Raw genomic sequence first — 230686 nt, forward strand, 5'->3', positions numbered from 1 at the left:
CCCCGAAGAGCTCATTTACCAGGGTTTTGGTAGATACATTGAGCTTGGAATGCAGAAACTTGCCCAACGGCCCTACTAGGTACTTGCTGGCTTTGGGAAAGGCCTCGTGTTTGGACAAAGACCAGGTCCAGGAGTTGAGCATCACAATGCCTTTCACATTCTCGGGGTGTTTAATGGCATAGGACAACCCGATGGGGGTGCCGAAGTCATGCACCAGCAGGGTAACATCCTTTAGCTGCAGGTGTTCCATTAGCCGCTCAAAGTTGGCCGCATGGGCCCGGGGCTTGTAGCTCCAGTCATCGGGCTTGTCCGAGAGGCCAAAGCCGATCATGTCCATAGCAATGCAACGATATTTTTTCCGGAGCGTTTTGATCAGGTTGCGGTACAGAAACGACCAGGAAGGGGTGCCGTGTATCATGACAATAGGCGCTCCTTTCCCTTCGTCTACATAATGCATTCTGCCTGCCTCTAATTGTATGTATCGTGATTTAAAGGGATATTCTTTCTTGTCCAACCAATCCGGTTTCATAAAGATGCTTAGGGTGATCTGTCTTTACTATACTTTTAAACCGGAAGCGGGTTGTTATATCTGTTAAAAATTGGCTGATATGCTGCAAAAATTTAGGGGTTGCTCCCTGCCACAAAGTAAACGCTACAAGATAAAGTATACCTTTACAAGTAAGATATGTGTGGACTAACGGGCGTTTTTGCATTTACGGAGGCCGGCCTCGGGGCCATGGCAAAGCTGCGGCAGGCCTCGGAGGCACTGCAGCACCGGGGCCCCGAGGCCGAGGGCCTCTACCGGCACGGGCCTGTGGGGCTGGCACACCGGCGGCTTTCCCTTATTGATCCGGCTCCGGAGGCAAACCAGCCCTTTACCGAGGCCACAGGGCGCTATACCATTGTCTTTAACGGCGAGGTATTTAACTATAAACAACTGCGGGCAGCGCTGCAGCAAAGCGGTCTGCCTTTGCAGACCACCTCTGATACGGAAGTGGTTCTGCAGCTATACATCCAACAAGGGCCGGATTTCCTCACCAAGTTGCGGGGGTTCTTTGCGCTGGCCATTTATGATGCTGCTGCCCAAAGCCTGTTCATTGCCCGCGACCGGTACGGCGAAAAACCGCTGCTATACTATAGGGATGCGGATCAGTTCCTGTTCGGCTCTGAAATGAGTGCGTTGCTGGCGTTGGGCGTTCCACGTGAAGTAGATTATACTTCCCTGTTTCAGTATTTGCAACTGACGTATGTGCCGGCGCCCGCCGCCATGCTGCGGGGCGTAACGAAATTGCTGCCCGGCCACGCGCTTTTTATCAGGCAGGGCAAGGTGCAGCACTTGCAATGGTACCGCCTACCCTTTGATGCCGCTAAAGCCGCCCATAACCCGCTGCCCTACCCGCAACAACAGGTAAAGCTGCAACAGCTGCTAGAAGAGGCAGTGGCCGAGCGGCTGGTAGCCGACGTGCCAGTCGGCGCTTTTCTGAGCGGGGGCATTGATTCGTCGGTAGTGGTGGCGCTGGCTTCGGGGCAGGTGTCACATCTGCAGACTTTTTCCGTAGGCTTTAAAGACGCGCCATACTTCGACGAAACCCACTATGCCCGGCTGGTAGCGCACAAGTATAACACCAACCATACTGAGCTGCTGCTGCGCAACGAGGACCTGCACCAGCACCTGACAGGGATGCTGGATGCTCTGAGCGAGCCTTTTGCCGATTCATCGGCGCTGGCGGTATATGCCTTAAGCCAGCATGCAGGCAAAAAGGTAAAAGCCGTGCTCTCCGGAGACGGGGCGGATGAATTGTTTGCCGGTTATAACAAACACAGGGCAGAGTATAAAGTAAAAGCCGGCGGGGTTGCCGTTGCTGCCGTGCAGCAGTTCCGGAAGGTATGGGAGGCGCTGCCTGCTTCCCGAAGCACGGCGCTGGGCAATAAAGTAAGGCAGTTACAACGTTTTGCAACAGGAGCCGGCTTATCGGCACGGGAACGGTATTGGTTTTGGACCTCGTGGCAACAGGAAGCGGAAGCAATAGCGTTGTTAAATCCTGATAAACAGCAGTTTGTTTATGATGAAGTATACCAGGAAAGAAAAAATAATTTGTTGCAGTGCTTTGCCGGTAACCCTTATGATTTAAACACCGTACTGTGTGCCGACTGGCAAGTGGTACTGGCAAACGATATGCTACCCAAAATTGACCTGATGGGCATGGCCAATAATCTTGAAATACGCAGTCCTTTTCTCGATCATCGGCTGGTGGAATTCGTATTTGCGTTACCTGTCACCTCCAAGATAGATAATGTTATCCGTAAAAAGATTCTGCAGGAAACGTTCCGGAAGATTTTACCGGCCGAACTGTTTAACAGACCCAAGAAAGGCTTTGAAATTCCACTGCAATCGTTTCTGACGACCGAAGCCCGGGGCTTGCTCGGCGAGTATCTCTCGGATGATTTTATAGCGGCGCAGGGAATATTTGACGTGCAGCAGATACGCAACATCCGGCAGCGCCTGAACTCGGCTTCTATAGCTTCTGTTCAGACCAAAGCATGGATACTGCTGGTTTTTCAGCATTGGTGGAAAAATTACCTGCAGGCTTAAAGAGGAATGGTCTGCTTAAAAAAGTGATTAGAACAATATATAAACATAATACTCAGAGAAAATTTTAAATTTGTAACCCTATCTATTAATTATTATGAGAATAGCTGTAGTTGGTACTGGATATGTAGGCCTGGTAACAGGAACCTGTTTTGCCGAAGTTGGTATTGATGTGATCTGTATCGATATCGATGCCAAAAAAATTGAGAACCTGAAAAACGGAATCCTTCCTATTTATGAGCCAGGTTTGGAAGAAATGGTGGTACGCAACTCCCAGAAGGAGCGCCTGACGTTTTCCACTGATCTGCCGGCCAGTATCCAGGGCTGCGATGCTGCCTTTATTGCCGTAGGAACACCTCCGGGTGAGGACGGCTCGGCCGACCTGAAGTATGTGCTGGCAGTGGCTAAGAGCATTGGCCAGAATATGAACGACTACCTGGTAGTGGTTACCAAAAGCACTGTGCCGGTTGGTACGGCAAACAAAGTACGCGCTGCTATTGAGCAGGAACTGGCCGCCCGTGGCGTGAACATTCCGTTTGATGTGGCCTCTAACCCCGAATTCCTGAAAGAAGGTGCCGCCATCGAAGACTTCCTGAAGCCGGACCGTATTGTAGTGGGCGTAGCCTCCGACAAAGCCGAGAAGGTGATGAAGAAGCTCTACAAACCTTTCCTGATGAACGGCCACCCGCTCATTTGCATGGATATTCCATCAGCCGAGATGACTAAGTATGCCGCTAACGCGATGCTGGCTACCAAGATCTCGTTCATGAACGACATTGCCAATCTTTGTGAGATCATGGGTGCCGATGTGAACATGGTGCGCAAGGGCATTGGCTCCGACGCCCGTATCGGTAACAAGTTTATCTATCCGGGTATTGGTTACGGCGGCTCGTGCTTCCCCAAAGATGTGAAAGCACTTATCAGAACAGCTTCTGAAAATGGCTACCAGATGCGTGTGCTGCAGAGCGTGGAGGAAGTGAATGAAAATCAGAAATCTGTTCTTTTCAATAAAATCAGCAAGCACTTCAACGGGGAGCTGGCCGGTAAAACGTTTGCCATCTGGGGGCTTTCCTTTAAGCCGAAAACAGACGATATGCGCGAAGCGCCATCGCTGGTAATTATCCAGAAGCTGCTGGAGCAGGGCGCAAGCGTGCGTGCCTATGACCCGGTTGCGATAAAAGAAGCCAAGCACACGCTGGGCGATAGCATTGAGTATGGCAAGGATGAGTATGAAACCCTGATCGATGCCGACGCTTTGCTGCTGGTAACAGAATGGCCGGAATTCAGAGCGCCTAACTTTACTGTAGTAAGCAAACTGATGAAGAACAAAGTGGTATTTGACGGCCGTAACATTTACGATGCCGCCGATATGCGCGACAAGGGCTTCACCTACTATGGCATTGGCCTGCAGCAGGTGGTGCATGAAGAAAATGCAGCTGTCTAACTAATCATATGTCAAAAAAGAGGGTATTGATCACAGGCGGAGCGGGCTTTCTGGGCTCGCACCTCTGTGATAGGTTTATTAAAGAAGGGTACCATGTTATTGCCATGGATAACCTGATCACGGGCAACCTGGAGAACATCGAGCATCTTTTTAAACTGGAAGATTTCGAGTTCTATCACCACGACGTGTCCAAGTTTGTACACGTACCGGGTACGCTGGATTACATCCTGCATTTTGCATCCCCGGCCAGTCCGATCGATTATCTGAAGATCCCGATCCAGACCTTGAAGGTAGGATCGCTGGGGACACACAACCTGCTGGGGCTTGCCAAAGCAAAAAATGCCCGTATGCTGATTGCCTCTACCTCCGAGGTATACGGCGACCCGCTGGTGCATCCGCAACGCGAGGATTACTGGGGCAATGTGAACCCGGTAGGGCCAAGAGGTTGCTACGACGAAGCCAAGCGCTTTCAGGAGGCCATGACCATGGCCTACCACATGCACCATGGTCTGGAAACGCGTATTGTGCGCATCTTTAATACCTATGGCCCTCGCATGCGCCTGGATGATGGCCGTGTGCTGCCAGCTTTTTTAAGCCAGGCGTTGCGCGGAGAGCCGTTGAGCATCTTTGGCGATGGCAGCCAGACCCGTTCTTTTTGCTATGTGGATGATTTGGTAGAAGGCATTTACCGTCTACTGCTAAGTGATTACGCTATGCCAGTAAACGTGGGCAATCCTTCGGAAATTACTATTAAGGAGTTTGCAGAAGAGATTTGCAACCTGACCGGCGTGGAATTAAAGCTGGAATACCAGCCCCTGCCACTCGATGACCCGCAGAAACGCCAGCCCGACATCACCAAAGCAAAAGAGCTGTTAGGCTGGGAACCTAAGGTAGACCGTGCCGAAGGCCTGAAAAGGACGCTGGAGTATTTTAAAGAGAAAGTGCAGGCGCCCGTTACGGCGAAAGTATAAGTCAACCTACTATATCATAAAACAGAAGGGCTGCCCAAGTATGGCAGCCCTTCTGTTTTATAATTCGTTGCGCAGCAAAATATCCCGCAGGCGCTCTCCGCTTTTACCATCAAATTTATACAGCCATTCCTCCGTGAATTTTGCTTTGTTCGGCAGCTGCTGCTCGTGCAGTGAGGCTATGTTTGGCAGAATGTCGTGCAGTTCTTCCAGATCATAGATCGGTTTGGCCACACCAGCTTCTATAAAGGATTTTGAAACATCGAGTTTGCCAACCGGGTGGTTTTCCAGTGTGAGAACAGTGGTATGGGGAAGGGCCATAAGCGGGAGCAGGTAGGTAGAGAAAAAGCCGATAATGAGCGGGGTTTCAGGAAGTATAGCCGTTAACTCTTTATCATTGATGAGGTGAACGTTTGGCCTGTCAGCCCAGCAATCCACTTCCTGCTTTGGCTGAATAGGGTGGGGCTTGACATATAAATCATAGCCAAAGGATAGGCAGATATTAGTAAACGCAGCAATAAAAAGACGATAGCGCTCTGGTGTCCACCCTAAAATGCATCGGGTTGTCAGCCCCTGATCAATAAATAGTATTTGTTTGCGGGCAGTAGCGGCAGGCCTGATGTCGGCTAAATGATCGTAGGAAAGAAAACCCGTAAAATGTACTACTTTTCCCGGCGGCAAGAAATCCTGCTGCTGGTGTACTTCATATACTTTAGGGCTGAAAGCAATATAAGCATCTGCTACCCGAAGCGGCGAATTTATCGCTTTAAAAGTAGCCAGGTAATGCTTGGCGCTCCTGACTTTATAAAAGTGCCGGAAGAAGGCGGCTTCTGGAGGCGGAAGACGCTCTACTGAATTGTGCAGAAAAAGCCGCGCCCGCAGCCTTGGTAGGAGTTGTTTTAGTTTCTGTACCTGCTTAACATGCACCGGGGTGCCTTTTTGTTGTATAAAATACGTTTCAAGCCGGGTGTTAATGTTTATGTCCCGCAGCCCATGGTCCAGATGATACGTTGAAATACCGGCTACTTTACAAGCTAAATTCAACACCACATGATAGTAAGATTCAATAAAGAAGAAGATAACTTTCTGTGGCTTAATTAGTTGCAGCAGATCGTCAGCAGTTTTAAAATCTCCCCAGAAAATAGCTTTGCCATAGGTTTGGTAATACGAATTTTGAATCTCCTGAGGAGCAGCGAACTCCAGAAAGAAAAAATCAAAATAGTTTTGGCTACCTTTAAACAGGTCTAAATAATCTTTCCTGTTAAAGTTGCCTACTATTAATAAATTGGGTTTTGATGACATTAACTTATTATAGAAAATATTAGGCTTGTAATGTACAAACAGAATGGCTTTAGGATCAACACTTATTCATGTTACGGAATCATTAGGCCTAGGAGGAGCAGAGATTATATTTGTAGACTACATAAATGCGTTGCCCACTAAATTCACGAACATTGTTGTTTATTTGAGGCCTCAGCATACTCTTCTATCAAATTTACATCATGTAAAAGAAGTTATCTGTTTGAATTATGTTAACAAGTATGATATAGCCAGGTGTGCTATCATGTTACATAGAATAATACAGACGTACAATGCCGATCTGGTCCATTCCCATCTGTACTGGCCAACTATCATTGCAAGGTTAGCCATGAGCGGCAAGGTACCCCTGCTGTTTAGTGTGCACAGCTTGATAACGCATGATGCTTTTAATCCCAATATACTGAGTAAATATCTGGAAAAGATAACCTATTCAGCAAAGCAAACGGCTGTTTTTGTATCGCAGGCTGCTTATAACGATTATACACAGCATATTGCTGTTCCGGGAGAAGCAAACATACTATATAATTTTGTGGGCAATCAGTTTTTTAACGAAGCTGTCGATAAACGTTCTTTTGCAGACACAGGCTTGAAGTTAGTGGCAGTTGGTAACCTGCGGCCTCAGAAAGGACACCTTTTTCTACTTAAGTGTTTGAGACAGTTGCGCAAGTATGCCATTACTCTCGATATTTATGGAGAAGGGCACCAAAGGGAGGAATTGGAAAACTATATTCGCGAGTATGAAATTACCAATGTGCGCCTGCTGGGCAGTGAAGCGCACCTTGAAAAGGTACTGCCTACGTATGATGTGTTTGTGCTTGCGTCGCGGTATGAAGGTTTTTGTATTGCCATGGCAGAAGCGATGGCAATAGGTTTGCCTTGCCTGGTACCAAATCTGGAAGTACTGCAAGAAGTATCAGGAGAAAGGCAGCTTTATTTCGAACAGGATAATGAAGCTGATTTCCTGAAGAAGATCCAACTACTTTATCATGAAAAGAGCCTTTTGACTCCGTATGCTGATGCGGCCAGGGAGGTAGCAGCAAAGTATAGGAAAGAAACGCATATACAACAACTCGTTGCAGTATATGAAAAGGCACTAAAGCAGTAAAATGGCCGGTCTGAAACTGATGCTGCTCAACTACTGGGGGCTGGATGATCCGCTGACCCAAGCCACTACGCTGCTGCATAGCCAGGCCCTGAAGCAAATGCGGCAGATTGACAAGGTAGTACTGGTAACCATTGAGCGGGAAAACAGGGAAAAGCAGGAATTCACCTCCACTTATTATGGCCCTTGTTACCAGCTTTACAGTAAAGGTAGGGGCATGAACCTGCTCACAAAGGCAGGTGATTTTATCCGGTTTCCAAAGGAACTTCAACGCATTGCAAGAAAAGAAAGGATAGATACGATTGTGGCGGTGGGAACACTCGCCGGCTCACTGGCGCTTGGGGTAAGCAAAGCATTGCACATTCCGATCTATATTACCTTTTTTGAGCCTCATGCAGCTTATATGCTGGACACGGGCGTTTGGAAAGAGTATGATCCACGCTATATTTTCCAGAAGCGATGGGAACGTATGCAGGCCAGCCAAGCTGCCGGGCTTATCACTGTTTCAGAACAGTATAAAGCGCATCTTATGGCCTTGTTACCAAATCGAACGGATCAGGTGCAGGTTGTTCGGAATGGAGTTGATGGAAAAACGTTTGCTTATAACCAAAGCGACAGAACAGCAGTCAGAGAAAGACTAGGCTTGCCCGAGGCTTCCCTTACCGGCATCTATGTGGGCAAGTATGGTGACTTATACTACAAACAGGAGGCTTTTGCCATCTATAAACAATGCTTTGACAGCATACCAGGTTTCCGGCTGCTTATACTTTCGCCGCAGTCTGAGAATGAAATTCTAGACCAGCTACAACAGCATCAGATTGACAGTAACAAAGTGTACATAGCTTGCGTGCCGCACCAGCACGTACCACAATACCTCTCCGCCGCCGATTTTGCTTTTGCCACTATCAAGGCACATCCTTCTGCCCGGTTCTGTTCCCCCGTCAAAATTGGCGAGTACTGGGCCAGCGGCTTGCCTGTGCTGCTGACCGAAGGCGTAGGCGACGACAGCGAGATCATCCGCAACGAAGGAGGCGGCGCGGTATTTAACCTGCAACAGGAGGGGAGCGTGGCGCAGGCTTTAGACAAGATCCTGTTGATCCTACAAAACCCCGGTCACCGGCAGGAAATCCCCTTGCTGACGCGCAAGTACAGGTCGCCGGAGCGGATACGGGAAGCCTATGCGTACTTCTTCGGGCATTTAAGCACTACAAGGCAAGTATGAACGTGCTGTTTGTGGTTCCCTACCCTGTAAACCAGGCCGCATCCCAGCGGTTCCGGGTAGAGCAGTGGCTGCCCGCATTACAGGCGCAGGGAATAAACTACCGGCTGGCCCCTTTCTGGCGTAAAAAAGAATGGGAGGTGCTGTACCAGCCGGGGCACACGCTGCACAAAGTATGGGGATTTGGCTTGGGCATGCTGCGGCGGCTTTGGCTCCTAGGGCAACTTGCTGGCTATGATTATGTTTTTGTGCACCGCGAGGCCACGCCGCTGGGATCGCCCTGGTTTGAATGGGTCGTGACCTACATTTTCCGGAAAAAGCTGCTATATGATTTCGACGATGCCATCTGGCTGCCTAACACCACAGATGGAAACAAAGCCATTGCAAAGTATAAGCACCCTCAGAAAGTAGCGGCTATCTGCCGCTGGAGCTATAAAGTGAGCTGCGGCAACCATTTCCTGCAGGCGTATGCCCAACGGTATAATCGGGCAGCCGTTTACCTGCCCACCTGCCTCGATGCTGCAAAATATCAGCTGTCAGCCAATCGGCAGCACGCGCCGCGGGTGGTCATTGGCTGGACGGGCTCGCATTCTACCCTGCCCTACCTTGCCCTGATAACGCCCGTTCTGCAGCAACTGGAGCAAAAGTATGATTTCACTTTTCTGGTGATAGCGGATCAGATACCGGCTTTGCCGTTACGCTCGCTCACGTTTTTGCCCTGGCGGGAAGAAACAGAGCTGGAAGATCTGCGGCAAATAGACATCGGGTTAATGCCCCTTCCGGACAATGAATGGGCTAGAGGAAAGTGTGCGTTCAAAGCCTTGCAGTATATGGCGCTGGGCATTCCGGCGGTAGTTTCGGCCGTAGGTGCTAACCTGGTGGCTGTGCCCGATGTGGAAGCAGGCTATACTTGTCGCACGCCCGAAGAATGGTATGCGCATCTGGAGCAACTCCTGTTACAACCCGAGCGCCGGCTCCGGATGGGGCAAAAAGGGCAGGCGTGGGTAGCGCAGCACTACTCCCTGCTGGCGCACCGCGAGGCTTTCCTGCAGCTGTTTACTTAAGCTTCTTGTGCTTTTTGAGAAAACTGCGCGCTTCTTTAAAAGGGGCGGATTTTTTATCGTTTGCGCTGGCGTTGAGCACGACAGTATAATAGCGTTTGGCCAGCAGCAAGTCTTTTTGCTGTTCGGCAATGCGGGCCAGGTTCAAGTAGGAGTTTACAAAGTAGCCGGAATCACGCTCGTTGGTCATCTCGGCATACATAATGGCGTTCTGGTAGTACTGTTTCGCCTTATCCAGGTCCCTATACTTGTTCTGGTTAATGTAAGCTAAAATATAGGACGCATAGCGCCCGCTCACCGGTTCATAGCCGGGCATGTTCTGCTCCAGTTTGCTAAGAATGTCCAGCGACACGCGCTCAGCCATGGTAAAATGCCCCTGCACAAACAAAAGGCGGGCATAAAACCGTTCGAAGTAGGCATTATCGGGGTATTTGAGGGCCATCGACTGTGCTACTCCCAAGGCCTCATTCATGTTGTTTTCTTCGTTGGCATAGATCTTCATCAAAAAGACCTTGGCCTCGGTGCCGGTATAAAAACCGCTGTTGGCCACGTAGCGCAGCTGTTTCAGGCCAAGCCGCTTGTCACCATCCGGAAAGAAAAGCAGCACCGGGCGCAGCATCGGGTAAGTATCATGGATCCAGACGGCATAGTAATTGAACAGCGCCTCGCCAAAGAGGAACTCCGGGCTCAGGCCGTTGCCGGCTTTGGCTTTCTCCATAAACTCCAGGGAGTGCTTGCTGGCTACCGTTGCTTTGCGCCAGTTGCTGCGCTCAGAATGGAGCCGTGCCTCAAAGCCGTAAGCCGCCGCCAGGAAAAAGGCAGCCTCTACATTCTGCTCGTTCTGATCATACATCTTTTCCGCTTTCTGTATGGTGGTGTCCATGTAAGCAAAGAAAGGCGCATCATACTTCAGCGTCTGGATATTGGTCGGGAGGATCTTCCACCACTGGCTCAGGCCCATAAGGAAGTAGGGCAGCGGATGATCGGGGTAGCGGCGGCGCAGCGAGCGGAACTGTTTTTCGGCCCGCTCAAACTTGAAGTTATACATGTTGTCAACAGCACCTTCCAGTTCATACTGGATGTCTTTGTTCAACAGCAGCATGCCTTTTACCCGCGCGACATCCGGAATTACTTCGATCGACTCGAAAGTAACGTTGCGCATGGCGGTGGTGTCGGACTGCTGGGCGGTTGCCAGGGCCGGTAATACAAAGGAGAAGAAAAGAAATAATAACTTCTTCATGTAAGATAAGACTATTCGATGCTTTAGATTGCTGCAGACCTGTGATGCGCCTGAAGTTCTAAAAGTACAACAATATTATTAAATTTGGATTCCCTAAAAAGAAAATACCTATGAGATTACTTGAGGAACTCTGCCGGATACAAGCCCCATCTGGCAACGAAAAAAGCCTTTCAGAATATCTGTTGAACTATATTGAAGCGCAGAAAGTTCATTGGCGCACCGAACCGAAGGTGCTCTCCGGCGAGCAGTTTCAGGACTGCATCCTGTTGGTGTTCGGCAAGCCAAGGAGTGCAATTTTTGCGCACATGGATTCCATCGGTTTTACGGTACGCTATGGCAACGAGCTGGTGCAGATTGGCGGGCCAAGTATAAAATCGGGTTATAAACTGGTAGGCGAAGATGCTCAGGGTAAAATTGAATGCACCCTGCAGTATGACGAAGAAGCGCACGCTTTGACCTATGCTTACGAGCGGGAAATTGAACGCGGCACGGAGCTGGTTTTTAAATGCAACTTCCGCGAAACCGATGATACGGTGCAGTCCTGCTACATGGATAACCGGTTGGGCGTGTGGAGTGCGTTGCAGGTAGCTGAAACGCTGGAAAACGGCATTATTGCTTTCAGCAGCTGGGAGGAGCATGGCGGCGGCTCGGTAGCTTACCTGGCGCGCTACATTTACGAACATTACGGTGTGCGGCAGGCCCTGATCTCGGACATTACCTGGGTAACCGAAGGGGTGAAGGCCGGGCAGGGCGTGGCCATTTCGATGCGCGACAGCCTGATCCCACGCCGGGCGTATGTGCAGAAGATCATCGGGATTGCCAAAGCCTCCGGCATACCCTACCAGCTGGAAGTGGAAGGAGCCGGCGGCAGCGACGCCAAAGAGCTGCAGTACAGCGCCTATCCCTGGGACTGGTGCTTTGTAGGTGCCCCGGAAGATAACGTGCACACACCCGACGAGATCGTCCACAAAAAAGATATTGAAAGTATGGTAGCCCTGTACCGGGAGCTGATGGCGAAACTATAAAGGGATTGGGGCCACAGCAGAGGCCTTGTTAAAAGTATAAACCACAGGCAAAGGCCGGCCCCCAGGGCTGGCCTTTTGCGTTTTTAGTTACACTAACAAGGGGCTGCAGGCGTACGTACAAAGCTTTTTCTGAATTAATGTTGTAACGCGTTTGCATTTAGCGGTATAGCTGCCCGGAATGTGGAAAAGCTTTGTCGGTATGTATTTGGAAAAGTCAATAAAGTCCCCTTTCTTTAATAGCAATACGCATATACTTTAACCTTTAAACCTACTGAATGGAACCTATTCTTTACGCAATTCCTGCCTTTGGACTGGCGGCGCTTCTCTACACCTGGATTCGCTCTGCCTGGGTAACAAAGCAGCCTGCCGGCAACGAGCGCATGAGCACCATTGCACGCCACATCGCTGACGGCGCAATGGCTTTCCTGAAGGCTGAATACAAAGTCTTAGCCATCTTTGCGGTGATCGCTTCACTCTTATTGTTTTACCTGGGCTCTACCGGCGAGAAGTCGAGCCCGCTTATTGTGGTAGCCTTTCTGATCGGGGCCTTTCTTTCTGCACTGGCAGGCTTCATCGGCATGCGGATTGCTACCAAGGCAAACGTGCGCACTGCTGAGGCAGCCCGCAGCAGCCTTTCCCGGGCACTGAACGTTTCGTTTGCAGGAGGTTCAGTGATGGGTATGGGCGTGGCAGGCCTGGCCGTGCTGGGACTAGGCTCCTTGTTTATCGCCTTTTACTATTATTTTGTGCAGCGCACCGGCGCCGATGTGAATGGCATTGAGATGGAGCGCGCCCTGGAAGTGCTCATGGGCTTCTCGCTGGGTGCTGAAAGTATTGCCTTGTTTGCCCGTGTGGGCGGCGGTATCTATACCAAAGCAGCCGACGTTGGCGCTGACCTGGTAGGCAAGGTAGAAGCCGGCATTCCGGAAGACGACCCGCGCAATCCGGCTACCATTGCCGATAACGTGGGCGACAACGTAGGCGACGTGGCAGGGATGGGCGCTGACCTTTTCGGCTCGTACGTGGCCACGATCCTGGCTACCATGGTTTTGGGCCGCGAGGTAGTGGTGCAGGACAACTTTGGCGGCATCTCGCCGGTTATACTTCCGATGATGATCGCGGGGCTGGGCATTATCTTCTCCCTGATCGGGATGTTGTTTGTGCGTGTAAAGGAAGGCGGCAACGTGCAGGCGGCCCTAAACCGCGGCAACTGGATCTCGGTAGCCCTCACCGCTGTTGTCACCTACTTCGTAATTCACTGGCTGCTGCCCGAAACCCTTACCCTCCGCAATTTTGAGTTTACTGCCAACGGCGTTTACCTAGCTGTGCTGGTAGGCCTTGCTGTGGGCTCGCTTATGAGTATCATCACCGAGCACTATACAGCTATGGGCAAAGGGCCGGTGAACTCTATTGTGCAGCAATCTTCTACGGGCCATGCTACCAACATCATTGCCGGTCTGGCAGTGGGTATGCACTCCACGGTGTTGCCTATTATTGTATTGGCAGCCGGCATTGTGCTCTCGTATGCCTCGGCAGGCTTGTATGGCGTGGCCATAGCCGCAGCAGGTATGATGGCCACCACGGCCATGCAGCTGGCCATTGATGCCTTCGGACCTATTGCTGATAATGCCGGCGGTATAGCTGAAATGAGCGAGTTGCCCAAAGAAGTACGCGGCCGCACGGATATTCTGGATGCTGTGGGCAACACCACGGCGGCTACCGGTAAGGGCTTTGCCATTGCCTCTGCTGCGCTTACCTCGCTGGCGCTTTTTGCCGCTTTTGTAGGCATTGCCGGCATCCCAAGTATAGATCTGTACAAAGCACCGGTGCTGGCTGGCCTGTTTATAGGAGCCATGATCCCGTTTGTTTTCTCGGCGCTGGCAATTGCAGCGGTAGGCCGGGCAGCTATGGCGATGGTGCATGAAGTGCGCCGCCAATTCCGGGAGATTCCCGGCATTATGGAAGGCACCGGAAAGCCCGAGTATGAAAAATGCGTGGCCATCTCTACCGAAGCCGCTATCCGCGAGATGCTGCTGCCGGGCGCTATTGCCCTGATCGTGCCGCTCATTATCGGGTTCGGCCTGAAAGGCGTGCTGCCGGATACTTCTTCGGCCGAGGTACTGGGCGGTCTGCTGGCCGGCGTAACTGTGTCGGGTGTGCTGATGGCCATGTTCCAGTCCAATGCCGGCGGCGCCTGGGATAACGCCAAGAAATCGTTTGAGCAGGGCGTGATGATCAACGGCGTGATGGAGTATAAAGGCTCCGAGCCGCACAAGGCCTCCGTAACAGGCGATACCGTGGGCGACCCGTTCAAGGATACCTCCGGGCCAAGTATGAACATTCTCATCAAGCTCATGTCAATCGTGTCGCTGGTTATTGCGCCTTACATTGCCCTGGACCAGGAGCCCGCCATTCCCGAAGCGCCGATCAAGATCAACAAGGAGCTGAACAAAATAAACCTGGATGCCACCCACGTGGCCCCATCTACTGCAAAAGCGGACGCCATGCCGCCGCATACCATTGTTTTAAAAGGCCTTGCAGCAAAGTAAGAGCAATAATAAGTGCCTGTAAGTATAAGCCCAACCATTGCGTTGGGCTTATTTTTTAATTTATACTTATCTTTGTCAGGCCACCAAAAGAACCGACCCATGAATCCCCGTACCATAACCCTGCATGATTGCAGTTTCAGCACATACATTTGCGAAGAAGAGATCATTGCACGCATCGTGATGCTGGCCGAGCAACTGGACCAGGCGTATGCCGGCAAAACGCCACTTTTCCTGGCTGTGCTCAATGGCTCCTTTATGTTTACCGCTGATCTGCTCAAGCGCATTTCCATTCCTTGCGAAGTTTCCTTTATCCGCCTGGCCTCTTACCAGGATATGCACAGCACGGGCAAGGTAAAAGAGATCCTGGGCCTGAACGAAGACATCAGCGGGCGCCATGTGATTGTGCTGGAAGACATTGTGGACACGGGCCATACGGTGCATGGCCTGCTCAAACAACTGGCAGACCGCGGCCCGGCTTCGGTGGAGGTGGCTACGCTGCTAATGAAGCCCGAGTGCCTGCAGCATGAGCTGGAGGTGAAATACGTGGCCAAAACGATTCCCAATGATTTTGTGGTAGGCTATGGCCTGGATTACAATGGCCTGGGCCGCAACCTGCGCGATATTTATAAAATCGTGTCGTAACCAACCAAAAACTGCGCGCGTTTGCAGGCTTTTAAATGGGAAGCGGGTTAGCAGCCGTTCGAAAATTTGAAAAAGCACATTAATTTTATACGTACATTTGCCTTTTATTTCTAGCTATAAGATATGCTCAACATCGTTTTGTTTGGTCCTCCGGGAGCCGGTAAAGGAACTCAGAGTCAGAAGCTGATTGATAAATACAACCTTATCCACTTGTCTACCGGCGATTTGCTTCGTTCCGAAATTGCTGCAGGCACCGCCCTGGGCCTGGAAGCTAAAAATTTGATGGACAGCGGCCTGCTGGTACCCGACGAAGTGGTGATCGGCATGATTGAGAACAAAGTGAAAGAGCATCGGCAGGCTGCCGGCTTTATTTTCGATGGCTTTCCGCGCACCGTGCCGCAGGCGCAGGGTCTGGACAAGCTGTTGCAGGAGCACGGTACCGCCATTTCCTGCATGATTGCCCTGCGGGTAGACGACGAGGAGCTAACCAAGCGCCTGCTGCTGCGTGGCAAAACATCCGGCCGCCCCGACGACCAGAACGAAGAACTGATCCGCAAGCGTGTGCAGGAGTATAACACCAAAACCGCCCCTGTAGCCGATTACTATGCAGGCCAGGGCAAATTCTGTACGGTAGAGGGTATTGGCGAGATCGAGGAGATCTTTAACAACCTTTGCCAGCAGATCGATGGCCTGAAAGCAAAGCAGGAAGGGAAGTAGCAAGAGACATTTAGGCCCCCATAATTTGGCATCATCCAACTTTATTGATTACGTAAAAATCTGCTCGCGCTCCGGTCACGGTGGTGCGGGATCGGCACACCTGCACCGCGATAAACTGACGGCCAAAGGTGGACCCGACGGCGGCGACGGCGGCCGTGGCGGACATATTATCCTGCGTGGCAATTCCCAGCTATGGACGCTGCTGCACCTGCAGTTCCGCAAGCATATTATTGCCGAAAACGGCCATAACGGCGGGCCCAGCCACTCGTTTGGCGCCCAGGGCAAAGACGAGGTGCTGGAAGTACCGCTGGGCACGATTGCCCGCAACGATGAGACCGGCGAGGTCATGTGCGAGATCACCGAACACGGCCAGGAAATTATCCTGACGCCTGGCGGCCGCGGTGGCCTGGGCAATGCCCATTTTAAATCGCCTACCAACCAGACCCCACGCCATGCCCAGCCCGGCGAGCCCGGCCGCGAGGAGTGGGTGATCCTGGAACTTAAGTTACTGGCCGATGTGGGACTGGTGGGCTTTCCGAATGCCGGTAAATCCACGCTGCTTTCGGTTGTATCGGCTGCTAAGCCTAAAATTGCCAATTACGCCTTTACCACGCTGGCCCCTAATCTGGGTGTAGTGGCTTATCGCGACTACAAGTCATTTGTGATGGCGGATATTCCGGGGATCATTGAAGGGGCATCCGAAGGCAAAGGACTGGGATTACGCTTCCTGCGCCACATTGAACGGAACTCCATGCTGTTATTTATGGTTTCCTGTGAGAGTGCCGACATTGCCAAAGAATACGAGGTGCTGCTGAACGAGCTGGAAACCTTTAACCCGGAACTTCTGGACAAAAAGCGCCTCCTGGCTGTCACCAAAGCCGATATGCTGGATGAGGAGCTGGAAGAAGAAATGCGGCAAACGCTGCCCGAAGGTTTACCAACCGTCTTTATATCGAGCATTACAGGCAAGAACATTATGACGTTAAAAGACATGATCTGGGAGGCACTCAATAGCTAGCGCAACCACCTCGTGTGATTTATACATGATCGGTAGAAGCTGCAAAGTTGTCTACCGATTTTTTTTAAGCGCTTGCGGCTTTAATTTTGAATAATTGAATTTTGAATCATTGAATTTTGAATCATTGAATAAAATACTGGCTACCAAGGTGAGGTTTTGTGTGCATATCATCTCATTATTCAGTCATTCATTTACTCAGTCATTCAGAATTAAAAGTGCCAACTTGACACGAAGGGCGGTTTGGCAAACTAATTGACAAGACAATACAGACTTATTAACCTAATATTTTTGAGGCATTATGTCAGATAAAGATAGCAAGAACAACCAGGCGCAGGAAGAAATTCAGGAAAATGCTGCCAATGCTGCCACCCCGCAAGAGGAGCAGACACTGAACCAGCAGGAGGAAACGGATGAAACCGAAGCGACTCCTACCGATACTGCAGCAGCTGAGCTGGCAGAAATGAAAGACAAATACATCCGCCTGATGGCTGAGTTCGAGAACTTCAGACGCCGCACGGCTAAAGAGCGCATCGACCTGTCGAAGACGGCTACGCAGGAGCTGATGGGCGACCTGTTGCCGGTGCTGGACGATATGGAACGGGCCAGGCAGGCGCTCGGCTCTACCAAAGAGGTGGACGTGCTGGCGCAGGGGCTGGACCTTGTTTTCCATAAGCTGAAGCATGTAACGCAGCAGAAAGGCCTGAAGCCGATCGAAGTACAGGTTGGGGATAACTTCGACAGCGACCTGCAGGAAGCTGTAACACAAGCCCCGGCCCCATCTGATGACCTGAAAGGGAAGGTTATCGACATAATTGAAAAGGGATATACCTTGAACGATAAGGTGATCCGGTTTTCAAAAGTTATCATAGGAGCGTAAGCAATGGCTAAGAGAGATTATTACGAAGTTTTAGGAGTAAGCAAGAGTGCCAGCCAGGAAGAGATAAAGAAGGCTTACCGTAAACTAGCCATCAAGCACCACCCGGATAAGAACCCCGACGACCACACCGCAGAAGAAAAGTTTAAGGAAGCTGCGGAGGCCTACGAGGTGCTGAGTGATCAGCAGAAGCGCCAGCGTTACGACCAGTTCGGCCACCAGGGTATGAACGGCGGCTTTGGCGGCGGTGGCATGAACATGGAGGATATTTTCTCGCAGTTCGGCGATATTTTCGGGGGCGGCGGAAGCCCTTTTGAAAGTTTCTTTGGCGGCTCCCGCGGGGGTGGCGGACGCCGTGTGCGCAAGGGCAGCAACCTGCGCATCAAGCTGAAGCTTAACCTGGAAGAAATTGCCAATGGTGTTGAGAAAAAAATAAAAGTAAAGCGCTATGTGGCGTGTAGTACCTGCGGGGGCAACGGCGCCAAGAACGGCACCGATATGCAGACCTGCGGGCAGTGCCAGGGTTCGGGCCAGGTGCGCCAGGTGGTAAACACCATGCTGGGCCAGATGGTGTCTACAGCGACTTGCCCTACCTGTAACGGCGAAGGCCGTATTGTGACGCACAACTGTAACGTGTGCCATGGTACAGGCCGCGAGCAGCAGGAAGAGGTGATCTCGATCAATGTGCCGGCTGGCGTAATGGATGGCATGCAACTGTCTATGAGCGGCAAAGGCAACGTGCCCGAGCGCGGCGGCGTGCCGGGCGATCTGCTGATCCAGATCGAGGAAGAGGCGCACCCTACCCTGAAGCGCGACGGGAACAACGTGATCTTCGACCAGTACATCAGTTTTGTGGATGCGGCGTTGGGAGCGGAGATCGAAGTGCCGACTATTTCGGGCAAAGTAAAGATCAGTATCAAACCAGGCACGCAAAGCGGCGAGATCTTCAGGCTGCGCGGCAAAGGTATAAAAGACATCAATGGCTACGACAGAGGCGACCAGCTGATCCACATCAATGTATGGACGCCAAAATCACTCAGCAGCGACGAACGAGCCATGCTCGAGGCGTTGCGGGAGTCAGGCAACTTTGCGCCCCAGCCAGGTAAAAACGACAAAGGCTTCTTCGAGAAAGTGAAAGATTACTTTCAGTAAGCCGCGATTTACTAACGGATAGAACAAAAGCCGCCCTCCTGCAAAGGAAGAGGCGGCTTTTTTATTCGGCAGCGCTGCCGGGGCTTTCATCCTCTGAAAACTAGGCTTCGTCGATAAAACATCTAACAATCCGAATATATTTGCCTGATGCGCAGGATAAAGCTATTTTTGATTGAACTTAAAGGAACCAGCATTGAGTATTCTTAAGATTAACGGCGTATCAAAGCAGTACGCCAACCACACCGCACTGGATGAGGTGAGTTTCGAGATTCCGGCGGGCTGCATTTTTGGCTTGCTGGGACCCAACGGCGCCGGCAAAACCTCGCTTATCCGCATCATCACCCAGATCACAGGCGCCGATTCGGGGGAGATATACTTTAAAGGAGAGCGCCTGCGGCCCGACCATATCAAGGAAATGGGCTATCTGCCCGAAGAGCGCGGCCTTTACAAGAAAATGAAGGTGGGGGAGCAGCTGCTATACCTGGCCCAACTCAAAGGCCTAAGCAAGAGCGACGCCACGGCCCGCATCAAAACCTGGATAGACCGTTTTGAAATACGGGAGTGGCTGGGCAAGCATATCGAAGACCTCTCGAAAGGCATGCAGCAGAAAGTGCAGTTCATTGCCACGGTGCTGCACGAGCCTTCGCTCATTATCCTGGATGAGCCTTTTTCCGGGTTCGATCCCATCAATGCCAACCTGATAAAGGACGAGATCCTGAACCTGCGCGAGCGGGGCGCCACCATTATTTTTTCGACGCACCGGATGGAGTCAGTGGAGGAGCTTTGCGACAATATCGCGCTCATTAACCGGTCGCGCAAGGTGCTGGACGGATCAGTGAAAGAGATCAAGAACGCTTACAAAACGGATACCTTCCAGGTGATCGGGAACGGGAACCTGCTGGTCACCTCGCCCGATTACCAGGTGCTGGAGCAACACGTAAACCATGGCATTTTCAGGGCCCACATAAAATTACTCAACGGCACCACTCCGAACGATTTGCTGCGCTACCTCATTGAGCGCGTGGAGGTACACTCGTTTGTGGAGCTGGTGCCAAGTATAAATGATATCTTCATCCGAAAAGTAAAAGAGCCGTCTCATGCATAAAATATGGTTAATTATTCAACGCGAGTACCTGACGCGGGTGCGCAAGAAAAGCTTTCTGATCATGAGCTTCCTGACGCCCCTGCTGCTGGCTGCGTTTATGGTGCTGCCCGGCCTGCTCATCTCCATGTCGGATAGTGCCGAAACGGTGATGCTGCTGGACGAGAGCGGTTTGTTTGCCGGAAAGCTCGAAAGCAAGGATGATCTGAAGATTGTGCCTCTTTCCGGCTCACTGGAGCAGGCGAAGGAAGTATATAAGGAAACTGACAATACGGCCCTGTTATACATCCCCAAGATCAGCATCGATAATCCTACGGGCATCAAAGTATTTGCCAAAAAGAATACCAGCCTGCAGACAAAAGTGCGGCTCGAAAATATGCTGGAGAAGGAAGTGGAAAACCAGCGCCTGATTGCCTCGGGCCTGGACCGTGAAGTGCTCCAGCACATGAAAGCGGATATTTCAGTAGCCTCGGTGAACCTGAGCGATGAAGGTGAGAAAGATAACAATGCCTTTGTCACGTCCGGGGCCGGCGTGGCAGGAGCGCTCATTATTTATTTCTTCATTTTTATGTATGGGGTGCAGATCATGCGCGGCGTGATCGAGGAGAAGACAAGCCGCATCGTTGAGATCATTATTTCGTCGGTAAAGCCTTTTCAGCTGATGATGGGCAAGATCATTGGTATTGCCGCCGTGGGGCTTACGCAGTTTCTGCTGTGGGTGGTGCTCTCGCTGGTGGTGGTCACGGGCGTAAAGGCGGTGTTCAATATTCAGCCGGCACCTACGCCCATGGAACAGCTTGCCTCGGGGCGTGCCGCAGCTACGGGCGAAGAAGTAAGTGACGAAGACGCAGCAAAAGAAAAAAGCCAGGCCTCGGAGATGGTAGCAGATACGCTGAATGCCGTTGGTAACCTGAACCTGCCGCTCATTATCGGGTGCTTCCTGTTCTACTTCCTGGGTGGTTACCTCTTGTATGGTTCCCTGTTCGGGGCCATTGGTGCTGCCGTAGACAACGAAACGGATACGCAGCAGTTCATGTTCCCGATCACCATCCCGCTGGTGCTGTCCTTTATTTTGTCGTACTCGCTGGTGCTAAAAAACCCGGATAGTGCGGTTTCGTTCTGGCTGTCTATCATTCCGTTTACCTCGCCTATTGTGATGATGGTGCGGGTGCCCTTTGGCGTGCCTGCCTGGGAGCTGCTGCTATCGATGGGGCTGCTGGTGCTCGGGTTTATTTTTACCACCTGGCTAGCTTCTCGTATTTACCGGGTCGGCATTTTAATGTATGGCAAAAAGATAAACTACAAAGAGCTTTCCAAGTGGCTTTTCTACCGAGTATAACCTAAAGCAATAGCATAAAAAAAACCGGTTCTGGAAAGGACCGGCTTTTTTATTGGTAATAGGCACAAGCCGGAACCTATACCTGTAAAGCAGCACAGCCCGGCCAATGGCCGGGCTGTGCTTATCTAAATAGAAAGAAGGTGCTTGTTTATTTAGGCGGAGAAGGAGCTGCCGCAACCGCATGTGCTGGTAGCCTGCGGGTTGTTGAACACAAAGCCACGCGCATTAAGCCCGTCCTGGAAATCTACCTGCATGCCTAACACATACATAGCGTGCTTTTTATCCATGATCAGTTCTACGCCTTCCAACGGAAATACTTCATCCGAGTCTTTTGGTTTGTCAAAGCCCAGCAAGTATGACATGCCCGAGCAGCCACCGCCCTGCACGCCCACGCGCAGGCCATATCCCTCTGGTACGTTCTTCTCCTGAATTATATTTTTAACTTCTGCTAAAGCTCTTTCTGTGAGTGTGATAGGAGCAGTCTTGGTTTCTGTTGCCATAGTATCTACTTTCATTATTTGTAGCCACAAACTTACGTAATTCTCAGGAATTATTCAGCGCAGCGTGTCTTTCTACATTAAAAACAGCCCCGGCGCGTAAATGATTCATGTATCCTAAATTAATTTTTCGCGATATTTATACTTTCAAACCCACTTCTATGGACCAATTCCTCCTGTTTATACTAGACCTGTTAAAGATCGTATTACCCGCCCTGATTGTGGCCGTGGCCATGTATTACCTGGTAACCAAGCACTACGAGCGCGATTATAAGGTGCGCCTGCTGGAGCTGCGCCAGAAAAATGCCGAAGTGGTGCTGCCCATCCGTTTGCAGGCTTACGAGCGGATCGTGTTGTTGCTCGAGCGCATCACGCCCAGTAACATGCTGCTGCGCGTTGGTAGCACCGGGCACACTGCGGCAGACTACCACCGCATGCTGCTCACCGAGATACGCAACGAGTTTAACCACAATATGTCGCAGCAGGTATACATGACCGAGCAAGCTTGGCAGCAGGTCAAACACGCCCGCGAAGATGTGGTGAGCCTCATCAACAAAACCTACCAGGAGTTGCCGGAAGGCGCCCGCGGCACGGACCTGGCCAAACGCATTCTGGAAACCGTGCTGGCTACCGAGCAGGACCCCACCGCCCGTGCCATTGGGTATGTGAAGCAGGAGATAGGCCAGGTGTTTTAGAAGTTACAAAGTTAGAAGGTTAGAGAGTTAGAAAGTTAAACCACTGGTTCTTTTACAATCCAAAAAGACTTCAAAAGAGGAGAATCGTATATCGGCCCGGTGCTCCGCAAGCAAAAGAAGAACTTACCGCAAGTAAATCACAAGTTCCCTTCTTACCTTCTCATTCTATACCTTTTTAACCTTCTAACTTTTTAAATTTCTAACTCTCTAACTTCCCAGCCTTATCCAAACAGCTCGTCGAGCTTATTTACCAGCTGTTGCATCTGTTCGGGGCTGTGTGCGGGGAAGTTGGCTATCCGGATCTGGTTTTCCTTGTAGTTGCCGTAGCCGCTGCCTACTGTGAGATCAAATGCAGCCAGCTGTTTGTTTACCTCCGAGGCAGGTACGGTGGTGTTTGCCACAATGGTGGTGGGAGAGCGGTGCTGTGGGTTTACAACGGCTGCTGAAAACGTTCTGTTCCGGTCCAGGTACGTATAAACCAGGGCCGCTTTCTCATCCGTTTCTTTCCGTATCGCTTCAATTCCTTTTTGATTCATATCCTCCAGCACCTGGGCCAGCAGATAGATACCCAGCACATTGGGGGTTTCGGCTGTCTGGTTTTCCCGTGACTTTTGGACCATGGCCGGCAACTGGTGGTAAGAGCCGATAGAGCAGCCACTGGAAAGTATAATGTCGGCTTTGGATACGCAACGGTCATTTACGAGCCACACGCCTAGTCCGGCCGGCAAGCCAAAGCATTTCTGCACCGAAAAGTATGCCGCATCAATTTTGGTGTAATCCAGCGCCGGATGTGGCAGCGAAGAAACAGCATCCACGAAGAGCAGCGTGCCAGGCGCTTTCTCCCGGAACAGGTTAATATCGGCCACGGGCATGCAGGCGCCGGAGCTGGTTTCGTTCTGAATAAGCGCCAGAAGCTCTGTATCGGCGGGCACCTGTATACTGTCCACGTCAAAGCCCTGGCCAAAGGGTACTTCATACTTCAGCGCATCCCGCCCTAATTCTATTGCCACTTCCCGGAATCGTTTCGAAAAAGAGCCGTTTACCAGGTGAAAGCTGCGTTGCTGCACGGTGTTCTGGATGGCCCGCTCCCATACTTCAGTAGCCGAGGAGAGGAACAGCACCTCATAATTATCCGGTAGCTGCAGCAGCTGCCGCAATCCGGTTACGGCCCGGGCATAAATATCCTTAAACTGCTGGCTGCGGTGCGAGATGCTGCCTATTTTCTGCTCCAGCGCCGTGTGCATGTGCTGCGGCACGGTAGGGTAGAGCTCCGAAGGGCCGGGTGTGAAGTATAGTTTCTGATTCATGATACGGTAATGTGCCGGAGCGCAATTAATAAAGAATACGGAATTTGATGGTATGGGGTACCTGTCGCATGTCGTTGACTACCTGCTTGTCGTAGGCTTTGTCGATGTCGGTGATCACATAGCCTACGCGTTCGTTTGTTTTCAGGTACTGGCCCAGGATGTTGACGTGATTATTGGCCAGCACCTGGTTGATGTTAGCCAATACACCCGGCACGTTGGCGTGGATGTGGATCAGGCGATGCGCGTTTTTGAGCTGGGGCAGCTGAATGTTCGGGAAGTTGACGCTCTGGTACGTGTTGCCCGAGTTGATGTAATCCATGATGCGGTTAGGCACAAAGTTAGCAATGTTTACCTGCGCTTCGGAGGTGCTGCCGCCAATATGCGGGGTCAGGATCACGTTAGGCAGGCCCCGGAGCTCGCTCATAAAAGGCTCGTTGTTGGTGGCCGGCTCATGCGGAAACACATCCACCGCGGCTCCACGGATCTTCCCGGACTTCAGGTTTGTTACCAGCGCTTCGATATCGACTACGTGGCCGCGGCTCAGGTTCAGGAAGAGGGCACCATCCTTCATGGCGTCAAACTCCGCTGCGCCAAACATATGCTTGTTTTCAGGGCGGCCGTCTACATGCAGCGTCACGATATCTACTTTTTCCAGCAGCTCGTGCAACGATTCACACTTACGGGCATTGCCCAGCTGGAGCTTTTCTACTACATCGTAATAGTATACTTCCATGCCCAGCGCTTCGGCCAGCACCGACAATTGGGCGCCAATGTTGCCGTAGCCCACAATGCCCAGCTTTTTATCGCGTACCTCAAAGCTGCCCGCGGCTGATTTGTCCCATTCGCCCTGGTGCATTTTGTCGCTCTTGCCTACAACGCCGCGGCTCAGCATGATGATCTCGCCAATAGCCAGTTCCACCACACTACGAGTATTGCTGTAAGGGGCGTTAAATACGGTAATACCGGCCTCCAAGCAGGTAGCCAGATCGATCTGGTTGGTGCCAATACAGAAGGCGCCGATGCTCATCAGGCGGGAGGCATGGGCCAGTACCTTGGGGGTTACCTGCGTTTTGCTCCGGATGCCCAGGATCGATACTTTCTGGATCTGCTCGCAGAGCTCCTCTTCACTCAGCGCACCCGGCAGGGCCGTTACCTGGTAGCCTTCGCGGCGGAACAGCTCCACGGCTTTGGGGTGAATATTCTCAAGCAGCAGCACGCTGATGCGGTTCTTGGGATAAGAGATGGCCATGGGCAGTTTGTTCTGATAAAGGAATTCATCCAGGCTCGGGGCAATGTGCTCGGCTTTGGCAATGACCTTGTCGCGCGCCACGTTTTCGGTAAAGGCGTAAAACTTATTGGCCAAGCCGGCCTCTTTAATTTCATAGTCGGTGTAGCCGTCTCCCAGCACATACACATCCCCGGATAAAGCCAGTTGCTCCAGCAGCTTTATCTTGCCTTTATCCCGGCTCAGCACATTTTCTTCATCAAAGCCGATCACATTGCCGGCCGCATCAAAGCGGAACGTGTTGGCATATACGTTCTCCTGCTTAATGCCATACTCCGTTACAATGGGCGTGATAAACTCTTTGAACCCGCTGGAAACGATAAAGATCTGATCGGCAAACTCGGTCAGAAAATCCTTGTTGCGGCGGATGGATTCCGATACTTTGTCCTGCAGGCGGCTGATGAGGGGAGGCAGGTGTTTCTGGTGCGCCTTCAGCAGGTGCAGACGCTGGGTAAGCCCTTCTGAAAAAGAGCTTTCACCGGCCATGGCGCTGTCTGTCAGTTGGCTGATCTTTTGCAGGAGGGCTTCCTTGTTTGGCTCGCCCTGCAGCGAGATGTCTCCCAGTTCGTCCAGCGCCTCCACCTGCGTAAAGGTGCTATCGAAATCGATGATAAAATATTTGTCTTTGCTCATGGGTGCAATTTATTAAGTATAGCCAAAGCTATACGTGCGTTAGCAGCAAAACAGCCCGCCTTAGGTGCGTGCCGTTTAAACATTGGGGAAGGCACTTGTAAAAACGGCCTGGGTTATACTTCCTCCGGGTGCCGGGCATTAAAGTAGCGCCAGTTGCTGTTCTTTGATCGTGTTCAGGTAGAGCTGCTCGTAGCGCGGTACAATTTTATCCACGTCAAATTCGTGGGCACGTTTCAGCGCATTTTCCTTGAAGCGGGGCAGGTTGGCATCATCCAGCACAAAAAGGGCGTTCTTTACCATCGCCTCCACATCGCCTACCGGGCTCACAAAGCCGGTTACCCCATCGATATTGAGTTCCGGAATACCCCCGGCGTCGGTCGAGATCACCGGCACCTCGCAGGCCATGGCCTCGAGTGCTGCCAAGCCAAAGCTCTCTTTTTCGGAGGGCATCAAAAACAGGTCGGCAATGGAGAGCACCTCTTCCACGGCTTCCAGCTTGCCCAGAAAGCGGGTGTCCTGGCAAATGCCCAGTTCACGGCACAGCTTCTCCATTTTAGGGCGCTCGGGGCCGTCGCCTACCAGCAGCAGCTTGCTGGGGATCTGCTGGCGCACGGCGGCAAAGATCCGGATCACATCCTCCACGCGTTTTACGGTTCGGAAGTTAGAGGTATGCACCAGCAGCTTTTCGTTGTTGGGACTGATGGCCATACGGAAGTGTTCCTTTTGCTGGCGCTTAAATTTGTCGAGGTTGATAAAGTTAGGGATCACCTCGATCTTCTTTTCGATCTCGAAGTATTGGTAAGTTTCCTGGCGCAGGCTCTCCGACACAGCCGTTACGCTGTCGGATTGGTTGATGCTGAAAGTTACCACCGGCTCAAACGAGGCATCTTTGCCCACCAGGGTAATATCGGTGCCGTGCAGGGTGGTAATAATGGGAATGTTGATGCCTTTGGTGCGCAGGATCTGCTTGGCCATGTAGGCAGCAGAGGCGTGCGGAATGGCATAGTGTACGTGCAGCACATCCAGTTTCTCGAACCGCACGATGTCGACCATTTTGCTGGCCAGCGCCAATTCGTAGGGCGGATACTGGAACAGGGGGTAAGAAGGAATGTATACTTCGTGGTAAAAAAGGTTCTCGTTAAAAAAGTCGAGGCGGGCGGGCTGGCTGTAGGTAATAAAGTGCACTTTATGGTCTTTCTGGGCAAGGGCTTTGCCCAGCTCTGTCGCCACTACGCCGCTTCCCCCAAAGGTGGGATAACAAACTATACCGATTTTCATTTTGCTTCTGTATAAACGACAAGTGCAGCCATGATCGCGGCTGCACTTGCTAAACTACCAATTATCTTTTATGTTTTAGGTATGATGGCCTTATAAACTACGTCGTGTATGCGGGTGCGGATGTTATACTTTACAAGCTTGTTGTTGCCTGCATCCGGGTACACTCTGTTAGACAGGAAGATATAAATGAGTTTGTTTTCAGGATCTACCCAGGCAGCTGTGCCGGTAAAGCCAGTGTGGCCAAAGGTGCTTCCCGGGGCCAGGTCGGAGGTAGGGCCATGGCCGTCGGGCTCCGGTTTGTCCCATCCCAGTCCGCGGCGGCTGCTCTTAAACTGCTTTTTCGAGAACTCGGTCACTACTTTGGAGTTGAAGTATTTGCGGCCGCCATAGTTGCCGTTCTGCAGGTCCATCTGCAGCAGGATGGCCAGGTCGTTGGCGTTGGAGAAAAGACCGGCATGCCCGGCTACGCCCCCCAGCATGGCGGCACCCTGGTCGTGTACGGTACCCCAGATCAGGTTGTGGCGGAAATAAGTATCGTCCTCTGTCGGAGCAATCACCTCGCGCGAGTGGTTCAGTAAGGGGTTGTAGCCCATGGTGCTCAGGCCAAGGGGCTCGTAAAAGTTCTGGGCCAAGAACTCGTCAAGCGGCTGGTTGAGCATTTTTTCTGCCAGGCGCTTGAGCATATAAAAGTCAAGGTCGCTGTAAGTATAGTCGTAGCCTTTGCCATCTTTGCGGCGGGGCAGCATTTTGGAACGCAGCGTCCAGGTCCACACCGAATCCTCGATGGCTTTGGCCGAATAGATCTCCGGCGTTACCTGGTTAGGGTAATAATCCGTCTGGGCGCTGGCGTAGTAGAGGTCTTTTGTTTTAACCGAGGCAAGCGTTTTCTGCCAGTGAGGCAAACCTGCCAGCAGGCCGGCCTGGTGGGTCAGCACGTCGCGCAGCACCAGCCCTTCCTTGTTGGTGCCTTTCAGCTCCGGCAGGTAGGTCATTACCTTGGCATCGAGGTTGATCTTGCCTTGGTCTTTGAGGAACATAATGGCCTGCAGCGTGGCCGCCACCTTCGTAATAGAAGCCAGGTCGTAGAGCGTGTTGTTTGTGACCGGCTTTACCTTATCGTAAGTATAATAGCCGTAAGACTTGTTGAAAACAACGGTGCCGTTCTTTACCACCAGCACCTGGCAGCCTGGCGTGGCAGCATAGGCAATGGCTTCGAGGGCGATGTTGTCGATCTGGTTCAGCGTTTTAGAGTCCATGCCCGCACTTTCAGGGGTGCCATACTTGAGGCGGTGGAGCGAAGGCGTAGCAATGCCGCGGCCCACCTTATACCGCGTAGAGGCTGTAACGGGTAGCCGGCCCTTAGCCGCCCGCGCGCCGAACAGCGCCTGCGGTACCAGTTCCTGGGCTACCGGGTTGTCTTCGTAACCGCACACCAGCCACTTGCTTTTCTCGAAAAACTTCAGGCTGTAGGGGTTGCCCATCACCACAACCACCACTTTTTTATTTGTGCGCTCCTGCAGGTACTGGATAAAAGCCCGCGTGCCCACGCCCACGCCAAAGTCTTTGGAGGGTGTCAGGTTCATGTTGTGCAGGCTTATAACCACTACATTGCTGTTAGCCAGCTTTGGAATGATATTGGTAAAAGCTGAGTCCGGGGCAAAGCGGTTGGCAATAGCCAGCGAAGTGACAGGGGCGTAATTGCCAAGCGTTTGCTGGAAGGCATTGCCCTTTGGCGCGCCAATGGCCACCGATGCGATGCGCAACGTATCCAGGTCCTTAAAGGGCAGCAGGCTGTCGGCATTCTCCACCACTGTTACAGAGTGTTCGTAGAGTTCTTCCTGGAGCACGTTGCTCAGGGGGCGGTCCATGTCTTCTTTCAGGTTGGCCAGCACGACTGGTTTATACTTGTTCAGGCCTGCCCAGTACTTGGCGTGCAGGATCTTGCGGACGTGCTGCTCCAGTTCTACTTTGCTTACCTGGCCTTTGGCAATGCCTTCTTTTATTTTGGTGATGGCGGTGGGCACATCCTCCGGGAAAAGCAGCACGTCGTTGCCGGCCATCAGGGCGCGTAGGTCCACTTCGCCGGGCGCAAAATAGCTGCTCACGCCTTTCATGTTCAGGGCATCGGTAAACACCAGCCCTTTATACTTCATTTTTTCTCTGAGCAGGCCGGTTACCAGCGGGCGGGAGAGGGTAGTCGCTAAGTTCCTGGTCGAGTCGATCTGCGGCACATACAGGTGGGCTACCATCACGCCCATCACGCCGGCTTCAAAGGATTTTTTAAACGGGTACAGCTCCACGTCCGTCAGGCGCTTGAGGCTGTGCGGCACCACCGGCAGGGCCAGGTGCGAGTCGGTGTCGGTGTCGCCGTGGCCCGGGAAGTGCTTGGCTACGGCAATAACGCCATGGTCCTGCAGGCCTTTGATGTAAGCTACCCCGCGGCGGGTCACTTCTTCTTTCGATTCGCCAAAGGAGCGGCTGCCGATTACGGGGTTGGCCGGGTTCACGTTCACATCGATTACAGGCGAGAAGCTCACGCTCACGCCCAGGCGCTTCATTTTCAGGGCGATCTCGCGGCCCATCAGGTAAATATACTTGTCATCGTCCAGGGCGCCCAAGGTCATCTGGCGGGCAAAATGCATGCTGCTGTCCAGGCGCATGTCCAGGCCCCACTCGGCATCCATGGCAACCAGCATGGGCACTTTGGCCGCGCGCTGGAAACGGTTGGTGAGCTTGGCCTGGCGCACCGGGCCGCCCTGCATAAACATTACCCCGCCAATGCCATAGCGTATGACCAGCGTGTCTATTTCCCGGAAATGTCTTTCGTCTTTGTTGGAGTAAGCGGCCACCATGAATAGCTGGCCCAGGCGCTGGTCCGGTGTGAGGGAAGCGTAAACGCTGTCGACCCAGCTTTTCTCTCGGGGATTCACAACGGTCTCGTCAGATGGCTTTAACGACATCAGGGGGCCCATCGAGAAAAACACTAAAATCAACAACCCTAAAGTAAAACGCTTCAACATCCTGGCACTGGTATTTTAAATTGGAACAACCCGAAATTAAGCCTATTTTTGCGAAAGGCAGTTACGGTAAAACAACTAAATTTTAGAAGCGCTGCCGGGCAGCCTAAGCAGATCAGAAAAGAAGCTGGCCTATCCTGGTGCCTGTCCGGGAACGCTTGCCGCCTCACTTGGTAGCAGTTTTATAGCTAACGCCACAAGCAGAAGCATTCATGCGCAGCAAGTATAATAATAATTTAGCGGAGCAAAAGGTAGTTTGGCTGTCGCCACTTTCAGTATCGATCTCTAAATTAATAATAAATTTACTTCTGAATAAGTTCTGTTTTTACAAATTAGTAAAAGCAAAGATTCGGCCAGTATAGGTCCGGAAACCTGAACCGGAAACGGAAATTAGTTTAATCAAGCCTTTTAATATTCGGATGCCCGACATCATACATTTACTGCCTGACTTCCTGGCCAACCAGATAGCTGCCGGCGAGGTAGTGCAGCGCCCTGCTTCGGTAGTGAAGGAGCTGCTGGAAAATGCCATTGACGCCAGGGCTACCAGCGTGCAGCTGATCGTGAAGGAGGCGGGCAAGCAACTGCTGCAGGTGGTCGACAACGGCATTGGCATGTCGGAAACGGATGCCCGCATGTGCTTTGAGCGCCACGCCACTTCTAAAATAAGCACCACCGAAGACCTGTTCCGCATCCGCACGATGGGTTTCCGGGGCGAGGCCATGGCCTCTATTGCGGCTGTGGCGCAGGTAGAGATGAAAACCCGCCCCCACCATGCCGAAGTAGGCACGCGGCTGCTGGTGGAAGGCTCGGCCATTATGCAGCAGGAACCTGCCGTGGTGCCGGCCGGCACATCTATTTGCGTAAAGAACCTGTTCTATAACGTGCCGGCGCGCCGCAACTTTCTTAAAACCAATGCGGTAGAAATGCGCCATATCCTGGACGAGTTTCAGCGGGTGGCGCTGGCCTACCCTGAGATCGCTTTTACGCTGCACCACAACGAACTGGAGGTGTTTAATCTGCCGGCCACCAAGCTGAGCCAGCGCATTGTAGGCCTGTTTGGGGGCAACTACAAAGAGCAGATGGCTTACTGCGAGGAGGAGACAACATTTCTGACGGTACGCGGTTATATTGGCAAGCCGGAATTTGCCCGCAAAACACGCGGCGAGCAGTTCTTTTTTGTAAACAACCGCTATGTGAAGAGCGGCTACCTGAACCATGCCGTAATGAAGGCCTTTGAAGGCCTGCTGCCCAAAGACAGCCACCCGTTCTATGTGCTGTTTATCGAGATAGAGCCTGCGAAAATTGATATCAACGTGCACCCGACCAAAACCGAGATCAAGTTCGAGGATGAGAAAACGGTGTATGCCATTGTGCATGCGGCTGTAAAAAAGGCGCTGGGCACGCACAACATTGCACCCTCCCTGGATTTTGAGGGCGATGTGAACTTTGCGCCGCTGCAGCCTATCCGCATGCAGGGCGGCTACAACGAGTTCGAGCAGGAGCAGCATACGGGCGGCAACAGCTTTCCGGGCTTTGCTTCGGCCGGCACCGCGCCGAAACGGGCCACTTCCAAAGGATGGGAACAGCTTTATGAGCCGTTGCGCGAGCAGGCCTCGCAAGAAGAACGCTATACTTCTGCCTCGTCGGGCATGGGCCTGCTGGACGACGCCTTTGCTGCCGAAACCGCTGCCGCTTCTAAAAAAGCGATCCAGATACACCAGAAATATTTGCTCGTGCAAGTAAAGTCGGGCATGATGGTGATAGACCAGCACGCGGCGCAGGAGCGCATCCTGTATGAGAAGTATGTGGGCACGGGGCAGAAAAAAGCTGTCACCTCTCAGGCACTGCTGTTTCCGCAGACCATCGATCTCTCGCCGGCGGATGCCACGCTTATTAAGGAGCTGACGGCCGAGTTTCAGGACATGGGCTTCCAGTTCGAGGATTTTGGCGGCAACACCATCATCCTCAACGGCATTCCGGCAGACATCCATGCGGCAAACGAGAAAGAGTTGCTTGAGGAGCTCATGGAGCAATACAAAAACAATTCGGTTACGTTAAAGCTTGATAAACGGGAAAACCTGGCGCGGGCCATGGCCAAACGGCTTGCCTCGCGACTGCAACCCCGCATGACGGACCTGGAAATGAACTCGCTGGTAGACAAGCTTTTTGCCTGCCAGGTGCCCAACTATACGCCCGGCGGACAAAAAACGCTGGTGATCATGGAGCTGAGCCAGCTGCACGAGCTTTTCCAGAAAGGCTGAGCCTGCTAGCTGAATAGCGGCTTGTTATTTAAGGTGCATGTGGGGCTTGGCGGATAATCAAAGTTCCCCGGGCTCGTTACGCAGGTGGAGAGTGTTTACAGCGCTGGCAAGCTGGTTTTAGAGCACGCCAGGGGAGCAGGCATACTTCCTGAGCCCTGAAATACGCCATCCAACACACGTAACACGAGCACCAAAACGATACACGAAATACGAAAAGAGCATGTTCAACATCACCCCTATGGTCAGAAACCTTCTGATCATCAACGTGGTTATCTTTATACTTCAGGGCAGCCTGTTTCCGGCCAACCAGTTTGCGCTTTATCATTTCGGGTCTGAGTTTTTCAGGCCTTACCAGTTCCTGACGCACATGTTTCTGCACGGCAGCTGGGGGCATTTGTTCAGCAACATGTTCAGCCTCTTTATTTTCGGGCCGCTGCTGGAGCGCTACTGGGGCCCGGAACGCCTGCTGGCCTTTTACCTCATCTGCGGGCTGGGTGCCAGCGTACTGTACTCGGGCGTGCGCGCCTATGAACTGCATGAGCTGAAGCAGGAAACCAGCCTTTATTTGCAAAATCCTTCACCGGCTGCATTCAGCAACTACATGGACGAGCATGTGCAGCCGGGCTACCGCCGCGACCTGGCCATTGCCTACCAGCGCAACGCCAACAATCCGCAGTATGAGCAGGCCACCAAGCAGGAAGTAAAGGAAGTGTACAATGCCGTTTTCAACAGCCCTATGCTGGGCGCTTCCGGCGCGGTATTCGCTATCCTGATGGCCTTTGGCATGCTGTTTCCGAACCTGGAGCTGATGCTGCTGTTTTTGCCTATTCCGATAAAAGCCAAATACTTTGTGCTGCTTTACGGCGCCTTTGAGCTTTATTCAGGCTTTAACAGAACGCCGGGCGATAATGTCGCACATTTCGCACACCTCGGAGGGATGTTGTTTGCGTATATACTCGTAAAAATGTGGCACCGAAATAATTTCCAGGAACATTAGCAGATCCAAATGAGCATTTTTGAAGATATCAAGGATTCTTTCCGGCAACCCAATAATACGCTCAAACAGCTTATACTGATCAACGTGCTCGTGTTTGTGGTGCTCATCGTGCTGCGAACCATCCTTTTTATTACCGAGAACTCGGGCATTTACAACATACTGATGCGCTACCTGGCCCTAAATGCGGAGCCAACGTATTTTCTGACGCACCCTTGGACGCTGATCACCTATTTCTTTACCCACGAGGGTTTTCTGCACATTCTTTTTAACATGCTCAACCTGTACTGGTTCGGGCAGCTGGTGCGCGAGTACCTGGGCGATAAAAAGCTGCTGAGCTTATACTTGCTGGGCGGTATTGCCGGCGGCGTTTTATACTTGCTGAGCTATAACTTTATTCCATACTTTGCCAACCGGGCTTCGGCTTCGCTCATGATCGGGGCTTCGGCCAGCGTGCTGGCTATTGTGGTGGGCGCGGCCACGCTGCTGCCCAATTATACCTTCAACCTCCTGCTTATCGGCCCGATCCGGATCAAATATATTGCGGCTTTTCTGGTGTTGCTTTCCATTTCCGGGGCCGTGGGCGACAATGCGGGCGGGAACCTGGCCCACCTGGGCGGCGCTTTCATCGGCTGGGTATTTATCAAACAACTGCAGCGCGGCAACGACATGGGCCGGCCGTTGCTGGCCGTTACCGGCTTTTTCGGCAGGCTGTTCACGCGGCGGCCAAAACTAAAAGTCACCCACCGGCAAACGGCCTACTCCACGCGCAGCAATAGCGCTGGTAGCGCCTCCTCCGGCGCCGGTTACCCGGGCAAGCCCAGCCAGAACGAAATAGACCGCATCCTCGACAAGATCTCCAGTTCCGGCTACGAAAGCCTTTCCAAAGACGAAAAGCAGAAGCTTTTCCAGGCAAGCCAGAAAGAGTAAAGCGGATGGCGGCGTTTAGAAATGAGCCCGAAGAATGGCAACGGCTCGACTGGCAAATTCTGCAAAACGGCTGGAGTTGCCTCTATCACAGGCCTGAGTTTCTGTTGATCGATATTGCCTGGTTCCGGAAAGAACGCTACCGGGTGCTAGAATTCGACTGCTCCAAGTGGACTGATAAAGAAACCCTACATACTGATCTGCAGCTGAAGTTCCGGCTCTCCACCGACTATGAAAGCCATGACCTGGCTGCTCTGAGAAACGCCTTAGCGGAATACGCCATTACCGGAGGCGGATTGGTGGTGGTGCTGCACCATTTTGATACGGTAAAACGAAAAACGGGCCAGGCCCTGCTGGATGTGCTGGCCGAAAATGCCCGGTATCATCTGCTGCTGGGCGAACGCGTGCTCACGCTGGTGCAGCTAGACAAGCACGAAGACAAGTATACCACCCCTGCCGCTAGCCCGCTGCCCTGGAACCCCCACGAATGGCTGGATGCATCCGGAAAGAAAAAATAAGTTTATGTGTCCCTGACCTCGCAGCTTGCGCACCTGCCCCGAAGCATTTCGGGGGCTCCTGCGAGTGTCTGGTGGAGATAAGCTGTTGCTACTTGCCCAGACGCTCGCAGGTCTGAAAGACACTGCGAGGTCTTCGAAAGCTTCCAAAGTATAAATCGGCATATAAACACAAGCGGCGCTCTCTTTCGGGAGCGCCGCTCGTGCTTTATCAATAAGTATGCGGAAAGAACTTAGGCTTTGCTGGCGTTGATGTTGTCCAGGGCTTCCATTACTTCTTTCACGTGGCCACGCGAGGTTTCAAGCAGTTGCTTTTCCTCGTCGTTGAGCTGCAGCTCAATCACCTTCTCGATACCGTTCTTGCCAAGTATAACCGGCACACCCAGGTATACGCCGTCAATGCCATACTCGCCTTCCAGCTTCACGCAAACCGGGAACACCCGGCGCTGGTCGCGCACGATGGCCTCTACCATCTGAGCTGCTGCCGAGCCCGGTGCATACCAGGCCGATGTGCCCATCAGTTTTACCAGCTCGCCGCCACCGTTCTTGGTGCGCTCTACAATGGCGTTCAGTTTATCTTCTGCGATCAGCTCCGTAACCGGAATACCACCTACGGTAGTATAGCGCGGAAGCGGCACCATGGTATCGCCGTGGCCACCCATCAGTACTGCCTGGATGTCTTTTGGTGAAACGTTCAATTCTTCTGCTAAAAAGGCTCTGTAACGGGCTGTGTCCAGGATACCAGCCATACCCATTACGCGGGTGCGGGGCAGCTTGGAAGTAATATGGGCCGCATACGTCATCACATCCAGCGGGTTAGAAACCACGATGATGATGGCATTGGGCGAGTATTTTACCACGTTTTCGGTTACCGACTGCACGATGCCCGCATTGGTCGAGATCAGATCGTCGCGCGTCATGCCGGGTTTGCGGGGCAGGCCTGACGTGATTACCACCACATCCGAATCCGCAGTGCGGGAATAATCGTTTGTCACCCCAACGGTGCGGGTATCATATAAGTTAATTGGCGATTTTTGCCAGATATCAAGTGCTTTGCCCTCCGCAAAACCCTCTTTAATATCCACTAAAACTACTTCGTTCGCGATTTCGCGGTAAGCCAGCACATCGGCGCATGTTGCCCCAACGTTACCAGCTCCAACTACAGTTACTTTCATTGTCGGATATACGTTATATTGATTTTAGATACAGTTAACTCCGGTAAAATTAGAAAAATCTATTTGGAAAAACTTTGTTTTTGGATAAAAGACACAGGACATTAGACACAAGACTTTTTAATAAACATATTGTACCTCAACTCCTACAATGAGGCTTTTTGTTTCTGATCTTTTTGCTCCTACTTCTTTTTACTTTTACCAAAAATCAGCTATCAGAAAAGTCTTGTGTCCTGTGTCTTATATCTAACGTCTTTCTATACTTATCTCCACCACCTGCTCAGTCTTGTCTGTTACTTTAAAGCGGTTGTCGGGGCGCTGGCCTACTACCCAGGCAACAGACTGGTCGGATACTAGTACCAGTGTTCGGGCTTTAAGGTTAGCCGGCACCTTTTTGTCGATCAGAAAATCGCTGATCTTTTTCTTGCCGTTCATGCCCAGCGGCACAAACCAGTCGCCTTCCTGCCAGGCGCGCAGCTTGAGGGGGAAGTGCAGCTGGCCGGCATCCAGGGCGGCCACATGCGGTTTGGTGTTGAGCTTATAGGTGGCCGCATCCGCATACCTTATACGTAAGTATACTTCACCGGCTGTTACTTCGGTATCGCCCTGTTGGATGAGGATACTGCCGAACTGCTGCAGGTTGCGCGGCGTGATCACCAACTGCTCCCGGTCTTTGACCAAAGTATGGGTCGGTGATTCGAATTGTTTGCCCGAGATGCCTTCCAGCGCCGCCGCCAGCTCGAGCACCACGCTGTAACTGAAGTTGAAAGGGCGCAGCAGCTCGTGCAGCACCACCGGCAGGCCCGTGGCGTTGCGCAACGGCACCAGCGAAACATAGGTGGCGTCTTCGCCTTCTTTTATACTTTGCTCCCGCAGGTTTTGGATGTAAGCGGCCACAATCTGTTCGGCATGGCCCACGCGCTCGGCCGTGTGCTGCATGGTTTCCTCCAGGCTGGGATTGATCTCTTTCAGCACTGGAATGACCTCGTGGCGGATCTTGTTGCGCTGGTATTTGGTGGTTTCGTTTGAGGTGTCTTCGCGCCAGATCAGCTTTTTTTCCGTCACCAGCTCGTAAATATCGTCTTTGGTAACCGAAAGCATGGGCCGGATGATGTGGCCGTTCTTTGGCGGAATGCCGTGCAGGCCCGCAATGCCGGTGCCTTTGGTCAGGTGCAGCAATATGGTTTCGGTCGTGTCGTTGCTATGGTGGGCGGTGGCAATATAATCGTAACCTTCCTGCTGGCGCACTTGCTCAAACCAGGTATAACGCAGGGTGCGGGCAGCCATCTGGATGGAGAGCTTTTCCTGGGCGGCAAAGGCGCGGGTGTTAAAGTTATCGGTAAAAAAAGGCACCTCATACTTTTTGGCGAGCTTTTTGATGAACAGCTGGTCGGCTTCGGCATCCTCGGCGCGCAGCCCGAAGTTGCAGTGGGCAATCGCAAATTCATACTTGAGCTGGTGCAGCATCTCGCATAATACCACCGAGTCGATGCCGCCGCTTACGGCAGCCAGAATCCGGCTCTCAGGCTGGCAGAGGTGGTGGGATTGTATAAAACTTAAAACTTTTTGCAGCATAAGGAAGCGGCTGATATTTTTTGTAATTTTGAAGTATAGATCAGACAAAAGATGATTAGACGATAGACAAAAGATTACACTATCCTTTATCAAAATGTCTTTTGTCCTTTGTCGGGATATTTAAATGAACTACACAAAGCTACTGTATTCTCTTGTCTTTACCCTGATTTCCCTGTCGGTTTTCGGGCAGAAGCAGCGGCAGCCGCAGACACAGGCGGGCAGGGTAGAACTGCTGCCGGGAGCCGACTCTATTGTGGGCGGTGTTTTTAACGGCGAAAAGATCAACAAGCTCTATGGCAACGTGGTTTTTAAGCAGCGCGATACCTACCTGTATGCCGACTCGGTGTATAAGTATATGAACCGCGATGTGCTGGAGGCGTACGGCAATGTGCGCATCAACAACCAGGCCGACACGGTGACGATTACCGGCGACCGGGGCACGTACAACGGCATTAACCGTACGGCCAAAATGAGCGGCAACGTGGTGATGCGCGACCCCCGCATGACGCTGACCACGCCAAGTATGGACTACGACATGAAGACTCGCACGGCTGTGTATACGGAGGGCGGCACTATTGTAGACCCCGAAAACAGGCTCCAAAGCCAGCGCGGCTCTTATGACACCAAGGCCAAGATGTTTACCTTTGAAGGTGATGTGAAGGTCTTTACCAAGGAGTATAACATCACGGCCGAGAACATGAAGTATAACACGCTCACCAAGGTGGTATACTTCCAGGGGCCTACCGTGATCAAAGGGCAGCAGGGCGATCTGTATGCCGAGGAAGGCACTTATAATACACTCTCCAAGATCTCGAACTTCGGCCGCAACGCCTATATCCTAACGCCCGAGTACCGCCTGGGCGGCGACAAGCTATACTATGACCAGAAGAACGGCTATGGCTATGCCGAGCAGAACGTCACGCTCAAATCGCTGAAAGATAATATTACCATTTACGGACAGTCGGGCCGCTACTGGCGCGAGAAGGGCATTTCCAAAGTATACGGCAGCCCCATGATGGAAACCATCCTGGACAAGGATACACTCTACATGTCGGCCGATACATTACTCTCCCGCGAGTCGAAAGCCGAAGGTATGCCCAGCATGCTCTATGCGTTTAACAACGTGAAGATCTTTAAGCACGATCTGCAGGGCAAGTGCGACTCGCTGAGCTTTAACCGCACCGACTCTATTATGTATATGAACCGCAAGCCGGTGCTTTGGAATGAGAAAAGCCAGCTAGTCGGCGACACGATCCGGATGCACCTGCGCAATAAATCCCTGGACAGGATGTATATGTTCAGCAACGCTTTTATCATGTCGGAAGATACGATCCAGAATTATAACCAGGTAAAAGGCCGCGACATGGTAGCGTTTTTTCAGGAAGGCGACCTGCGGCGCGTGAACGTGAACGGCAACAGCGAGAGCTTATACTATGCTCTGAGCGGCGATACGGCGGTAACCGGCGTGAACAAAGCCATCTGCAGCAACATGGTGCTCAAGTTTGCAGATAATAAGTTGCAGACAATCTCGTTTCTGGTGCAGCCTGATGCCAGCTTTATACCGCCGCACGAGTTGCAGGAGGAACAAAAAAAGCTGGAAGGGTTCAGCTGGCAGGCCGACCAGCGACCCAGCAAAGCCACCGTACTGGGCAAGCGCATGCCGGCCAAAATAAAACCGGTGCCGAAAGTGCAGCCGGTCAAGGCGGCAAAGCCTAAAAAAGCAAAAAAGAACCAAAAATAGCCTTTTGCTGCCATTGCAGCGAGTCCGTATTTCTGTTTTGTAAATCACACAGATATTGTATAATTTTGCCCGTTCATGAATAAAGGCTTCCTCCATACCATTGCCCTGATCGGCATGTTGCTGTTTGCCACTGGTTGTAGCAACTTCCAGAAGATATTAAAAAGCAACAACGTTGACGAAAAGTATAAGGCTGCCCTGCAGTACTACGAAAAGGGAGATTATTACCGTGCAAACCAGCTGTTTGAGCAGGTGTTGCCTTTGATGACCGGCAGGCCCGAGGCCGAGCAGGCAAAGTTTTACTTTGCCAACACGTACTTTCAGCAGAAGGATTATCTGCTGAGCGCCTTCCACTTCAAAAGCTTCTACGACACCTACCAGCGCAGCCCGCTGGCAGAGCAGGCCCTGTTTATGCAGGCCAAATCGCTTTATAACCAGTCGCCGGGCTACGAGCAGGACCAGAGCAGCACGCTGACAGCGATCGAGGCTTTGCAGGAGTTCCAGGTGCGCTACCCGCAAAGCGAGCTCACTAAGGAGGCCAACGCCATGATCGATGCGTTGAACATGAAGCTCGACAAAAAGGCTTACGACAATGCCAAGCTATACTATCAGATCCGGTATTACCGCTCGGCCGTGGTGGCTTTCAATAACTTTATAAAGGAGCATGCTTCTTCTCCGTACAGCGAGGAAGCCGCTTACCTGCGCCTGGATGCCCAATACCGTTTTGCCCAGGAAAGCGTGCCCGCCAAACAGCAGGAGCGCTACATGGAAGCCCTCGATTATTACCAGACCTTTGTAGACCAGTATCCTGACAGCAAGTTTAAGCGTAGTGCAGAACAGGTGTACGACAATGCCCTAGCAGAACTGGAAAAAGTAAAAAAACAAAATCAAGCAAATTCTTAAGTAAGTATATATGGCAGCAGTTTCATCATCAATCGTTACCCGCAATATGGCCGATTTTGCAAAGCAAACCGGCAATGTGTATAAGTCTGTGTCTGTGATCTCGAAAAGAGCCAACCAGATTTCCGTGAAGCTGAAGGAGGAATTGAATTCGAAGCTGGCTGAGTTTGCCACAACCGTGGATAACCTGGAAGAAGTGTTCGAAAACCGCGAGCAGATCGAGATCTCCAAGCATTACGAGCGCCTGCCGAAGCCTACGAACCTGGCGATCGAGGAGTTCCTGGAAGGCAAAGTATACCTGCGCGAGCCGGACGAAGAGCAGCAGGAAGAAATCAACCTGTAGTATACAGGCACACATGCTCCGGCAGAAGAAAATCATACTGGGAGTTTGCGGAAGTATAGCAGCCTACAAAGCGGCGCTGCTTGTCCGCCAGCTCATTAAAGCAGAAGCAGAAGTACAGGTGATCCTGACCACTTCTGCTTCTGACTTTATAACCCCGCTTACCCTGGCAACGCTTTCCAAACGGCCTGTGCTCAGCCAGTTTGTAAAAGACGGGACCGGCGAGTGGAACAACCACGTGGAACTGGGCCTGTGGGCCGATGCCCTGGTTGTGGCCCCTGCCAGCGCCAACACGGTGGCTAAAATGGCCAACGGCTTCTGCGACAACCTGCTTACGGCTACCTACCTGTCGGCGCGCTGCCCCGTGTTTGTGGCTCCGGCCATGGATTTGGACATGTACCGGCACCCGGCTGTGCAGGCCAACTTTAGCAAGCTGCGGGGCTATGGCAACCGCATCATCGAGGCAGGGTACGGCGAGCTGGCTAGCGGGCTGGTAGGGCAGGGGCGTATGGCCGAGCCCGAAGAAATTATTCAGGTGCTACAGAACTTCTTTGCAGGTGACCGCATATTCGTTTAACGGGAAAACCGTCGTGCTGACGGCAGGCCCCACCTATGAGCCCATCGATCCGGTGCGCTTTATCGGCAACCACTCTACCGGTAAAATGGGCTTTGCGCTGGCCGAGGCCTTTGCTGAGCAGGGTGCCCGGGTGCAGCTTGTGAGCGGGCCTACCACGCAACAGGCGCAGCACCCGAACATCACGGTAAACCCGGTTACCACAGCCGACGAGATGTATGCTGCCGTACAAGCCTTGGCACCGCAGGCCGCTATCCTCGTGTTTGCCGCAGCCGTAGCAGATTACAAACCCAAAGTAACGGCCGACAAAAAAATAAAGAAATCCGGGAACGAGCTCACGATTGCCCTGGTTAAGAACGTTGATATAGCAGCAGAGCTGGGCAAAGTGAAGCAGCCGGGCCAGTTTTCGGTAGGCTTTGCCCTGGAAACAGACAACGAAAGCGCCAACGCCCGTGAAAAGCTGCATAAAAAGAATTTAGACATGATCGTGCTCAACTCCCTGAATGACCCCGGGGCCGGATTTAAGCACGACACAAATAAAATTACAATAATAGAGGAGGAGGCTACCACAGCTTTTGAGCTAAAAACCAAGCGCGAAGTGGCCCTTGATATTGTTCACTTAATCTGGGAGAGACTACATGGCTAAGAAGATACTTGTTTTGCTGCTCATGTGCCTGGCTGTTTGGAACGCAAATGCCCAGGAGCTGCAGTGCGATGTGGTAGTGAACAGCGACCAGGTGCAGTACACCGACCGGCAGTTGTTTACGGACATGCAGACGCGCATCTTCGAGTTTATGAACAACCGCCGCTGGTCTGACCAGCCTTACCGCCCGGACGAGCGCATCAAGTGCCGCCTGATGATCAGCCTGACGGAAATGCCCGAGATCGGCACCTTTAAAGCCAACGTGCAGGTGGTGTCGGTGCGGCCGGCCTACGGTACAGGTTACGAATCCACGCTTTTCTCCTTTGTAGACAAAGACTGGACCTTCCAGTTCAACAACGCCCAGCAGCTGGATTACGCTGAAAACAATTTTACCTCTAACCTGGCCTCGATGCTGGCTTTTTATGCCAACATGATCATCGGCATCGACAACGACAGCTTTGGCAAACTAGGCGGCGCCCCGGCCTTCGATAAAGCACGCAGCATCCTGAATTTGGCCGCCTCGCAGGGAGCCGTTTACCCGGGATGGAAGCCTTTTGAAAGCAACCGCAACCGCTACTGGCTCATCGACAACCTACAGGACCCGCAGTTTCTGCCTTACCGCCAGGGGCTTTATACCATGCACCGCCAAGGTCTCGATTTGATGGTAGACAAACCGGAGCAGGCGCGCAAAGCGGTGCTCGGCGTACTACAGGATATCCAGAAGCTGCAGCAGCAGAAACCCGGCTCGGCCATACTTCGCTCTTTCTTCGATGCCAAATCCGACGAGCTGGTGAACATGTATAAAGCGGCCGCTCCCGCCGATAAACAGCAGGCCTATACGATCCTCACGCAGGCAGACCCCACCAATAGCAGCAAATACGAGGTTTTGCTAAAACGCTAAAATTTTTAGAATTTCCCTAAAAGCACGTATCTTCACGGAGCATAACTTGCTGCCGAATTTATACCTGTGCCCATGGGAAAACGCCAGATCCGCATCTTCCGGAAAGACATTGTAAACCGTGCATCCGAACTGCTGCTGCAACCGGCCGTGCAGGTGGTGCTGCGCAGCAGGGTCGTTTTGCATGGCGTGCTGGAAAAGCTAAATCAGGAGCAACTACAACTGCAGGATCAGCGTTTTGGCCGGCATGTAGTGTCAGTGGCTGAGATAGAGGAAATCATCTACGATCTGGAAGCGCCGTGGTAGGATGTAGCGCAAGTATAGTAAGTATAAAATGCAGTCCTTTGCTGGCGCAGGCGTCCGCTTGTGCCTGGGTTACCCGTAAAGTATGAAGTATAATAGCCGCTTTTACGACAGGAGCAGCAAGGCACAAGCGGACGCTTGCGGCAGCAGGCCAGAAGAAAGGCTTCTATCTCTGTTGATAAAGTATAACGGGGTTGCTATCCGACTTAAAATGAAGCATACCGTAAATTTCATACTTCAAAAAAGAACAGAATTAACGAACTTTAGCATAGGCAAAAAGTCTTACATCTATTGCTACAGTTTTGTGTCTTAGAATATGCTGATAGATCTTAAAATAAAAAATTACGCACTGATCGAGCAACTGGAGATGAACCCCTCGCCGGTGCTCAATATTATTACAGGCGAGACCGGCGCCGGTAAATCCATTATGCTGGGGGCTATCGGCTTGCTGATGGGCAACCGTGCCGACTCCAAATTGCTCTTTAACCAGGAGCAGAAGTGCGTGATAGAAGGCGTGTTCGACATTTCGTCTTACAACCTGCAGGAGGCCTTTGCCGCCGAAGACCTGGACTTTGATAACCAGTGCATCCTGCGCCGCGAGATCAGCCCGAGCGGCAAGTCGCGGGCTTTTGTAAACGACACGCCCGTGACGCTGGACGTGCTGCGCAAGATCGGCGATAACCTGATGGACATCCACTCGCAGCACGACACGCTGCAACTGGGCGACACGAGCTACCAGCTCAACATCCTGGACGTGTATGCGGGCAACACCTCGCTCGATATTTACGCCGGCAACCTGTCGCACCTTAAAAATTACAACGATACTTACCGCTCCTATAAAAAGCTGGAATCCGATTACCGGAAGCTGACCGACCAGCTGGCGCAGGCGCAGAAGGAACTCGATTACCATACTTTCCTGCTCAGCGAGCTGGAAGAAGCCAGCCTGCAGGAAGGCGAACAGGAGCAGCAGGAGGAAGAACTCAAGCAACTCGAGAACGCTGAAGATATCAAGCTCAAGCTATCCCAAGCGGTGCAGTACCTTTCCGAATCGGAGTTCAATATTACCTCCGCCCTGAAAGACACGGCTTACCTGCTGGGGCAGCTGGCGCAATTCTCGGGCAAGTATGAGGAGCTGCGTACGCGCACCGAAAGCTGCATGATCGAGCTCAACGACGTAGCCGGCGAGCTGGAAGATGCCGAGCGCAAAACCGAAGCTGACCCGGAGCGGGCTTCCGAAGTGCAGGAGCGCCTGAACCTGATCTATACCTTGCAGCGCAAGCACCAGGTGCAAAGTATAACCGAGTTGCTGACCATACAGCGCGACCTGGAAGCCAAAGTAGGTAGCGTACTGAACCTGGACACGGCCATTGCCAATACCCAGAAAGCCATGCAGGCTGCCGAAAAAGAGATGCTCGAAAAAGCAGCTATCCTGTCGGAGCGGCGTAAATCATCGTTCGGCAAGTTTGAGCAGGAGCTTTATGCGTTGCTGGCCGAGTTGGGTATGCCGAATGCCCGCATCGTAATCCAGCACAAAGAGGCGGCTCCGTCGGCCACGGGTACTGATGAGATCAGCATTCTGTTTAGTGCCAACAAAGGCGCGCAGCCACAGTCGCTGGTAAAAGCCGCGTCCGGAGGTGAATTCTCGCGCCTGATGCTGAGCGTAAAGTATATGCTGGCTGATAAAACCGCGCTGCCTACCATCGTTTTCGATGAGATCGATACGGGTATATCCGGCGAGGTAGCCGTTAAAGTGGGCAAAATGATGCAGCAGATGGCCCTCAAACACCAGATCATCGCTATCTCGCATTTGCCGCAGATCGCCGCACAGGGCAATGCTCATTACTTTGTGTATAAAGAGGATAGGGAAGACCGCACCATCAGCCGCGTGAAAAAACTGAGCGATGAGGAACGCGTGAACGAGATCGCCCACATGATTGCGGGGGCAAATCCGAGTGCCAATGCCTATCAAAGTGCAAAAGAGTTGCTGTCACTCTAAAGAGATATTGCTATATTGCTGCCTTAAACGGAGTAATAAATAATTAAGAATAGAAAGACATGTCCTACAATCTGCTAAAAGGAAAGAAAGGAATTATCTTCGGTGCGCTGGACGAGAAGTCTATTGCCTGGAAGGTAGCCAAGCGTGCCAAAGAAGAAGGTGCTGAATTTGTGCTGACAAACGCGCCTATGGCCATGCGAATGGGTGAAATAAAGAAACTGGCCGAGGAGTGCAACGCCGAGATCATTCCTGCCGATGCCACTTCGGTAGAAGAACTGGAGAACCTGTTCACGAAGGCGCAGGAAGTACTGGGGGGCAAAATTGACTTTGTACTGCACTCTATCGGCATGAGCCCCAACATCCGCAAAGGCAAATCCTATGGCGACATGAACTACGACTGGTTCCAGAAAACGCTGGATGTATCGGCGCTCTCTTTCCATAAGGTATTGCAGGTAGCCGAAAAACAGGACGCTCTGAACGAGTGGGGTTCGGTGGTAGCGCTTTCCTATATCGCTGCGCAGCGCGTGTTCCCGGATTATACCGACATGTCGCAGGCCAAAGCCGTGCTGGAGTCCATTGCCCGCAACTATGGCTACCGTTACGGCCAGCTCAAGAACGTGCGCGTAAACACGATCTCCCAGTCGCCTACCAAAACAACTGCAGGCACCGGTGTGGGTGGCTTCGACGTGTTCTACGACTATGCTGATAATATGTCGCCGCTGGGCAACGCTTCAGCCGAAGATTGCGCCAACTACTGCATCACGCTGTTCTCCGACCTGACCCGTATGGTGACCATGCAGAACCTGATGCACGACGGCGGTTTCTCCAGCATGGGCATCTCCACAAACATTGTTAATATGCTGCAGAAGTAATTCAGATCTTAGGATTTGAGAATCTGAAAATGATTTTCACTTTTCCTGAAGTATAAAACAAGAAAGGCCTTTGCTACCGTAGCAAAGGCCTTTCTTGTTTTATACTTCCTGCTGCAGGAAGTACAGGCAGTAACTATACCCAGGTTACGTTAGCTGCTGGCGCCAGTATTAACTGGTGCCGTTTTGTAATTTGAGTCTCCAGACTCATGTGTATCAGACAAAATATAGGCTCTCGGTCTACGCAAGTCTGGAGACTTGCCAAGTTAAACGGCACCAGTTAATACTGGCGCCAGAAGAGTGCCAGAAGAGCTAGTAGCTTTTTTCTCCTGACTAAACCGGCGCCGGAGAAGCAAGTTTATACTTACCGTTCCAGCTTAAAGCCTGGGTCTACGACCGGGCGCTGTTGCGTTTGTGATACGGCCCAGCCGGTGGCATACATCCAGCGGGTCATCCGGGCCAGCTTTGCGATATCAATGCCTTCGGCCTCGTCTTTGGGTGTGTGGTAATCCGGGTGCAGCAGCGTGGTAAAGAAGATAGCCGGAATGCCGGCGCGGGCGTAAGGCAGGTGGTCGCTGCGGAAATACCAACCCTCGGGGTGTTTGGCATCATCCCAACTGGTATCGATGGTAAATTTCGTATCCGCTTCGTTTGCCTGCATGGCCATGTTCACCAGGGCCGTGGAGTTGCGGTGCGGGGCCGTAGCGCCCAGCAGCGCCGCAGAATCAGGGGCGTTGCGCCCGATCATATCGCCGTTGAGTACGGCCACGATCGCGTTTTTTTCTACCGTCGGATGTTCCACGTACCAGCGGGAGCCCAGCAGACCACGTTCCTCGCCGCCGTGCCACACAAACAGCGCCGAGCGTTTCCCCGGACTGGCTACCCAGGCGCGGCCAATCGCCAGCATCGCCACGCTTACCGTAGCGTTATCATCGGCACCGTTCCAGATCGAGTCGCCGGCAATCGGCGTTCCGATGCCGTCGTGGTCGTGGTGGCCGCTGTAGAGGACGTACTCATTTTTCAGGGTCGCATCGGCGCCGGGCGCCACTGCCACCACATTCAACGATGGGTACACGAAGCTCTCACGTGTAAGGTCGGCTATAAATTTCGCTTTAGGCTGTTTCAGGCGGGTGGCGGTTGCCTGCTTTACAAGTATAACGGGTGTATTGGTGGCTGCAGTGGCCGGGCTTTCGAGCAAGTACTGGCCTTCTTCAAAACCATGCCCGGCAAAGGCGAGGCTTTCTTCAGCTGTGGGATCTGTAACAAGTATAATGGCGGCCGCTCCCTGGCGTTTGAGGAAATTCTGCTGCTGCCGTACAGCTGATAAAGTATACCGGTAGCCACTCAAGCTGATGCCCGGCGCGGGCAAGGGGTTGGGTGCCTGCAGCGGCATGGCGATCACTTTTCCTTTTAAGCTATACTTCGTAGTATCGGCCAGTGTGTTGAGCCATACAACCGGCGCGTCTACGCGGGCCTGTACCGGCGCGGTTACCCAGGCATCTTTCCACAAGGCTAACCCCTGGCCGTTGACTGTTAATTTGCTGCTGTCGGCTACGCGCACGCGGTGGATGGGGAAGAACTGAAAATACGTGCTGTCGTCGCCGGCCGGTAATAAGCCTGCTTTGCGGGCTTGCTCGGCTGTCCAGGCAGCCGCCCGCAGCTCATCTAGCGAGCCCGCGCGTCTGCCGCGCATCGCATCGCTAGCCAGGGCAAAGAGGTCCTGGCGCAGCTGTTGCTCGGTGATAGCGGCGTACGCCGGCGGGGTTACGCTGTTCGCGCTGGCAGCAACAGGGGCTGCGGAACTGACTGGTGTTTTTGAGCTGCAGGCGCTTACCATGGTAGCGGCAATCAGCAGTAGTAGAAAGTTGTTTTTCATACAGAGTTAGATCTAAAAGGAGCCACCCTCACGTGAACCATATAGTGGGGCAGCTTGTAATGACGAATTTTCAGTATACGCGCACGCCGCTTCAGCTGAATCGGGAACGTTATTCCTCTTCCCGGTGCACCGTGCTGATGTCGAAGGCAGGCACGCACACTGACCAGTAGTCGCAAGGCTCCTCAAAGGGGTTGGCATAGCGCACGCGGGCGCCGGCTTTGATCAGGAGCGTTTCGCCCGCCTTCAAAACGACTTCTTCGCCATCGATCTCGATCAGTTTGCGCCCGCTAAGCACAATGGTAACCTCATCAAACTCCGGGGTCTGGTGGGGTTCGCTCCAATGAGGCGGGGCAACCATGTGGGCCACGCTAAAAGCTGATGTGCCCGTAGAGGCATGGCCAAAATGCTCTTCAATCAACTTTCCATCTATGGTGGGTACACGGAAAGGCTTGGTTTGTTTCACGTACTTTTTATCGCTCATAGCATATTCGTTTTTTGTCGTAGGCTTTACTGCTTTTCGGCACAGGCGCCTGAAGTATAAGACATCACACCGGCCCGGTCGGCCTCGCAGGCATTGCCATATGTCTTGCCGTCGCAGCCGCAAACCGGATCATACTGCATGGTGCAGATCTGATCGGGGTTGCTTCTGGCGGGGTCGATGCAGGAGGCGGTGGATTGCTTTACGGATTTGCAGGAAAAAACGGCAGCAAGTATAAACACGCTTACCGCAATAGCATTATTTTTCATCGTAGTTCGGGGTTAGGGGCAGCTCTTTTAGGAAAGGCAAGGGTCCGGTTGCTGTGCCGTACCGGGCCTGGTCTGAACTAAGTATTGCCTTTACCGTATTTAGTTTGAAGCGCAAAATTAGAGATAATCATGGTAGCATATGCGCTTTTATCCTGGGCTGATGCCCCATGCTACAATGGACGAAAATTTAAGAAAAAGGATCATGAACGAAGACAAAGGAAAGATACTTCTGGCCACCCTGGCCGGTATTGGTGCCGGTGTGGTAACAGGCGTGCTGCTTGCCCCGGATAACGGACGCACTACCCGCGACAGTGTAAAGCGCACTTTAACCAAGGTGAGCGATGACATGGAACGCACGATGAAGAAATGGATGAGCGGCCTGGAAAACCAGGGGGTCACCAAACCTGGTAGCAGCCTGGTGATGCACGGCTCCTGGGACGATGTGAAAGGACAGCTGAAGCAGAACTATGCCGATCTGACGGACGATGACCTGCTGTATGCCGAAGGCAAGGAAGACGAATTGTTCGGGCGCCTGCAGCGCAAGCTGGGTAAAACCAAAGACGAGATCGTAAGTTTGATCTCAGACATGCAGCTGTTTAAAAGCTAACAGGCGCTTTTCAGCGCCCCTGTCGTAACAGGATCGGGCTTATAGTTGAATTTTCAACTATAGATATAACTTAATGCTATACTTGAACGTTATTACACTTCAAGGTAGAATTAAACAGATAAAAATAAATTTATAAAGAACAAAACTATGAAAGACAATAGCGGAAAGGTACTAGTAGCACTGTTAGCCGGTGCAAGTGCCGGTGTAATTGCAGGCTTACTAATGGCTCCGGATACAGGCGAAGCTACCCGTGGCAGCGTAAAGAAATGGGCTGGCAAACTTAACAAAGACCTGGAGAAAAACCTGCAGGCCGGCTTAGACGAAATCAAAAAAATGAGCTCCGATGCGTATAGCAAAGTAACCGGCGCTGGCGACACGAACGCTGGTGGTGGTTCTTCTAACACTGGCGGTGGCTCAGCTAATAATAGCGGCTCAAATAACGCTGGCGGCGGCTCTTCAAACAAAGGTGGCGGATCTTCTGCTGGTGGTTCATCATCAGGTGGTTCATCTGCTGGCGGCGGATCTGGCGCAGGCAACACCGGTGGTGGCGGCAACGCATAAGTTATAGCTCATACTACAAGGCAGTATTGCCAGCTTGAGAAGCTTAACGCTTTATACCTGGCAATTTCTGTTACAAGAACGGCCTGCTCCCGGAAAGGGGCAGGCCGTTCCGTTTGCCTTGTTTTCATTAACCTTACGCCTGCGCTCTCGTTATAAAATGTAATACTCTAGCAAAAAGAGGAAGGTCCTATTATTCACCTTACAAGAAAACAGACGATGGAAACAAGTATGGAATGTCGCTCATTAGGAGAGGAGAGAGGTAATTACACCAACTCGAATGTGCGCCAGATAAGACAAAAAGAAACGACCCACCACCGCCATGAAAGCAGCGGCAGCAGCAGTAAAGGTGGAGGTAAATTGGCTGTAGGCCTGCTGGCAGGTGCCGGTGTTGGCGTGCTGGCGGGCATGTTGCTGGCGCCCGAAAGAGGGAAAGACCTGCGCCGGCAGGTAGGAAAAAAAGTAACCGAGGGCTTTAACGGCACCAAAGAAAAAGTAAACAGCTGGACCGGCAGAAAGCGCGGCTACACCGAAGCGCACGTAAATGAAGCGCCTGATTTATCCAGGAGCTATACCGGTAACGTGCACAAAAGCCCGTACACCGACGAGAACAAGTGGGAAGATGAAGAAATCAGAGACATGAAGGACGATTCGCGCAATATTCCGCCTGTTATCTAGATAACTTAAAAGTAGATCATTTATAAACCAAAAGCGCCCTGCAGACTGCAGGGCGCTTTTGGTTTATAAGGAAAGTATAAATGGCTTATTCCTCCTGTTTTTCCGGCTTCATCTGCGGGAAGAACAGCACATCCTGGATAGAATGGGAGTTGGTCATGATCATGCTCAGGCGATCGATGCCGATACCCAGGCCAGCCGTTGGCGGCATGCCATACTCCAGGGCACGCAGGAAGTCTTCGTCCAGCACCATGGCTTCGGTGTCGCCACGCTTGCCCAGCTCCAGCTGCTCTTCAAAGCGGGCGCGCTGATCGATCGGGTCGTTCAGCTCCGAGAAGGCGTTGCAGATCTCCTTGCCGTTGCAAATGGCTTCGAAACGCTCCACCAGGCCCGGCTTGTCACGGTGCTTTTTGGCCAGCGGGCTCATTTCTACCGGGTAGTCGGTAATGAACGTAGGCTGGATCAAGTATGGCTCACAGGTCTCACCGAATATCTCGTCGATGATCTTGCCCTTGCCCAGTTTCAGATCTACTTTAATGCCCAGCTTTTCGGCTGTCTGGCGCAGCTCCGGCTCTTCCATTTTTGAAATATCGATCTTGGTGAAGTGCTCGATGGCCTCAAACATGGTAAAGCGCTTCCAGGGGCGCTGGAAGTTGATGATGTTCTCACCTACTTTCACTTCGGTGGTGCCGTGCAGGTCCATGGCTACTTTTTCCACCATTTCCTCCACCAAATTCATCATCCAGTTATAGTCTTTGTAAGCCACGTAAAGCTCCACCTGCGTAAACTCCGGGTTGTGGAAGCGGCTCATGCCTTCGTTACGGAAGTCTTTGGCAAACTCGAACACCCCGTCAAAGCCACCTACAATGAGGCGCTTCAAGTATAGCTCGTTGGCAATGCGCAGGTACAGCGTCATATCCAGGGTGTTGTGGTGCGTCTTGAACGGACGCGCCGCGGCACCACCGTACAAGGGCTGCAGGATAGGGGTTTCCACCTCCAGGTAGCCTTTGTTGCCCAGGAAGCTGCGCATGGAGTTTACCAGCTGCGAGCGCTTCTTGAAAGTTTCGCGCACGTCCGGGTTCACGATCAGGTCCACGTAGCGCTGGCGGTAACGCAGTTCGGGGTCGCTGAAAGCGTCATACACGTGCTCCACGCCGTTCTCGTCCACCTCGCGCTTCACAATCGGAAGCGGTTTAAGGGATTTGGTCAGGATTTTCAGCTCCGTAACGTGCACCGAGATCTCGCCTACCTGCGTGATGAACACATAACCTTTGATACCGATGAAGTCGCCGATGTCGAGCATCTTCTTGAACACGGTGTTGTAGAGGTCCTTGTTTTCGCCGGGGGCAATATCGTCTCTGGAAACATAGATCTGGATGCGGCCGGTGCTGTCCATGAGTTCCGCAAACGAGGCTTTGCCCATAATGCGGCGGCTCATCATGCGGCCCGCCAGGGTTACTTCCTGGTAGTTATTCTGATCCTTATCGTAATTTTCCTTTATTTCCTTGGCTGTGGCAGTAACTTCAAATGTTTCAGAGGGGTAGGGGTTGATGCCCATTTTTTCCAGCTCTTCGCGCTCGTGGCGTCTGCGTAGTTCCTGTTCGCTCAGTTGCATGTGCTCTATGCTAATAATGAAGGTTTAAATAAACCGTAAAATTGATAAATAATCGGCAGCTTTGAAAAGGTTAATTTTTAATTGTTGAGGGGCCGGATAACTGAACTGCCGGGCGGTTGCAGAGGATCAACCTTTGGAGGAACAAGCCGCGACCTGTCCGCGCTTAGGCATGTCTGCAAAACAAGGCAGCAAGTATAGCAAACGACTACCTGCTGAAGTATAATCCTGTTCATCCTTAAATCCTGGAAATCCTGATTCAGACAGAATCTGAGCATAAAAAAGGCTCCTGCAAGTATAAACCTGCAGGAGCCTGACAAATAAGGTATGAAGTATAAGTATAATGCTTAGGCAGCCGCTCCCATCCGGTAGCTGTTGTCCTGCAGCAGAGGCCTGATCTGGTTCTCCAGGCGGGCAGCAACAAAAGTACCCTGTAAATGCCTGGGCAGCTCCTGCACAAACGCCTCGTATTGCTGCAGCCCCATGGCCTGCGCCACATAGGCCTCATGGATGCCGTTGAGGTAGCTCACGATCTGCAGCAGCGACTCATGAAACAACTTAAAGTCGATGTCGGCCTGCACAAAGCGCTCGATCTCGCGGTGCGTGGATGAAATTCGTAGGCGCGCCATCAGGTCGAAGAGCGTAGTATAGCCCATGCGCCAGGTAAGCTGCTGCCAGTGCTGGGGCCCAAACTTCTGCAATACATCGCCTGTTTTGCTGCTTCGGATGGCGGTGGCCTGGTTTGCCTGCACCTGTTGCCGCACAGCTTTTGCCTTCTGGCGGCGCGTGGTTTTCAGGAACTGCCCGATCTGTGCCTGCGCTTCCAGTTCCTTGCCTGCTATCTGCAGGCCCGGTTTGTAATGAGCCAGCGGCAAACGGCGGATGTTGAAATCGTCGTAATGGCCGGCAGCATAGAAGCTCATCGAATGCGGGTAGGCATTTTTTACCACCAGTCGGCCTGCCTCGCGCAGTACCCAGGCTTCGTTGTTGGTTTTGACGCCACGGGTGTGCAGGAAAGCCTGCAAGCCGGCAAATACCGCATAATAGGCCTGCGGAAACGTCCAGTGCAGGGCGTTGCGCATAAACACTTCGTCGCCCAATTCGGCCGTAGAGCGCAGGGCATATTCGGTGCTCCAGCTGTTCACCAGCAGGCGCTTCACTGTTTCCAGATCCTGCTCACTGAGCTGCTCCGGCTTTGCTTCCCTAAAGTACGCTACATTTTCCAGTCCGTGGCTGCCGCTGGCGTGCTGCAGGTGGTAACTTATCGCGAAAAAGTAGTTTAAGAAGATCTGTGCCGGAATGGATTTCTGCCACTCCTGGTCTGTCTGCTTTTCCTCTTCCGGATAGATTGAAAATACGTTTTCCTCTTCTTTCTCTTTCATGTATAACTAACAATATTAGTATAAGTAGAGTTGCAAAATGAGTCAGTTTAATAGTGTATTTATCAATTTTAAATTGTTGATAATCAGAGGGCTGATAATCATCTAAAAATATTTTTTCCACCATTGCTGCAGCAGGCTTTTTAAAGGCTTTAGCTAATTAAATTAGTAAAATAGAGTGGGGTAAAATTGGGGCAGAGATATAACTAGAAGCCCTGTTTCAGAGTAAACTTATCCATACAGAGCATCCAATGGACATATCATACATCATCAACGAACTGGGCGAGGACCGGGAAGCCTATTTTGAGGCGGTCGCACCCCCGATCTTCCAGACCAGCAATTTCGCCAGCAAAACGGTAGCCGAAATGCGCTATAAGGTGCAGCACGAAGAAGAGGCATACCAGTATACCCGGGGTAATAATCCTACCATTACCATACTGGAGAAAAAAGTGGCGGCCCTGGAAGGCGCCGAGCATGCTATCGCGTTTGGCAGCGGTATTGCAGCAGTGGCGGCGGCCATCCTTTCGCAGGTGAAGGCCGGCGACCATGTGGTATGCACGCAGCACCCCTATAGCTGGACCCATACGCTGATGAACAAATTTCTTCCACGTTATGGCGTAGAAACCACGCTCGTGAATGGTACCGATGCCGAGAATTACCGCCGTGCCCTCCGGCCCAATACCACCTTGTTATACTTGGAAAGCCCTACTTCCTTTACCTTCGATCTGCAGGATATACCCGCCGTAACGGCTATTGCACGGGAACATGGCTGCTCCACCATCATCGATAACAGCTATGCCAGCCCCTTGCACCAGCATCCGCTCGAAATGGGGGTAGACCTGGTGGTGCATTCTTGCACCAAGTATATCGGGGGGCACTCTGATGTGATGGGCGGTATGATCTGCGGCTCGCGCGAAAAGATCAACAAAATTTTTGAAGACGAATACATGACGCTGGGCGCTATCCTGTCGCCGCACGATGCCTGGCTCCTGATCCGGGGACTGCGTACCCTGCCGCTGCGCATGGCCCGTATAGCGGCTACTACGCAGCAGGTGGTAAGCTACCTGGCCCAGCACCCGAAAGTGGAGCGCGTGCTGTTTCCGTTCCTGCCTTCGCACCCGCAGTTTGAACTGGCGAAGCGGCAGATGCGCAGCAACTCCGGCCAGTTTTCCATCCTTCTTAAAACCGACAGCATCGAAAAGACCGACCTGTTCTGCGATAGCCTGCAGCATTTCCTGATGGCGGCCAGCTGGGGCGGGCACGAGTCGCTCATCTACCCGGTGTCGGCGACTTACACGGCTACAGGGCCAAAACCAAACCTGCCCTTTAACCTTATCCGCTTTTATGTAGGCCTTGAGGAGCCCGACTACCTGATCAACGACCTGGCGCAGGCGCTTGAGAAAGTATAAAATTGCTGTATTCAGGGGAGAGTCATGTCGGGTTCGTTTATACTTGTTTGAGCCTTGCAGGGCCTGCCCAGCTGATTTACAAGTATAACCTGATCCGGGTTTGGCCGGTAAAAAGAACTCGTATCAACTGAACAAACGCTATGAGTATAATAAATGAACCAGCTATTGCCAACAGTGCCAATGCCGCTACTTTAATAGGCGGTGGCCTGGCAAGTTACTTTTTAAATGAAAAACGGCCCAAAACAGCCCTGATTCCGCCGGTAGCAGGCGGCGCCCTGCTGCTGCTAAATCCGGGTATAAGAGCCGGTAACCGCACCATCGCTCATCTGGCGGTAGGGCTTACCTCATTGCTTACGGTTACCACGGGTGTTTTACTGGCCAAATCGGTGGCACCGGCAGCGCAGCTGAAATTCACAAAGCCGGTGCGCACGCGCCGGGCAGCTACCTTCGGGCTTATGACCCTGACCGGGTTAGCAGCGGCCGGCGTGTATGTAGCCGGGTTTATTCAAAAGCGTAAGCAGCCTGGGGCGGTTGCTTAAATGCCTGCCGTAAGTGGGGTAGGAGGAAAACAAAAAGGCCGGCTGTTTTTAACAGCCGGCCTTTTTAAATGCTTATACCTGTGCTTAGATCATATCCTGCTCTATTACAGCAACAGCTTCTTCCAGGTAGATATCCTTTTGGATGCTCTTGAGGAATTCTTTGTTACGGGCCACTTTTGCAGTATCTGTTCCGATGGCCTGCAGGTCTTGCGGCAAGCGCATTACCTGTAAAGTTGGCACTTGTTTCTGGGCTTCCTCATAACGCTTGGATTCCGCTTCCGACTGCTGCTCTTCTGCTAGGTATTTATCTAATTGCAGCGAGCGAACCGTGTTGTCTGATTGCTTTTTAAGGCGCTCGGCGCTTTGCTTGATCAGCGAAAAGCTATTGTTCTGTGTAATGCGGTTACGGCTGTCAGCTTTAATTTTAGCGATATCCAGCTTGGCGGCGGGCCATGGCTTGTAATTGGCCGGCGCGATCTCATCGAACGGCAGCGGGTAATCCTGCTCTTTCTCGCCAAGCTCCAGGGAGCTGTACAGATCCGGTAATACCACATCCGGCGTTACGCCACGCAGCTGGGTTGTGCCGCCGTTGATGCGGTAGAACTTTTGGGTGGTCAGTTTCAGTGCACCAAACGGCTTGTAAGGGTCAAACTGCGAAGGCAGGGCATCATCCAGCTCAAAGAACTGCTGCACGGTGCCTTTGCCATACGTGGGCGTACCCATGATCACGGCGCGGTTATAGTCCTGCAGGGCCGCTGCCAGAATTTCGGAAGCAGAGGCGCTGTTAGAGTTTACCAATACCACCAACGGGCCGCCATACTGTACCTGCGGGTCGCGGTCGTCGAGCACCACGGCTTTGCCGGTAGCGGTTTTTACCTGCACAATAGGGCCTCTGTCGATAAATAGGCCGCCCATCTCCACGGCATCAGCCAGGGAGCCGCCCCCGTTGTTACGCAGGTCCAGCACCAGGCCTTTCATACCGGCCGCTTTCAGTTTGGCAATTTCCTTCTTTACATCTTCTGCGCTGCTGGGCGCCCCGTTGTTATCAAAATCAGCATAAAAGCCTGGCAATTTGATGTAACCGATCTTGGCTTTGTCATCGATCATGGCTGATTGGGCATAGGTCTCTTCAAACACGATCACATCGCGCACGATCGGGATCACTTTCGTAGAACCGTCCGGTTTTTTTACTGTCAGGCGCACCTGCGTGCCTTTTTTACCACGGATCAGCTGAATGGCATCATCAATGCGCATGCCTTCCACTACCACAGGCTCTTTGTTGCCCTGGGCCACTTTTTGGATCGCATCACCCGGCTTCAGGTCGCCCTGCAAATACGAAGGGCTGCCGGGTACAATTTCCATTACTTTGATCTGGCCATCTTTTTCCTGCAGCGAGGCACCTATCCCTTCCAGGCGGCCGGTAAAGGCAATGTCAAAGTTGTCTTTGTCCTTGGGCGGGAAATAGCCGGTGTGGGGATCGTATACGTTCGTGATAGCGTTGATAAAAGTAGAACGGCGGTCGTCGCGGTTTACCTCAAAAAGGCGGGTATACAGATCGTCGTATGATTTGAGCACTTTCTCGCGTGCCTCTTTCTCCATCTGCTCCGGCGTTTTTTTCGCAACTTTATCGCCTTTGGCAAGGGCCTTGTCCTGTTCTTCTTTGATGTCGGCCAGGCGGGTCAGCGTCTGGTATTTGAGTTGCTTGCGCCACTCTTCTTTCAGGGCCGGTACATCTTTGGCAAAGGCCAGCTTCTTGCCGTCCAGTTCCACGCTCTCGTCTTTGGTAAAGTCGAAAGGCTTGGACAGGATCTCGCGGTAGTAAGCCTGGGTGTCTTTGGTGCGCTGCTCCATCAGGTCGGCCGACAGGTTGAAGAACTCATACGAGCCTTCCTTCAGTTGATCGTCGATGGCGGTTTCATACTTGCGCAGTTTCTGCACATCAGAGGCCAGCAAGAATTTTTTGTTGTAATCCAAGCGGTCCAGGTACAGGTTAAACACTTTCTTGGAGAAAGCATCATCGATCTTTTCCGGTTTGTAATGCCCGGTGTTCAGGCCCTGCATCAACGCCTTGATCAGAATCTCGTTTTTCCCATCGGGCGTGCCGGCATCTCTTTTATAAAGTATAAAGGAGCCCGTTACCAGAATAACAGCCAGGACAGATAATATAATTTTAAATCGGGTTGTCAAGGATAGCATCTAAATAAGTAAGTTGAACTAAAGATTTAATACGCAAAAGTGGTGCCGCAGATTATATAATGGCAGCAGGTAAGTGTAAGAATTTGTTAATGTAAGATAAAAGTCACCAAATCACAATGCCCGGCCCGTAGCGCCGGCCTGTAACGGTGTTGCCACTTAGATAACAATCTTCTTATGATAACTGTTTAAAACCGGATTGCGTTTCCGGAAGCCGGCGCAAATGCGTGTTTATCAGTGTTTACCGCAGCGCGGCTTGTTGAAAATACTCCCATAGCACACCAGCAGATAGGTGCAAAATAAAAGTGGCGGCCTTACCGGGCCATTACAGATTCAGGCTCTTTATACGTTGAAGCCCTGGAACCGATCAGCTGCAGAACAGCGTGCGTTAACGCAAAGCAGCAATTAGCCTGCGCAGGAGGCGAAAGATTTCTGGCAACTCTTTTACAGCAGGAATGGTAAGTGGGTAAGCGCACCCTGCAAAAGACAGTCCTATGAAAACGATCCTTATTTTTGGCGATAGCTTAACAGCCGGCTATGGCCTGCCTGCTGCCCAAGCCTACCCCTCGCTGATACAACAACGTTTGAAAGAAGCCGGGTATAACTACCAGGTGCTAAACGGCGGCCTGAGCGGCGACACCAGCGCGGGAGGCATACACCGCATCGAGCGCTGGCTAAACCAACCCATTGACATTTTTGTGCTGGCCCTGGGTGCCAATGACGGGCTGCGGGGAATACCCGCCCGCGAGACCAGCCAGAACCTGCAGCAGATCATCGATGCCATCAAGCTGCGCCACCCCGAAGTAAAGATCATCCTTTCGGGTATGGAGATACCTGATATCGTGCCCGGGCGGTATGCGGCCGAGTTCCGCAAGCTTTTCCGGGAGCTGGCGCTCAGCAACAACATTGCGTTTATTCCTTTTCTGCTGGAAGGGGTAGCAGGCATGCGCCACCTGAACCTGCCGGACGGCGTGCACCCGAATGCAGAAGGGCAGAAGCTGTTGGCAGAGCATACCTGGGCGAAGCTGAAGGAGTACCTGGTGCGCTAGCAACAGGAAGCGCCAACCCTGCCAGTGCTACTGGTCTCCTTTCTGTTGCATGCGCATGGCTGCCGCCTGTTCCATTTGCGCGCGCAGTTCCTGGTGGGTTTTCTGCGCCCACAAGGTCAGGGCATTGCCGTTGGTGGGGGTAACATCGCGCAGGGCGTCCTCATACTTGCTGATGGCTTCTTTTTGGGCATCCACCACGCTGTCCCAGTATTTCTGGTCAAACTTACCGGCGGCCGTTTTCTGAACCTCGGCTACATAATCCTGTTGTTCATCGCCCATCTGCTGCGGCAATGCCACGCTAAACTGTTGCGCGATATCCTGCAGCTCCTTCTGTTTCTGGGTATACCAGTCGATGAGTTGCTGCCCATACTGCTTTACCTGGTTTGTGGCCCCTTTCTGAAGCGCTATTTTACCCAGTTCGATCTGCAACATGTTGTTTTGTGCAGCAAATCCGATCAGCTCCCGCTGGTTTTCGGTCAGCGTGGTGTCGGCTGCAGCAGTGGTGTCTGCGGTTACGGTATCAGTGCCGTTGACCGCCTGTTTTTCTTCCGCAGATTTGTTGCAGGCGTATAGCGCGAGTGCGCCAAACAAAAGGCAGGTGCTTAATAGCTGTTTTTTCATAGGATTATATGGTTAGTTTGCAAGATGTTGGCCTTTCTAAACATACGGAAGCCGGGCAGATGGTTGTTGCCCGGAGTAAACTGTGCAGGCATTGCCGCCATACTTCTTACGGGTGGCGATACAGGAACGGGATTTCCGGGAAAGCAAAAAGCCCTGCCTCTTACAAAAGAGGCAGGGCTTTTATAAGGTAGGAAGCAAGCGCTTAGTAATAAATATGCTCGCCTCTGTTTTTCTGGAAATGGGTCTCGAAGTATCGGGCATCTTCGGCGCTGTGTGGTTTAAAGCCCAACACAATGTTGCCTTCCTTAATGCCTGATTCGTATACTTTGGCACGTTCTTCAGGTATGCCGGCGCCAACCAGGGCTCCGATCAGACCACCTGTTAAACCACCTGCTCCTGCACCGGCCAGGCCCGCTGCCAGTGGGCCGGCTACGATCAGACCCAGACCTGGTATAGCAACAGAAGTACCGATAGCAGCAATAGCGCCTACGATGGCACCCAGGGTACCGCCTATGGCTGAACCTGCTCCGGCGCCTTCCAGCGACTTATTGCCAAGTTCTGTGGTATCGTATTTGTCATCTGTTCCGAAGTGTCTTTTACGGCCTTCGTCCGACATTACAACGTTGATATCATCTTTGTCATATCCGCGTGCACGCAGTTCTTCAAAGGCACGCTCAGCACTTTCTCTGTCTTTAAACATTGCGGTCATCATTCCCGCATTATCGGTTCTGTCCATCATAGCTTTTTTCGTTATAGTTAAGTTCTTGCTTCACACGAGCATGCAGGTATAAACTGCCCTTTCGTGTTTCAGTAGTTCTAACGGCGCCCGGTAAAGTATGGTTACGTAGGGACCGTTCTAAGCCCTGCTGCTACTGTTTACGGCTACAGAAACGCTATAGCTGCTGCGTTACTCCTGCGGGGGCAACAGTACGCGGTCAATAACGTGGATCACCCCGTTAGAGGCTTTCACATCCGGCGTAAGCACCTGGGCGCCACCAACCACAATGCCTCTGTCGTTTACCTCTATCGCTACGCTATCACCCTGGGCTGTTTTCATGGGTATATTGTCTTTCAACTCATACGACATCACTCTGCCGGGCAGCACATGGGATTGCAGAATGCGGGTAAGCTCGGGTTTGTTGCCGGGTAGCATCAGGCTCTTGAGGGTGCCGGAAGGCAGGGCGGCAAAGGCCTCGTTGGTAGGGGCAAACAAGGTATAGTCGCCGGGGCTTTCCAGTACTGTGATCATGTCGGCGGCATGGATCAGGCTGACGAGCGTGGAAAGTTTTGGATTACTCTGCAGCAGCGCAAAAATATTTTGCCCGCGCCCCACGGGGTTATCGGCCGATACCCTCTCAGAATCTGCTGGGGCAGGAGAGAGGCCGCCCGTATCGCCGGGCGCTTCGGCCCGGTCTGTTGCAGGTCCCGTACTGACAACGGTATCGAGTTTTTCGTTTGAGCTGGCGCACCCAAAAAGCATGCAGGCCGCTGCTACGGCTGCCAGCATCAGGTTTAGTTTATTTTTCATCGTGTATAGGCTTTTGTCGATAAGAGTTATACCGTATCCGAGCCCGCAAAGATGCTTCATACGTTTCAGCCACGTGCGCAGCGGCTTTGGCAGAGCCGAAAAGGGGAGTTATGTGCTGCATCAGACACTGTTTTTCAGGGCAACAAAAAAGCCCTCTTCTGCAAGAGGGCTTCTGTTTATATGCTGGTAAAGCCGTAGTTTGAAATTGATGTCGGCGGGCTTAATTATACACCTTAACCACAAAAATATAGTTGCCCAGTTTCTTGAGCTGCTGTGGCCTGGTATTGCCTGCCAGGGTATTGCTTTTCGGTAATGAGAGGGGGGCCAGCAAAGCTGTTTTGGGTAGTTCCTCGATCATCTGCAGCAGGTAAGCGGACTTGATGGCAAAGGCAGCGCCTTCCTGGCCGGCCTGCTTGCCGCTGATCACACCGATCAGGTTGCCTTTGTCGTCGAGGAGCGGACCGCCGCTATTGCCAGGGTTAAGCGGCACGGAAATCTGGTAGGCAGTGGTATCTCCTTCAAAGCCAGAGGTAGAACTAAGCGAGCCTTCGCCAAATACAATATCCTCGCGCGGGTAGCCGAGCGTGAACACATGTTCGCCCAAGTCCGATTCCGTTGTTTTGAAAGTATAGGGTAGCTTGCCAAAGCCGGTAAAGCCCGGGTCTTCCACCTTCAGGATCGACAGGTCATGGATCTGGTCGCGGTATACTTCGCTTACTTTATACTTGAGGCCGGATTTATTTTCGATGTAGATCGAGTCGCCGCCTTCCACTACGTGCGAGTTGGTAACCAGGTAACCATCGGAGCTGATGGCAAAACCAGTACCGCTAAACGTGGCCGGGCGCTGTGCCGCCGGCTTGGTCGCGTCGTTGATGCCGTTCATGATGGCCGTCTGTGTCTTTTTCAGGAGTTCTACCTCGCGCCGAAGCTCGACATACCGGACGGTTTGCTGCTGCACCGGCTTTTTAAGCTGCTGCACGCTCCAGAGCGTACCAAACACAGAAAGCAACGATACGCTGGCAGCCACCGCCATGGTCTGGGCATGGCGGTTAAAGAACACGCGCCATTTGCCGGCTTCTGATACCTCCGGTGTGGCGGGTGCTGTTTCCATTGCCTGGTGTATGCGGCTGAGCTTGCTTTTAAGCGCCTGCCGCTGACCATACTGTTGCATGGCCTGCAACAACTGCCGGTGTTGGCGCACCTGCTCGTTCAGGCGCGCATCCGTACGTAGCAGGGCTTCAAAAGAGGCATGCTCTTCGGGGGCCATGCTGCCATTCAGGTAGCGTTCTATTTGCTCGTATGCGCGGTATTCTAACATCTTTGTCTGCTTTTGGGCCGCTGCCGGCCGAAAGTAATGGAGCCCTGTTATGCCTCGGGCTTATAGGTGGCAAAAAATAATTTCTTCAGGCGCTGCAGGCATTTATACTTCTGGTTCTTGGCTGTGTCGGTGTTCACGTAGCCGAACTTATCGGTAATATCCTGCATGTTGCGGGTCCGGATGTAAAAATCTTCCAGCAGCGAGCGGCACGGTTCTCCGACCTGTTCCAAAGCTTCGGTCATGATGCCAAACTGCCGTTCCTGTTCCTCGTGGCGGGGGAGGTCGTCTTCCACGCTGAGAAAAGGCTCCGAGTCTTCCAGTTTGCTGGCGAAGCGGCCTTTTTCAGCCAGCCGTTTCAGCCAGAGCCTTCTGCACACAGAGTACAGGTAGGTCTTAATCTGGCAGCTCAGCTCCAGACTATTATCTTTTATCTTTTCGTAAAACACGATGACGCCTTCCTGGTAAATGTCTTTGGCCTCGTCTTCGGTTCCGCTGTTGTTTAAGATAAAATGAAAGATCATCGGGAAGTGCAGTTTGTACAGCTGAGCCAGGGCTCTGTCGTCGTCGTTTCGGATTCCCTCCACTATCGCCTCATCCGTCTCATACAAACTCTTCTTCATTCCGTTCTGATTTTAATACAAGTAGGGGCATTTTGTAACCCGATAAAAATTATTTTTAATTTTTTTTAAAAACGCGGGTTACCTGAAGCGGTATTGGGTATGAACTGAAAATCGAAACCAAAACACTTAATCACTACACAAAAATGAAAAATTTATTCAAATTCGCCGTTGTTGCTCTTGCTCTTACTGCTTTCACTGCTTGCGAAAACAAAGAAGCTGAAACTACTGAAACTGAAGCAACTGAAACAACTGTAGAAGAAACTACAGCTCCTGCTGACGAAGTTGCTGTTGACACAGCTGCAACTACAACAACTACAACAACTACTACTGACTCTACTACAGTAGTTGAGTAGTTTTAGCCGGAACTAAGAGTTTATACTTATAGTTCTAAAGCACACACGATGGCCCCGCGCGCAAGCACGGGGCCATCGTGTTTTTTATGCTACCTGTACTATCTGATGGTGCCCTGCCAGGCCGGATTTGTGCCACTGGCGCCTCTTAAAGCGACAATAGTATAGCCTGCCCAAACGAGTCTGGTTCCTTACAGATACTGCTACCGGCTTGCAGCAGCAGGTAGTAAGTGCCCCGCCGCAAGTATGGCCAGGCGCTTTCTTTCTCTTTAAAGGCTATTAGTTTTGTTTCTGCTGTTTGCGGCGCTGCACTTCTTTGCTGATCAGGTTGAATTCGCGGCTGCTCTGGCCGGCAATGGCCGTGTTCTCGTTTGCGCGGCGCAGCAGGTAAGGCATCACGGCTTCTACCGGACCGTACGGCACATACTTGGCCACATTGTAACCGGCTTTGGCCAGGTTATAAGACAGGTTATCGCTCATGCCGTAGAGTTGGGCAAAGTATACGCGTTCGTCGTTTGGCGCAATGCCGTGTTCTGCCATTAGCTGCATGAGCAGGTAGCAGCTGTCCTCGTTATGCGTGCCGGCGCAAAGTGCTATCGTATCAATATGTTCGATGCAGAAGCGCAAGGTGTCATTGTAGAGTGCGTCTGAATCGGCTTTGGTCAGGTTGATCGGGCTCGGATACCCCATATCCTGGGCACGTTTGCGCTCTTTTTCCATGTAGGCTCCGCGCACGGGTTTGGCACCCAGTTTGTACCCGCCGGCCATAGCATTTGCATAATCCCGCTTAATGGCATCCAGGCGGTCGTGGCGGTAGAGCTGGTAGGTGTTGTAAACAATGGCTTTCTCTTTGTTGTAAAGCGCCATCATTTCATAGGTCAGATTGTCGATCGTTTCCTGAAACCAGCTTTCCTCGGCATCCACAAACACCCGCACATCGGCTTCGTAGCAACGCTTGCAAATGGCATTCACCCGGTCGCGGCCCCGCTCAAAGGCGCCGCGCTCGTCGGCCGTTAATTCCTGGCGCGCCTGCACTTTCTCCAGCAGCAGGGTATCCACCAGGCCGGTTACTTTAAACACTGAAAAAGGAATATGCGGGTTGCTGCGCGCTTTTTCTACGGTCCGAAGGATCTCGTCGCGGGTGCTGTCAAAGCTTTTTTCATTTCCTTCGCCCTCTACCGAGTAGTCCAGGATGGTACCGATATGGTAGGTGCCCAGTTCATTTATGGCCCGTTCGGCTTCCTGCAGGTTTTCGCCGCCGCAGAAGTGCCTGAAAATGGTCGGCTTCACCAAAAATTTAACCGGCAAGTGCAGGTTAAGGGCGGCATTGAGCAAACCGCCTCCAAGCTTCACAAACGTGTTGCTGTTCATGGATTTAAACAGCAGGTACATTTTATAGAGATCGGCGTTGGATTTGGAGGCAAACGCAACGGCAGTGTTATCGAAGGAAACGTTGGGTATGGGATTCATGAGGATGAGAATTTGCGCTGCAAAGATAGCATATCAGGCCCAGTTCACAACCATGCGGACGTATCATTAGCGCTTCTCTGTAGCCGGCAGGTCCTGTTGTTTCTAAACCGGCAGCCATACTTTCCTGTTCTATTTGCGTTACCTTTGCAGTGATTTTTATTGAGCGATGGAGTTTGATTCTAAACAAGGATTTTTTGAAAGTATGCTGCAGGAGCACGGCCGCCCGCTGGTGTTTGCCGGCCCCTGTAGCGCTGAAACCGAAGCGCAGGTGATGCAGACCGCCGAGGCCCTGCTGCCCCTGAACGTGCAGTTGTTCCGGGCAGGCATCTGGAAGCCGCGCACGCGCCCCGGCAGCTTTGAAGGCGTTGGCTCAAAAGGGCTTGCGTGGCTGGGCCGGGTAAAACGGGAGCTGGGCCTGCGGGTAACCACCGAAGTAGCCACGGCCCGCCACGTAGAAGAAGCCCTCAGGCAGGAGATCGATGTACTGTGGATTGGGGCCCGCACCACGGTAAACCCGTTTGCGGTGCAGGAAATTGCCGATGCGCTGCAGGGCGCGCGGGTGCCGGTAATGGTGAAAAACCCCGTGAACCCCGACCTGGCGCTCTGGATCGGTGCGCTGGAACGGGTATACAATGCCGGCATAACGGATGTGGCGGCCATTCACCGCGGCTTTTCCTCATACCAGAAAACAAAATATCGTAACATGCCCCTGTGGCAGATCCCGATCGAACTGAAAGCAGAGTTCCAGGGGCTGACCATGATCGTGGACCCCAGTCACATCGGAGGCAAGCGCGAGCTGATCTTTCCTATCTCGCAAAAGGCGCTGGACCTGGGCTTTGACGGGCTGATGATCGAAACGCATCCGACCCCGGACCTGGCCCTGAGCGATGCTGCCCAACAGGTAACGCCTGCTGCTTTGGAAACTATACTTGCCAAACTGCAGGTGCGCAAGGTCAACTACGACGATGCCGAGCTGGTGAACCGTGCCGAAAAACTGCGCCTTCAGATCGATGCGGCCGACCATCATATTATCGCGGCGCTGGCCAGGCGCATGGCCCTGGTCGAGCAGATCGGCGAGTATAAAAAGCAGAACAACGTGCAGGTGCTGCAACTGGAACGCTGGAAAGAGATCTTTAAGACCCGCGCCGAGTGGGCCACCGAAGCAGGCGTAAATGCCGCCTTCATTGAAGAGCTTTATAAGCTTATCCATGTGGAGTCAATTCGCAAGCAAACGCAGGTGATGAACAAAGAATAGTTGAAAAATAGATTGGCGCTAACCTGATCTCTTTTTAACTTCCCCACTTTCGAACTCAAAATGACGGAAACCATACATATAGGCAACGATGCCTTGCTCCGCTTACAGGAACTGCTGCAAAACCGTGCTTTCAGCAAAGTAGCCGTGCTGCTGGACGAAAATACGCTGGCCCACTGCTATCCGCAGGTAAAACCCTACTTGCCGGCGCACGATATCATCCAGGTAAAGAGCGGCGAAGAACATAAAACCCTGCAAACCTGCGAGCAGATCTGGCAACGCATGACGGAGCTACACCTGGACCGCTGGTCGGTGCTGGTGAATGTAGGTGGCGGGGTGATCGGGGATATGGGAGGTTTCTGTGCCGCCGTGTTTAAGCGTGGCCTATACTTTGTGCAGGTGCCCACCACGCTGCTGGCGCAGGTAGACGCTAGCGTAGGCGGCAAAACCGGTATCGATTTCCATGGCCTCAAAAACCACATCGGTGTGTACCAGGAGCCGCAGGCAGTCTGTATAGATCCGACTTTGCTGCAGACACTGCCGCCCCGGCAGCTTAAATCGGGCTACGCCGAGATGATCAAACACTGGCTTATTGCCGATGCGGCGATGTTTGAAGCGCAGCGCTATGTGGGCCTGTTTACCGAGGACTGGGAAGCGCTGATCCGGCATTCGGTCAGTATAAAATCCAGGGTGGTGGATGTCGACCCGCTGGAAGGCGGCTACCGGAAGGTGCTCAACTTTGGGCATACCATTGGCCACGCCGTGGAAAGTTACCTGCTGGCGCAGCCGGGCCGCGCCCTGCTGCATGGCGAAGCCGTGGCGGTTGGCATGCTGTGCGAGGCCTGGCTCTCGGTAAAGCACCAGCTGCTGACCCAGGCGGAACTGGACCAGATCGAAACGTTCCTGGTTTCTATTTACGAAAAAGTGCCGCTCACCGAGCCCGACCTGCAGCAGATCGTGCAGCTGGTGCTGCAGGATAAGAAGAATACCCGTGCCACTATTAACTGCACGTTGCTGAGCGGCATCGGCAAAGCCGTTTACGACCAACCGATCACGCTGCAGGAAGTGCAGCAATCACTCCATTATTACCAGTTACTATGAACCAACATGTTACCCTGCATCACCCTTCCGGCATCCTGAAGGGAAGTATAAAATTGCCTGCTTCCAAAAGTGAAGCCAACCGTGCCCTGATCATTGCGGCTTTGTCCGGACAGGCCTCTGAGCTGGAGAATTTATCTGAAGCCAACGATACCCAGCTGCTGCAGCGCCTGCTACAAAGCGACGCGCAAACCGTTAATGCCGAAGATGCCGGCACTGTGATGCGCTTCCTGACGGCATACTATGCCATTACCGGGCAGCAAAAAACACTTGTGGGTACCGAGCGTATGTGCCAGCGGCCGATAAAGGTGCTGGTAGAAGCGTTGCGCGAGCTGGGCGCACGTATAACTTACGTAGGTGAAGAAGGCTTTCCACCCTTGAAAATTGAAGGCTTTAGCGAAAATGGTAGCAATAAACTGAAAATTCGTAGCGATATCAGTAGCCAGTACATTTCTGCTTTGCTGATGGTGGCGCCGTTGCTGCCCGAGGGGCTTGCGCTGGAACTGGAAGGCAAGATCGGCTCGCGGCCTTACATTGAAATGACGCTATCGCTGATGCAGCATTTTGGTGTGTCGGCTGATTTTACCGGAAATACCATTACAGTGCCGCACCAGCAGTATAAAGCCGCGCGTTTCAGCGTGGAATCAGACTGGTCGGCTGCCAGCTACTGGTATAGTATGGTGGCGCTGGCCAAAGAAGCGGAAATTACATTGCTCGGGCTTAAAGAACATTCCTTCCAGGGCGACAGGGCAGTGGTGGAGATCATGAATCGCCTGGGCATTTATACTTCCTTTTCTGCGGAGGGGGTAACCTTAACCAAAAAGCACCACGAAAAGCACGTCGCTTTTGATTTCTCCGACTGCCCCGACCTGGCGCAAACTGTGGTGGCGTTGTGTGCTGCCAAAGGCATAACGCTGGAGCTTACCGGCCTGGAAAGCCTGCGCATCAAAGAAACAGATCGGATTCAGGCCCTTCAGATCGAGGTGCTCAGTATGGGCGCGTCGCTGGAGGAAATTAGCCCGGGCGTGTTCCGCATGGAACCGGTTATACTTACCAAAAAAGAACTCTGCTTCCGCACCTACCAGGACCACCGCATGGCCATGGCCTTTGCGCCGCTCGCGCTGCTGGAGCCCGTACAGATCCAGGAGCCCAGCGTGGTGCGCAAATCCTACCCGCGTTTCTGGGAAGACCTGGAGAAAGTGGGGTTTGATGTAATTACGAATTAAGAATTACGAAGGTATGCCTGCCGCAAGTTTAACGCAGCATAACTTGTGGCTATACATGGCAGCAAGTTTGTAACTTGCTTTGCTTTGAAAGAAGCAAGGCGCATTATGGTAGCGCTATACGAAGAGGTTATATTTCTGCAGAAGTATGTTTTTCTGCTTTCGCAGCAAGCAAGTTGCAAACTTGCCTCAGGCGCCGTCACAAGTTACGCTGTGCTAAACTTGCGATAGGTAGAGGTAAGGTATAATAAATGAACGCTATTTGCCGCTAAGTATGCGGTAGAAGGGAACAGGTTTAGTTTTGCTGATTGATCAGGTTGACCACTACTTTAATCATCATGTCCTTTTCCAGCGGGCTGCTTTCGGCAATAAGCAGTGTGAGGGCAACAAGGGCGTTGTCGGCAATACGCTTGCGGCCGCTGGCATCGTAAAGCAGCTGGTTCTTTTCCATAAACCATACAAACAGGAAAGCGGCAATTCGTTTGTTGCCATCCGAGAACGAGTGGTTCTTTACCACAAAGTATAAAAGATTGGCTGCTTTTTCTTCCATGGAAGGGTATAGGTCCTGGCCGCCAAAGGATTGGTAGATCGTGTTGATGGAACTTTGAAAACTCGCGTCTTTCTCCCGTCCGAACAGGTCTGATCCGCCAAACTTATCTTTCAGGGTCCGGATGGCTGCCATGGCGCTTTCATAGGTAATCCTGAAAAGCTCCTGCCTGTGGGTGCCATTGATCGTCAGGCGCTGGTGATCGTAATCATCTAGCACATCCAGCGCATATGTATAATCGCTGATAACCTGCAGTAAACCGGCACTCTCATCCGTGGTCAGTTCCTTGCGCTGGATCACGTTCTGCAGGAGCTTCACGGTTTGTTTCAGGTCGTTATACTTCTGAGCCTGCTCTTTCAGACGTTTTTCGTTTATGGTATAGCCTTCCACCAAGTGCTGGCGCAGCACATTGGTAGCCCAAATACGGAACTGGGTGCCGCGTTTAGAATTTACCCGGTAGCCAACAGAGATAATGACATCGAGGTTGTAATAATCTACCTGATAGGTTTTGCCATCCGATGCAGTTGTTGCAAAATTTGCAACAACTGCATCTCTGTTCAGCTCTTCTGATTGAAAAACATTCTTTAAGTGGCGCGATATCACAGATTTGTCTCTACCAAACAAATCTGTAAGCTGGTTTAACGTCAGCCAAACCGTTTCCTGTTGCAGCTTTACATCGATAGCCGCCTGCCCTGTTTCTGTTTCGTATATGAAGATCTCTCCGATGCCTGTTGTCTCTTTCATGATGTCAGCCTAGTATAAATCTTACCTAAGTTAAGCTATTCTTTACCTCTTCCACTAGTTTCTGCAGGTAAGCCGGCGTATGCAGCAGCCGGCTGCCGTACCAGCTGAATAGTTCGCCATCCACCACTTTTATACTTGCCTGCGGGCAGAGTTCCTGAAATTCGGCAAGATGCTTTTCGATGAACGGGTATGGCTCCGACGATAAAAGTATAAGCTGCGGATGTGCCAATTGCAGTTGCTCCGGCGTGATCTCGGGATAACGGGTCAGTTCGGCAAAGGCATTGGCAAAGCCGCAGCGCTGCAGCAGGTGGTGAATGAAATTGTGGCTGCCCACGGCCATATAAGGTTTGCGCCAGATAAAGTAAGCGGCTTTTATACTTTGCTGCAGGGGCTGCAGGTGCTCAAAACTTGTACTTATACCTTGTATCAGTTCCTGCGCTCTGGCTTCGGTGCCGGTCAGGCTGCCTACCTGCCGCATCATGTCCAGGGCATCCTCCAACGTATAAATGTCGCTCATCCAAACAGGGTACTTTGCCTGCAGTTGCTCGATGCCTTCTTTGTAATTTTCTTCTTTGTTGGCGATGATCATGTCGGGGTGCAGGGCATCGATCGTATCGAAATGGAAATTTTTGGTGCCGCCAATTACGGTCTTCTGCTTCACCTTTTCCTCCGGATGGATGCAGAATTTTGTAACGCCCACGATCCGGTCAGCCAGGCCCAGGTCAAAAAGCAGCTCGGTTTGCGAAGGCACCAGCGACACAATGCGCTGCGGCAAGGAGGGCAGGGTGATCCGGTAGCCGGTTTGGTCGCTGAAATCCACGTTTTATCTCTCTAAAGTATAAATAGGCAGGCTTAAAACTTCCTGGCTCCTGCCAGAGCCTGCCGGCCATTGCGCTAAAAGTAAAAACCCGGCAGGTATAGGCCTGCCGGGTTTTGTTTAAAGTATATGGCTTAGCTCAGGTAGCGGAAGTCCTGCTTGTCCTGGATCTTGAGGATGGTTTCGTAGATCATCTTGATCACGTTCTCCACATCGTCTTTGTGCACGGTCTCCACAGTGGTGTGCATGTACTTGAGTGGCAGTGAAATAAGGGCTGAGGCTACCCCGGCATTGGAGTAGGCGAACGCATCGGTGTCGGTGCCGGTGGCGCGCGAAACAGCCGAACGCTGGAACGGAATGTCTTTCTCTTTGGCTGTGTTGATGATCAGGTCACGCACGTTGTTCTGCACAGCCGGGCCATAGGCTATCACCGGCCCTTTGCCGCAATGGATATCGCCACTGGTTTTCTTGTCATACATCGGCGACTGCGTGTCGTGGGTTACGTCGGTGATGATGGCTACATTTGGGTTGATGCGGTGGGCGATCATCTCGGCACCACGCAGGCCAATTTCTTCCTGCACGGCATTCACTATGTATAAACCGAAAGGCAGTTGCTTTTTATTTTCCCGGAGCAGGCGGGCCACCTCAGCAATCATAAAGCCGCCGATGCGGTTGTCGAGCGCGCGGCCCACATAATATTTGTTGTTCAGCACCGTGAACTCATCCTCGAACGTGGCTACGCAGCCCACATGAATGCCCATTTCCTCCACTTCCTCGCGGTTGCTGGCGCCACAGTCCAGGAACACGGTTTCGATGGTAGGGGCTTTGTCCTGCTCCACTTTGCGCACGTGGATGGCCGGCCAGCCGAACACTGCTTTCACAATGCCTTTGGAAGTATAAATATTTACCCGTTTGGAGGGCGCGATCAGGGCATCGGAGCCGCCATTGCGCTTCAGATAAATGTAGCCTTCCGGTGTAATGTAGTTCACAAACCAGGAGATCTCGTCGGCATGGGCCTCAATCACTACCTTATACTCAGCCTCGGGGTTGATAACGCCTACCACGGTGCCGTACGTATCCACAAAATGCTCGTCAATATACGGTGTTACGTACTCCAGCCATAGTTTCTGGCCTTCGGCTTCAAAGCCGGTCGGGGAGGAGTTATTCAGATATTTCTCTAAAAAATCGAAAGATTCCTGTCGCATGATTGCTAATTAAAAATTAGAAATTAAAAATTATAAATGATTAGAACCAGAATGCAGGTCATTTCATACGTGCATTTCTAATTTTGAATTCATAATTTAATTACAACGGTATATTGCCGTGCTTCTTGCGTGGCAACTGCACCGCTTTGTTTTCCAGCATCTTAAAGGCTTTGATTAGTTTGCCGCGTGTTTCTGAAGGCATGATCACCTCGTCGATAAAGCCGCGGTGGGCAGCCCGGTAAGGCGTGGCAAACTTGTCTTTATACTCCTGCACCTTCTCGGCCAGCTTTGCCTGCGGATCTGCAGCTTCGGCAATTTCGCGCTTAAAGATGATCTCGGCAGCACCCTGGGCCCCCATCACGGCAATCTCAGCAGTTGGCCAGGCAAAGTTCATGTCGGCACCAATGTGTTTGGAGTTCATCACGTCGTATGCGCCGCCATAGGCTTTGCGCGTAATAACCGTAATACGCGGCACGGTGGCCTCGCAGAAAGCAAAAAGCAGCTTGGCACCGTTAGTAATGATGCCACGCCATTCCTGGTCAGTGCCCGGCAAGAAGCCCGGCACATCTTCGAGCACCAGCAGCGGCACGTTAAAGCAATCGCAGAAACGCACGAAGCGGGCCGCTTTGGTACTGGCATTAATGTCGAGCACACCGGCCAGCACGGCAGGCTGGTTGCCTACTATGCCGATGCTGCGGCCGCCCAGGCGGGCAAAACCAACCACAATGTTATCGCCAAAGTTTTTGTGCACTTCAAAGAAGGTATCGGCATCGATAATCCCTTCGATCACCTCGCGGATGTCGTAAGGCTGGTTCGGGTTTTCGGGGATGATGGTGTCGAGTACAGCTCGCGTTTCGTCAGCCTGCGGCTCGTAGGGTAGGGAAGGAGGCAGTTCTTCGCAGTTCTGCGGAATGTAGCTCAGCAGGGTCTTGATGTGGGTGATGCATTCGACCTCGTTGGCGCATGAAAAATGCGTCACGCCGCTTTTGGTGCTGTGGGTGCTGGCGCCGCCCAGTTCTTCGGAGGTTACCTCCTCATGCGTCACGGTCTTCACCACGTTCGGGCCGGTCACAAACATGTAGGACGTATCTTCCACCATCATGATAAAATCGGTGATGGCCGGTGAGTATACCGCGCCACCCGCGCAGGGGCCCATGATGGCCGAGATCTGCGGAATAACGCCGGAAGCCAGCGTGTTACGGTAAAAGATATCGGCATAGCCGCCCAGCGATACCACGCCTTCCTGAATGCGGGCACCACCCGAGTCGTTGAGACCGATCACCGGCGCGCCGTTCTTCATGGCCAGCTCCATGATCTTGACGATCTTTTCGGCATGAGTTTCAGAAAGCGAGCCGCCCAATACGGTAAAGTCCTGCGAGAACACATACACCAGGCGGCCGTTGATGGTGCCGTAGCCGGTTACCACGCCATCGCCCAAGTAATATTGCTTGTCGAGACCGAAATCTTTGGAGCGGTGCATCACAAATTTGCCGATCTCTTCAAAAGAGCCTTCGTCCATTAAGAGGCTGATGCGCTCGCGGGCAGTGAGTTTTCCTTTTTTGTGTTGTGCTTCAATTCTATCCTGTCCGCCGCCAAGCAAGGCTTCTGCGTTTTTACGATCCAGGGTCTGTATTTGGCTCTGTCTGATTTCTCCTGCCATTCGAATGGGGGTATAGCTAATTAGATATGACTAAATCATTAATTCTCAAATTTAAAAACTCTGCTCCGAAATCTGTTACAATTGGATGATTTTTTGAATAGAGGTGATTTGCACTAAGCTGGCCGTTTCTGGAAATAGGTAGAGCTTGGGTTTTGGGTATTCCGAAATATAAGTAATGTGGCACCGGGTCCAACCACCCCTGCCCCTCCTTTTTTAAGGAGGGGAGTCTAGAATTGCTGCTGGTGAAGTATAAGCATTGTGGCTTCGGCTTCATTAGCTTGCTCACAAGATCCTTTCAGGATGACAAAAAGAGGGAAGAAGAGTACGTTTATACTTGAGTAAAGTATATGCGATGTAGATTAGGATAATGAGGAACATCCCCCTACCCCCTTCAAAGGGGGACTTGGTTCAAGTTGCATAATAACAGACAGCTGCTATCGAATAGATCCCAGTCTTTAGGTTGAGTGCCTCGAGAGTTTCCGGTGCCGCGGGAGCGGCAGCCGTTAGGCAGGAAACGAAAGCAGCGCGAAACGCAAGGACGAGGCCCCGCGGGCTTGGAGCGCTCCAAAGTAGAAGATAAAACAAGACAAGTATAAAACTGAGCATCAAACGGCAGCAAGTAAGTATAGCCAAAAGTCTAAAATGGAGCAACACAGCCACTAACAAGTATAGCCTGAAGTATAGAGAAACATCTAACAGTAACTACCAAGTATGACAGTAAGTATAAACCGAGAGTCAAACAGCAACTACTAAGTATAAACCAAAAGCCAACAAAAAGGGCTACCCGAATCGGGCAGCCCTTTTGCTCTTATACCTTGTGTATATTACTCTTTTGTTTTGTCGGTAGACTTGGTTGGCTCAGTTTCCTCTTCGTCTGAGGCTCCTTTGCTTTTCTTGCCGCCGCTCTTCTTTGATTGGAACGTCAGCTTTTCTTCGCCTTCCTTGTAATCCACCTGGATCGTGTCGCCCTGGTTCACTTCCGCTTTCAGGATTTCTTCGGCAATCGGATCTTCAATATACTTCTGGATCGCACGGTTCAGCGGACGGGCGCCATACTTCGGATCATAACCTTTTTCAGCCACATAGTCCTTGGCTTTGTCTGTCAGTTCGATGGTATAGCCCAGTGCTTCCACACGCTTGAACAGTTTGTTCAGCGAAAGCTCGATGATCTTATGCATGTCCTCACGGTTGAGTGAGTTGAACACGATCACATCGTCCAGACGGTTGAGGAACTCCGGCGAGAAGGTTTTCTTCAGCGCACTGGCAATGGTTCCTTTCATGATGTCGTCCACGTTCTCCTGCTTGGTTTTGGACATGAAACCGATACCGGCTCCGAAGTCCTGCAGGTCGCGGGCACCAATGTTGGATGTCATGATGATGATCGTGTTGCGGAAGTCCACCTTGCGGCCCAGTCCGTCGGTCAGGATACCATCATCCAGCACCTGCAGCAGCAGGTTGTACACATCCGGGTGCGCTTTCTCGATCTCGTCGAGCAACACCACAGAGTAAGGCTTGCGGCGGATCTTCTCGGTCAGCTGGCCACCTTCTTCGTAGCCCACATATCCCGGAGGCGCTCCCACCAGGCGCGATACACTGAATTTCTCCATGTACTCGCTCATGTCGATACGCACCAGCGCATCTTCCTTGTCGAACAGGTAGGTAGCCAGCACTTTGGCAAGCTCGGTTTTACCCACACCCGTCGGGCCCAGGAACACGAACGAACCAATCGGCTTCTTCGGATCTTTCAGGCCTACACGCGTACGCTGGATGGCTTTAACTAACTGGCCGATCGCTTTGTCCTGGCCAATTACACGGCCTTTCAGCTCTTCGCCCATGTTGAGCAGTTTCACGCCTTCTTTCTGCGCAATACGTTTTACCGGTATACCTGTCATCATGGCAATAACTTCTGCCACATTTTCCTCTTTTACCGTATAGCGCTTCTTTTTGGTCTCTTCTTCCCAGTCCTTCTTCGCTTGCTCGAGCTGGTCTAAAAGTTTTTTCTCTTTATCGCGCAGCTGGGCCGCCTCTTCATACTTCTGGCTTTTTACCACACGGTTTTTCTCGCCTTTGATATTTTCGATCTGCTCTTCCAGCTTCAGGATGTCTTCGGGCACAATGATGTTGTTGATGTGCACGCGCGCACCGGCCTCGTCCATCACGTCGATGGCTTTATCGGGCAGGAAGCGGTCGCTCATGTAGCGGTCCGAAAGCTTCACACACGCCTCTATGGCCTTATCAGTATAGTTTACGTGGTGATGATCCTGGTATTTGTCTTTGATGTTGTTCAGTATCTCAACAGTTTCCTCTGCCGTGGTCGGGTCTACCATCACGATCTGGAAACGACGGGCCAGGGCGCCATCTTTCTCGATGTACTGGCGGTATTCGTCCAGCGTGGTGGCGCCAATGCATTGGATCTCACCACGGGCTAAGGCTGGCTTGAACATGTTGGAGGCATCCAGCGAGCCGGAAGCGCCACCAGCACCCACAATGGTATGCAGCTCATCGATGAACAGGATCACGTCCGGAGACTTCTCCAGCTCGTTCATCACGGCTTTCATACGCTCCTCAAACTGGCCTCTATACTTCGTACCAGCCACTAAAGAAGCTAGATCCAGGGTTACCACACGCTTGTTAAAGAGCACGCGGCTCACTTTTTTCTGGATAATACGCAGGGCCAGGCCTTCGGCAATTGCGGTTTTACCCACGCCAGGCTCGCCGATCAGGATGGGGTTGTTCTTTTTACGGCGGCTCAGTACCTGGGCCACGCGCTCAATTTCTTTTTCACGACCAACGATCGGGTCCAGCTTATCATCCTCAGCCAGTTTGGTGAGGTCACGGCCAAAGTTGTCGAGCACCGGAGTGCGCGATTTCTCGCCGGCTTTTTTGCTGGTGCTGCTACCGGAACGGGAGGAGCTGCCGAATAATTTGTCGGAATCATCCGAATCATCTGTATCGGACGACGCAAGCGGATTATTGCTATGATAATCCAGCGAGTCTCTTATGGCTTCGTAGTTCACGTTAAATTTCGCTAATATTTGAGAAGAAATATTGTCTTCATCCCGCAGGATGGATAAAAGGAGGTGTTCCGTGCCAATGATATCACTCTTGAAGATCTTAGCCTCCAGGTACGTGATTTTAAGCACTTTCTCCGTTTGCTTGGTAAGCGGAATACTGCCGGTAATGTTGCTGCTTTGCGAAGCGGTGTTACGTGTAGCCTGTTCTAAAGCGTACTTAAGTTCATCTATCGAAACGCCAAGCTTTTTCAGCAGGGCAATGGCGGTACCTTCTCCTTCCCGAATCATGCCCAGCACCAGGTGTTCAGTACCAATGTAGTCATGTCCAAGTCGAATAGCTTCCTCACGGCTGAGCGAGATAACCTCTTTCACTCGGTTTGAGAATTTAGCTTCCATGTATACTCTATTATTCTAAAAAAAAGATAAAGGTGTAATTGATTGAGGCCTACAATGTTTGCCTATTTCTAAACAAGCCAGAAGGTATAAATGTTCACCCTGGAAGCCTCCTTATTGCAGGTAAGAAAGAGACGCGGGCCCCTGTGTAAATAACAAGTCAATTATACTAAGGTCTGATGCAAATTGTTTGCCAAATACCTGGGTATAGGGTTTTACGTGCAAATTGTCAGGAATGATTTTAGGATGCAGCCTATTTCTCAAATCCAGCACGTTTTCCGGCACCGCTGCCTGGTACGTTTCGGTACAGTGCAGCGGCTTGTTTAGTTTTAGTAATTTAAGATATAGCCGCAACAAATCAACGTTCAGGTCAAACAAATATTTTGGCTGCCGTGCATACACTTCCTGAATATAGTCGCTGTAAAATTCAAAATACGGCGCCCGGCCATAGGCAGCCTGCAAAGTGCGCCAATGCACGTTGTACCACTTCTGGGTATAATCTATTTCTATACTAGTGATAAGCGTCTTGTCTTTGCTGCTGCCCCGGAGCACAGGCACAGTCAGGGGCTGTACGCCCTGCGCCGTGAGCACATGGCAGCGATTGCGGTAGCTTTGCTTCGTGTAATTTTCGTGCGCTTCCAGCAAAATACTTTCCGCCTGCAGCACATGCCAGAAGTACCGGGCCGGTGGGTTATACTGTATTTCTGTTAAAAGGATCAAGGAAGTTAGAAAGTTAGAAGGTTGATTTTTTGACAAAGGACTAGGTGACAAAAGACAAATTAAAATGTTCCTGAGTCTTTTGTCCGATCATCTTTTGTCGGCAGCATGGCTGCCATATGCTAAATAAGCACGAAATCTGTCATTTCATAATCCGGGTGTTGGTTGTACCTTTGCGGCTGCTCCTTTGCCGATGAAGAAAAGTATAAATATTCCGCCGCTTTACTACCCGCTGTGGCTGCTGCTAAAAGGCCTGGCGGCCCTGCCGCTGCCCGTGTTATACCTGCTGGCTAACGGTTTATACTTCCTTATGTATTACCTGCTGGGTTACCGCAAAAAAGTAGTAGCGCAAAACCTGCAGCTGGCCTTCCCGGAGAAAAGCCCCGACGCATTGCAACGCATTGCCAAAGACTTTTACCGCCAGTTTGCCGATATCATTGTGGAGATACTGCACCTGGCGGCCATGAGTCGCGAAGAGATGCTGCGGCGGGTAACCTTTACTAACCCGGAGGCGGTGACAGAGTATGTGGCCGCCGGTACGCCCGTGGTGATCCTGGGCTCGCATGTGGGTAACTGGGAGTGGAGCCTGTCGGCAGCGGCACTTTCATTTCCTTTCCCGGCCGAAGGCGTGTACAAGCCGCTGAATAATCCCTTCTTTGAAGCTTTTATGCTGCACACGCGCAGCAGGCTGGGCGGGCACGCCATCAAGATGAAGGATACGCTCCGCGATTTTATGGCCAAACGAAACCAGCCGCGCATCGTGGCGCTGCTGTCGGACCAGACGCCGCTTAAAAGCGAGATCACGTTCTGGACCCAGTTTATGCACCGCGAAACCCCTTTCTATACCGGGGCCGAAAAGCTGGCCCGCCGGTTTCAGTACCCGGTCGTGTTCCTGGACATGAAGCGCACGAGCCGCGGCTACTATACCCTTTCCTTCGAAAAGCTTTGGGACGGCACCCCACAGGAGCTTGCCGCCGCAGATCAGTACCCGATAACCGAGCTTTTCGCCCAGAAGCTGGAAGCCGCTATCCGCCGTGCCCCTTCTGATTATCTCTGGACACACAAACGCTGGAAACATCGCCGCGAAGCGGCAGTCAAGAGTGCTGAGTCCTGAGTCCTGAGTCACGAGTTGAAAGTGTACTGGAATTAGCGAAACAACTCGTAACTCAGAACCCGAGACTCAGAACTCTACAAGTACTCTTCAATGTCGCCGGCACCTTCGCGGAGCACTTCAAAGTTGTTGGTCACATCCACTACCGTAGAGGCCACGTTGTTGCCTGGGCCGCCGTCTATTACGGCATCTACCAGATGTTTATACTTCTCATAGATTAACTCCGGGTCGGTGCTGTACTCCAGCACTTCGTCGTCGTCGCGGATGGAGGTGGACAGGATCGGGTTTCCCAGTTCTTTGACCAGCAGCAGGGCAATGTTGTTGTCGGGTACCCGGATGCCCACCGTTTTTTTGGTGCCGGTATACTTGGGTACGCGATTGTTAGCATCCAGCACAAAGGTGAAGGGGCCAGGCAGTGCCTTCTTCATCACTTTATAGGTGGGCGTATCTATTTTGGCATAATCCGAAATATGGGTGAGGTCCTGGCAGATAAAAGAAAAGTTTGCCTTGTCCGGTTTGATGCCTTTTATCTGGCATACGCGCTCCACGGCGCGGGTATTATGGATGTCGCAGCCCATGCCATAGATCGTGTCGGTGGGGTAGATGATGATGCCGCCTTTGCGCAGAATCTCCACAGCCTCTCTTATCTTTTTCTCCTGCGGGTTGTCGGGGTGAATCTGTATGAATGTGGCGTTGCTCATAGTTTTAGGTTGTTATAAGTAGAAGTATAGCTCTTGCAAAGTTCGGTTAACATGCCCGGCTTTCCTTGTTATAAGTTGTAATTGATAGAAGTATACCCTCAGCATACTGGATTGCTGCCCGAAGCGTTTTGGGAAAACCTTAAAAGTGAGGGCCAGGTAGAAACGCTTCGAAGCAGAAGCCGGCGGGAATGCGCAACAAATTAACCTGCTAACATTTAAGAATGCAGCAATTAGTATTAATTTTGTACCCTGACAAACCAGACGCTGCGGAACTTTTACTTTCTTCCGCACTTTTTATGTGTAATTATGGCTAATAACGAAGTCACCAGCAAAAGAAGACCCAGAAAGCAGAGCAGCAGCCTGGTGCCCGTTATCGTGGCGCTGTTCCTGTTCCTGTTCGTAAGCTCTTCCTACTACGCCTACCAGATTGTGTATACCCCCAATGTGGATACCAAAGGGCAGCCGGCATTTGTATACATTCCGAAAGGGGCCACCTTTCTGCAGGCCATGGACTCGGTGGAAGCCTCAGGCGTGATCATAGACAAGCTCTCGATGCGCTTTATGGCTAAGCTCATGGATTATGACGAGCTGGTGAAGCCCGGCCGTTATGAGCTGGTTAATGGCTGGAGCAACCGCCAACTGATTGGCGTGCTGCGTTCCGGCGAGCAGACGCCCGTAAAGCTGACCTTTAACAACGTGCGCCTGCGCAGCCAACTGGCCGAAAAACTGGCCCTGGAAGTGGAGCCCGATGTTGAAACCATCGACAGCCTTTTAAATGACCAGGCTTACCTGCAATCGCTGGGCTTCGACACCACCACGGTGGTGAGCATGTTTATCCCCAACACCTACGAAGTATACTGGACCACCACGGCGCCGGAGTTGCTGGCCCGCATGAAGACCGAATACGACAAGTTCTGGACGCCGGAGCGCAAAGCCAAAGCCGCCAAACTGGGGCTCTCGCCGAAGGAGGTGAGCACGCTGGCCTCTATTGTGCAGGCCGAAACGATTAAGAACGACGAAAAGCCACGCGTGGCCGGCGTATACCTCAACCGCCTGCACAAAGGCATGCTGCTGCAGGCCGACCCGACCGTGGTGTTTGCCGTGCGCGATTTCACCATCCGCCGCGTCCTGAACACGCACCTTAAAACCGACTCGCCTTACAACACCTACAAGTATAAAGGCCTGCCGCCAGGGCCTATCAACGTGCCAAACATTTCCAGCATCGATGCCGTGCTAAATCCTGAGCAACACAATTATATTTACTTCTGCGCCAAAGAGGATTTCTCGGGCTACCACAGCTTTGCCGTAACGCAGGCCGAGCACCTGGCCAACGCCCGCCGCTACCAGAAAGCGCTCACGGCCCGGAATATCATGAAGTAACCCATCTGACCAAAAGACTGTTAGACAAAGGACAAAAGAGAAATAAGTATACCTTTAGTCCTTTATCTTTTGTCAAATTCTCCTTTGTCAAAATAAGCTATGTTCGAATCCGAAGTACAGATACGCGTACGCTACGCCGAAACCGACCAGATGGGCTATGTATACTATGGCAACTATGCGGCCTATTACGAGGTAGCCCGAACGGAGGTGTTTCGCCGGCTGGGTATCCATTACAAAGAGATGGAAGCCACCGGTACCATGATGCCGGTGATGGAGCTCAAGTGTAAGTACATCCGGCCGGCCCGCTACGACGATCTGCTGACCATTAAGCTGTTTTTAAAGCAGAAGCCGCACGGTTCGCGTATAAAGTTTGAGTACGAAGTGTATAACGAGGAACTAACGCTGTTGAATGTAGGCGAAACCACAATGGTTTTTGTAGATATGAAATCCGGCAGGCCAACCGCCATCCCCGTTCTGCTGCACGAAAAATTAGACAGCTATTTTAGCGAATGAGGCTGAACCAGCAATATCTGAGGCGCCGGCGTGCCTACCGCAAGTTCATCGTGTTTCTGAAGCGGTGGCGTTTTAACAACGGCCAGTCTTCGGTATATGACGTGGTGGACGTGCTGATCGGGGAGCTGCGGCTCGACTCCATTACCACGCGAGCCGCCCACATGGCCTTTAACTTTACGCTGGCTACCTTCCCGACCATCATCTTCCTTTTTACACTCATCCCGTATATTCCGAGCGTGCTCAACCTGGACCTGAGCCAGAGCATCCTCAATTTTATTGCCGATTTTATGCCCAAAGAAATGTATTCGGTGGCATACGGCACCATCGAGGATATTGTGAATAAACCGCGCGGGGGCCTGCTTTCCTTTGGTTTTCTGTTTGCCCTGATCCTTTCCACCAACGGCATCATGTCGCTGATGGACGCTTTCGACAAGAAGTACCATACCTTTTATAAGCGCACTTACCTGCGCAAGCGCCTTATTGCCACTGTGCTCACCATTGCCCTGGCGGCTATCCTGCTGGTGGCCGTGTTTACCATTTTCTTTGGGCAGTGGATACTCGACGTGCTGGTTTACTACGAAGTAGTGACCGAGAGCTATACCTATACCCTGATCGTGCTGCTCAAGTACATTGCCGTTATCCTGTTGTTCTTGCTGGCCACCTCGCTCATCTATTATTATGTGCCGGCTGTGGAAGACAAATGGCCGCTGGTATCGGCAGGGGCGGTCGTGGCCACGGGCCTTATCTTTGTAGTGTCGTTCCTGTTCTCGCTCTATATCAGCGCGTTTGATAGTTATAACAAATTCTACGGCTCCATCGGTGCGTTGATTGGTCTAATGATCTGGCTTGACTTTATCTGCGTGATCCTGATTCTGGGCTTCGAGATTAATGTAAGCATCGACTCGGTGACCAAGCGCCTGGTGCGGGAAAAAGTGGCCGAGCCTGTGGAAAAAGCCATTTCCTGACGCGGCGGGTAATTATAGATAAATCCCTATCTTTCCATAGTTTATACCTGTGCTCCGTATACTATGGCCTTCCTGAAAAACATTTCGCTGCAGCAGCTCTGGCAGGGTGCTGTCGCTACTTTTCTCCAATACCCGTTAGCGCTGCTTTCGGCCTTGCTGGGTACGGTGGCCGCTCTTATCCGCATCGAAATACCTTACAACAAAGAGCATCTTTATACTTACCTCGACAAGCTGATGCTGGTGGGAGCGCTGGGGCTGGTGCTGTTCTTTGTGCTGGAGCTGCTCGTGCAGAAGTATGGCCTGGACTTAAAAAGACGCGCCATGTTGTGGCTGGCGGGCAGTGTGTTTCTGGTGGTGTATTACCTGCTGCTGCCCCGGGCCGTGGAGGAGCGCACGTTCCTGCGCTTCCTGTTGCTGGTGCTGGCCCTGCACCTGGCGGCCGCTTACGCCATGTTTGTAAACCGGCGGGAGGAGAATGCCTTCTGGCAGTTCAATAAATCCCTGTTTTTGCGGTTCCTGACCGCCCTCCTTTATACAACGGTGCTTTACATTGGCCTGACCATTGCCGTGGCCGCCATTCACCTGCTTTTCTCGGTGGAGGTGGCCGGCGAGTTTTATGCTGAGTTGTGGGTAAGTATGGTTGGAATATTTAATACCTGGTTTTTCCTGGCGGGCGTGCCCACCCGCGTATCCGAACTGGAACAGAGCGACCAATACCCCAGAGGTCTAAAAGTATTTACGCAGTTTGTGTTGCTGCCCCTGGTTGCGCTCTACCTGGTTATTCTCTACTTATACTTTGGCAAGATCGTGCTGCAGTGGGAGTGGCCCAAGGGGTGGGTGTCGGTGCTGGTGCTGTGCTTCTCTATTGCCGGGGTGCTGTCGCTGCTGCTCATTTATCCTATCCGGCGGGAGCCCGGCAACACCTGGATGCGGACGTTTGCCCGCTGGTTTTACCGGGCGCTTTTTCCGCTGATCATCCTTTTGTTGCTGGCCATCTGGCGGCGCGTGTCCGAGTATGGCCTTACCGAACCGCGGTATGTGGTGCTGGCCCTGGCGCTGTGGCTGTGCTGTGTGGCCTTATACTTTTTGCTGAGTCGCCTGAAAAATATCAAGTTCATTCCTGTTACCTTAAGTATAGTAGCGCTGCTGATGGCTTACGGCCCGTTTAATGCTTTTCAGGTGTCGGCCTGGAGCCAGACCAACCGGCTGGAGGAGTTGCTGCAGGGCAGCGGCGTGCTGCACAACGGCCAGGTGCAGGAAAAGCATCCGAAAGTAAAAGAAGACGTGGCCCGGGAGGTAAGTGCCATTGTGCGCTACCTGGCCGAAAAACACGACCTGCATGAGCTGCAACCCTGGTTTAAGCAGGACCTGGACAGCATGCTGGCCAGCAAAACAGATCCTGCTACCTGGAGCAGCAGGGCGCGGGCAGACGAACAGGCCCGGCTACTGGTAGAGCGCATGGGCATCGCGTATAGCGAAAGGTATGTTTCCGTGGACACCGACGAGGTGCTTTACTTTTCCGTTGTGCCGGAGGGTGACGGCGCTACAGTCGTTGACCTGGCCGGCTATACGTATGGCATGCGCTTTAACCCGGCCGGTGCAGAAAACCAAAGCCAGTCGGAGTACCTGCTAGGAAAACAGCCGCTCACCGTTAAGCTGGAGCATGATAAGCAGCAGCTATACTTCGAAATGCCTGGCGAGACGCTGACCCTGCACCTGCTGCCGATCATAAAACAGCTGGAAAAGAAACAGGGACGGCCGCTAAGCCAGGCTGAGATGACCTTTACCGTGGAAGGCAGCAAAATGGGAATCAAGCTGCTGGTGCAGGATCTGTATGTTGCTAAAAAAGACGATTACCGGATCGGCAATCTGAGCGGCTACCTGTATGTGAAACGCAAGGAATAAAATAAGCAGCTTCAGAACCAACAGCTTAGGCGAAAGCGGAAAAAAACAGGAGAAAAATTTTAACGTATAGTTTTGAAAGTTCGGTGCAAGCCCATACTTTTGTACACGAATTACGATAGAGAGTTGGCGGAGTGGTCGATCGCGGCGGTCTTGAAAACCGTTGACTGTAACAGGTCCGGGGGTTCGAATCCCTCACTCTCTGCCGGTAGCAATACCAATTCAAACTGAAAGCCTGCAAACCACGTGTTTGCAGGCTTTTTTGTTTTCTGGCCAGTAGCCACTTGGTTCTTTTTCCCAAAAAGAAGCAGCGCCCTCCCGTGAGATGATGATGCCATGCAGCTACAGGCGAACTCTACATGCTGCTGCCGTATACCTCTATGACTACAGAAGAAAACAGGTGTAAGGCTGCTGCACCCATGGGAGTGTAGCGCTAAGCAAGAGCCTTTCAGAAGTAGGGCAAGGCTGGCAACCGCATTTTTTTCATATAAGAACTTAGGACATGCCTAGTGAGAACAATGATCGAATAGCGAAAGAGCTGAAGTTCTATTTATTTGAGTTAAGGAAAACGGAGCGCCTCTGGCACATTCCGGTGCTGGCTTCGTTGTGTGTGGGCGTACCACTGCTCATCGGGTATTATTTCGACAGGCTGAACTATGGCATCCTGGCCTCTACAGGCGGCCTGGTTATTTTATACCTGCCCACTACCACCCTGGCCAACCGCATGATTACGTTGCTAGCCTGTTCCTTCGGGTTTATTTTTTCTTATGCTATCGGTATCAGCTTCAGCTTTAATCCGGTGGTGTCGGCTGTGGTGCTGGGTATCTATACTTTGTTTGTACACTGGGTGACCAAGTATTTTGCCATGAAACCTCCCGGCAACTTCTTTTTCATCATGCTGTTTTGTGTGGCTATCGCTTCGCCGTTTAACCTGGCAAGTATCCCCACCCGAATAGGGCTCACTGCCATGGGCACCATGTTTTCGGTGTTGCTGGCTTTGTTCTACAGCCTATTGATGCTTCAGAGGCGCGCCCCGATCTCCGAATTGATTTATGTAAAGAAAAATACATACGCCAATTTTGTAGAGTCTGCCCTGATCGGACTTTTTATCGGGGGCTCTTTTCTGGTGGGGCACCTGCTAAAGCTGGAGAACCCGTACTGGGTGCCTATCTCGTGCCTGGCCGTAATGCAGGGCGCAAACGCGCGGCATATCTGGCAGCGTAGTCTTCACCGGGTCCTGGGTACATTTATCGGGCTGGGAGTAACCTGGGTGCTGGTTTCTCAGAACCTGACGCCGTTGGGCATCTGTATTAGTATCCTGGTGCTGCAGTTCGTTATCGAAATGCTGGTGGTGCGGCATTACGGGCTGGCCGTCGTCTTTATCACGCCCATAACCATTTTTCTGGCCGAAGCTGCCAGCGCCATGTCGTCAGACCCAAACGTGCTAGTGTACTCCCGATTTTTGGATATTGTGCTCGGCAGCCTGATCGGGGCAGTAGGTGGCTGGATTGTGCATCACCATCAGCTGCGCTACATCGCCGAACGTCAGATCAGAAAAACCAGGATCGCGATTTTAAGAAGGTAGCAGCAAAGCAGTATGGCGGCTGCCATATCGGGTTGTGTATCCGGAGATCATTCTAACTACACAGGGCTGTTAAGTTCTAAAAAGATAAGCACAAAAAACACTGTCATTCTGTTAAGAATCTTGGCAGCAGGGAGGTTAAGCTTTTGCAGCTTGCGGGGGTGGGGAGCTTCTAAGAAGATCCTTTCAGGATGACAAAAAGTAGAACTTAACAGCCCTGCTTCCAACTACGGGGTTTCTTCTCTAACGATTTCAAGTATGAGCATGCCGGGGAAACAGTTTTATAAAGGACTATATGGTACAAACACCATTGAATTTGCGAAGGGGCTTATTCATGTGTATCCTTTTGGGGAGATCGGGAAGCTGAACCACGGCCAGGTAAAACCCCATGCGCATAATCATTTCCTGCAAATCTTCCTGATTCAAGACGGCCGGACAGAGTTTTATCACAGCACGGAGAAAGTTACGATACACGGCCCTGCCTTTATCGTGGTGCCGAAGAATATGGAGCATGGGTTCATGCATCTGACACCTGTTTCAGGCTGGATCATCAACCTGGCAGATACCGTGCTGGAGCACATGCTGCAACGCGAAGCTGATGTGATCTTCGGGATGGACGAGATCCACGTAGTAGCTGTGACAGCAGCAGAACCCGCCACCACCGAGGTGTTTGGAACCATGCAGAAGTGTGTGGACGAATACAACAGCCAGTTGCCGGGGCGGCTCCTGATGCTGCAGTACCTGACCGGGCAAATGCTTGTGCAGCTTTACCGTATTTCGCTGGGTGGCAGGCAAGCCTTCTTTTCTTCTTCCAACATCAGCAAAGTATACTTCCGGCGGTTTCAGCAACTCATCAGGGCAGAAGACTCTTACAAGAAAAGCGTAGAAGAGTATGCGCACGATCTGTTCATTTCCACCGGCCATCTTAGCCGGATCTGCAGAAGTATAGCCGGCCAGTCGCCCAAAGATATCCTGATTGATTATTTTATGGCCAAAGCCCAGCTGGCTCTTTCGGATGTAGACAGCAACATTGCCGACATCTCCTACACGCTCGGCTTTGAAGACCCCGCCTACTTTGCCCGGCTTTTCAAGAAAAAGACCGGCCAGACACCCCAGGAATTCCGCAAAAAGATAGGTGTGAAGCGCAGCTAAGCGCCCGATGTTCGATTTGTCTAGGGAATAGCGCAAAAGTCCTACCCGCAACGCTTCTGTACGGATACATTTGTAAAGCCGGTGAGTGGTTACTTTCTGTAGTAAGTAAATACTCATTTCTGGTTTACAGTCGTACAGCTAATTACATGAATGACATACAGATAGAGCGAATTGAGGCCGTTATTGTGGACCTGCCCACCATACGTCCTCACCACTTATCCATGGCCGTGATGCGCAACCAGGCGATGGTGATCGTGCGCCTTTTTTGCAGCGATGGCATAGAAGGTATAGGTGAAGCCACCACGATCGGCGGCCTGAGCTATGGGGATGAATCGCCGGAAGGCATGAAGCTGACACTCGAGACCTACATTGCCCCGCTGCTGCAGGGAAAATCCCCTTTAAGTATAAATGCGCTCATGGCCTTGCTGGAAGATCACATCAAAGGAAACAACTTTATAAAATCTGCCATTGAAACCGCCCTGCTGGATGCGCAGGGCAAAAGGCTGGGCGTTTCTGTTGCCACCTTACTGGGCGGCGCGGTGGCTACAACTTTGCCCGTGCTCTGGACCCTGGCCAGCGGCGATACCGAAAAAGACATTCAGGAAGCCCATGCGCTGCTAAAAAACGGGCGCCACAACGCCTTTAAGCTTAAAATAGGCCGCCATGACTGGAAAACCGATGTAGCCCATGTGCGAGCCATAAAAGAAGCCGTTGGCCCGGAGGTGAAAGTAACCGTGGACGTGAACCAGGCCTGGACGGAAAGTATAGCCAAACAAGGAATAGCCCTGTTGCAGGACGCAGGGATAGACCTGATCGAGCAGCCCATTCTTAAAACCAACTTCGACGGGCTGGCCCGGCTCACGCACTACTTCACAGTGCCGATCATGGCCGATGAAGCGGTAGCGACTGTATCCGATGCCTTTAAGCTCGCCAAATTGGGCGGGGGCAGCGTGTTTGCCTTAAAAATTGCCAAAGCCGGCGGTTTGATCAACATTCAGAAACAGGCGGCCATTGCTCAGGCCGCAGGTATAAGCCTATATGGCGGCACCATGCTGGAAGGCACGGTAGGCACGGTGGCTTCGGCGCACGTTTTCAGCACCTTGCCGCACCTCGACTGGGGCACCGAACTCTTCGGCCCGCTTTTGCTCACCGATGACATCGTGAAGAAAAGGCTAACCTACCAAAACGGAGGTATGGAAATTCCGCAGGGGCCGGGGCTGGGGATAGAGCTGGATATGAATCAGGTAGAAAAGTATAAACGAAGATAAGCTATGATATTTCACGTGCATATGACAGTGAACATTCCACTGGATCTGGATAAAACCTATGTAGATGATTTGAAGGCCAAAGAGAAGGCGCTTTCGCAGGAGTTGCAGCGGCAGGGCAAATGGACGCACATCTGGCGCGTTGCCGGCAAGTATGCCAACATCAGCATCTTTAATGTGGCCAGCGCCGGCGAACTGCATGATATTCTGCTATCACTCCCGCTTTTCCCTTTTATGCAGGTGGAGGTAACCTCCCTCTGTCAGCATGCTTCTTCCGTCAAAAACGAAGAAGAAGCCCTGTAAGGCACCTTTAAACAAAGCAACTTATAATCTAAAACATTAACGACCATGGAAAGAAGTCAAATCGATGCCGTTATCCGGCAGATAGAATCCACTGAGGTTCCGGGGAAAGGATCGGATCGCATCAAGGAGATCGTCAACCGCCTGACCGCCGACCTGTTTTATGCCATAGAAGACCTCGATATTCAGCCGGAAGAAATCTGGAAAGCCGTAGACTGGCTGACCATTACGGGCAAAGCCAATGAGTGGGGCCTGGTGGTGGCCGGCCTTGGGCTGGAGCACTTCCTGGACCTGCGCATGGACGAAGCCGAAGCCAAAGCCGGCATTACGGGCGGCACCCCCAGAACGATCGAAGGGCCGTTGTATGTGCCCGGAGCGCCTGAATCGGTAGGATATGCCGAGCTGGAAACGGAGCCCGAAAAAGGAGGCGAGCGCCTGTACATGCAGGGGCATGTGCGCGATGAGAATGGCAAGCCGGTGCCCTATGCCAAAGTGGAAGTATGGCACTGCAACTTGCGAGGCATGTATTCTATCTTCGACTCCGCGCAGCCACCCTACAACCTGCGCAGGGCCATCATCACCGACCAGGAGGGAAAGTATAGGTTTAAGAGTGTGCTGCCGGTAGGGTACAGTTGCCCGCCGGGCGGCGCGACAGACCAGTTACTCAAAGCCATTGGCCGCCATGGCAGCCGTCCGGCACACATCCACTTTTTTGTAACAGCGCCCGGTTACCGCAAACTAACCACGCAGATCAACATTGAGGGCGACCCGCTGATCTGGGATGACTTTGCTTTTGCCACCCGCCCGGAGCTGGTGCCGCACATCACCCGCTACTCTGCTGCCGAAGCCTGGGAGAAATTTAACATCGACGAGCCGTTTGCTTCCATTGATTTCGATTTTGAGATACACAAGGAAAAAGCAGGCGTGTTCTCTGCCGAAATTGAACGCACCCACGGGCCTGCCTAGGCGCAGGCGCCGCTCTCCTTTTTATTTATGCCCAGGCCTGGCGCAGGCATAAGCAGCAGGTAACGCAGCCGCACTAAAGTATAAGATGATCAAATAATTTATGTCAAGTATAAAAATTGCCGCTAACACGTGCTTCTATACCTATGAAGACCTGGGGCAGGAGGATACCATCGTGTTTTCGAACTCGCTCGGGACGGACCTGAACATGTGGGATGGGGTGGTGGCGCTCGTAAAGCCCTCCCTGAATGTGTTGCGCTATGATACCCGCGGGCACGGCCAAAGCACCATCAGTTCTGATGCGGTAACCATAGCCGAGCTGGGCGGGGATGTCATCGCATTGCTGGATCATTTAAAATTAGGCGCGGTATTCTTCTGCGGGCTCTCGATGGGCGGGCTGGTCGGGCAGTGGCTGGGCATTCATCACCCGGAGCGGTTCAAAAAGATCATTATTTCCAACACCGCCGCCAAGATCGGTACTGCCGAGGGATGGGACGCCCGCATAGCGCAGGTCAGGAAAGAGGGGCTGCAAAGTATACTGGAGGGCACGGCGCAGCGCTGGTTTACCCCGGCCTTCCGGCAGCAACACCCCGGGGTGGTCAGCGCAATTCTCGATAAATTCAAACACACTTCCCTGCAGGGGTATGTGGCCAACTGCGCTGCCGTGCGCGATGCGGATTTCAGGGAGGAACTGCAAAAGCTGCACGTTCCTACGCTGGTTATCAGCGGCACGCAGGACGAGGTGACCACACCCGCGGATGGCGGCTTTTTAGCGGCCCGAATCCCCTGCTCGCGGCATGTGCAGCTTGATGCCAACCATTTGTCGAGCGTGGAGGTGCCGGCAGCTTTTGCAAAACAGGTGCGCTACGCCACGGAAGGGCAAGGCGCCTTTAAATGAAAAAATTAATCAGCTACTTATGAAATCGGTACCACAGATAAGCCTTGAAGAAGCCGTTGCTTTGGTAAAGGATGGCGATACATTGCTGCAGGGCGGCTTTGGGATGACGGGAAACCCCGTACACCTGATGCACGCGCTTGCCAAAACCTCCACGAAGAACCTGACCTTTATCGGTAATAACGTGGGGGAAGCGGGCATTGGCGGGGGCAGGTTGCTGCGCAACGGGCAGATCAAAAAGATGATCGGCTCTTTCTTTACCAGTAACCCCGAAGCGGTGAAAGCGGCCCAGGATGGCGATGTGGCGTACGAGCTTCTGCCGCAGGGCACGCTGGCCGAAGCCATACGCGCCGGCGGTGCCGGCATCGGCGGTTTTTATACGCCTACCTCGGCCGGTACAGAACTAGCCAGGGGTCGCGAAACAAAGGTAATCAAAGGCGTAGAGCAGGTTTTTATTGAAGGTATTCGGGGCAATGTGGCCTTTGTGCGTGCCTGGCGGGCCGATACGGCCGGCAACCTGACCTACCGCATGACGGAGCAAAACTTTAACCGCGCCATGGCCACGGCCGCCGATCTTGTGATAGCCGAAGTAGAGGAAATTGTGCCGGTAGGCGAGATAGCGCCGGAGCATGTGCACACGCCGGGCTCCTACGTCAACTACCTGGTGGAAGCCAAACTGACCACAAAAGATCTGGGCTCGTCTGCCTCGGTAGCCTCCTCCAGAAAAGTGGATGAGACGCGCATGAACATGGCCCGGCGGGCGCTGCAGGAGCTCCGAAAAGGCGACGTGGTGAACCTGGGCATCGGGATTCCGACGCTGGTGGCCGATCTGATCACGCCGGAAGATGGCATTGTGATGCACACCGAAAACGGCATGCTGGGCGTGGGTCCGGCCCCGGCCGATGGCGGCGGCGCGATGGATTACCCCGTGAATGCCGGCAAGATCCCTGTCACCGCTCTTCCGGGAGCCAGTTATTTCGACTCCGCTGATTCCTTTGCTATGATTCGGGGCAGGCACGTGGATATTGCCGTGATGGGAGGGCTGGAAGTAGATGAACAGGCCAACCTGGCCAACTGGGCTGTGCCGGGGCAGCCGCTGCTGGGCGTGGGCGGCGCCATGGACCTGGCGTCGGGCGCCAAAACGCTGATCATCACCATGACCCACACCAACAAAGACGGCTCGGCCAAAGTAGTGCCGGCCTGCAAGTTGCCCTTAACTGCCCGCAAAGCAGTGGACATGCTTATTACGGACCTGGCCGTTTTCCGGTTTATAGACGGGCAACTGACCCTGACCGAGCTGATGCCGGGCGCCACCCTGGAAGAAGTGCGGGCCAAAACAACAGCCACCTTTACGGAAGCACTTATGGCCTAAACAGCAGATAAAGCCTTTACAGGGAGTAGGGTAAGGCCAGCCTTTTTCCTGCGTAAGTATAAAGTATAACCGAAACAATGGCAGACAAAAAGTATGGCATAGACAGGAACATGATCTTATATATTATCCGGTGTACTGTTGGCTTCCTGATCGGTTATGCGCTCTACCTGGCTTTCCCGCAGTTCGAGCTGTTCTGGACTATCCTTTCGATCATACTTGTGCTGTCGCCGGAAATAAAGGATTCGCCCAAACTGACCAACGAGCGGGTAAAATCGAACCTGATCGGGTCGAGTGTCGGGCTGGTCTGCTTTTTGCTGCCATTGCCCGAGGTGATGATGATGGTGCTAGGGATTGCGATTGCCATTTTCGTGTGCCATTTCTTTAAGCTGATGAATGTGGCCCGGACGGCTATTGTTGCCTTGATCATTGTGGTGATCCATGAGCGGGAAAACCTGACTTATTGGGTGGCGGTGGAGCGCTTTTTATCGGTCACGCTGGGTTGCCTGATTGGGCTTGCCGTTTCGAGCGCAACCTCCTTTTTATCTGAGAAACTCATTAAGAGAACAAACCGGTAGTAACACTTACAAACCAGAAGTAATGAGCAAAGAAGCCTATATCATAGATGGAATCAGAACTCCGATCGGGAGCCTGGGCGGTGAATTATCGCCTGTACGAACCGACGACTTGGCGGCCATGGTCATAAAAGAGCTGGTCAGCCGTAATCCAAACATCCCCAAAGAGATGGTGGATGATGTTATACTTGGCTGCCACAACCAGGCCGGCGAAGACAACCGCAACGTAGCCCGCATGGCGCTGTTGCTGGCGGGTTTGCCCGTAACAGTACCCGGCGAAACCGTAAACCGCTTGTGTTCTTCGGGTATGTCGGCCATCATACAGGCAGCCCGGGCCATTAAGGCAGGGGATGGCGATGTGTTTATTGCCGGTGGGGTAGAGCACATGACCCGTGGCCCCCTGGTGGTTTCCAAGCCGAGCAAAGCCTTCGGAAACGACTCGCAGATGTATGATTCGACTTTCGGCTGGCGCTTCGTCAACCCCAAGATGAAAGAGATGTATGGCGTAGATCCCATGGGCCTGACGGCCGAAAACCTAGCAGACATGTATCAGATTTCGCGGGAAGACCAGGACAAGTTCTCCTACCAAACGCAGATGAAAGCCGCCAAAGCACAGGAAAACGGAACGCTGGCAGAGGAGATTATGCCCGTTACGATTCCGCAGCGAAAAGGCGAGCCGGTGATCGTTACAAATGATGAATTCATCCGGCCAAACACTACCCTGGAAACACTGGCTAAGCTGAAGCCTGCTTTCAAGCCGGACGGCACGGTAACAGCCGGCAACGCCTCGGGCCTGAATGATGGTGCGGCAGCGACTTATGTAGTTTCGGGAGAAGCACTCCAAAAGTATAACCTGACCCCTTTGGCCCGCATCGTCAGCTCAGCAGTAGTAGGCGTAGAGCCTCGTATCATGGGCATTGGCCCTGTGCCTGCCACCCAGAAAGCGTTGCAAAAAGCCGGCTTACAACTGGCCGATATGGACATTATCGAACTAAACGAAGCGTTTGCCGCGCAAAGCCTGGCCTGCACCAGAGCCCTGGGCCTGGCCGACGATGACGCGCGCCTGAACGTGAATGGTGGTGCTATTGCGTTTGGCCACCCGCTGGGTATGTCGGGTACTCGCATCGTGTATAGTGCGGCACTTTCCCTGAAAAGGCTACAGAAACGCTATGCCCTGGCTACCATGTGCGTAGGAGTGGGGCAGGGGTATGCCGTTATTCTGGAAAGGGTTTGATTTGATTTTTGTTGAAGTAAAACAGCTGCGCAGGAAGTTGTTTGAAACTTTTGGACGCGGCAGATAGTCTGCAAAATCATCTTCTATACTTGCTATAAGCGGGGTTTTAAGCCGGGATGGGGGATAAGCCGGCGCGTTTCGTTACGCTTCAATGAGTATAAGGCGGCCAGAGTCCTGCGCTCTTTAAGTATAAAACGTGCCTAAAACTGCGCCATAGACCAGGTGCCCCAGCAGCGTAACCAGGGGGGTGCCCTTTCCATAGTTAAGCGCAAAAAAGCCGGGTGGCTCCAGTTGCCTGGTTGGGGTGGGGCCCTGAAAGGGGCTTGCCATCCGAGGATGAATAAAGGTTAAGGTTTCCAAACCTACGGACAATACAAAAGCGCCGTGCACAAAACCAATGGCCAGGCCAAACCACCAGATAGCAAGGCCCGCGCTCTCGAAGGCAAAGCCATAGATAAAGGCAAAGAGCCAGCCCATGATCAAATGCGCCACAAAGCCCAGTCCGGGTGCCTTGTTCCGGTTTGCCGTAAACAGGGTTCCAAGTATAAAAGGCAGATCCATGCGCGTCAGGCCCAGGGGCCTGGAAACGGACAGGAGCGTTGTCAGGAGCAGCGTAGCGGCAAATCCCCATAAGATCAGATTGCCGATATTCATACTTCCAGGGCTTGTTTGTGGTAGGCTTCGTTGATGGAAAGTGCGGCATGCACCAGGCCGATGTGGGTGAAACCCTGCGGGTAATTTCCCAGCAGCTCATGGGTGTCCGGGTCCACTTCTTCTGATAATAGCCCGGTAGGACCGGCATGTGCCAGCATCGTTTCAAAAATCTGAACAGCTTTTTGCAGTTCTCCTGCCCGCGCAAAGTTTTCGGCCAGCCAGAAGCTGCAGATTCCAAACGATTCTTCGCTTCCCTGCAGGCCATCATCGGTGTTTTTGTACCGGTAAATCAGGTTATTCTTCGATAAGCATGTATAAACCTGGCGGGCCGTAGCAATCATTCGGGGAGAAGCGGCGTCGCAGTAACCGACAAGAGAAAAGGTCAACAGGCTGGCGTCTAAGGTGCTTCCGCTTAGCTCGCGGGTATAAGACCCGAGGAGGTTATTGTACCCAAGGCGCTCTACTTCGGTGCGAATGGCGGCGGCCACCTGGCGGAATTTGTCAAGAGGCGCTTCTTTCCAGCAGTATTTTTCTGCTAGCTTGATCAGGCGGTCCAGTCCTACCCAGGCCATGACTTTGGAGTGCGTGTGTTGCACAAGAGCAGAGCGTACTTCCCAGATCCCGTTATCAGGCTCATCCCAGAGTTTGCAGATCGTTTCGCCAAGGCCCAACGCAAATTTCCTCGTATCGTGGTCGAAGACCTTTACAAGCGAGGCATACGCAAAAAGGGCATCGAGCACTTCCCCATACACATCCAGCTGAAACTGCCCATCTGCTTTATTCCCGATACGTACCGGCCTGGCGTTGCTATAGCCCTGCAGCCAGCCGAGGGTTCTCTCTTTTAAAGAAGCATGGCCAAAAACGGAATAAACAACCTGTAATTTGGGCCGCGTCAGCTGCGTGGCATGTAGGATCCAGTTCATGTAGGCATGCGCTTCTTCCTCAAAGCCGAGCTTTACCAGTACCCGAATGGTAAACGAAGCATCCCGCAACCAGCAGTAGCGGTAGTCCCAGTTCCGCTCCCCACCTAACTTTTCGGGCAGCGACGTAGTAGGCGCTGCCACTATAGCACCTGATGGGGCATGTGTCAATAGCTTTAAGGCAAGGGCGCTTCGCCTTACGTGGTCGGCATACAGCCCCGAATACCGGCAGTGACTGATCCAGTTTTTCCAGTAGTTTATCGTCTGCTCCAGCCGCTTACCAGCGGTTGTTCTTAACTCCGGAAGTATGGCGGGGCTTTGGTCGGAATAACTAAACGAGAAAAAGACCTGCTCGCCGGGGCCTACCGAAAATGCAGCTGTTACCCTGGCCTCCTGCCTGTTTATTCGTAACTGTTCGGGCGCAAGCGAGCTCAGGAAAACGTAAATGTTTTCTTTCCAGGTAACATGTATGCCCAGCTTTTTCTGATCGTTCAGCTGCGGGAGCTCCCTGCCGTAGAAGATGCGGGGCGCAAACTCCATATTAAAGGGCACGGTGCCCGAGAGGCCTTCCACCACCCGTAAAATCTCATGATCCGGGAAAAGGGCGTGCAGTTTGTCTGCTTCCGGCATGGCTGTAAAAGCATCCACAAGGCGGGCGGTGCCTTTAGTCGTTTCAAAAAGGATTTCCGCCACGTTGGTATCCGGCAGGTAGCGTTGGGTGGCGCTATGCGCCGCGGAGGGAGTAATAGCGAAATGTCCGCCTTTCTCATTGTCTAAAAGGGCTGCAAAGATGGCAGGCGAATCGAATTCCGGCAGGCAACACCAATCAATTGCGCCTTCCCGGCTTACCAGCGCCGCCGCGCGTGCATTGCCTATCAGGGCATGATCGGAGAGTTTCGCTGCCATACGTTAGCATGTATTACCTTCTCAACTGCTTTATACTTTAAAATACCATGCCCTTGCCGGCTACAGCTTCGGCCGCAGCAAGCCCGCTCCCTATACTTCTCCTGTGAAGTATGCTGTTCGGTTGCGCTTGAAGCCTTGTTCTCAGCTTTCGGCTTTCTGCAGCCTTACTTCGATCTGGCCATCCTGCACCCGCACGTCGAATTTGGGCTGGGGCTCCGTTGCCGGGCCATTCCGTACGCTGCCATCCCTTAACGAAAAGACCGAACCATGCCACGGGCAACGTACACAGTCATCATCCAGCAGGTCGCCCTCTGATAGTGGTCCGCCCATGTGCGCGCAGGTATGGGCGATAGCGAAGATCTCCCCGTCTTTCCGCGCCAGAAGTACGGCAACTTCTCCGGCTTCTACCCGGCGCATGGTGTTTTCAGCTAAGTCGTTTTCCGGCAGCACCGCCACAAAATTCGTCGGGTATTGGTCTGCCGTAGCGGTGTGGTCCACGCCGATCTGCTTGCCAAAAACAAGGTGGCCGCCCAGGTAGGCTCCCGCGCTTACCACGCCATAGCCCAGCATGGCCAGGCTGATGGCTGCGCCGCGGGATTTCTTACGCCGGCGCAGGATGAGCGATGTAGCATAGAGTGCCGTGGCGCCGGCATTTAACAGGCCATGCATCAGGCCAATCCGGCGGCTTTCGCTTGTGGTGCCTGTCCAGTCGGTGAGGCCGGTAACGGCTGCGCCTACGGCTCCGGCCAGCCCAACTGCAATGGCGGCATCTGCTCCTGGCTTGTACGCTTCTTTACCGAGCAGCTCCAGGCCATCCAGCACAGCAGCGGTCGTCCAGGCGCCGACCGGCACATCCGTAATCGCCGGGTGAAGCGGGTGGCCAAGCCAGACGCCATGCAGAAAGTTTTTGATTTCCTGGCCCGCTTCGCCGCCTGCTTTAAAAGCGTCTAATACGGCGGGTTGCAGCGCATCCCCTGCGGTGCCAAGCCACTGTTGTTGGGCAATAGCATTAAGTGTTGTTTTCTGGTTCATGCGTTTTCCTTTCGTTGATTTAAGTATGGCAAGCTCTGGTTCGCACAGGCAGTATAAGGGTGTGCAGGGTGCTAAACCTGTAGTAGTGGCGGGCAATGCCTCGGTTCCGGCCATTGTTTCTAATCCTGGGCCTGGCATTATCTTATTAGACATGTAAATGGTGTAATGGTTACAACTAATTGCTGATTAATTGTTTAATACCCGCTAAGAGCAGTATAAGGCAGCATTATTAAGTATAGGAAGCTGGTAATTGGGGCGGAATATTTGCAAATCCTTACGGACAGATACTTGGTGCGGGGAGCGTAGCACGGGCCTGTTTACAGGAAGGGATTATTCCCCGGGAATGCATCCGGAAGACCGCGGCGCCGGCATGTTGAAACGGCAATCTTGCTTGGTCCTGGAAATTGCCGGAAGTCAGGGCCACCGTACAAGCGCAACTTTGCATGAGGCACCCTCTGCTTTAGTTGTTTTTGTAGCGGTTATTGTGTAAATTTGGTTTATCAGTTTACGACCGTGCTGCCATATAATAGATTTTTCAGTGCTTTTCCAAAGTCCCTTGCCGGCTTTGTCGCAGCCTCACATCACGTATCTTTAAGTGATGTGCTGAACGGTTATTGCCTGAATTTTTATTCAGCTCCTAAGGACTTTAACAGGTAGGCCGGAAGCTCCCGGCCCAAGCGCTAACCTCTGCTCAGGCAGGCAATTCTGTACGCTACAGGCTGCAGTGCCTGGCCGCACCCGTTTTAGTTTTTCCTGTTTCCCGTATCGTTTATCGCCACTAACTACTGCACAAGGCAGATTTTTGCTTTTGCAGCGGTTAGCTTGTACGTATTGGTTAACCCGCCGGGGTAGTTTTAGGCTTTCTTAAGCGATCTGATCGTTGCTCCCGTAAGTATAACTTTAAATGGAGCAGGTATACGGAGCGTGATGCGGTTGCTAAACAGAGCCCCGCCACGACAGATTACGGCAGGATCGTATCAAATAAACGATGTAGCGGGTGGTAGCGGCAAGGCGGCAGAGGAGCAGAACGATACTTGGGCATGGCTGCAACGGCTAAAAATGAACGAAACTTTAAACTTAACTTATATGAACACCATTTATTTAACTGAAAAAGACCACCAGCGGCTGCATGCCCTGGTACAGGCACAACGCCTGACAAACGGACCGCGTGCGGTGGAGGCACTTGGCAAAGAGTTGAAGCGCGCCAAGGTAGTGGCCACAGAAGAGATTCCGGTTGATGTTGTTACCATGAACTCTATTGTAAGACTGAAAGAACTGAAAAGCGCTTCGGAGATGGAAATTACGATCGTCTATCCGAAAGATGCAGATCTTGCGAGCAAAAAGATCTCTGTGCTGGCTCCCGTTGCCACGGCGGTGCTGGGCTGCAGGGTAGGCGACGAGGTAGAATGGCCGGCGCCGCAGGGCGGCACTGTCACCTATAAAGTGGAAAGTATTTTATACCAGCCGGAGGCAGCAGGCGACATATACCTCTAATTTTTCTTTCCGCTATGCCCTGTGCTACTCCTGCTTTCCGGGCCGGAGGCAAGGGAAGAAAAGCGCCCATACAGCTAATTGTATAAAAGAATATGTTTAATTTTTTCAACGAGGAAATTGCCATCGATCTAGGAACTGCCAATTTTCTTGTCATTTACAAAGACAGAGTGGTGGTGGACGAACCTTCTGTTGTGGCCTTTGAAAACGAGTCGGGTAAGGTGATTGCCGTTGGCCGGAAGGCGATGCAGATGGAAGGCAAAGCGCATGAAAACATCCGCATTGCCCGGCCACTGAAGAATGGCGTAATAGCGGACTTTCATGCTGCCGAGCACATGATCAAGGGTATGCTCCAGTTGGTCAGCAACGGCAAAAAACGGTTTACGCCTTCTTACAAAATGGTGATCTGCGTGCCTTCCGGCATTACGGAAGTGGAAAAACGGGCCATACGTGACTCTGCCGTTATTGCCGGCGCCAGGGAAGTATACCTGGTACATGAACCGATTGCCGCTGCCATCGGCATCGGGCTGAACGTAGAGGAGCCCACAGGCCATATGGTCGTCGACATCGGCGGGGGCACCACCGAGATAGCGGTGATTGCGCTGAGTGGGATTGTTTGTGACCAATCAGTTCGGGTGGCAGGCGACACGTTTGATTCGGACATTGTGCACTTTATGCGCCGGCAGCACAATATTCTGATTGGCCAGCCTACCGCTGAAAAGATCAAACTGGCAGTGGGCGCCGCCATATCTGAGTTGCAGGAGCCTCCGGCCGATACTTCCATTAGGGGGCGTGACTTGGTAACCGGCCTTCCGAAGCAGGTAAATGTATCCAGCAGCGATATTGCGCATTGCCTCGATAGGTCACTCGTTAAAATAGAGGAAGCCATTCTCAAAACGCTGGAGATCACGCCGCCCGAGTTGTCAGCTGATATTCACCAGAGCGGAATTTACCTGACCGGCGGTGGTGCGCTGCTTCGCGGCCTGGACAAAAGAATTGCTTCTAAAACAAAGCTCCCCACACATGTGGTAGAAGACCCGCTCCGCACTGTGGCAAGAGGTACCGGTATTGCGCTGAAGAATACCGGTCGTTTCCGGTTCCTGATGCGGTAACCAACCGGCGGGCTACCCGGGGAAGCGCTGCCTGCTTCTAAAAAGCAGGCGTTATCAGCGTTTTTATTTACTTGTAAACTGGTTTAGAATGATGAGGAGAGAACTTAAAAACGCCTTTGGCAAAGTATACTTAACGGTTGAGGTCGATACCCTGAACAGATGGGTGTATGCCAACTGGATCGGGTACTCTACCGAAGCAAGTATAAAAGCCGGCGTAATCATGTATACGGAGCTCCTGGGAGCGGATCTGAATTGTATGTTGATCGATACCCGATCGATGATTGGCACCTGGGACCATTCGCTGGAGTGGATGCTGAGCAAATGGGCGCCACGGGCCGCGAAAGCCGGCCTGGCGTACTATGCCCTGGTTGCTAACCCTGGCACCTTTGCCGAATCCACGGCAGATGATTTTCATGCCCGGGTAAGCTTGTTTCAGGCCCGGGTCTTTGACGACATGGAAGCTGCAAAAGATTGGCTTAGTCCGTACGCAATGAAAAATACCCTGGGCCGCCCAGATCACGCGCCGCAAGCTGATGCAGGTAGCAGGACCCGTTCTGTCCCCAAGTCCCGGCACACCAAAAGGTTTTCCAAGTATAGAGGATGGAAAGGCAAAGCGAATACGTTGTTATAAGCTGTGCCTTCCGGCTTCACTGAGGGTGTAACCAAACACGACCTGTTAAGTGATCCTCGTTGCACTTATACTTTAAAGCGGCACTATTTGTCCTACCCGGCGTGTTGGTTCGCTGCCTATAAAAGGCATTGCTCCGCCCCAGACCCGTTTACGAAGGGAGCCCATGCCTCGGCTGGCAGGCATGCGTTGAGCTTTGCAGGCGCTTAATCCCATCTTTCATACTTCCCAACCTGCTCCTACTTGCCGAAATAGCCCTACATGGCACCCTATCACTAGCTGAAGCCCTTTTTTAGTCATGTTATGGTAAGCCCCAATGCCGGCGCGCCATGTGCGGGAAGTGAGTACTCATTAAATAAAAATCATAAATTTCTTTTTTAGATAAAACGGTTTAGCTACTTTAGCCCTACGTTCTTACAAGGCACAACTGGCTCTAACGGAAAAGCACACCAGCGTCCGCCGCACTTACTGGTAGAAAAGAAGGTAGTAATTATACTTATATAAGAATATACTGTTTTTAAGTTAAAACCTAGAACACGCTGCGCCCGATATGCGTAACAGTTTTTCTGGAAGAATAGAGATCCTGTGATTGATCACTTCTTAAGCCGAAAAATCAAGTAGCAGCTGGTTGCTATACCTTAAATGCAGGCAGCTATAAAGCAAGAAGTTTCCTAACCGGGACAAAGCGGAAGCAGGCAGGCGTGCCGCTACCGAGAACTCTAAAGTATAAGCGTGGGCTGCCCAATTCAGTTGCTACCCGCCGGACTCTGCCGAGCTCCTTTAGGGGAGAGAAACATTTTACCCAAACGAACTTTTTTGCAAGGTATATTGGGGCCTCACCGGAGGCTGGTAAATTAATTTCAACGCTTGCTAAATCGATTTAGTATCATGATTATTCCACTAAAATCTAAGTATATGCAACACCAGTTTACGAGTATGTTTGATGGTGACCCCGTGAAAACAAGAACCCGGTTCTTTAGAACCAGCCTGCTTGCTTTTACACTGTGTGCGGGCGTGCCTGTAACGCAAGGCCAGGCGGCTAATTTGCCCGGGCCGGTAAATTCTACAGAAATCATTGTGGCTACCAAGGGGCTTTCTATGGAAAGCCTGCGCCGGTATGCCATCCAGGTGAGCGGAAAAGTGACGGACGCCAGCGGGCAGCCCTTGCCTGGCGTTTCTGTGGTGCTAAAAGGCACAACCGTTGGGGCTACCACAGGGGTAGACGGCAATTACAACCTGACCATTCCGGACGGGCAAACCAACATGACACTGGTATTCTCTTATATCGGTTTCGTGAAGCAGGAAGTGTCAGTTGGAAACAGATCGGTTATTGATGTACAGCTTCAGACAGATGCCAAGGCGCTGGAAGAAGTGGTGGTAGTAGGCTACGGTACCATGGAAAAGCGCGAAGTGAGTAGCGCCGTGACTACGGTTACCAGCGAGGATTTTCAGAAAGGTGCTTTTAACAGCCCCTTGCAAATGATAGAAGGCCGTGTGGCCGGTGTAACCATCTCTAACTCCGCAGCCGGCGATCCGAATGCCGGACCTGAAATCCAGCTACGGGGCGCTTCCTCACTGAATGCCGGAAATGGCCCCCTTATCGTAATCGATGGCTTGCCGGGCGGCGATCTGCGCAACCTGGCCCAACAGGACATCGAATCTATTTCCATCCTGAGAGACGCTGCCGCGGCTGCCATTTATGGCTCGCGCGGTGCAAACGGCGTGGTGTTGGTTACGACCAAGCGGGGCAAGGCTGGCAAAGTGCAGGTAACCTACGACAGCTATGTGGAGCACGATGAAGTAGCGGCCAAGCCCGATGTTCTTTCAGCCGAGGAGTTCCTGGCAAAAGGAAGAGACCAGGATTATGGCGCCCGCACCAACTGGTACGACGAACTGCTGCGCAAAAGCAACTTCGGGCAGAACCACTCGCTGGCCATCAGCGGCGGTAACGAAAACACTGTGGTGCGCCTTTCCGGCCAATACCGAACCAAAGAAGGTCTCGATATTGCCACGAACCGCAAAGAGTACGGCCTCCGGGCAAGCATTTTGCAAACTGCTCTCAATGGTAAACTGGAGCTGGGCGGTAACCTGTCTTACCGGATCGCAAACGAAGAGTATACCAACTATGGCGCTTTTCAGCAGGCGGTAAAATTAAACCCGACCATTCCGGTCATGGATCCGGAAAATCCTTTGATGTTTAATTCTTTCAAGGGATACGATACCTATAACCCGGTGCAGAACCTGAAAGCCCGTGAGAACGGGGCAGATCATGAGTATGCCATTGTGGATGTGAGTGCCAAGGTAAACATTCTGGATAACCTGAGCACGGAGCTAAAGCTGGCCCGCCAGGGACATATACAGAAGGGAAGAGAGTATTATACTTCCAAATCCGCAGAATCCATTGATAACGAGCGTATTGGGCGCGCCCGCCTGGAAAACAACAGCTATACGGACTATGTATTGGAATGGCTCAATAATTACAATACCAAGATCGGCAAGCACGATATCCGGGTATTAGGTGGTTATTCCTACCAGCAATCCTATCAGGATGGTTTTTACGCAGAGAACGCCAACTTCCCATCGGATGCTTACTGGTACAACAACCTGAGCGCCGGTAGCTGGAACAGCGATGAAGCGGGGCGTCTGGGGATGGATTCCTGGGCCAGTAAGGAAAAGACGATCGCCTTCCTGGGCCGCGTGAATTATAACTACAACGATACTTACTTCCTGATGGGGTCCTTCCGCTATGAAGGCAACACCAAGTTCGGTATCGATAACAAGTGGGGTTTGTTCCCGGCGGTTTCAGCCGCCTGGCGTATTTCCAACCTGCCGGCTTTGCAGAACAACGAAGTGGTTAACGACCTGAAGCTCCGTGCTTCGTACGGTGTTACCGGTCGTTCTAATTTCAGAAGGTATACCGCGCTTCGGAAATATCAGGGTTTTGGCAAATACCTGAACGACGAAGGCGAGTGGATACAGGTGTATGGCCCGGGCAACAACTTTAACCCGGACCTGCGCTGGGAGAAGGCGATCTCTTATAACGTGGGCCTTGACTTTGCCTTGTTTGATAACAAGCTGAGCGGTAGCATCGATGTCTTCGACCGCCGCAACAGTGACCTGATCTCTGATTATACCGTGCCAGTACCACCATACCTGCACGATAGAATGACGGTAAACGTGGGTACTACCAGCTCCAAAGGTGTTGAGATGGCCTTGAACTGGAATGCCGTGAGCACAGAAGATTTTAGCTATTCCACCGCCTTCACAGGTTCTTACTCCAAGGCAAAACTAGGATCCTGGTCCAATGAAACCTATAAATCTGACTTTTTCTATTTGCAGGACCTGCCTTCTCCGGGCAACCCCGGCCCGGCTTACAGACTGGAAGACGGGACGGACCTGGGTAACTTTTATGGTTACAAGTATGCTGGCGTAGACGAAGATGGCAACATCCTTGTCTGGAAAGACGGCGTGGAAGGTTCTGAAAAGCTGCGCGCCGCTGGCCCAAGCATCCAGGCAAACAGCGATCGGGACAGAACGTATATCGGAAACGGCACTCCCCGCTATGAACTGGGCTGGACCCACGCGCTGAACTACAAAGGCTTTGACCTGACCGTGTTCTTCCGCGGACGTTTCGACTACCAGATCCTGAACCTGTACCAGATGTACTATGGTCTGCAGGGCGAAGCAGGCACTAACCTGCTGACAGATGCCTACGACCGCAACGACCACATCAAAACCGGCAAGGTAATCACAGATTACTTCCTGGAAGACGGCGACTTTGTAAAACTCGACAACATTACGCTAGGCTGGTCTCCAAAACTGGGCGTGAAGCAGATCAGCAATTTCAGAATTTATGGCTCGGTTAGAAATGTGTTTACCATCACCGGTTATTCTGGTTTAGATCCTGCCTCAGTAGGGGTAGCAGGCTTAACCCCAGGCTATGGCAGTTTGGATGTGTACCCTACGCGCAGAAATTTTGCCCTTGGCGCACAGATCACTTTCTAAGTCCATCTTTCAACCATTTTGCAACAACACATTATGAAAAGATATAAATCACTACTTGCCTTGCTGCTGCTGGTAGCTGCTGCGCCCGCCTGTACCGACCTGGCAGAGCAGGCCTATGATGTACTGCCGGCTGACAATTATTACCAGGATAAGAACTCTGTTATTGCTGCTGTGACGCGTCCTTACGAGCATGCACACTGGAATGGCTGGGATGGCGACCGCTGGTACCTCTCTGAACTGACAGCTGATCAGTTTATCTGGGCCCAGAAAGGCCGGCATGGCCAGGACGGCGGCAACTGGGTGCGCCTCCACCGCCACGAGTGGACAGCAGATGAAGGCGCTATATATGGCGGCTGGACAGGCCCTTACCAGGGGATTGGCCAGTGTAACCTCATTATCGAAGACCTGACCAAGTTGGATTATGCCAGCATGGGCTTGTCGGAGGAGGATAAAGCCAGACACATCAACGAGCTTCGGGTGCTGCGCGCCTGGTTCTATACTTTCCTGATCGACTTCTACCGCAACGTGCCTATCGTAACTGTTTCCGGGGAACGTAAAGCCAATTCTACGCCGCAGGAGGTGTTTGCCTTTATCGAAACCGAACTGAAGGAAGCCCTGCCCAACCTGCCGCAGAATGCTAACGTAGGCCGCTGGGACCAGGCCGGCGCTGCTGCCCTGCTGGTGCGCTTATACTTAAACGCCGAAGCCTGGACCGGTACGCCAAGATACACGGATTGTGCCGCCATTGCGCAGCAGATCATCGACGGGCAGTATGGCCAGTACTCGATCGATACCGATTACAGAGGGCCATTCCGATCAGGAGTGGCTGGCTACCGGTCGCCGGAGAATATCTTCGAGTTTCCGCATGCTAAAAACATTTATGAATTTGGCTGGATGTATGATGCCATGCAGCATTACCAGGCTAGATACTCGCTGGATAACACCCGCGGAGGCTGGAACGGTATCACGCTGGCGCCATCGCGCGACACGGAAGGCAAGCTGTTGAACTTTGCACTAGGCAAGCCTTACGAGAAGTATGCCGACGGCGACAAGCGTAAGCAGCCGTTCCATACAACTGCTACAAATGACCTGTATGAGGGCTTCTTCCTGATCGGCCAGCAGTATGAATTCAACTACAATAAAGGATTCGGCTTCGACAGCACCAAAATGGTGTTAGGAACGGAAGAGTATACTGGCAAGCCTTTGTTCTATGTAGACAAGGTAGGCCGTTTCACGGAGGGTGCCGCAGGCTTAGCCAAAGGCTCTCACATCGAAACAGGTGAAGAAAACACCGGCGTGCGTTTGCTCAAATTCCCGTGGTTGCCTGATTCCAAAGGGCTGCTGATGTCTAACTCTGCTCCGGAGATTCGTTTGGCGGAAATATACTACTCGTTAGCTGAGTGTAAGTACCGTGCAGGCGACAAAGCAGGTGCTGCCCAGTTACTGGATGCGGTTCGCAAACGTAACTTCAAGGATGCTGCCTGGGATGCTGTAAGTTATGCAACGAACACAGGCAAGCTGACAGACGACGAGTTTGTGGATGAACTAGGTCGTGAATTCCTGGGAGAGCGCCACCGCAGAAGGGACCTGGTGCGCTGGGGACGTTTTGGAAACGCCTGGTGGGATAAAGCAGCAGACGGTGCGGATAAAACGGTTTTCCCGATACCTGCACGAGCGCTGAACGCCAACGAGCTTTTAACGCCTAACGGATATTAACAAATGAAAAGCAGGCGACAGCAAAAGGAATACGTGCCTTTCTGTCGCCTGCCTTCATTTTAAAGGTTTGTTAATGTTGCAACAAATAATCAGCTGTGCTAAACAGGCTGCTCATCTTTTATGATATCCCGCTGAGTGCCATTTTCTTAAAGCTTATACTTTAGTAACAGAGCAGGGAACGACAGGTACTATATTTTGTTTTTTTAATATATATTTGGGAGAAGGTATGATAGTGCCTTTACCACCCAAAGTTTTCACGTAGCGGTGATCAGTTCGAATTAATATGAATTTACCTGCTGCTTCCCTTCCGGGCTAAGGATGTGGGTGTTTGTGCAGCAATGGCTTTTTGCCCGGCATAAAGCTGGAAGCACAGATCGCAATCTGCCTCAAACAGGATTACAAGTATACGATGGCTCCTGGCGGAACACCTTATACCAGCCTTTTCAAACGACAGTACAAAATATCATCAGGTCTGCCCACGGTGGACAACAGCCTTGCGGCTTAACTTAGAAATGACTGGCCTCACGTGGTAGTAAGCTACAAAAGGGAGCGCCTTGCAAATACGAAGTATAAATTCATCCGGATTACATGAATAGAAGAACATTTTTACAAAACTCCGCCCTGGCTGGTGCCGGTGCCCTTTTAAGTCCGCTTGCCTTTGCCGCCTCTTCCGGGTTCCCGGTAGTGCGCGTGCCCGCTGCCAAACGCCATTTTCAGAGCAAAGCCGTCGACGGTGCTATCAAGGAATTCAGCAAGCAGGTAAAAGACAAAGAGCTGGCCTGGTTGTTTGAGAACTGCTTTCCCAGCACCCTCGATACCACGGTTACTTACCAGACCAAGAACGGCCGCCCTAATACCTACGTCATCACCGGCGATATCGACGCCATGTGGCTGCGCGATAGCTCGGCCCAGGTGTGGCCTTACTTGAAATTCGTTAAAAAAGATGAACCCCTGCGCCAGTTAATTGCAGGTGTCATTAACCGCCAGACCCAGAACATCCTGCGCGATCCGTATGCCAATGCCTTTTATGATGACACGAGCAAAGTAGGGGAGTGGGGCACAGACAAAACCGCGATGAAGCCCGGCGTGCACGAGCGCAAGTGGGAAATCGATTCGTTGTGTTACCCTATCCGGCTAGCCTATCATTACTGGCTGGCAACAGGCGATACCAAGCCTTTTGATGGGCAGTGGCAACAGGCCATTAAAACCACGTTGAAGACCTTTAAAGAGCAGCAGCGCAAAGAAGACCTCGGCCCGTACCGCTTTCAGCGCGAAACCACTAATGCTACCGATACCCAACCCATGTCAGGATATGGCTTGCCTGTAAAGCCGGTGGGCCTGATCTGCTCGGCCTTCCGGCCCAGCGACGATGCAACGGTTTTCTCCTTCCTCATTCCCTCTAATTTCTTTGCGGTGGTGAGCCTGCGGCAGGCAGCCGAGATGATGCAGAAAATTGCTTCCGACAAAGCAACGGCCAATGAGCTGCTTAGCCTGGCATCAGAAGTAGAGAAAGCGCTGCAGGAGCATGCGGTAGCAGAGCATCCCGGGTTTGGCAAGATCTACGCCTTTGAAGTAGACGGTTTCGGCAACCATTATTTCATGGACGATGCCAACGTACCCAGCTTACTGTCGCTGCCTTACCTGGGTGCGGTAAGTGCTACCGATCCCGTGTATCAGAACACCCGCAAATACGTGCTCTCAGAAAGTAACCCCTTCTTTTTTAAAGGCAGTGCAGCAGAAGGTATAGGAGGCCCCCACGTAGGCCGGGATATGATCTGGCCGATGGCGATTACAATGCGGGCTTTGACCAGTAACGACCCGCAGGAAATAAAAACGTGCATCCAGTTGCTCAAGAGCACGCACGCCGGCACAGGGTTTATGCACGAGGCTTTTCACAAGAACGATCCCAAGAATTTCACCCGCTCCTGGTTTGCCTGGGCCAATACCTTGTTTGGCGAGCTGCTGTGGAAATCCTACCAGGAAAATCCGAAGCTGCTAGCCTAGCACGTCAATAAAAATAAAGTTTAGTTTAACTGATACCGGAGTAGTGGGCCTGCTGGGGTCACCTAACATGCGTTTATGAATGAATCAATAGTATTGGGGGTGGATATCGGAGGGTCACATATCACGGCAGCCATGGTCGATTTAGAGCGGAAAGCCATTATGCCGGCGGCCTGGGCCCGCAACAGAGTGGATGCCCATGGTTCGGCGGAAGAGATCATCGACACCTGGGCTTGTGTGATGGAGCAGGTGCTCCCCTCTGAAACAGCCGCTTCCATCAAGATAGGGATCGCTATTCCAGGCCCTTTCGACTATGAAGGGGGGATTTCGCTGATCCGAAACCAAAACAAGTATGATGCCCTGTACGGGCGCAATGTAAAAGAACTGCTGGCTACCAGGTTGGGTATAAACCACGAAAACATACTGCTGGTAAATGATGCCGGGTGTTTCCTGACAGGGGAGATCTTTAGTGGCGCTGCTGCCGGTGCCCACAGAGCTGTAGGCTTAACATTGGGTACCGGGCTTGGTTCTGCCAGGTACCGCAACGGCATAGGCAGCGATGCAGACCTATGGCGAGTGCCTTTCAAAGATGCCATTGCAGAGGAATATCTTTCTACACGGGCCATGGTAAAAAGTTACCAGCGGCTCACGGGCAAAGTGGTGGACGGCGTGGAGGAGCTGGCGCGTCTGTATGAGGCAGACCCGCAGGTGAAGCTGGTGTTTAAAGAGCTGGCAGAGAATCTGGCATGTTTCATTGTCACACACCTGCAGCAAGAAAAACCCGATGTGATCGTGATCGGCGGAAACATTGCCAAAGCCTGGGATTACTTTATACCGGAAACGGAAAAAAGGCTGGCCGCTTATAAGATGCCGGTTTGCCTTCGGAAAGCCGAACTGGGCGAAGCGGCCGTGCTGATCGGGGCGGCAAGTTACTGGCAAACAGAACAGGTCTAAAATGAAAAAGCTATCCTATACCTTCCTTATACTTGCCGTTTGGTCTGTAGCCTCCTGCGTTAAAATCGGGCAGCAGGTCAGCAACAGACCGGCGGTGTATACTTCCGGTAGCGCTGGCCATACACACTATGTGAACCCGCTGATTGGCACTGCGCCGCTGCTGGACCCCAAGGTGATCGGCTATACGCCGCCAAAAGACTGGCGGGTATGGGCAGGCCTTGTTTTCCCGGGCAGCTCGCTTCCGAATGCGATGGTGCAGCTGAGCCCGATCACGGAGTTCGGCTCCGGGGCCGGGTATGAGTATGAGGATACGGTGATCCAGGCGTTTACCCATACCAACAAAGGGCACTGGAACCTGTGCAATATCCCGGTGCTTCCGGTAACGGGCAGCACAGCGGGGAAGGATAATTTCCGCTCCCGGTTCTCCCACGACCAAGAAACTGTTGCGGCGGGCTTTTACGGCGTGCTGCTCCAGGATTATGGGGTGCAGGTCAATCTCACGTCCACGCTCCGCTGCGGCTTTCACCAATACAACTACCCGGCTAACACGGAGCGCAGCATTGTGTTCGACTTGGCCAAAGCAAACAATAAGGTGCGCAGCTGGCACATTGAGCAGGTGGGCAATGCCGCCGTGCAAGGCTACCAGGATGTGGGCGAAGACAAAGTATACTTCTACGCCAGCGTGAGCAGCCCTATCAGCAGCCTTGAAAAAAGAGCAGAGAATACGAAAGACGGCCTGGCGATCCTGCACATCAAGGATGGCGGGAGCAATGCGGTTGAAATGAAGATCGGGCTCTCTTTTGTGAGCATGGCCAATGCAAAGCAGAACCTGGCACGCGAACTGGGAAACAAATCGTTTGGAGAAGTGCGCAGCGAAGCCAACCAGGTATGGGAGAACCTGCTATCAAAAATTGATGTGAAAGGCGGGACCGAGAAGCAGAAACAGCTGTTTTATACTTCCCTCTACCGCAGTTTTCTCTGGCCCGCTTTGCGCAGCGATGTGAATGGCCAGTATTCGGACGCGAACGGAGAGGTGGCCAGTGCGGCCTTCAATTACTATACGGTTCCCTCGCTCTGGGATACGTACCGCAACAAGCTGGTGCTGCTGGGCCTGGTTTCGCCACAGGTAACCACCGATGTGATCAGATCGCTGAAGGACATAGGTGATAAGAAAGGCTTTATCCCTACTTTTTTCCACGGCGATCATGCGGCTCCTTTTATCACAGGATCTTACCTGCGGGGCATCGACGGCTTTGATGTGGCGGGAACCTATAAGCTGCTGCTCAGAAACGCCAACGAAGAAGGTGGCACGCGGCCTTTTATCCGGGAGTATATCGAGAAAGGCTACATTGCAGACCCAGACGTTGCCAACCCGCATGTCGAGACAAAAGCCAAGGCAGGCGTGTCCAAAACCCTGGAGTATGCCTACGACGATTATTCCCTGGCGCAACTGGCCAAAGCCCTGGGCGACTCGGCCAACTACCGCGGGCTGATGAAGCGCTCGCAGAACTACCGTAATATGTTCGACCCGGCCACACGGTTTATGCGGGGCAGGCTGGCCAACGGCGAGTGGATAAAGAATTTCAACCCGCAGTACCCTTACTATGAGTATATGTACCGGGAGGCGAATGCCTGGCAGCTTTCCTTTTTCGCGCCCCACGACATGCCTGGGCTGGTAGCCCTCTACGGCGGCGAAAAAGGCTTTGAATCAAAGCTCGACTCGCTCTTCACCGTGCCCTGGAACCCCAACTACATTGCCCGCAACGTCTCGACCTTTATCGGGCAGTACTGCCACGGTAACCAACCCGACCATGAGGCGCCCTTCGCCTATCATTTTATCGGCAAGCCGGAAAAATCGCAGCAGATCATCGATAAGATCCTCAACGAACTGTATGGCATTGGCGAACAGGGCCTGGCATTAAGCGGCATGGACGATGCCGGGGAGATGTCTTCCTGGTATGTGTTCAGTGCGCTGGGGCTATACCCTTTTTCGCCTGCCGATGCCTCTTACCTGGTAACCGTGCCACTTTTTGAGGAGGTGCGCTGGAAATTGAACGACGGGAAAGAACTGGTTCTTAAAAAGCCTGGAAAAGGCAGGGATTTAAAGGCCATACTAGTGAATGGGAAGCAAAACGAGGGGTATTTTGTCCCGCATACGCTTTTCCGCAACGGTGGCGAAATAACAATCATGACCGGAAGCGGCCAGTAACCTGCTGCTTGCTGGCAAAAGGCTTCTGCAGCGACCGCGGTGAGGAGGAAGGACGAAGTATAAAAGATGAGGTATTTCTTTTATAGCTAAAACGGTTTAGTTATCTTGGGCTATACTTTCCCATGGCGCGTATACGCCAGCGGCCGAAAGGGAATGCCAAGTCAGCGGGCAGCATAAGCCCGAGGGGATTATAAAAGCGATTAATTATAGAGTGCAATATGTTTTTGGTTAATAATAGCTGTGAAGGTGAAAGCATTTTCTTTAAGAAAATGCTTTCTTCCCACGTCTGCTGCATGGCACCTGAAGCCAGGTTAAAACCAGCCGCAAGCACCAGTAGGTGATGATGGCTAAAGCCCGCCATACTTCCGGCACAAGGGGCGCAGCATCTGTTAGTTGAATTTGAATGAATACTGTTATAAAAACTCTTAACCTGTAGTATGATAAAATCTATATTCTCGCCGGCCAGGCTAGCAGTAGCAGGCTTCGCTTGGGTGTGTAGCTGCGGAATTCTCCTGGCGCAAGCAAAAGACGGGCAAGCCGGTGCAGTGCCGCTAACAGATATGACCTTCTTCAAAAATCCGGGCAAAACCTGGCATATTGCCGGCGATGTGTCGGCTGATATGAAGAAGCAGAACGTGCTGCATACCTCTGATGGTGCTGGCATACTGGTGAACATGCCTACTAAAAGAAGCCATGGCACCGACCTGTATACCGGCGTAGAACACGGCGATATGGATCTGGAGTTGGATTACCTGATGGCCAAAGGGGCCAATTCGGGCATCTACCTGCAGGGGCGCTATGAGCTGCAACTGGAGGATAGCTGGCCTCAAACCTTGCCAACGGCTGCCAGCAACGGCGGTGTTTACCAGCGCTGGGACGACAGTAAGCCCAAAGGGCAGCAAGGGTATGAAGGGTATGCGCCCCGCCAGAACGTGAGCCGCGCGCCCGGCCTATGGCAACACTTGAAAATCTCTTTCCAGGCGCCCCGCTTTGATGCCAGCGGCAAAAAAACAGAAAATGCCAAATTGCTGCGCGTTGAGTTGAACGGCGTGCTGATCCATGAAAATGTAGAGCTTTCGGGCCCGACACGCGGCGCTATGGCCAACGACGAAAAACCAACCGGGCCGCTCCGCTTTCAGGGCGACCATGGCGCGGTGGCTTTCCGCAATATCAGCATAACAGATTACAGCAAGCCCCGGCCGGAGCTGGCAAACCTGACTTATACCGTGTATAAAGGCAAGTTTGAAAAGGAGCCTGACTTCAATGCCCTTCCGCCTGAAGCAAAAGGAACGTCGGTGGTGATGACGGGCGGCCTGAAAGAGTTGCCAAAAGATTTCCTGATCCGCTATACGGGTACCTTGCAGGTGCCACAGGCTGGCGAGTATACCTTTAACCTGAACGCTTCGGGCGGCAGAGGGCAAATGAAGCTCAATAACAAGGTCGTGATTCCGATGGGTTCTCGCGAACCGCGGGCGAAGGTAACGCTGCCGGCCGGCAACGTGCCGTTTGAGCTGCTCTACACCAAAGTAGTGGAGTGGGACCAGCCTGCTGTGGGCCTGGCGGTGGCTGGCCCCGGCATACGAGAATACATCCTGGGTGATGCGACAGTGAACAGCAACCGCAACGACGCGCCGGCTGGCCCGATCCTGGTTGATGCACCTGTAAATACCATCCTGCGCAGCTTTATGGACCTGCCTTCTGAAGAGGTGAACGGGCGTGGTACCCGCGTGGTGCATGCTGTAAACGTGGGCAACCCTGCTAAAGTAAACTATACCTACGATCCGGATAACGGCAATGTGGTACAGGTATGGCGCGGCGATTTTCTGGATGCTACCCCGATGTGGTACAGCCGGGGCAACGGGTCTTCCAGACCCGTGGGAGCTGTGCAGTATTTTGGCAAGCCGGCCTTTGCAGTAGCCAAATTAAGTTCTCCGCAGGCCGCTTGGGCAACCGACACTGTGGGTACCGGTTTCCGGCCCAAAGGCTATGTGCTGGATGCAAACGATCAGCCAACCTTCCGCTATACTGTGTATGGCACTACGGTAGAAGATCAGATCAGGGTGCTGGAGAATGGCCAGGGAATCAGACGCGAACTGACCGTGCAGAATCCTTCAGGCACACTTTACGCCCGCCTGGCAGCCGGTACTGCTATCGAGCCTATCTCGAAAGATACGTACCTGGTTGACGGCAAAGCTTATTACCTGCGGGTGGACGATGCCGGCGGCGCCAAGCCTTTTGTGCGCGATTCGGAGGGCCGGAAAGAGCTCCTCTTGCCTATCCAGGGTAAAGTTAGCTACTCAATCCTTTTCTAACGTTTGATCTGTAATTCGAATGAATCCTATCTATAAAAATATATTAGCTGGTGCAGCCCGGCAAATGATGTTTGTTACCGCTGTAATGGCCGGGCTGAGTACCGCCGCCCTGGCACAGGAGTCGCCTAAAGAAGAAGACTTTTTCCGGATAACAGGGGTCAGCATTCCCGAAGGCGTTTTGCTCGAAGTTGGTGGCATGGTGAGGCTGCCGAACGGCGACCTGGGGATTTCCACCCGTCGCGGGGAGGTATACATTGCCGAAAACCCGACCAGCCCGCGGCCATACTTCCGCAAGTTTGCTACCGGCCTGCACGAGATCTTGGGGCTGGCCTACAAAGATGGCTCACTGTACTGCGCCCAGCGCGGTGAGTTAACCCGCCTGGAGGATACCAACAAGGATGGCAAAGCCGATGTATACGAAACAGTGTACGAATGGCCTTTATCCGGCCACTACCACGAGTATAGCTTTGGCCCCAAGATCGCCCCGGACGGCACTTTCTTTGTTTCGGCGAACGTGGCGTTTGGCGATGAGCAGTGGTACCGCGGCGAAAGCCGGGTGCCGTGGCGCGGGTGGATCATGAACATCAATGGAAAAGGCCAGATGCAGCCCTGGGCAACGGGTATGCGTTCTCCGGCAGGCCTGGGCATCATTGATGGCCAGGTGTTCTATACCGAAAACCAGGGCGACTGGATGGGATCGGGTGGTCTCTGGCACGTGGGCAAAGGCGCCTTTACCGGCCATCCGGCCGGCTTGCGTTGGGCAGGACAGCCTAATTCGCCTGTGAAACTCACCATGGAGCAGCTGTATGCCGTAGTGGACCCACGGGAGAACAAAAATGCCGAGGGCCGCTATATCAAACCCGAGAACGTGGTAGACGAAGACTTTAAAACCTTGTTCGAAGCCCGCGAAAAACTGCCCCAAATTCAGTTGCCTGCCGTATGGCTGCCCCATGGCATCCTAGGCATTTCCAACTCAGAACCTATCGAGATACCTAAAGAGAACTTCGGCCCATTTGGCGGACAGGTGCTGGTAGGCGACCAGGGGATGAGCATTATCTCCCGGGTGTTCCTGGAGAAAGTGAAGGGCGAGTACCAGGGCGCTTCTTTCATGTTCCGAAGCGGCTTTCAGTCGGGTGTGCTCCGCATGGCATGGGCCAAGGATGGCTCCTTGTTTGTAGGCGAAACGAACCGCGGATGGGGCTCTGCCGGTGATGAGAACCAGGGCCTGCAGCGCCTGGTCTGGAACAACAGCGTACCATTTGAAATGCGTGCTGTACGGGCTATGCCGGATGGCTTTGAAATAGAATTTACCAAACCGGTCGATATCAAGTCGGCCGAGAACATTGCTTCTTATAACGTATCCAGCTTCATCTACAAGTACCACCCTGTTTACGGCAGCCCGCCGGTTAACACGGAAGAGTGCACGGTAAAAGGCGTGAAAGTGTCTCCGGATGGTATGAAGGCCCGCATCGTGGTGGAAAACCTGCGCCGCTACTACATCCACAACATTACCCTGGATGGCGTTCGGGAAAGAGACAACAGCTACTCGCTGGTGCATCCAACGGCCTACTATACTTTGAACAATATTCCGGAAGGGCAGAAGCTGCCGCTCAGCGAACTGAAGACCGGTAAGGCTAAAGCATCAAACGTAAAAAGTGCGGCTGCCGGCACAAAGCAGACGAAGGCAGCTGCCAGCAACGCGGCCCCTGCTAAACCGGCAGCTAAAGCAACTGCCAAAGCACCAGCAAAGGCGCCTGCTTATGCCGAAGTAAAAGGTCTTCTGGCCAAGTATACTTGCCTTGCCTGCCATAATCCTACTAAAAAGCAGATCGGGCCGGCCTACACCGAAGTGGCTAAACGCAAATACACTGCCCAGAAGATCGTGGAGCTGATCCACAACCCGAACCCGCAAAACTGGCCTGATTATGCGACAGAAATGCCGCCTATGCCGCAGGTACCCAAAGCCGATGCGATGAAGATCGCCCTGTGGATAAACTCGCTGAACGAATCCAAATAAGGAAATCAGCCGGGAGTAAACGGGCTGTTGCCTGGTATGTGGCCGGGCCTGTAAATGAAAATTGATTTTTGACGCTTATACTTAAAAGATGATCCAGATAAACAAAGTAACGGGCCTGATGCTGTTGCTGGTTGCTGTACTTGCGGTGAGTGCCTGTGCCACCAAAGGAGGCAGCGCCACCGGCAAAGCGGATAATACCTTAACGAAAGCCGAAAAGGCTGCCGGCTGGGTGCTGCTTTTCGACGGAACCAGCCTGGAACATTGGCGTGGGTTTCATAAAGAGAATGCACCCGCTGCCTGGCAGGTAGAAGACGGCGCAATTGCGCTGGTAGGTGGCCAGGGAGGCGACATCATCTCTAAAAAGGAATATGAGAACTTTGAGCTGATGCTGGACTGGAAGATTTCGGAAGGCGGCAACAGCGGTATTTTCTTTCATGTGTCCGAAGATCCCAAGTTTAAGTATACCTGGCAGACCGGCCCTGAAATGCAGATCATAGACGACGAGCGGCACCCGGATGCTAAACAAGGCAAGAACAACAACCGGCAAGCCGGTACCAACTACGACATGCACCCGCTGGCAACCCCGGCAGTGAAGCCCGTAGGAGAGTACAATACCGTGCGCCTGGTGGTGAAAGACGGCCATGTGGAACAGTACCTGAATGGCAAAAAAGTAGTGGAATATAATTTGTGGAGCCCGGAGTGGGAAGCCCTGGTGAAAGGAAGCAAGTTTGCCAGCATGCCTGAGTACGGCCAGTACAAGAGCGGGTATATTGCCCTGCAGGACCATGGCGACAAAGTATGGTTCAAAAACATCAAGATCCGACCTTTATAAGTATCCTGCGGCCAGCTTTTTTTCGCTAGTGTGAGAATGGTTAGAAAAGAAGGCGGGCTGCAGGTATAATTTCCAGGAAGTAGGCTGCAGAGCCTGTTGCTCCTGGCTGTTACAGGCTGAGAGAACCTGCTGTGCATAACGCGGCAGGTTCTCTGGTTTGATGTATCGTTTACGAAACCACTAAAACCGCTGCTTCATGAAAAAGATCCTGTTGTTGCTTTATGCCTGCTGCCTGTCCTTGCCTTTTGCGTTGGGCCAGGAGTTGCGGGCGCCTGCCTATCCGCTCATCACCCACGACCCGTATTTCAGTATCTGGTCGTTTGGCGATACGCTTAACAGCGCTGTTACCAGGCACTGGACCGGCGCCGAACAGGCGTTAGTGGGGATGGTAAAAGTGGATGGAACCGTATACCGTATACTAGGCCGGCAGCCGAAAGCGTACCGGACCCTGCTGCCCTCTTCGGAGGAAGAAACCTATGGTTTCCAGTACACCGAAACGGCCCCGGCCCCCGGCTGGATGAACCCGCAGTATGACGACAGCAGCTGGAAAACAGGCAGTGCGCCGATCGGGGATGATCCGGCAAAGGCAAAAACACGCTGGAAGAGCGAGGATATCTGGGTCAGAAGAACCTTCAGCTTTGACCAGCCTGATTTTGAGAAGCTATACCTCAAATTGCGCCATGATGACAACGTAGAGGTTTACCTGAACGGGGAGCAGATCTATACCCGAAACGGATGGAACAACGAGTTTGAATTCATCCCACTCCATCAGGCACTTGTAAATAATCTTAAAAAGGGCAAAAACGTGCTGGCCATCCATTGTGCCAACACGGCCGGCGGGCAATGGCTGGACGCCGGCCTGCTCACCGACGCGCCCGATCAGCAGAAGCGCCCAGTTTTAACGGGCCTGCAGAAAAGCGTGCAACTGAACGCGACCCAAACTATCTATAACTATGTATGTGGCAGCGTTGATGTGACGGTTACATTCACCTCGCCGCTGCTGCTGCAGGATCTGGAACTGCTGGCCAGGCCGGTGTCGTATGTCTCTTTCAAAGCAAAATCAAACGACAAGGCAAAGCACGACGTGCAGCTGTATTTTGGCGCTTCGACCAACGTGGCCGTCAATACGCAGGAGCAGGAAGTTACCGCCCAGCAGTATACCGCCGGTAAACTGGCTATCCTGAAAGCGGGTACCCAGCAGCAGCCTGTCCTGCAAAAGAAGGGCGATAACGTGCGCATAGACTGGGGCTACATGTATGTGGCTGTGCCTGCAGCGGCAAAACCGGTGCAGTATGTTTCGGAGGCACCGCAGGCACTTTTACCTTTTACCTCGCCCGAAACACCGGCTCCCACCGCTCTGAAAGCAGGTAAAAATCTGGTATTGAGCACGATGGTGCCCCTGGGCAAAGTAGGCAGTAAAACCAAAGAGCAGGTGTTTCTGCTGGGCTATGATGCGCAGTATGCCGTGCAGTACTTTAACCAAAACCTACGGCCCTGGTGGAAACAGGATACGACCCAAACCATCGAAAAAGAACTGGCGCAGGCCGCTAGCAAGTATAAAAAAGTAATTCAAAAATGCGAGGCGTTTGACGGGCAGCTTTATCAGAATGCCCTGAAAGCCGGCGGTAAAGAATATGCCGAGCTGTGCGAGCTGGCTTACCGGCAGGCGGTGGCCGCCCATACGTTGGTAAAGAGCCCCGGTGGCGAGCTGCTGTTCCTTTCAAAAGAGAATTTCAGCAACGGCTCTATCAACACAGTCGATATCACCTATCCTTCAGCCCCGCTCTTTCTGATCTATAATCCGGTGCTGCTGGAGGGTATGATGAACGGTATCTTTTACTACAGCGAGAGCGGCCGGTGGCAAAAGCCTTTTCCAGCGCATGACCTGGGCACGTACCCGATCGCCAATGGGCAGACCTACGGCGAAGACATGCCGGTAGAAGAAGCAGGCAATATGCTGCTGCTCACGGGGGCTCTTGCCCGGGCCGAAGGCAACGCCAACTATGCCCGCAAGCACTGGAAAACCCTGACTACCTGGGCCGAATACCTGCAAGAAAGCGGCTTTGACCCGGCCAACCAACTCTCCACCGACGACTTCGCCGGGCATCTGGCCCGCAATGCGAACCTTTCGGTAAAAGCCATCGAGGCGTTGGCTACATACGGTAAACTGGCCGGCATGCTCGGTGAAAAGGATACGGAGCAGAAATATACCGACCTGGCCAGGCAAATGGCGCAGAAATGGATGCAGCTGGCCGATGCCGGCGACCATTACGCCCTGGCCTTTGGAAAAGAGGATACCTGGAGCCAGAAGTATAACCTGGTGTGGGACAAAGTGCTGGACCTGAACATATTTCCGGCATCGGTGCGGGAGCAGGAAGTTCGCTATTACCTGACAAAGCAAAACACCTATGGCCTGCCGCTCGATAGCCGCAAAACCTACACAAAATCAGACTGGATCATCTGGACCGCCACCCTGGCCGACAACGAAAACGACTTCCAGGCCCTGCTGCAGCCGGTATGGAAGTATGCCACCGAAACATCCAGCCGGATTCCTATCAGCGACTGGCATGAAACCACGGATGGCAAATCGGTTGGCTTCCAGGCCCGCTCGGTGGTGGGCGGCTATTTTATGAAGCTGCTGGAAAAAAAGTGGCAGGAAAAGCCTGCGATCAAGTAATACAACTAGGCCTGGTAGCATACCGGCGGTATTTTACAAAAACGAAAGCATTATGAAAAAGGTGGTTCTTTATTTCCTGTTCGCGGGTGCCCTTCTGCAGGCATGTGGCCGGCAGGTACCACAAAACAACGTACCCGTAGCAACGCAGACCAAAAGCACAGCGAACGCTACGACCGGCAATCCTATTTTCCCGGGCTGGTATGCCGACCCGGAAGGCGCCATTTTCGGAAACACGTACTGGGTATATCCTACCTTCTCGGCTCCTTATGAGCAGCAGGTGTTTTTCAATGCCTTCTCTTCGCCGGATCTGGTGAACTGGACCAAGCATGAGCAGATCCTGGATACAGCAAGTGTAAAATGGGCAAAACGGGCCATGTGGGCTCCCGCCATCGTGGAAAAAGATGCCAAATACTACCTGTTCTTCAGTGCCAACGATGTGCACGAAGGCGAAGTAGGAGGGATTGGCGTAGCGGTAGCAGATAAGCCCGAGGGGCCTTTTAAAGACCTTCTTGGCAAACCACTGATCGGGGAAATTTATAACAAGGCCCAGCCTATCGATCAGTTTGTCTTTAAAGATACCGACGGCACCTATTACATGATCTACGGAGGCTGGGGCCATTGTAACATAGCCCGGCTAAAAGATGATTTCACCGGTTTCATACCTTTCCCGGATGGCAGTACCTTTAAAGAGATCACGCCGGAGAAGTATGTAGAAGGTCCTTTTATGTTCAAAAAGGACGGTAAGTATTATTTCATGTGGTCGGAAGGCGGCTGGGGAGGCCCTAATTACAAGGTAGCCTATGCCATCAGCGATTCGCCCATGGGTCCTTTTAAACGGGTGGCGACCATCCTGGAGCAGGACCCGCAGGTGGCAACAGGTGCCGGCCATAATTCCGTGATGCATGATGCAAAGAAAGACCTGTGGTATATCGTCTACCACCGCAGACCATTGGGTGGAACAGATCATAACTACCGGGTAACCTGTATCGACATGATGTCTTTTGATGAGAACGGTTACATCAACCCGGTGAAGATCACAAACGAAGGAGTGTCGGCCCAACCGCTCCGGTAAAGAACAAGGTATCCAGAAATTTTAACAGTCTACCTGCCTGTCTTTTGAATAAAAAGCCAGGCAGGGCTGCGGGTGCCCTGCTCATCTTTAGTGCGGCAGAAGTGCAATAAGGATAGTATGCATGAAAAAACCTATCTTTGATTTTGCCGGAAGCGGTGCCTGAAAAATGCTATTTGCTTACCAGCAGCACTCCGGTACGCTATCCTGCGCTGCAAGGTTGGCAGGCAGGTTAAAACAAATCAACGCGAAATTAAAGAATGGCTAAAAAGCTTTCGATACGGGATATTGGGAAAGAACTCGGCATTTCCATCACCACTGTTTCCTTTATACTTAATGGCAAAGCCAAAGAGAAACGTATAAGTGAAAGCTTAACAAAAAAGGTGCTCGACTTTGTGGAGCAGGTGGGCTTTAAACCGAATTCGATCGCGCAGGGGCTCCGGACAGGTAAGTCGGGCATCATTGCCTTGATGGTGGAAGATATCTCGAACGGCTTTTTTGCCCAGGTGGCCCGCCTGATAGAAGAAGAAGCCCATAAAAAAGGATATAGAATCCTCTACTGCAGTACCGAAAACAACGCCGAAAAGACCCATGAGCTGATCAGGATGTTTCGCGACAGGCTCATAGACGGCTATATTATTACGCCGCCCGAAGGCGTGGAAGAAGACATTGCAGAACTGGTAGCAGATAATTTCCCGGTGGTCCTGGCTGACCGTATCATTCCCACACTGAAGCTGAACTCTGTGGTGATCGATAACCTGAACAGCACCTACAATGGCACCAACCACCTCATCAGTCAGGGTTTCCGCAATATTGCTTTCGTTACCCTGCGTTCGGACCAGGTGCAAATGGCTGATCGTTTGCGCGGCTACAAGAAAGCCATCGCGGCCCATGGGCTGAAACCGTTTGTAAAAAAGCTGGCCTTTGATGATGCACCTGAAAAGAACATCGCTGCCATAGCCGCCTTTCTGAAAAAGCATCCGGAAGTGGATGCCGTGTTCTTTGGCACCAACTATATTGGTATCTGGGGCTTGCAGGCGATCAAAAAGCTCAACTTAAGCATTCCTGCTGACCTGGGAGTGGTAGCCTTCGATGACCTGGACCTTTTCAGGCTCTACAGCCCGCCTATTACGGCTGTTTCGCAGCCCGTGGCAGAAATTTCTAAGCAGATCATCCAGCTCATGTTAAGCGCCCTGGACAAACCGGCGCAGCATACGAAAGTACAGGAGGTGGTGCTTCCTGCCACGTTGCGTATCCGGGAGTCATCCTGCCCCGGCAAAGTATAACGCATGCCTTGGGAGCCCGGTAAACAGCGGCAGTATAGCCTGGCAACAAACCTTTGTGCCGGATATCAATTTGCTCCCGGTCCGGCAGTAGGAGGGGGATTATTATTTTGATGCTAATGAATATTGCTATACTTTAGGAATGTAGAAAAGAGCGTACCTGCGCGACGAAAGAGGCGGCGCGTGTTTTCGATACAATATAAGTATAAATGAAAGATGTTCTCGGGATTTTAGAGATTGGTGCGTTGCCACATTATCTTTCCAAAGGCCGGATTTTTTCGATTGTTTATGCTAAATCGTTTTAGTTATTTTAATACAAAATGAAGTATTATACTATGAAAAAGACGTTCATTGCGCTGTTGGGGCTTTTAATGTACACGCAGGCGCCGGCGCAGGGAGTTTCCAACGCCTTTGCCCCCGAGGAACTGGTAAACCCCCTGATGGGCACCGACTCCAAACCGAGTCTCTCGAATGGCAATACCTACCCGGCTATCGCAGTGCCGTGGGGCATGAACTTCTGGACGCCACAGACAGGCAAGATGGGCGACGGATGGGCCTATACTTATACTGCCGACAAGATACGCGGCTTTAAGCAAACCCACCAACCTTCGCCGTGGATGAACGACTACGGCCAGTTTGCCCTAATGCCTCTGACCGGCAAGCTCCGCTTTAACGAAGACGATCGGGCCAGCTGGTTTTCGCATAAATCGGAAGTGGCAAAGCCTTACTACTATAGCGTGTACCTGGCCGACCATGATATTACCGCCGAGATAACGCCAACCGAGCGCGCTGCCCAGTTCCGCTTCACCTACCCTAAATCCGATAGCTCCTATATTGTGCTGGATGCGCTCGACAAAGGCTCTTACGTGAAGGTGCTGCCCAAGGAACAAAAGATCATCGGCTACACCACCAAGTATGCCCGGGGACCATTGCCCAACTTCAAGAACTATTTTGTCATTTACATCGACAAGCCTTTCAGTGTGGCTCATACCTGGCGCAATGCGGCCCTGGTAAAGAATACCCTGGAGATGCAGGCTGATCATGCCGGCGCTATTATCGGTTTTAAAACAACAAAAGGCGAAAAAGTAGGCCTCCGGGTTGCTTCTTCCTTTATCAGTTTTGAGCAGGCCGAACTGAACCTAAAAAGGGAACTGGCCACCGACGATTTCGAGGCCACTAAACAGAAAGCCCGCGACACCTGGCACAAAGCAATGAGCCGCATAAAAGTGGAGGGTGGTACCACCGAGCAGCAGCGCACTTTTTACTCCTGCCTGTACCGTACACTGTTTTTCCCGCACAAAATGTATGAGCTGGATGCCAGTAATCAGATCGTGCACTACAGCCCTTACAACGGCAAAACGCTGCCGGGCTACATGTTTGCCGGCACCGGCTTCTGGGACACTTTCCGGGCCCTGTATCCGTTCCTGAACCTGGCTTACCCAAGTATAAACAAGGAAATGCAGGAAGGCCTGCTCAACGATTACAAAGAAGGCGGTTGGTTACCCGAGTGGTCCAGCCCTGGCTATGCCGACATCATGGTTGGCAACAATTCCGCCTCGGTGGTAGCCGATGCTTACATCAAAGGGCTGCGGGGCTATGATATTAACACCCTCTACGAAGCGCTTTTGCATGGCGCCAATAATGAAGGCCCGATGACCGCCGTAGGGCGTGCCGGCGCCAGCTATTACAAAGAACTGGGCTACGTGCCGTATGATGTCAAGATAAACGAGAGCGCTGCCCGCACGCTGGAATATGCTTACGATGACTTTGCCATTTACCAGCTGGCAAAAGCCCTGAAGCGGCCGCAGCAGGAGCTGGACCTTTACGCCCGGCGCAGCCAGAACTACCGTCACCTCTTCGACCCGGCCACCGGCCTGATGCGCGGCAAGAACAAAGATGGCAGTTTCCAGTCGCCCTTTAATCCGTTTAAATGGGGCGATGCGTTTACAGAAGGCAATAGCTGGCATTACAGCTGGTCGGTTTTCCATGATGTGGAAGGGCTGATCGGACTGATGGGCGGCAAACAACGCTTTGTAGCCAAGCTTGACTCTGTTTTCTCGCTGCCGCCTGTTTTTGACGACAGCTACTATGGCGGAGTGATCCACGAGATACGGGAAATGCAGATAGCCAACATGGGGCAGTATGCGCATGGCAACCAGCCCATCCAGCACATGATCTACCTCTACAACTATGCCGGGGAGCCCTGGAAAGCGCAGTATTGGGTACGCCAGACCATGGACCGCATGTACAAAGCAACACCGGATGGCTATTGCGGCGACGAGGACAACGGGCAGACCTCTGCCTGGTACGTGTTCTCTGCCATGGGCTTTTACCCGGTTACGCCGGCTGTAAACCAGTATGTGATCGGGGCACCCTTATTCCGGAAGACCACTATTAAGCTCGAGAACGGAAAGGAGTTTGTGATTGAGGCGCCCAAAAACAACGCCAACAACCTATACATACAGGCAGCAAAGCTGAACGGAAAACGTTTGGATAAGAACTATATCACCCAGGAGGATATTCAGCGGGGAGGAAAGCTGCGCTTTGAAATGGGCGCCGAGCCGGATAAAAAGCGCGGCACGCAGCCGGAGGCGGTTCCTTATTCCTTCTCTTCCGAGGAGAAGCAGATCTCCCAAAAGTAAACGCACGGGATTAAAGCAAACAAAAGGTGTTACGTACTGGCGGCAGTTGCGTAACACCTTTTGTTTTTAAGTGTACCAGGATGCGGGCATACTTCGCTTCCGGGCGTCAGCGCAGTTAAACGCTTTCCGCTACGCCAAACAATAGTATATTTCTGACCTGAACAGAACAAGCATATGGAAGAGATCAGATGGGGCATTATTGGCTGTGGGGATGTGGTCGAGCGCAAAAGCGGACCGGCTTTTCAGCAGGTAGCTGATTCGAAGCTGGTAGCCGTAATGCGCCGTGATGCAGCCCTGGCCGCCGACTTTGCCGCGCGCCACCAGGTGCCCAAATGGTATAGCCAGGCAGAAGAACTGCTCCACGACCCGGACATCAATGCCGTATATGTGGCCACACCCCCTGCTTCGCACGAGGCCTATACCCTGGCGGCGCTGGCGGCCGGCAAGCATGTATACCTCGAAAAACCCATGACGCTTGCCGCCGATGGCGCCCGCCGGATATTGGCCCAGGCGGCCGAAAGTACCGGCAAGCTCGTGATTGCCCATTACCGGCGTGCACAGCCGGCCTTCCTGAAAATTAAGGAATTGCTGGAGAACGGAAGTATAGGCCAGCCGCTTTTTGCCGAGTCGCGCCTGTTGCAACCGCTGCAACCGTTACTGGTGGCTACCACGGAAACGAACTGGCGTCTTGACCCCGCTATCTCCGGAGGAGGTTTATTCCACGACCTGGCACCTCACCAACTCGACCTGATGGTATATTATTTCGGAGAGATAGCCCGGGCATCGGGTTTTTCAGCAAACCAACGACAAACGGCGGAAGTTGATGATTTTGTGAGCGGCCTGATCCAGTTTAAAAGTGGTGTGCAGTTTCAAGGGCTCTGGCATTTTGGCGTGCCGCCCGAAGAAACAACCGACACCATCACGATAACCGGCACGAAAGGCAAGCTCACTTTTTCCTGCTTTGGCGAGACGGATATCACCTTGTGGCAAAACGGGCAGAAAACTACTTACCCCTTTCAGCGCCCCACTTACGTGCAGCAACCCATGATCGAAAAGGTGGTGGGCTATTTTCTGAACAGAAACCCCAATCCATGCCCTGCCGCAGAGGCTGTAGTAGTAATGCGGCTGCTGGATGCTTTTACAGGAAAAGAAACCTATGAACCGGCGGGAAACTAAGGTGCCGCAAGTATAAACCGCCTGATTTTCTGCAGCAAGGGGCTTTATCCGGCGCCTTTGCAAACGCTTTTCAAATCCTTCCTTTTTAATTTATCGGGCAGTGCAGCTCCTGTTAAAGTGTAACGGCTATATGTTGGCGAGGCAGCGCTGTAAATATGTTTAAACAGTAATAAGAATATTTTTATTTTTAATAGTAGAAAGTTTATCTTTCCATAAAGAAGCAGCGATTTAACTGCTGCGCTTCCTGCCTGTTTTCAAACCTATAATCTTACCGTTGATGAAGAAATTTCTACTAGCTGCTGTCGTTTGCTTTGCAGGCTACAGCCAGGCCTACGCCCAGGGTTGTGTGGCCATCAGGAGCAATGGCATGTCGTGCACCATGGAGCACCCGGCCGGAGACGAAACCGCGAAGGGTTGGCAACTCAACGTGTCGCACCGCTATTTTAAATCGTTCCGGCACTTTAAAGGTGATGAAGAACAAAAAGAACGCCTCGAGAAGCATACCGAAGTAATTAACTGGCAACATAGCCTGGATCTGACCCTGATCCGGCAATTCGATAACAAATGGTCGCTGAGTGTCGGGCTTCCGGTGTTGGTTAACAAGCGGTCTTCGCTGTATGAGCACGGCCGCAAGGAAAGACATAACAGCAACTCTGCCGGCATTGGCGATGCCCGCATTGTAGGGTATAAATGGCTGCTGGACCCGGCAAAGGTAACCAGGGGCAATCTGCAGCTGGGCCTGGGCATAAAGCTGCCTACCGGCAACTTTAAGGCTGAGGATACCTTCTACAATGTTGGCCCGGACGGAGGCACAGAACAGCGCCCGGTAGACCAGTCGATACAGCTGGGCGATGGGGGAGTGGGAGCGATTACGGAACTCAACAGCTTTTATACTTTGAACAGTAATTTCAGCGCTTACGCAAACCTGTATTACCTCGTAAATCCGCGCGGCACCAATGGCACCCGCACCTATCGCGAAACCCTGTCGCCCATGTTAGCCAACGAAGCCATTATGAGTGTGCCGGACCAGTATATGGCCCGGCTGGGTGTAAGCCATACGTTTGCCGGAAAGCTCAAAGGGCTGGCAGCCTCCGTGGGAGCCAGAATGGAGGGCGTGCCGGTAAAAGATGTGCTCGGCAGCAGCGAAGGATTCCGCCGGCCGGGCTATATCCAATCGCTGGAGCCCGGCGTAAGCTACATGACCCACCGCTTAACTCTTTTTACTACTGTGCCGGTTGCCCTGAAAAGGAATCGCCTGCAAAGTGTTACCGATAAAGAGAACACCGCCACAACCGGCAACTATGTGCAGGGCGACGCGGCTTTCTCTGATTATGCCATCAACGTCGGGTTGGCTGTCAAGTTTTAGTTCCGGCCCGCAAGGGCGGCACAGCAGCCGGCTGGTTGCTGTGCCGCCCTTTGAAAACAAGCGTATGGCCCCGCTGCTATTTGTTTAATTTCAGCCGGGATTGTAGCGATAACACGTATCTTTTTTTGTACGCCGCCACCTGCGTAGCGAAATGCCGTATAAGTATACCTGTTTGTAAAAAGGGCAATTAAAGGCCCTAATGGGAAATACTTTATTGGATTATTCTCTAACAAATCGGATATTTGTAATCGATAAACAAAAGGGAGTTTCGTACAAGCAAAAACTGTAATTACTCCCACTCATACTTGTTTCAAGCCTGATAAATTGCGGATGGATAACTACGGAATGGCACTAGACCTGGTGATGCTGGTGGATGATGATACGACTACCAACTACCTGAACCAGCGCCTGCTGAACGAAATGAGTGTTGCCAAGGATATTCTGGTAGTTGGCAATGGAAAAGAAGCCCTGGACTATTTGAAAAAGGCTGTGACAGGCGGCGAGGGAGCCCCGCGTTTCCCTGACCTGATCTTCCTGGATATTAAAATGCCTGTGATGGATGGCTTCTCTTTTTTAGAGGAATACCAGAAGCAGGGGCTGGACAACGGCAATCATGTGGTGATCCTGATGTTGACGTCTTCAGCCAGTTTTTATGACCTGGAGAAATTGAAAACCTTTAAGCGCGTGAAGCAGCATTTTTCCAAAGCACTTACCAAGCACGACGTGCGGGAGATTATGCGGGAATATTTTCCTGCCAAACTTTAAGTTTTAACAAGAAAGGCTGCCCATCCCGGCAGCCTTTCTTGTTAAACTTCTTCTATAACCGATTTTATACTTCGTCTGGCACCAGATCCTCCACCGGCCAGGTAAAAGAGAATTTGGAGCCGCGGCCCTGCGATTCAACCCATACATTACCGCCCCGTTCCGTGACAACTTTCTTAACAATGGCCAGACCAAGCCCTGAGCTATCGGAGCGGGAATAGTTACTGCCTCTGTTAAACATCTCAAAAATATGGGCCTGGTGTTCGGCTGGGATGCCCGGGCCATTGTCCTGCACCGAAAAAAGGAGCCTGTCAGGGTGTTTCTCAAATAATATCCTGATCTCGCCGCCATTTGGGTTATCATTATACTTGATGGCGTTTACCAGCAGGTTGCTGAACACCTGGTGCAGGTTAATTTCCTGGGTAAACAGCTCGGGCAGGTTAGGGGAGATGATGATCTTACAGTTGTAGGGTACGATGAGCGAGGCAATGACCTGTTCTACGAGTGTGGCCACGGCCACATATACCTTTTCTACGTTCCGGTGCCCTGCCAGCGAGAGAGAAAGTATACCGGTGATGAGGTTCTCCATTTTCTGTGTCTGGCCGCGCAGCAAGGGCAAAAGGCTAACGGCCTCAGCGTAGTTCTGGTTCTCGATCGTGGAGGCAAGGGCATCGGCCAGGCCGGTGATGTTCTGCAGCGGCGAACGCAAATCGTGGGTAACAGTATGGGCGAAAGCGTCCAGGTTGTTGTTTATCTTCTGGAGTAGCTTGTTTTTGATGTCGCGCTCAATCAGCAGCTCGCCAATCTCGTTGTTGGATTGCTGCAGCTGGCCGTTCAGCCGCCGGATTTCCTGTAAGCGCTGTTCGGCCTCCAGGTTGCGGATGCGCAGTTGTTCGAGTATTTCCAGCAGGTTGATGTTCTGCCTTTTGATTTCGGCATAAGGCGAGATATTGACTTCCTGGTTAAACTCGATTGTCCATTGGTCGAGCAGGGCTTTGGTAAGGCCCGGTGCCTTTGCCGGTAATTTGCGGCGGAGCATGACTTTGGTGCCCTTGTCGGTGTCGGAGGTAATGCTGAACTGGTCTACCAGTTTGCGGGCGTTCAGTATACCCGTGCCCCGGCTGCCGCTTTTCAGGTTTTCGGCCTGGTTAAGTATAAAATCAAGGTTGCCAATGCCACGTCCTCTGTCTGTTACCAACGCCTCCAGGTAGTGGTAACCGGCATCCTCTACCAGGTTAAACTGGATAACTCCGTTGCCCACATACTCCACCACGTTCCGGCAGATCTCCGACACGGCTGTCGAGAATTTTGTCTGGTTGGCCATGGCAATGCCCAGCCTTTCCGAAAGCTGAATGGCCCGCCGGTAAGCCAGCACAATATCCAGTTCGTTGGCAATCGAAAATTTCAGGATGGGGCGCAGCATAAGGCTAGAGAATGGCTTTACAAACTACTACTAAGGTGTCATCGGTGTGGCGGCAGAAATCTTTGTAAAGGACCGCCGCAATGACGGTGGCGTGGTGGCGGTGCAGGCCCGGATATTTGGAAAGATCCCATCGGGACTTAAGCCCGTCGGAATGTAGGATCAGGGTTTTGGAACGCGACCACTCGAGTTGCTGGTTGTTGAGCGTATTGGGCACGTTATGGCCCAGTATGCCATTGTACGAGATAATGTTTTTATAGGGCGGGTTGTTAGTACTAAACTCGCCATTGTAAAGTTTCCCGGCAATGTTGCCTACCCCGCAATAGGTAATGGTATGGGGCAGGATGCGGGCCGCAAAACCTACTGCCCCGCGGGTGCGCTTAATGGCCAGGTGCAGGTCGCGGATGGTTTGCACCGGATCTGCCACCGCCGACTGCTCAAAGTGATGGCAGGCTGCCGCCGAGGCCTCGTGTGCATGGCTGCCGTGGCCCAGACCATCCAGGGCCAGCAGGGTTACTGTGCTGTCCTGTACTTTCAGGGTAAAGCCGTCGCCACAGACCGTTTCATGGCTTTTGGGCACCATCACGCAGCCTACCTCCAGCAGTTTTGCAGGAAGGGCTTCCGCCTTTGCACCGGCTCTTTTTACCTGCGCCATTATAACGGTGCCCAGGCCCGGCTGAGAGTACATGTCGAACAGGTCAGACTGCCTTTTTATAGCGCCCAGGCCTTCGCCGGCAGAGCCATAGGTGGTCACGCCATCCTGCAACATGCGGGTAGCATCGTTCATGCCGGGGCCATTGTCCAGGCACAGGATCTCTAAGGTATGCACCGGCTCGCCCAGAGGTTTTACCAGCAACTCGCCTCCGTTAGGAGAGAACTTGGCCAGGTTAGAGAGCATTTCCGATACAATGATATTTATCTTGCCGGTCTCTCTCTCCGAAAAGCCCACGCTCTCGGCCAGGCGGGTAATATCACGTTTGGTTATACTGGCAAAGCTTCTGTCGGGCACTGAAAAACTGATGTGGTTTTTAACGGCCATGCTTCCAGTGAATTATCATAACTGTGGTGCCCTCGCCGGGGGCGCTCTTAATATCGAACTCGTTTACGAGCCTTTTGGCGCCAGGCAAGCCCAGGCCCAGGCTTTTGCCCGTCGAGAAACCATCCTGCATGGCTTGTTTCAGATCGGAGATCCCGGGTCCTTCGTCTACAAAAGTAAGTCTTACGCCTGATTGCGCACTTTTGCTGATGATCTCCAAAATAACCTTGCCGCCGTTGGCGTAGCGGAGCATGTTCCGCACCAGTTCGCTGGCGGCCGTTATGAGCTTGGTCTGGTTCACCAGGCTCATCCCGATCTTAACTGTAAGTTCGCGTACTCGGTTGCGGAAAGGCACTACGTCCTGCTCCCGCAAAATCTGCATCGTATCCTTAGTCAGTACGATCATCGGGCTCTTCCTCTTCGTCTTCGTCCAAAGAGCCATACTGCAGGTCAATCATTTTCTGCAGCAGCTCCATTCCTTTTTCTACGTTCAGGGCGGTGTGTACGCCCTGTAAGGTAAGGCCCAGTTCAACCAAGGTAATTGCCACTGCGGGCTGCATACCTACTACCACTGTCTCAGCATCCATGATGCGCGACATAGAAGCTATGTTACCCAAAATGCGACCCATAAATGAGTCTACTATATTAACAGCTGATATATCGATAAGCACGCCCTTTGCGCTGGTTTTGCTTACCATTGTTATCAAATCGTTTTCAAGATTCAGAGCCAGCCGGTCATACAGGTCGATCTGTATGGTAACCAACAGAAATGGCCCCAGTTTCAGAATTGGAATTCTCTCCATTTTTTACCTAGCGTCCCAGTCCTGCCGTCGGGGTTCTGTTTGTTTTTCTTACCTCTACGTTGCGCATGCTGAAGGCCAGTTGCAGGGCATGGGCCAGCGACGCTTTTGTTTTGATGTTTGAAAGATCGATTCCCAGGTGCACAATGGTTTGGGCAATCTCGGCCCGGATGCCACTGATGATGCACTCGGCTCCCATCAGGCGCGTGGCGCTCACGGTTTTGATCAGGTGCTGGGCTACCAGCGAGTCTACTGCCGGCACGCCGGAAATGTCAAGTATGGCAATGCTGCTGCCGGTGTTCACAATTTCCTGCAGCAGGTTTTCCATCACGATCTGGGTGCGGGCACTGTCCAGGGTACCGATAATGGGCAGGGCCAGGATGCCTTCCCACACGCGGATCACAGGCGTGGAAATTTCATTTATCTCATCTGTCTGGCGCAGGATCACTTCTTCGCGGCCTTTGATGTAGGTTTCGAAAGTGATGATGCTCAGGTTGTCCAGGATCTTGTTGATGTTGGATATTTCGCGGTAAAGGTCGGCCGGGCTGCTGCTTAGCTCCTCCTCATACACCGTACTGATAGCCTGCTTCAGACTCAGCACATACATGCTGGTTTCGCGGGGGCTGAAGCCCTGACGGGCGCGGGTGATGGAGATATCGCTCAGGATCTCCGTTATGGCTTCATACTCAGAAGAGTAAATATTATCGAAGTTTCCGGATGCAACGGCACGGGCCAGGGCATCCAGCAACTCTTCCGACTGCTTCCGAAGCTCATCATTACTCATCAGGTCATCGCGCAGCATAGCGTCTGCTAATTGGTTCTGCATCCAGATCTCCAATATTCTCTTTTTGTGTTTTTGCAAAAGGTGCGTGGTTAGGTCCATAATTGATGTAATGAACGAGTTCGATTTTTTTATTTTAACTGATTACCGGAAGCTATACGTGACATGCATTTGCTACACTTCTGCAAGGTAACTAAAATTAATCTCATCAGGCCGCATTTATGTGCCAAGTGCCCTGTGGCTACGAAGCATTACGTATATATAGCGCTAATGTGTCGCATGGTTCGGTATTTATACTTACTTTTATAGATCCTGCATTTTTGCAGGCAACGCAACTGCCTGTTGTTGGCAGGCTTGCCGGGGCTGTAGCCGTTCACAGGCGCACGGAATGGCCGGCGAAAAATGTACGCGTCCCGCAGCAACGGCGCATAGCTGCCACCACCGGATCTTTGAAAGAAACATTGGCAAAACTTTATACTTGCGCCTCGTATACGCAGCAAGAATGAACAGCCCGGGTGTAAGCCCAGGCATGCGGGCAAAATATCCTACCCTCTTAGTATAATCCTGAAAAGGAGTGGAGGCAAATATAAGCTTCCTTTAAAATTTAAGCGGCAGGTTTGATATCCTCCGTTTTAGGCAGTAATATCAAGCAATTTTTAGAATGGTTTTTTAGATGTAAGTATGAATTCAGAATCAGAAGCTGTTTCACATGTAGATACTAATAAAGCCACTGAAGACAATTTCCGGCTTTTGATTGAAGGCATAACCGACTATGCTATTTTCCTGCTTGACCCATCAGGGTACATTACGACCTGGAATGCCGGTGCAGCCCGTATTAAACAGTACGCAGCTGACGAGATCATTGGCAAACACTTCTCCACATTTTATTCAGCCGAGGCCAAAGCAGCGGAGTATCCGGCCTATGAGCTGCAGGAAGCCCTGAAGCAAGGCCATTTTGAAGACGAAGGCTGGCGCTTGCGCAAGGACGGGACTGCCTTCTGGGCCAACGTGGTGATCACCCCGATCTATAACCAGGCCCGGGAGCTGATTGGCTTTGCCAAGATTACCCGCGACCTGTCGGAACGAAAAAAAGCGGAAGATGACCTGTTAAAAGCTTTCGATGAGGTAAAAGAAAACGAGGAGCGCTTTCGGCAACTGGTCGAAGGGGTGGCTGATTATGCCATTTTTATGCTGGACCCCGTCGGAAATATTACCACCTGGAACGAAGGCGCCCGGAAATTAAACGGATACGAGGCGCACGAGATCATAGGCAAATACTTTGCTAAGTTTTACAGCCGCGAAGCGGTGGAGCAAGGTTTTCCGGCGTATGAGTTGCAGCAGGCAAAACAAAACGGCCGTTTTGAAGACGAAGGCTGGCGCTACCGCAAAGATGGTTCCGCGTTCTGGGCCAACACCGTTTTAACTGCTATTTACGATTCGCAAAAGCAGCTCCTTGGTTTTTCCAAGATCACCCGCGACCTGACCGAAAGAAAGAAACTCGAGCAACAGTTATACTGGACAAACCAGGAGCTGAAAGAAAATGAAGAGCGCAGCCGCTTGCTGATCGACAGTGTAAAGGACTATGCTATTTTAATGCTTTCGCCGGACGGTATTGTGAGCAGCTGGAATGTGGGCGCCGAACGCATCAAAGGCTACAAAGCAGCTGAGATCATTGGCAAGCACTTCTCTACGTTTTACCCGCGCGAAGCCATTGAAAGCGGCTTTCCGCAATATGAGCTCCGAAAAGCGCTGGATCAGGGCCATTTTGAAGACGAAGGCTGGCGCTTGCGCAAAGACGGGACTGCCTTCTGGGCCAACGTGGTGATCACCCCGATCCATAACCCGGCCCGGGAGCTGATCGGCTTTGCCAAAGTAACGCGCGACTTAACCGAACGCCGCCGCAACGAAGACCTGATGCGGAAGAACAATGAGTTGTTAAAGATCAATAACGAGCTGGATAACTTTGTTTATGCCGCGTCGCATGATCTTAAATCCCCCATCATTAACCTGGAGGGGCTGCTGGCTGCTTTGAAGGAAGACCTGGGGCCGGAAGGTGAACACCACAGCGAAGTATTGACCCGGATGGACGGCGCCATTACGATCCTTAAAAAAGTGGTGTCGGATCTGGGCGATGTGGCCCGGCTGCAGCAGTCAAACGGCGAGACAGAAAGTATAAACCTACCGGACCTTTTAGCGGAAGTGACCGGAAATATAAGCGAGTTAATAGCGGCCAGTAATGCCGAGATCATCGCTGATTTCTCTGGGTTTAAGAGCCTGACGTATTCGCGCAAAAACCTGCGGAGCATTTTGTTTAACCTGGTCTCCAATGCTATTAAATACGCGCATCCGCAGCGCAGGCCGCAAGTCCGGGTAAAAACCCACCTGGCAAGCACCGGCCTGTATTGCCTGTCGGTCGCCGATAATGGACTGGGCATCACCTCAAACCAGACAAGTAAAATATTCTCGTTATTCAAACGGGCGCACGACCATGTGGAAGGTTCGGGTATTGGCTTATACCTGGTGAAAAAGATACTTGATAATTCCGGCGACAGTATTGTGGTGGACAGTGTGCCGGACAAAGGATCCGTGTTTAGTATCTGCTTTAAGCAGAAAGCCTCTTAGGGGGATGTAGACAACAAGTATAACTTGCCCAGGCTAAGATCAGCAGATTGGTATAAATCAAAAAAGGCTCCTCATGACAAGGAGCCTTTTTTGTATGATCAGTTTTTAAAACTTTTCAACTTTTAGCCATCCTCTTTAACGTGGTTCTGTGTGGTAAGGTTGTGAAAAGCTGAAAAAAAGTTAAAATATTTTTTCAGGATCAGTTCTTTAACGCTTTTTGAATAGGTAATGTCTTGATTTTCAATGCGTAACAGGTAGTTTGGTGGTTGTTCAATTTCGGCTTTATACTTGGTCCTGCACGGCCTTTGCACGTTTGCGTGTTGCCAGCCTGCCCGCAACATACCAGCTGTTTATACTTTTCTAAATAAAGCGGCCGGTACAACGTTCTAAGTGCGTTCGCAGTAGAACAGGCATAAAGTTATTTTACCACCGAAAATGGACGAGCACAGTAACCAGGAAATTTTTACGCATCTGATCAGGGAAACAAACAGGATGTTGTTTTCCTGGGATGTAGCGGAGGCTTCGTTTTCTTATCTCAGCAAAGGGTTCCGGCTGTATATCGAACAGGCCCTGGGAAGTAATGCTGTTTCAAATCCGGCGATGCTCTTTGGTGCTATACATGCAGATGATAAACCTTACCTGCTCAGCGAGTACGAAGAGCTGTTGAAGGGCACCTTTAAGGAGAATGTTGAATTCCGGATTATCCTTCCTGACCTGTCGGAGCGCTGGCTGCAGGCAAGGCCGGAACTGGTTACGACCGGAGCGGGAGCTAAATTTGTAGCGGGGTATCTGGAGGATATTACCAACCAGAAAACAAACTTCAGTAACCTCGAAAAGTTTGCCACGAAGAAGAACTTCATTCTGGAGATCCTCTCACACGACCTGGCCGGGCCGCTGGCCAACATTCATGCCATGGCCGAAGTGCTTTATACCAATACCGAGGACTATCAGAATGCCGAAGTGACCCAGATCGTCAGCCTTATCCGGGAAAGTTGTGCCAGAAGTATCCGCATGATCCGGGACCTGGTGCAGCAGGAGTTCCTGGAAGCAACGCACGCAGGACTGATAAAGAAAAGGGTTAACCTCTACCAAAAGCTCATGTGGGCAATAGAGCAGTATAAACAGGGCGAAAACCATATTCAAAAAGATATCCGGTTTACAGCCTCCAGCGATACCATTTACGCTAACATAGACGAGAACAAGTTTATGCAGGTGATCAACAACCTGTTCTCCAATGCGATCAAGTTCACGCATGATGACGGCATTATTGCTATCGACCTGCAGGAGCAGGAAGATGCCGTGCTGATCACCATGAAAGACAACGGCATCGGCATCCCGGAGAAATACCACCAGGAGCTGTTCGATAAATTTACCCCGGCCAGAAGAGAAGGACTGCGCGGCGAGCCCTCGACCGGGCTGGGTATGTCGCTCATCAAAACCATTGTGGAGTGGCACGATGCCCGCATCTGGTTCGAGAGCGAAGTAAACGGCGGCACAACGTTCTACATCGCGCTGCCCAAGCAGGAGTAACGCTTTGCCTCTTTACAGGACCACTCTACTTTCAGAAGTATAAACGGTTATTTTGCTTTTACCTGCTGGGTGGTGGCAAGCACATCCTGGCGCTTCTGCGGCTCCTGCGTGAGCGTTGCCCATACCCATTCTCCTACTTTCTCTCCCTGCGCGGTTCCTTCAAAGGCTCCATCCCAGTAGTGAATACCGCCGTAAACCCGGCTGATCGAAGTTTCCATGTACGTGTCTTTTAGCGATTTAAAGGAACGTACGCCATGGCCATAGGCATATTCGGTAGAGTCGGTAAAGGCTACGTTGTTGCCAAAAAGGTGGATCAACACGGTGCCAGCGGCAGCAGAGATGGCACTATGGCCGCTGACATATTCCGGGAAAGGAGGCGTTTCCAGAAAAGGCTGCCACTCCGGGTCAATGTTTTCGTTGATCACCGTAACAGGGCGAATGCGCGCGCTACGGTATTTTTCATCCCAACAAGCGATAAAGCCATCATACAGGGCAATGGAGGTGAACGTGTACGCCTGCAGCGACTTCATCAGGTCCAGGTGCTGGTCTTTGGCAAGGGTTTGCACAATGGCCAGCCAGTGTCCGGCAGGGGTCATTTTCTTATCCACATACGAAGCATGGCCTTTTACATTGGTCACCACGGCGTTGTCGTCCCAGAAATAAGCAATGTCCTTTTGTTCCTGCGTCAGGTTTTTGGAGATATCGTATACCTGCCGCGTAAGCTTGTAAAATTCACTTTTCGGGTCGAGGCTGTACGCGGCCGCAGCTTTGGGCTTAAACTGCGTGCACGTATCCAGGGTAAGCACCCGCATGGCGCTCCAGGTGGGCTCGCAGGCTTCGGCATAGTTGGGCGGCGTTGGCTGGTAAGAGCCAGGCGTTTTGGTATATGAATACCGCATCAGGGCCCGGGTTTGTTTATAGTTATCCTCGTTGGCATAGTGCAGCACATGTTGCGCTACCTGCTGGCCATAAGCAATGGAGCGGGTACGTACATCCTCAGGGATGCCCATCTTTTCATACTGATTGTAAACCTCCTTTTCATAGTTAGCCATTTCGGCCGTGGAGATGATCAGGGCTTTGCTGACAGAAATATAAGCGGCTATACTTGCCAGCGGGAAGCAATAGTCCACGTCTTTTTCTGGGTTTGGAACTTGCTCAAAGCCCTTTACCCTGCCTGCCAGGCTCTCGAAGGCGGGGTATTGCTGCCGTAACGTTTCGTAAGCGGCCAGGTTGGTGTAAACATAAATGCGGCTGGCAACCGGCGGTTTAAAAATGTCGTGGACAATAAAGCTGGTCAGTTGCTGCGCCGTTTTATGAAACAAGGCAGGATCGGAAGCCGCTTTGTTGTATTCTTCTGCAGTAGCTTCTTTTTCTTCTGTCGTTAGCCTTTTACAGCTCCCAAAGGAGAGGCATACAAAAAGTGAAACCAGGAGTATAGACGGCTTAACCATAGTAAAGGGGTGTTTGTGAGCAGCAGACGGCAGCCCTGCTGGTAGCATATTAACCGGCAGGTAAGATAAGAAATTATTTATTTAATCCCTTTATATCCGGAAAGATCAGCCATATACTACAAACAGATCCTTTAATATTTTTGCGCACTTGTGCCTGATAACAGCAGGCACAAGCGCGCAAGGATCAGAACTTAATGTAGCTCCAGCCTTCTTCTTGCTTCAGTACGATTTCGCCTACACCCATGGGCACGGTTATAACGGCCGGCAGCAGCTCTTCTTTTGTAACGTGCATGGCTCGCATGGTATTCTCGCAGGCAGCAAATGTCACGCCTTTGGCCTGCAGGCTTTTAATTGCCTCGGCCGATCTGGTTTTAGCGGTCTGGATCATTTCCAGGCCTTTGCCATGGATCACCACTTCGATCTGGGCATCAGGCCAGCCGCGCTTGATATTATTCAGTTGCCTGAACAGACCGGCCTGCTGGGCCGAGTCGGCTGACACCACATCATACACAATGCGGTGTGCTGCGGCACGTGGCGTGGTGGTAGTTTTAGCGGTATTACTTGCCTGCGCAAAAGCTGCCGGTGTGGCCAGCAGGCAGAGTGCAAAAATTATGATCCCTGTATATTTCATAGGAAGCGAATTAAGATGTTACGTTTTATACATGTCAGACTTACAAATACTGCCCGGCACAAGTATGATCCTGTGCGGCGAGCAAATAAAAAAGCATCCCGGCTGCTTCGTTTGCTGCCGGGATGCTTTTTTGGTTGGTTGGGTTATTTTACCATACCTTGTAGAAAGTCGCGTACCTCTTTGGTGTCGTACTCGGCCATACCTTCCTGCTGTGCTACAATTTTGCCCTCCGGCGAGATTATGAACGTAGTAGGAATGGCATTGCTGTAAAACTCCTGTGGCAGCTGGCCGGCCGGCATGTATACCGGAAAGGTATAGCCTTTTTTGGAGATAAATTTCTTCACCTTGTCCATGCCACCCTCATCAAGCGAGAGCATCACAAAAGCGATTTTATCAGAGCCTACTTTCTCGTACAGTTTCTGGATGTTAGGCATCTCGGCAATGCAGGGCGGGCACCAGGTGGCCCACAGGTTCATAAAGATCACCTTGCCTTTCAGGCTTTCAAACGAAACGGTTTTACCGTCCAGGCCTGCCATCCGGAAGCCGGTACCCACCATGGCCGGCGATGCGGTAGCAGGCGGCGTTGTTTCTACTGCTCTGGCAGCTTCAGTGGGCTGGGGTACGTCGGCATTGCGGATGCCGGTAGCCAGTAAGAGGCGCTGCACCTGGCCAATGGCCTCGGTGTGCAGGCCGGTAAAGTATAAAAGCCCGAAAACAGCCAGCATGACGGCCCAACCAGGTATATTTTTGATGGAAAATTTATGCTTGTTCATCTTGATTCTTTTGGATGTTAATTCTTGATTTACGCCTGTTCTGCTCGCAGAAGCTTGCGCAGGCAATTTGAGCGCCTGTAAGCAGTAAAACTAAAACAGGGCGCGAAAGTAGCGTTTGCCAGTCGTTTGCGGCATCAGCTTCTGTTAAAAGTAGCTTATCAGGAAAACCGGGGCGGATCCGGTGCAGGCGGCAGGTCCGGGGACAGGTGCTTGCGGGCGTTCGTAACCGGAGCAAGGTGCAGCCCCGGCAAAGGAAAGCGTGCCGGGTAGTCCTGGGCTGCTAATACGGCATATTGCGGTGCGCTACAATCTGTCACGCTGTTGGCGGCGCTTTGTGGCGTGCGGTGCGTCTGGTGCTTCAGGCATTTGCCGGGGCAGGAGCGCTTTTGGGCATTATGGCTGTAGCGGCACGTCTTTGCTACCCGCTCTGAACCGTCAGCGCTACGCGAGCGGCTGTTCGGCGGCATCGCGAAAAGCAGCAAGAGCATTGTCAGAAATAAAAGCAGGTAATATCTCATTTTGTTTTAGACCAGCGGCATCGTTCAGGGTTTCTTTGTTGTCCTGGATATTCTGAACCGCGTCAGGCACGAAAGATAAGCAATTAAGCCCCGCCAAGCAAACCTGCCGAAGCACACTCCTGGCTATGCCAGAGCAGTTTGCGGGTGCAGCACATGCGTATTTCAGACAATACGCCGGCCCCAATGGTCAGCGCAGCTGTGCCAAGCAAAACCGCTCCGATACCAAACAAATCGCTGAACACGCCGGCTGCCACGGCACCGGCCACATACCCAAAGTCGCGCCAGAACCGGAAAATACCCAGGCTCTGCGGGCGCTGGCTCGGGTGCGTATTCTCGGCTACCACCGCCAGAAAGTTTGGGTAAACCAGGGCCGTGCCAGCGCCAAGTATAACCAGCGCTGCTACCAGCACCACGTACACATCTGCAAACAACAGCAAGGCAATGGACAGGCCCTGCAGCAGCATGCCCATACTTAGCAGCTGCTTTTTGCAAAGGATGTCGCCGAGCCTGCCTGTTACTAGTTGCCCCAGTCCCCACACAGCCGGGTATATGCCGGCCAGCAGCCCTGTTTGGGTCAGCGAATAGCCTTTTGCTGTGAGCAGCAGCGGAAGCAGGCCCCAAAGGATGCCATCGTTCATGTTATTTACAAAGCCGCTTAGGGTAACAGAGCCCAGGTTGGCATGGCGCCAGGTGGTATCTTTCCAGATGTTGCCGAGCAGCGGAATGGTTGTTTGTGCAGTTTCTGTTTGCACGTGGGCCCGGGTATCGCGCACAAAGAATATCGTGAGCAAAACACCCGCCACCGAAAATCCGATGCCCGGCAGGAACGCATACGTGACATGGCCCGATGTAGCAGCCATGTAGCCCGCCAGGAACGAGACCAGCCCGACAGCCAGGTAACCGGCAAATTCGTTGATGCCCATGGCCAGGCCGCGGTTCTTTTCACCCACCAGGTCAATTTTCATCACCACCGTTGCCGACCAGGCCATCCCCTGGTTGATTCCCAACAGCAGGTTCGCTAAGATCACCCATCCCCAGTTGCCGGCATACACCAGCAGCCAGGGCACCGGCAGGGCAAACAACCAGCCGATCAGCAGCAACTGCTTGCGCGTAAACCGCCCTGTGAGGCGACCCATGAGCATGTTGGCTATTGATTTGGCCAGTCCGAACGCGACAATAAACGACAGCAGCGCTGTATGCCCGCTGATGCCGAAAACAGTTTCGGCAAACGTCGGAATAACCGAACGCTCCAGGCCTACCATCGCCCCTACAAACCCATTGATAAGCACCAGCAGCCAGAACTGCCCGGCATTCACTTTTAAACCAAGTTTTGTTTTGGAGGATGCGTGCTGCATTTTAGGTGTCGTTTAGGTTATGAATATGCCCGGAAGCCTTTGCCAGCGCAAATGGCCCCGGTACATACCCCACTTTTAGCCAAAGTGTATCTTAATGCGGCAGCCGGTCTTTGATGACGCCATAAGTATAAGTACCTGCAATAGCACCTCCTATAGCCAGTACAATTGCCCAGTAGCCGTGCCCAATATTTACGAACATAGGCCCCGGGCAGGCACCTGTCAGCGCCCAGCCCAACCCGAAAATGATGCCGCCGATGAGGTAGCGCGATACAGCCTTTTCTTTGGGCGTAAATACGATCGGGTTGCCCTGGTAGTCGCGCAGCTTATACTTTTTGATCAGGAAGGTGGCAAGGGTGCCCAGTACTACGGCCGTGCCGATAATGCCATACATGTGGAACGACTGGAAGCGAAACATCTCCTGGATACGGAACCACGAGATGGCTTCCGATTTGCTCATTACAATGCCAAACAAGATGCCGGCTAGTATAAATTTAAGTCCTTTCACGGGAAGAAATATTATGAATTAAGAATTACGAATGAAGCTGCTTGCATTACATTAGTAAGCCAGCTTAAAAGAACAGCGGCAGCAGTACGAAGGTGGTAAACAGCCCGCCGATAAAGAAACCGACAACCGCAATAAGCGATGGCAGCTGTAAATTAGACAGTCCGCTGATGGCGTGGCCTGAGGTACAGCCGCCGGCATAACGTGCCCCAAACCCGATGGCAAAGCCACCCAGCAGCAAAATCAGGAAGCCTTTTACAGTGAAAAGCGCCTCCAGGCTAAAGAGCTCCGCGGGTTGCATCCCGGCAGGTGCCGAAATGCCCAACTGATTTAGGTCCTCAATAGTGGCCGGGGAGATCTGTACCGCCTCGCCGGTAGAGAGAAACTGCGACGCAATAACGCCACCAAGTATGGCGCCAACTATAAACAGCAGGTTCCAGACCTGGGACCGCCAGTTAAAATCAAAAAAGGCGACATTTTTTCCTGCCCCGCAGGCCGCACAGATCGTGCGCAGGTTACTCGAAACACCAAAGGATTTTCCAAAAAACAGCAGCAGCACCATCACCAGGGCGATTACTGCGCCCGATGTGTACCACGGCCATGGTTGCCTTAACAGCTCTAACATACTTTTTAGGTTATTTAAATGGATTATACACGAGCAAGGAAGGAGAAAGAATGCCGCCTCCCTGCCTGTCTATTTTTATACTTTACTTGCGCGGCCAGGCACCGATACCGCCTGCCAGATTATAGGCTTTAAAACCTTCTTTGCTCATGGCATCGCAGGCAGCGCCACTCCGGTTGCCGCTGCGGCAAAACACGAAGTATTCTTTCTGCTTGTCCAGTGTTTTGAGTGCCTGCTGGAATTGAGCAGAAGTCACATCCAGGTTTCGAGCTCCTTCGATAGAACCTGCGGCAAATTCACCTGCGGTGCGTACGTCCAGCAGCTTGGCGTTGGATGTTTGCTGGTATTTTGTTTTGAAGGCGCCGCCGCCCAGCTCTTCGTAGTTTTTAGGGGCAGATTTAAATAGATTGAACATGGTGTAAGTAATTGATCGTAAAGGAATTAATTTACTGATAACACTGCAAAGTTCAAAAAATAAGTTGCCTGGTTCAGTGACTTTCGTCACGTAGAATAATTTTATACTTAGGAGATTTCTCTTAGGGAGTTTACCATCTCCAAGTGCCTTTCAGAAGGACCGTATTATTTTCAAAACGATCGCTTTTCGGGGTGCATGTCGGTAAAGCATTTACTGAACATGTAAACATCCCCCTACCCCCTTCAAAGCAGGACTTTTTTCTTTTTCATTTGCTGGCGCGAGTTTGTAACCTGTGTCTTACCTATCCAGCCGGATTTGTAATCTGACTGGGGCAGAGGCCTAAACGGTAGCAAATCACAAGTATGGAGGCCCGTAAAATACTACCCTATTTATCAGAATGAAACGGCCCTGCCTTCGAAAGGGAGGGGGATGATTCTCTCCGCCTGCTTATTTCAGCGTGCTGGGGCAAACATAAGCTGTTGTCGGCACGGAAGTTCCGGCAATGGCTTTATAGCCGCCTTCTACGTTCACTATGTTGTCAAAGCCTCTTGCTTTCAGGATAGCCGCAGCGATCATGGAGCGGTAACCACCAGCGCAGTGCAGGTACATGGTTTCTTCTTTCGGCAGCTCCGCCAGGTGCTCGTTCAGGTAATCGAGGGGCACGCTCTGGGCTGTTACCACATGCTCGGCCTGGTATTCGCCGGGCTTGCGCACATCCACCACTTTCAGAGCATTGTTTTGCTCATACTCGCTTGCAAATGTTTCCGCAGAAATAGAAACAATGGTATCTGTTTCTTTGCCAGCCGCTTTCCAGGCTGCAAAACCACCTTTCAAGTAACCCAAGGCATGATCGTAGCCCACGCGGGCCAGGCGGGTCACCACTTCTTCTTCGCGCCCTTCGTCGGCCACAAACAGGATGGGCTGCTGAATATCGGGTATCAGCGCGCCCACCCAGGGTGCAAAGTTGCCGTCCAGGCCGATATTGATCGCATTCGGTATAAACCCAGCTGCAAACGTTTCGGGTTTGCGGGTATCCAGCACCAGAGCACCTGTTTCGTTGGCGGCTGCTTCAAAAGCCTCCGGCGAGAGCGCCTGCAGGCCCTGGCTCATAACCTGGTCAATATTGGTGTAGCCTTCCCTGTTCATTTTTACATTCAGCGGGAAATAGCCCGGAGGCGGCAGCAACCCTTCGGTCACTTCGTTCACAAACTCCTCCCGGGTCATATCGGCCCGCAGCGCGTAGTTGGACTGCTTCTGGTTGCGTAGCGTGTCGCTGGTTTCTTTGCTCATGTGTTTGCCGCAGGCCGAGCCCGCACCATGCGCCGGGTACACGATCACCTCATCTGCCAACGGCATAATTTTGGTGCGCAGCGAGTCGTAGAGGAGGCCAGCCAGTTGGGCTTCGGTCAGGTCAGATTTTACAGCCAGGTCGGGGCGGCCCACATCGCCAATAAACAGGGTATCGCCCGAGAAGATCGCGTAGTTCTTGCCTTGCTCATCTTTCAACAAGTAAGTGGCAGACTCCATCGTATGGCCGGGGGTATGCAGCACCGTGATGGTGACATCACCCAGCTTCAGCATCTGGCCATCGGCAGCAATAAGGGCCGGAAACGTTGGCTGTGCATTCGGCCCGAAAACGATCTCAGCGCCTGTTGCCCTGGCCAGGTCCACGTGCCCGGACACGAAGTCGGCATGGAAGTGTGTTTCCAGCACATACTTAATGCGCGCCTTGTCTTTTTCAGCTTTCGCTAAGTAGGGTTTTATTTCGCGCAGCGGGTCGATGATAGCGGCCTCGCCGTTGCTTTCGATGTAGTAAGCGCCTTGTGCCAGGCATCCGGTATAGATCTGTTCTACTTTCATGGTAGCTGATGTTTATAGTATGGGTTTTATTTTCTGGTTCCGCTTGCCGCCTTACAGGCTGAGGAGCGGACAAAATTCGCAAAATTTGAAGTCTTTGTCTGTAACTTATATCACGCGGTTATACTTAAGTGAAAAAGATCTCCCGGATGAGGATATACACACCCATGGCGAGCACAAACCAGCCAAATCCTTTCTTAAGCTTTTCGCCCTGTATTTTTGTAGCCAGGGCGGTACCGATAAAAATACCGGCAACAGACAGGGCGGAGAAGGTGAACAGGAATGCCCAGTCGATGTTATAATGGAAGATATCGCCGATAAAGCCGATCAGCGAGTTGGCTGCGATGATAAAGAGCGAAGTACCTACAGCCAGTTTCATGTCCAGGCCCGTGAAGAGCACCAGCGCCGGGATGATGAGAAAGCCGCCGCCAGCACCTACCAGTCCCGATATCAACCCGACCAGCACACCTTGTCCCAGCACAGCCAGGTAGTGGATATGATTTTCCCCCTCCGGCTCGGGTTTGATGCTTGTTTTACGAATCATACTAAAAGAGGCCAGCATCATGAGTATGGCAAACAGCACCATGAGCAGGATGTCTTTTGTGATCGCAAAGCCGGCCACGGTAAATATGTGCTCGGGAATGGCCGGCACCAGAAACGTGCGGGTCAGGAAAACAGTGGTAAGCGAGGGCACGCCAAAGATCAGCGCTGTCCGGAAGCTTACCAGCCCCTTGCGGTAGAATTTAACGCTGCCCACCAGGCTGGTGGTACCCACAATAAAGAGCGAGTAAGCTGTGGAGATAACGGGCGTAAGTCCGATCAGGTAAACAAGTATAGGCACTGTAAGTATAGAGCCGCCGCTACCGGTAAGCCCTAGCGAAAGGCCGATGAGCAGGGCCGAAAGATATCCAAGTATTTCCATCCAGGTAATATGTTTGTAACCGCTGCAAAGGTACGGCCTGCAACAGGGAGCAACAGTGACTCTTGTCACAGAGAGGGGTAAAGTTAGAAAGTTAGTGAGTTAAAAGGTTAGAAAGTTGGAAAGGTAGAAAGTTAAAGAGTTAGAAGGTTAGAAAGTTGGATTGTTTGGAGAGCGCCGTTTTCTAAGGACTTTATTAATTGCGTTTTCCTTTTGGGTTAGAAGGGAATAAGATGCTGTTTGGCTTTAGATCAACCATTTCGGGCTTCCCTGGCGCAAGCGTCCGCTTGTGCCTAAATCTACCCGGCACACCATGCTTCCCCTTTGCTGGTTGTTTTTCCGTTCCAGGCAAAACCTTATACTTACAAGCTAAATGCCTCAGAATAAGTATAAAAAGCAGGAGGTAGAAGGCCCCCGCAGACGCTTGCGCCAAGTGATTTTTGCTTCATAGTCCTGCCTTATCTCAGGCTTATACTTTGAGCGGCGATGACAGATGATCTTTTGTCATTTCGACGGCAGGAGAAATCCTTGTCTCCGGTTTTCTCAGATTTCTCCCGCCGTAGAAATGATAAAATGCGATAAGAAAAGGCAGCAAGCCAGCGCTTTATACTTGTGTGCTAGCGTGCAAGTATAATCAGACGAGATGTTGTGCGGACGTATGCGCGCGCAGGAAGTATAAGGCAATCAGCCATGAAGGTGGTATTCGGGCGCTTTTAAGTATAAAACTGAAGAATTGTAGAGTTGTGGATATTTACCTTTCTAACTTTTTAACTCTCTAATCTTCTAACTCTCTAACCTTCTAACGCTTAAACTAACCCCAGGTCGTGCACTTCGAGGTAGTTGCGGTGCAGGGTAAGGGCGCCGGTTTGCTCGAGTTTTTTCAGGAGTCGGGAGATCACTTCGCGGGAAGAGTTGAGCTCGTCGGCAATTTGCTGGTGCGAGAGGCGGACCTGTTTGCCGCTGACCTTTACATGCCGTTTAAGGTAAAAGAGCAGGCGCTCGTCCAGTCCTTTAAAGGCGATGCTGTCCAGGGTTTGCAGCAGCTCTTCGAAACGCTGGCGGTACGAAGCGATCACAAAATTATGCCAGCTTTTATACTTGCCCAGCCACAGCTCTGAGAGGTGCGAAGGAACAAGTATAACCGCAACGTCCGTCACAGCTTTGGCCATGATCTGGCTTTTCTCGTTCCGGGCCGTGCACATCATCGACAGGGCACAGGCGTTGCCGGGCTCCAGGTAATACATCAAAAATTCGTTGCCTTCGTCATCTTCGCGGTATATTTTCAGCAGGCCGCTGAGCAGCAGGAGGGTAGACGTGATGTATTGGCCGCTGCGCATCACTTCTTCGCCTTCCGCTACTACTTTCAGCGTGCTTTGCTTTAACAGTTCATCCAAAAGGGGGGCCTCGAGTTGCGGGAACTGCCTGTGTATGATTTCTTTTTCCAGCGTTTGCATAGTATAAAACGGTGTGTCGGGATATTTTGAGATATACGGAAATAAAAAACCAGTGCAGGCAATTGTTCCGCCGGCACTGGTTCATTATGTTGGTTATACTTACTTCCGGTTGTTTTTAAAGTCGTTCACGGCTTCGCTCAGGTCCAGCACCCTGGTCTGCGGCAGGGCAGCCTCCACAATGCTGCTGCCTGCTGCAGAGCGGTAACCGCCGGCGCAATGCACCACCACCGGTTTGTCGGTTGGGATCTCTTTGGCACGTTCTCTAAGATCGGGCAACGGAATATGCAGGGCCTTTTCGAAGACCTGGCCATCCTTTACTTCCGAGGTGTTGCGGATATCCACGATCGTATAATTGTCCTGGTTCTCGCGGAACTCCCCAACATTGATCACAGACGAGCTGGTTTCTGCTACCGCATCCAGCACAAAGGCGCCCTTTATCAGCAGCTCGTAGCCGATCTTGGCTGCCTTGCGGATAAGCTCCTGCAGTTGCTCCTCGCTTTCGGCTGCCAGATAATAGTGCTCCTCGGGGCCAATGATGCTGCCCAGCCAGGTTTCGAACTTGCCGCCGTTCTGAATATTGATAGCGCCCTGGTAGTGCCCTTTCTTAAATTCCTTTTCGTTGCGGGCATCCACGAGTAGAGCGCCAGCTTCCGGCTTATAGTTCTTGGATAGCATTTTTACGCCGGCTATACTTGGCTGATAGGCAGGCGCGCCCTGCTTGTTGAGGGTCACATCGTAGCCGAAGTACTTGGGTATAAAAGGCTGGTCTTCGGTCAATACTTTCACAAACGCTTCTTCGCTCATGGGCTGCAGGGCATAGTTGCTCCTTTTCTCCATGCCGATGGTGCTGGAGTTGGCATCGCTCAGGGCTTTGCCGCAAAGTGAGCCGGAGCCGTGGGCCGGGTAAACGGTTACGCTGTCGTCGAGCTTCATAAGTTTTTCGCGGGTGCTGTGGTACATCTGGCGGGCCAGCTCTTCGCGCTTTGCCGTAATATTGCCGGCACTCTCGCGCAAATCAGGGCGGCCCACATCGCCGATGAACAAGGTGTCGCCGGTAAACACGGCTTTGTCTTTCCCATCGTGCTCCAGCACAATGCTGATCGAGTCAGGGGAGTGGCCGGGGGTGTGCAGCGAGCGGAGTTTGATCTTGCCGATCTGCAGTTCAGCGCCTTCGTCAAACGCCTGGTGCGGGTAATCAGCGCCCACCATACTATGGGTGTAAATGGTAGCGCCGGTCTTTTGCGAAATCTCCAGGTGCGAACTTACAAAGTCGGCATGCGGGTGCGTCTCGATCACGCCAACAATTTTGGCGTTGTTCTCTTCGGCGTACGTATAGTAGGGCTGCGGATCGCGACCCGGATCTACCAGCACCACCTGGCCAGCGCACTCGCTTAAAATAGCATATGAATAATGGGCTAATCCTTTGTCTTCAAACTGTTTGATTTTCATCAGTTTTATACTTTAATGGTTCCTCAATGCCCGTAAAGCCGGTCTGCCTTACAAGACTTGATACAAAGGTATCAAATCAATGTTCATCTAACAGTGACGTTTGTCACACAGGCGCTCCAGGTTTTTGCCTTGGTCAGCATTGCCATCCGGGTTAACAGCCACTGGCTATATTTCAGTTGCAGGAGAGCTGCCAGGCAGCAGGGCTGCCGGCGATTGCAGGCCCTGCGCCCCGACCTATAATTATAGGATAAACCCGGTAACAAGTATAAAGGCCGTAGCCAAACATTCAAAAGCCCTGCACGTTAGTTATCATACCCCTTCGATGGCAACCTGCCACTTTTTGACTGATGTATACGCGAGCGGCAAGGCCTGCGCGGGCCTGCCGGAAATGACCCTGCAAAACAATTTAGGACCATGAAAAAGGCCGGCTTCGTATTAATTATCTTACTTATTTCGCTGCTCTCTGCGGCACTCGCCATAGCAGGCTACCGGTATTTTGGTAAAACTGACCTGCAGAACACGCCCCAAGACCGGCAGGCCATGCTTGTAAGCAATCAGGCGCCGGGCCTCACCTCCTCGGCGCAGAACCCGGATTTTGTACAGGCATCATCCGCTGTGATTCCGGCTGTGGTGCATATCAAAACCCAGTACGAGGGCGTTGTGCCGGAAGAAGGCAACCCGCTTTTCGACCTTTTCGGCATGCCGCAGCAAGCTGTTCCTGCCCAGGGCTCCGGCTCGGGCGTGCTCATCTCAGCAGACGGGTATATTGTAACCAACAACCATGTGATCGAAAATGCCTCCTCGGTAGAAGTCGTGTTGCCCGATAAGCGCAGTTTTAAGGCCAAACTCATCGGCACCGATCCGACCACCGACCTGGCACTGGTAAAAGTGCAGGGCGACCATCTGCCGGTGGTGGCGCTCGGCAACTCAGACAATGTGCAGGTGGGCGAGTGGGTGCTGGCCGTGGGATATCCGTTTTCGCTCAACTCGACCGTAACAGCCGGTATTATCAGCGCCAAAGGCCGCAGCATCGGCATCCTGAACCGGCCCAGCCAGGAAAATTACTCCGGCGCCCCGCAAGCCAGCCTGAACACCGCTATCGAATCCTTCATCCAGACCGATGCGGCCATTAACCCGGGTAACAGCGGCGGCGCCCTGGTAAACACCAACGGGCAACTGATCGGGATCAATGCCGCCATTGCCTCGCAAACCGGCAGCTATGCCGGCTATGGGTTTGCCATACCTGTAAACCTGATGCGCAAGGTGGTAGGAGACATCCGCAAGTTTGGCGAAGTACGGCGCGGCTACCTGGGCGTGAGCTTTCCGGCACCTGCTGTAGAAGACCAGATCTTAAAAGAGCGGGGCATCGATCCGTCAACGGTCAAAGGCGTGTATGTGCTGGGTATTCAGGCAGGCAGTGGAGCGGCTGCGGCCGGGTTAAAAGAAGGCGATATCATCCAGAGCATAGACGAAGTGAATGTAAGTTCCTCCTCAGAGCTTTCGGAAAGAATTGCCCGCCATCATCCCGGCGATAAAGTGGCTTTGACCTACCTGCGCAATGGTCGCACCGGGCAGGCGGACGTGGTGCTTAAGGGCGAAGAATCCGAGAAGGTGGCCACCACCGATAAGACTTCGGGCGCCACAGGCCTGCAGTCCAAACTGGGCGCTACTTTTGCGCCGGTACCGGACCCCGTGAAACAACGCTATCGCCTGAAATCCGGGGTGTATGTAACGGAGTTGCAAAGCGGCGGTTTTTTTGACCTGGCAGGCATTCCCAAAGGCACCATCATTACCAACGTGAATGGCAAGCCAGTAAACTCGCTGTCAGACATAAACAAAGCGCTGGGCGTTTCCCGCGGCCGAACCGTGCGGCTGGATGGCATTACGCCGGATGGGGCCAGTTTTGTGCTTAATTTCCCGCTGGGTGCCTGACCCGCTTAGAAGCGACAAGGAAGTATGCGGCAGACAGGCTTCCCATCGCCTGATTTAATATCATGGGCAGCCCGATCCGGCATCTTCGTTTGCCGGGTCGGGTTTTTTTAATGGAAAGGTAACGGGGGCTGGCCAGTATTTTCGTAGCCTGAGTTGGAAGCCGGGCGTTGCCTGCGAATACTTAACCGCTTTCTGAACTCCTGCTTTTTTGCCTCGTTATAATAATAATATAAAGTAGTAAAGTTACCTGGCAGGTACATGCTGCTTTATACATGTGTAACCCTAAACCAGTAAAACGATGGCAAACTTAATGAAAAAAAACAGCGGTCTTTCTACTCCGGGGCAATCCGTGTTCAATGACTTTTTTACCGACATGGATCGCATGTTTAACAATGATTTCTATTTGATGCCCATGCAACTCAGAAACCAGATGCAGGCCAGTATGCCGGCCGTCAACATCCGGGAGAAAGAAAACGAGTACATGATCGAGGTAGCTGCACCGGGCATGAAGAAGGAGGATTTTAACATTGATATGGAAGAAGGCATGCTGACCATTAGCAGCCAGAAGGAAGAGGAAAAAACAGACGATAAGAAAGACTTTAAACGACGGGAGTATAACTACAGCTCTTTCAGCCGCTCTTTTACTCTGCCCGAAAATGTGAAGCCCGAAGAGGTAAAGGCGCGCTACGAAGACGGCATCCTGAGCTTGACGGTGCCTAAAAAGCAACCGCAGGAGCGAACAAAACAAAAGATAAACATAGACTGATAACAGCCCTAAACAGCCGGTGCCAGTAGGTTGGTGCCGGCTGTTAACGGTTTATACTTGCCCTGACCTGGAGCCTACTTCCAATCTAAAGGGAGCAAGCCCGCAGGTATAGTCATGGCAAGTATTCTGTAGAAACAGGTCCTTTATAGTATAAGCAGCCTGAAAACCGGCCCACCGGTACAAGCCTGCCATACTTCCTCCTCATGCCGGGCAATCCACGCAAATCTTACCTTTACCTAACACAGGGCAAGTATATACGGCCTTGTCTGGCGCAGCTGGGGTGAACGCAGGCAGGGAGCTATGGAAAGAAAACAGCAGGTATGGTTTTGCAAAAGGAAGGTATAGCGTACCATAATTTAATGTAATTTGCGTTCTGAATACAACACGCCAATTCGGAACTACATTAATTACTACTTCAGCAAATCTGAAATCAATGGATCATACGCTAACTATGCCTTTCGCTATAGCGAAAAAGACGGACCTACTGCGCCGTTTCACCTTACTCCTGTTGCTGTGTACCTTCTCCTTGCTGGTGCAGGCGCAGGTTATCACCTCGCCGGATAAAAACCTGACCCTCAAATTCGAAGTGGGGGAAAAAGGCGTTCCAACCTACCAGCTAACCTACAAGAAAAAACCTGTTATCAAGGAAAGCAAACTGGGTTTGGAACTGAAAGATGCCCCTTCTATGATGGACGGCTTTACGGTGGCCAAAACCGAGCAAGCCGCTGTGAACAATACCTGGGAGCCTGTACTGGGCGAGCAGAAAACCATTCGCAACAACTACAACGAGCTGCTGGTAACGCTTACCCAGAAGGCGCAGCAGGACCGCCAGATCCGTATCCGCTTCCGCCTGTTTAACGACGGCCTGGGTTTCCGGTATGAGTTTCCGGAGCAGAAGGAGCTGAATTACTTCATCATCAAAGAGGAGAACACGGAGTTTAACCTGACAGGCGACCACAAGATCTTCTGGATTCCGGGCGACTACGACACCAACGAGTATGCGTATACTACCTCCAAGATATCCGAGATCCCGGGACTGATCAAGAAAGCCACCATTGATGTGCACGCGCAGTGGCCGATCAAAACCCTGGCCGTACAAACGCCTTCGATGATGAAAACAGCCGATGGCCTGTACATTAACATCCACGAGGCGGCCCTGATCAACTACCCGGCCATGAACCTGAACCTGGATGCCAAAAACTTTAAGATGAGCTCGCACCTGACGCCGGACCCCATGGGCAACAAAGGCTACATGCAAACCGATACGCAGACGCCCTGGCGAACGATTGTGGTGAGCGACAAAGCTACCGACATCCTGGCCTCCAAACTGATCCTGAATCTGAACGAGCCGACCAAGTATAAAGACGTATCGTGGATAAAGCCGGTGAAGTATATCGGCGTGTGGTGGGAATATTTTGTGGCAGGTAAAAGCACCTGGGCGTACGGCACAGAAACCAACGTAAAGCTGACCGATGATTTTACGAAACTTACGCCGAACGGCCGCCATGGCGCCAACAACGAAAACGTAAAAAAACATATTGATTTTGCTGCCGCTAACGACTTTGATGCCGTGCTGGTAGAGGGCTGGAACATAGGCTGGGAAGACTGGTTCGGTAACTGGAAAGAAGAGGTATTCGATTTTGTAACGCCTTATCCTGACTTCAATGTAAAAGAGCTGCATGCCTATGCGGCTTCAAAAGGCGTGAAGATCATGATGCACCACGAAACCTCCGGCTCGGCCACCAACTACGAGCGGCGCCTGGACAAGGCGTTTCAGTTTATGAAAGACAATGGCTACGACGCGGTAAAGACCGGTTATGTGGGTAAGATCATTCCGCGCGGCGAGCACCACGACAGCCAGTGGATGGTGAACCATTACATTCACGTAGCCGAGACGGCTGCTAATTACAAGATCATGGTGAACAGCCACGAAGCCGTTCGTCCGACAGGCCTTAACCGCACCTACCCGAACTGGATTGCGCAGGAATCGGCCCGCGGCACCGAATTTGAAGCCATGGGCGGCCTTGCCCCGGAACATACCACCATTCTGCCGTTCACGCGCCTGATGGGTGGGCCGATGGATTACACACCCGGCATTTTCCAGACCGACCTGTCGTATTACGGCACCGGCAACCAGCGCGTAAACACTACGCTGGTAAAGCAGCTGGCCTACTATGTAACCATGTATAGCCCGCTGCAGATGGCGGCCGATATGCCCGAGAACTATAACCGCTTTCCGGATGCCTTCCAGTTCATTAAGGACGTAGCCGTGGATTGGGATGATACGTGGGTGCAGGAAGCGGAGCCCGGCGATTATGTGACCATCGCCCGCAAAGCAAAAGGCAAGAACGAATGGTATGTAGGCGGCATTACCGATGAGAATGCCCGTACGGCTACCATCCGCTTCGATTACCTGCCAAAAGGCAAAAGCTACGTGGCTACTATTTATGCCGATGCCGCGGATGCCAGCTGGAACAAGAACCCGCAGAAGTATACCATCCGCAAAGTGCTGGTAAACGCCAAAAGCGTGCTGAAGCAACCAATAGCTCCGGGCGGCGGAGTAGCAGTAAGTATAAAAGAAGGTAGCAAGCAGGACACCAAAGGCCTGAAGAAGCTATAAACTGTATACTTCTAAAGTACAAAAAAGCGCCGTGCATTTTTGCATGGCGCTTTTTTTGCTTTAATTGAATTATTATAAGCCATACTTTGTATCAGGTGGTAGATAAACTTTTAGCCTTTTTACCGATGACCCCCGAAGAATTTGAAGAAACCTATACGCAAACCTTAGAAACGATCTTAAAAGCCTTTGCCAACAGCGCCGAAGTGAAACCCGAAAAGTTTTACAGCCTGGCCAGTGTCATCGAAAACCTGCGTTCCTGCAGCCCGGTGTTCTATAACGCCCTGAAGTCCTCGGAAGACATACCGCTTTAAGCGGTTGCAGATTCCGCAGCCTATACCTTGTATTGGCAAAAGATACTTAACGTATAAAAGCCCCGCAGCTTAGTTTCTGCGGGGTTTTTATACGTTTGGACTTCCTAAGTATTGCTTATGCTGGTTTATTGGGCTGAAGGCATTTGGCTCATATTCATAAAAAACACTTCCCAGATGTGCCAGTCCGGGCCGTTGAACGTGCGGCTATACATAAAGCCCAGGTCTTCGGTTAGCCATGCCGCGGTGGCGCCCGCCGCTAAAGCAGCATCCGTAAGAATCTTGTTATTATTGCACCTAACATGCTGGTGCAGCCGAAGCCCGAAGCATAGCAAGGGTTAAGGCTGAACTGTGTTGGGTGGCGTTATTCTTCTAACCAGCTGATAAATCGTTCAACTTTAGGTCCCGTAGTAATCATTTTGTTTTGTTCATAATCAAAGAAGGGTTCAAACTGCCAATCCTCGCTTCCTATAAAGCCCACTCTTGAATGAAATTCTAAAAAGCTCCACAAGCTGTCACCTAACACTTTCCCATGCATTTCATCCCCTTCATGGGAAAAATAAACAACTTCTGAGGAATTATATCCAACCACAATTAAATCACCATTTGGCACTTCCATCAAAGGAACTTTATTCCTCAAGATCTCAGCTTCCTGTTCAAGAGCAACCTTATCTGAATTACTTATGTCTAACCAATCTTTTTCCCAAAACACGTAATTTTCATTGTACTGCTCTATAAATCGGTCTAAGTTCCAATAGATTTCTCCTGAGAATATCCCCTTGAATTCTTCTGGCAGCTCTTCATCGAATTGATACCTAAACTCAAAGTTCCTTGAGCACTCCGTTAAGAGCTGTTTATAATCTTTGGGCAATTGAATTCCAATTTTTTCTTCTATTGCCTTTACTTCATCAACCGAAGCAGGTTCTCTGTAAATTAAGTCCTGATTAATATCCCAACCCCTCCTTATGATAATGCTTCTTATCCAATCTATTTGGTCGAGTACTTGCTGAAAAACTTTATTCTGATTCATTTTTATTTTCTAAATATCACCCAACTACCAGCAAACAGAAATACCTACTCCTACTAGCTGCGCCATGTAAGAAAGCCAGCGGTGTATTTCCGGCCTTATCAAATATAAAAATAAAACTATATGAATAAGGAATACTTTTATACTTACCTGCGCTCAAATTAGGAGTATTACTTCAGGCTGAAGGTCTATACTATGCACCCGGCGCAGGTATAAGCCGCAAGAGGTAAACCTATCTTGCCACCCAGCCGCCGTCTACTACCAGCGCGTGGCCTGTAGTGAACGACGAGGCATCGGAGCACAGCCAGAGGGCAGCTTCGGCAATCTCCTCGGGTGTTCCGCAGCGGCCGATGGGCTCGCTGCTAGCCATGGCCTCTTTGGTGGTATGGTTCTTTTCCACAAACCGGTCGATCATGGGCGTCTGAATCACGCCCGGGCACACGGCATTTACCCGCAGGCCAGAAGTAGCATATTCCAGCGCAGCCGTTTTGGTAAGCCCGATCACACCGTGCTTGGATGCTGTGTACGCCGCAATACCCGGAAAGCCGATCACGCCCGCTATGGACGAGCAGTTGACAATAGTCCCTTTGCCCTGGCCAAGCATGTGCGCAATCTCATACTTCATGCACAGCCACACGCCTTTCAGGTTTATCCCGATCACTTTGTCGAAGTTTTCCTCTGTTACCTCGTGCGTCGGGGCAGAGGCGCCCTCGATGCCGGCATTGTTAAAGGCATAATCCAGCCGGCCAAAAGTGCTCAGGGTTTGCGCTACCATGGCCTGCACCTGGCTGTTATCAGACACATCGCATTTTATAAAAAGCGCCTGCCCACCGGCCGCTTCTATGGCGCGCATGGTTTCGGGGGCTTCCATCCAATCTGCTACCGCCACCCGGGCTCCCCGCTGTGCAAACATAATAGCCGTAGCCTGGCCAATGCCGGAACTGGCTCCGGTAACAAGAGCTACTTTATCCTGAAACTGGTTTTCCATAGTATACATGTTTTAAAGTATGATGAGCGAGTTACTTCCCGGTTAGGTGCTTGCTGCCAACCGGCGGGTTATTTAAGAAGGCAGAAGCAAGGGTGCAGAAGATCAGAAAAGCGTTGCCCGGCGCAGCTTTCCTGTAAAATTATGCTATAAAAATTATTTGATAAGTTATATGTACGTAAACAGGTGTAGCAGGTATAAGCCTGCTCAGGATAATTGGCCATTGAAAAAAGTGGAAGTATAAGCGTTAGCAGCAAGTATACTGCTGCATGTTTTGCTGGCAGGTTATACCTGTTTTAGAAGGAGGAAAAGAGGATGCAAAAACCAAAGTTAAGCAATAAAGTCAGTCTTGCTGTAGCCGTTTTGGCGGGCTATGTGGCGGTGCTGGCCATCTGCCGCCGGCAGTATTTGCAATGGGGCGCCACAGATGCGGAGCAAACACAGCCGCTGCCCGGCGATGCGCTAATGGACCATGCAGCAGCGCATCACGCCATTACCATCCAGGCGCCAGTAGAGGCCGTGTGGCCCTGGCTGGTACAGATCGGGCAGGACCGGGCGGGCTTTTACAGCTATTCTTTTCTAGAAAACCTGGTGGCAGCCGCCGGCATCCACAATGCCAACCGGATCGTGCCCGAATGGCAGCACCTGCAAGCGGGCGACACGGTAAGGCTGGGCTCCAAAAAAGTGTACGGTGACAAAACGCTGGTACCGGTAGCGGCGCTGGAAGTAAACCACTACCTGGTGCTGCAGGGATGGGGCGCGTTTGTGCTGCAGCCGCTTGATGCGCATACCACCCGCTTTATTGTCCGCTCGCATGCGCCAAAAGAAGGTTTAACCAGGCGTATAGTCCGTTTTCTGCTGTTCGACCCCATTCATTTTGTGATGGAGCGCCGCATGCTGCTGGGCATCAAAGAAAGAGCCGAGCGTGCGTACCGGCAAGTAAAACAAGGGTTAGTAATTCGGCATGATCCACTTATTTAAACCGACCGGTTAATGCACAGCGAGCGCCAGATAACGCCAGGAAATAGCCTGTTATTAAAACTAAATACCCAAAAGCCTTGTAAAAAAGAGCAATGGCAGGTATAAAAATACCGCGTTTGCCCTTAAACTTCCAACAGGCCCGGCACTGCGCTGTTTCGGGTATATTATGCTGCACCCTCATCAGGGAATGGCACAGGGGCAACATAACGGAGTAGGAGCTAAGGGGCATCAGCGCCTGTTAACCTACACCGGAAAGTTAATCAGGAGTAAGCTGACTCCTTCAACGGATCTGATGGATAAAAAACAACACAAACACGGACAGCAGGAAAATGGCAAGCACGAGGGCGGCATGGGCATGCGGGGTATAACCCGCCCCATGGCCGAGAAAATGATGCGCGCGCATAACCAAGAAATGAAAAACGAGCAGCACGGCAATGGCATGATGATGACGGATGAAATGCGTCACCAGATGCTAAAAATGCACCACATGCAAACGCTCTGGGTATACTGGATGATCATGCTGCTGGGAGCCTGGGTGCTGCTGTCGCCGCTTACCTTTAGCTATGGCGTCGGTGTTGTGGAGCCTTCGGGCGGCCGCGAAGTATGGCTGTCGCTGGAGCAGCGCATCAGCTTTATGAAGTGGAGTGATATTATCAGCGGCGTGTTGCTGCTGTTCTTCGGGTGGCGGGGCCTTACCCCCAACCGCCCCGTCAGCCTCTGGATCTGCTGTTTTGTAGGCATTTGGCTCACCATGGCGCCCCTGCTGTTTTGGTCGCCCACAGCGGTGGCTTACCTGAACGATACCCTGGTAGGCGCACTTATAATTGCCCTAACCATTCTCATACCTGGTATGCCCAACATGATCATGTACATGAAAATGGGCCCCGAAACCCCGCCGGGCTGGAGCTATAATCCTTCCAGCTGGCCGCAGCGCTGGGTAATGATGGTGCTCGGTTTCCTGGGCTGGGTCGTGTCGCGCTACCTGGCAGCCTTTCAGCTGGGCTATATTGATATTTTGTGGGACCCGTTCTTCGGGGGGCAAAGTATGCAGGTGCTCAACTCCAGCATGTCGCATTCGCTGCCCGTTTCAGATGCCGGCCTGGGCGCCATTGCCTATACTTTCGAGTTTTTGATGGGCTGGATGGGCAGCCCCTCGCGCTGGCGCACCATGCCCTGGATGGTCGCCGTATTCGGTGTGCTGGTCATTCCGCTGGGCCTGGTGCACATCTTCCTCGTTATCAGCCAGCCGGTCATGGTCGGCGCCTGGTGCACTTTCTGCCTGCTGGCGGCGGCCATTATGCTGCCCATGATCCCGCTGGAAGTGGACGAGGTAGTTGCCATGATCCAGTTTATGAAAAAGAAGCTGAAGAAAGGGGAGGAGGGATTCTGGTCCCTTTTCTGGAAAGGCGGTACCATTGAGAGCGACGAGAAAGACCAAGCACCTGAGCTGATAACGTTTCCGCAGAAGCCCGGCCCCGTATACCGGTCTTCTATCTGGGGCATGAGCTTCCCCTGGACGCTGGTGGTATCGGCGCTGCTGGGCGTAGGGCTGGTAATGGCCCCCGGCTTTTTTAACGTCGGCATACAGGATACGGTGGCCGATGTGTTTCACCTGGCAGGATCGCTGATCGTGGTGCTTGCCGTGTTAAGTATGGGAGAGCCGCTGCGCATAGCGCGGTATGGGAATGTGCTGCTGGGGCTGGCCGTGGCCGTGGTGCCCTGGTTTTTACCGGATGTGCCCACTACGCTGCAACTGACCGGGGCAGTGGCAGGTCTGGCGGCAGCGGCGCTGGCTTTGCCCCTTGGTCCTGTTACGCAACGCTATGCCGGCTGGAATGACTACATCAAATAAGCCCTTGCAAACAGGCAGGCAGCCGGTGCTAACCGACGAGGAGATCAGGGATCAGGTACGGGAGGTGCTCTACAAAAACATGATCAACGGGCGGAAAGCAGGTTACGATTACCACTATACCAAACCATCGCCTGGTACTTATCCCTTCCAGTTCTTCTGGGACACCTGTTTTCACGTCTTCACGCTCACCGCACTGGGCGAAGCAGACATGGCCCGCAAGCACATCCAAAGCCTGTTTGCCATGCAGCGCCAGGACGGCTTTGTGGGGCATATGAGTTACTGGGAGCGCCTGTGGCCCGGCCGCTTCACCGACCTGCTGCAGTTGCAACCCCGCGATGTGCTGCGCCTCAACAAGCCCCACATGTCGGCCCTGGTGCAGCCGCCGCTTGCTGCCCAGGCAGTGCTGCGCATTTACCGGCAAAGCCAGGACATTGCCTTTGTGTGGCAAATGTTGCCCAAACTCAAAGCATACTACAAGTGGTTGGCCGTTAACAGGGATTTTGAGCAGGAAGGACTGCTGTCCATCATTTCGCCTTTTGAATCGGGCATGGACTGGAAAGCTTCTTATGACCCGGTGGTAGGCTATAACAGCGGCAAAGCCGGCCCGCTTCTGTTCTGGAAAGTGCTGCAGGTAGATGCGTACAATTTCCTGAAAAGGTATGATCTGCAGGCTATTTACAAGGGCAACAGGTTTATCGTAAAGGACGCCGCCTTCAACACCATTTATGCGCAGAACCTGGAGGTGATGGCTGCCCTGTGTCGCCTGGCCGGTGACAGTGAGGAACCCTACTTCCGGCAGCAGGCGGTGAAGACCGCACAGGCTGTTTTCAACTACATGTATGATGCCGATGATGCTGCCTTTTACGACCTTGCGGGGCATGATTTCCAGAAACTGAGGATCCGGACGGCGACCATCTTTTTCCCGGTTGTGTTAAAGAGCGTGCCCGATGACGTATGCCGGCAGGTGATGGAACGGCACTTGCTTGGGAAGGACGGCTTTCATGTCCCGTATCCCGTGCCGTCGCTGGCAGTGGATGAGCACGCTTTTGACCCGGACAGCTCCCTGTATATCTGGCGCGGCCCTACATGGGTGGTGTTCAACTGGTTTATGCAGCAGTTCCTGCTCAAAAAAGGCTATCACCAGGAAGCGCAGGCGCTGCTGCAGAGCGTCAAAGAGCTGGTGACCCAGAGTGGCTTCCGGGAGTATTACAACCCCTTTACAGGCGCAGGGTATGGCGCCCGGGATTTTACCTGGTCGGGGCTGGTGGTGGACATGCTTAACCGGCAGCAGGAGCCGGAGGAAGATATAAGCTGAATGCCTGAATAAATGAGGAAGCAAGTATAAACGGGCCTATCGAACCGTCCTATACTTTCTTTTCTCCTCCTGCTCCCGCGCCTTACGGAATAATTCGCTCCCTGTCAGATTACTTTGTGCTGCACGGTGCCGTCATTTTCCCAGAGGCAGAAGGTTTTGCCATTGGCTAAAGTATAAACTCGGGGTGTGTTGCCTTTGCCCAGCGTTGCGATGGTATTGGTGCTTAAATCTTTTAATTTGATCTGGCCTTCCTGCTGCCATACAATGCTGGTATGATCGCCGGTCTGTGTCAGGGCACAGCTTCTGCCGGTAGCCACCTGCTGCTCCGGCTGGTTTTGCTGGCAAAAGAATATCTCACCTTTGCGCTGCCAAACCGAACTTACCTGTCCTTTGTCGTTGATGGCAAGACCGCCGCCGTCCATAGGGCATCCTTCCAGTTTCCAGGTGCCCTGGCCAAATTTTTCAGGCGCCGTAAAGGTTTTACCCTTGTCAGTAGAAGAAGTATAATAAATATCGCGGGAGCCGTTGAGCCAGTTTCGGAACGAGATGGTCAGCTTGTTGTGGTTAAAGGTGATGTTGGGCTTGCAGCACTCGCACACAGATTCGTCAGGAGAAGTATACACGAGTTTATTGGCTGCCCAGGCAGTTTTGCCCCCATTGAGCGAGGAGAAGTATACTTTGTTCTTTTCGTTTCCCCGGATATCCAGCCACACGGCATAAAAGCGGTCGTTGTCGTCGGCGGTGAGCGCCATCAGTCCTTCGGGGGCCGAGTCGGCTGTGTCGTTTGCCTTGGCTACGGCGGTCCATTTCCCTGTGCTGTGGTTGAGCTGGTAGGAATAGATGTTGCCTGCCTTGTCCATGGCCGTGATGAGGCTGTAGTTTTTGGAGGAGGCGATCTGCGGCCCCCGCGCCATGCCCAACTGCATATCCGGAAGTATAGCCACCTGCTCCGGTGCCGAAAAGTGTTGCCCGTTATCAGTAGACGCCATCGTATAGATCACGTTTTCCTTCCCGAATGCCACCCGGATAGTGCCGTTGACTGCGATGGCAGCATTGGGCTGTTTGCCGTTCACCACGGCATCGGCAGCGGTTGCTACAGTGCTTAACAGGACTGTCCAGACAAGGAGCAGGCAGATTTTCAGGTTTTGTTTCATGAGGAGCAGGATCAGATCGTTACAAAGTATAAGATAACGAGTGTCAGTAAATTACAGGGCTAAAGGTAGAAATTTTATCGTCCGGGCAAAATATGCGGGCAGGATTTAGGGCATCATCAGCCCCGGAAAAAAGCGCAGGTATACTTCTGCGCTTACCGGAAGCTTTCCATACAAGGGGTGCAGTGCATCCGGCGGACCGAAAAGGCTGACCTGTGCGCCTGCCTGCATGTTTAGCCGGCCAAGCTGCGCCACCTGCCGGTTTGCTCCCACGGTTAGCGCATTAATGTTGAAGGTGGCATCGTGGCCGAAGAGTGGCTCCTGCAGCCCCAGTTCGGCGGCTGATTTCTGAACCCATTCATAGCGGCCGTATACGGCAAATTTATCGTTCTGCAGGGTAGATTCCAGTAGAATCGAATGCTCTTTATGATGTTGATCCACAAAGTTATAGCCCCAGTTTGCCGTAGTGGTAAGAAAACGGTTCTCGCCAGCCAGCCTGCTGCTATACAGCACCGAGGCGGTGGTCCGGTATACATCTTCTTCCGGCTCCAGGGGCTCCGGACTTTTTACATAGGCATGCGAGGCTTGCAGGCTCCAAGAGGCAGCCGGGTTGTAGGTCAGGCGTACAGCCCGGGAATCGAAGCGGGGTTTGTCGAAATCGTAACGGTCCTCATCCGGTTCACGGCCCGTAAAAGAGGAGCCTTCCAGCTTCAGGTTACGGTAGCGCACCCCAAGCGTGGCCACACCAAACGTTATATGGGTGGCGTCCTGCCAGTGGTGGCCCAGCGGCGAATCGGGGTTGTTGAGCGCAGAAGGCCGGTGCATGAAGGCGACGTTGCTCAATGCCGGCTCTCCGGGGTAGCCCAGGTACACAAACACATCAGCATCAGGGGAGAGCATCTGCGTATACGCCACCGAAAGTTCGCTGAACAGGTCATGCGGGTGCTGCCGGTCGATCAGCGGCACGCCCTCATAGGTTTCGCCCGTCTGGAAAAGCAGGGGGTAGCCGTTTCCGCCAACAGTGAGCGGGTCCAGCGAGAGCATGCTGCTAAAGTGGAACAAGCCCTTAGCGCCTACTTTGCGCTGGCCCATCAGCATAAACCAGTTCGGTGCGTCGAACTGACTGTCACCGCGGTGGCCACTTTCAAACACATCCTGGTTGGTGTAGCGCAGAAACAGGTTGTAGTGCAGCATAAACATCCAGTCGCGGCGGTGATACATGTTGCCATACATGGGTGAGGCATCGGGCAGCCAGCCGGTGCCGGAACCATTGCGGCTCATGGGCAGGCTGCGCGAAAAAGCATGCGACATGCCCATCTCCATACCTTCGTGTTGCATAGGCATGTCCTGGCCCATCATCTGGTGCTTCATGTGGCCGGTAGTATCCTGCGGCGCGGGTTGGTGATGCTGGTTAGTAGTGGTATCCTGGGGCGCCGGTTGGTGATGCTGGTGCTGGGCGGTGGCTGGCATCGCGGCCAGGGTGAGCAGGAATAGAAATAGGATAGTATTGTTATTTTTCAAAGTAGATGGCTTGTATGTATGATAGGTATAAAAGATAAACGAAGTATGTGATCAGCAAAGCAGCCTAGGGTTGCAAGCCAGGTTTTCTGAACTGCGTTATTGCGATAGGTAAGGCTGACTACTGGGGATGCTGTTTCTGCCAGTTTTGCAGTTCCTCAATGTCTTTTGTCTGCTGATCAATGGTTTTCTGGGCCATTTGCTTCATCTCCGTTGTTTTGCCCTGCTTAAGGAATTCCCGCGCCATTTCATTTCCTATCTGGTGATGCTGGATCATCATCTGAGCAAAGTTCTGATCAACGTTTTTATCGCTCATATTCTGCTCGTGCATCTGGCCCATCATCTTATTCATCGGGTGTAGCATGCGCATGGTTGTGGCTGTGTCGCCTGTGGTGGGTTTGTGTTTCTTTGTAAAATCCTGCAGCTTTTGTATGCCTGCCTTGTTGGCGGTTATGGTCTTTTGGGCAATACTTTTCAGGGTACTGTCTGTACCACTGGCTAGCTCCTTCTCGGCCATGTTAATTGCTCCCTGATGGTGCATGGCCATCATTTGGGCAAAATCATAATCAGGGTCCCCCGTCATTTTAGACCGCATGTTTTGCATTTCTTGCATGTTCTGGTGCATGTGGCCCATCATGCCGCCACCAGCCATGGCGGTATCCATCATCATAGCGCTGGTATCCTGCGTTGCTGCGGTTGTATCTGTAGTTTCCGCTTTCGTAATGGCAGTAGTTTCTTTAGTAGTTCGGGCACTTTCATTACAAGCCGTAAAAGCCAGTGTGAACAGGCCCAGAAGTAGTGCCAGTAAGTTTAGAACAGGTAATTTTTTCATAGTTTCTGAATCATGGTTGGCGTTATACCCTTTAAACGATAAAAACAATGGAATGGAAACAAACTACTGTTTTTATACTTGCCTGTTGCAGGTGCATAGCACAAAACCGGTTTATACTTGGTATACCCGCTTTGCACTGCTATTTCTGCTTGCTGACAAATAACGCGACGGGGTATAAAGCCAAAAGCCGGCCGGCATCCGAACCGCTGAGCGAGGTGCAGGAAGCCGGCCGGCTATAATAAAAGGTTGCGGAGTCGTGTCCGCAACCTGGTAAAAAATTAGTTCAGTTCTTCTTCTGTGCTGCCGCACTTCAGCATCTGATCGCCAAAGTATGGGTTGCGGATCTCTGACACCGTGCTGATCCAATAGCCGCCATCGTTGTTGTTGGCCATCGGGCAGTGCTGGTAGTATAGCTTCTGACCGGTTGCATCAAAAGCTTTTGTCAGTGCAAAGGTCGCTTCAGAAAGCAGTTCCAGTTCTGCACGTTGTGCGTCCACGGCAGTGGCGGCGGCTATTTTTGAGGCCGCCTGTTTTACTTCACCTAGTTTTTCTTCAGCAAACGCTTTTTGTTCACCATCCAACGCAGCAACGTCTACTTTTTCAGCAGCAGCTACAACGGCTTTGGCATCGGCCTGCGCTTTTGAAGCGTCAGAGGCTACCAGGTTATCTTTCAGTTTGAGGTAGCTGTCTACTACCGCTGTTATTTGTTCTTTCACAGGAGCGGCCGCCGATGTATAATCCGGCGCATCTACCACGGCTTTGCCAGGGGCAGCTTTGCTATCGTTGTGCGCCATGCCTTCGTGGCCTGCCATGTTCTCTGTTTCGGCAGTTGTTTCCTGTTTTGCTTCGGAGCAGGAGGTAAGTACAAAGGCTGCAAGGGCCGCAGCTACAAACGTTTTCTTCATCATGTTCTTCATGGTTGGTGTAAAGTATAAAATTAATAATTCATTTGATTAAATAGTACAACAAGTATGGCCAGCACCACTACCGCAATAACCAGGTAACGCAGCCATTTGCTTCCTTTCTTTTCCGGTTCTTCGTCGCCGGTTCTACAACACTCTTTCATAAAAAGTATAACAAAATGTTTCTGAATATGATTTAATCACCGCTCAGCTCCTGCTAAGGCAATGCCATCATGTCCTAAGAAAGATGCGCTTAAAAAGCACTATCCTTCTGAAAGAAACCAAGTAGAATGAGGGGGGCCCTTCCTGAATTCTAAGCTTACCCTACCTGCAACCAGTATCCTTACAGGATGACAAAAATTACTCCTTTTAAGGATGTATTTTCAGGTATAAATTCTTTCCCCGAAGTGGGTTCTTCTAAATAATGAATGTATACCTCAGTGCTGGTGGCCGGCCATCGGGTCAGCGCCTTTCTTGAGCACGAACTCGCTGTAGAGCAGGTATGCGCCCGATACCACCACTTTGTCGTTTTCCTTCAATCCCGAAAGTATGGCCACGTTGTCGGCGCTCTCTTCGCCAAGCGTCACCATCCGGGGTTTGAAGGTGTTTTTTCCTGCTTGCACCCATACGTGGCTGCCCCGCCCGTCGCGGATCACGGCATCGGTTGGCAGCGTTAACACCGAGCCGTTCGGGTCAGCAAGTATGACGTTGGCCTGCATGCCCGGCAGGTACTGCTCGCCGGGGTTTGGCAGTTCGGCACGAAGTACAACTACCTGGGTGCCGGCCCTGAACTCGGGACTGATAAAGGTCACTTTTGCCGTAACCGGTTCCTGTCCGCCGCCTTCTACGGCTACTTTTATCTCATCACCTGCCTTCACGTGGGCTACTTCCTGTGGGTATAGCTCGGCTTCGACCCAGATCTTGCCCAGCTTGCCCAGTCGGTAGAGCACGCCGCCTTCGGCTACATACTGGCCTTCGGCCGCAGCTACTTCCGTTACCACACCTCCGGCAGGTGCTACAAAGGTTATGCGTGGACTCAGCTGTTCGGTTTTGGCCAGGTTTCGGATCTGGCCTTCGGTCAGACCATACAGCAGCAGCTTCTTTTTAGCAGCCTCCAGGAACGAAGCGAAGCGCGGATTCTCTTTTCCCAGCTCCCGGTTTTGTGCCAGGGCCAGCAGGTACTCGCGCTGCAGGGTCAGGAGCTCTTCGGAGTAGAGCTCGTAGAGCGGCTGTCCTTTCTTTACCATTTGCCCGCTTTCTTTCAGGTATAATTTCTCGATGCGCCCGGCGGCCCGGCTGCTGATCACGTCGGTTTGTGTTTCGTCGAGCACCAATTTGCCCGTCAGGATAGTGTTGCTGCCTGCCGATCCGAGCTTGATACGTTTGGTGGTGATGTTGCCCAGTGCAATCTGGCTTTCGCTCAGCATCAGCTCCCCGTTCTCCTTCCCCGACTGCGTCACAAGCACCAGGTCCATGTTACAGATAGGGCAGGTGCCGGGCTTGTCCTGCACAATTTGCGGGTGCATGGGGCAAGTGTAGGTTGCCTTTTCACCGGCTGCGTGGGATTTTTCTTCCCCGGAGCAGGCCGCGGTAAGTATAGCTACCAGCAGGAAAAGTATGTTCAGGTATCGTTTCATATTAATTTTGAATGATTGAATGATTGAATAATTGAATAGTTATGGTCTTTCTCATTCAGTTATTCATAAGTCAGTAATTCATTTATTGATTTTGATAAAGCTTTCGCTGTCTACCAGGAACTGCGCGTTGGTGGCGATGGTGTCGGTTGGCTTCAGACCGGACGTGATCTGAATTTCATCTCCTGCACCGGCACCGATGGTAACGGCGACGGGTTCAAACACGCGGTTCACTTTCCGGAACGCCACCGATTTGGTGCCAATGTCCAGCACAGCTGCTTTGGGTACCCAAAGGGCAGCGTCTGTTTTGTGGGTTGCCCGGGCGCTGACCAGTTGCCCTACCATAGCCTGCTGCCCGCTGCCTGGCAGGTATACCCGCAATTTGGCAAAATTCTCCCCCTCGCTAAAAAAGGGCTGAACGAAATCGACCTTCGCTTCCAGCTTTTCGCCGGGTAGTTGCGGGAACGAGATTTCTACCGGGCTGCCTTTTGTCAGCGCGCCTGTCTGGCCTGTCGGCACGTTAAACTCCGCCCAGAGCTGCGTGGCGTTCACCACGCGCAGCAGGGGCTGACCCACCGTTACATACATGCCTTCGCGGAGTTGAATAGCCTGCCCGGCTGCAGCGGTTGGCGCAGCCGTTGCAGCAGGCGCCGCGCTGGCCCCGCCCATCCCATCCATGCCGCTACCGGAAGCCGGGGCCGCTGTTATACTTGCTGTAGCGGCAGGCGCCGTAGCGTTCAGATCGATCACGTAGCCGTCGTAAGGGCTGTAAAGGGCGAAGGTATAGCTCGCTTCGCCGCTGCGGAGCAGGCGGTTGATCTGCTCGCTGGTCGCGCCCAGGTACTGCAGTTTTTGCCTGGCTGCCTGTATCAGTTGCTTGTCCTCCGGGGCCGACTGCGTTAAGTATAAAAGCTCTTTTTGCGCTGTGATCAGGTCCGGGCTGTAGACTTCCATCAGCTTCTGGCCTTTGCGGATCGGCTGGAAATTATACTTGACAAACAGTTTTTCGATGCGCCCGCCCACGCGTGCCGGCACCGAGTACACCAGGCGCGGATCGTAAGTGACAATGCCGTCCAGCTGCACAGTGGCCTCCAGCTCTTTCAGCTGCGGGGTAGTGGTGGTGATGTTGGCCACCACGGTGCTGTTGGTTGATTTGAGCAGGAAGGCCAGGTCTTCGGTGATTTCCACGCCCTCGCCGTGCACGGCCTTGGGCACCAGGTCCATGCCGCAAATAGGGCAGGTGCCCGGCTTGTCCTGCACGATCTGCGGGTGCATGGGGCAGGTATATTCGGTAGCTCCTTCCGCGTGATTATGGTCTTCCCCTTTGCAGGCAGCCACCAGTAGAGCCAGTGCCAGGAAAAGTATGTTCAGGTATTTCATGTCTAATTTTGAATTTTGAATGACTGAATAATTGAATAAGAAACATGTGCTCCATTCAATTATTCAAAATTCAGTTATTCATAATTGTTATTAAGTCAGTTATTCATAATTTAATTACTTCTCTATCTCTTTCTCGTAGTTCACCGTCATCTGGTAGAGTTGCTGCAGGTTGCGCAGGTACTCCATCTGGGCCATGTTCAGGGCCTCCCAGGCGTCGATCACTTCGGGCAATTGGGCGTTGTTCTGCTCGTAGGCCAGCATGGTTACGTCGTAGTTCTTTTTCAGCGCCGGGATGATCTTGGAAGTATAATTCTCGGCATGGTGGTGCAGGCTGCGCAGTTCCAGGGCCATACTTTTGGCCATACCTTCGGCTTCGTTCAGCATGGCCTCGCGCTCGCGCTGCATCGCCTGTATCTCCAGGTTCATGGCTTTGGTGTTAGCCTTGTACATCTTCGAAGACCAGGGCACAATCGGGATCGAGATCATGCCCATGGCCGTGTACTGCTGAGGCATAGTGCCGTTGCGCGGCGCCATGTGGTCGAAGCGCAGTTTAAAGTTAGGCAGGCGCTCGAGTTTCTCCATTTGCACACCTAGCTGCATGGATTGTATCGTTTTGTCAAGCTGGCGGATGTCGCTGCGGGTGCCTGCCAGGAAAGTCGAATCTATTGCTTCGTGCTGGTGCACTGGCGCCATAACCACCACGGTGGTGTCGATCTTATACCTGGTGCCCTGCGGCAAATTCATCAGAATGTTGAGCTGCGTGTTCTGCTGTTCTATCTGCGCAGTCGTCATATCCTGCATGTTCTTTACTTCGTGTAGTCTGGCTTCGGCTTTGTAAATGCTGCCCAGTTTGCCCTGGCTATACGGGTAGCGGATGCGGGCCAGCTTGAGCATGAATTCCATGATACGCTCGTTGTCGTGGAGCACATCCAGCTGTTTCTCCAGCACCACCCAATTGTAATAGGCTGTTTTGGCTTTGGCGCGCAGCTCATTAAAGGTTACCTCCTTGTTAGCCTGCTCAATACCGGCTTTTGATTTCATGTACTTTTCCTTGGCGCGCAGTTTTGCAGGGTTCGGGATGTCCTGCTCGGCTGTAACCATAAAGGAGCCTTTATCGCCGCCATCCATCATTTCAGCGCCCGGGTACGGGGCCATGTACAGGCCGCCGCCCACCATAGGCGCCATCCAGCTTTTGGCCCCTTCGGCGTAAGCGTCCATGGCCTTGGCACGGGAGTCGTACTGCTGCAGCATGGGATTGCTGGTGCTGATGCGCTGCAGCACGCTGTCCAGGTTCAGGGTATGGGATTGCTGAGCTTGGGCCGGAACACCAGCCAGTAGGGAAAGGAGCAATATGGCTGTCATCGCAAAACATTTCCCAATCCCCTTCAAAGGGGGACTTTGTTCTGTATATTTCTTAGTGCTTAACATCGTAGATATCGAGTTTGCCGTGTTTTCTTAATTCATACTCTTTCATCATCTCAAACACCACCGGCGTAACCAGCAGGATGTGGATGGAGGAGGTAAATACGCCACCGATCAAAGGCAGCACGATGGGTAACATCACGTCGGTGCCCACGCCCGTTGCCCACAGCACCGGAATCAAACCGAACAGGGATACCGACACCGTCATGATCTTCGGGCGCAGGCGTTTCACTGCTCCCTTGAACACATAATCGCGGATGTCCTGCTTGGTAATCGTCTCGTTAGAATTCCCTTTGGTGTCGGCCAGCTCTTTCATCGCCTCGTTGAGGTACACCACCATCAGCATACCTGTTTCAATGGCCATTCCGAACAAGGCAATAAAGCCGACTGCTACCGCCACTGACAAATTCACGCCATAGAAATAGACGATGAACACGCCGCCGATGAGCGCAAACGGAATGGTGATCAGGCTGAAGAAGGCTTCCTTAATGGAATTAAAAGAGAAGTATAAAATGAAGAAGATGATGATCACCACCAGCGGAATAATGAGCTGGAGCGTCTGGGTGGCGCGCACCTGGTTTTCCCACTGGCCGCTCCACTCCAGGTAATAGCCGTTGGGCAGACCGGTTACTTCCTTGCTTATCTTTTCCATGGCCTCTTTCACGGTGCTGCCCAGGTCGCGGTCGCGCACATTGAAGAGCACCGCCCCGCGCAGCTGCGCATTTTCGGAGTTGATCATGGGCGGGCCATCGGTAAAGCGAATAGTGGCTACAGAAGAAAGCGGAATGGTGCCGGCCGCCGGCGTCTGGATCGGTATCCGCTGAATCCGCTCCACGCTGTTACGGTACTCCTGGGCCAAACGCACGTTAATAGAAAAACGCTGGCGCCCTTCGATGGTGTTGCCGATCGGGGTGCCACCCAGGGCAGATTCTACGATCAGGTTCACGGCATCCACCGTCATGCCATAGCGGCTCAGCGCGTCGCGGTTGATATCGATCTCGAGGTACTTGCCGCCCGTTATCGGCTCTACGTAAAGGTCGTTCACACCCTGCACATCGCGCAGCGCACCGCGTACCCTCTCCGAAACCGACGCAATGGAGTCCAGGTTCTGGCCGTATACTTTCACGCCCACGTCGGTGCGGATACCGGTAGCCAGCATGTTGATGCGGTTGATGATGGGTTGGGTCCAGCCATTGACCACGCCCGGAATCTGCAGCTTGGTGTCGAGCTCGCGGATGATGTCCTGCTTGGTCAGGCCTTCGCGCCACTCCGACTGCGGCTTGAGCATGATGATGGTCTCGATCATACTAATAGGAGAGTTGTCGGTGGCGGTGCTGGCGCGGCCGGCTTTGCCCAATACGCTTTCCACCTCCGGCACCGATTTGATGATCTTGTCCTGCACCTGCAAAATGCGCTTGGCTTCGGCGTTGGAAATGTCCGGCAGGGTGACCGGCATGAACAGGATGGAGCCTTCGTCGAGCGGCGGCATAAACTCGGTGCCGAGGCTAAAGAGCATGGGGATGGCTACCAGCAAGGCAAGTATGTTCACGCCAATGGTGGTTTTGCGCCAGTTCAGACACCATCGTAGCAGGGGCCCGTACAAGCGCTCCAGCACCCGGTTGAGCGGGTTGGCGCTTTCCTCTTTGAACTTCCCTTTCAGGAAAAAGGAAATGAGCACCGGGGTGAGCGTGATGGCCACGATGGCATCAACTATAAGTATAAACGTCTTTGTCCAGGCCAGCGGACCAAACAACTTGCCCTCCTGGCCTGTGAGCAGGAATACCGGCAGGAAAGAGGTGATCACGATCACGGTACTCCAGAACACGCTTGGCCCCACCTGCTTGGCAGCCTTTTCGATGATCCGGATTCTATCTTCTTTTGATAATTTCATACTTCAATTTTGAATAATTGAATATTGAATAACTGAATGATTATTTCGTGTTCTTGCGGGCTTTCGCCATGACATAAAGTACTTCAGTTATTTCTTTCTTTAAGGTTGCAACACTTGCCATCGTGGCTGTTTCTGATTCTTCCAGAAGCTCCAGCCAGAAGAGTGTCTCATCGGCTTCCTCAATCACGATGCTGATCTTGGAATGGAATTCTGCTGCAGACCGGGCACGACAGGCGGCTCTGTAATTAGCTGCGACGGATGTTGCTGAACGGAGCAGTTGCCGTTTCATAATGGTTGCTTCTTCGGTTTTAGGCAGCGATTTTGAAAAATGAATGACATCTATAGCCAGGCGCTTGGTGCGCTTCTGAAACTGATCTATAAATTCTTTTCTATCTGAGTTCATCTTATTCAGTTATTCAAAAGTCAGTCATTCAAAATTCTACTCTTCTTCCATCCATTCTTTGCCCTTCTGCGCATCGGCTAAATGCCGGTAGGCATTCTCGACCATCACGATGGCGTCGTCCACGATCACGCCGATGGAGAGGGCTATGCCGGTCAGCGACATGATGTTGGAAGAGATACCGAACGCGTTAAGAAGTATGAACCCGATGGCAACTGAAAGCGGCAGCTGGATGAGGATGACCAGGGCACTGCGCCAGTGGAAGAGGAAGAGAAACACGATCACGGAAGCCACCAGCATTTCCTCGATCAGCGTTGCTTTGATGGAGTCCACTGATTCGTTTATCAAACCGCTGCGGTCATAGACGATGTTGAACTTCACGCCCTTCGGAAGGCCTTTGGCTACTTCTTCCATCTTCACTTTCACGTTGTCGATCACCTCGTCGGCGTTCTCACCGTAGCGCATTACCACAATGCCGCCCACCGCTTCGCCTTCGCCGTTCAGGTCGAATATGCCCAGGCGGCTTTCGCCCGTCATCTGCACCGAGGCCACGTCGCGCACCCGCACCGGTATGGAATTGTTGGTAGCGATGGCAATGTTCTGAATCTCCTCAGCCGACTGCAGGTAACCAGTGGTTTTGATGATGTAGCCGATGTCGGAAAGTTCGAATTTGCGGCCGCCTGCCTCGTTGTTATTCGCCCGGATGGACTGGATAACCTGCGGTACGGAGAGCTTGTAATAGGTGAGCTTGTTGGGATCGAGCGTGATCTGGTATTGCTTCTGGAAACCGCCAAACGAGGCCACTTCGCTTACGCCTTTCACGTTCTGCAAACCGAATTTTACATACCAGTCCTGAATGGCGCGCTGCTCGCCCAGGTCCATGCCGGGCGCATCCAGGGTATACCACAGGATGTGTCCCACGCCCGTACCGTCGGGCCCAAGGGTAGGCGCCACGCCTTCGGGCAGCATGTTGCCTACCGAGCTCAGGCGCTCCAGCACCCGCTCACGGGCCCAGTACACATCGGTTTCGTCTTCAAAAATGACATAGATAAAGCTCATGCCAAACATGGAGCTGCCGCGCACATACTTCACCTCGGGCAGGCCCTGCAGGTTGGTCACCAGCGGGTAAGTGATCTGGTCTTCGATGATCTGCGGGCTGCGGCCCATCCATTCGGTAAAAACGATCACCTGGTTTTCAGACAGGTCGGGGATAGCATCCACCTTGTTTGTCTGTACCGAATACAAGCCCCAGCCGAAGAGCACTGCCGAAATGAGCAGCACTACCATGCGGTTACGGAGCGAAAAGGAAATTAATTTCGCAATCATGTACCTATAAAATTAACCTTAACAGGAAAAGGAGAAACTGCCACAAGCGCAGCAAGAAGGAAGCGATGCCCAAGTATAATGTATGGCCGGATCAGCCCGGGTCTTTAGAAAAAGACACAGCTACGCCAGCCAATGCAGGGCATCAGCAACGGTAAGGTTATAGCAGGAAGGATTGCACCAGCACCGGGATGTCCCGGGCAAGGGGAGGGGAAGCGTAAAGTGCGTAGGTTGGTTTTAGCGCTGCTTCAGGCGCAAATAACTGAAGTATAACTGCCTGGAAAGCGGCGACAAACTTCAGGTCCAGAATTTTGTGGAGGTTGATCTTGGTGTCGGTGCCGGCATCCAGGCGCTGCACCACAAAGGTGTGGTTCTGGCAGCAGCTATCGGCTTTTACCGTTTGCTTTGGAGGCTGATGACAGGCAGGCAGCGTTTGCTGCTTTTTCTCCATGGGGCAACTTTCGGCTTTACCAAAGAAGCTGAAGTCCTGTATTTTTCCGCCGCAAAAGTGCATCCCAACCGACAGGCCCGTCGAGGAGACGAGCAGCAGCAGGGCCAGGGTAAGCAACACGATTTGACGGAATAGCTTCATAGCAGCGGTTGCTGTAAAGGGCAGCAACAAAACAAAAGTACGGAACAAACGGCACTATTGCTTATACTTTTATTTGTTTGTGTTACATAATCTTTCTCAACGCAACCGGTTTGTCCCTTTTCCAGGCAGCTACTAGCGTTCTAAACAGTGTTTGCTAAGTAAATATAATTGGCCTGAAGGATGTGCATAACAGGCAGTGAGTGACTTTTTATAAGAGACACGCAGCTACTTGCTCTGCGGCCAGTCGTCGGTGCGGAACGCAGAAGCCGGCAACCCGGATTTGTTTGTCAGCTCAGGCAGGGCCGTGTTGCGCCAGCCATACCGCACCGCCACCGGGCGTTTCACGCCTTTTGCCTGCACCACCACGGTATTGCCCGTAATTTTAGCTTCAGCTTTTACAAACTGCATGTCGGGGCCGGCCACTTCAAAGTCCTGCAGCGCTTTGCCCTTCGCTTTCAATCCATCGGCATAATCGAAGTATAGCTGCACCTTGGCGCCTTCTACTTTCATGCTGCGGTACAGCGGCCCCGACACAGGCACGTCCTTGCGGCCATAGGTTTTGCTCAGGGCCCAGTTGGCCAGGCGCTTGCCCACGTCGTGCTTGTTGGTAGGGTGTATGTTCTGGATGTTGCCGATGTCGCTGATCACGGCCATCCCTGTGTTGGGCACCGCCATAGCCCGGCGCTGCGCATCCCGGAGCGCCACGCCCGCATCGGCATCATAGGTATAAGGCGCGATCTGCACATAGTAGAACGGAAAGTCATAGCCCCAGGCACCTCGCCAGTTTTGGATTAGCGCCGGCAGTAGCCGCACATAATTGGCTGGGTCTACTGTGTTCGTTTCGCCCTGGTACCAGAGCGCTCCGGCAAGGCGAAAGGGAATGAGCGGCGCGATCATGGCGTTATAGGCTTTGCCGGGGTCTTTCGGCCCCCATTCTTCCTGCGGCAGTCTGGCAGCCGAGGCAGCCAGCAGCGGGTTTTCCGAAATTGTTTCGTTGCTCACCCAGATCTCGGCCGGCGTGCCACCCCAGCTGCTGTTGATCAAACCCACGGGCACATTCAGCTGCCGGTGCAGTTCCTTTCCGAAGAAGTAGCCCACGGCACTGAAATCCGGCATTGTTTCGGGTGTGCATACTACCCAGTGGCCGTTCAGGTCCAACTGCGGGGCATCAGCCGTGCGGTGGCTCACGCTGAAGAACCGGATGGAAGGATAATCGGCTTTCGGGATTTCCTGCGCGGCGCTATCAATGCCGACTCTGGCAGACCACTCCATGTTCGACTGCCCGGAGCAAAGCCATACTTCGCCCAGCAGCACATCTTCTATCCGGATGGTGTTATAGCCTTTTACAGTGATGGTGTAAGGACCGCCTACCGCGGGTGTTTGCAACGTTAATGCCCACTGCGCCTGGTTGCTTGCTTTTGTTTTAAGCGATTGATTATCCCAACTCGGGGTTACGGTTACTTCTTCGCCGGGCTTTGCCCAGCCCCATATTTTTACGTCGGCCTTTTGCTGTAGCACCATGTGGTCCCCAAAAATGGCGGGCAGCGTAACGGCCTGAACAGAAGGTATGCTGCAGAGCAGCAGGGCAAAAGTTAAAAGCAGGAAAGGAGATAGATTACGTTTCATATTTCAGGATATCAGAAAGCAGCAGCGGTAGGCCAGGTGACCAGCCGCCTGGGCCTGCACCCTATACGTGCGGGTATAAAAATACACTTTATTCGGAAAGATGCAACAGCAGCACTTTCTGCCGGTCTGAAACGGTTTTGATCTATACTTAAAAATTAGCTATCCAGGGACAAAGCTGGCTTGTGTACCAGAAAGGCCGCAAAGCAGCAAAAGCAGCAGACAGCAGGTATATTTTTATGCTTCTTTCAGCAGTGTCAGGCATTATCAAGTATGATGATAAGTATAAGGATGATGGGCAGGGAGATCACGCTGTACGATTGCTGCACGGTTTGTCGGGGGTAAAGGATGGGTTAGATTTTAATTTAACAACTAATCTCCTTCAATGAGATAGGCTGGCGCAAAAGCAGGCCGGTTCATGTGCCATTCGCTACACTGCTGCGCTCTTGCGGAAACAGGACAGAAGGCATGCGATTGGATACTCTTCAGTTTAAATTTTAACAGGCCGGTAGGGCGGTTGCAAATTCCTTTAAATATGACTAAACTTAAGTCGGGGTCTGCTCCAGCTATACTTCCGCCATTATTTTCCCGGCGGGCCGGAACCATTCGCAGGTAAGATCCCTTTCGCCTAAATACATCATTGTTTCTTTCTATACTGCCACTATGCGCCCTGAAAGATGGATTTTATTTGTGTTGCTTTTCCTGGGTGCCCGTTTGCAGGCGTTTGCGGCCTTACCCGAGCAGTATAGGTTCTCCCTGATCGATATTAACAGCGGCCTGTCCAACAATCAGGTCAAGTGCTTTTTAAAAGACACTAATGGCTTTCTGTGGATCGGCACGGCCGCCGGCCTTAACCGCTACGATGGCTACAAGCTCAAGGTGTTTACCTACCACTCCAACGACACCACCTCGCTGGGGAGCAATGATATTCTGAAGCTTTCCGAAGGACCCGATGGCCGCATCTGGGTGCAGACACCGCAAGGAACGAACGTGTATGACCCCGCCACAGAGACGTTTTTGCGCAGCCCCAACCAGCTGCTGCTGCAGTATGGCATTCCGGCCGGCCCTGTGCGCGATATCCTGAAAGACAAAGAAGGATACTTCTGGTTTGCGGTGGCCGGGCAGGGGCTTACCAGGTATGATGCGCGGCGGCATACTTCGCGCCGCCTTAAACATACTTTCCCAGCAAAAAGCAGCCTCAGCACCGATTATGTTTCGGCAATGGGCCAGACCACGGCTGGCGATCTGTGGGTGGTGCACAGCAACGGCATATTGGAGCGGCTCGACTTGAAAACGCAGCAGGTAGTGGAACGCAGCGATGCCATTTACCGGAAGTATAGCCAGGAAATGCGCTCTTATGCCCTCACCCTAGACAGCGACAATGATTTGTGGCTGTATGCGCGCGAAAAGGAAAGCGGCGTATACTTCTACAACCAGGCTGCTAAATCGCTTGAGCACTTCCATAAAAACGCTGCCCGCCTGCCGTTAAACAACAACCAGGTACGCGGTATAGCCGAGGCTGCCAAAGGCAGGATCTGGATCGGCACCGACCATGGCGGCATCAACGTGATCGATAAAAAAAACATGACGGTGCAATACATCCGCCGCAATGAGGAAGTGGCCAACAGCCTGGCCCATAACAGTATCAATGCGCTTTATAAAGACCCGGAAGGCATTATCTGGGTCGGCACGTTTAAAAAGGGCGTCAACTACTACCATCAGAACAATATCCGGTTCCCGCTCATCAGCCACCAGGCGTCTGTAAAGGAAAGCCTGCCGTTTGATGATGTGAACGTGTTTGTGGAAGATGACAAAGCTAACCTGTGGATCGGCACCAACGGCGATGGCCTGCTTTACCTCGACAGGGCCACGGGCGCTTATACCCGCTACCGGCACGATGCTACTAACCCCAACAGCCTCCCGAATGATGTGATCGTGAGCCTGCTGCTTGATAAAGACAAAACGCTCTGGGTCGGCACTTACCTGGGTGGTCTGGTAAAGTATGACGGGCGCACGTTCAAACAGTATAAAAACGATCCTTCGGACCCCGCCAGCTTATCCGATAACAGTGTGTGGGAGTTGTACCAGGACGGGCGCGGCACCGTCTGGGCCGGGACGCTGCACGGTGGTCTGGAGCAGTATGACCCGAAAACAGACAGCTTCCGGCATTCGGCTAGCAGCGGCGGCGAATACCCGGTCCACTGCGATTATGTGTCGTCCATTACCGAAGATAGCCACGGTAACTTGTGGGTGGGTGGCGGCAATGGCGTGGACGTGTTTAACAAACAAACCGGCAAGAGTACCTACTTTTACCATGATCCGCGCAACCCGAAAAGCCTTGTCAGCAACAACATCACCTACATCCGGCGCGACCAGCGCAATAACATCTGGGTCGGAACGGCAGAAGGGCTGGACCTTTATAACGCGCAGGACGGTTCTTTCCGCCATTTTACCACCGCCGATGGCCTGCCCAGCAACACCATTGTAGCCATATTGGAAGACGACAACCGCAACCTGTGGCTGAGTACGCCAAACGGCCTGAGCAACCTGGTGGTTCGCCATCAGGGCGGCAGCGACCAGTATAGCTTCCGGAACTATGATGAACTGGATGGCCTGCAGGGGAAAGCCTTTAACGAGAATGCCGCTTTAAAAACAAGCAAGGGCGAACTGCTTTTCGGGGGGCCGAACGGCTTTAACCTGTTCCGGCCGGAGCAGATCCAAAAAAATACCCTTGTGCCCCGCATCGTGTTCACCGACTTCCAGCTTTTCAACAAAAGTATCCCCATCAACAGGCCGGTGCAGGGCCGTGTCATTCTGCCCAAAGCCCTGTCCGATACCCGAAGCATCACGCTGAAGCATGACGAAAATGTTTTCTCGATCGAGTTTGCCGCGCTGAACTTCTTTCATCCCGAAAAAAACAAGTACCGCTACCAGCTCGAGGGCTTCGACAAGGAATGGCATACAGTAGACAATAGCAACCGCCGCGTAACGTACACCAATCTGGACCCGGGCGTGTATACCTTCAAGGTGATGGCCGCCAACAACGACGGCGTCTGGAACAAAGCGGCTGCCAACATGACAATTGCGGTGCTGGCGCCTTTCTGGCAGACAAAAGAAGCCCTGGTGCTTTACGTTATACTGGCCGCTGTGCTTCTGGTGCTTGCCCGTAAGCTGGAGCTGCACCGCGCCGAGACCAAATTCTTACTTGAGCAGGAGCGGCGCGAAGCCCGGCAGCTGCATGACCTCGACCGGATGAAGATCAAGTTCTTCACCAACATGAGCCATGAGTTCCGCACCCCCATCACGCTGATCCTGGCGCCCATCGAGAAGCTGCTCAAAACCACCACCGACCCCGGGCAGCAGCAACAATTCCAGATGATCAACAAAAATGCCCGGCGCCTGCTGCACATGGTAAACCAGCTGCTCGATTTCCGGAAGATCGCCGTGGAGGAACTGGGTCTGAATGCGTCGGAAGGTGATGTGGTGGCGTTTGTATCCGAAACGGTACAGTCGTTTAGTGATTTGTCGGATAAGAAAAATATCCCGCTGACGTTCACCTCCGGTCTCAAGGAACTGCAGACCTCGTTTGATGCCGACAAGCTGGAAAAGGTGTTGTTCAATCTGCTCTCGAATGCCTTTAAGTTTACGCCTGACGGGGGCCGCATTGATGTGACGCTTGCTTGCCACGACACGGCCTCCTTGTCGGAAGGCCTGAAGATGCTGGAAATAAAAGTGAAGGACACCGGCATTGGCATTGCCCGCGAAAACCACCAGAAAGTATTTGAACAATTTTACCGCGAAGTGTTGCCACCACACCTTGTCAACCAAGGCAGTGGCATCGGCCTGGCCATAACGCATGAATTTGTAAAAGTACAGGGCGGCACGATCACCCTGGAGAGTGCCCCGGGCCTGGGTAGCACGTTTACTGTCACCATACCTGTAAAAGAGATTAGCCCGGTGGTGATGGTAGCCGAATACAGCGGGGAGACTATGACGGAGGAAAATGCTGTTGCAGTAGAGGAAACGGCGGGCGAGGGAGAAAGCAGCAAACCGCACCCTGCAGGGTTTGCTCAAGACCTGCCGGTGGTGTTGGTGGTAGAGGATAACGAAGACTTCCGGTATTACCTGAAAGATAACCTGAAAGGACATTTTAATATACTCGAAGCCCACGACGGCAAGGAGGGCTGGCAGAAAGCGCTGGCCTACCTGCCCGACCTGGTGGTGAGCGACCTGATGATGCCGGAAATGAACGGCATGGAGCTCTGTAAAAAGCTAAAAGGTGATTCCCGCACCCTTCATATCCCGTTTGTGCTGCTCACGGCGCATACGTCGGAAGAAAAAAAGCTCAAAGGCCTCAACATCGGCGCCAACGATTACATCACCAAGCCTTTTAATTTCGACCTGCTGCTCTCCCGCATCCGCAACCTGATCACGCAGCGCGAACTGCTGCAGAAGGTGTTCGAGAAAAAGATCAGCGTACAGACGAGCCAGCAAAACATCGTGTCGTTGGATGATAAGCTGATCCAGAAAGCGATCCGCTATGTGGAGGAGAACCTAGCCGATCCGGACCTGTCGGTTGAAGTGCTGAGCCGCGAACTGGGCGTAAGCCGCGTGCATCTCTACAAAAAGATGGTGGCCATCACCGGGCAGTCGCCGGTGGAGTTTATCCGCAAGATCAGACTGCAGCATGCAGCGCAGTTCCTGGAAAAGAGCCAGCTCACCGTAGCCGAAGTGGCCTACAAGGTCGGCTTTAACAACCGGAAATACTTTACCAAATATTTTAAGGAAGCCTACAAAATCCTGCCCTCGCATTACGCTGAAGCCCGGCAAAAAGCAGAACAGGACTAACAGTTGATTGCTAGAATTTCTTAAAGCTGAACGGCCCGTCCGTTCAGCTTTTGCTTTTATTGCACAAGTATAAGGACAGGTATAAACCATCCGCTTTCCGAGCCGCTGTTTTTGCCGGGTGTTCCTGTGCAGGCGTGTATACTTTGTTTTTTTAATTTCCAAACCTCCCTGAAAAGGCAAATGCTACCTGCTTCCGGAAAAGGACGTACAGGATGTTAACAAATGGTTCTTAAATCGGAAACATTTGATACCCCTTTCTTTAAGTCCTTGTTTGTAAATTGGTTCCGGATATTTTGCTCCTCAACCGGAGCGAAGGCAACTCTTTCAATGCACGTATGAAATCAAAAAGTACCCTCGGTCTGCTGCTGCTCCTGGCGTTTTCCGCTTTTGGCGGTCCTATCAAAGGCTTTAAAAAAGTAGCCGATGGTGTAGTGGTGGAACTGGAAAAAGCCGATGCCGCCTCGCCCCAGTTTGTAAAGCTGCAGGTGGTCTCCGATCGTATCGTGCACGTGACAGCCTCGCCCGCACAGCTGCCCACTGAAAGCAAAAGCCTGATGGTGGTGCACACCGGCAAAGCCACCACAGACTGGCAGCTGACCGAAGACAAACAAGGCCTGCTGCTTACCACAAAGCAACTGCAGGCAAGAGTAGCGGCCGCCACTGGCGAGGTAACATTTCTCGATGCCCAGGGCAAGGTGCTGCTGCAGGAAGCCACCCAAACCGACAAAGCCTTTACGCCGGTAACGCTTGATAAAGATCAAAGCTATCGCTTGGAGCGCTCCTTTAAAGCGGCCGACGGGGAAGCGTACTACGGTTTGGGCCAGCACCAGGCCGGCCTGATGAACTACCGCGGCTGGCAGGTGGACCTGACGCAGTATAACTCGGTAGCGGTGGTGCCTTTTATGGTTTCCAGCCGGAACTATGGCATTCTCTGGGATAATAATTCGATCACCAAATTCGGGGATGTGCGCCCCTATCAGCCGCTCTCCACGTTCAAGCTTTACACCAAAGACAACAAACCCGGTGGCCTGACGGCAACGTACACTTCCGATCCCAAATCCGGGAAGGCGCCCATTGTGCGCCTGGAGAACGATATCAACTATGAGTTTTTAGAAGATCAGAACAAATTTCCGGAAGGCTACAAGCTGGAAGGCGGCCACGTGACCTGGGAAGGGTTTATAGAGCCGGACGCAAGCGGGGAGTTTCATTTTTCGATGCCGGCCTCCGGTTACCTCAAAGTATGGATCGATAGTGAGCTGCTGCTCGACCGCTGGCGCGAAGCCTGGAACCCGGGGCTATCAGTGTTTACGCAGGAGCTGACCAAAGGCCGCCGGCACCCTTTCCGGATCGAATGGAACCCCGATGGCGGCCAGTCCTACATTGCCCTGCGCTACCTGACGCCGCAAACCCCGGAAGAGAGAAGCAGGGTGGCCTTTGCCTCCGAAGCAGGCGATGCCATTGATTATTACTTTGTGCAGGGCCGCAACCTGGACGATGTGATCAGCGGCTACCGCACCCTGACAGGCGCTGCGCAGGTGATGCCCAAATGGGTGATGGGTTTCTGGCAGAGCCGCGAGCGCTACAAAACGCAGCAGGAGCTGCTGGATGTGGTGCAGGAATACCGCCGGCGCCACATCCCGCTCGACAACATTGTGCTGGACTGGTCTTACTGGAAAGAGGACCAGTGGGGCAGCCACGAATTTGATGCAAGCCGCTTCCCTGACCCGGACGGCATGATCCGGCAGCTGCACGACAAGTATAATACCCATTTCATGATCTCGGTGTGGCCCAAGTTTTACCCGCAGACTGCGAACTACAAAGCCATGGACCAGCAGGGCTTCCTCTACAAGACAAGCATCAACGAAGGGATAAAAGACTGGATCGGCAAGGGCTATGTTTCCACGTTTTATGATGCCTTTAACCCCGACGCCCGCAAGCTATTCTGGCATCAGATCAGCGAAAAACTGTACAGCAAAGGGGTGGATGCCTGGTGGCTGGATGCGTCCGAACCCGATATTTTGTCTAACTCCTCCATTGCACACCGCAAAGCCCTCATGAACCTAACCTACCTGGGGCCGGCAGAGGAGTACTTTAACGCTTATGTGCTGATGCAGAACAAGGCCATTTACGAAGGGCAGCGGGCCCAGAACCCCAACGAGCGGGTGTTTATACTTACCCGCTCGGCTTTTGGCGGCTTGCAGCGCTACGGCGCCGCTACCTGGAGCGGCGATATTGCGGCGACCTTCGAAGAAATGGGGCGCCAAATCCCAGCTGGGCTCAACTTCTCACTTTCCGGCCTGCCTTACTGGACGACCGATATCGGCGGCTTCTTTGTGGAAAACAAGTATGACCGGCCCGATCCGAAAGGCGAGGCGCTGGAAGAATGGCGGGAGCTGGAAACGCGCTGGTACCAGTATGGCGCCTTTATGCCGCTGTTCCGCTCGCATGGCCAGTACCCGTACCGCGAGGTGTTCAATATTGCTCCGGAAGATCATAAAGCCTACCAGTCGATTGTATACTATAACAAGCTGCGTTACCGGCTGATGCCTTACATTTACTCTCTGGCAGGGCAGGTATACCACCACGACTATACCATCATGCGGCCGCTGATCATGGATTTTGGCACCGATAAGAACGTGCTGAACATCGGTGATCAGTATATGTTCGGGCCTAGCCTGCTGGTAAACCCGGTGCATACGGCCAAAGCTGTTTCGCGGCCCGTTTACCTGCCAGCCGGTACCAACTGGTATAACCTCTACGACGGCGCTTATGTGCAAGGCGGCCAGCAGATCCAGGCCGCAGCGCCTTACGAGCGCATGCCGCTCTTTGTAAAAGCAGGGGCCATCCTTCCGTTCGGGCCCGAAATAGAATATACCGGCCAGAAGGCAGCCGATACGATCACACTGTATGTATACGGCGGCCAGGACGGCCAATTTGAACTCTACGAAGACGAGAATACCAACTATAACTATGAGAAAGGCAAGTTTGCTAAAATCCCGATCACCTATACCGAGGCTACCAAAACACTGACCATTGGCAAACAGCAGGGGGACTTTGCCGGTATGCTCCAAAACAGGACCTTTCATGTGGTGTATGTGAGCCAGAACAAGCCGCAGCCGCTCGCCTTCGATGCCAAGCCAGACCAGGTGATCAAGTATAGCGGGAAAGCGAAAGCTGTAAAACTGAAGTAAGCCAGGTACTACGTGCCGGAGGAGTAAAGTAAAAATAAGGTGAGTTTTTTTCCGGATGGCGGGCGGTGTGCTGCTTCCCGCCATCCCTTTCCTTGCCTGACACCGACAGTATGCTTGGCTATACTTGCAGAAGCGAAGGAGCAGGTTGCCGGAACGTCCTTATACCAGAAAATGATGCGTACAAAGCAGTATATCTATACTTTACTCCTGGCCACCTTGGTAAGCCTGTGTGGCTGCAAAACAACGCCTATGCAAGAATCCGTGCCAGCAGAAACCCGGGAAAGAACAGGCTTTGATAAAGGCTGGTTGTTTCATTTGGGCGATGTGGATAACGCCGAGCAGCCCGCGTTTGAGGCGGCCGGCTGGCGTGCGCTGAACCTGCCCCACGACTGGAGCGTGGAAGGCTCCTTCAGCCAGCACAACCCGGCCGGAACGGGCGGCGGCGCGCTGCCCGGCGGCATTGGGTGGTACCGCAAATCGTTTCAGGTAGAGGAGGCCGACAAAGGCAAGCTCTTTTTCATTGATTTTGATGGCGTATACACCAACAGCGAGGTCTGGGTGAACGGCCACTACCTGGGCAAGCGCCCTTACGGCTACAGTTCCTTCCGCTACGAGCTCACGCCATATTTAATGTATGGCGGCCAGGCCAATACCATTGCCGTGAAGGTGGATAATGCCCAGCAGCCCAACTCCCGCTGGTATTCCGGCTCGGGCATTTACCGCAATGTATGGCTGGTGAAAACTAACCCCGTTTACGTCGACCACTGGGGCACGTTTGTCACTACGCCGCAGGTAAGCGGGCAGTCCGCTCGCATCGCCATCAACACTACTATCCGCAATCAAAGCAATCAGAAAAGCAGCTATACGTTGCAGACACTGGTGTATGATGCCGCCGGAAACGAAGTAGCCACCGCAACAACCGAAAACCTGCCACTGGCCGACAGCACCACCCGCGTAGACCAGCAACTTACAGTGACGAACCCGACGCTATGGTCGGTGGAGCAGCCATACTTGTACAAAGTGGTGTCGCTGGTAAAGCAGCAGGGCAAGGTGATCGACAGGTATGAAACACCGTTGGGCATTCGCTATTTTGAGTTTGATGCGGCAAAAGGCTTCTCGCTGAACGGCAAGCCGATGAAGATTCTGGGCGTGTGCAACCACCACGACCTGGGTGCCCTGGGAGCTGCCGTAAACACACGGGCCTTGGAGCGGCATCTCGAAATTTTACGCGGCATGGGCGTGAACGGCATCCGCACCTCGCATAACCCGCCCGCGCCCGAGCTGCTCGACCTTTGCGACAGGATGGGCTTTATTGTGATGGACGAGGCCTTCGACATGTGGAAGAAGGAAAAGAACAAGTATGATTACAGCCACTCCTGGGACGAATGGCACAAACGGGACCTGCAGGATATGGTGCTGCGCGACCGAAACCACCCGAGTGTATTTATCTGGAGCATCGGCAACGAGATTCCGGAGCAGTGGGACAGCATCGCCGGGCCGCAGATCACCAAAGAACTGGCCGCTCTCGTAAAAGAACTGGACCAGACACGCCCCATCACCTCGGCGCTGAATGATCCACAGCCCAAAAACAACATCTATACTTCCGGCGCTTTAGACCTGGTGGGTTTCAACTACCATCACGAGCTCTACAAGGATTTCCCAAAGAACTTTCCGGGGCAGAAGTTTATCGCCACCGAAACCACCTCGGCGCTGGCCACGCGCGGCACCTACAGCATGCCATCCGACAGCATCCGCCGCTGGCCGATGCGCTGGGACATCCCCTTCAGCGGTGGCAACCCGGATATGACCATTTCAGCCTACGACAATGTGAGCACGCCCTGGGGCTCCACGCACGAGGAGACCTGGAAAGTGATTAAAAAGTATGATTTCCTGTCGGGCATGTTCATCTGGACCGGCTTTGATTACCTGGGCGAACCCACGCCTTACGGTTGGCCGGCGCGCAGTTCTTATTTTGGCGTGGTAGACCTTGCCGGTTTCCCGAAAGACACTTACTACATGTATAAAAGCGAGTGGACAAACGAGCCGGTACTGCACGTATTTCCGCATTGGAACTGGCAGCCAAGCAAAACCGTGGATGTATGGGCCTACTATAACAATGCCGACGAGGTGGAGCTGTTCCTGAATGGCAAGTCCATGGGTATCCGGCAGAAAAAGGGCGATGACCTGCACGTGATGTGGCGCCTCAAATTTGCTCCCGGAACGTTGCGGGCCGTATCGCGGAAAGATGGAAAAGAGGTGCTGACGCAGGAGGTCAGAACGGCGGGTGCGCCAGCCAGGATTATACTCGAGGCAGACCGCAGCAGCATCAAAGCCGATGGCAAAGACCTCTCGTTTGTGACGGTTCGCATCGTGGACAAGGATGGCGTGGAAGTACCTGATGCCAACAACCTGGTGCACTTTACCCTGGAGGGCCCAGCAAGTATAGCCGGAGTGGACAATGGCCTGGAAACAAGTATGGAGCCGTTTAAAGCTAACCAACGCAAGGCGTTCCATGGCAAATGCCTGGCCATCGTGCAGGCGCAGGAAGCGGCAGGGGAGGTAAAGCTGACCGCCACCTCCGAAGGCCTGGAATCCGCAACCATCCTTATCAGCCTAAACCATGAAGCAAAATAATACCTGTTCGATATATTTGAATTCCTGATAATTCCCTGAAAGTATGAACTATAAAAATGAGTTATCTGCCTTAAACCGCCTGTTTGCAGCCTGTGTGGTGCTCGGCGCATTGGTCCTGGCGGGGCCCGCCCGGAGCCAGACCACCTTGCTGGAACTCCGGGACCTTTCCGCTTTCCGGAGCCCGGGCAAAAGCTGGCAGCTGGCCGGCGATGTGGCGGCCGACCTTGCCAAAGAAAACAAGCTGACCATAAGCAAAGGCACGGGCGTGCTGGTGAACCTGCCGGGCCGCAAAGCCGCCGGCAAAGACCTGCTGACCAACCTGGAACACGGTGATGTGGATATCGAGCTGGACTACATGATGGCCAAAGGATCTAACTCAGGCATTTACCTGCAGGGGCTTTATGAGGTGCAACTGGCCGATAGCTGGGGCGAAACAAAAGCTTCTTCAGCCAGCAACGGCGGCATTTACGAACGCTGGGACGAAAGCCGCCCGCAGGGGCAGCAGGGTTTCCAGGGCTATGCGCCGCGCCAGAACGTAAGTCGCGCCCCGGGCCTGTGGCAGCACCTGAAGATCTCGTTCCAGGCGCCCCGCTTTGATGCGAGTGGCCGGAAAACAGAAAATGCCAAGCTACTGCGCGTCGAGCTCAACGGCATTCCGGTGCAGGAGAATGTGGTGCTTTTCGGGCCTACCCGTGGGGCCAGCAGCAACCAGGAAGTAGCCAAGGGGCCCCTGCGCATCCAGGGCGATCATGGTGCAGTGGCTTTCCGCAACATCAAACTCACCACCTATAGTATGGAGCGCCTTCCGCTCACCAACCTGACCTATACCCTTTACCCCGGCCGCTTCGACAAAGAGCCCGCGTATGCTACTTTGCCGCCTGAGGCAAAAGGACCTTTATCAGTGATGACCTCCGGGATGCCGGCCAAAACCAAAGAATATCTGATCCGCTACACGGGTACGCTGCACGTGAAAACGCCCGGCGCCTATACCTTTAACATCAACACGCCCGGTGGCTATGGGATGGTGAAAGTGAACAACCAGCAGGCCGTGCCAATGAAAGAATGGAACGGCAAAGGCACGGTAACCTTACCGGCCGGTGAAGTGCCCCTGGAGGTCGTATACTCCAAATCCATGGATTGGGCGAAGCCCGCCCTGGCGCTCTACGTGTCGGGCCCCTCGCTCCGCGAATACCTGATCAGCGACAAGGAAGCAGCCATGGCCGATGTGGTGGATCCCATTCTAGTGGATGCGCTGGAGAAACCCATCCTCCGCAGCTTTATGGACCTGCCTGATGGTCAGCGCGTAACGCATGCCGTGTCGGTGGGCAGCCCGGCGCAGGTGCATTATACTTATGATGCCGACCATGGTGCCCTTGTGCAGGTATGGCGCGGGCAGTTTTTGGATGCCACCCCGATGTGGCATGAGCGCGGCGACGGCTCTGCGCGGGCGCTGGGCGCGGTGCAGCACCTGGGCAAACCGGCGCTTTCTGTGGCAAAGCTCCCATCTGAGCAGGCTGCCTGGGTAACCGATACCACCGGCAGCGCTTTCCGCCAGAAAGGCTATAGCCTGAATGCCAAAGATGAACCCACTTTCAAATACCGCATCTACGGCGCTGCAGTGCAGGATGCGATCCATGTGCTGGAAAATGGCCAGGGCCTGCAGCGAAGCATCAGCATCCAAAACCCGGCAGCTGGCCTGTATGTGCGCCTGGCGCAGGGCAAGCAGATCGGGGAAATGGCTAAAGGCCTCTACCAGGTAGATGATAAAACCTACTATGTGCGCCTGGATGATGCCGCTGGTGCCAAACCGATTGTGCGTACGGTGGCCGACGGGCAGGAGCTGCTGGTGCCGGTGCGTGAAAAACTGACCTATTCCATTCTTTTCTAGAACGTATAGTATGAAGAACAGCAGAAACAACATCTGGAAACGCCTGCTGCTGGCAGCAGGGCTGGTGGCCGGCTTTAGCGCGCAGGTACAGGCGCAGGAATCGCCGATGGAGGAGGATTTTTTTAAGATCATGCGCGTCAGCTCTCCCGAAGGCACTTTGCTGGAAGTAGGCGGGCTGGTGGTGCTGCCGAACGGCGACCTGGGCATTTCAACCCGGCGGGGCGATATCTTTATTGTGGAGAACCCCACCAGCGCGCGCCCGTTCTTCCGCAAGTTTGCCTCCGGCCTGCACGAGGTGCTTGGGCTGGCTTACAAGAACGGCTCCCTGTACTGCGCCCAACGCGGTGAGCTCACCAAGCTCAGCGATACCAACAACGATGGCAAAGCCGATGAGTTCGAAACCATCTATGCCTGGCCCTTATCGGGCAATTACCACGAATATAGCTTCGGGCCAAAAATAGCGGCGGATGGCTCATTCTTTGTTACCGCTAATCTGGGCTTTCCGGGTGACTGGTGGCATGCGCAAAGTATGGCACCCATGCGCGGCTGGATGATGCACATCACCGAAGACGGCAAAATGGAGCCCTGGGCAGCGGGTTTCCGGTCACCGGCCGGCCTGGGGATGGTAGATAGCGAGCTGTTTTACTCCGAAAACCAGGGCGATTGGGTGGGCTCGGGTGGCGTGTGGCATATAAAGAAAGGCGCCTTTATGGGCCATCCGGCCAGTTTGCGCTGGACAAGTATGTCCAACTCGCCGCTGAAGCTAAAGCCCGAAGACATTTATGCCAAAATAGACCCGCGCCTGGACACCGGTAAAAACGGCGAGCAGGTAAAGCCCGAGAACCGGGAAGGCGATAAGTATGTGACGCGGTTGGATGCCAAAAAGGACTTTCCGGACCTGCAGCTGCCGGCCGTGTGGCTGCCGCATGGGGTGCTGGGCATTTCCAACTCCGAGGTGATCAAAATACCCGAAGATCACTTCGGTCCGTTTGGCGGGCAGTTGCTGGTCGGTGACCAGGGAATGAGCCTTATTTCGCGGGTGTTTCTGGAGAAAGTGAACGGGGAGTACCAGGGCGCTGCTTTTCTGTTCCGAAGCGGGTTTCAGTCGGGGGTGCTGCGCATGGCCTGGGCTAACGACGGTTCTCTGTTTGTAGGCGAAACCAACCGGGGCTGGGGCTCAGCCGGCGAGGCCAACGAAGGCTTGCAGCGCCTGGTCTGGAACAACAAGGTGCCGTTCGAAATGCGTGCCGTACGTGCCATGCCCGATGGCTTTGAAGTGGAGTTTACCATGCCGGTCGATAAAAAGTCGGCCCAGAACCTGGCTTCTTATGCCGTGGAGAGTTTTACCTATAAATACCACGCTGTGTATGGCAGCCCCGTGGCTGATAAGAAAACAAACGCTATTAAAGGTGTGAAACTATCCGACGACGGGATGCGCGCGCGCCTGGTGGTAGAAGGCTTGCGGCCCGGTTACGTGCACCTGCTCAAGCTGGAGGGGGTGCGTGCCCGCGATAATTATTATACGCTTGTTCATCCGAATGCCTACTACACGCTTAACAGCATTCCGGCAGGGCAAAAGCTGTCTGCAAACGAAGTAAGTACTATAAACTCGGCAGCCGGAAAGCAGGCAAAAGCGACTTCCGCAGCAAAGACAACAGGCAAAGCGAAAACCACCGGAACCGCCGCCCCGTCGAAAAAGGCAGCCGCCGCTCCGAAAGAGGCTCTGACCTTTGAGGCGGTAAAGCCGCTGCTGGCCAAACATACCTGCCTCTCGTGCCATAACACAGACAAGCGCCAGGTAGGACCCGCTTTCCGGGAGGTAGCCAAACGCAAGTATACCGACAGCCAGATCGTAGCCTTGATCCATGAACCCAAGCCAGAGAACTGGCCCGACCACAGCACACCCATGCCGCCGATGCCGCAGGTGCCGCAAAGCGATGCCCTGAAGATCGCCTCCTGGATCAACTCGCTGAACAGTAAGTAATCAACTTCTATAATTAATTGTAGCAGTATTTGCCAGGTGCACTGATGACGATTTTTTGTTTGAGCGTTCAGCGAGTTCAAAATCGTCTTGATTCTTTTGCCTACTTTTCTCATCAAGGAGAAAAGTAGGGCCTCGCCGGCAAGGCAGAAAGCCTGCTAGGTGCTTAGGAGTAAAAACAGACGTTTATTCCTTTTGATGTTATAAGCATACTGTCTTTCTAAATTTAAAGCAATACCGTTAAAAACAGCTAACACTTATGAGCTTTATACTTACTAAAAAAATCACCATTACTACTCTCGCCTTAGGCCTATGTGCCTACACCCAAACCCGGGCGCAGCAAGTGCCGCAGCCACCTAAAATGGTACCCGAAATGACCGAGTTCTGGGAACCGGAGGTGCGCGTGATCACACCCGGAACAGGGATGGCGGCCCCCTCAGATGCCCTAGTTTTATTTGACGGCAAAAACCTGTCGCAGTGGAAAGCCAAAGGCGATGGCAGCGAAGCCAAATGGGCGGTAAAGGATAATGCATTTACCGTGGGCAAAGGCGATATCTCGACTAAAAAGGAATTCGGCGATTTCCAGCTCCATATCGAGTGGAACGCGCCTGACGAGGTGAAAGGCGAAAGCCAGGGCCGGGGCAACAGCGGCATCTTTCTGCAGGACCGCTACGAGGTGCAGGTGCTGGACTCCTACCACAACCGCACGTACGCCAATGGGCAGGCCGGCAGCGTGTATAAGCAGCACCCGCCGTTGGTAAATGCCATGCGCAAGCCAACCGAATGGAATGTGTACGACATCATTTATACAGCACCCCGCTTTAAGGAAGACGGGTCGGTGTTTACGCCAGCGCGCGTTACGGTGCTGCATAATGGGGTGCTGGTGCAAAACAACGTGGAGTTGAAAGGGCCGACCGAGTACATTGGCCTGCCCGCCTACAAGCCGCACGGCAAAGCGCCCATTACGTTGCAGGACCACGGCAACCCGGTTCAGTACCGCAACATCTGGGTAAGAGAACTATAATCGGACTGCCTTCCCAAACAATTGAAAACAACAAAGTATATCCTGGTTAGCATGGGCAAGCCAGGGTATACTTTACAATGCCTCAACCCGAGATGGTGGCATAGAACGGAACACCCGGCATGACACGTCTACAGCGTTGCCTCCTCCTTTTTTTCTGCTACTGCTAGCAATATGGCCTGCGTTGTAGACCAGACCCTTTCGTTTGCTGCCCCTGAAAACGGCTTTATCAGTTGGCTGCCTGCACCAAACTTAGAACAGGCGTGCCCGCCGGGCACAAAGGCTGGGGTAGCGAGGATGCAGCTGCACGGTCAGGTAGAACTGATACGCCTCCGCTGGGATGAAAAGCAGGTGCATATGACGCTACGTTCCGCTACATCACAGCTGCAGCTGCAGTTGCCCAAGCTCATCCCAAGTATAATAGTGACAGCCCGCAAAGCAGGAAAGCTGGAATCTGAATTTAGAACAACAATGTTCGCCTGCTTGCAGGTGGAGGATGTCAACCTGGCGATCACAATGCAGTAACAGCGAATGCATGGTGCTGCTCCAATACCAAGCCCTCTTGCGGAAACTGAAATTGCGCCGTGCCAGTGCTGCAGTTCGCAATTGGAAGGGTGCTTTTTGTTAAAGGAGCACGCTGGTTGCGCCTCAGGAAGCCAAGGCAGGTTGAGGCGGCACATCTACATACCTGAATAAAAAATGCCTTCTAAAGCCCTGTTAACGCACTGGTCCTACATTGGAAACATCTGATACCCCTGCCTTAGAGAACTCCTTTATACTTTAGATGCACCATTCAACCCGATATGAGGTGGATAAAGTATAGGCGAGGTTAGTGAGTACTTACCGGGCAACCGTAGGGGAGGAGCCTAGCAAGTATAGGCCAGGATATTTATGGTTCTTAAAGGTAAATGCATTGTTACTGCTGCATTTGATACCAGCTTTTCTGGATATGATATAAGGAGTGCTCATGAATGGCTCCGGCCTTTTTATACTTCGGACCGCCAGTCTGACTTAGTTAAGTTAAATCAATCATAAAGTATGGATAAAAATAAAGTATGGATAAAAGAGAAGCTGAAAGCATCATCAACTTAACGGGGTAAGCTGCTTGCCGCTCCCCTGACACCGCATCTAAACCAAAAACAAATCCTTTATAAAACTTAAAAGTATTTATGAAATATTTATACTACTTCAGGAAGCGCCTGCTTCACAGCCCCGGGCTTCCTTTCTTACCTGCCTGGCGGACTGTCCCGGTACTACTCACCCTCTTATTTCTTTGCAGCTTTGCGGGCTTTGCTCAGACAAAGCACAGCGTGAGCGGCAAAGTAACCTCTGCTGCTGACAACTCGGCCCTGCCGGGCGTGAGCATCGGGGTGAAAGGAACGGCCACAGGCGCTATCACCGATGCGAACGGTAACTTCACGGTACAGGCGGAAGACAATGCAGTGCTTATTGTGTCCTACATCGGTTTCAAAGCACAGGAAGTTCCGGTAAACGGCCGTTCCCAGGTAAATGTCAGCCTGGCTGTAGATCAGAAGGTGCTCGATGAGGTCGTGGTGACCGGCTATGGTGAGGTGAAGCGTGCAGAAGTAACCAGTGCCCAAACTACGATCAAGTCTGAAGAGATTCAGAAAACGGTAAACACAACGATCGAACAGGCCATTCAGGGCCGTGCGGCGGGCGTATATGTTACGCAGAACACCGGACAGCCAGGTGGCGGCATATCGGTAAACATCCGGGGCGTTAACTCTATCACAGGTTCTAACGAACCACTGTATGTGATTGATGGGGTGCAGATGCAACCCGGCAATATTGGGTATGGTGTTACCAGTTCCAGCAATCCGCTGGCTGGCCTAAACCCAGCCGACATTGAGTCTATGGAGATCCTGCAGGGGCCTTCGGCTACAGCCCTGTATGGTTCAAGAGGCACCAACGGCGTGGTGCTGATCACGACCAAGCGCGGCAAAGCCGGAGAAATGAAAGTGTCGTACGGTTATCTTTATTCCTTACAGGATAAACCTGAGGAATTAAAGACAATGAACCTGCGCCAGTATGCTGATATGCACAATATTATCAGAAGATTAACCGGAGGAACGCCAAATGTGGAGTTTGCAGATCCATCCATACTTGGAGAAGGGACTAACTGGCAGGAGGCTTTGTTTAAGACTGCGGCACTTAACAAGCACCAGCTAAGTGTAAGCGGCGGCAGCGACAAGACGCAGTTCTATCTATCAGGTGAATACTTTAACCAGGAAGGTGTGGCGCTGGGCTCTCAGTTTGACCGTTACTCGCTGCGCCTGAACGTGGATAACCAGACACGGAAGTGGTTAAAGGTGAGCACCAACCTGAGCGTGAACCAAACCAACGAAATGCTGGGCACCTCACAGGAAAATATCATTATCACAGCGTTGCAAATGGCGCCGAACGTGGCGGTCCGTAATCCTGATGGCTCGTGGGCCGGGCCGGACGAAAGTAACGGCAGCAGCCTGCAGTTTACGCCACTCAACCCCATTGCCATTGCAAACCTGGTTCAGAACGATCTTCAGAGAAGAGGCTTTATCGGCGGCATCAATGCAGCGATAGATATTATGAAAGGGCTGCAGTTCCGTACCTCACTCAACGGCAACGCGGGCTTTAATCAGTCTACTTATTTCAATCCGAACTATAAGTTAGGTGGTCAGCCCGCGCACGTAGCAACTTTATCAAAGAGCAGCGGAAGTAACACCTACTGGAACCTGAATGAATTGCTGGAGTACAAGCATGATTTTGCTAAGCACAGCTTTACCGTGATGGCGAGCCATGAAGCGCAGGCTTCAGATTGGCAGAACATCAATGGCTCCAGATCGGGCTTTGTTACCAACGAGGTGCCGGAACTCAACCTGGGTAACGCTCAGGGTCAAAGCAATGGCAGCGGCCGTGGCGATTGGGCCATGGAGTCTTACCTGGGAAGTGTAAACTACTCTTTTGCTGATAAATACATCTTGAAAGGTACAATCAGAGCAGATGGTTCTGCCAACTTCGGCCCTGAAAGCCGTTGGGGTTATTTCCCTTCTGTTTCTGCGGCGTGGCGTATTTCGGAAGAACCTTTCATGAAAAATAACCTGTCGGTGATCAATGAACTGAAGCTACGCTTCGAAACAGGTATCACCGGTAACCAGGGCAGTGGCGGTATTTATGGACCACTGGCATCTACCACTACGCCATGGGGCACCGGTTTTAGACTGGGCACCTATGGTAACCCGAACCTGCAGTGGGAGGAAACCCGCACCAACAACGTGGGCTTTAACCTGAATCTGTTTGCAAACCGCATCCAGTTAGAAGGTGACTTCTATGTGAAAAAGACAAATAACCTGCTGATGCAAAACCCGCTGCCTGATTACATGGGTACGGCTTCTGAAGGATCGATCGGTGCGCCGCAGGTAAACATTGGTGCTTTGCAGAACAAAGGCTATGCGCTATCTCTGAACACGATTAACGTGGATAAAGGAGGCTTTAGCTGGAATACGAACCTGAATGTGTCTGCCTTCCGAACCAAAGTAACGGAGTTCTATTCTGATGCCGCCATTATTGACCGGGTATCCTGGTGGATGGAAAACTGGACGCAGCGCGCTATAGTAGGAGAAGCCCCATGGTTGTTCCGTGGCTATATCCAGGAAGGTGTATTCCAGTCGTTGGAAGAAATCGAGAACAGTGCTGTTCCTGCTAACGCAAACGGCGAGCGCATGGAGATCAACGAGGCCTCCGGCGTTTGGGTAGGCGATACCAAATTCAAGGATCTGAACGGGGATAACATAATCGACGAAAAAGACCAGACCTTTATTGGCAATCCATGGCCGAAATTAACAATGGGCTTTACCAACACCTTTGCCTGGAAAGGCTTTGATGCCACACTGCTGATCACAGGTTCTTTCGGCAACGATATTTACAATTACGTGCGCTACGTGAACACGAACCCGAATAATATTAACCTGGGCCGCAACATGTTAGAAGACACCTATGACTATGCCAAAGTTGCCTATAACGCTGCCGGCGAGCCTTACCTGGAAAATCCGGGTACCAACGTGCCACGCATCAGCGGCCAGAATGCCAATAAGAACGGCGTACGCCATACCAGCGCTTATGTAGAAGACGGTTCTTATGTGCGGATTAAAAACCTGCAGATAGGGTATAATCTGCCGGCATCACTGCTGCGAAGATTAGCTGTTGTGCAGGGTGCCCGCCTTTCAGTGGGTGTGCAAAACCTGGCCACTTTTACCAAATACAAGGGTATGGACCCGGAAGTTGGTGCTTACGTGGGCAAAGAAGCACAGGCAAATTCCCAGTCGATAGGTGTTGACTTCGGTCGCTATCCTATCACCAGAATGTATACGGTAAGTGTGGGAGTAGATTTTTAAATCAAGTTGAAAAATGAACGTGATGAACAAAATGAAATATAAAGGATATTTAGCTTGCCTGGCTTTTTTAAGCTTCCTGACAGGCTGCGATAAGGAGTTTCTGGAGAGACCTCCGAAAGACAGAATTGTGGATGCCAACTATTACCAGACCGCAGAACAGGTTTTGGCCAGTACCACACCGCTTTACAACGTGGTATGGTTTGCCTATAACGACAAGGCATCGCATGGTATAGGTGATGCCCGGGGTGGTTTGCTTTATTCCGGTTCGTACCAGGCAGAGAACATCCGTATGAACACCACAGGTATAACCGGCGAAAACGGAAGCGCCTGGCGCGCCTTTTACAATGTGGTGGGGCAGGCAAATACGGCCATCACCAACATTAACCGCTATGCCCCGGCTTCAGTGCCGGAAGGTGTAAAGCAGTATGCCATAGGCGAAGGGCGCTTTATGCGCGGCCTGGCTTACTCTTACCTGGTGCAGAACTGGGACGCCGTGCCGATCATTGCCAACAATGAAACTGTACTGACTGATACAACCATTGCCCGGAATACTGTTGAAAGCGTTTGGGAGTTTATCATCCGGGATATTCGCTTTGCTGCCAAGGTATTACCGAATGCCTCGGTGGCAACTGGCCGCTTAAACAAGTGGGCGGCAGAAGGGATGCTGGCAAAGATGTTCCTGACCCGTGCCGGCGTTGGCCAGAACGGTACCCGGAACCAGACTGATCTAGATAGTGCGGCTTATTATGCCAAACGGGTGATTGATAATAGTGGCGCATCGCTGATGCCGAATTATGCCGACCTGTTCAAAACAGCGAATAATAACAATCAGGAAAGCCTGTTTGCCCTGCAGTGGAAGTATGATGGTGATTGGGGAACACAAAACAGCGTGCAGGCCTTTCTGGCGTATGGCTCGAGCCTGACAGGCTTCGGCGATGGCTGGGGCGGCGACATTGGTGCCTCGCTGTTTGCGCTGAACCAATACGAAGATCTGAACCAGGACAAACGCCGCAAGGCCACTTACATGTTGCCAGGCGATAATTACGACTATATCCATGAGATCGTGGATGAGAAAATCGTGCCGCTGCATGTGAGAACTGACAACAATAACCAGGCAGATTACCGATCCCGGGCTAGTGTGAAAAAGTATGTAGTGGGGCTGCCTTCCGACAACGCCGGTAAAGTGACCCAGCAGCACACCGAGATTAATACCTATATGCTGCGCCTGGCCGATGTATACCTGATCTATGCCGAAGCAGTTTTAGGCAATAATGCCTCCACTTCGGATGCGCTGGCCCTGCAGTATTTTAACGCCGTTCGTGCCAGAGCGGGCCTGGACCCGAAATCCTCCATCACCTGGGAGGATATTCACCGCGAGCGACTGGTGGAATTTGCCATGGAAGGGCAGGCGTGGTATGAGTTTACAAGATTACACTATTACAAACCGCAACTGGCTTACGACCTGCTGAGCTCTCAGGACAGAGGTTTATTCTGGGCTTATCCGAACGACAAGGCAAATGCAACCTCCTGGGATCTGGTGCCGCAATCCACCGCCATTTCCAGAACGGTTACTGTAAACTCCGGTAACTTCTTCCTGCCTTTGCCGGCTACCGAGTTATCACGGGCACCTAACTTACGCAAAGCACCGGTACCCTATAACTTCGATCAGAAATAACAGGATTCATCTTTAAAAGGCCTGCTGTTTGCAACCACAAACAGCAGGCTAAAAGAACATCATAAGCGATATTTATATGAAAAGAGATATATTTAAACCAATCTACAGCATCAGCTATAGGTTCTTATTTTTCCTGCTCGGCAGTATGCTGCTCCTCTCTTCCTGTGAGAAAGAGGAGGACGGAGAGCCGATCAAGGAATCCGCACCTCCAGTCATTCAGGGCATCCGTGTTCCTACAAAAGCTGACAGCACTTTTACCAAGTCAACGCTAGGAACTACGATTGTGATCATGGGAGATAATCTGGCGGGCACACAGGAAGTATACTTTAATGGCTACAAAGCGCCGGTAAATCCGGCTTACGCCACTAAGCAAAACCTGATTATCCGAATTCCGGATGAGGTGCCCACAGTAGCCACAAACCCCGATGTGCCAAATGAATTAAAGATCGTGAACTCAGCTGGTGAAACAACCTACGAGTTTCAGGTATTACCGCCTGCTCCGGTTGTAAGCAGCATCAGTAACGATTGGGCAAAGGCAGGCGAGAAGATTACCCTCTATGGCAGTTACTTTTATTTTGTGCAGGATGTTGTTTTTCCCGGCAAGGTTAGCGCAACGGAATATACCGCCAGCCCGGACGGAACAACCCTGACAGTGACCGTACCGGAAGGGGTGAACTATAACGACCCGGCTAATGCAGAGCTACGGGTTGAAACGCAAAGCGGACTTTCTGCTGTAAACAACAGGTTAAAGTTTAATGACCGAAACGGAATGATGGTTGACTGGGATACTCGGGTTACCTATTCTCCTTTTGGCCCGCTTAACTCTACCTGGGGCATTTCGGAAGATATGAGCAAAGTAACGGACGCCTTCCAGGGCATTGCGCCAGTTGATGGCAAGTATGGATTGGTGAACATGCCTATACTTGGTAACTGGAGCTGGGCAAACGCGAAGCTTGTGAACCTGGGTAATAATGATGCCAGTTTCAATGGCGGTAAACTTTTCCCTACAACCCCGGCCGAGCTTTATGATCCGGCTGCCTCACTGGCTAATTTTGAGCTGCGGGTAGAGATTGCTGCCACACAGCCCGTTGGTGATTTGCTGCTGCAGGTATGGCAGTCCAATAGCGGAAAGGATTTTGATACTGCCGTTCCGTTGAAGGATTTTGTGAAGTCTGCCGATGGAAAATGGTATACTGTCGCTGTGAACCTCGGAAACCTTGCAGCCGACAAAGGAGCTACCAAAATGGCGAAGTATGGTGACTTCACCAAGGCCACTGAACTTAGAGTATTGATTCAGAACCCGACTGCTGCCACAATCCCGACCACACTTGCGATTGATAATATCCGCATCGTCAACATCAACAAATAAGCATTACAATTGCCTTTAAAAAAGAAGCCCTGTAGATACTATAGGGCTTCTTTTTTAAAGGCAACTAAAATCATCAGGGTAATCCTGCTTAGTTGCTGCGTTTGGCAATTCCGAAGCCCGCACGAAATAAGGGGGCGAAACGAATCTGTTTATTATAAGTATGTCGTGCAAAATTTTATATTTGTCTGACCACAAAATTGCATGAGCGCCTCTTGTGCTGCCTGCTTAGTAGGCTACGCTTTCAGTAATAAGTTTCAGGTATACCTCACCGCGGTGCGCGATAGTATCGTTATCTGCAGTGAAGCCCGGATCGGAATGATCAAAATATACAACAGGGTGGGTAAACTGGTAGTCCAACAGCATATGAATGGAAAGACCGTCGTGCTCTCGCTGGCCGATCTGGCGCCCGGGGTATACTTTGTGCGGGCTGACCGGCACCGGGCTGCCGTGAAAGTTGTGAAAGAGTAACCCATAAGACGCCCTTAAAACCCATACATCCGCATACATGAAAAGACCTTTACTGATAATCGGATTCCTGCTCCTGGTGGGAGCGCTCCTGTGGGCGATCCTACCCGGGAAAAAGCCTGCTGCAGCGGGCCAGGACTGGCGCGAATATCTAGGTGGTCCCGGCCGAGACCATTATTCCTCCCTGCAGCAGATCACGCCGGAAAACGTGGCGCAGCTGGAAGTAGCCTGGGAGTACCATACCCGCGATTCGGGCCAGATCCAGTGCAACCCGATTATACTTGATGGCGTGCTCTACGGCATGACAGCCACCACGCAGCCTTTCGCGCTGGAGGCCGCCACCGGCAAAGAGCTCTGGCGAAAAAAGACGGAAGGCGCCGATGTGTTCAGTACCAGCCGTGGCCTGGTGTACTGGGAAAGTGGCAATGACAAACGCATTTTATATACTAACGGTCCCTGGCTTTATGCAGTGGATGCCCGCACGGGCAAGCCGGTAACTGGGTTTGGCGAAAACGGGCGCACCAGCCTGAAAGCCGGACTAGGCCCGACGGCAAAAGATAAAATGGTGATCTCCAACACGCCCGGCACGGTTTACGAAGACCTGATCATCATGCCGCTGCGGGTGTCGGAGGGCAACGATGCGGCCTTGGGGTACATCCAGGCGTTCAACATCCGGACAGGCAAGCTGGCCTGGGTATTTCATACGATTCCGCAACCCGGCGAGTATGGCTACGACACCTGGCCTAAAGAAGCTTACACCAATACCGAAGTGGGGGCTGCAAACAACTGGGCCGGCATGGCCATAGACCGGGAGCGCGCCATTGTTTTTGTGCCCACAGGCTCTCCTGCCTTCGACTTTTACGGCGGGAACCGGCTGGGGAGCAACCTGTTTGCCAATTGCCTACTGGCGCTCGATGCCCGCACGGGTAAGCGGCTGTGGCATTTCCAGTTCGTGCACCACGATATCCTGGACCGTGACCCGCCGGCTCCCCCAGTGCTGATGACGGTAACGCACGAAGGGAAGAAAAAGGACGTTGTGGTGCAGGTAACCAAGCAGGGCCTCACGTTCGTGTTTGACCGGGAATCCGGAGAGCCTGTTTTCCCGGTTAAAGAAAGTCCGGTGCCGGCCTCCGACGTGCCGGGAGAGCAAGCCTGGCCCACGCAGCCTTTCCCGACCAAACCGGCGCCGTTTGCCCGGCAGACTTTCCGGGAAGAAGATATCAGTCCGTTGGCAGAGAACCGGCAGGAACTGCTGGCCACTTTCCGTAAAAGCAGCTCCGAAGGAGCCTTTACGCCGCTCAGTTCTACAGGGACCATCATCTTTCCGGGGCTGGACGGCGGCGCAGAATGGGGCGGCGCTGCTGCCGATCCGGAAGGTATTCTGTATGTGAATAGCACCGAAATGCCGTGGCATATCAGCTTAAATACTGCTGTTCCAGAAGATGCCTTGACAGGTCTGCCTCCTGGCCAGCGTTTGTATGCTCTGAACTGCACCCAATGCCATGGGGCAGAGCGGAAAGGGAACCCGGCCAGTGGGTACCCGTCGCTGGTAAGTCTTAAAAGCAGCCTGAAACGGGAGCATGTGGCAAGCATCATTAGCAATGGCAAAGGCATGATGCCGGCCTTCAGCAAGTTGTCAGGAGATGAGAAAAAAGCGCTCGTGGCCTTTTTGTTCGGCGAAGAGAAAGGGCAGTCTGATGCACCCAAGGAGCCGGGGCAGGGAAAAGCAGCCGGCAAAAAGGACAAAGGCCCTTATCAGATCTCGGGCTATACGAAGTTCCTGGATGCAAAGGGCTACCCTGCGGTCAGTCCGCCCTGGGGCACGCTCAATGCCATTAACCTGAACACTGGCGAATATGTCTGGAAGATACCTTATGGCGAATACCCCGAACTGACTGCAAAAGGCATTCCGCAGACAGGCGCGGAAAGTTACGGCGGACCGGTCGTTACCGCTAGCGGGCTGCTGTTTATTGCCGGCACCAAAGATGGCAAACTCCGTGCGTACGATAAAAAGAACGGGAAGCTGCTCTGGGAAACCATACTTCCGGCAGCCGCCTTTGCCACGCCCAGCACCTATGAGGTAAACGGAAAGCAGTACCTCGTGATTGCCTGTGGCGGCACCAAGCTGGGCGCAAAAGGAGGCGATAGCTATGTGGCCTTCGCGCTGCCAGAGCAGGAAGCAAAGTAACATAATTGTGACTGCTACCCAGGCCGCAACATTTGCTGCTTCCGGACTTGCTGGTCCGGAAGACCTCTGCCGGGGATTTCCTAATCCCGTGTTGCAACTAACGCGGACTAGGAAATCCGCTTCAGGGATACTTTAGGACGAAGTAGTGCGAAACAGCTCAGGGAGCCGCAACATCTGCTACACGCCAGGGCTGATGACCAGTAGCAGCGCACCATCGCAAGCGGAGTATTGTGATCATTCTCTTGCTTGAATAGGGATAGCCTGTTTAAGAGAATGTAGAAGTATAATAAGCTGATATTATTGTAGTTTCCGTGCCTTATGCCTATTTTTAAAAGTCTCTACTATCTTACAATGCCCCCATTTAAACATACTTGCCTGCTCGTGGTGGCGGCCGTCCTTACCACCCTGCTTGGTGCCTGCAGCGAGCAATCCGCCCAAAACGGGGAGCCAGGCAAGACCGCGGCCGGCAGTACTCCGGCAGAAACCCTGTTCCACCTGCTGCCCTCCGATAAAACCCATATCACTTTTAGCAATACCCTGACGGAGAACCCCTATGGTAACATCCTCATGTACCAGTATTTTTATAATGGGGGAGGCGTGGCGGTAGGAGACCTGAACAACGACGGCTTGCAGGATATTTACTTTTCGGGCAACATGGTGCCCAATGCTCTTTACCTGAACAAAGGCAACATGCAGTTCGACAATGTGACGGCGCAGGCCGGAGTGGCGGGCAAAGCCTATGGCTGGAAAACGGGGGTAAGTATGGCCGACGTGAACGGAGACGGGTTGCTGGATATTTACGCCTGCTATTCGGGCAGTATGCCGGGCGAGGCGCGTGCCAACCAGTTGTTCATCAACAAAGGGAATGATAAAAGCGGACTGCCGGTTTTTGAAGACCAGGCACCGCAATATAGCCTGGCCGACTCGTCTTTTACGACAAACGCCCTCTTTTTTGATTATGACCTAGACAGCGACCTGGACATGTTTTTGCTCAACCATAACCCGGCACAGTTCAATAACCTGGACGATGTGAAGATTGGCCAGATACTGCAGAAAACAGATGCCAATATCCGGGTAAAGCTGTACAAAAACGAGCAGGGCCATTTTAGGGATGTGTCTGATAAAGCGGGGTTGGCGGGCTCTGCTTTTACGTATGCACTGGGCGCCGGGGTAGCCGATATCAACCAGGATGGCTGGCCCGATATTTACCTGACCAACGACTACTCGGCCCCCGATTACCTGTACATAAACAACGGCGACGGCACCTTCACCGACAGGCTGCCCCAAAGCATGGGGCACACCTCGCTCTACTCCATGGGCAACGACGTGGCCGATATCAACAACGATGGCCTGCCCGATGTGTTTGCCGTGGATATGCTGCCGGAAGACAATCGCCGGCAAAAGCTGCTGTTTGCGCCCGACAATTACGAGTACTTCAACATGCTGCTGCGGGTTGGTTTTAACCATCAGTACATGCGCAACATGCTGCAGCTCAACAACGGCGATGGCACCTTTAGCGAGATCGGCCAGCTTACGGGCATCTCCAATACCGACTGGAGCTGGGCGCCGCTGTTTGCCGATTATGACAACGATGGCTGGAAAGACCTTTTTGTAAGCAACGGCTTTCTGCGCGACTTCACCAACCTGGACTTCATCAAGTATAAAAGCTCTTTTTTTCAGAGCGGCCAGATGAACATGGCCCGCATACTTGATGTGGTTAAAAAGATCCCTGCCTCCAACGTTAAAAACTATATCTATAAAAATAACGGCAACCTGACCTTCAGCAACCAGGTGGCAGCGTGGGGGCTTGATGCGGCTTCCAACAGCAATGGCGCCGCTTACGCTGACCTGGATAACGACGGCGACCTGGACTTGGTGATGAACAACCTCAACCAAACGGCCTTTGTGTACCAGAACCAGGCTGAAAAACAGCTACAGCATCATTACCTGCAGCTTACATTGGCGGGTGCGGGCAAAAACACGGCTGGGATCGGTGCAAAAGTGACGCTGTACGCGCAGGGGCAGCAGCAATACCAGGAGCAGATGCCCGCCAGAGGGTACCAGTCGAGCGTGCCGGCGGTGCTGCATTTTGGGCTGGGTAAGTATAACGTTGTAGATTCGGTGCGGGTAGTATGGCCCAGTGGCCGGCAACAGGTGCTGCGCGATGTAAAAGCCGGGCAGGTGCTGGCCGTACAGGAAAAGAATGCCGGCAGCAAGTATAAATTGCCAAAGCCTGCTGCTCCTGGCTTCACGGAGGTGAGATCGCCGGTAGCATTTGCCCATCAGAAAAATACCCTGAATGATTTCAAGCGGCAGCCTCTGCTGGTAAACCCGGTTTCGTTTGCAGGGCCTTGCCTGGTAAAAGCCGACGTGAACGGCGATGGGCTGGAGGATGTGTTTGCCGGCGGCACGCAAGGGCAGGCAGGCATCTTATACTTGCAGAGTCGTAACGGAAGCTTCATTGAAAAACCGCAGGCTGCTTTCCAGGCCGATAAAATGAGTGAAGACGTGGATGCCCTTTTCTTCGATGCCAACAACGACGGCAAGCCGGACCTGTACGTTTGCAGCGGCGGCTATAGCAACTTTATGCCGGACGATGCCCTGCTGCAGGACCGGTTATACCTCAACGACGGCAAAGGCAATTTTGCAAAAAGCCCGGCGGCGCTGCCTGTTATGTACTCCAGCACCAGTTGCGCCCGGGCAGCCGATCTAAACGGCGACGGAAGTATGGATTTGTTTGTAGGTGGCCGGGTGATACCGGGGCGCTACCCGGAAGCACCAAGAAGCTACGTGCTGCTAAACGATGGCAATGGCCACTTCAAAGATGTGACGGCTACGGTGGCTCCGCAGCTGCAGCACATCGGCATGGTGACCGATGCCGGCTGGCACGATCTGAATGGCGATAAAAAGCTGGAGCTGGTGGTGGTAGGGGAGTGGATGCCGGTAACGGTATTTAAAAATGTAAACGGCAAACTCACAAACGCTACAAGTTCATACTTCGACAAGGCATCTACCGGCTGGTGGAACAAGCTGCTGATCGGCGACTTTAACCAGGATGGCCGGCCAGACCTGGTGGTAGGTAACCAGGGACAGAACGCGCAAGTACGGGCTACCCAGAAAGAACCTGCCGAACTATACTACAAGGATTTTGACGACAACGGCTCCGTGGATCCGATCCTGTGCTTCTACATCAAAGGCAAAAGCTATCCCTATGTTACGCGCGACGAACTGCTGGACCAGCTGAGCATGATGCGGACGCGCTTTGCTGATTACGCCAGCTATGCAGATGCAACCTTGTCCGATATTTTCTCCCGGCAGGAGCTCAGCGGCGCTGGCCGGCTGACGGCAAACAACCTGAAAACCGCATACTTTGAAGGTGGCGCCAGCGGCAGGTTCTCGCAGAAGAATCTGCCTATAGAAGTGCAGTTCTCGCCTGTGTTTGCTATTAGCACCCTGGACTATAACCACGACGGCAGGCCTGATTTGCTGCTGGGCGGTAACATCAGCCAGGCCCGTCTGCGCTTTGGCAAGTATGACGCCAGCTATGGCACCCTGCTGCAATCCAACGGCGACGGCACGTTTACTTATGTCCCACAGTCCAGGTCGGGCTTGTGCGTTAAAGGCGATGTACGCAGCATCCTGACGCTGAACAATACGGTGCTTTTCGGGATGAACCAGGGAAGTATAAAAGCCTATAAATTAAAGCCGTGATGCGACAGGTGCTCATTTTTATACTTGCGGCAGTAACCTGCTTTGGCTGCACCCGACCTACGCAGGAGCAGCCGCCCTTCAGCAGCGAAGCCATCAGCCAGGTAACCGCCACAATGACGGACCTGATGGTGAACGATGTGACAAACCCGCCGCTTGCTGCCCGTTTCTTTGCCTATACTTGCCTTGCCGGCTACCAGGTGGTTGCGCAGCACGACTCCACGTTGCAGCCGATGCACGGTGTTCTGAACGGGTTTCCGGAAATAGAAAAACCGCCCGTTACGGCTTATTCCTACCAGGTGAGCGCCCTGCTGGCCATGATAGAGACAGCCAAAAAACTGCAACCCTCCGGTGCGCTGATGGACGCCTACGAACGGCGCTTCCTGGACTCGTGTCGCACCAGCGGTATGGATGCGGAAGTGGTGAATAACTCGCTGGCCTATGCCCAAAGTATAAGCGGGCAGGTGCTGGCCTACGCCAAAGCCGACAAGTATAACCGCATCAGCAACTACCCGCGCTACACGCCCAAAGAGGAGGAGGGCAGCTGGTTCCCGACACCGCCGGGATTTTTTGCACCTGTAGAGCCATACTTCAACACCATCCGGCCGTTCACCCTGGATTCCAGCGCGCAGTTTAAACCGGCGCCGCCCGTAGCGTTCTCCACTGATAAGCAATCGGATTTTTACAAGCTGCTGCTGCAGGTATATGAGCAGGGCAGGAACCTTTCGGAAGAACACCACCGAATCGCGGCTTTCTGGGACTGCAACCCGTTTGCCCTGCAGGACAATGGCCACCTGATGACGGGGATGAAAAAAATCTCGCCGGGTGCCCACTGGATAGGTATCACCGGAATCGCCTGCAAGCAGGCAAACAAAAGCTTTGCGGAAGCCATGCAGATCAACACCCTGGTAGCCGTGGCCCTGGTGGACGGGTTTATCAGTTGCTGGGACGAGAAATTCCGCAGTAACCGCATCCGTCCCGAAACAGCCATCCGCAAGTATGTGGACCCTACCTGGGAGCCACTGCTGCAAACGCCTCCTTTCCCGGAATACCTGAGCGGGCATTCCACGGTTTCGGCCGCCTCGGCTGTGATCCTGACCCACTTTTTTGGGGATAACTTTCATTATACAGATACTGTGGAAGAACGCTATGGCCTGGAAGCCCGGCAGTTCTCCTCTTTTCACCAGGCCGCGCAAGAGGCTGCTATTTCGCGATTGTATGGCGGCATCCACTACCAGGATGCCATCGACAACGGCCTGGAGCAGGGCCTGCAGGTAGGCGCCTGGGTATTGCATAAAGTAGAGAAAGTGCCTAATGCTGAAAAGGTTGCGCAGCGGTAAGTGGAAGTGTAAGGGCTCTTAGCCGTTTTCGGTCTCGGAAAGTGTAAGTATAAATCGGGTTTCTCTCAGAGACTGATATGCGCATCATTTCCATACCTGATGCAAGCCTCACATAGAGCCGGAGTACTGGCGGTTACAAGTATAAACAAGGGATGGCTTGCCCATACCGGCGTATACTTAACCTGGCGGTCCCACATCCGAAACATTTGATGCCTTTAGATGGCGTGCTATCTGCTTATCTTGCCTGCTGTAATCTGAGCAACCATGCAAATTTTCTACAAAACAATAGGGGGACTGCTCCTGTGCCTTTCCGCCTCGTGCGTGTCGGCGCAAAAACAGCAGAAGGCGCAGCAGGCACAGGAACAGATCCGGCTCAACCAACTCGGTTTTTACCCGGCAGCATCCAAAATAGCTGTGGTGGTGGGTGAGAATCAAGGCGGTAAATTTTACCTCAAGACCGCTGATCGCTCCAAAACCGTTTATACCGGCACGCTTTCCGATATGAAAGCAGCCGAGTTTTCAGGCAGGCCCACGCGCATTGCTGATTTCAGTAGCTATACCAAACCGGGTACCTATGTGCTGGAGATCCCGGGGTTGGGCCGTTCCTATACTTTTGAGATAAAGCCCGACGTGCACCGGGCGCTTGCTGCCGCTGCCATAAAGGGCTTTTACTACCAGCGCATGTCCACGGACCTGCCGGAGCAGTATGCGGGCAAATGGCACCGCCCGGCCGGTCACCCCGACAATAACGTCCTGGTGCATCCTGCCGCGGCTTCGGCCGGGCGCCCGGCTGGTACGGTGATCGCCTCGCCCAGGGGCTGGTACGATGCCGGCGATTACAACAAGTATGTCGTTAACAGCGGCATTACCATGGGCACCCTGCTCTCGGCATACGAAGACTTTCCGCTATACTATAAAGCTCAAAATCTGAACATCCCCGAAAGCAAAAACACGGTGCCCGACCTGCTGGATGAGGCCCTCTGGAACCTGCGCTGGATGTTGACTATGCAGGACCCCGCCGATGGTGGCGTATACCACAAACTTACCAACCCTGTTTTTGATGGCATGGTGATGCCCGACCAAGCTACTAAGCCCCGCTACGTGGTGCAGAAAGGCACAGCCGCTACGCTCGATTTTGCAGCGGTGATGGCGCAGGCCTGTCGTGTTTTCAGGGAGTACGAAAAGGAACTACCCGGCCTCTCAGATTCATGCCTGACAGCAGCCACCAGCGCCTGGGCCTGGGCACAGCAAAACCCCGATGTGGTGTATGACCAGGAGGCGATGAACAAGCAGTTTGACCCGGATGTAACCACCGGCGCGTACGGCGACAAAGACTTTGGCGACGAGCGGATCTGGGCGGCGGCTGAGTTATACACCACTACCAAGGATGACAGCTACTACAAGGCCGTGAACATGCTGCCCGATACCAAAATGCCGCTGCCCTCGTGGGCGCAGGTGCGGCTGCTGGGCTACTATACCTTGCTCCGGCACAGCAGCAATCTCACGCCGGCTGCAGGCAAAGACCTCCCGGAAATAAAGAAACGCCTGCAGCAGTTTGCCGACCAATTGCTGGACGGTGCTGCCGCCAATGCCTACAAAACGGCCATGGGCAAAGTTAAAGAAGATTATATATGGGGCAGCAGCGCGGTGGCAGCCAACCAAGGCATAGCGCTTGTGCAGGCCTATACCCAGACTGGGAACAAGCACTACCTGCAGGCCGCGCTCGCAAACCTGGATTACCTGCTGGGCCGCAACGCCGTGGGCTATAGTTTTGTAACGGGCTTTGGCGATAAAGCCACCATGCACCCGCACCACCGGCCCTCCATTGCCGATGGCATTGCGGAGCCTGTGCCGGGGCTGCTTTCAGGCGGCACCAACGCCAACGCGCCCCGCCAGGATAACTGCAAAGGCTACACGGCTACGGCTCCCGACGAAATGTACCTCGATGACGACTGCTCGTATGCCTCCAACGAGATCGCCATCAACTGGAATGCGCCGCTGGTCTATCTGGCCGGTGCGCTGGAGGCCCTGCAGCAAAAAGCAGGAATGTCGGGTGCAGCGAAATAGAACAAAGGCAAGGTGAGTTGATGAAAAGGGAGGCGCAGGTTTATACCGGTGCCTTCTTTTTTTATCTACCTGCGCGCTCAACGATGCTGCAAAACTGGGTTCGTAGTATAAAAGCCTCCTACGATCCTAAGTCTGGGTAGATGAGCTGGAAACTAGCAGGTATGATCGCGATTGAATCCTCAAAGTGAAACAAAAACTTGCCTGTGTCTGGTGCAAGGGCATCAGTCTAAAGCTGCCAACTTGAACCGGAATTAAACAAAAGCGCCGCAGCATAAGAGAATGCTGCGGCGCTTTTGTTTAAGTATGAATTTAGCAAAGCAATATAGCTGCCGGAATTTTAGAAGTTTAAGGCGCCTGCTATCTCTTTCAGATCCACCTCGGCCAGCTTCGCTTGGTAAAGGGCATTGCTGTAGCGCACGGTGGCGTTTACATAATTGAGCTGCGCATCCCGCACTTCGATGGGCGTGATACTGCCCAACCGGAATTTATCGAGCGTAATGTCCAGGTTCTGCTTGGCAATCCGCTGATTTCGCTCTTCCAGGTTTACCAGGCTCAGGTTGGTCTGGTAGGTTTCAAACGCCGTGGCCAGCTGGGCTTTTATACTTACCTGTAGCTGCTCATACTGCAGTTGGGCGTTGTCGATCAGGATAGCAGCATTTCGCTCGTTCTTCTTTTGCAGAAAGCCGTTAAAAACATTCACCGAGGCTGATACGCCATAGTTTAAACCCCGGCCCGTGGTTTGGGTGGCAAAGCCCAGCGCCGATTCTGACCGGTTAAAATTATAGCCCGAGTTGAGGTTGATGGTCGGGAAGCGGTTCGCTTTTACCTGCTTCAGATCCAGGGCAGCCACTCTGCGGTTGATAAGGGCAGCCTGCAGCGCCGGGTTCTGCTGCGTGGCCTGCTCGGCCAGTTGCCCCAGCGTGAGTTGGTCGTCGATGGTCACCGAATCCACAACTTTGAACGCCGTGGTCACTTCGCGGGCCAGTTGCTCATTTAACTGGGTCTGGGTGTTACGATACAGCTGGCGTTGGCGAAGCAGATTGGTGGTGTCGGTGTTAAAATCCACCTGGGCATTAAGCACTTCCAGCCGGGCGGCTTTTCCGATCTGGAACCTGTTCTGCGCCGTTTCTACGCGTAAGCGCGAAATGGCCACAGCGGTATCCAGAGCCCGGAGCTGCTGTTGTTGCTGCACCAAATCGTAATAGATCGTGATCACATCGCCTACCTTGGTGAGCACCGTGTTTTGCAGTTGCGCCTCGCCCAGCTTCTGCAATTCTTTGAGCTGGTCGTAGCGGGCAAACATGCCAAAGCCATCAAAAACGGTCCATGTCAGGCCCACGCCATAATTCAGGCTCGAGCCTTTGGCGCCGTTCCGCTCGGTCACTTCGCCGGTAGCCCGCGTCTGGGAGCTGTTTTGCAGCGTGTTGTTGTTGGTTAAGGTAGCGCCCACCACCGGCAGCATGCCGGCATTGGCGCGGTTCACATTATTCTGGTCGATCTTGAGCTCATTTGAAACCAGCTTGATGTCATAGTTTCGTTCCAACGCAATTCGTACCGCCTCTTCCAGCGTCAAGGTTTCCTGTGCAAAGGTCTTTTGGGTGATCAGCAAAAATGAACAAAAAAGAAAGCCCAGGAGCACGATGTTATGCTTCATATAATTGTTAAGTATCTTAATATCTTATCAGACGGTTTCTAATACGCTTCGCTCGTACGCTTCTGCCTTGTCCAGTTCCGGGTTGTGCTTGCGCTCCCGCGACCACATCGAGTAAATGGCCGGGATAATAAAGAGCGTGAGGATGAGCGAGAAAATAGTGCCTCCCACAATCACGATGCCCATGCCCATGCGGCTTTGCGCGGCAGCGCCCAGTGCCAGCGCGATAGGCAGCGCACCCAGGGCAATGGCCAGACTCGTCATCAGGATTGGGCGTAGGCGGGCTTCCGAGGCTTCCAGGATGGCTTCCATTTTAGGCTTGCCCTGTTCCCGCAGCTGGTTGGCAAACTCCACGATCAGGATACCGTTCTTCGTGACGAGCCCGATGAGCATGATCGTGCCGATCTGGCTGAAGATGTTCCAGGTCTGGCCAAAGAGCCACAACGAGAGCATGGCACCGGCCACCGCCATAGGCACGGTCAGGATAATGATGAGCGGGTCTACAAAGCTTTCGAACTGGGCGGCAAGTATGAGGTAGATCAGCAGCAGAGCCAGGCCAAAGGCGAACATCGTATTCGAGCCGCTTTCCACAAAGTCACGCGATTCGCCGCCAAGGTCGGTGGAGAAAGACTCGTCCAGTACTTTTGCTTTCACACGGTCCATGGCCTCAATGCCGTCTCCAATACTTTTGCCCGGCGCCAGGCCTGCTGAAATAGTAGCGGCCATGTAACGGTTGTTGTGGTAAAGCTGCGGCGGGCTGCTGCGCTCGGTCATGGTGACCAGGTTATCCAGTTGCACGAGCTCGCCGGTATTGCTGCGCACAAAAAGCGATGTCAAATCCAGCGGGTCGTTGCGGTCGGGTCGGTCAAACTGTCCCATCACCTGGTACTGGCGGCCGTTCATCAGAAAGTACCCGAAGCGCTGGCCGCTGAGCGATAACTGCAGCGTTTGGGCCACATCGATCACCGACACGCCTAAGCTCTGCGCTTTTTCACGGTCGATGGAGATGTTGATCTCCGGCTTGTTGAATTTGAGGTTTACGTCTACGTTGGTGAAGGTCGGATCTTTGCTGGCCTCTTCCATAAATTCGGGTATCTTCTCCTCCAGCTTCTGGAAGTTAGGCGCCTGAATGATGTACTGAATCGGCTGACCGCCGCGGCGGTTCACCGAGATAGTGGGCTGCTGCGTAACCATGATCCGTCCTTCCGAATATTTACGCGTCAGGCCGGTCAGGTAATCGGCGACCTCTTTTTGCGAGCGCTCCCGTTTGTCCGGCGACACCAGCGCCATGCGCATCATACCGTTGTTCACGGAGCCTGCCCCGCCCCAGCCCGGCGAGGTGATCACCAGGTTCACGGCTTTTTCAGGCACCGAGTCGTTTACCAGCTGCGTGAGCTCTTTCATAAAACGGTCGGTATACTCGTAAGAGGCACCTTCCGGGGCAGTTACCTGCACCCGCATCAGACTTCTGTCATCGTAGGGGGCGGTTTCTTTCTGCAGGATCGTATAAAATAAGCCGATCAGGCCAATACAGGCCACTAGGATCGGGAAGCTCAGCCACTTACGCTTCATAAAACCGCTCAGGGCGCTAGCGTAACCGGTGTTCAGTTTCTCGTAGTATGGCTCTGTTATTTCATAGAAGCGCGATTTTTTCTGATGGCCGCCTTTCATCAGGTAGGCGTTCAGCATGGGCGTGAGGGTAAGCGATACGAACGCCGAGATAAGCACGGCCGCACCGATCACCACCCCGAACTCGCGGAACAGGCGCCCCACAAAGCCCTCCAAGAAGATAACGGGCAGGAACACTGCCGCCAGCGTGATCGAGATCGAAATAACGGCCAGAAAGATCTCATTGGATCCTTTGATAGCTGCTTCTATCGGCGACATGCCTTCTTCCACTTTCTTAAAGATGTTTTCGGTTACCACGATACCGTCATCCACCACCAGGCCGGTGGCTAGTACCACCGCCAGCAGGGTGAGCACGTTTACCGAGAAGCCGCAGAGGTACATGATAAAAAAGGTGGCGATGAGCGAAACCGGGATGTCTATGAGCGGCCGGAAAGCAATGCCCCAGTCGCGGAAAAACAGGTAAATGATCAGGATAACCAGCACTAGCGCGATGAGGATGGTTTCGGCCACCTCGGTTACCGACTGCTTGATAAAGATGGTGTTATCCATCGCAATATCCAGCTTGATGTCTTCGGGCAGATCTTTTTTGAGTTTCTCGAACTGCTCATAAAATTTTTCAGAGATATCAAGGTAGTTGGTGCCTGGCTGCGGAATGATAGCCATACCCACCATCGGCTGGCCTGATTCGGCCATTTTTGTTTCCAGGTTCTCCGGGCCAAGCTCTGCTGTACCCAAATCACTGAAGCGGATGAGTTTGTTGCCGTCCGATTTTACGATCAGGTTGTTGAACTGCTCGGCCGTAGACAGGTTGCCCAGCGTTTTTACCACCAGCTCGGTGTTCTCGCCACTGATCTTGCCTGAGGGCAGCTCTACGTTTTCGCGGTTCAGGGCGGTGCGCACATCGCCCACGGTCAGGCCATAGGAGGCCAGCTTCATAGGGTCCAGCCAGAGGCGCATGGCATAGCGCTGCTGCCCCCAGATCTGCACGCTACTCACGCCCGGGATGGTTTGCAACCGCTGTGAGATCACGTTCTCGGCATAATCGCTAAGTTGGAGCTGGTCGCGGTTGGGACTTTGCACCGTCATAGTAATAATAGGCTCCGAGTCGGCATCGGCTTTGGAAACCACCGGCGGGGCATCAATATCCTGGGGCAGGCTTCGTACCGCCTGCGATACTTTGTCGCGCACGTCGTTGGCGGCCTCTTCCAGGTTCTTGTCCAGGTTAAACTCGATGTTGATGTTGCTGCGGCCCTGGTTACTTGTCGAGGAAATGTTGCGGATGCCATCGATGGAGTTAATAGCTTTTTCGAGCGGTTCGGTTATCTGCGACTCGATGATATCGGCATTAGCCCCTGAATAACTGGTACTGACCGAAACGATGGCCGGGTCGATGGACGGATACTCGCGCACGCCCAGAAAGCTATACCCGATAAAGCCGAACAGAATCAGCATCAGGTTGATCACGATCGTGAAAACGGGCCGCTTTATACTTGTGGTGGATAAACTCATACTTCTCGCGCTTATGCTATCTAATTCTTTCCAACAGCTACTTTAACAGGGCTTCCTTCTTTCAGGGTCATAATTCCGGTGGTTAGTACCGTGTCGCCAGGCTGTAGGCCGGCCGTAATCAGGACATCTTTCTGGGTGCGGGTAGAGGCCTCTACCATGGTTTCCTTGGCTTTGCCGTCTTTGGCTATAAAGACCTTTTTGCCGTTCTGCACCGGGATAATAGCTTCCGAAGGAATCAGGAGGGCATCAGGTATCACCGCTAAAGGCAGTTCGATGTTGGCAAAGGAGCCGGGCCGAAGCTCACCATCAGGGTTAGCGGCGCGTGCCCGCAGCTGCAGCGTACGGCTGCTGGCTTCTATGCCGGGCTCTATGGCATACACTGTGGCCGTATACTTTTTGTCGGAGCCGGCTACTGTAAAGCTCAGCGTTGTTTTTTCTTTTACCTGCGAGGCATACTTCTCCGGCACGGAAAACGAGATCTTCACTGGGTCGGTGCTTACCAGGTTAGCGATCACGGTTTCGGGCGAAAGGTAGGAGCCCTGCGAAATGGAGCGCAATCCGATGCGGCCTGTGAAAGGAGCCCGGATGGTGGTTTTAGCCAGTTGCGCCTCGATGAGCTGCGACTGGGCGCGGGCAGATTTGAGTTCGGCGCTGGCCACATCATACTCTTCCTGGCTGATAGCTTCCTTTTTGAGGAGCAGGCCGGCGCGCCGTTCATTCTCGGCAGCCAGGCTCTGGCGGGTCTGGGCCTGGGCCAGTTGGGCACGCAGCTCCGAATCATCAATCTTTAGCAGCACCTGGCCTTTGCTAACCGGGCTTCCTTCTTCAAAAGAAATGGTGCGTACCAGCCCCGACACCTGGCCGCGAAGGGCCACCTGCTCATTGGCTTCGATAGAGCCTGAAACGGCAAGTGCGTTTGAGAAAGACTCCGGTTTTACTACCACGCCGTTTACGCGCATGGCGCCGCCCTTGCCCGGACCTCCGGGACCGCCCGGGCCGCCTCCTGGTCCGCCGCCTTCGCCTTTGTTAGCTTTAATGCGATAGGCTACCAGGGCGCCAAATCCAAGTATAAGTATGGCGTAAACGATGTATTTGATCTTCATGATTTTGTTGGGTGTTTTTTAGTTTTAGCGTGCCGTAGCCGTCTGGAATATTGCGGTAGTAGTTTTTTCAGAAATAATAAGCAGAAGCAAGGGTTAAGAGCTTCTTAGAAGTATGGTCTGCCTGCGTATTGCATTAAATAAATAAGTATTGTTTACAAGTATGGCCTGAAAACCACTGCCTGTAACAGGCCGGGCCCGGCTGGTATACTTAATAACCCGAAACCCTTTGAGGAGATTCCGGGTAATGCCGGTCTGTAGCAGACTTTTAGTCGTTTAAAGTTACAACGTTATCTATATATTTAAAACCGACACGGGTTTTACTCTACAAACAGGCGCAATTGTAAGACAAACAGTAAGTAATTAGGTTTAAATTGACAGAATAAAAATATTGTATGGCAGCTGCAAAAGAGAATTTTTTTGAGAACGTGTACCAGGTAGTACAGCTCATCCCCAAAGGGCGGGTAACGTCTTACGGCGCCATTGCCGCTTACCTGGGCGCCAAGGGCTCTGCCCGCATGGTTGGATGGGCCCTGATCGCCTCGCATCCGCATACAAAAATACCTGCCCACCGCGTGGTAAACCGCAATGGCCTGCTAACAGGCAAGCAGCACTTCGACGAAATGAACGCCATGCAGCAACGCCTGGAAGAAGAGGGCGTGAAAGTGGAAAACGACAAGGTGGTGGACTTCGGAAACCTGTTCTGGGACCCGGCAAAAGAGCTGCTCTAACAGGCCCAAAACGTATCCACACAAGTATAAAAGAGGGGAAATAGGACAGGAATCCAATCCTGGCTGTCAGACCAGTTCCTGCAGCAGGTTCGCTAAGTCGAGGGGTTTGGTATACATTTCCAGCGAGCCGTCCGGCTTTTGTGGCCATTGTTCTTTGGGGCGATCCCAGTAGAGCTCCACGCCGTTTTTATCCGGATCATTGAGGTACAGGGCTTCCGAAACGCCATGGTCCGAGGCACCGGTCAAGGGGTAGTTGGCCTCGAGTAAGCGCTGCAAAATGGCTGCCAGGTCTTTGCGGGTAGGGTAGAGAATGGCCGTATGAAACAAACCAACCCCGTTTCGGGGAGCTGGCGGGGCATTTTTGCTATACCACACGTTCAGCCCTATATGATGGTGGTAGCCGCCCGCCGATATAAAAGCTGCCTCCTCGCCATAGTTGGTGGTCAGCTCAAAGCCCAGGATGCCGCAGTAAAAATCAAGTGAGCGCTGGAGGTCGGCCACCTTGAGGTGCACATGCCCGATGCGGGTGTCTTTTGGAATAATATACGCCGGTTGGTTGCTCATACTTGTTTTTCTGCTTTGTGGGACCGTTGTACGTTTGTACGTCAGTGCGAAGTATAAGATGGCGGTAGGGCCAGGGTGATGGCCCTACCGCCCAGATGACCGCATAACAGGCTGCAGAAATCCCCTCCGTCCTGCACATTATTTGCAACCAGCCTGGACGTAGTCGCACAATCTCAGCCACCTTACAAGCCGGCAATTTTTTGCTGAAGACAATGGTATTCGTAAGCAATAGCAGAGTCGCCTGTATCTTCGAGGGTGCGCACTACCTTTTTAAAGGAGCCATCCGGGAAAAAGAAGTAGCGCAGGTGCAGCTCCTGGTCCTGTTTTCTTCTTTTGCCGTTTAACTGCCACTGCCGCTTCAGGGGTTCCAGGTCTATCATAGCGAAGTCGGGGTCCCATTTGCCTGCAAACATGACGGTGGCATGCCCTTCCGTGTCGTACTGCACAAACTCAAAGCGGCTTTTGTTTGTGTCGTAGCGCAGCATCCCTTCTACGTGCTTTACAGAGCCATCCGGTTGTTCAATATCAAACTCCTCGCGCAAGGCCTTGTTTTGGTGCAGGCTGTAGCGTACCGTACCCGATGTTTCAAAAAAACGCTGCTGCTCCGGCTGCCAGATGAGCGTTTTTACCATGCGGGTGCCATACATCCTGTTAAAGAGGCTCATGGCGTTTTTAAGAGTAAAGCTTTTGCTTTTTTGTGCCTGCGTGGTTACAGGCATTGTTGCGGCCAGCAGCAAAGCGGCCAGCAGAAAAATTACGGTCTTTTTCATAGCTTTCATTTATTTAGGTGATAGTAGTCGCGCTGGTATTGGTCCGGTGTAATGGGCCGGAGAACAGTATAAAGATAGATTGGGAAAAGGGAGGGTTGCTTTGTTTAGACAAACAGGATAAAAAATAGGCTTTATCCTGTAATTGTTTTTACCAACACGGCAAGGCCTTGCTGCCTTATCGACGAAACAGCCGAAGTAGGGGGAAAGTAAGTCTCGTAATGGCGGTTTATAAATAATATTCCCCTGCAACTGATATCTTTCCCGAAATCAGTTGCAGGGGAGTATAGCGCAGGATGTACACAAACAGCCTTTATAGCTGCAGGAGTAGAGAGGTGGCGATCATTAAGGTTTTATAGCCAATGTAAGGGCATTGTAGCCTGCAAAAATTCCCATGCCATTTTGAATGTTGTTGGCTACGGGCCCGGGCGGAGTGGCAAAGTTATCTCGGTACGACTGCTTTTCGAGCGTTCTGGCATAGGCATAGTACTCCCGCGTGATATGAGCAACACGCAGGTAGGTGGTTTGCTTGGGCGAGTTGTCCAGGTGCACCCACAGGGTAACGGTTTGACCTTCAAAAAGCTTATCGCTGAAAAAATAGCGGTCTTCCAGGCTAAACTCACTCTCTACGGGATCGGCCAGCTTAAGGCCCACGGATCTGTTATACGGCTTACTTTCCGTATGGCTTGTATCGGGAGTATAGGCTTGCAGATAATAATAATTCTCCTGCCCCGGCGTGTCGGCCAGGGTAAAACTAACGCTGATAGTCGGGCCTTCCCAGGCTGTAGGTGCTACAGCCGTATTCTGGAGATCACGGATAACAGGTGCAGAGGGGATAAACGCGCTGGCCTGAGCAGGGGCAAAGCCCGGGGCTGCTACATGCAGCTCATAGTGCTGCAGAGGGAGGGGCTTCTGATCGGTTTTGTAAATACCATTGCCCCTGTGATGTAACGTATGCAAAGGCTGCCCAGCCTGGTAGACCTGTACGGTTGCATCCGGCAGCTGCTGGTACGTTACATGATCAAAGGCGCTCTGGTTGGCGCTCACATCGACTGTAAACAGGCTGTCTGGGTTGATAACGGCGTTTACAACCAGCTTTGGCTCGTGTGCAGGCAACGGCGTCTCTACGATTGTTTCGCAACTGGTAAGTATAGAAAACAGGCAAAGCAGTAGCTTATACTTTATTTGCTTCATTGGTAATCAATTTAAAATTTGAAACCATAGCTGCATGAAGGAAGCACCGGAAATAGCGAGACCTGGTACAAGTGGCGCCGGGAGCTTCCTTCTCCGCCCGAGCTTGGTTGGCTAAGATGCATGAAGTATGGATTTTTGCGGTTATAAGCATTATACACGGCTATATTCCAGCTGCGCTCGCCCCATTTCTTCTTTTTGGTGTGTGTCAGGCTCAGGTCCAGCCGGTGGTAGGCGGGCATGCGGTAATTGTTGCGTTCGCCCAGGTAATCGACCGTTTCTACGGAAGGGCTCCAGCCCTCGGGATTATAGACAGGTTCATGATAGGCTTTGTAACTGGAAGAAGGCAAGGTTGTTACATAGCCGGTACGATACGTCCAGCTGCCGCCTATACTAAGCTTCTCTGTGAGCTGCTGATTGACCACAAGCGAGAGGCTGTGGCGGCTGTCGTAAGTATAAGGGTACTTCTGGTTAAAATTGATACTATCCATTTGCCGCCAGGCCCAGGATAAGGTATAAGCCAGCCAGCCGGTGGTGTTTCCCTGCCGTTTGCGCAGCAGCCACTCCGAACCGTAGCTCCAGCCTTTGCCACACACGACACGTGTTTCGTAGGGCGGCGACACAAAATTGGCGAAGTTCGTCTCAGGGCCACTGCGGAAGAACTCACCAATAAAATCGGCGCCATCCTTAAACTCAGCCACGTCCTGCATCGCTTTATAGTATAAATCTGATGTTAGCTCCCAGTGCTGCCCCAACACGGTAGCAGCGCCCAGCGTGGCCTGCCAGGAGCGTTGCGGCTTTACTTTAGCAGTGGCTGGTACCCAGATGTCGGTGGGCGTACCGGTGGAAGTATTACTTAGCAGGTGCAGGTACTGGGCCATGGTAGCATAAGAGGCACGTATACTTAGGCCTGATGCAGCAGTATAGCCCAGCGCTAGGCGCGGCTGCAGCGAAGTATAAAATTTTCCTTTAACAGAGAAACCCGAAAAGTGCAGCCTCAGCGTTGCCTGCAGGCGCTCGCTCAGCTGTACACGGTCATCGGCATAAGTATAAAATTCGTGCGCTCGGATGGAGGCGAAAGCGTCGGTGGTGAGGGTATCTGTATCTGTTCGGAGCGAAGTAACCTCCGGTCGGAAGGTATGATAGGTATAGTTGCCGCCAAACCCCACGCTGTGGCGGGCATGGGGTAGGTAATCAAAATCAGCTTTGGCGCCCCAATCCGTTATGCCGGAACTATAGTCTACGAAGCGGTTCAGCTGCGGGCTTTGCACTTCTGTCTGTTGCGCAAAGCGGTAGCGGCTGTAGGTGAGGGTAGTGTTGCTGAAAAGTTTCGGCCCGAAGACGTGGTTCCAGCGGAGGGCGGAAGTGATATTGCCCCAGTGCATTTTATACTTTTGCATCTCATCACCGCCAGCATTATAGAATTCCTGCTTATCCGAGAAGCTGTCATGGCCGCTGTACACGCTCAGGTACAGCCTGTCGGAGGAGGAGAAAGTATGATTGATTTTGGCATTGAGGTCGTAGAAGTTATAACGGCTGATGTCTTCCCCGCTAATGGCTGCTGCGGCTGTCGTAAGCGCATCGAGGTAAGTGCGTCGTGCCGCCACCAGGAATGACGTTTTCTCATTTCTGACAGGCCCCTCCAGCAGCAGCCTGGAAGAAATCAACCCTACAGCCCCAGCTCCGGCAAATTGCCGGTTATTGCCCTCCTTCAGCTGCGCATCCACCACCGACGAGAGCCTGCCGCCATATGGCGCCGGAAATCCTCCTTTTATCAGCTCCACCGACTTGAGGGCATCCGGGTTAAACACCGAAAACATACCAAGCAGGTGCGATACATTGTATACCGGCACACCGTCCTGCAGAATTAGGTTCTGGTCGGGGCTGCCGCCCCGAACGATCAGGTCGGAAGATCCTTCACGGCCTGCCAGCACGCCGGGCATCAGCTGCATTGCTTTTACGGCATCAGCTTCGCCCAGCAGGCGCGGCAGCTGCTTTACCTCGGAGCCGCGCATGCTAAGCCGGTTGGCCTGCTCCAGGTCTGTTGCTTTTTCTGCTACTATACTCACTTCCTGCATTTCGTTAGCGAGAGGCTGAAGCGCCAGTTGGAGTGTTGTATCTGAGGTTAAATGCTGAAGCGAAAGAATAAGCGGCTCATACCCCAGATAACGCACCTGCACCTGCATCGTACCCGCAGGCACGGTTATACTATAAAAGCCATAGATGTTGGAGGTGGTACCGGCAGTGCCATTTGCGATAACAGCCCCTGGCAGGTTTTCGCCGGAAGTTGTATCGGTTACATGCCCGCTAAGCGTAACGCGGGTTTTCTTTTCTTTTTTAACAGGCCCAAGTATAACTTGGTTACCAACAATGGAATAGCCCGTGTTGGTATGTTGCAACAGTTTGTCCAGCACCTGGCGTAGCGGCTGGTTCTCTGCATTTATACTTACTTGAGTCTGCAGGGGCACCAGGTCGTTGCCATAGGAAAAGGCTATATTATACTTTTTTGATAGAGCTGAGAGTACCTCCTGCAGCGGAACAGATGTCTTGCTAACAGACACCCGCCGGTCCAGTATGGAGGTTTGTGCCAGTACTGAAAAAGCAAGGCAGAGCCAGCCTATGCCCAGGCATAGTAATCGTTTGTTCATATCTTGGGTTTAAGAATGAGTTTGCTTTACCGGCAGCCTTCCCCGGCTAGTATATAAGTATGGTCGTTTTGCTTGGTGCTCCGGACTTGCAGCGATACTTCCAGAACTTGCAGCACCTCCTGCAGGTTGTCGCCCCGGAATGTGCCGGTGAAGCGGCAATTTCCAACGGCCGGGCTCTGGAGCTCCAGTTTTACATGGTAATAGCGCTCCAATACAGCCAGCACCTCTTGTAGAGGCTCCCCGTTAAATTGCAGCTCATGCGTTTTCCAGGCCCAGGCGTTTTTATCTGTAAGGCTATACTTGCGGATGCTGTTTTGTTGCGTGTTCAGGGTTGCGGCATAGCCGGGTGTTACAATAACCCGGGCAGCGCCGTTGATGGCTGTAAAAGCTACTCTTCCGGTGGCTACGGCAAGTTCGACTTCTGCGCCGGGGTAAGCTCGTAAGTTAAAAGAAGTGCCCAGTACCTGTGTTTTTGTCGCTTCTGTTTCGATAACGAAAGGGTGCTGCGGATTTCTTGTCACCTCGAAAAATGCCTCACCTTTTAGATATACTTCCCGCTGCCTGCCGTCAAAATCAGGGTCATAGGCAAGTGTACTTTCTTTGTTGAGCCATACCCGGCTGCTGTCCGGAAGTATAACCGTTATTTGTTTGTTGCCGGACGCCACAACTTGCATCCCATAAAAAGGAAAGAAGTATAGCTTTATAACCCAGGCCAGCCCGATAAGTATAGCAACGGAAGCAGCCACGCGCAGCACCTGGCGGTACAGCGGAATGACGTTTGCCTCCTTCACTTGCGAGGACTGCTGCAGCCTGGACCGTATTTTCTGCCAGGCAGCATCCGTGTCGGGAGCCGGGGCAGTAGCGGGCGTTGTCAGGTGCCAGAGCTGTTGCTGCAATTTGTACTGCGCTTCGTGCGCCGGATCCTGTGCTAACCAGTGGCGCAGCGCTTTCTCTTCGGCAGGCGTTGCCTTGCCTTCCAAGCTTTTAGCGGCTATGTCCCAGTAGTAGTTGCTCTCCATGGCACGACGTGCAGGTTGAAAATAGATGAATCTTTTAAGTAACAAGTAGTAGGCTGGCAATCCATTCAAGAAGTCTTGTGCTGCATGTCCTGCTACCTATACCACTTTTATTAATGACAGTTGAAAGTACAGGTACCGCTACGCCATCAGGAAAAAAATCTGAAAATAATTTGGCAGACCACCAGAAGCAGGCTCAGTAGCACCTTCCGAAGTATAGCAAGCGCTTTTTTGATGTGGTTATCCACCGTATTGGGGGAGATGTTCAGGAAAGCAGCAATTTCTTTGTGGCTCATTTCCTCGTAGCGGCTTAGCAGGAAGACTTTCCTGCACATGGGCGGCAGCGCATCTATACTTTGCTGTACTTTTTTCTGCAATTCCTGCAGCTCCAGTTCCTGCCCGGCGGGTGTAGTTTGGTCTTGTTCCTGCTGGTATTGCTTTGCTATTTCCCATCTTCGTTTCTGGGAGCCGGCATAGTTCAGGGCTTTGTTAATAGCAGCCCGGTGCAGATAGGCCTCCGGGTTATCGATGGCCTGCCCGTCTTTCTTGTTCCAGAACTGTACGAACACCTCCTGCACCAGGTCCTCGGTCGCATCCATATCACCCAGCATGCGGTGCACGCGCTGGCACAGGCGCTTGTAGTTGCGCCGGAACAGGGTTTCGTACTCCTGTAAGTTTTGTGATGGATTAGACATGATGCAGGTAAACGCAGGCTAAAGTATGAATTCCTGCGGATTTATTTAAAATGCTTTATGTCGGATGGCTGCAGAAGCTTTTTAGGAACCAGCGCTAGTACAGCGCTGTTGGGCAGGCAGAAGCTGCCGCTAAGCGCATGTTGCGGCCCATCGGTCTAAAACAAACCGGGGCACAGTAGCGGCATGCAGCAGAAAGTATACCTTTGTAAAATGGAGATAAAGTTGACCGCGGCCAGCACCCTGGAGGCTGGCACCACCTGGAGCCTGCCCGAAGTACGCAACATCACGCAAAGCCGCGTGGTGCAGCATGTGTTCTTCTGGGTAGTATACGTGGTGTTTTTTGGTTTGCTCTACGGCAGCTACATCGATGACTACTACAATGCCTTTATGGTGGAGCTAGTAGAGCTGCCTTTTAAAATCGGACTGGTATACTTTAACATGTACTACCTGATGCCGCGCTACTTGCTGCAAAAGCGCTACCTGGAGTTCTTTTTCTACCTGCTCTTGCTCATGGCCCTGATCACGGCGCTGATGCAGTTTGTGTTGCTGCCTTTTCTCATCCACCCGATGTTTTGCCCCACCACCTGCACCGAAGACAACCTGACCTTTTACCGCTTTGTAAAGAACGGCGTCAACATCAGTTATGTGGTGGCCATTACGGCTGTGATCGCGCTGCTCAAGAACTGGTACAGCCACCAGCAGGCGGCCCGCGATCTGACCCAGGACAAGCTCGAAGCGGAGCTGAAGGTGCTCAAAGGCCAGATCCACCCGCACTTCCTCTTCAACACGCTCAATAGTTTATACTCGCTCACGCTGAAGAAATCGGATAACGCGCCCGAAGTAGTCCTCAAACTCTCGAGCCTGATGGATTATATGCTGTATGCTGCCAATGCTGCCACCGTGCCCCTGGAAAAAGAACTTGAATACATCCGCAATTATATTTCGCTGGAGCGCATCCGCTATGGCGAACGCGTGGACGTGTGCTTTACCGAGACCGGAAGTATAACCGGCCGGCAGGTAGCGCCCATGATGTTGCTGCCCTTCGTGGAAAATGCCTTTAAGCATGGTGTGAGCACCGAAACCGGAAATGCCTGGATCCGCATCGATGTGAAAGTGCAGGAAAATAAATTGGTGCTGCTGGTGGAGAACTGCAAATGCGGCGAGCGGGCCAGCCACTCTACCCGCGACATGGCCTCCGGCATTGGCCTTAAAAACCTGCGCCGCCGCCTGGAGCTGCTCTACGAAGGCTGCTATACCCTGGAAACTGAAGACGAGCCCGACAGCTATGCGGCGCGCCTGGAGCTGGACCTGGGGGAGGAGTAAGGTACTAAGCACCCGTACAGGTTAATGATCCTTCTTCTGTCGCGCTTTCGGATTTGTAAGCCGAAAGTTTTTAAAGTTCTAATTATCAGGATTTATAATCCGCTTTTATACTTTGCGCGTTACTGTAATGCTGCTGCAAAGCAGCCAGGCATCGGATGGCAGTTCCTCGTAGTCCCTGTTTTCGGTTCACAAACCCGAAAAACGGAATTGAGTAAATGCCTCCGGCCGCAGTTTATACCTTACGAGCCCTTTATTTTTGTTTAGATACCTGAAAGATGAATAAAGTACGCTGCATGATTGTGGATGACGAGCCCCTGGCGCTGGATGTGCTGGAAACCTTTATCCAACGGCTGGATAACCTGGAACTGGTGTGCCGCTGCAATAACGCTGTGGATGCCTACAACTGCCTGCAAAATGAGCACATCGATCTGATGTTTCTCGATATCCAGATGCCTAAACTCACAGGAATTGATTTTCTAAAGTCGCTGCCACAGCCGCCCAAAGTGATCTTTACCACCGCTTACCGTGATTATGCGCTGGACAGCTATGAACTGAACGCCGTGGATTACCTGCTCAAGCCCATTGCCTTTGAGCGCTTTCTTAAAGCGGTGGCCAGGGTTACGCCACAGGAGCAGCCTAGCAGCAGGCCCACCGAAGTTGCGGCACCGGTTGCGACAGCGCCCACCGCTTCCGCCACTCCCTACCACGAAGCGTTCATTTACCTGAAAGCTGACAAGAAAATGGTAAAGGTGATGCTCTCCGAGATCCTCTACATCGAAAGCCTGAAAGACTATATCCGCGTAAAAACAGAAAGCCGCGAAATTATCTCATACCAGAAAATAAGCTTCCTGGAAGAGAAACTGCCTGCCGATAAATTCCTGCGCATTCACCGCTCCTTTATTATTGCCCTGGATAAGATTCAGGCTTTTTCGGCTACGGCTGTAGACATTGGCAAGAGCGAGATCCCCATCGGGCGCTTTTATAAAAACGAAGTCCTCCAGATCCTCGGCCAGAACAATCTGCTGGAAAACTGAAAAGTTAGAAAGTTAAAGAGTTAGAAACTGATCCAGGTGTAACGTATAGCGATTTGTCTGGTTAAATCGTAAGTTATCTGCAACTGAAGGTAGAAGGAGGAGCAAAACGGTGTACTCATTTATAATGCTCTGGCTCTTTAACTTTTTAACTCGCTAACTTTTTAACTCACCCGTGTACATCTCCCGAAAGAAGATCTTTTATCCCATATCCGAAGGCCTGCGCCGATACCTGCATCACTACGACCGTGAAACAAAGTTGCCGGTGCATTACGAGGATCTGCTGCATTACACCGATTCGTTTCCATACTACGATAAGAAAGGGCAGGACACGCTGTGGGAGTCGGTAATGTATGAGCAGCAAACGCAGCAGGAGTTGAACACCGGCCTGACGATGATCTACGCATTGCTGAAAACTGACGGCGATATGTCGGTAATGGAGCACCTCTACGTCTCGCGCATCGATTACTGCACATTTGGCAACTCCCACCCGTGGCGGGTGCAGATCATGAACCAACTCAACGACAACTACGACTATTTTTATGTGAAACGGGCCGATGCCTCGCGCGTGTATGGCCTGGAGTTGGAGCACATCCTCTCGCCGAGCCGCATTAACTATCTGGTAGATGGCGACACGATCATTGAAGAGCATATTGCCGGCATTCCGGGCGATGTGTTTATCAAGGAGGTGCTGGAGCGCAAGGCGACCAACAAGGTGCGCATTGCCAAGGAGTTTGTGAAATTTAACGAGCGCTGTTTCATCCGGCTGCTGGGTGATATGCGCGCGTATAACTATGTGGTAGACGTGACCCCTGATTTTGAGGACGAGCAGTACCGCGTGCGCCCCATCGATTTTGATCAGCAGTCGTATGAAGGGCGCAAGACCATGTATTTGCCGCAATTCTTTAAAGACAATAACCCCCTTGTGGCGTTGGTAACCAAACTGCTGAAACCCGAAACCGTGAAGCAGTACCAGAACGAGGAGCGCACGCTCATGTTCCGTCGCCTACGCTCGGCCCGCTATCGCCTCAAAGACCTGATCGACTGCATGCGCCGCGACACCGTCTCAACGCCGGAAAAATTAGCGCAGCTAAAAGAAGAACTGGCCCGCCACCACCATTCCAACGAATTTCTCAGATGCAACAACATGGGCGACCTGGTGCGCCTGCACCTGAAAGTTATCCTCACAAAAACGCCTAAGGGCAAGCGACTTTAGGTGCCAAATTAAGTATAAGGACAGCATATCTGTCTGGTTTCTAAGTATAACTGGCTTAGCTCAAGCCTTACAAATCATCCCCCTGCCCCCTTCAAAGGGAACAATTTCTGCTATTGTTATTTATACTTTATACTTCGTTGTGGCTTTGCCTTGCAGGTAGAAAATGCTGTTGTTGAATGCTTTTACTGATGTCCCCCTTTCGAAGGGGGAAGGGGGATGATATCCAGTAGCAGCAGTGCCCGTCACATTTCTGAAAGGTAGCTGAATTGCACAAAGTATAATTCACTCACTAACAACCACGCCTTACAGCCTCTCCAGGTCTTTTCGGGTACGCTCGCTATCGGGCAGGTTGCCGGTGTTTAGGGTGGCAGCCGGCTCAAACATCAGCACCTGGGCTTCCTCGCTGGCTACCGGCTTGTGTTCTACGCCGCGCGGCACAATGATGCATTCGCCCGGCTGCAGGGTTACTACTTTGTCGCGGAAGTGCAGCTCGAACTCGCCTTTAATCACCATAAAAAATTCGTCTTCGTTTTCGTGGTGGTGCCACTCAAAAGGGCCCAGGAACCGGGCGATCTTGACCTGCTGGCCGTTCAGTTCCCCAATTACGCGCGGGTTCCAGTGGTCGCTGAACAAACTGAACTTCTCGGCAATGTTTATTTTCGTTATTTCCGACTTTTCCATATAAGTGATTTATATCATCTGTTTTTATTTGGACTGATTCTAAATAGATACTACCTTTGTAGCAGATAGTTTTCAGGAAAGTGAAGATAAAAGAGAAGATGCAGACCGCCACCGCCTTAGCCGAAATTTATACTTCCGAAGCAGGAGCCGTTTACCAGTGTGACCGGCAAAACCGCCTTTTGCTATCGTATGGCGGAGCGCTTACCGTCATGAAGCTGGATGCTTTCCTGCGCCTGAAAAGAACTGTAGACAGCATCAGCCTGCACGAGATGGCTGCCAGCACCAGCCGCAGCGCTGACCTGGAGATTGTAACCGTATGCGGCTGTGAGCGCTGTTTTATACTTGACTTGCCGCAACTACTGGCCTTTAAAGAACTGCTGGATGGTGCCAAGTTCATGCTCTCGCTTAACAGTGTGCTGCACGAGTGCCTGCAAACAGCAGTGGCTTAACAGTGTTATACTTCCTGTTTTTTAGAAAGCACGGCATGCGTCGTGCTTTTTTATTTAGAATCAAATCATATAGCCATCTGGCAGCCGGCAGGCACAACAAAATTCTCTTAAGGCAGTATCATAAGGGAGGTACACAGGTGGTACCAAGTAGATGCATTGCATGTAACCTGAGCCCTTATGAAAGACTTACTGAGACTACGGACATCCCTGACAGAGGAAATAGAACTGGCCCTGAACAGCCAGATAAAAATGGAAGCTGAATCATCGGCCATTTACCTGGCCATGTCGAGCTGGTGCGACCGCAATGGCTTTGACTTTAGCGCCGGCTATTTTAAAAAGCAGTCGGATGAGGAGCGGGAGCATATGCTGCGCCTCTTTAAATTTGTGTCGGATATGGGTGGCCGGGCGGTTTCGCCGGAAATAACCAACATACAGGTAGAATTTGAATCGTTCCGGAATGTGTTTGAGCAGGCGCTGCAGCAGGAAATTGCTGTTACGCAGTCGTTCAACCGGATTGCAGACCAATGCCAGAAAATGAAGGATTACGTTACCTTCAGCTTTTTGCAGTGGTTCCTGAAAGAGCAGATCGAAGAAGAATATGTGGCCCGTCGCGCGTTGGAGTTGTTTGAAGTGATTGGGGAAGAAGGCACCGGCCAGTATGAAATAGATAAACGCGTACCAAAAATTACGTATGAAAAAACCTATGAATACTAGCGCCTGTACAAAATAGAACTATGTTAAAGCCTTTGGAGAACATCCAAAGGCTTTTTTTAGGTGCTTTCTTTCGGGTTCCGGTGGATAATATGTTCCTGAAAGGCTTCTTTCGCTTTCTCGTCCGTCATTTGCGGCAGCCAGGCATTATCGGGCTGCATGGCTACGACAGGGGCAAAGTCGCAGCGGTCGGTGCAGTCGGTCTTGATCACTTCCACTTTGTCTTTTAAGCCCATCTCCTTGATCATACTTCTGAAAAGCTTGCTTAGGTCTTTGCCGCCTTTCTTCTTGCACTTGCTGCCGGTGCACACATAAATCACTTTATCCGGCGCGTTAAAACTTTTGCTCATGCCATGGTTTACGCATTTGGGGCCAGGTATAGCTAACCGCTGCGCCATACTTTGGTAGTGAGCAAGTATAATCCCTTGATTTTGAAGGCATAAAAATGCCCCGGCTTGCAAGGACCGGGGCATTTTTATAAAGGAAAGCAAGCCTGTTGTTACAGATTTTCTTTAGGCTGCGGAAGCGGTTTGCGAGGCAGCTTTTTATCACGCATTGCCGTGTTATACACCAATGAGGCCACAATGGTCGCGGCTTGCTTCAGGTCGTCGGCCTGCAGGCGCTCGAAGGTGTCCTGGTTCGTATGGTGCGTGCGGGTGTCGTAATCTAACTCATCCTGAATAAACTGGAAGCCCGGTAAGCCGACCGCATCAAAAGCCAGGTGGTCGGTGCCGCCGGTGTTGCGGATGGTGATCGTGGCGGCATCCAGGTCATAGAAAGGCGCCAGCCAGGCCGCCATAGTCGGGCGCACAGCGTCGTTGCCCTGCAGGTAAATGCCCCGGATCTTACCTGTGCCATTGTCCAAGTTATAGTAAGCGGCTAGTTTTTCGTGCTCTTTGGTCAGCTTCATGGTAGCCGGGTCTCCGAAGTGTTGCTTTACATATCCCCTGGAACCGTGCAGGCCCTGCTCTTCGCCGCTCCACAAGGCAATGCGAATGGTGCGTCGTGGTTTTACGCCCATGGTCTGAAGGATGCGCACCGCTTCCATCATCACGGCTACGCCGGCCGCATTGTCGGTGGCGCCGGTAGCAGCATGCCACGAGTCGATGTGGCCGCCCAGCATCACCACTTCGTCCTTCAGCTTTTTGTCTGTGCCGGGTATTTCGGCGATCACATTATAACCTTTGGTATCGTTAGTGAAAAATTTGGTTTGGGTTTCTAGTTCCAGTTCCACGGGTTTGTCGGCTTTCAGCAGGCGCACCAGGCGCAGGTAATCTTCTGTTCCCATTTCCAGTTCCGGAAGCACAGGCTGGGCATCGGCTGCATACGACGCGCCGTTGCTGGTGCGGTGCGTGCCATTGTCGCCGCCCCTGGTGCTGAGCACCGCGGCTGCGCCCTCCGCTTTGAAGAACTCGGTTGCTTTGTTGAGCAGGGCCAGGCGGGCACGGTATTCAGCAATGCGCTCGGGCGTCCAGGTGCTGGCGCTGGTGGTTGCTTCCGGGCTTTTGGTCATTTCCTGCAGCTCGGCTTCGGTATAGCGTTTGGCGTCGGCCTCAAAATGCGGCTTCAGCTCGGTGGTATTGTCGGTGAGCACAATTTTGCCTTTCAGCTGGCCTTTATATTGCTGCAGGTCTTCTTCTTTGGTGATCTTTACCAGCACTGCTTTGGCTTTTACGGCACCGTTGGTGCCCGGTGTCCAGGCTTTGGGGGTGGCTATCAGCGGTTGGTAGTAGGGGGCTGTCATGGCGATGTAGGATTTCTCTATTTCCCAGCCTTTGCCAAAATCACCCCAGGCTTCGAGGTGGGCATTCTTCAGGCCCCAGCTGGTTAGCTGGTCTTTTGCCCATTCTTCGGCGCGCAGCAGTCCGGGAGAGCCTGTCAGGCGGGGACCGGACACATCTGTCAGGTAAAAAGCCGTTTCCATTACTTTGGAGTTTTTGAGGCCTTCTGCCTTGATGCGGTGCACCATGTCCAGGTTTACGGGTTCCTGCTGGGCATAAGCGCCGGCCGAAAGCTGCAGGCCCAGGGCCAGTAGGAGTAAAGATCTTTTGTTCATCTCTTGTAGGTTAGTTGGTGAGGTTTAGGTTAGCAGGTATAAGTATAAGTATAAGTATAAGTATACCGGCAGGAAAGATAGCATTTAAATCCGGCTAATGTCAAGTAAGGGGCAGCCTGCCTGCGCCCAAGCCTTTCCGGATCGCTTTTTCCAGGGGCATATAGGTATTGTCGGGGCGTTGCAGCTGGCATGCGCGGGCCGGATAGAGCGGCGGCTGGGCCATAAACCGCGGTGAGCTGCCATGATGCGCCTGGGCGGCATGCACCAGAAAAGGATGGCAGAGGTATACGGTGCCGGCCTTGCCTGTGGCACTCACTTCTGTGCCAACAGAGGCTGGAGGCAGGTTAGCGGCAATTTCCCGGCATGTCAGGCCTGCTTCTCCTGCCGGGGCCAGCAGGCGGGCTATCCCCAGGTGCGACCTTGGCCGCAATCGGGTGGGCGCATCACGCTCGGTGACATCCGAAAAAAGAAACAGCAGCAGCAGTGCCCTGTCTTTGGAGAAGACATTCACCCGCCACGAAAGAAAATCATCCGGCGCATCGCCCGGAAAGCTGGCGTCTACATGCCAGCCGGTATCATTGGGAAGCTGGGAGCTGGGGAAGCGCACCGGAAAAGTACCGAGGCTGTGGCGGGGAAGCCAGTTGCCCCGGCCCACCAGCTGATCAAAGGCGGCGTGCAGCAAAGGCGTGTTGGCGGCTTGCCGGAAAGGCTCCTGCGCATAATCTCCCAGCCGGATAACAGGCTGCGTCCATGTGGCGGGGTCATCGGGCGCACAGCCAGTGTCCTGCCAAAGTATGCTGCGGCAACGGGCTGCCAGCTCTTCCGGAAAAGCATAATTCAACCGGGTATATCCCTGGTTAATGAACTGCCGGATCTGATCTTTGCTGAGTGCCGGTTTCATTTTCCTGCTTTAAAATAGGTAGCATGCATAAGATAGGACCTTGCCGTTTGCGGGAAGCCCGGAAATATGCTCAGGCAGTCAGCCAACTGCCGTATTGCATTTGGCTGCCGGTATTTATCTTGTTTGTTTCTGGGCTATAATCTCAACGGTATAACACAGCTGCCGTATAGGTAGTTGCAGATTACGTATTTATACTCAGATACGTTTGCACTAAAATGGAATTGCCTCCAAGTATAAATAAACTTATTACTTTTGAACTACCTCACCTTGAAATTCTATAAATTGATATACTGATCTAATTAAAGCAGATTTTATGAAACACTCACACCTGATGCCTTATTCAGCGTTACTGGCCGGGCTGATGCTGGGCGGCTGTAGTTCTTCTTCCACTACACCTGCCGATACCAGCACCACCACCGCAGCAACCAGTACAGCTGAAAAGGTTGAAATGAACATGGGGCATGGCCTGGAACTGGCCAACATGGATACGACCGTGGACCCCTGCACCGATTTCTACCAGTATGCCAACGGCGGCTGGATCAAGAACAATCCCATTCCTGCTTCTGAAAGCCGCTGGGGTTCTTTTAACGAGCTGGCCGAGCGCAACAACACTGTGCTGCGGTCGCTGTTAACAGAGGCTGCCGCCAACACCACAGCTGAAAAAGGCACACCAGCGCAGCTAGTAGGTGATTTTTATGCCAGCGGCATGGATTCCGTTGCCATCAACCAGGCCGGGTATACGCCCATTAAGCCGGAGCTGAGCAAGATTGCCGCCATTAAAACCACCGATGATCTGGTAAAAACGATTGCTGATCTGAAGTCGAAAGGCGTCAGTGGCTTCTTTGGCATGTATGTGGCCCAGGATGACAAAAACAGCACCCAATATGCGCTGCAGGCCGGCCAGGGTGGCCTGAGCCTGCCCGACCGCGATTATTATCTGAAAGACGATGAACGCTCGCAGAAAGTGCGCACCGCCTATAAAGAGCACCTGCAGAACATGTTCAAGCTGGTAGGAGATGATGCCGCAACTGCCCAGAAAAAGGCGCAGGCCGTGATGAACATCGAAATGAAGTTGGCCCAATCGTCCAAGCCCCGTGTAGAGCTGCGCGACCCGTACGCCAACTATAATAAGATGACGGTGCAGGCATTTGCCAAGCAGAACCCGAACCTGAAGGTGACGCAGCTGCTCACCGGCATAGGCGCCGAAACGGCCAGTGACGTGATCGTAGGTCAGCCTAAGTTTTTCAAGGACCTGAACGGCCTGCTGAAAAGTGTTCCGTTAAGCGACTGGAAAACCTATACGCAATGGCACCTGCTGCGCTCTATGGCGCCTTACCTAAGCGACAACTTTGTACAGGAGAACTTTAACTTTTACGGCAAGGTGCTGAGTGGCGCTAAAGAAATGCAGCCCCGTTGGAAACGCGTGCTCCGCACTACGGATGGTGCGATTGGCGAGGCCCTGGGCCAGCAGTATGTAAAGGAAAACTTCTCGCCGGAGGCCAAGCAGAAAGCCCTCGACATGGTACACAACATCCAGGATTCCTTCCGGGAGCACGTGAAGGATCTGGACTGGATGAGCGAGGAAACCAAGCAGCGCGCCCTGGCCAAACTGGATGCTTTTGCCGTGAAGATCGGCTACCCGGATAAGTGGAAAGCCTACGAAGGACTTGATATTACCCGCGACTCGTATGCCAAGAATGTGATGCTCGCCAACCAGTACGAATTTAAGGAGAACATCAACAAGATCGGTAAGCCCATCGACCGCACCGAGTGGGGAATGACACCGCCAACCGTGAACGCATACTATAACCCAAGTATGAACGAGATCGTGTTCCCGGCCGGCATCATGCAGCCGCCTTTCTTCGACCCGCAAGCGGACGATGCGGTGAACTATGGCGGCATGGGCGCTGTGATCGGCCACGAAATAACCCACGGCTTCGATGACCAGGGTGCACAGTATGACCCGGAAGGCAACCTGAAAGACTGGTGGACGAAAGAAGATAAAGAGCAGTTTACCGCCCGCGCTAACGGCGTGGCCAGCCAATATGACCAGTATACCGTGCTGGACAATGTACACGTGAATGGCAAACTGACGCTGGGCGAGAACATGGCCGATATTGGTGGCCTGAGCATTGCTTATACTGCCCTGCAAAAAGCGCTGGAGAAAAATAACCCGGGTAAGATCGCCGGCCTCACTCCCGAGCAACGCTTCTTCCTGGCATGGGCCCAGATCTGGCGCACCAACATCCGCGACGAAGCCCAGAACCAGCAGGTGCTCACCGACCCGCACTCACCAGGCAGGTTCCGCACCAATGGTCCGGTGTCTAACATGCCGGAGTTCTACAAAGCTTTTAACTGCCAACCAGGTGACCCAATGGTACGCGACGAACAAAGCCGCGCCAAGATCTGGTAACGGAACATGACCATAAAAAAAGGCGCTGCAGCAATGCAGCGCCTTTTTTTATGCTTCAGGGGTTATACTTTCACTCTCTCTTCCGCGCTCTTAAGTATAATTACAAAACATGCAGAAGAGAAATGGGACAACAAATCAGAAAGCCGACTTCTTTTCTCCAGATGTATTTAAAGCGATAGGCATTGGGTAGCAGGACAGTTTTTGGAACGAAGGGGGCTTGCCGGTTAGCAGCGCGCCTCCATTGCAGCGTTTTGCATTAGTTCTCCACCACCTTGATCTGGTGCTTTACAACATCCACAGGCCAATCGCCGCCGCCCACCTGCACGTTGGCAATTTTGTCTACCACATCCAGCCCCTCCACTACCTCTCCGAAAACCG

179 protein-coding genes, 1 tRNA gene and 1 pseudogene (2 of these 181 only partly in view) are annotated in these 230686 nt (G+C 52.5%); 102 read left to right on the forward strand and 79 right to left on the reverse strand.

What is annotated here, in order from left to right; translation table 11 throughout:
- Positions 1-529 carry the 5' portion of an alpha/beta fold hydrolase gene (locus LWL52_RS01430; protein WP_242916346.1) on the reverse strand. 359 nt of this gene lie to the left of the window's left edge, so the window shows 529 of its 888 coding nt (coding positions 1-529); the start codon lies at positions 527-529; the stop codon falls past the left edge of the window.
- 156 nt (positions 530-685) lie between these two features.
- Between LWL52_RS01430 and asnB the strand changes: the two genes are divergently transcribed.
- The 3 genes from asnB to LWL52_RS01445 all read left to right on the forward strand — a co-directional run bounded on the left by asnB (position 686) and on the right by LWL52_RS01445 (position 5005).
- Positions 686-2593 (forward strand): asparagine synthase (glutamine-hydrolyzing), encoded by a 1908-nt coding sequence (gene asnB, locus LWL52_RS01435; protein WP_242916347.1) that lies wholly within the window; start codon positions 686-688, stop codon positions 2591-2593.
- Between the two features lie 94 nt (positions 2594-2687).
- Positions 2688-4034 (forward strand): UDP-glucose dehydrogenase family protein, encoded by a 1347-nt coding sequence (locus LWL52_RS01440; protein WP_242916348.1) that lies wholly within the window; start codon positions 2688-2690, stop codon positions 4032-4034.
- Positions 4035-4042: 8 nt separating this feature from the next.
- On the forward strand, positions 4043-5005 hold the full coding sequence (locus tag LWL52_RS01445) for a UDP-glucuronic acid decarboxylase family protein (protein ID WP_242916349.1): 963 nt from the start codon (positions 4043-4045) through the stop codon (positions 5003-5005).
- A 57-nt stretch (positions 5006-5062) separates the two neighbouring features.
- Here LWL52_RS01445 and LWL52_RS01450 read toward each other — a convergent pair whose 3' ends face one another.
- Positions 5063-6304 (reverse strand): polysialyltransferase family glycosyltransferase, encoded by a 1242-nt coding sequence (locus tag LWL52_RS01450; RefSeq protein WP_242916350.1) that lies wholly within the window; start codon positions 6302-6304, stop codon positions 5063-5065.
- Positions 6305-6347: 43 nt separating this feature from the next.
- Here LWL52_RS01450 and LWL52_RS01455 point away from each other — a divergent pair, with 43 nt between their 5' ends.
- From LWL52_RS01455 to LWL52_RS01465, 3 genes are read left to right on the forward strand one after another with little or no spacing between them, the layout of a single operon-like run.
- The gene (locus tag LWL52_RS01455; protein WP_242916351.1) at positions 6348-7427 is read left to right on the forward strand and encodes a glycosyltransferase; all 1080 of its coding nucleotides are present in this window, start codon (positions 6348-6350) and stop codon (positions 7425-7427) included.
- 1 nt (position 7428) lies between these two features.
- Positions 7429-8646, forward strand: coding sequence for a glycosyltransferase family 4 protein (locus LWL52_RS01460; protein ID WP_242916352.1), 1218 nt, complete (start codon positions 7429-7431; stop codon positions 8644-8646).
- Positions 8643-9707: a glycosyltransferase family 4 protein gene (locus tag LWL52_RS01465; protein ID WP_242916353.1), complete on the forward strand. Its 1065-nt coding sequence runs from the start codon at positions 8643-8645 to the stop codon at positions 9705-9707. The genes LWL52_RS01460 and LWL52_RS01465 overlap by 4 nt, the downstream gene beginning before the upstream one ends.
- On the opposite strand, the gene LWL52_RS01470 is transcribed toward LWL52_RS01465, so the two are convergent.
- Positions 9700-10944, reverse strand: coding sequence for a tol-pal system protein YbgF (locus tag LWL52_RS01470; RefSeq protein WP_242916354.1), 1245 nt, complete (start codon positions 10942-10944; stop codon positions 9700-9702). The genes LWL52_RS01465 and LWL52_RS01470 overlap by 8 nt on opposite strands.
- 110 nt (positions 10945-11054) lie before the next feature.
- Here LWL52_RS01470 and LWL52_RS01475 point away from each other — a divergent pair, with 110 nt between their 5' ends.
- The 9 genes from LWL52_RS01475 (at position 11055) to LWL52_RS01515 (ending at position 21362) form a co-directional block, all read left to right on the forward strand.
- On the forward strand, positions 11055-11969 hold the full coding sequence (locus LWL52_RS01475; protein ID WP_242916355.1) for a M20/M25/M40 family metallo-hydrolase: 915 nt from the start codon (positions 11055-11057) through the stop codon (positions 11967-11969).
- Between the two features lie 275 nt (positions 11970-12244).
- Positions 12245-14518, forward strand: a complete 2274-nt coding sequence (locus LWL52_RS01480) for a sodium-translocating pyrophosphatase (protein WP_242916356.1) — start codon at positions 12245-12247, stop codon at positions 14516-14518.
- 99 nt (positions 14519-14617) lie between these two features.
- Positions 14618-15160, forward strand: coding sequence for a hypoxanthine phosphoribosyltransferase (hpt, locus tag LWL52_RS01485; RefSeq protein ID WP_242916357.1), 543 nt, complete (start codon positions 14618-14620; stop codon positions 15158-15160).
- 123 nt (positions 15161-15283) lie between these two features.
- Entirely contained in the window at positions 15284-15877 is a 594-nt protein-coding gene (locus LWL52_RS01490) for an adenylate kinase (protein WP_242916358.1), read from the forward strand.
- A gap of 25 nt (positions 15878-15902) precedes the next feature.
- A complete protein-coding gene (obgE, locus tag LWL52_RS01495) occupies positions 15903-16895 on the forward strand; it encodes a GTPase ObgE (protein WP_242916359.1) in 993 nt (330 codons plus the stop codon).
- 298 nt (positions 16896-17193) lie between these two features.
- Entirely contained in the window at positions 17194-17772 is a 579-nt protein-coding gene (locus tag LWL52_RS01500; RefSeq protein ID WP_242916360.1) for a nucleotide exchange factor GrpE, read from the forward strand.
- A gap of 3 nt (positions 17773-17775) precedes the next feature.
- Positions 17776-18921: a molecular chaperone DnaJ gene (dnaJ, locus tag LWL52_RS01505; RefSeq protein WP_242916361.1), complete on the forward strand. Its 1146-nt coding sequence runs from the start codon at positions 17776-17778 to the stop codon at positions 18919-18921.
- 193 nt (positions 18922-19114) lie between these two features.
- A complete protein-coding gene (locus LWL52_RS01510) occupies positions 19115-20026 on the forward strand; it encodes an ABC transporter ATP-binding protein (protein ID WP_242916362.1) in 912 nt (303 codons plus the stop codon).
- Complete coding sequence (locus LWL52_RS01515; protein ID WP_242916363.1) at positions 20019-21362, forward strand: ABC transporter permease; 1344 nt, start codon at positions 20019-20021, stop codon at positions 21360-21362. Before LWL52_RS01510 ends, LWL52_RS01515 begins: the two co-directional genes overlap by 8 nt.
- Before the next feature lie 152 nt (positions 21363-21514).
- On the opposite strand, the gene LWL52_RS01520 is transcribed toward LWL52_RS01515, so the two are convergent.
- Positions 21515-21862: a HesB/IscA family protein gene (locus LWL52_RS01520; RefSeq protein WP_242916364.1), complete on the reverse strand. Its 348-nt coding sequence runs from the start codon at positions 21860-21862 to the stop codon at positions 21515-21517.
- 158 nt (positions 21863-22020) lie between these two features.
- On the opposite strand from LWL52_RS01520, the gene LWL52_RS01525 reads away from it, so the two are divergent.
- Positions 22021-22554 carry a DUF7935 family protein gene (locus tag LWL52_RS01525; RefSeq protein WP_242916365.1) on the forward strand — a complete coding sequence of 178 codons (534 nt, stop codon included), beginning with the start codon at positions 22021-22023 and terminating at the stop codon, positions 22552-22554.
- Positions 22555-22775: 221 nt separating this feature from the next.
- Here the strand turns inward: LWL52_RS01525 and LWL52_RS01530 are convergent, their stop codons facing one another.
- From LWL52_RS01530 to LWL52_RS01545, 4 genes are all read right to left on the reverse strand, one after another.
- Entirely contained in the window at positions 22776-23861 is a 1086-nt protein-coding gene (locus tag LWL52_RS01530) for an aminotransferase class V-fold PLP-dependent enzyme (protein ID WP_242916366.1), read from the reverse strand.
- A gap of 25 nt (positions 23862-23886) precedes the next feature.
- A complete protein-coding gene (gene serA / locus LWL52_RS01535) occupies positions 23887-25779 on the reverse strand; it encodes a phosphoglycerate dehydrogenase (RefSeq protein ID WP_242916367.1) in 1893 nt (630 codons plus the stop codon).
- 138 nt (positions 25780-25917) lie between these two features.
- A complete protein-coding gene (bshA, locus tag LWL52_RS01540; RefSeq protein ID WP_242916368.1) occupies positions 25918-27057 on the reverse strand; it encodes an N-acetyl-alpha-D-glucosaminyl L-malate synthase BshA in 1140 nt (379 codons plus the stop codon).
- A 68-nt stretch (positions 27058-27125) separates the two neighbouring features.
- Positions 27126-30041 carry a serine hydrolase domain-containing protein gene (locus tag LWL52_RS01545; RefSeq protein ID WP_367615703.1) on the reverse strand — a complete coding sequence of 972 codons (2916 nt, stop codon included), beginning with the start codon at positions 30039-30041 and terminating at the stop codon, positions 27126-27128.
- A 452-nt stretch (positions 30042-30493) separates the two neighbouring features.
- Here LWL52_RS01545 and mutL point away from each other — a divergent pair, with 452 nt between their 5' ends.
- The 4 genes from mutL (at position 30494) to LWL52_RS01565 (ending at position 34774) form a co-directional block, all read left to right on the forward strand.
- Entirely contained in the window at positions 30494-32335 is a 1842-nt protein-coding gene (mutL, locus tag LWL52_RS01550; RefSeq protein ID WP_242916370.1) for a DNA mismatch repair endonuclease MutL, read from the forward strand.
- A gap of 238 nt (positions 32336-32573) precedes the next feature.
- The gene (locus LWL52_RS01555; protein WP_242916371.1) at positions 32574-33332 is read left to right on the forward strand and encodes a rhomboid family intramembrane serine protease; all 759 of its coding nucleotides are present in this window, start codon (positions 32574-32576) and stop codon (positions 33330-33332) included.
- Positions 33333-33341: 9 nt separating this feature from the next.
- Positions 33342-34259: a rhomboid family protein gene (locus LWL52_RS01560; protein WP_242916372.1), complete on the forward strand. Its 918-nt coding sequence runs from the start codon at positions 33342-33344 to the stop codon at positions 34257-34259.
- Positions 34260-34264: 5 nt separating this feature from the next.
- Complete coding sequence (locus LWL52_RS01565) at positions 34265-34774, forward strand: barstar family protein (RefSeq protein ID WP_242916373.1); 510 nt, start codon at positions 34265-34267, stop codon at positions 34772-34774.
- 230 nt (positions 34775-35004) lie between these two features.
- Here the strand turns inward: LWL52_RS01565 and mdh are convergent, their stop codons facing one another.
- Together mdh and tilS are read right to left on the reverse strand one after the other, a co-directional pair.
- Positions 35005-35946: a malate dehydrogenase gene (mdh, locus tag LWL52_RS01570; protein WP_242916374.1), complete on the reverse strand. Its 942-nt coding sequence runs from the start codon at positions 35944-35946 to the stop codon at positions 35005-35007.
- Positions 35947-36189: 243 nt separating this feature from the next.
- Complete coding sequence (gene tilS / locus LWL52_RS01575) at positions 36190-37518, reverse strand: tRNA lysidine(34) synthetase TilS (RefSeq protein ID WP_242916375.1); 1329 nt, start codon at positions 37516-37518, stop codon at positions 36190-36192.
- A gap of 124 nt (positions 37519-37642) precedes the next feature.
- On the opposite strand from tilS, the gene LWL52_RS01580 reads away from it, so the two are divergent.
- The 8 genes and pseudogenes from LWL52_RS01580 (at position 37643) to LWL52_RS01615 (ending at position 45782) form a co-directional block, all read left to right on the forward strand.
- On the forward strand, positions 37643-39259 hold the full coding sequence (locus tag LWL52_RS01580) for an OstA-like protein (RefSeq protein ID WP_242916376.1): 1617 nt from the start codon (positions 37643-37645) through the stop codon (positions 39257-39259).
- A 75-nt stretch (positions 39260-39334) separates the two neighbouring features.
- Positions 39335-40159, forward strand: coding sequence for an outer membrane protein assembly factor BamD (locus tag LWL52_RS01585; RefSeq protein ID WP_242916377.1), 825 nt, complete (start codon positions 39335-39337; stop codon positions 40157-40159).
- Between the two features lie 10 nt (positions 40160-40169).
- Entirely contained in the window at positions 40170-40499 is a 330-nt protein-coding gene (locus tag LWL52_RS01590; protein WP_242916378.1) for a DNA-directed RNA polymerase subunit omega, read from the forward strand.
- A 13-nt stretch (positions 40500-40512) separates the two neighbouring features.
- Positions 40513-41716: pseudogene (gene coaBC / locus LWL52_RS01595) on the forward strand (bifunctional phosphopantothenoylcysteine decarboxylase/phosphopantothenate--cysteine ligase CoaBC).
- Positions 41709-42614, forward strand: coding sequence for a type IX secretion system protein PorD (gene porD, locus LWL52_RS01600; protein ID WP_242916379.1), 906 nt, complete (start codon positions 41709-41711; stop codon positions 42612-42614). The pseudogene coaBC and the gene porD overlap by 8 nt, the downstream one beginning before the upstream one ends.
- 72 nt (positions 42615-42686) lie before the next feature.
- On the forward strand, positions 42687-42917 hold the full coding sequence (locus LWL52_RS01605) for a hypothetical protein (protein ID WP_242916380.1): 231 nt from the start codon (positions 42687-42689) through the stop codon (positions 42915-42917).
- Positions 42918-43230: 313 nt separating this feature from the next.
- Complete coding sequence (recN, locus tag LWL52_RS01610) at positions 43231-44910, forward strand: DNA repair protein RecN (protein ID WP_242916381.1); 1680 nt, start codon at positions 43231-43233, stop codon at positions 44908-44910.
- A 59-nt stretch (positions 44911-44969) separates the two neighbouring features.
- Positions 44970-45782 carry an enoyl-ACP reductase FabI gene (locus tag LWL52_RS01615; RefSeq protein ID WP_242916382.1) on the forward strand — a complete coding sequence of 271 codons (813 nt, stop codon included), beginning with the start codon at positions 44970-44972 and terminating at the stop codon, positions 45780-45782.
- Between the two features lie 361 nt (positions 45783-46143).
- On the opposite strand, the gene LWL52_RS01620 is transcribed toward LWL52_RS01615, so the two are convergent.
- The 3 genes from LWL52_RS01620 to LWL52_RS01630 all read right to left on the reverse strand — a co-directional run bounded on the left by LWL52_RS01620 (position 46144) and on the right by LWL52_RS01630 (position 48402).
- The gene (locus LWL52_RS01620; RefSeq protein ID WP_242916383.1) at positions 46144-47655 is read right to left on the reverse strand and encodes a M28 family peptidase; all 1512 of its coding nucleotides are present in this window, start codon (positions 47653-47655) and stop codon (positions 46144-46146) included.
- Between the two features lie 109 nt (positions 47656-47764).
- The gene (locus LWL52_RS01625; RefSeq protein ID WP_242916384.1) at positions 47765-48136 is read right to left on the reverse strand and encodes a cupin domain-containing protein; all 372 of its coding nucleotides are present in this window, start codon (positions 48134-48136) and stop codon (positions 47765-47767) included.
- 26 nt (positions 48137-48162) lie between these two features.
- Entirely contained in the window at positions 48163-48402 is a 240-nt protein-coding gene (locus LWL52_RS01630; RefSeq protein ID WP_242916385.1) for a Kazal-type serine protease inhibitor domain-containing protein, read from the reverse strand.
- Positions 48403-48541: 139 nt separating this feature from the next.
- Between LWL52_RS01630 and LWL52_RS20610 the strand changes: the two genes are divergently transcribed.
- The 3 genes from LWL52_RS20610 to LWL52_RS01650 all read left to right on the forward strand — a co-directional run bounded on the left by LWL52_RS20610 (position 48542) and on the right by LWL52_RS01650 (position 50245).
- Entirely contained in the window at positions 48542-49009 is a 468-nt protein-coding gene (locus LWL52_RS20610; protein ID WP_367615635.1) for a CsbD family protein, read from the forward strand.
- 147 nt (positions 49010-49156) lie between these two features.
- Entirely contained in the window at positions 49157-49570 is a 414-nt protein-coding gene (locus tag LWL52_RS01645; RefSeq protein WP_242916386.1) for a YtxH domain-containing protein, read from the forward strand.
- A gap of 216 nt (positions 49571-49786) precedes the next feature.
- Positions 49787-50245 (forward strand): YtxH domain-containing protein, encoded by a 459-nt coding sequence (locus tag LWL52_RS01650; RefSeq protein ID WP_242916387.1) that lies wholly within the window; start codon positions 49787-49789, stop codon positions 50243-50245.
- An 85-nt stretch (positions 50246-50330) separates the two neighbouring features.
- Here the strand turns inward: LWL52_RS01650 and lysS are convergent, their stop codons facing one another.
- A complete protein-coding gene (lysS, locus tag LWL52_RS01655) occupies positions 50331-51857 on the reverse strand; it encodes a lysine--tRNA ligase (protein WP_242916388.1) in 1527 nt (508 codons plus the stop codon).
- 344 nt (positions 51858-52201) lie between these two features.
- Positions 52202-53236, reverse strand: a complete 1035-nt coding sequence (locus LWL52_RS01660; protein ID WP_242916389.1) for a hypothetical protein — start codon at positions 53234-53236, stop codon at positions 52202-52204.
- 248 nt (positions 53237-53484) lie between these two features.
- On the opposite strand from LWL52_RS01660, the gene LWL52_RS01665 reads away from it, so the two are divergent.
- Together LWL52_RS01665 and LWL52_RS01670 are read left to right on the forward strand one after the other, a co-directional pair.
- Entirely contained in the window at positions 53485-54642 is a 1158-nt protein-coding gene (locus LWL52_RS01665; protein ID WP_242916390.1) for a trans-sulfuration enzyme family protein, read from the forward strand.
- Between the two features lie 140 nt (positions 54643-54782).
- A complete protein-coding gene (locus LWL52_RS01670; protein ID WP_242916391.1) occupies positions 54783-55181 on the forward strand; it encodes a hypothetical protein in 399 nt (132 codons plus the stop codon).
- A gap of 84 nt (positions 55182-55265) precedes the next feature.
- On the opposite strand, the gene LWL52_RS01675 is transcribed toward LWL52_RS01670, so the two are convergent.
- Positions 55266-57377 (reverse strand): carboxy terminal-processing peptidase, encoded by a 2112-nt coding sequence (locus LWL52_RS01675; protein ID WP_242916392.1) that lies wholly within the window; start codon positions 57375-57377, stop codon positions 55266-55268.
- 491 nt (positions 57378-57868) lie between these two features.
- On the opposite strand from LWL52_RS01675, the gene LWL52_RS01680 reads away from it, so the two are divergent.
- A complete protein-coding gene (locus tag LWL52_RS01680; protein WP_242916393.1) occupies positions 57869-58423 on the forward strand; it encodes an arylesterase in 555 nt (184 codons plus the stop codon).
- A gap of 27 nt (positions 58424-58450) precedes the next feature.
- Here LWL52_RS01680 and LWL52_RS01685 read toward each other — a convergent pair whose 3' ends face one another.
- The 5 genes from LWL52_RS01685 to LWL52_RS01705 form a co-directional block, all read right to left on the reverse strand.
- Positions 58451-59044 (reverse strand): DUF4142 domain-containing protein, encoded by a 594-nt coding sequence (locus LWL52_RS01685; RefSeq protein ID WP_242916394.1) that lies wholly within the window; start codon positions 59042-59044, stop codon positions 58451-58453.
- A 202-nt stretch (positions 59045-59246) separates the two neighbouring features.
- A complete protein-coding gene (locus LWL52_RS01690; RefSeq protein ID WP_242920625.1) occupies positions 59247-59780 on the reverse strand; it encodes a hypothetical protein in 534 nt (177 codons plus the stop codon).
- Between the two features lie 171 nt (positions 59781-59951).
- On the reverse strand, positions 59952-60572 hold the full coding sequence (locus LWL52_RS01695) for a fasciclin domain-containing protein (protein WP_242916395.1): 621 nt from the start codon (positions 60570-60572) through the stop codon (positions 59952-59954).
- Between the two features lie 220 nt (positions 60573-60792).
- Positions 60793-61890, reverse strand: a complete 1098-nt coding sequence (locus LWL52_RS01700) for a S1C family serine protease (RefSeq protein ID WP_242916396.1) — start codon at positions 61888-61890, stop codon at positions 60793-60795.
- A gap of 47 nt (positions 61891-61937) precedes the next feature.
- Positions 61938-62510: an RNA polymerase sigma factor gene (locus LWL52_RS01705; RefSeq protein ID WP_242916397.1), complete on the reverse strand. Its 573-nt coding sequence runs from the start codon at positions 62508-62510 to the stop codon at positions 61938-61940.
- Positions 62511-62653: 143 nt separating this feature from the next.
- Between LWL52_RS01705 and LWL52_RS01710 the strand changes: the two genes are divergently transcribed.
- Positions 62654-62863 (forward strand): hypothetical protein, encoded by a 210-nt coding sequence (locus LWL52_RS01710; RefSeq protein ID WP_242916398.1) that lies wholly within the window; start codon positions 62654-62656, stop codon positions 62861-62863.
- A 276-nt stretch (positions 62864-63139) separates the two neighbouring features.
- Here the strand turns inward: LWL52_RS01710 and LWL52_RS01715 are convergent, their stop codons facing one another.
- Positions 63140-64330, reverse strand: a complete 1191-nt coding sequence (locus tag LWL52_RS01715) for a proline dehydrogenase family protein (protein ID WP_242916399.1) — start codon at positions 64328-64330, stop codon at positions 63140-63142.
- A 166-nt stretch (positions 64331-64496) separates the two neighbouring features.
- On the opposite strand from LWL52_RS01715, the gene LWL52_RS01720 reads away from it, so the two are divergent.
- The 3 genes from LWL52_RS01720 to LWL52_RS01730 are packed head-to-tail and all read left to right on the forward strand — an operon-like array spanning position 64497 to position 67906.
- Entirely contained in the window at positions 64497-65585 is a 1089-nt protein-coding gene (locus tag LWL52_RS01720; protein ID WP_242916400.1) for a bifunctional 3-deoxy-7-phosphoheptulonate synthase/chorismate mutase type II, read from the forward strand.
- A gap of 60 nt (positions 65586-65645) precedes the next feature.
- The gene (aroB, locus tag LWL52_RS01725) at positions 65646-66683 is read left to right on the forward strand and encodes a 3-dehydroquinate synthase (RefSeq protein ID WP_242916401.1); all 1038 of its coding nucleotides are present in this window, start codon (positions 65646-65648) and stop codon (positions 66681-66683) included.
- Complete coding sequence (locus tag LWL52_RS01730; protein WP_242916402.1) at positions 66680-67906, forward strand: 3-phosphoshikimate 1-carboxyvinyltransferase; 1227 nt, start codon at positions 66680-66682, stop codon at positions 67904-67906. The genes aroB and LWL52_RS01730 overlap by 4 nt, the downstream gene beginning before the upstream one ends.
- Before the next feature lie 292 nt (positions 67907-68198).
- Here the strand turns inward: LWL52_RS01730 and LWL52_RS01735 are convergent, their stop codons facing one another.
- The 6 genes from LWL52_RS01735 to LWL52_RS01760 all read right to left on the reverse strand — a co-directional run bounded on the left by LWL52_RS01735 (position 68199) and on the right by LWL52_RS01760 (position 77003).
- Entirely contained in the window at positions 68199-69194 is a 996-nt protein-coding gene (locus tag LWL52_RS01735) for a virulence RhuM family protein/type II toxin-antitoxin system death-on-curing family toxin (protein ID WP_242916403.1), read from the reverse strand.
- Positions 69195-69219: 25 nt separating this feature from the next.
- A complete protein-coding gene (locus tag LWL52_RS01740) occupies positions 69220-70014 on the reverse strand; it encodes an ABC transporter substrate-binding protein (protein ID WP_242916404.1) in 795 nt (264 codons plus the stop codon).
- A 131-nt stretch (positions 70015-70145) separates the two neighbouring features.
- The gene (locus LWL52_RS01745; protein WP_242916405.1) at positions 70146-71216 is read right to left on the reverse strand and encodes a M42 family metallopeptidase; all 1071 of its coding nucleotides are present in this window, start codon (positions 71214-71216) and stop codon (positions 70146-70148) included.
- Positions 71217-71316: 100 nt separating this feature from the next.
- On the reverse strand, positions 71317-72876 hold the full coding sequence (locus LWL52_RS01750) for an acyl-CoA carboxylase subunit beta (protein WP_242916406.1): 1560 nt from the start codon (positions 72874-72876) through the stop codon (positions 71317-71319).
- A gap of 824 nt (positions 72877-73700) precedes the next feature.
- A complete protein-coding gene (locus LWL52_RS01755) occupies positions 73701-76286 on the reverse strand; it encodes an ATP-dependent Clp protease ATP-binding subunit (RefSeq protein WP_242916407.1) in 2586 nt (861 codons plus the stop codon).
- A 111-nt stretch (positions 76287-76397) separates the two neighbouring features.
- Positions 76398-77003 carry a WbqC family protein gene (locus LWL52_RS01760; RefSeq protein ID WP_242916408.1) on the reverse strand — a complete coding sequence of 202 codons (606 nt, stop codon included), beginning with the start codon at positions 77001-77003 and terminating at the stop codon, positions 76398-76400.
- Positions 77004-77193: 190 nt separating this feature from the next.
- On the opposite strand from LWL52_RS01760, the gene LWL52_RS01765 reads away from it, so the two are divergent.
- Complete coding sequence (locus LWL52_RS01765; RefSeq protein WP_242916409.1) at positions 77194-78114, forward strand: lysophospholipid acyltransferase family protein; 921 nt, start codon at positions 77194-77196, stop codon at positions 78112-78114.
- Between the two features lie 74 nt (positions 78115-78188).
- Here the strand turns inward: LWL52_RS01765 and LWL52_RS01770 are convergent, their stop codons facing one another.
- A complete protein-coding gene (locus tag LWL52_RS01770) occupies positions 78189-78812 on the reverse strand; it encodes an L-threonylcarbamoyladenylate synthase (RefSeq protein WP_242916410.1) in 624 nt (207 codons plus the stop codon).
- A gap of 306 nt (positions 78813-79118) precedes the next feature.
- Here LWL52_RS01770 and mltG point away from each other — a divergent pair, with 306 nt between their 5' ends.
- The 14 genes from mltG (at position 79119) to pcaF (ending at position 92907) form a co-directional block, all read left to right on the forward strand.
- Complete coding sequence (gene mltG / locus LWL52_RS01775) at positions 79119-80192, forward strand: endolytic transglycosylase MltG (protein ID WP_242916411.1); 1074 nt, start codon at positions 79119-79121, stop codon at positions 80190-80192.
- A gap of 99 nt (positions 80193-80291) precedes the next feature.
- Positions 80292-80705 carry an acyl-CoA thioesterase gene (locus LWL52_RS01780; RefSeq protein WP_242916412.1) on the forward strand — a complete coding sequence of 138 codons (414 nt, stop codon included), beginning with the start codon at positions 80292-80294 and terminating at the stop codon, positions 80703-80705.
- Complete coding sequence (locus tag LWL52_RS01785) at positions 80702-81670, forward strand: YihY/virulence factor BrkB family protein (protein ID WP_242916413.1); 969 nt, start codon at positions 80702-80704, stop codon at positions 81668-81670. The genes LWL52_RS01780 and LWL52_RS01785 overlap by 4 nt, the downstream gene beginning before the upstream one ends.
- Positions 81671-81733: 63 nt before the next feature.
- Positions 81734-83575, forward strand: coding sequence for a DUF4153 domain-containing protein (locus LWL52_RS01790; RefSeq protein ID WP_242916414.1), 1842 nt, complete (start codon positions 81734-81736; stop codon positions 83573-83575).
- Positions 83576-83692: 117 nt separating this feature from the next.
- Positions 83693-83777, forward strand: a tRNA-Ser gene (locus LWL52_RS01795).
- A gap of 297 nt (positions 83778-84074) precedes the next feature.
- Positions 84075-85157 (forward strand): FUSC family protein, encoded by a 1083-nt coding sequence (locus LWL52_RS01800; protein ID WP_242916415.1) that lies wholly within the window; start codon positions 84075-84077, stop codon positions 85155-85157.
- 255 nt (positions 85158-85412) lie between these two features.
- Complete coding sequence (locus tag LWL52_RS20600) at positions 85413-86306, forward strand: helix-turn-helix domain-containing protein (protein WP_302467784.1); 894 nt, start codon at positions 85413-85415, stop codon at positions 86304-86306.
- A 146-nt stretch (positions 86307-86452) separates the two neighbouring features.
- Positions 86453-87574 (forward strand): muconate/chloromuconate family cycloisomerase, encoded by a 1122-nt coding sequence (locus tag LWL52_RS01810; protein ID WP_242916416.1) that lies wholly within the window; start codon positions 86453-86455, stop codon positions 87572-87574.
- A gap of 3 nt (positions 87575-87577) precedes the next feature.
- The gene (gene catC, locus LWL52_RS01815; RefSeq protein WP_242916417.1) at positions 87578-87874 is read left to right on the forward strand and encodes a muconolactone Delta-isomerase; all 297 of its coding nucleotides are present in this window, start codon (positions 87578-87580) and stop codon (positions 87872-87874) included.
- Positions 87875-87919: 45 nt separating this feature from the next.
- The gene (catA, locus tag LWL52_RS01820; protein ID WP_242916418.1) at positions 87920-88837 is read left to right on the forward strand and encodes a catechol 1,2-dioxygenase; all 918 of its coding nucleotides are present in this window, start codon (positions 87920-87922) and stop codon (positions 88835-88837) included.
- Positions 88838-88937: 100 nt separating this feature from the next.
- Entirely contained in the window at positions 88938-89732 is a 795-nt protein-coding gene (gene pcaD / locus LWL52_RS01825; protein ID WP_242916419.1) for a 3-oxoadipate enol-lactonase, read from the forward strand.
- A gap of 19 nt (positions 89733-89751) precedes the next feature.
- Positions 89752-91101: a 3-oxoacid CoA-transferase gene (locus LWL52_RS01830; protein WP_242916420.1), complete on the forward strand. Its 1350-nt coding sequence runs from the start codon at positions 89752-89754 to the stop codon at positions 91099-91101.
- Positions 91102-91178: 77 nt separating this feature from the next.
- On the forward strand, positions 91179-91676 hold the full coding sequence (locus LWL52_RS01835) for an FUSC family protein (RefSeq protein ID WP_242916421.1): 498 nt from the start codon (positions 91179-91181) through the stop codon (positions 91674-91676).
- Positions 91677-91698: 22 nt separating this feature from the next.
- A complete protein-coding gene (gene pcaF / locus LWL52_RS01840) occupies positions 91699-92907 on the forward strand; it encodes a 3-oxoadipyl-CoA thiolase (RefSeq protein ID WP_242916422.1) in 1209 nt (402 codons plus the stop codon).
- Between the two features lie 183 nt (positions 92908-93090).
- Here pcaF and LWL52_RS01845 read toward each other — a convergent pair whose 3' ends face one another.
- From LWL52_RS01845 to LWL52_RS01855, 3 genes are all read right to left on the reverse strand, one after another.
- Entirely contained in the window at positions 93091-93561 is a 471-nt protein-coding gene (locus LWL52_RS01845; protein ID WP_242916423.1) for a hypothetical protein, read from the reverse strand.
- Positions 93558-95387 (reverse strand): glycoside hydrolase family 15 protein, encoded by a 1830-nt coding sequence (locus tag LWL52_RS01850; RefSeq protein WP_242916424.1) that lies wholly within the window; start codon positions 95385-95387, stop codon positions 93558-93560. The genes LWL52_RS01845 and LWL52_RS01850 overlap by 4 nt, the downstream gene beginning before the upstream one ends.
- A 141-nt stretch (positions 95388-95528) precedes the next feature.
- Positions 95529-96419 carry a Rieske (2Fe-2S) protein gene (locus tag LWL52_RS01855; protein ID WP_242916425.1) on the reverse strand — a complete coding sequence of 297 codons (891 nt, stop codon included), beginning with the start codon at positions 96417-96419 and terminating at the stop codon, positions 95529-95531.
- 1086 nt (positions 96420-97505) lie between these two features.
- Here LWL52_RS01855 and rnk point away from each other — a divergent pair.
- The 8 genes from rnk (at position 97506) to LWL52_RS01895 (ending at position 110535) form a co-directional block, all read left to right on the forward strand.
- Positions 97506-97913, forward strand: coding sequence for a nucleoside diphosphate kinase regulator (rnk, locus tag LWL52_RS01860; RefSeq protein WP_242916426.1), 408 nt, complete (start codon positions 97506-97508; stop codon positions 97911-97913).
- Between the two features lie 92 nt (positions 97914-98005).
- Positions 98006-99022: a rod shape-determining protein gene (locus LWL52_RS01865; RefSeq protein ID WP_242916427.1), complete on the forward strand. Its 1017-nt coding sequence runs from the start codon at positions 98006-98008 to the stop codon at positions 99020-99022.
- A gap of 88 nt (positions 99023-99110) precedes the next feature.
- Entirely contained in the window at positions 99111-99653 is a 543-nt protein-coding gene (locus LWL52_RS01870; protein ID WP_242916428.1) for an STAS/SEC14 domain-containing protein, read from the forward strand.
- 912 nt (positions 99654-100565) lie between these two features.
- Positions 100566-103655 (forward strand): SusC/RagA family TonB-linked outer membrane protein, encoded by a 3090-nt coding sequence (locus tag LWL52_RS01875; protein WP_242916429.1) that lies wholly within the window; start codon positions 100566-100568, stop codon positions 103653-103655.
- Between the two features lie 33 nt (positions 103656-103688).
- Positions 103689-105371: a RagB/SusD family nutrient uptake outer membrane protein gene (locus LWL52_RS01880; RefSeq protein WP_242916430.1), complete on the forward strand. Its 1683-nt coding sequence runs from the start codon at positions 103689-103691 to the stop codon at positions 105369-105371.
- Between the two features lie 588 nt (positions 105372-105959).
- Positions 105960-107375: a glycoside hydrolase family 125 protein gene (locus LWL52_RS01885; protein WP_242916431.1), complete on the forward strand. Its 1416-nt coding sequence runs from the start codon at positions 105960-105962 to the stop codon at positions 107373-107375.
- Between the two features lie 75 nt (positions 107376-107450).
- A complete protein-coding gene (locus LWL52_RS01890) occupies positions 107451-108326 on the forward strand; it encodes an ROK family protein (RefSeq protein ID WP_242916432.1) in 876 nt (291 codons plus the stop codon).
- A 1-nt stretch (position 108327) separates the two neighbouring features.
- Positions 108328-110535: a GH92 family glycosyl hydrolase gene (locus LWL52_RS01895; protein ID WP_242916433.1), complete on the forward strand. Its 2208-nt coding sequence runs from the start codon at positions 108328-108330 to the stop codon at positions 110533-110535.
- Positions 110536-110635: 100 nt separating this feature from the next.
- Here the strand turns inward: LWL52_RS01895 and LWL52_RS01900 are convergent, their stop codons facing one another.
- A complete protein-coding gene (locus tag LWL52_RS01900) occupies positions 110636-111109 on the reverse strand; it encodes a hypothetical protein (RefSeq protein ID WP_242916434.1) in 474 nt (157 codons plus the stop codon).
- On the opposite strand from LWL52_RS01900, the gene LWL52_RS01905 reads away from it, so the two are divergent.
- From LWL52_RS01905 to LWL52_RS01950, 10 genes are all read left to right on the forward strand, one after another.
- On the forward strand, positions 111096-112847 hold the full coding sequence (locus LWL52_RS01905; protein WP_242916435.1) for a 3-keto-alpha-glucoside-1,2-lyase-like domain-containing protein: 1752 nt from the start codon (positions 111096-111098) through the stop codon (positions 112845-112847). The two genes, LWL52_RS01900 and LWL52_RS01905, sit on opposite strands and share 14 nt — an antisense overlap.
- Before the next feature lie 64 nt (positions 112848-112911).
- On the forward strand, positions 112912-114864 hold the full coding sequence (locus LWL52_RS01910; RefSeq protein WP_242920629.1) for a hypothetical protein: 1953 nt from the start codon (positions 112912-112914) through the stop codon (positions 114862-114864).
- Positions 114865-114952: 88 nt separating this feature from the next.
- Positions 114953-115696, forward strand: coding sequence for a 3-keto-disaccharide hydrolase (locus LWL52_RS01915; protein ID WP_242916436.1), 744 nt, complete (start codon positions 114953-114955; stop codon positions 115694-115696).
- A 196-nt stretch (positions 115697-115892) separates the two neighbouring features.
- Positions 115893-118373 (forward strand): glutaminase family protein, encoded by a 2481-nt coding sequence (locus LWL52_RS01920; RefSeq protein ID WP_242916437.1) that lies wholly within the window; start codon positions 115893-115895, stop codon positions 118371-118373.
- Positions 118374-118425: 52 nt separating this feature from the next.
- Positions 118426-119445, forward strand: a complete 1020-nt coding sequence (locus LWL52_RS01925) for a glycoside hydrolase family 43 protein (protein ID WP_242916438.1) — start codon at positions 118426-118428, stop codon at positions 119443-119445.
- 257 nt (positions 119446-119702) lie between these two features.
- Positions 119703-120728, forward strand: a complete 1026-nt coding sequence (locus LWL52_RS01930; protein ID WP_242916439.1) for a LacI family DNA-binding transcriptional regulator — start codon at positions 119703-119705, stop codon at positions 120726-120728.
- Between the two features lie 332 nt (positions 120729-121060).
- Positions 121061-123367: a GH92 family glycosyl hydrolase gene (locus tag LWL52_RS01935; protein WP_255748243.1), complete on the forward strand. Its 2307-nt coding sequence runs from the start codon at positions 121061-121063 to the stop codon at positions 123365-123367.
- 174 nt (positions 123368-123541) lie between these two features.
- The gene (locus LWL52_RS01940) at positions 123542-124543 is read left to right on the forward strand and encodes a Gfo/Idh/MocA family protein (protein WP_242916440.1); all 1002 of its coding nucleotides are present in this window, start codon (positions 123542-123544) and stop codon (positions 124541-124543) included.
- A gap of 277 nt (positions 124544-124820) precedes the next feature.
- On the forward strand, positions 124821-125909 hold the full coding sequence (locus tag LWL52_RS01945; protein WP_242916441.1) for a hypothetical protein: 1089 nt from the start codon (positions 124821-124823) through the stop codon (positions 125907-125909).
- A gap of 330 nt (positions 125910-126239) precedes the next feature.
- Positions 126240-126674: a response regulator gene (locus LWL52_RS01950; RefSeq protein ID WP_242916442.1), complete on the forward strand. Its 435-nt coding sequence runs from the start codon at positions 126240-126242 to the stop codon at positions 126672-126674.
- A gap of 64 nt (positions 126675-126738) precedes the next feature.
- Here the strand turns inward: LWL52_RS01950 and LWL52_RS01955 are convergent, their stop codons facing one another.
- From LWL52_RS01955 to LWL52_RS01975, 5 genes are read right to left on the reverse strand one after another with little or no spacing between them, the layout of a single operon-like run.
- On the reverse strand, positions 126739-128094 hold the full coding sequence (locus tag LWL52_RS01955) for a sensor histidine kinase (RefSeq protein WP_242916443.1): 1356 nt from the start codon (positions 128092-128094) through the stop codon (positions 126739-126741).
- A 4-nt stretch (positions 128095-128098) separates the two neighbouring features.
- Positions 128099-129130: an ATP-binding protein gene (locus LWL52_RS01960; RefSeq protein WP_242916444.1), complete on the reverse strand. Its 1032-nt coding sequence runs from the start codon at positions 129128-129130 to the stop codon at positions 128099-128101.
- A complete protein-coding gene (locus LWL52_RS01965) occupies positions 129120-129533 on the reverse strand; it encodes an anti-sigma regulatory factor (protein WP_242916445.1) in 414 nt (137 codons plus the stop codon). Before LWL52_RS01965 ends, LWL52_RS01960 begins: the two co-directional genes overlap by 11 nt.
- A complete protein-coding gene (locus LWL52_RS01970) occupies positions 129517-129930 on the reverse strand; it encodes an STAS domain-containing protein (protein ID WP_242916446.1) in 414 nt (137 codons plus the stop codon). The genes LWL52_RS01965 and LWL52_RS01970 overlap by 17 nt, the downstream gene beginning before the upstream one ends.
- 7 nt (positions 129931-129937) lie before the next feature.
- On the reverse strand, positions 129938-130810 hold the full coding sequence (locus LWL52_RS01975) for an STAS domain-containing protein (RefSeq protein WP_242916447.1): 873 nt from the start codon (positions 130808-130810) through the stop codon (positions 129938-129940).
- A 579-nt stretch (positions 130811-131389) separates the two neighbouring features.
- Between LWL52_RS01975 and LWL52_RS01980 the strand changes: the two genes are divergently transcribed.
- Positions 131390-133330: a PAS domain-containing sensor histidine kinase gene (locus LWL52_RS01980; protein ID WP_242916448.1), complete on the forward strand. Its 1941-nt coding sequence runs from the start codon at positions 131390-131392 to the stop codon at positions 133328-133330.
- A gap of 435 nt (positions 133331-133765) precedes the next feature.
- Complete coding sequence (locus LWL52_RS01985; protein WP_242916449.1) at positions 133766-134860, forward strand: PAS domain-containing sensor histidine kinase; 1095 nt, start codon at positions 133766-133768, stop codon at positions 134858-134860.
- Positions 134861-134907: 47 nt separating this feature from the next.
- Here the strand turns inward: LWL52_RS01985 and LWL52_RS01990 are convergent, their stop codons facing one another.
- The 12 genes from LWL52_RS01990 to LWL52_RS02045 form a co-directional block, all read right to left on the reverse strand.
- Positions 134908-136311: a vanadium-dependent haloperoxidase gene (locus LWL52_RS01990; RefSeq protein ID WP_242916450.1), complete on the reverse strand. Its 1404-nt coding sequence runs from the start codon at positions 136309-136311 to the stop codon at positions 134908-134910.
- A 184-nt stretch (positions 136312-136495) separates the two neighbouring features.
- Entirely contained in the window at positions 136496-136942 is a 447-nt protein-coding gene (locus LWL52_RS01995) for a DsrE family protein (protein WP_242916451.1), read from the reverse strand.
- 143 nt (positions 136943-137085) lie between these two features.
- Positions 137086-137715, reverse strand: coding sequence for a TlpA disulfide reductase family protein (locus LWL52_RS02000; RefSeq protein ID WP_242916452.1), 630 nt, complete (start codon positions 137713-137715; stop codon positions 137086-137088).
- Positions 137716-137873: 158 nt separating this feature from the next.
- A complete protein-coding gene (locus LWL52_RS02005; RefSeq protein WP_242916453.1) occupies positions 137874-138233 on the reverse strand; it encodes a hypothetical protein in 360 nt (119 codons plus the stop codon).
- An 83-nt stretch (positions 138234-138316) separates the two neighbouring features.
- On the reverse strand, positions 138317-139588 hold the full coding sequence (locus LWL52_RS02010) for an MFS transporter (RefSeq protein WP_242916454.1): 1272 nt from the start codon (positions 139586-139588) through the stop codon (positions 138317-138319).
- Positions 139589-139679: 91 nt separating this feature from the next.
- Positions 139680-140093 (reverse strand): DUF6691 family protein, encoded by a 414-nt coding sequence (locus LWL52_RS02015; RefSeq protein WP_242916455.1) that lies wholly within the window; start codon positions 140091-140093, stop codon positions 139680-139682.
- A 64-nt stretch (positions 140094-140157) separates the two neighbouring features.
- Positions 140158-140715, reverse strand: coding sequence for a YeeE/YedE family protein (locus LWL52_RS02020; protein WP_242916456.1), 558 nt, complete (start codon positions 140713-140715; stop codon positions 140158-140160).
- Positions 140716-140797: 82 nt separating this feature from the next.
- The gene (locus LWL52_RS02025) at positions 140798-141127 is read right to left on the reverse strand and encodes a rhodanese-like domain-containing protein (protein WP_242916457.1); all 330 of its coding nucleotides are present in this window, start codon (positions 141125-141127) and stop codon (positions 140798-140800) included.
- 447 nt (positions 141128-141574) lie between these two features.
- Positions 141575-142987: an MBL fold metallo-hydrolase gene (locus tag LWL52_RS02030; RefSeq protein ID WP_242916458.1), complete on the reverse strand. Its 1413-nt coding sequence runs from the start codon at positions 142985-142987 to the stop codon at positions 141575-141577.
- A 124-nt stretch (positions 142988-143111) separates the two neighbouring features.
- The gene (locus LWL52_RS02035) at positions 143112-143906 is read right to left on the reverse strand and encodes a sulfite exporter TauE/SafE family protein (protein ID WP_242916459.1); all 795 of its coding nucleotides are present in this window, start codon (positions 143904-143906) and stop codon (positions 143112-143114) included.
- Positions 143907-144709: 803 nt separating this feature from the next.
- Entirely contained in the window at positions 144710-145357 is a 648-nt protein-coding gene (locus LWL52_RS02040; protein ID WP_242916460.1) for a Crp/Fnr family transcriptional regulator, read from the reverse strand.
- A 99-nt stretch (positions 145358-145456) separates the two neighbouring features.
- On the reverse strand, positions 145457-146806 hold the full coding sequence (locus LWL52_RS02045; RefSeq protein ID WP_242916461.1) for an MBL fold metallo-hydrolase: 1350 nt from the start codon (positions 146804-146806) through the stop codon (positions 145457-145459).
- Between the two features lie 414 nt (positions 146807-147220).
- Between LWL52_RS02045 and LWL52_RS02050 the strand changes: the two genes are divergently transcribed.
- From LWL52_RS02050 to LWL52_RS02065, 4 genes are all read left to right on the forward strand, one after another.
- A complete protein-coding gene (locus LWL52_RS02050; protein ID WP_242916462.1) occupies positions 147221-148738 on the forward strand; it encodes a trypsin-like peptidase domain-containing protein in 1518 nt (505 codons plus the stop codon).
- Positions 148739-149036: 298 nt separating this feature from the next.
- Positions 149037-149504 carry an Hsp20/alpha crystallin family protein gene (locus tag LWL52_RS02055; protein ID WP_242916463.1) on the forward strand — a complete coding sequence of 156 codons (468 nt, stop codon included), beginning with the start codon at positions 149037-149039 and terminating at the stop codon, positions 149502-149504.
- Between the two features lie 451 nt (positions 149505-149955).
- A complete protein-coding gene (locus LWL52_RS02060) occupies positions 149956-152124 on the forward strand; it encodes a glycoside hydrolase family 97 protein (protein ID WP_242916464.1) in 2169 nt (722 codons plus the stop codon).
- Positions 152125-152249: 125 nt separating this feature from the next.
- Complete coding sequence (locus LWL52_RS02065) at positions 152250-152435, forward strand: hypothetical protein (protein ID WP_242916465.1); 186 nt, start codon at positions 152250-152252, stop codon at positions 152433-152435.
- Between the two features lie 361 nt (positions 152436-152796).
- Here LWL52_RS02065 and LWL52_RS02070 read toward each other — a convergent pair whose 3' ends face one another.
- On the reverse strand, positions 152797-153462 hold the full coding sequence (locus tag LWL52_RS02070; protein ID WP_242916466.1) for an SMI1/KNR4 family protein: 666 nt from the start codon (positions 153460-153462) through the stop codon (positions 152797-152799).
- A 229-nt stretch (positions 153463-153691) separates the two neighbouring features.
- On the reverse strand, positions 153692-154447 hold the full coding sequence (locus tag LWL52_RS02075; protein ID WP_242916467.1) for an SDR family oxidoreductase: 756 nt from the start codon (positions 154445-154447) through the stop codon (positions 153692-153694).
- 312 nt (positions 154448-154759) lie between these two features.
- Here LWL52_RS02075 and LWL52_RS02080 point away from each other — a divergent pair, with 312 nt between their 5' ends.
- The 3 genes from LWL52_RS02080 to LWL52_RS02090 all read left to right on the forward strand — a co-directional run bounded on the left by LWL52_RS02080 (position 154760) and on the right by LWL52_RS02090 (position 158592).
- Positions 154760-155425 (forward strand): hypothetical protein, encoded by a 666-nt coding sequence (locus tag LWL52_RS02080; RefSeq protein ID WP_242916468.1) that lies wholly within the window; start codon positions 154760-154762, stop codon positions 155423-155425.
- A 292-nt stretch (positions 155426-155717) separates the two neighbouring features.
- Positions 155718-157277: a vitamin K epoxide reductase family protein gene (locus LWL52_RS02085; RefSeq protein ID WP_242916469.1), complete on the forward strand. Its 1560-nt coding sequence runs from the start codon at positions 155718-155720 to the stop codon at positions 157275-157277.
- Positions 157261-158592 carry an amylo-alpha-1,6-glucosidase gene (locus LWL52_RS02090; RefSeq protein WP_242916470.1) on the forward strand — a complete coding sequence of 444 codons (1332 nt, stop codon included), beginning with the start codon at positions 157261-157263 and terminating at the stop codon, positions 158590-158592. The genes LWL52_RS02085 and LWL52_RS02090 overlap by 17 nt, the downstream gene beginning before the upstream one ends.
- A gap of 104 nt (positions 158593-158696) precedes the next feature.
- Here the strand turns inward: LWL52_RS02090 and LWL52_RS02095 are convergent, their stop codons facing one another.
- From LWL52_RS02095 to LWL52_RS02150, 13 genes are all read right to left on the reverse strand, one after another.
- On the reverse strand, positions 158697-159746 hold the full coding sequence (locus LWL52_RS02095) for a sialidase family protein (protein WP_242916471.1): 1050 nt from the start codon (positions 159744-159746) through the stop codon (positions 158697-158699).
- 105 nt (positions 159747-159851) lie between these two features.
- On the reverse strand, positions 159852-161264 hold the full coding sequence (locus tag LWL52_RS02100; RefSeq protein WP_242916472.1) for a TonB-dependent receptor: 1413 nt from the start codon (positions 161262-161264) through the stop codon (positions 159852-159854).
- A 118-nt stretch (positions 161265-161382) separates the two neighbouring features.
- Complete coding sequence (locus tag LWL52_RS02105; RefSeq protein ID WP_242916473.1) at positions 161383-162093, reverse strand: DUF305 domain-containing protein; 711 nt, start codon at positions 162091-162093, stop codon at positions 161383-161385.
- 278 nt (positions 162094-162371) lie between these two features.
- Positions 162372-163001 carry a DUF3347 domain-containing protein gene (locus LWL52_RS02110; RefSeq protein WP_242916474.1) on the reverse strand — a complete coding sequence of 210 codons (630 nt, stop codon included), beginning with the start codon at positions 162999-163001 and terminating at the stop codon, positions 162372-162374.
- Between the two features lie 29 nt (positions 163002-163030).
- Positions 163031-163159 carry a hypothetical protein gene (locus LWL52_RS20485; RefSeq protein ID WP_255748255.1) on the reverse strand — a complete coding sequence of 43 codons (129 nt, stop codon included), beginning with the start codon at positions 163157-163159 and terminating at the stop codon, positions 163031-163033.
- Positions 163160-163432: 273 nt separating this feature from the next.
- Positions 163433-164632, reverse strand: a complete 1200-nt coding sequence (locus tag LWL52_RS02115; protein ID WP_242916475.1) for an efflux RND transporter periplasmic adaptor subunit — start codon at positions 164630-164632, stop codon at positions 163433-163435.
- A gap of 78 nt (positions 164633-164710) precedes the next feature.
- Entirely contained in the window at positions 164711-166009 is a 1299-nt protein-coding gene (locus LWL52_RS02120) for a heavy metal-binding domain-containing protein (protein WP_242916476.1), read from the reverse strand.
- A 114-nt stretch (positions 166010-166123) separates the two neighbouring features.
- Complete coding sequence (locus LWL52_RS02125) at positions 166124-167371, reverse strand: TolC family protein (RefSeq protein ID WP_242916477.1); 1248 nt, start codon at positions 167369-167371, stop codon at positions 166124-166126.
- A 52-nt stretch (positions 167372-167423) separates the two neighbouring features.
- Positions 167424-169322, reverse strand: coding sequence for an efflux RND transporter permease subunit (locus LWL52_RS02130; RefSeq protein WP_242916478.1), 1899 nt, complete (start codon positions 169320-169322; stop codon positions 167424-167426).
- A gap of 40 nt (positions 169323-169362) precedes the next feature.
- Positions 169363-169725: a four helix bundle protein gene (locus tag LWL52_RS02135; RefSeq protein WP_242916479.1), complete on the reverse strand. Its 363-nt coding sequence runs from the start codon at positions 169723-169725 to the stop codon at positions 169363-169365.
- A gap of 36 nt (positions 169726-169761) precedes the next feature.
- A complete protein-coding gene (locus tag LWL52_RS02140) occupies positions 169762-171048 on the reverse strand; it encodes an efflux RND transporter permease subunit (RefSeq protein ID WP_242916480.1) in 1287 nt (428 codons plus the stop codon).
- Between the two features lie 157 nt (positions 171049-171205).
- The gene (locus LWL52_RS02145) at positions 171206-171637 is read right to left on the reverse strand and encodes an HYC_CC_PP family protein (protein WP_242916481.1); all 432 of its coding nucleotides are present in this window, start codon (positions 171635-171637) and stop codon (positions 171206-171208) included.
- Between the two features lie 225 nt (positions 171638-171862).
- Entirely contained in the window at positions 171863-173263 is a 1401-nt protein-coding gene (locus tag LWL52_RS02150) for a sialate O-acetylesterase (RefSeq protein ID WP_242916482.1), read from the reverse strand.
- Between the two features lie 660 nt (positions 173264-173923).
- On the opposite strand from LWL52_RS02150, the gene LWL52_RS02155 reads away from it, so the two are divergent.
- The 15 genes from LWL52_RS02155 to LWL52_RS02225 all read left to right on the forward strand — a co-directional run bounded on the left by LWL52_RS02155 (position 173924) and on the right by LWL52_RS02225 (position 206026).
- Positions 173924-178108, forward strand: coding sequence for a hybrid sensor histidine kinase/response regulator transcription factor (locus LWL52_RS02155; RefSeq protein WP_242916483.1), 4185 nt, complete (start codon positions 173924-173926; stop codon positions 178106-178108).
- A gap of 335 nt (positions 178109-178443) precedes the next feature.
- Positions 178444-181299, forward strand: coding sequence for a TIM-barrel domain-containing protein (locus LWL52_RS02160; RefSeq protein ID WP_242916484.1), 2856 nt, complete (start codon positions 178444-178446; stop codon positions 181297-181299).
- 171 nt (positions 181300-181470) lie between these two features.
- Positions 181471-183933 carry a beta-galactosidase GalB gene (gene galB, locus LWL52_RS02165; RefSeq protein WP_242916485.1) on the forward strand — a complete coding sequence of 821 codons (2463 nt, stop codon included), beginning with the start codon at positions 181471-181473 and terminating at the stop codon, positions 183931-183933.
- 43 nt (positions 183934-183976) lie between these two features.
- Positions 183977-185821 (forward strand): 3-keto-alpha-glucoside-1,2-lyase-like domain-containing protein, encoded by a 1845-nt coding sequence (locus LWL52_RS02170; RefSeq protein ID WP_242916486.1) that lies wholly within the window; start codon positions 183977-183979, stop codon positions 185819-185821.
- Between the two features lie 10 nt (positions 185822-185831).
- A complete protein-coding gene (locus tag LWL52_RS02175) occupies positions 185832-187805 on the forward strand; it encodes a c-type cytochrome (RefSeq protein WP_242916487.1) in 1974 nt (657 codons plus the stop codon).
- A gap of 256 nt (positions 187806-188061) precedes the next feature.
- Complete coding sequence (locus LWL52_RS02180) at positions 188062-188826, forward strand: 3-keto-disaccharide hydrolase (RefSeq protein WP_242916488.1); 765 nt, start codon at positions 188062-188064, stop codon at positions 188824-188826.
- A gap of 171 nt (positions 188827-188997) precedes the next feature.
- The gene (locus LWL52_RS02185; RefSeq protein ID WP_242916489.1) at positions 188998-189348 is read left to right on the forward strand and encodes a hypothetical protein; all 351 of its coding nucleotides are present in this window, start codon (positions 188998-189000) and stop codon (positions 189346-189348) included.
- A gap of 644 nt (positions 189349-189992) precedes the next feature.
- Entirely contained in the window at positions 189993-193214 is a 3222-nt protein-coding gene (locus tag LWL52_RS02190; RefSeq protein ID WP_242916490.1) for a SusC/RagA family TonB-linked outer membrane protein, read from the forward strand.
- A 22-nt stretch (positions 193215-193236) separates the two neighbouring features.
- Positions 193237-194889 (forward strand): RagB/SusD family nutrient uptake outer membrane protein, encoded by a 1653-nt coding sequence (locus LWL52_RS02195; RefSeq protein WP_242916492.1) that lies wholly within the window; start codon positions 193237-193239, stop codon positions 194887-194889.
- A gap of 76 nt (positions 194890-194965) precedes the next feature.
- On the forward strand, positions 194966-196258 hold the full coding sequence (locus tag LWL52_RS02200; RefSeq protein ID WP_242916494.1) for a glycan-binding surface protein: 1293 nt from the start codon (positions 194966-194968) through the stop codon (positions 196256-196258).
- Positions 196259-196459: 201 nt separating this feature from the next.
- A complete protein-coding gene (locus tag LWL52_RS20490) occupies positions 196460-196726 on the forward strand; it encodes a T9SS type A sorting domain-containing protein (protein ID WP_255748258.1) in 267 nt (88 codons plus the stop codon).
- A gap of 37 nt (positions 196727-196763) precedes the next feature.
- A complete protein-coding gene (locus LWL52_RS02210) occupies positions 196764-198911 on the forward strand; it encodes an outer membrane protein assembly factor BamB family protein (protein ID WP_242916498.1) in 2148 nt (715 codons plus the stop codon).
- A gap of 351 nt (positions 198912-199262) precedes the next feature.
- The gene (locus LWL52_RS02215) at positions 199263-202622 is read left to right on the forward strand and encodes a VCBS repeat-containing protein (protein WP_242916501.1); all 3360 of its coding nucleotides are present in this window, start codon (positions 199263-199265) and stop codon (positions 202620-202622) included.
- Positions 202622-203959: a vanadium-dependent haloperoxidase gene (locus tag LWL52_RS02220; protein ID WP_242920633.1), complete on the forward strand. Its 1338-nt coding sequence runs from the start codon at positions 202622-202624 to the stop codon at positions 203957-203959. Before LWL52_RS02215 ends, LWL52_RS02220 begins: the two co-directional genes overlap by 1 nt.
- A gap of 264 nt (positions 203960-204223) precedes the next feature.
- The gene (locus LWL52_RS02225; protein WP_242916504.1) at positions 204224-206026 is read left to right on the forward strand and encodes a glycoside hydrolase family 9 protein; all 1803 of its coding nucleotides are present in this window, start codon (positions 204224-204226) and stop codon (positions 206024-206026) included.
- Between the two features lie 337 nt (positions 206027-206363).
- On the opposite strand, the gene LWL52_RS02230 is transcribed toward LWL52_RS02225, so the two are convergent.
- The 3 genes from LWL52_RS02230 to LWL52_RS02240 are packed head-to-tail and all read right to left on the reverse strand — an operon-like array spanning position 206364 to position 211918.
- A complete protein-coding gene (locus LWL52_RS02230) occupies positions 206364-207680 on the reverse strand; it encodes a TolC family protein (protein WP_242916506.1) in 1317 nt (438 codons plus the stop codon).
- Positions 207681-207707: 27 nt separating this feature from the next.
- On the reverse strand, positions 207708-210815 hold the full coding sequence (locus LWL52_RS02235; protein ID WP_242916508.1) for an efflux RND transporter permease subunit: 3108 nt from the start codon (positions 210813-210815) through the stop codon (positions 207708-207710).
- Positions 210816-210835: 20 nt separating this feature from the next.
- Positions 210836-211918 carry an efflux RND transporter periplasmic adaptor subunit gene (locus LWL52_RS02240; RefSeq protein WP_242916510.1) on the reverse strand — a complete coding sequence of 361 codons (1083 nt, stop codon included), beginning with the start codon at positions 211916-211918 and terminating at the stop codon, positions 210836-210838.
- Positions 211919-212310: 392 nt separating this feature from the next.
- Between LWL52_RS02240 and LWL52_RS02245 the strand changes: the two genes are divergently transcribed.
- A complete protein-coding gene (locus LWL52_RS02245; protein ID WP_242916512.1) occupies positions 212311-212646 on the forward strand; it encodes an MGMT family protein in 336 nt (111 codons plus the stop codon).
- A 66-nt stretch (positions 212647-212712) separates the two neighbouring features.
- Here the strand turns inward: LWL52_RS02245 and LWL52_RS02250 are convergent, their stop codons facing one another.
- The 6 genes from LWL52_RS02250 to LWL52_RS02275 all read right to left on the reverse strand — a co-directional run bounded on the left by LWL52_RS02250 (position 212713) and on the right by LWL52_RS02275 (position 219527).
- The gene (locus LWL52_RS02250) at positions 212713-213210 is read right to left on the reverse strand and encodes a VOC family protein (RefSeq protein ID WP_242916514.1); all 498 of its coding nucleotides are present in this window, start codon (positions 213208-213210) and stop codon (positions 212713-212715) included.
- 182 nt (positions 213211-213392) lie between these two features.
- Entirely contained in the window at positions 213393-213980 is a 588-nt protein-coding gene (locus LWL52_RS02255) for a hypothetical protein (protein WP_242916516.1), read from the reverse strand.
- Positions 213981-214322: 342 nt separating this feature from the next.
- Positions 214323-215171: a DUF4249 domain-containing protein gene (locus LWL52_RS02260; RefSeq protein WP_242916518.1), complete on the reverse strand. Its 849-nt coding sequence runs from the start codon at positions 215169-215171 to the stop codon at positions 214323-214325.
- Positions 215172-215182: 11 nt separating this feature from the next.
- Entirely contained in the window at positions 215183-217816 is a 2634-nt protein-coding gene (locus LWL52_RS02265) for a TonB-dependent receptor (RefSeq protein ID WP_242916520.1), read from the reverse strand.
- Positions 217817-217842: 26 nt separating this feature from the next.
- Positions 217843-218835 (reverse strand): FecR family protein, encoded by a 993-nt coding sequence (locus LWL52_RS02270; protein WP_242916522.1) that lies wholly within the window; start codon positions 218833-218835, stop codon positions 217843-217845.
- Positions 218836-218981: 146 nt separating this feature from the next.
- Positions 218982-219527 carry an RNA polymerase sigma-70 factor gene (locus LWL52_RS02275; protein WP_242916524.1) on the reverse strand — a complete coding sequence of 182 codons (546 nt, stop codon included), beginning with the start codon at positions 219525-219527 and terminating at the stop codon, positions 218982-218984.
- Positions 219528-219737: 210 nt separating this feature from the next.
- Between LWL52_RS02275 and LWL52_RS02280 the strand changes: the two genes are divergently transcribed.
- From LWL52_RS02280 to LWL52_RS02290, 3 genes are all read left to right on the forward strand, one after another.
- A complete protein-coding gene (locus tag LWL52_RS02280; RefSeq protein ID WP_242916526.1) occupies positions 219738-220850 on the forward strand; it encodes a sensor histidine kinase in 1113 nt (370 codons plus the stop codon).
- A gap of 275 nt (positions 220851-221125) precedes the next feature.
- A complete protein-coding gene (locus LWL52_RS02285) occupies positions 221126-221884 on the forward strand; it encodes a LytR/AlgR family response regulator transcription factor (protein WP_242916528.1) in 759 nt (252 codons plus the stop codon).
- A 172-nt stretch (positions 221885-222056) separates the two neighbouring features.
- Positions 222057-223097: a hypothetical protein gene (locus LWL52_RS02290; RefSeq protein ID WP_242916530.1), complete on the forward strand. Its 1041-nt coding sequence runs from the start codon at positions 222057-222059 to the stop codon at positions 223095-223097.
- Positions 223098-223400: 303 nt separating this feature from the next.
- Here LWL52_RS02290 and LWL52_RS02295 read toward each other — a convergent pair whose 3' ends face one another.
- Positions 223401-223778 (reverse strand): cupin domain-containing protein, encoded by a 378-nt coding sequence (locus tag LWL52_RS02295; RefSeq protein WP_242916532.1) that lies wholly within the window; start codon positions 223776-223778, stop codon positions 223401-223403.
- 98 nt (positions 223779-223876) lie between these two features.
- On the opposite strand from LWL52_RS02295, the gene LWL52_RS02300 reads away from it, so the two are divergent.
- Together LWL52_RS02300 and LWL52_RS02305 are read left to right on the forward strand one after the other, a co-directional pair.
- On the forward strand, positions 223877-224227 hold the full coding sequence (locus LWL52_RS02300; protein ID WP_242916534.1) for a hypothetical protein: 351 nt from the start codon (positions 223877-223879) through the stop codon (positions 224225-224227).
- A gap of 177 nt (positions 224228-224404) precedes the next feature.
- Complete coding sequence (locus LWL52_RS02305) at positions 224405-224941, forward strand: ferritin (protein WP_242916536.1); 537 nt, start codon at positions 224405-224407, stop codon at positions 224939-224941.
- A 56-nt stretch (positions 224942-224997) separates the two neighbouring features.
- On the opposite strand, the gene LWL52_RS02310 is transcribed toward LWL52_RS02305, so the two are convergent.
- The 3 genes from LWL52_RS02310 to LWL52_RS02320 form a co-directional block, all read right to left on the reverse strand.
- Entirely contained in the window at positions 224998-225336 is a 339-nt protein-coding gene (locus LWL52_RS02310; RefSeq protein ID WP_242916538.1) for a (2Fe-2S) ferredoxin domain-containing protein, read from the reverse strand.
- A gap of 101 nt (positions 225337-225437) precedes the next feature.
- Positions 225438-226994, reverse strand: coding sequence for a M28 family metallopeptidase (locus tag LWL52_RS02315; RefSeq protein WP_242916540.1), 1557 nt, complete (start codon positions 226992-226994; stop codon positions 225438-225440).
- Between the two features lie 100 nt (positions 226995-227094).
- Entirely contained in the window at positions 227095-227895 is an 801-nt protein-coding gene (locus LWL52_RS02320) for a phytanoyl-CoA dioxygenase family protein (protein ID WP_242916542.1), read from the reverse strand.
- Positions 227896-228208: 313 nt separating this feature from the next.
- On the opposite strand from LWL52_RS02320, the gene LWL52_RS02325 reads away from it, so the two are divergent.
- Positions 228209-230308: a M13 family metallopeptidase gene (locus LWL52_RS02325; RefSeq protein ID WP_242916544.1), complete on the forward strand. Its 2100-nt coding sequence runs from the start codon at positions 228209-228211 to the stop codon at positions 230306-230308.
- Positions 230309-230564: 256 nt separating this feature from the next.
- Here LWL52_RS02325 and LWL52_RS02330 read toward each other — a convergent pair whose 3' ends face one another.
- Positions 230565-230686 carry the end of a peptidylprolyl isomerase gene (locus LWL52_RS02330; protein ID WP_242916546.1) on the reverse strand. Its footprint extends 658 nt past the window's final position, so only the last 122 of its 780 coding nucleotides appear in the window; its start codon lies beyond the right edge, outside the window; it ends in the stop codon at positions 230565-230567.

It is taken from the genome of Pontibacter liquoris (genome assembly GCF_022758235.1).
Lineage (GTDB): Bacteria > Bacteroidota > Bacteroidia > Cytophagales > Hymenobacteraceae > Pontibacter > Pontibacter liquoris.

Excerpts from the sequence above, each read along its gene's own strand:
- asnB (WP_242916347.1), top strand. The coding sequence starts at position 686 with ATGTGTGGACTAACGGGCGTTTTTGCATTTACGGAGGCCGGCCTCGGG.
- LWL52_RS01440 (WP_242916348.1), top strand. The coding sequence starts at position 2,688 with ATGAGAATAGCTGTAGTTGGTACTGGATATGTAGGCCTGGTAACAGGA.
- LWL52_RS01445 (WP_242916349.1), top strand. The coding sequence starts at position 4,043 with ATGTCAAAAAAGAGGGTATTGATCACAGGCGGAGCGGGCTTTCTGGGC.
- LWL52_RS01450 (WP_242916350.1), bottom strand. The coding sequence starts at position 6,304 with ATGTCATCAAAACCCAATTTATTAATAGTAGGCAACTTTAACAGGAAA.
- LWL52_RS01455 (WP_242916351.1), top strand. The coding sequence starts at position 6,348 with ATGGCTTTAGGATCAACACTTATTCATGTTACGGAATCATTAGGCCTA.
- LWL52_RS01460 (WP_242916352.1), top strand. The coding sequence starts at position 7,429 with ATGGCCGGTCTGAAACTGATGCTGCTCAACTACTGGGGGCTGGATGAT.
- LWL52_RS01465 (WP_242916353.1), top strand. The coding sequence starts at position 8,643 with ATGAACGTGCTGTTTGTGGTTCCCTACCCTGTAAACCAGGCCGCATCC.
- LWL52_RS01470 (WP_242916354.1), bottom strand. The coding sequence starts at position 10,944 with ATGAAGAAGTTATTATTTCTTTTCTTCTCCTTTGTATTACCGGCCCTG.
- LWL52_RS01475 (WP_242916355.1), top strand. The coding sequence starts at position 11,055 with ATGAGATTACTTGAGGAACTCTGCCGGATACAAGCCCCATCTGGCAAC.
- LWL52_RS01480 (WP_242916356.1), top strand. The coding sequence starts at position 12,245 with ATGGAACCTATTCTTTACGCAATTCCTGCCTTTGGACTGGCGGCGCTT.
- hpt (WP_242916357.1), top strand. The coding sequence starts at position 14,618 with ATGAATCCCCGTACCATAACCCTGCATGATTGCAGTTTCAGCACATAC.
- LWL52_RS01490 (WP_242916358.1), top strand. The coding sequence starts at position 15,284 with ATGCTCAACATCGTTTTGTTTGGTCCTCCGGGAGCCGGTAAAGGAACT.
- LWL52_RS01500 (WP_242916360.1), top strand. The coding sequence starts at position 17,194 with ATGTCAGATAAAGATAGCAAGAACAACCAGGCGCAGGAAGAAATTCAG.
- dnaJ (WP_242916361.1), top strand. The coding sequence starts at position 17,776 with ATGGCTAAGAGAGATTATTACGAAGTTTTAGGAGTAAGCAAGAGTGCC.
- LWL52_RS01515 (WP_242916363.1), top strand. The coding sequence starts at position 20,019 with ATGCATAAAATATGGTTAATTATTCAACGCGAGTACCTGACGCGGGTG.
- LWL52_RS01520 (WP_242916364.1), bottom strand. The coding sequence starts at position 21,862 with ATGGCAACAGAAACCAAGACTGCTCCTATCACACTCACAGAAAGAGCT.
- LWL52_RS01525 (WP_242916365.1), top strand. The coding sequence starts at position 22,021 with ATGGACCAATTCCTCCTGTTTATACTAGACCTGTTAAAGATCGTATTA.
- LWL52_RS01530 (WP_242916366.1), bottom strand. The coding sequence starts at position 23,861 with ATGAATCAGAAACTATACTTCACACCCGGCCCTTCGGAGCTCTACCCT.
- serA (WP_242916367.1), bottom strand. The coding sequence starts at position 25,779 with ATGAGCAAAGACAAATATTTTATCATCGATTTCGATAGCACCTTTACG.
- bshA (WP_242916368.1), bottom strand. The coding sequence starts at position 27,057 with ATGAAAATCGGTATAGTTTGTTATCCCACCTTTGGGGGAAGCGGCGTA.
- mutL (WP_242916370.1), top strand. The coding sequence starts at position 30,494 with ATGCCCGACATCATACATTTACTGCCTGACTTCCTGGCCAACCAGATA.
- LWL52_RS01555 (WP_242916371.1), top strand. The coding sequence starts at position 32,574 with ATGGTCAGAAACCTTCTGATCATCAACGTGGTTATCTTTATACTTCAG.
- LWL52_RS01560 (WP_242916372.1), top strand. The coding sequence starts at position 33,342 with ATGAGCATTTTTGAAGATATCAAGGATTCTTTCCGGCAACCCAATAAT.
- LWL52_RS01565 (WP_242916373.1), top strand. The coding sequence starts at position 34,265 with ATGGCGGCGTTTAGAAATGAGCCCGAAGAATGGCAACGGCTCGACTGG.
- mdh (WP_242916374.1), bottom strand. The coding sequence starts at position 35,946 with ATGAAAGTAACTGTAGTTGGAGCTGGTAACGTTGGGGCAACATGCGCC.
- tilS (WP_242916375.1), bottom strand. The coding sequence starts at position 37,518 with ATGCTGCAAAAAGTTTTAAGTTTTATACAATCCCACCACCTCTGCCAG.
- LWL52_RS01580 (WP_242916376.1), top strand. The coding sequence starts at position 37,643 with ATGAACTACACAAAGCTACTGTATTCTCTTGTCTTTACCCTGATTTCC.
- LWL52_RS01585 (WP_242916377.1), top strand. The coding sequence starts at position 39,335 with ATGAATAAAGGCTTCCTCCATACCATTGCCCTGATCGGCATGTTGCTG.
- LWL52_RS01590 (WP_242916378.1), top strand. The coding sequence starts at position 40,170 with ATGGCAGCAGTTTCATCATCAATCGTTACCCGCAATATGGCCGATTTT.
- porD (WP_242916379.1), top strand. The coding sequence starts at position 41,709 with ATGGCTAAGAAGATACTTGTTTTGCTGCTCATGTGCCTGGCTGTTTGG.
- LWL52_RS01605 (WP_242916380.1), top strand. The coding sequence starts at position 42,687 with ATGGGAAAACGCCAGATCCGCATCTTCCGGAAAGACATTGTAAACCGT.
- recN (WP_242916381.1), top strand. The coding sequence starts at position 43,231 with ATGCTGATAGATCTTAAAATAAAAAATTACGCACTGATCGAGCAACTG.
- LWL52_RS01615 (WP_242916382.1), top strand. The coding sequence starts at position 44,970 with ATGTCCTACAATCTGCTAAAAGGAAAGAAAGGAATTATCTTCGGTGCG.
- LWL52_RS01620 (WP_242916383.1), bottom strand. The coding sequence starts at position 47,655 with ATGAAAAACAACTTTCTACTACTGCTGATTGCCGCTACCATGGTAAGC.
- LWL52_RS01625 (WP_242916384.1), bottom strand. The coding sequence starts at position 48,136 with ATGAGCGATAAAAAGTACGTGAAACAAACCAAGCCTTTCCGTGTACCC.
- LWL52_RS01630 (WP_242916385.1), bottom strand. The coding sequence starts at position 48,402 with ATGAAAAATAATGCTATTGCGGTAAGCGTGTTTATACTTGCTGCCGTT.
- LWL52_RS20610 (WP_367615635.1), top strand. The coding sequence starts at position 48,542 with ATGCGCTTTTATCCTGGGCTGATGCCCCATGCTACAATGGACGAAAAT.
- LWL52_RS01645 (WP_242916386.1), top strand. The coding sequence starts at position 49,157 with ATGAAAGACAATAGCGGAAAGGTACTAGTAGCACTGTTAGCCGGTGCA.
- LWL52_RS01650 (WP_242916387.1), top strand. The coding sequence starts at position 49,787 with ATGGAAACAAGTATGGAATGTCGCTCATTAGGAGAGGAGAGAGGTAAT.
- lysS (WP_242916388.1), bottom strand. The coding sequence starts at position 51,857 with ATGCAACTGAGCGAACAGGAACTACGCAGACGCCACGAGCGCGAAGAG.
- LWL52_RS01660 (WP_242916389.1), bottom strand. The coding sequence starts at position 53,236 with ATGAAAGAGAAAGAAGAGGAAAACGTATTTTCAATCTATCCGGAAGAG.
- LWL52_RS01665 (WP_242916390.1), top strand. The coding sequence starts at position 53,485 with ATGGACATATCATACATCATCAACGAACTGGGCGAGGACCGGGAAGCC.
- LWL52_RS01670 (WP_242916391.1), top strand. The coding sequence starts at position 54,783 with ATGAGTATAATAAATGAACCAGCTATTGCCAACAGTGCCAATGCCGCT.
- LWL52_RS01675 (WP_242916392.1), bottom strand. The coding sequence starts at position 57,377 with ATGCTATCCTTGACAACCCGATTTAAAATTATATTATCTGTCCTGGCT.
- LWL52_RS01680 (WP_242916393.1), top strand. The coding sequence starts at position 57,869 with ATGAAAACGATCCTTATTTTTGGCGATAGCTTAACAGCCGGCTATGGC.
- LWL52_RS01685 (WP_242916394.1), bottom strand. The coding sequence starts at position 59,044 with ATGAAAAAACAGCTATTAAGCACCTGCCTTTTGTTTGGCGCACTCGCG.
- LWL52_RS01690 (WP_242920625.1), bottom strand. The coding sequence starts at position 59,780 with ATGGACAGAACCGATAATGCGGGAATGATGACCGCAATGTTTAAAGAC.
- LWL52_RS01695 (WP_242916395.1), bottom strand. The coding sequence starts at position 60,572 with ATGAAAAATAAACTAAACCTGATGCTGGCAGCCGTAGCAGCGGCCTGC.
- LWL52_RS01700 (WP_242916396.1), bottom strand. The coding sequence starts at position 61,890 with ATGTTAGAATACCGCGCATACGAGCAAATAGAACGCTACCTGAATGGC.
- LWL52_RS01705 (WP_242916397.1), bottom strand. The coding sequence starts at position 62,510 with ATGAAGAAGAGTTTGTATGAGACGGATGAGGCGATAGTGGAGGGAATC.
- LWL52_RS01710 (WP_242916398.1), top strand. The coding sequence starts at position 62,654 with ATGAAAAATTTATTCAAATTCGCCGTTGTTGCTCTTGCTCTTACTGCT.
- LWL52_RS01715 (WP_242916399.1), bottom strand. The coding sequence starts at position 64,330 with ATGAATCCCATACCCAACGTTTCCTTCGATAACACTGCCGTTGCGTTT.
- LWL52_RS01720 (WP_242916400.1), top strand. The coding sequence starts at position 64,497 with ATGGAGTTTGATTCTAAACAAGGATTTTTTGAAAGTATGCTGCAGGAG.
- aroB (WP_242916401.1), top strand. The coding sequence starts at position 65,646 with ATGACGGAAACCATACATATAGGCAACGATGCCTTGCTCCGCTTACAG.
- LWL52_RS01730 (WP_242916402.1), top strand. The coding sequence starts at position 66,680 with ATGAACCAACATGTTACCCTGCATCACCCTTCCGGCATCCTGAAGGGA.
- LWL52_RS01735 (WP_242916403.1), bottom strand. The coding sequence starts at position 69,194 with ATGAAAGAGACAACAGGCATCGGAGAGATCTTCATATACGAAACAGAA.
- LWL52_RS01745 (WP_242916405.1), bottom strand. The coding sequence starts at position 71,216 with ATGCGACAGGAATCTTTCGATTTTTTAGAGAAATATCTGAATAACTCC.
- LWL52_RS01750 (WP_242916406.1), bottom strand. The coding sequence starts at position 72,876 with ATGGCAGGAGAAATCAGACAGAGCCAAATACAGACCCTGGATCGTAAA.
- LWL52_RS01755 (WP_242916407.1), bottom strand. The coding sequence starts at position 76,286 with ATGGAAGCTAAATTCTCAAACCGAGTGAAAGAGGTTATCTCGCTCAGC.
- LWL52_RS01765 (WP_242916409.1), top strand. The coding sequence starts at position 77,194 with ATGAAGAAAAGTATAAATATTCCGCCGCTTTACTACCCGCTGTGGCTG.
- LWL52_RS01770 (WP_242916410.1), bottom strand. The coding sequence starts at position 78,812 with ATGAGCAACGCCACATTCATACAGATTCACCCCGACAACCCGCAGGAG.
- mltG (WP_242916411.1), top strand. The coding sequence starts at position 79,119 with ATGGCTAATAACGAAGTCACCAGCAAAAGAAGACCCAGAAAGCAGAGC.
- LWL52_RS01780 (WP_242916412.1), top strand. The coding sequence starts at position 80,292 with ATGTTCGAATCCGAAGTACAGATACGCGTACGCTACGCCGAAACCGAC.
- LWL52_RS01785 (WP_242916413.1), top strand. The coding sequence starts at position 80,702 with ATGAGGCTGAACCAGCAATATCTGAGGCGCCGGCGTGCCTACCGCAAG.
- LWL52_RS01790 (WP_242916414.1), top strand. The coding sequence starts at position 81,734 with ATGGCCTTCCTGAAAAACATTTCGCTGCAGCAGCTCTGGCAGGGTGCT.
- LWL52_RS01800 (WP_242916415.1), top strand. The coding sequence starts at position 84,075 with ATGCCTAGTGAGAACAATGATCGAATAGCGAAAGAGCTGAAGTTCTAT.
- LWL52_RS20600 (WP_302467784.1), top strand. The coding sequence starts at position 85,413 with ATGAGCATGCCGGGGAAACAGTTTTATAAAGGACTATATGGTACAAAC.
- LWL52_RS01810 (WP_242916416.1), top strand. The coding sequence starts at position 86,453 with ATGAATGACATACAGATAGAGCGAATTGAGGCCGTTATTGTGGACCTG.
- catC (WP_242916417.1), top strand. The coding sequence starts at position 87,578 with ATGATATTTCACGTGCATATGACAGTGAACATTCCACTGGATCTGGAT.
- catA (WP_242916418.1), top strand. The coding sequence starts at position 87,920 with ATGGAAAGAAGTCAAATCGATGCCGTTATCCGGCAGATAGAATCCACT.
- pcaD (WP_242916419.1), top strand. The coding sequence starts at position 88,938 with ATGTCAAGTATAAAAATTGCCGCTAACACGTGCTTCTATACCTATGAA.
- LWL52_RS01830 (WP_242916420.1), top strand. The coding sequence starts at position 89,752 with ATGAAATCGGTACCACAGATAAGCCTTGAAGAAGCCGTTGCTTTGGTA.
- LWL52_RS01835 (WP_242916421.1), top strand. The coding sequence starts at position 91,179 with ATGGCAGACAAAAAGTATGGCATAGACAGGAACATGATCTTATATATT.
- pcaF (WP_242916422.1), top strand. The coding sequence starts at position 91,699 with ATGAGCAAAGAAGCCTATATCATAGATGGAATCAGAACTCCGATCGGG.
- LWL52_RS01845 (WP_242916423.1), bottom strand. The coding sequence starts at position 93,561 with ATGAATATCGGCAATCTGATCTTATGGGGATTTGCCGCTACGCTGCTC.
- LWL52_RS01850 (WP_242916424.1), bottom strand. The coding sequence starts at position 95,387 with ATGGCAGCGAAACTCTCCGATCATGCCCTGATAGGCAATGCACGCGCG.
- LWL52_RS01855 (WP_242916425.1), bottom strand. The coding sequence starts at position 96,419 with ATGAACCAGAAAACAACACTTAATGCTATTGCCCAACAACAGTGGCTT.
- rnk (WP_242916426.1), top strand. The coding sequence starts at position 97,506 with ATGAACACCATTTATTTAACTGAAAAAGACCACCAGCGGCTGCATGCC.
- LWL52_RS01865 (WP_242916427.1), top strand. The coding sequence starts at position 98,006 with ATGTTTAATTTTTTCAACGAGGAAATTGCCATCGATCTAGGAACTGCC.
- LWL52_RS01870 (WP_242916428.1), top strand. The coding sequence starts at position 99,111 with ATGATGAGGAGAGAACTTAAAAACGCCTTTGGCAAAGTATACTTAACG.
- LWL52_RS01875 (WP_242916429.1), top strand. The coding sequence starts at position 100,566 with ATGCAACACCAGTTTACGAGTATGTTTGATGGTGACCCCGTGAAAACA.
- LWL52_RS01880 (WP_242916430.1), top strand. The coding sequence starts at position 103,689 with ATGAAAAGATATAAATCACTACTTGCCTTGCTGCTGCTGGTAGCTGCT.
- LWL52_RS01885 (WP_242916431.1), top strand. The coding sequence starts at position 105,960 with ATGAATAGAAGAACATTTTTACAAAACTCCGCCCTGGCTGGTGCCGGT.
- LWL52_RS01890 (WP_242916432.1), top strand. The coding sequence starts at position 107,451 with ATGAATGAATCAATAGTATTGGGGGTGGATATCGGAGGGTCACATATC.
- LWL52_RS01895 (WP_242916433.1), top strand. The coding sequence starts at position 108,328 with ATGAAAAAGCTATCCTATACCTTCCTTATACTTGCCGTTTGGTCTGTA.
- LWL52_RS01905 (WP_242916435.1), top strand. The coding sequence starts at position 111,096 with ATGACCTTCTTCAAAAATCCGGGCAAAACCTGGCATATTGCCGGCGAT.
- LWL52_RS01910 (WP_242920629.1), top strand. The coding sequence starts at position 112,912 with ATGATGTTTGTTACCGCTGTAATGGCCGGGCTGAGTACCGCCGCCCTG.
- LWL52_RS01915 (WP_242916436.1), top strand. The coding sequence starts at position 114,953 with ATGATCCAGATAAACAAAGTAACGGGCCTGATGCTGTTGCTGGTTGCT.
- LWL52_RS01920 (WP_242916437.1), top strand. The coding sequence starts at position 115,893 with ATGAAAAAGATCCTGTTGTTGCTTTATGCCTGCTGCCTGTCCTTGCCT.
- LWL52_RS01925 (WP_242916438.1), top strand. The coding sequence starts at position 118,426 with ATGAAAAAGGTGGTTCTTTATTTCCTGTTCGCGGGTGCCCTTCTGCAG.
- LWL52_RS01930 (WP_242916439.1), top strand. The coding sequence starts at position 119,703 with ATGGCTAAAAAGCTTTCGATACGGGATATTGGGAAAGAACTCGGCATT.
- LWL52_RS01935 (WP_255748243.1), top strand. The coding sequence starts at position 121,061 with ATGAAAAAGACGTTCATTGCGCTGTTGGGGCTTTTAATGTACACGCAG.
- LWL52_RS01940 (WP_242916440.1), top strand. The coding sequence starts at position 123,542 with ATGGAAGAGATCAGATGGGGCATTATTGGCTGTGGGGATGTGGTCGAG.
- LWL52_RS01945 (WP_242916441.1), top strand. The coding sequence starts at position 124,821 with ATGAAGAAATTTCTACTAGCTGCTGTCGTTTGCTTTGCAGGCTACAGC.
- LWL52_RS01950 (WP_242916442.1), top strand. The coding sequence starts at position 126,240 with ATGGATAACTACGGAATGGCACTAGACCTGGTGATGCTGGTGGATGAT.
- LWL52_RS01955 (WP_242916443.1), bottom strand. The coding sequence starts at position 128,094 with ATGCTGCGCCCCATCCTGAAATTTTCGATTGCCAACGAACTGGATATT.
- LWL52_RS01960 (WP_242916444.1), bottom strand. The coding sequence starts at position 129,130 with ATGGCCGTTAAAAACCACATCAGTTTTTCAGTGCCCGACAGAAGCTTT.
- LWL52_RS01965 (WP_242916445.1), bottom strand. The coding sequence starts at position 129,533 with ATGATCGTACTGACTAAGGATACGATGCAGATTTTGCGGGAGCAGGAC.
- LWL52_RS01970 (WP_242916446.1), bottom strand. The coding sequence starts at position 129,930 with ATGGAGAGAATTCCAATTCTGAAACTGGGGCCATTTCTGTTGGTTACC.
- LWL52_RS01975 (WP_242916447.1), bottom strand. The coding sequence starts at position 130,810 with ATGGACCTAACCACGCACCTTTTGCAAAAACACAAAAAGAGAATATTG.
- LWL52_RS01980 (WP_242916448.1), top strand. The coding sequence starts at position 131,390 with ATGAATTCAGAATCAGAAGCTGTTTCACATGTAGATACTAATAAAGCC.
- LWL52_RS01985 (WP_242916449.1), top strand. The coding sequence starts at position 133,766 with ATGGACGAGCACAGTAACCAGGAAATTTTTACGCATCTGATCAGGGAA.
- LWL52_RS01990 (WP_242916450.1), bottom strand. The coding sequence starts at position 136,311 with ATGGTTAAGCCGTCTATACTCCTGGTTTCACTTTTTGTATGCCTCTCC.
- LWL52_RS01995 (WP_242916451.1), bottom strand. The coding sequence starts at position 136,942 with ATGAAATATACAGGGATCATAATTTTTGCACTCTGCCTGCTGGCCACA.
- LWL52_RS02000 (WP_242916452.1), bottom strand. The coding sequence starts at position 137,715 with ATGAACAAGCATAAATTTTCCATCAAAAATATACCTGGTTGGGCCGTC.
- LWL52_RS02005 (WP_242916453.1), bottom strand. The coding sequence starts at position 138,233 with ATGAGATATTACCTGCTTTTATTTCTGACAATGCTCTTGCTGCTTTTC.
- LWL52_RS02010 (WP_242916454.1), bottom strand. The coding sequence starts at position 139,588 with ATGCAGCACGCATCCTCCAAAACAAAACTTGGTTTAAAAGTGAATGCC.
- LWL52_RS02020 (WP_242916456.1), bottom strand. The coding sequence starts at position 140,715 with ATGTTAGAGCTGTTAAGGCAACCATGGCCGTGGTACACATCGGGCGCA.
- LWL52_RS02025 (WP_242916457.1), bottom strand. The coding sequence starts at position 141,127 with ATGTTCAATCTATTTAAATCTGCCCCTAAAAACTACGAAGAGCTGGGC.
- LWL52_RS02030 (WP_242916458.1), bottom strand. The coding sequence starts at position 142,987 with ATGAAAGTAGAACAGATCTATACCGGATGCCTGGCACAAGGCGCTTAC.
- LWL52_RS02035 (WP_242916459.1), bottom strand. The coding sequence starts at position 143,906 with ATGGAAATACTTGGATATCTTTCGGCCCTGCTCATCGGCCTTTCGCTA.
- LWL52_RS02040 (WP_242916460.1), bottom strand. The coding sequence starts at position 145,357 with ATGCAAACGCTGGAAAAAGAAATCATACACAGGCAGTTCCCGCAACTC.
- LWL52_RS02045 (WP_242916461.1), bottom strand. The coding sequence starts at position 146,806 with ATGAAAATCAAACAGTTTGAAGACAAAGGATTAGCCCATTATTCATAT.
- LWL52_RS02050 (WP_242916462.1), top strand. The coding sequence starts at position 147,221 with ATGAAAAAGGCCGGCTTCGTATTAATTATCTTACTTATTTCGCTGCTC.
- LWL52_RS02055 (WP_242916463.1), top strand. The coding sequence starts at position 149,037 with ATGGCAAACTTAATGAAAAAAAACAGCGGTCTTTCTACTCCGGGGCAA.
- LWL52_RS02060 (WP_242916464.1), top strand. The coding sequence starts at position 149,956 with ATGCCTTTCGCTATAGCGAAAAAGACGGACCTACTGCGCCGTTTCACC.
- LWL52_RS02065 (WP_242916465.1), top strand. The coding sequence starts at position 152,250 with ATGACCCCCGAAGAATTTGAAGAAACCTATACGCAAACCTTAGAAACG.
- LWL52_RS02070 (WP_242916466.1), bottom strand. The coding sequence starts at position 153,462 with ATGAATCAGAATAAAGTTTTTCAGCAAGTACTCGACCAAATAGATTGG.
- LWL52_RS02075 (WP_242916467.1), bottom strand. The coding sequence starts at position 154,447 with ATGGAAAACCAGTTTCAGGATAAAGTAGCTCTTGTTACCGGAGCCAGT.
- LWL52_RS02080 (WP_242916468.1), top strand. The coding sequence starts at position 154,760 with ATGCAAAAACCAAAGTTAAGCAATAAAGTCAGTCTTGCTGTAGCCGTT.
- LWL52_RS02085 (WP_242916469.1), top strand. The coding sequence starts at position 155,718 with ATGGATAAAAAACAACACAAACACGGACAGCAGGAAAATGGCAAGCAC.
- LWL52_RS02090 (WP_242916470.1), top strand. The coding sequence starts at position 157,261 with ATGACTACATCAAATAAGCCCTTGCAAACAGGCAGGCAGCCGGTGCTA.
- LWL52_RS02095 (WP_242916471.1), bottom strand. The coding sequence starts at position 159,746 with ATGAAACAAAACCTGAAAATCTGCCTGCTCCTTGTCTGGACAGTCCTG.
- LWL52_RS02105 (WP_242916473.1), bottom strand. The coding sequence starts at position 162,093 with ATGAAAAAATTACCTGTTCTAAACTTACTGGCACTACTTCTGGGCCTG.
- LWL52_RS02110 (WP_242916474.1), bottom strand. The coding sequence starts at position 163,001 with ATGATGAAGAAAACGTTTGTAGCTGCGGCCCTTGCAGCCTTTGTACTT.
- LWL52_RS20485 (WP_255748255.1), bottom strand. The coding sequence starts at position 163,159 with ATGAAAGAGTGTTGTAGAACCGGCGACGAAGAACCGGAAAAGAAAGGA.
- LWL52_RS02115 (WP_242916475.1), bottom strand. The coding sequence starts at position 164,632 with ATGAAACGATACCTGAACATACTTTTCCTGCTGGTAGCTATACTTACC.
- LWL52_RS02120 (WP_242916476.1), bottom strand. The coding sequence starts at position 166,009 with ATGAAATACCTGAACATACTTTTCCTGGCACTGGCTCTACTGGTGGCT.
- LWL52_RS02125 (WP_242916477.1), bottom strand. The coding sequence starts at position 167,371 with ATGACAGCCATATTGCTCCTTTCCCTACTGGCTGGTGTTCCGGCCCAA.
- LWL52_RS02130 (WP_242916478.1), bottom strand. The coding sequence starts at position 169,322 with ATGAAATTATCAAAAGAAGATAGAATCCGGATCATCGAAAAGGCTGCC.
- LWL52_RS02135 (WP_242916479.1), bottom strand. The coding sequence starts at position 169,725 with ATGAACTCAGATAGAAAAGAATTTATAGATCAGTTTCAGAAGCGCACC.
- LWL52_RS02140 (WP_242916480.1), bottom strand. The coding sequence starts at position 171,048 with ATGATTGCGAAATTAATTTCCTTTTCGCTCCGTAACCGCATGGTAGTG.
- LWL52_RS02145 (WP_242916481.1), bottom strand. The coding sequence starts at position 171,637 with ATGAAGCTATTCCGTCAAATCGTGTTGCTTACCCTGGCCCTGCTGCTG.
- LWL52_RS02150 (WP_242916482.1), bottom strand. The coding sequence starts at position 173,263 with ATGAAACGTAATCTATCTCCTTTCCTGCTTTTAACTTTTGCCCTGCTG.
- LWL52_RS02155 (WP_242916483.1), top strand. The coding sequence starts at position 173,924 with ATGCGCCCTGAAAGATGGATTTTATTTGTGTTGCTTTTCCTGGGTGCC.
- LWL52_RS02160 (WP_242916484.1), top strand. The coding sequence starts at position 178,444 with ATGAAATCAAAAAGTACCCTCGGTCTGCTGCTGCTCCTGGCGTTTTCC.
- galB (WP_242916485.1), top strand. The coding sequence starts at position 181,471 with ATGATGCGTACAAAGCAGTATATCTATACTTTACTCCTGGCCACCTTG.
- LWL52_RS02170 (WP_242916486.1), top strand. The coding sequence starts at position 183,977 with ATGAACTATAAAAATGAGTTATCTGCCTTAAACCGCCTGTTTGCAGCC.
- LWL52_RS02175 (WP_242916487.1), top strand. The coding sequence starts at position 185,832 with ATGAAGAACAGCAGAAACAACATCTGGAAACGCCTGCTGCTGGCAGCA.
- LWL52_RS02180 (WP_242916488.1), top strand. The coding sequence starts at position 188,062 with ATGAGCTTTATACTTACTAAAAAAATCACCATTACTACTCTCGCCTTA.
- LWL52_RS02185 (WP_242916489.1), top strand. The coding sequence starts at position 188,998 with ATGGCCTGCGTTGTAGACCAGACCCTTTCGTTTGCTGCCCCTGAAAAC.
- LWL52_RS02190 (WP_242916490.1), top strand. The coding sequence starts at position 189,993 with ATGAAATATTTATACTACTTCAGGAAGCGCCTGCTTCACAGCCCCGGG.
- LWL52_RS02195 (WP_242916492.1), top strand. The coding sequence starts at position 193,237 with ATGAACAAAATGAAATATAAAGGATATTTAGCTTGCCTGGCTTTTTTA.
- LWL52_RS02200 (WP_242916494.1), top strand. The coding sequence starts at position 194,966 with ATGAAAAGAGATATATTTAAACCAATCTACAGCATCAGCTATAGGTTC.
- LWL52_RS20490 (WP_255748258.1), top strand. The coding sequence starts at position 196,460 with ATGAGCGCCTCTTGTGCTGCCTGCTTAGTAGGCTACGCTTTCAGTAAT.
- LWL52_RS02210 (WP_242916498.1), top strand. The coding sequence starts at position 196,764 with ATGAAAAGACCTTTACTGATAATCGGATTCCTGCTCCTGGTGGGAGCG.
- LWL52_RS02215 (WP_242916501.1), top strand. The coding sequence starts at position 199,263 with ATGCCCCCATTTAAACATACTTGCCTGCTCGTGGTGGCGGCCGTCCTT.
- LWL52_RS02220 (WP_242920633.1), top strand. The coding sequence starts at position 202,622 with ATGCGACAGGTGCTCATTTTTATACTTGCGGCAGTAACCTGCTTTGGC.
- LWL52_RS02225 (WP_242916504.1), top strand. The coding sequence starts at position 204,224 with ATGCAAATTTTCTACAAAACAATAGGGGGACTGCTCCTGTGCCTTTCC.
- LWL52_RS02230 (WP_242916506.1), bottom strand. The coding sequence starts at position 207,680 with ATGAAGCATAACATCGTGCTCCTGGGCTTTCTTTTTTGTTCATTTTTG.
- LWL52_RS02235 (WP_242916508.1), bottom strand. The coding sequence starts at position 210,815 with ATGAGTTTATCCACCACAAGTATAAAGCGGCCCGTTTTCACGATCGTG.
- LWL52_RS02240 (WP_242916510.1), bottom strand. The coding sequence starts at position 211,918 with ATGAAGATCAAATACATCGTTTACGCCATACTTATACTTGGATTTGGC.
- LWL52_RS02245 (WP_242916512.1), top strand. The coding sequence starts at position 212,311 with ATGGCAGCTGCAAAAGAGAATTTTTTTGAGAACGTGTACCAGGTAGTA.
- LWL52_RS02250 (WP_242916514.1), bottom strand. The coding sequence starts at position 213,210 with ATGAGCAACCAACCGGCGTATATTATTCCAAAAGACACCCGCATCGGG.
- LWL52_RS02255 (WP_242916516.1), bottom strand. The coding sequence starts at position 213,980 with ATGAAAAAGACCGTAATTTTTCTGCTGGCCGCTTTGCTGCTGGCCGCA.
- LWL52_RS02260 (WP_242916518.1), bottom strand. The coding sequence starts at position 215,171 with ATGAAGCAAATAAAGTATAAGCTACTGCTTTGCCTGTTTTCTATACTT.
- LWL52_RS02265 (WP_242916520.1), bottom strand. The coding sequence starts at position 217,816 with ATGAACAAACGATTACTATGCCTGGGCATAGGCTGGCTCTGCCTTGCT.
- LWL52_RS02270 (WP_242916522.1), bottom strand. The coding sequence starts at position 218,835 with ATGGAGAGCAACTACTACTGGGACATAGCCGCTAAAAGCTTGGAAGGC.
- LWL52_RS02275 (WP_242916524.1), bottom strand. The coding sequence starts at position 219,527 with ATGTCTAATCCATCACAAAACTTACAGGAGTACGAAACCCTGTTCCGG.
- LWL52_RS02280 (WP_242916526.1), top strand. The coding sequence starts at position 219,738 with ATGGAGATAAAGTTGACCGCGGCCAGCACCCTGGAGGCTGGCACCACC.
- LWL52_RS02285 (WP_242916528.1), top strand. The coding sequence starts at position 221,126 with ATGAATAAAGTACGCTGCATGATTGTGGATGACGAGCCCCTGGCGCTG.
- LWL52_RS02295 (WP_242916532.1), bottom strand. The coding sequence starts at position 223,778 with ATGGAAAAGTCGGAAATAACGAAAATAAACATTGCCGAGAAGTTCAGT.
- LWL52_RS02300 (WP_242916534.1), top strand. The coding sequence starts at position 223,877 with ATGCAGACCGCCACCGCCTTAGCCGAAATTTATACTTCCGAAGCAGGA.
- LWL52_RS02305 (WP_242916536.1), top strand. The coding sequence starts at position 224,405 with ATGAAAGACTTACTGAGACTACGGACATCCCTGACAGAGGAAATAGAA.
- LWL52_RS02310 (WP_242916538.1), bottom strand. The coding sequence starts at position 225,336 with ATGGCGCAGCGGTTAGCTATACCTGGCCCCAAATGCGTAAACCATGGC.
- LWL52_RS02315 (WP_242916540.1), bottom strand. The coding sequence starts at position 226,994 with ATGAACAAAAGATCTTTACTCCTACTGGCCCTGGGCCTGCAGCTTTCG.
- LWL52_RS02320 (WP_242916542.1), bottom strand. The coding sequence starts at position 227,895 with ATGAAACCGGCACTCAGCAAAGATCAGATCCGGCAGTTCATTAACCAG.
- LWL52_RS02325 (WP_242916544.1), top strand. The coding sequence starts at position 228,209 with ATGAAACACTCACACCTGATGCCTTATTCAGCGTTACTGGCCGGGCTG.